The organism is Desulfothermus naphthae (assembly GCF_054657475.1).
Window position 1 is genome coordinate 690,001 of sequence record NZ_BAAHYQ010000001.1, and the last position, 230,686, is coordinate 920,686.

Consider the following 230,686-nt stretch of genomic DNA (forward strand, 5'->3'; position numbering starts at 1 on the left):
CGCGCTCGACTTGCATGTGTTAGGCACGCCGCCAGCGTTCATTCTGAGCCAGGATCAAACTCTCAGGTTATTTCTATAACCCTGCCCTACCCCCTAAAGGATAGAGCCTCTATCCTTACCTGTCCTCCCCATTCCTATAACTATCTAATTGTCAATGAACCGGATTTAAAATTATACTTTCTAAATCTAATTTGTCAATAGCTTTTTCTCTATTTTTTAAAAACTCTTTCACTCGCGCTGAGAAAAAGATATATAAGTATTTTTAAAACTTCTGTCAACAATTTTTTTTAAAAAAATTTTTTAACAAAATCCTTTAAAAAACTGCATCAATCAACAAATTATCCCGATGTACAACTTCTTCAGGACATACTTCTCTTTTTATTAATTTTGGAATATCCCGGGTATTCTTACCCAGAATCTTTTTTAACTCTTCACTTGAATAGTTACAAAGACCTACGCCAATTTGAGCTCCATCTTCAGATAATATCTTAACCAGAGAATTTTCTTCAAATTTACCCAAAACTCTTACAATCCCTGCGGGCAACAAACTCTTTCCTTTAAATAAAAGGGCATTTTTTGCGCCTAAGTCAACAACAACACTACCCTTTGGCTCTAAATTGTAAGCAAGCCAAAATTTTCTTCTGGATATACCACTTTTGCACGGTTGTATCCATGTACCATGAATTTCTCCACTAAATACCTTTTCTAAAACAAAGGGAATCTTGCCTGATAGGATCAAAGTGGGAACCCCGAGTTGAGCAGCCCGCTTTGCTGCAAGCAGCTTTGAATACATCCCCCCTGTCCCGGTAAGAGTCTTTCCTGTACACATAGATTCAATATCAAGGGCCATTATATCATCAATAAAATGAATAGGTTTTGCATTTTTATCTTGATCTGGGTTTGATGTATAGACCCCTTTAGCAGAAGTAAGATTTATAAACAGATCTGCACCAACTAGATTAAGTATTAAGGTGGCCAAATAATCATTGTCTCCAAATTTTAATTCCTCCACAACTACTGTATCGTTTTCATTTACAATTGGTATAACACCCTCTGCAAGAAGCGTAGAAAAGGTGTTTCTGGCATTCAAAAATCTTTGTCTACTCTTTAAATCATCTTTAGTTAGAAGCACCTGTGCTGTAATTTTATTATATTTTTCAAAGGCCTCGTCATATATGTGCATAAGCCTACTCTGTCCAACTGCTGCTGCGGCCTGTTTTTTTTCTAATGGTAATTTTCCTGTAAGGGAATATTTTAAATAGGTTGCTCCTGTTGCCACAGCACCTGAAGAGACCAGGATGACTTTTTTCCCCATATCGTGGATACTGGAAATTTGATCCACCAGCCTATTTATGACCCTCAAATCCAATCCCTTATTACCATTAGTCAAAACAGCACTTCCTACTTTTACAACTAAAAGCTTAGATTGCTCAAGAGTATTTCTAATCGTACTTACAAATGCCTCATCTTTAATCTTTTTATCAAGCTCCATTTAAATTCACCTGATCATTGATTTAATGACAACTTCCTCTCAATTATTATAATAGAGTTATTTAATAAAGATATTTGGAACGTAGCCTTTTACCTCAAGCCAAATTTTTTCCATTACTTTACTTAGTCCTTCTTTTGTCTTTAAAGACAAGAGATAAACCTCTTTAGATAATTTTTCCAGCCTGTTTTTTAAATACCTTTTTTCTCCTTCATCAAGCAGATCTATCTTATTTATCACCTGAATTTGAGGCTTTGAGACAAGGGCAGGGTCAAATTTAGAAAGCTCTTCATTTATAAGTTCAAACCCATCTAATGGGGAATCCAAGGATATTTCTTCAACACTTAAGAGATGTACCAACACCTTTGTTCTGAGCACATGTCTTAAAAACCTATCACCCAATCCTTGACCTTTGTGAGCCCCTTCTATTAGGCCTGGAATATCCGCAATAATAATTTTTTCACCTATATCTCCTTCAACCACTCCTAACTGAGGAGTAAGCGTGGTAAAGGGATAAGATGCAATTTTGGGCCTTGCTGCTGAAACCTTTGAGATAAAAGTAGATTTACCTGCATTTGGAAGTCCTATTAGACCCACATCTGCAATCAACTTAAGCTCTAAAAAAAGGCGCTTTTCTTCACCCTCTTCACCTCTCTCAGCTATGCGAGGAGCCCTTTGAACAGGAGATTTAAAATGGGTATTGCCTCTACCTCCCCGACCTCCTCTAGCAACCAGGATACTTTTATCTTTAACATCTAAATCTGCTAATAGTTTTTTTTCTTCATTATCATCTATCTCATAAACCAGGGTCCCTGGTGGTACATAAATGTATAGGTCTTTACCCTTTGGTCCATTCTTCTGTTTTCCCTGACCAGGTTGACCATTTTCTGCCTTATAAACTCTTTTAAGTCTCAAATCATAGAGGGTAAGGAGATTTTCCTTGGCCTTAACATAAACATCTCCACCTTTACCACCATCCCCACCATCTGGCCCACCCCTTGGAACATATTTTTCTCTCCTAAAGGATACACACCCATTTCCCCCACGTCCAGCCCTCACCAATATTTCTGCTTCATCTACAAATTTCATATCTAAACCAGCCTATTAAAAAAACAAAAAAGGAGGCCGTATTTTCAGGCACACCCAAAATACAAACCTCCTGGCTTAAGCTCTACGGAACTAAAAGCACAAAAAGAGTTTTATTGTTCAACCGGGATAATATGCACCCTGGTCTTGACCCTTCTCTTCCTGGTAAACTTTTCATACTTTACATATCCATCAACCTTGGCAAAAAGGGTATAATCTCTACCCATACCTACATTTTCACCAGGATATATCTTTGTTCCAAGCTGTCTGACCAAAATATTTCCCGCTTTAACTAATTGCCCTCCAAAACGCTTTACACCACGCCTTTGTCCAATACTATCTCTTCCATTCCTTGAACTACCACCTGCTTTTTTATGAGCCATAATATGCCCCCTTAAACCTCTATGGATTTTACTTTAATTTTGGTGTAATACTGACGATGCCCTTGTTTTTTCTTATAATCTTTACGCCTCTTAAATTTAAAGACAATGACCTTTTTATGCCTGCCCTGCTCAACAACTTCACCTACTACCTTTCCATTCAAATAGGGATCCCCAACCAACACATCCTCTTCGCCTCTACAAGCAAACAAAATCTTGTCTAAAACCACTTCATCTCCCACTTGAGCATCCAATTTCTCAACAGTGATAACATCCCCTTCTTTTACTGGATATTGTTTACTTCCAGTCTCTAAAATTACATACATGATAAAATTCCCTCCCAAAAAAATTATATATCCCCAACAAAAACATTTTGGCTGGATATTTTTCACAAAACAAATTTCGCTGAAAAAATTACTTTAATCTTATTTTATATAATTAGTCAAGAGTTATCTTCAAGGTGTCCACTCTCAGTCCTGGCGACTACTAACACACTAACTATCCTGGCCCCCACTGCCTTTAGAACCTTAGAACATTCTGACGCAGTAGCGCCTGAAGTATAAACATCATCTACTAAAATGAGATTTATGCCTTTAATATCTCCTATTACACGAAAGACATTTTTTACATTTTTTTCTCTCTCTGACTTCTTAAGTCCTACCTGCGAGACAGTATCTTTTGTACGAACCAAAATATTTCTTTCAATAGGAACACCGATTACTCTAGACAACCTTTTAGAAATTTCTAAAGATTGATTAAACCCTCTCAATTTAAGCCTATTTTTATGGATAGGCACTGGAATAATAACATCAGGATCAAAATCAAAATCACCCTTTAAATATGCCTTGCATAAAAGATCTTGAAGTATCCCTAAATAAGCAAAATCACCTTTATACTTAAACTCTGTAATTATCTGTCTTAAAACACCTTTGTAATATCCATAAAAGGAAAAGTAATCCCATGGCCGTTTATTTGTTAAGCACTCGCCACAACAGGTTAATTTTTCAGATGCCAAGGATTCACCGCATCTTATACAATAGCCTTTTTGGACATAGAGCGAGTCTATTTTCTCTGCACATAACTTGCACAAAAAACCATTATTTTTAAGTCCTCCACAAATAGGACACCTCATAATTGGAAAAAAAGAAAAAAATTTTTCAATGAGTAGATTCATGTTTATTACTTTTTTCTCCAACCAGAGTTAAATTTTCTTTAGGAAACTGTAAGGTCTAAATGGTAATATGCGTGCCCGTCAAATAGAGTTCAGGTAAGGACTAACCCTTAAGCCATTTGATAATCCACAAAAAATCTGCTGGGTTAACAAGTACAAAATATAAACCTATTGAAATAAACAATGCCATATATTCTAAAATAAGAAATTTTGCAGTAAACCTTGCTGTCTTATTTGTTCCTTCATGTAAGATATATAATTTATAGGCTATAAGATTTGCCAAAGAGCCAACCAAACTACCAAATCCACCAGCATTTGCCCCCCACAATAATGGTTGCCAATTTGATGTAAACTTTGCAATAAGTAGGGTTGCTGGAACATTACTCATGACCTGACTTGTAAGTAGTGCCAATAGAAATATATGTCCTGAGTGGCTTATCTCAGGAGCCAGTATGACTTTTAGGTTGTCCGCTATTCCAAAAAAGAAAAAAAAGCTAAAAAGTAGAGAATAATCAACATATAAGGCCTTTTGGTCAAATATGAGCGCAAAAAATATAACAGCAACTCCACTTATAAGAGGAAGAATATGAAAAACAGTTAGAAGAACAATAATAAATAGTACCCCATAAATATATGCTTTTTTATTGATTTTCTGTATTTGATCTGGCTTTAAATCTTTTCGGATTACAACAAAGAGCGAAAAAACCGTCAGCAGTCCAAGAAAAACAAAAGAAAAAGGAAAAATCGTCTTTATGAATGTAAAGGGATGAATGTGGTAAAACCAATAAATATAAAGATTCTGAGGATTGCCAATTGGAGTTAATGCAGAACCAGCATTGGCTGCCAATGCCTCTAAAATTACTAAAGTGTCTTTTTTATTTATGTTAAGCGATAATGTAAGGGGAACAATAACAATTAACGCAATATCATTTGTTAGCACCATAGAGAAAAAAAAGGTTACAAGCACCAATTTTAAGGGTATGGCTCTACCCTTTTCTAGAAATTGCGCAATTTTTAAAAGCAACCCACTTCTCTGTAATCCATTTACCGTAATAAATAATACATACAAGATAAACAGGACCTCTAACTCATTGATTGAGAAGTTGGGTAGCTGTTTTAAATAAAGGGATAACAGGACAAAACCTACCCCTGAGGCGATTAGCAGCCATTCTTTTATGACAAAATCAATGAATGTTAATTTATGTTTCAACAATTATATTTTCCCCTTAGGGATATAAGGACTAGACACAAAATTAAGCAGAGGCGACCTCTCCTAAAATATCTCGACCTCTCCTAAAATATCTCCTTACTAATAATTTAAGAGCAATAGTTAAAACATCACGCCCTCCTGAAAAAAAGGATTAAATAATCTTTCTTCGTGTACAGTGGTTGCAGGACCATGCCCTGAATAAATTATTGTATCACCGGGAAGGACAAATACCTTTTTCCTAACTGAATCTAAAAGCTCTTCCAGATTTCCACCTGGAAAGTCTGTCCTGCCTATGGATCTTTGGAATATCAAATCCCCAGAAAACAGGGCCTTTGACTCAGGAAAGTAAAAAGACAAACTACCAGGGGTATGTCCTGGAGTGGAATACACATAGGCCCTTTCTCCTAACCAATAAACTTCTCCTTCTTCTAGATTTTTATACGTAAAGGGTGGAACCTGTGGAAATCCAAACATTCCTCCACCTCCCCCAACCTGTGCCTTTAAAAGAAACTCATCCTTATTTGAAGCAAAAATATCCACTGAAGTAGCGTCCTGAAGGTCTTTATTTCCCAATATGTGGTCAAAATGAAAATGGGTGTTTAAAATAAATTTTAATACTAAATTGTTTTTCTTTAAAAAATTTAAAACAACTGAAGGATCCCCTCCTGGATCTATAACTATTGCCTCTACCCGGTTATGGACAACATAGCAATTTGTCTGAATTGGACCTAAGGGAAAACAAGATACTTTTAACATTATATTTCCTCCAACATTAATTCTTTGAGTGGTTTTCTTGATGACTTACCCTCCTGAGCTGGATATCCAATGGCAACTACAGCCATTAAACCATATCTTTCTTCATCCAGTTTCAAAATCTCTAGGACTCTTTTTTCATTATTTAAGATTTCTCCAAGCCACACAGCCCCAAGTCCCAGGGCATGGGCAGCAAGTAACATATTCTGGATACACGCTCCTATTGCCTGGTGATCTTTAGTTTCATTGTACATTGCCTGCTTATCAATCAACACTACTATTAATTTATTGGCACGAAGAATTATTTTTCCATATTTAGTACACTCTGCCAAAGGAGGAGTGCGAGCATCATCTTTTGTTAATACCAAAAACCTCCATGGTTGATTATTCATACCACTTGGTGCCCATCTACCTGCCTCTAATATAGTCTTTATGTCCTCTAAAGATACATCCTTTTCCTCAAATCTCCTGATACTTCTACGTTCCTTGATAACTTTCATTATAACCTCTATCATAATAGACCTCCTATATCTTTAAGTTAAGCCAAAATTATCGCTAGACAAGGAATAAAAAAGATATTATTTTGCCCTGAAAAATACAAGTCCAAAATCTCTCGTTGGTAATAACAGTGCTAAATGATATTGATATTTCCTTTCAGGATATCCTAAATAATAAGAAATTTATAACACATCAATTAAGTAAATTTATTTCACTCAAAAAGCTTACCATTTATCTTTCAAATGAGCCATCTTTTGGTCAGATTAAGGACAAAATCCAAATAGATTTCGCAAAAGAGACAAAACAGATAATAATAAAGCTTTCTTTAAGTAATCTTTCTGAATTAATAGTTATTACTATAGATCTACCTGACATTGATTTTACGGAATTTTCTGAGGAACATTTTAGCGCTTTTTTTGAATTAATTTTAGAAAACATTGCTTTAAAAAAAAGTTCTTCCTTTGACCCAGACCTACCATGTCTCCATCATAAAGCCTTTTTGAGCGAATTAAGTTTAAAAATAGAGCAAGTAATCTCTCATCTTACTATTGATTCTAAGGCACTTATTATCTCAGATATAGATTTTCCCCAGGGAAGTTTTCATGTTGTAGGAGTAAAACTTTTAAATAGTGAAAAGTTGCTAAATGAAATTGGATTTAAAAAATGGAAATCTAATCTAAAAAATTTAATTAAAATAGTCAAACACTCTTTAAATATTGAAGAAATCTACGTCGATACACATAGCCACATTCTATTTTTAATTATTAATAATTCTGTTAATATAATCAATACAATCCACACAAAATTAAGTAGTATATTAAGTAATACTAAAAATTATGAACATTTTTCTGAAATTAAACCTCTTACATTATTTATTAAATATCCTAATGATATTCCCGGATATTTATTTAAAATGAATCCTATAGATCTCGCTTATGAGATTTTAAATATATTAAAAAAAGGAATTAAAATTTTACAAAATAGTAAAATTCCAAACTATCCAATATCCTTTAAGTATATTTTAAATAATTGTGCTGTTATCAATAAACTAATAAATATGGACAGGGTTAATATAAATATTGGTGAGGATTTTGGTATTAAGTGTGGCCAATTTTTTCAAATTTTTGATTGTGAAACAAGTCAATTAAAGGCCGAATTAATAATATCAAATAGTTCAAGAAATTGTTCAGTTGGTGATATAATAATCAGACATAATCCCTTTAATCCCATTAAAATAGGAGATACCTTAAAACCAATTCAAGAATATCCACAAGAAAAAACTCCTGCATCCATTTATAAAAATTTTATACTTAATTTTTATAATAAATCTGAGAAAGTTAATCAATTTTCTATATTACATATTATTAGTCCCCAAAATATTTTTAAAGATATTACATATATATTAAAAAAAGAAAAAATTGATATAAACACAGAATATCTTGGTGTTGAAAAATTCATAATTTTAATCAACAACTTTCAAATCACAAAAGAGGACTTTATATTTCAAGAATTAAAAAGCATTGCTTGTTCTCATAAAGATGTAAAAATAGGAATAACAAATTATCCCCTATTAGACCTCAATAGATTAGAAACAATTAAATTTTCAATAGATTCTTTGGAACACGCATTACTAATTCCTCCCCCAAAGATCGTCATCTTTAATTCAACAACATTTAACTTACGCGCGGACAAACTATTCATAAAAGGTGATATATACTCGGCTATTGAAGAATATAAAAGGGCATTAATAATGGATTCTCAAAACCATATAGCCCTAAATTCTCTAGGGGTCTGTTATGGAAAAATCGGCGATTATGTAAATGCATTAAAAATGTTTAAACAAGCTTCAACCATAGAAAAGTTAGCTACCTATTTCTATAATCTAGGTTCTATATATATGAAACTAAATGATCTAAACAGGGCAGAAAAATCCTTTTTAAAATGTATTGAAATCGAGGAAAAACACGTTTTTGCCATAATTAGACTTGCTCAAATATGCGAACTTAAAGATCAGCTTGATTTAGCTCTACAATGGCTAAAAAAAATAGACCCAAAAGAGTATCCACAAATATATACCCTTCTTGCTAATTTATATCTAAAAAGAAGCGAACAAGAGATGGCGAAAAAGTATTTAGAATCAGCTATTAGACAAAATCCAGGCGATGCCTCAGCAATTTTTTTATTAGGAAAACTCTATATAGAGGAGTTTAATGACAAAAACACTGGCCTTTCACTAATCAAAAGAAGTATCTACCTTAAACCTGATAAAATCTCTTATAAAAGTTACCTGAATGCAATTTTATGAAAAATAGAGAAAATCTAAAAAATTTTAAATTAAGCAAAGAACAAAATCTGGAAAACTTTTTGAACATTTGTGGAAATTTTTGTAGATAACCACATTCATCCCCAATATTCCTGGATATCTGAACTTGTAAAGATATCCACAAAGAATAGTCTAAAAGAAAAAAGAACCATTATATCAATATATTATAATTAAACAGAATTATCTTTCCATCACTTCCCAAAAATTGGAAAGAATGGATTTGATATTTAATAAAAAATTTATATAGTCACTTCCATGAGTGGTTACTGGCAAAAAATTAAAGATAATCTGGAAAAATCCCTAAAAAGTGGCCTATTTCACCTGTGGATAAGACCCTTACAAGGAGAAGTTCAGGATAACACCTTATTTTTATACAGTCCCAATGATTTCATAACTAGCTGGGTAAAAGATCGCTTGCTTAATAAAATAAAAGAAGTGGCTCAACAAAGTGTGGGTCAAAAAATAGATGTGCATATCACCACTAGATTAGATGGAAAGTCAAAATCAGTTGAAAAAAAGGTTAATAGAAAAATAACTAAGCCGAGCCTCCTTATTGGAAGAAATTTTCAAAATAAAAATCAAAATCTGACCTGGAGATATTCTTTTAATGATTTTGTAGTAGGACCTCAAAATGAGCTAGCCTATGCAGCCTGTAAGAGTATATGTTACCAAAAAAAAGTTGATTTTAATATGTTATTTTTAACCTCTTCGCCAGGTCTTGGGAAAACTCATTTAATACATTCTGTGGGGAATTTTATAACTCAAAACAAAATTAAAAATCTCAACATCGTATATATATCTTCAGAAGAATTTGCAAATCAGCTTGTTTGGGCACTTAGGAGCAAAGAAATAAATGAATTTAAAAAATACTACAGGGAAAAAGTTGATGTGCTTCTTTTAGAAGATATCCATTTTTTCCAGGGAAAGGGTAAGATGCAGGAAGAGCTTCTCTATCTCATAAAATCTATGGAAGAAAATGGAAAACTTGTGATCTTTTCTTCATCCTTTTTGCCAAAAGAATTAAAAGACATTGATTCACAACTCACCTCCTATTTCTGTTCAGGCTTAATTGCCCCAATTCATAAACCAGATTTTGATCTCAGACTAAAGATCATTAAAAAGAAAGCTAGTTTTTACCAAATAAACATACCTGACCATGTGTCTAAGTTTGTGGCCTCAAAAATAAAAACTGATATAAGGCAACTTGAAAGTTGCATTAAAAACTTGGCACTAAAGGCAAAGCTCCTCAATATGACTATTAATATAGACGTTGCTAAGGAAATAATTCAAAACCATGCAGACATAATTGAGACTCCTTCAATTGATCAAATTATAAAGACCGTCTGTTCAGTATTTGAACTTTCTCCAGAGAACCTAAAATCCCGATCAAAAAAAAGAAATATTGTAATTGCAAGAAACACCGCCTTCTATCTTGCCAGAAAATATACAGACTTAACACTAAAAGAAATAGGAAGACTTTTTAATCGCAGACATTCTACTGTAATAAAGGGCATTACCAATATAGAGAAGGAAATGTACAAAGACACCCCTGTTGGTAGACAGCTCCACCGTATTGTTGAAAAATTTGAAAATTAACCACCTTATTTATAACCTCACTTCAAAATTATCGTACCTTTTATCATAGTCAATATATGTACATTCAATATCTTCTACTTTACTAATAGCTGGGCCTTGGGCCAATTTCCCTTTAAACTCTTCTAACTTTTCCTCCTCTCCTTGGGCCAACGCTTCCACTCGTCCATCCTTTAAATTCCTTACCCAGCCGCAAATTCCCATTTGATCAGCAACTCTCTTGGTCCAAACCCTAAAACCCACTCCTTGCACCTTTCCACTAATTAAACATTGCAGAGTTTTGACCATTTAAAAACCTGGTTAACAAAACTGCACATTAGTGCAGTTTTGGGTGGGGTATTTGTAGTCCGCCTTTTCAGGATGGTCAGCCCCACCTGGCGGTTTTTGACCATCCTTGAGCCCCTGCACCAGGTGCAGGAACTAACCTTCTCACCACCCCCTCCCAATCCCCTAAAACAATTACCCGTCTCAAGGGAGAAAAGTCCCTTACAAAGGACTTCCCAAGAAGAGGGAAGGTGAAGGCTGCCCTGAGGACTCTCCAGCTTTTTAAAAAACCCCTCACAGGCTTGTTCCCTACAGAGGCCTGATCTCGGGCAACTGAATCACCCTCAGAGCTTATATATATAAATTGATTTTTTACTTCTTTAAGATGATTATGTATCTTCAATAGCTCTTTTCTGATAGGTACCTTTTTCCACTTATTCTTTTCAGATCCAACCTTATTTTTAAACTCTTTCTTTTTTGATTCTAAAATCTCTAATGCGTATTCTAAAAACTCTTTTCTAGAAAGAAGATCTTTGTAATTCTTAGGTATTTCATCAGCAAATCCCAATCCTCTTCTTCCTATAACATAAGATGCTGCTATGTCTTTATCTATCAAATATTGAGGACAGTATTTGAACTCTCCTATAATAGAAGTATATGCAGGGGTTACTTTAATAACCTCAATTCCAGCTCTTCTGGCCAGAGTCTCTATTTTCTCTAAAAACCTTTTATAAACAAATTGATGAAGTCTTTTTCTCAGCTTAGCAGCTCCATCCCCTCTTCTGCCTTTTGATAATTTTTTGATATTCTCTATAACAATCGCTTTTCTTTTTTCATAAGCAATATCTATAATCTTATGAGCTATATGCCACAACAGGTATTGTCTTTTGTTGCGGGATTGGTTTAATAGCTCATACAAAGAGATTTTTCCATATTTTTTTAAATTGCCCTCTCTATCCACTTCGCTCCACGCAATATGAAAAGGAGAGGCATTTACATCAATCCCTATTGCTCCACTTTGTCTGGTAATTTTTATATCAGGTATGTTTTCTTCAAAGCTGATCATTGCATAAACATTGTTCTCTTTGAACTTAAGTTCTACAAAATAAGGTTTATAACATCTGGTTGTTTCTGCTGTTAAAAGATTCTGAATAAACCAAAGCCACTTATCTTTTTCTCTTCTTCCTTTCTGGATTTTTCTGTAAACCTTAGCATAAATGTATTTTCCTTTTCCTGTATTGATTCTAAGATATAAATCTCCTTTTATAAAGATGAATCTAAGATTCAGATTTCCTTTTTTGGACTTATCTCCTTTTGAACATACAGTTCCCTGTCTTTTCTCTATCCATTTTCTTTCCAGCTTTTCTCTCCTTTTACCCTGCAGATGGTTCTTTTTTAACTTTTCAAACAGATTTTTTCCACCAAAGATTATTTTAACAGGATTTATCTCTCTTTTCTTACATCTGGTAAGCATATTTTGGGCTTTTGAAATAGCATCATCACAATATCTGGAATTTAAAGGAAATATCTTTTGTAAAGATCTTTTTAGATCCTTTCTTTTGCATCCTTCTAAGAGTCTTTGATAAGCAAATCTCATACAGGAAGAAAAAGATCGCATAAGTTTTAAAACTCGGGTCCTATCTTCAAAAGATTCAAACTCTAAAAGACATTGGACTGTAATCAATTTTTCTTTTTCCTCCTCTAAAAGTGTATTCCTGTAAATATCATAAAAACTTTTATGTACTTAAAGACACCTGTTTCTATATGAATATTATTGTATGCTAATATACACTTTTTGTTAACTGTTTTTTACCTCCTTTTTTATTATTCAACTATGGCTTTAGCAGGGATTAGGCCACTTGCAGCAGCCCCTACAATATTCCCTGTAACACCTGCCCCATCCCCTGCTACATACAGCCCCTTAATTCTGGTTTCCAACTTGTTGTTTGTGTTTATTTGGGTGGAAAAAAATTTAATCTCCGGTGCATAAAGCAAAGTTTCATCATTAGATACCCCGGCAATTACCCTATTTAACATTTCCAGTCCCTCTACAATATTAGTCAAAATCCGCTCAGGAAGTGCCATTGAAATATCTCCACAAGTCACATTAGTAAGTGTTGGGACAATAAATCCCTTTTTTATTCTATTCCAAGTACTTCTCCTGCCCCTTTTTAAATCTCCAAATCTCTGTAAAATTGGTTTCCCTCCTCCAATTAATGTTGCTAATTGTCCAATAGAAATTCCATATGTGAGATTATCTGTAACTGGCTCAGTTAAAACTACCTTGGATAAAAAAGCAAAATTAGTATTTTCTGATTTTCTATCCAAATAGGCATGTCCATTTACACACACAAAATTTTTATAGTTTTCCATTGTGACATAGCCACCGCTATTTGTACAAAAGGTTCTAGTTTGATCTTCATACGTTTTTGTTTGAATAAAAAAAGATGGATCATAAATTATGTTAGTTATATCTTCCATAATATCATTTAACACCTCCACCCTTACTCCTACCTCTATACCTCGCTGGATTATCCCCAGGTCGTATTTTTTTGCCAAAGAGACCAACCAATCAGCACCAATCCTACCAGGTGCTAATATAACTTTATCTGCAAAAAACTCTCCTTTAGATGTAATCACGCCGACAATATTGTTATTATTTACAATTATGTCGTAGACCTCTACCTGGGTCAAGATATTTACTCCTTTAGAAATTAAGAAGTTCATCATCTCATTCATATATTCAGGAAGACGGTCTGTTCCCAGGTGTTTTTGTTTTATTATAAGAAGTTCTATTCCTTCTTTTCTAGCTTCTTTTCTGATATTCTTTGCCTTTTCTATATCTGTTGGATAGACCTCTCCATCCATACCAAACCTACTAAAAATATATTCTGTTTCTTCAATAAGGGAATTAGCCTCTTTAATATCCATAAACTGAGTCAAATCGGTCTTCCCCAATTTTGGTACAAAGTTTAATTTCCCATCACTAAAAAGACCAGCACCACCAATTCCACTCATTATATTACAGGGCTCACAACCTCTACATTTCTTATCCTTTGACATGGGACAGATTCTTTTTTTGGGAGCTTTTCCTCTTTCTAAGATCAAGACCTTTAAATTTGAGTTAATAGTTATGTAATATCCAGCAAATAACCCTGCAGGTCCGCCTCCCACAATTATTACATCAAATCCTTTGTCCATTTTCTATACTTTAATATACTATACTTTAATATAGACCAGCATACTTTTTTATGCTTTTTCTATAGGCCAATATCCCCTGAACAACTCCCTTTGCTAAACTCTTCAAATAAGAATAGGACCTAAGTCTTTTTCTATCTTGGGGATTTGTAATATATCCTATTTCTATTAAAATAGCGGGCATTCTTGCTCCCATAAGAACATAAAAGGGAGCCTGTCTAACACCGTTATTTTCAGGTCGATATCTTTTGCAGGTTAAAAGTATCTTATTTAGGACCTTTGAAGCTAAAATTGAAGACTCTTTGATTTTTGAGTTTAACATAAGGTCTGTTAAAATTAATTGTAAATCGCTAATTTTTCTGGAAGATACAGCATTTTCTCTTGCTGCAACCCTGATTGCGTCTTTTGAACTGGCAATATTTAAATAATACACCTCAATTCCTCTAATACGCCTATTTCTGTGGGCATTTACATGAATAGAGATAAATAGATCTGCTCCCATTGTATTGGCCATTACTGTTCTCTCTTCAAGGGGAATAAACTTATCAGTTGTACGTGTATATAACACTTTAAAGCCCTTTCGTCGTAATATGGTCCCCAGGATTTTTGCCAGCCTCAAATTGATATCCTTTTCTTTAAGTCCTCTACAAATAGCTCCAGGGTCCTTTCCACCATGACCAGGGTCTATCATAATGGTCTTAATATCTAATCCCAGCTGCTCAATCAAAGACTCAGATAATTTCTGGGATTTTTTTACAGCTTCTTTAACTAATTTGACATTTCCAAGATCCTTTTGTCCATAAATATCTACAACAATTCTATAAGGATTTTCCAGGGCAAAGACCTTGAAATCTTTTATATGACCTACATAAAAAACAAATCTTACTACATTTTTTTTAAATTGAGCAAACCTGACCTGATACAAAAAATTTTTCTTTAGCTCTATTTTTTTTATATCTAAAAGATTTTTGGGTAAATATGCACCTTTGAGATCAACAACTAACCTGGAATAAACTTTATTTTTTAAAACAAACTTTTTAAATTTTACCTCATCAGTTAAATCAACAACTATCCTCGCATAATCTTTGTCTGCCCATTTTCTAATATTTATAACTTTTGCAAGGTTTTTGGCATTTTTAGCAAAAGTGACATTTGATTTTTTCTTTGTTAAGTTTTTCTTTAATTTTGTTAAATACTTACGATCTAATTCTTTTAGTAATTTTTGTGCCTCCTTTACTTTATCACCCTTGGGATAGATATTGACTATGTAGAGGAGATCAATATATGCATCTTCTATATTTTTAAATCTATTTAGCTTTATTTTTGCTGAATAGAGCTTTGCATCATCTCCCCATGGATGGCCAGGATATTTCTTTACCAATAGTTCAAAATATTTAATGGAATTTAAAAAATCCCTTTTTAAATAGGACCTTTTTCCCAATTCTTGATAAGTCCTCCCAATATAATACAAAGATTTTGGTGCATAAGGACCCTTTTTATTGCATATATATGCCTTATAAAATAAATGCTTCACTTTAAGCCAGTTATTTCTATATCTAGCTCTTTTTTTATCTTTTTTTAAAGAGTTAAAACTATAATACCCTTTATAAAAAAGACTCCTACAGGAAGCTGAATAGGATGTATGAGTAAAAACACAAAAAAAGAATATTATAAAAAGAACCACTTTTTTCATCATCTCTCTATTCCACAGTTACGCTTTTTGCTAAATTTCTTGGCTGATCTACATCTTTGCCCAGATATACAGCCATCTCATAGGCAAAGAGTTGAAGTGCTGGTAAAAACAAAAAACTCGTCAAAATATTTCCTACCTCAGGAACCGTCCAAATGTGGTTTACTGGTACTTCAATACCTGGGTGAGTTAGACAGATAATAGGCCCTTTCCTGGCCTGTATTTCTTTAATATTTGAAACTACTTTATCAAATAAATGGCCCTTGCTGGCGATTACAAAGCTGGGAAATTCAGGATCTATCAATGCAATAGGACCATGTTTCATCTCTCCAGCTGCATATCCTTCTGCATGAATATAGGAAATTTCTTTCAATTTTAGGGCTCCCTCTAAAGCCAGGGGATAATTTAGGCCCCTTCCTAGATAAAAAAAGCTCCTTGCAAAACTATACATTACAGAAAGCTCTTTGGCTCTTTCTCTTATCTTTGGAAGCTCTTTTTCAAGGACCTTTGGCAAATTTTTAAGTCCTTTAATAATATCATTAAATTTATCTGAATCCATCAATTTTTTCTTTTCAGCAAAATACAAAGCCATTAATAAAATAACCACCATCTGGGAACACATGGCCTTGGTTGATGCAACAGAAATCTCTGGACCTGCCTGGGTATATAACACTTTATCTGATTCTCTTGCCACAGATGAGCCAACCACATTACACAGCCCCACCACCTTGGCTCCTATTTCTTTTGCCATTCTAAGTCCTGCTAAAGTATCTGCTGTTTCTCCAGATTGACTTATTACCATTACATAATCATTTTTTCTAATCAGTGGGTCCCTGTACCTAAATTCAGAAGCTATATCCACTTCAACTGGAATCCTTGCCAGGGATTCAAAGAGATACTTTCCCCAAAATCCCGCATGAAAAGATGTGCCACAGGCAACTATATGGATCTTCTCAGGCACACCTAACCCGTCAAGCTCATTTAATAGAACTCTTTTTGTCCTGTAATCTACTCGGCCAGCAAGGGCATCATAAATGACCCTTGGTTGTTCCATTATCTCTTTGAGCATAAAATGTTTATAACCACCCTTTTCTGCAAGACTAATATCCCATGGAATAGTTTTAATTTCTTTTGTTATCTCTTTTCCTGTATCCAGGGCATAGATATCCACATGTTCAGTTGTTAATCTGGCTATTTCTCCATCTTCTAAAAAAATAACATCTTTTGTATAGGGCAAAAAAGCAGGGATATCTGAGCCTATAAAATTTTCTCCTACACCAATCCCCACAATAAGAGGACTGGAATGTTTTGCAGCCCAGAGTTCCTTTGGTCTATCTGAAAATATGACTCCAATTGCATAGGAACCTTGAACTTGTTTCAAGCAATATCTTATTGATGTTAGGGGATCTTTTGTCTTATTATATTGCTCTGATATTAGATGGACCAAAACTTCAGTATCGGTGTCTGATCTAAAATCGATTCCCTTGGCCCTTAGTGAGTCTTTTAATTTTATATAATTTTCTATAATCCCGTTGTGGACAACACATATATTTTCAGATAAGTCCATATGGGGATGGGCATTTTGTTCATTTGGTATGCCGTGAGTTGCCCACCTAGTATGTCCCAGTCCAATAGTTGAATGCAAAGGATCATTGGAAAATACCTTTTTCTCTAAAACAGAAATTTTTCCTGCTGATTTTATAATTTTTAAATTTTCTTGTTGAATGTATGCAATACCAGCTGAATCATATCCACGATATTCTAGTCTTTTTAGACCTTCCAATAAAATAGGCACTGCCGGCCTGTGACCAATATATCCTATAATCCCACACATATCACTTCCCTCTTTCCTCCAGTTATCAAATTAAAACAAGATTTCAAAAAAAGGTTTTATTAGTTTTGATATCTTTTCAAGGGCCTTGGCCCTATGGCTTACTCTATTCTTCTCATCTATTGAGAGCATGGCCGCGCACTTTCCTAAATTTTCGTCAAAAAATATTGGATCATACCCAAAACCTTGATTTCCTTCAGGTTTTAAAGCAATTTTTCCCCGCCAGATACCCTGGGTTAAAACATAGTCTTTTGTATTTGCATAAAGCACCATAACACACCTAAATTGTGCCCCACGTCTCTCAAAGGGTATATCTTTCAGAGCTTCAAGGAGTTTTCTATTGTTTTCCTCATCTGAAGCTTTATCACCAGCAAATCTAGCAGAATAAACTCCAGGTCTTCCATCTAATGCATCTACCTCAAGTCCTGAATCGTCAGATAAAGTTACATGTCCTGTTTTTTCACACACATATTTGGCCTTATAAAGGGCATTTCCTTCAAAAGTCTCTTCTGGTTCTGGTATATGGGAAATATCAGGAAAATCTTCTAAACTAAGGACATTAATATTCAAATTTTTTTTTAAAATTATATTTTTAATCTCCCTAATTTTACCTTGATTTCTTGTTGCTAAAACCAGTTCCATAAATTTCTCCCACAATTTGGATTGACAGTAAAATAAACAATAACTAAAACCCAAACCACACGTTTTATATAGCTTTAATCTCAAAAAAATCAAAGATAAAGTCAAGTCATTTATGCCTAAGTTAAAGGTCTACACAATAAGTTTGGGATGTCCTAAAAATCTCGTGGACACAGAAAAAATACTGGGTTCTATAAAAGATATCGCCTCTCCCACTTCTAAAATCAGTAAGGCAGATGTAGTGTTAATCAATACATGTTCTTTTATAAGAGAGGCTGTGGAAGAGGCAATTGATACAATTATTGAAACCATTGAAATAATAAAGACTTTAGATAATAAACCCCGTGTTATTGTAACAGGATGCCTAGTAAATAGATATTATGAGGAACTTATTGAGGAGCTTCCTGGGATAGATCTATTTTTGAAAATAGAAAAGCAAGATAAATTAAGATCTATTTTAGCAAAAGATTTTTTAAAAAAACATAACACTTATCCTAGGACTATTTCTACTCCACCTTCATATGCTTATTTAAAAATAGCTGAAGGGTGTAATCACAGATGTAGTTTTTGTACAATTCCAAAAATCAGGGGAAGACTTAAATCATATCCAGTAAAAAATATAATTGAAGAGGCTAGATATATCCTCTCAACAGGTCGAAAGGAAATAGTTGTGGTTGCTCAGGATGTAACGTCCTATGGAAGAGACTTAGGAGATAGGAAGAAACTATTTAATATATTGAATGAATTAGCTAAGCTTCAAGGTTTAAGTTGGATAAGACTACTCTATTTATATCCCAAAGGCATAACAAGAGATTTTCTAAAATTTTTAAAAGAAATAACTCCTCCTTTTATACCCTATTTTGATGTCCCTATTCAACATGTATGTCCTGATATCTTAAAAAACATGGGCAGACCATTTCAGGTTCCAGTAGAAGATACTATAAACTTAATAAGAGAATTTTTCCCTAAAGCTGCGATTAGAACCAGCATCATTGTGGGATTTCCAGGAGAAAAAAACAAACATTTTGAACAGCTAGTTAATTTTATCTATAATGTAAAATTTACTCATCTAGGGGTATTTTGTTATTCTAAGGAACAAGGGACCGTTGCATCAAAATATCCCGATCAGATACCAGAGAGGATTAAATTAAAAAGAAAAGAGATAATAATGGATGTGCAAAAAAACATAACCAGAAATTTTTTAAAGACATTTAAGGGTAAAAAGTTAAAAATCTTAATAGACAAAAAAAGTGATGAGTGGCCTACTCTATTTGAGGGTAGACCTTGGTTCTTCGCCCCTGAAATAGATGGGTTGGCCTATGTGTCAGGACAAGGGATACAACCTGGAGATATGGTAGAGGTTGTTATCAAGGAAACTTACGATTATGACATCTCTGGAATTATATAAAGTCAAGTAAATCAATCTCCTTTAAGAAATTACCAATACCCATTAAAATATTATTGCCTAAAAATAAACATTTTGTTATTAATGGAAAAATTTTGGTTAGGGGGTAAAATATTAATGATAAACACAAGACCAATTAAACACAGTGAATTTTTAAATGGAGAGATTCCAGTATCAGAAGATGCAAGTTTTTCTTCCATGCTAGAAGATTATTTAGAAAAAGATTTTCTAGACATTGAGGATGGAACAATTGTTAAAGGAAGAGTGGTCAGGATTGACCCAGAGAAAGTATTGGTTGATGTAAATTTCAAATCTGAAGGGCAGATCCCAATTGAAGAATTTCAGGATAGTGACGGAAATTTAGACGTAAAAGAAGGAGATGAGGTAGAGGTATTTGTTATTCACAAAAATGATCTAGAGGGCACTATATCTCTCTCCTACAAACGTGCAAAAAAAATGAGGGTGTTGGATGAATTAGAGAGAATTCAGGAGCAGAATCAAAATGTTCCAGGCAAAATCGTAAAAAGGATAAAGGGTGGATATACTGTAGAAGTTCTGGGTATTGAGGCCTTTCTGCCAGGCTCACACGTGGATTTAAGACCAGTTCCAGACATGGATGCCCTAGTTGGAGAGAGATTCGATTTTAGGGTACTAAAAATAAATAGAAAAAGAAGCAATGTAATAGTATCACGTCGAGTAATTTTAGAAGAGGAAAGGGAAAAGCGGAGACAAGAGCTTATTTCTACCTTAAAAGAAGGGATGGTTGTTAAAGGAAAGGTCAAAAATATTACAGACTACGGTGTATTTATTGATTTAGGAGGATTGGATGGTCTGCTCCATATTACAGACATGTCATGGAAAAAAATAAAGCATCCCAAAGAGATGGTTCAGTTAGGTGACACATTGGACCTCATGGTGTTAAACTACGACAGAGAGGAACAAAAAGTATCCTTAGGACTTAAACAATTGGTGCCAAATCCATGGGAAGATATACACAAAAAGTATCCTGAAGGGTCAAAGGTAATTGGAAAGGTTACTAATATTGTTGACTATGGTGTATTTGTTGAACTTGAGCCTGGGGTTGAAGGACTTGTACACATCTCTGAGATGTCCTGGACCAGAAAACTAAAACATCCTTCTCAGATGGTTCAATTGGGAGATGAAGTTGAGGTGGTGGTTTTAGGCATCGATATTGAGAAAAAAAGGATCTCCCTTGGCATGAAACAAGTAAGGCCTAACCCCTGGGATATAGTTTCAGAAAAATATCCTGAAGGGACTATTTTGGAGGCACCAATAAAAAATATAACCGATTTTGGAATTTTTGTCGGCATAGAGGATGGAATCGATGGCCTTATCCATGTATCCGACATCTCCTGGACCAAAAAAATACATCATCCAGGTGAACTATATAAACCAGGGGATATGGTCAGGGCCAAGGTCCTGGTTGTAGACAAAGAAAATGAAAAATTTACCCTGGGCATAAAACAACTAACAGAAGATCCATGGTTGAAGATCCCTGAAAAATATCCTGAAGGGACTTACGTAACAGGTAAGATTACTAATATCACTGATTTTGGCCTTTTTGTGGAAGTGGAAGAGGGAATTGAAGGTCTTGTGTATATTTCAGAGGCAAGTGATAAAAAGATCCAGGACGCAAATGAACTCTATAAGGTTGGACAGGAAGTTACAGCAAAGGTAATTAGGGTGAGTGCAGAAGAAAGAAGACTTGGCCTCTCAATCAAACAATATTTGGAAGATGAAGCCAAGAGAAAGATTGAAGAAGAGAAAAAACGGAAAAAAGAGGCTGGATCTAATTTAGGTGATCTCATAAAACAAAAATTGGAAAATGCAGAATAATAAACCCAAATTCAGTCAGAGACACCCATTCATCTTTGGCTTATTTTTGATAACCTTGGCTGTGGTGCTCTTATTTTGCACCATGGCCTTTTTTTCAATTTTAAAAGACAAATTTTCTATACCTTTTTTGTCAGTAAAAAAGATTGGAGTTGTGAATATTTCTGGAACTATAACAGACTCCAGAAAATATATAGACTGGATAAATGCTTTAAAAAAAAATAAAAATATAGTTGGAGTAATCTTAAGAATAGATTCTCCTGGAGGAGTGGTGGCTCCTTCTCAAGAAATATATGAGGCTGTAATTAACTTAAATAAAGTAAAGCCAGTTGTGGTATCGATGGGAAGTGTAGCTGCTTCAGGAGCCTATTACATTAGCTGTGCAGCCAGGGTCATTGTAGCAAATCCAGGGACAATAACAGGTAGTATAGGGGTTGTTGCAAATTTAATATCAATTAAAGGACTTTTAAAAAAGGTAGGAGTGGAAGATCAGTCTATTGCAACTGGCAAATTCAAAATGGTAGGATCTCCTTTTAAAAAATTAACTCCAGAACAAAAAAAATATATAAAAAAATTAATTGAAAATTTACATAATCAGTTTATAGAAGCTGTCTCAAGGGGACGGAAATTGGATAAGAAGAAGGTTTTATCCTTGGCCGATGGAAGGGTATTTACAGGGATGCAGGCAAAACAACTGGGTCTTGTTGATTATCTGGGAAATATGGACAAAGCTATGGAAATATTAAAAAAAATGTGCAATATATCGGAGAAAATAGGGACAGTTGAAGGTCCCCAGAAAAAAGAACCCTGGATAAAGAAAATCCTCGGAGCAGTAAAAGAGAACTCTCCCATAAAATTGAAGGTAGGTTTTTATTACATATGTCCCCTATATGCAAGATAAGGAGGAATTATATATGCATACCTTAATTGAGCTTTTAGAAAATATGAGTCACTCTACTATTCAGGGATTTTTTGGTGTACTCGGAATAATTATATTTTTAATTACCATGGTCGGATCTGGTATATACAGGGTAAAACAGCAATTAGAGAAAGAAAATTCTCATTAATAAAAATTTAGTATTTTTCCTTGAGAAACTGATCTGCTGCATCCAAAACAGGTGTGTATCCTTCTTTTAAATAAAGAGTAATATAATATTTACCGTATTCTCCTTGTAAGTAAAGTTTGTAATTAAAAGGCATAATTATAACCTCAGGAATGAAATTAATTTCTTCTAAAAAAGGAGATAATTTATCTAATATTTCAAGAGACCACATTGTACCTTTCTCATTAAATACGTTTAAATCGTGTGTAATTTCTGGATCTAACAAATGACACACAAAATATACTTCATCATCCTTTAAAGGATCCTTTGGAAAATCAGAATGTATAAAAACTTCTACAACTCTATTATCCAATGAGGCGATCTTTTTTGCAATCTTTTTTAGAATTGATAAACTCTTCATTTATCCTCCTTAACTCCTAACTTTTTTGACTTAAATGTATTTTATAAAGGTGTGACTTAAATATTTCTACTTATTATTTAAGGTACTTTCCATTTTACTTTGTTCTTTTATGGCTTGCTCAATAGAGTCGATCAAGTCTTCCTTTTTTGCCATGTTGGAATCATAAAGTGCAATTTGTAGATTTATTGCCCTTTGTACAATTGGTTTGGTAATGTCAAAAAATTTTTTTAAAGAATTAATGGCATTTTCCATATCATCCATATATGCAAAACAAAGTCCTAAATAAAGAGATAAAAAATTATTCTTTACTCCTCTTTTCCTCAGTTCTAAAAATTCCTTCAGAGCCTTTTGTATATCTCCTAGCTTATAATAACAATAGGCTAATTTTTGACGAACCACTAAATTATCTGGATTATTTTTAAGTATTTCTAAATAAATTTCTTTGGCATCAAGGTATTTTCCCTGGTTTAAAAACTCGTCAGCTTTTTTTCCAGGGCCATGAACAATAGATGTGTAATGAGTGGGTTCCAAAGAAAATCTGTGTTTAAAACCAAATAAAAACTCTCTTCTACTAAGTCTGGTCTTTTTCATAAAAAAATTTTCTCCCAATCTCTGAAACAAAAACACCTTTATTATGGATGTAAAACAATCATCAAAAGGGCCTACTTTAATGTAAAATGAAAAGAAATTTTATACACAAAAGAGTTCCCTGACAAGAGATAATTTACAAAATTTTTATAGAGGTTGACAAAAAAATAAAGATAAAATATAAAGCCCTCCATCAGGTGCCGATTTAAGGCTTAAAAGGGAATCCGGTGAAAATCCGGAACCGGCCCGCGGCTGTAATAAGGGGACGAAAGCCACAGATATGCCACTGCCAAGGCCCCTAAGATTTAATCTTAGGTGGTTGGTGGGAAGGCGTGGTGAGTAGGAGGATCCTTAGAGTCAGAAGACCTGCCTGAAAAAAATATACCCTCGGGAAAAGGGGTAATATTTTATAGAAAGGGATAAAAACGGGAAATCCCGGAGAATTATAATTCTCAGGGATTTTTTTATTTTTATATATAAATTTAGTTGATTTTTTTATAAACATGGTATAGTAACATTTTAGTTTAACAAATAACACAAAAAATCAAAGGAGGAGGTATTTATGACACACAAAAAAATCTTTTTGGTCGCATTAGTGTTTTCTGTATTAACTGGTTTTAAAAGTTATGTCTACGGTTATGACATCACCAAACAACTGTCTCTGGATGTGTCCATAGCAGGCACATATCAGTATCTTGATTATGATTCTGAAGATAATGATGATTCCCTTGGGAGAGGTGCTATTGCTGCAGATATTGGCTTTAATCTTCATCCAACTGACATAGATGAATTTCAGGTTACTCTAAGTTATGCATCAGGTAATAGTTTACATGATAAATCCCCATTTATACTGGCCTCATATGCAGATGACCTAGAAGACGATGTAGAAGACATCAATGGCAGAAGTAGAGATTATTTATTAGAGGCTTGGTATAAACATACATTTAATTTAACCGAAGATATTTCCTTATCCGGTACCATTGGTATCATTGATTCAACAGGATATTTAGATGAAAATGAATTTGCCAATGATGAATTGAGTCAATTTATGAATGAAGTATTTGTCAACAATCCTTTATTGAATTTGCCATCCTACGATTCAGGCGGTGTAGTTGAACTTTCTTATAAAAATTTTTATCTCAAGGCCCTGGCCATGGACTCAAAAACTGATAAATGGGAAACACAAGATGAGAATGATACAAAATCTTATAACTACTATGGTGGTGAAATTGGATGTAGTTTAAATACACCTGTTGGTGAAGGTAATTATAGGGTAATAGGTTATATTACTTCAGAAGAGTTCGAGGGATGGGATAACTCAGAAGAGAAATATCAGGGAATGGGAATTTCAGCAGATCAAAAAATAGGAGAACTTTTTGGTGTATTTTTTAGGTTTGGATGGCAAGATGACGATGCAAAAGTAGATTTTGATACTATGTATTCAGGGGGAATTAACATCAATGGAAAATTATGGGGAAGAGAAGATGATGAAATAGGAATTGGATATGCCTATCTTGATGGTTGTGATGATGCTGATGTAGATAATACCCAGGTAGTTGAAGGATATGTCAAATTTAAAGTAACAGAATTCAGCCATGTTTCCTTGGACGTGCAATATATGAATGATGATTATGAAGGGAATATAGACGATACTGAAGGTGTTATTTCCTCCGTTAGATACGTAATAGAATTTTAGGCCCATAGCACTCTTTCATATAGGACCTGGATTCGTAAAAAAAAATAATCCTCCCTTATGGCGAATTCAGGTCCCTTTTAAAATAAAAAAAGTAATTATTCAATAAGTAGAAAACTAAAGAGGACCACGCCATAATGTTGGTTTTTTATTATCCGGTAATATCTGGAATTCCTCTACCATAGATCCTCTGTGCAGATGAATATTTAGAGGTCCTTTCTTTACCCTGGCCTTTGAATACCATACAATTAACTTTGCAGCAGAAATTATCAATTCTGTTGGCCACTTAGATTCTTCTGATCTACCAATTCCTATTGGTCCTGGGATATCTATAAGTTTAAAGATATAATCGGATTCATTAGCGAGTTTGAGTAGTTTTAAATTGTCCTCATGATTTCGTCCTACTATAAACCAATATTTATCTGACCAAAATTGTCTCCCATATCTCACAAGAAGAAAATCATTTGAAGTAAGTGATTTTTTATTATTAAATATAGGTTTAAATCGTTTAGCCATTTGCGGATCTGTTAATAGACAACCACCAGCAGGTGTAGGAATTTTCATAATGTGAAATTGCTTTGCCAAGTCAAGTTGTCTTTTTCTGGACCTACCCCGAATATCTAATAATTTTGACCTATCAACAATACCTTCTTCCTCCACCCTGGTTGGCTTTAAATTTTTTGCGCTAAGGGGCCTTAGCAGAAATTCATTTGTCTTGGACTCCCGAATAATTATATTCATAGAATCCTGTCGCTGAGACATGGGCCTTTGCCCAACAACTTCTCCAGTGATAATAAACTTTGCGTTGAATAAGGGCATAAGTTCTTTGACTTTCTTAAACATGTATATCTTACAATCTATGCAAGGGTTTAGTGCCTTACCCCGACCATATTTAGGATTTTTAATTATTTCAAAATATTCTGAACTGACTTCTATAGGCAGGATGTCTATTTTATATTCTTGTTCCCATTGAGGAACCTTTTCAAGGTTTCCGAAAAAAGGAGAGAAGAAATGAATACCAAGGACATCAAGTCCTTGTTGTTGAATTAATTTTATTGCCAAAATTGAATCAAGGCCACCTGAAAAAAGGGCTAATGCGTGGTATTGTGATTTAATTTTTTTTTCAGGTTGGCTTAGATGTTTCATCCTCTTAAAATAGTATATCACATAATTTTCTTCCTCTTTTATTTGATTATTTTAAATCGCTCTTTCTAAAAACATTAGAACTAGATATTTCTTGGTCTCACATCAAGAATTTCAACTTCATAATGGAGTTCTTTTCCTGCCCACGGATGATTTTTGTCTAAATAAACCCATTCATCCACAAAACCTTTTACCTTAAAAACCTCACTCCGTCCATCGGAAAAAATCCTTCTAAATTCCTTACCAACAGCAATATCTTCTCCCTGAAGTTGATCTCGATGGACCTTTAAAACAGAATCCTTTTGGTAATCACCATATGCTTCTTCTGGCGGTACCACTACTTCTTTTTTATCTCCAGGTTTTAGACCAATCAAAGCCTTTTCCAAACCAGGTACTATCATGCCTTCTCCGCATATAAACTCATAGGGCTTTCCATTGCGAGTACTTTCAAGCACTTTACCTGTATTATCTTTTAGTGTATAATGCATAGTCACTATCTTTCCTTTTTCAATTATCATAATGTTGCCTCTCCTTGACTTTTTTTGAATATACCAGCCTACAAAAATGGTTTTTCCAATATTTTTTTCCTCTGTACCACTTTATTTCTTAATAATATTTATGACTTTTAGCCCCTGCTCCCCATTTTCTAATTAATTATAGCTTTAGTCTTTTCCCACGCCTATTATTATTTATTCTAATTTTTCAATTAAGGTGTATAAAGAATATATTCATCTGAATCATTTTCCTTTTGTCCTGTCTCTACATGAATAGCAAGTAATAAAGATTCCAGAACATCTTTAGAGATTTGTAAACTATACACTAAGGCTTCCCGCAATGTCGCTCCTAGGGACATGAGTTCCGCTATCATCAAACTATGTCTGATAGAGATATTCTCTTCAAATTGTGGATTATCTCTCAATTTGTTTACTACACCAATTATTTCCATAGCAGTGTTTTCATTTATGCCTGTCTTTCGCATAAGTACTTCTTTCTCAACCTCTGTAGGCAGATATTCGAGGTGAATACGGTAAAAACGATCTTTTAGGGCTGCGTCTAATTCATCAACGCCAGAGAATTCCTCACCTTCATTCATTGTGGCAAAGAAAATCACCCTGGGGGCCACTTCAACCAGTCCTAATTCATCGATCCATATATTTCTATCTTCTGACAACACAGAGAAAAGTTCGTTTAAGGCATGGGGGGTTTCTGATCTGTTGAGCTCTTCCAAATGAATAACACAACCAGGAGTCTGAATAGCTTTTGGAAACAAGAAACTCTGATAATAGGTTTCACCATTCTTTAGCCTCTGCTGACCAAAAAGTTGTCCAGATTCCACAAGAAGTCCAATTTGAAAAACCGCTAGAGGGCGCTTATAAAAACTGGCAAATTGTCTAACCAATGAAGATTTTCCACACCCTTGGGTCCCTGTTACCAGTATGTTCACAGGATGTTTATGTGACAGTTTCTCCAACCTCTCGAGATTTCTCTTATCTTCGACTTTAATATAAAAATAAGGATCAAGAGGGGGTACTTTTAATTGCTTTTTATCATTCATATTGTATATGTTTTCCATTTAATATTCTCCTTCCTCCTCTAGATCTTTATTGTCCCCAAGGTCGATATATCTCGTCAGGTTTGTTGAAAATATTACCTAATGTTGTTTGAATGTCTAATTTTATAGCCTCTATCTCCTTCACGTTGAAATTATTACTACGTATCCATCTCTCATAAAGTCTCCCCCCAGGCATCCACATTTCCATGGTTTCTTTTTCTGTTATCCAGGCTTTGAGTTTTACCCCATGTTCTTTTAAAATAGACCAGACCTCATCCCTTTCACGTTTATCACAATAAACAAACATAACACATTCATCAATATCCACATCTTTTGGGGGTTCCTTAGTATATTTTATACTGGATATCTTCTCATCTTCAACATAAGGATCTAACTTTTCAGCTAACTGGTCAAGCCATTTCCTTTCTCCTAAAACCACCCATTTACCCCAATATTTTACTACTTCCCCATTTGTTAGTTTTTTACCCTTATATCTTATATAACGTGTGCCCCACATGGCTGTAGGATGTATAACATATATTTCCTTAGAATCAGGATGATCCCAAATTACCATATTCACCTCCAAATATTCACAATCATATCCTTAAATCTCTTTTATTAATTATCATTTTTTAGCTTTTCACTCAACTCGCTAATTTTCCAAAATTCTTTTTATCTTAGATAACTTTTATATTGTTAATTAATTATTGTGCCCAGGGTCGATAAATTGCGTCAGGATTGTTAAAAACATAACCCAATGTTTTACGAGCGTCCTCTCTTACTGCTTCAGCCTGCTCCTCACTGAAGTTATTAGTCCGTATCCATCTCTCAAGTAGTCTTCCCCCAGGCATCCACATTTCCATAGTTTCTTTTTCCGAGATCCAGGCCTTGAGTTTCACTCCATGCTCTTCTAAAATAGCCCACACCTCATCTCTTTCTCGCTTATCACAATAAACCAACATTACACACTCATCTATTCTGAGATTTTTGGACGGTTCTCTCGTATATTTTATACTCGCTATTTTTTCTTCTTCAACATATTTATCTAACTTTTGAGCTAATTTATCAAGCCACTCTCTTTCTCCTAAAACCACCCATTTACCCCAATATTTCAAAACCTCTCCATTGGTTAACCTCTTGCCTTTGTATCTTATATAATTTACACCCCACAATACTTTGGGATGATAGACAAATATATAATGGGATTCTGGATGGTCCCATATCACCACCTTAATAAACCTCCATTATAATACCAGAGGTATTATTCCTATTTGATCATTATCACTTATCTGTGTAGCCAGTCCTTTTGTATGCCGAACATTATCTCCATTAACAAAAACAAAGACATCTTCCCTCAATTCCCCCTTCTCATCAACTATTCTCTGCTTAAAACCAGGAATACGCTTTTCCACATACTCAATACACTCTGCCACATTCTTTCCTTCGCAATCCACCTCTTCTTTTCCATCCAACCAGTGTTTTAGTGACTTCGGCACAACGACCTTAATACTCATTAGCCTTCCTCTTGTTTTTGTTTAAATATCTTGTCCCATATCAACAATTGGCCTAACTCCAACAATGTCAAAAATTACAAGATGTTGAAGTATCTCAGCTGCATCTCCAATCTTTGCCTTTATTTCAGCCTTCATACGATCAAATATCTCGCCTCCATCTTCCACTTTCCGTAACTTTAAATAAACTCGACAACCTTCTGTTTCTAAACCACTTTTACCCGGCATTACTACTAACAGAGCGGCATGTGGATTCTCCTGAAGATTGGAAAAGGTCTTATTGTTGCCCAGCATCATCATTATTGTGTTATCATCTGCCAATCTAACCGAGCCAAAGATTGCAACATTATTCTCTCCTGATTTATTTGAGGTACTTAAAACATTCATTCTTTCAGCTGAATTTAAATATTCTTTAACTTTTTCACTTATCTTACTCATACCATCCCCCTTTTCTTGTTGTTGTCCTAGATCTTTTTTTCTAATAATCTTTTATTCAATTTCCCTTATGAAATCGATCTCGCAATTTCAATAAATCTATTAACTGCTCCAAGATTTCCTGTTAATTTTGTGAGTGGACCCTTTTTTAATTTTATAGACCCCATCGTCAATGCCATAACAACGTTCTTTTTTCCCTTAAATACATCTTGAACTACTGATGCTTTTGCTTGTAAAATAATGTCAACTTCATTTTCGTCTTTAACCCCATACCAAAAGTTATCTATTGTAGGCATCCACATGCCAAATCCTGTATCCTTATTCACCCCCGCCTTTGGATCTTTCAAAATAATAAATTGCAAGTTGCTGTCAAAACCTTTTCCTTTTTCTTGAAATTCCTGATCATTTTTTAATTTTTCTGCAAAAGCCTTTACCCATTCTTCAGTAAACATCTTCATTCTCTAATCCTCCTTTACTTTATTTTTTACTATTTTATTCATTAAAGTTTCTTGAAAAACAATAGTTCCTTTAGTACCATACAGAAAAGTACGTCTTAAAAGGTTCTCCAGCGCTGTTGGAAGCTGACCAAAATGATCCAAAAACTGAATATTTTTACCATATTGCTTTAACATGGAGTCACGGTCCTTATACCCAACTCCAAGTGTTATCAGATGAATATTCTGCTTCCGGCAAAATTCAATACCATATGCCACATCGCATCCATAGTTTGATTCGCCGTCCGTTATATGGATAATCAATTTTCTCCTTCCATCATTAGGCATAAAATATGCGGCAGCAATGATTGCCTGTCCCGATGCTGTTTGACCTGATGGAGGGATAGATAAAAGAGTATTTCCTTTTAGCAAGCTTGATATCATGCTTATGCCACCAGATTCAAAATATGCATAGGCCTGCAAGGAATTCTCAAAACCAACAAAGGCCTTGTGTATAGTTCCCACTGTATTCTCAACCATTTTCCACTTAGGTCCTCTCATAGAACCACTTGCATCAATTAAAAGACATATATTCCAATTCATCCTAGGAATATAGCGTTTCATCATAAAACACTTTCCATTTATAGGAGCTCTGTACAACCTTCTCCCGTCTATCTTACCACTGGTCAACCCTCGCTCAATCACAACGGTCCTCTCGGCATAAGTCTGAAAAATGAGTCTTAGACGACTTACAAGGTATGGATCAATCACTGGATGTGCCGGCACATTAAAATCCCATCTGGACATGGGTACAACTTCTTCCTCATTTCCAACTACTGATATAATTATCGGAGTAATATCAACTGAATCCCTGGCCAAGTTGGTTTCTACTTCACGCGCAACACTAGGCGCCAATGCCTTTCCTGATTTTTTTCTTTTAGCTTTTGCCTTGAGATTCTTACCACTATATGAATCAGCATACCAGTAAAGAGCTCTATCTGTAATATGCATATGAATTACCATATCTTTAACACGGTCCCAACCCTCCTTGTATAAATCACTCCTCTGCTGGCATAATTTAGTGATACTTCTGTTTTTTCGTGACTGAACAATTTCTCTTAATTTTTGCGTTATATCGTTTAATATATTTAATGGCTCTTTATAGGCTTCTTTTTTTTCGCCAATAAGATATTCATCAATATCATCCCACACGCTTTTCCACCAAAGATAAATTAATTCATCTACAGTAATCCTGCGAAGAGCAAGTTTGGACTTTATGTACTCCATTCCCACACGTCTAGCTTTTTCTGTATATAGTCCCATGATAGACTCATCAGCAATCAAATCCACATAAATGCTTTCACCTGTGTAAATAATTTTCTGAAATATGATCTGCTCTTGCATTTTCATCTGTCTAAACACTGGTTCCAAATTCTTCCACACTAAATCACTCCACTCTGTCCTGAGTAATCCTTCGTGAATAACAAGTCCTACCAGGTAATCAACTTTTTCTGAAGGAACTGGGTATTTTCCCAAAACCAATTTTGGATTAAGGGCTATTACTCCCTCTCCCCTTGAGGACATGCCAAACCACTCAATGCGTCCAACATTTGGCCCAACATATCCAGCAACTTTACGCAACGCTCTCAATAAATTTGCAAGTTCTATTGCTTCCCTGGAAGAAATATTCTTCCTCCAAAAGGAAGATACCCCTTCCTTTCCTGTTAACTCTAAAAAATCCGATTCCTCTGTTTTTTTAGATTTTAGCTTTAAGTCTTTTCCATTTAAATCCTTACCCTGTGCAAGGGGAAAAATTTTAATATGTTCTATATCGCTTTTCATTGCCTTTTCCTTTCTCACCTAACTCAAAGTGTAGTGATAACAAAATAGATTCTAGAACATCCTTACTAATTTGCAAACTGTTTATAAAGGCATCCCTTATACTTGCACCTACTGAAACAAGTTCTGCTATCATCAGGGTATGTCTGGTAGAAACAATCAGTGGCTCTTGCTTGTTTTCCCTTAACTGATTTGCCAAATTCACTATCGTCAATGCATCACCTTCGTCAATACCTGTCTTTAGAGATAAAACTTTAGTCTCTACATCTGGTGGAAGATAATCTAATGAAATCACATAAAATCTATCCCTTAACGCTGCATCTAACATTTCTGTACCTACAAATTCATCCCCTTCATTCAAAGTAGCAAAAAAAACTACTTCATCAGCAACTTTTATAAGTCCCAACTCATCTGTCCATACCTGTCTATCTTCTGCAAGCACCGAAAAAAGCATATTTAAGGCCTTAGGGTTTTCTGGACGATTTATTTCCTCCAAATGAATTACACATCCTGGAGTTTGAATGGCCTCAGGAAAAAGAAACCTTTGATAATAAGTTTCTCCATCCTTTAGCCTATGTTCCCCAAATAGTTGGCCAGGTTCGGATAAAATACCAATTTGAAAGGTGGCCAATGGCCTTTTATTTCTAGCAGCAAACTGTCTAACCAAGGTTGATTTTCCGCAACCCTGTTTACCAGTAATTAATACGTTTACTGGATGTTTTTTACAAAGTAATTTTATCTTTTCTAATGTATCTATTACCTCTTCTGGTAGAAAAAAATGTTCTTCATGTTCTGGAATCGCCTTGGCTAATTCATATTGTCCCATTTCACTATCCCCTTCCTTATTTGATTATGGGCTAAAAAACAACTCTCTTTGACGTTTTTTTAAAAAATGGGTCAGCTCTGGAATATTCCACCTCATGTTTATTTCCCATAACCGCTCTATTATGTTCTTTGCTTCTTTCAAAAGATTCTTGTCCGCTGTTTTAGGTATAGAAGACAGACGTTCACACAACTGACGCATCTCCATCTCTTCATTTTCAAGCGCCTCTGCCCTAGAAAAAACATTTTCTGCCCCACACCTGGGACATTTGCGAAGATCTGCTTCTCCACAGGCAGGTCAACCTGTTTTACAAAGATATATAAATTCACTATGTTCATCCTCATATCCACATTTTCTACATGTCATTCTCATATTTTTTGCCTCCTCCAGAGCCTTAACCACCTCTTGGTGTGACTCACATTATATTTTAGACCACCCATCATCAAGAGGGACTTCTAGATCACCAAAATCTCCAGAAATCCCTCTGCTCATCATTATTTTTTCACCACTTTTTCCATCTGTCTCTGGGCTCTTCTGTACTGAGGATCTGCACATTCTGCACCATCGGTATCAATAAGTTCTAGTTCTTCATAATATTTGCACTTAGATGCATCCATATTGAACATTGTCATCATACCTGCATCACCCTCTGTTACAAATACTGGCGGATCTGCATTTAAATCACTCCCAACCTTCAATACACCACAAAATCCCCTCCCATCAGACGCCCATGCGTTCTCAGAAAAATGTTTACATTTCCCACAGGCCTTCTCCGGAACTTTTTCTCGTTCTTCTACTCCTTTTGGTTTTGATAGAGTAGCTACCATTTGCTGCCGCATCTTCTCCCAGGTATCGTCTTTTTTACGTCTTCTTCTGGCCATATATTCCTCCTTTCCTCACTAACTCTGTTAAATAAACCTTATTATTCATTCAATCCTGCAGATTTGTCCCACACATGATCCCCGGGTTTAACAATACGAACCGCCTCCCCCTTTAGTTCATCTGTCCCTATCCACTCCATACACTTAGGACATTGCCTCAGTGACAAACTATCATCAATCTTTGGGTTATAAAGATATCTAAATTGACTGACTGGTGCCTCATATCCACATGCTGGACATTTCATAACTATCCACCTCCCTTTTTTTATTATTTTTAAATTGTTATTTAATTTTACTCCGACCTTCTAAGGTCAGGGCAAAAGCCTTTTATTTACCTAAATAGTCTTTCATAATATTATCTTGTACCTCACGACTAATATCTACAAAGTGTACACATAACCCCGAACAATTAATTCCTCCTGCTTTTCTAGAGCCCTTTGAACTGCACGAAGTTAACAGCATCAGCCATATTGAACTGTACGCGATCATTACCTAAATCGCCCATATCTTTACAACTGCCTTTGAATGGAGTCCACTTCCAAGATACCCCACAAGATATCCCCTCAACTTGAAATGGTCGATAATAAAAATAAGGATATTTTCGCTAATAAGGTAAATGCATTGGCCTTTTTCAACATAATATGATCACATTCATTTTCATTCGATAGTTCAGTAAAAAGTTCTGAAAACTCTCGCTCAACTTCAACTTTAGGTGCATGCACCATCTCAAAGGCCCCTTTGTTCCATACCGCCTTTCTCATGTAATCCAGATTTATTGAACGTTTTTTCTCTAGAAAAAAACAACTTTTTTGCATTTTTTCCAGCTGCTCAATGCTCTGACCCACTTCCGTCTCTTTAGCTAGTACATTTTTTTCCATTACTTCTATACCTTAGAACATTTTTTCTACAACAATTTTTCATAAAAAGCTCGATTAGCTATTTTTTCTGAAATGAAGGACACTGAGATGCATCTTGATCCGCCTCTACCGGCTTTGCCTTGTAATATGCCTGACGGGGGTCAACTACTCTCATAACACAATCTCCCCTTGAAGGATCATCTTCCAGTGGAAAAAAATTCTTACAATCTTTACAAGTTGCCATCCTTTCTACCTCCTTAATATTTTATTTTAAGTTATCCGCCAACTGTAACCTCTGGTACATAATCCAGAAAAAACTCAACTATTGGTATTAAAACTTCATCATCCAATCCCTCTCCTATGGGATAGGGATAATCCTCTCCAAAGGCACGGTATTTTGCACCTGCATAAGGATGATAAGGAAGAAGATCCAAACCCTCCACTGCATCTCCCAGATTCTCAATGAACTTTCCTGTCTCTTCCCAGTTTTCACGGGAATCATTGGTACCAGGAATAACAGGAATGCGTATGCGCATTTTCACTCCCCTTGAGGCAATGCGCTTTGCATTTTCTAATATAAGTTCATTTCCCACACCTGCATACTCCCGGTGTTTTTTGCTATCCATTAACTTGATATCATATAGTACTAAATCTGTGTAAGGAAGCACTTTCTCAAAATCCTCCCAAGCAGCATGGCCACAGGTGTCTAATGCTGTACCTATTCCTTCTTCTTTAGCTCGCTTCAAAATAGCTACAACAAAAGAAGGCTGAGTCATAGGTTCGCCCCCAGAGACGGTCACCCCACCTCCTGAATTGAGATAAAAAGGCTTATCACTCATTACTTCCCGCATTACTTCATTAACAGACATTATCTTTCCCCAAATCACCAGACCATCATATTTACATACCTTCACACACTGAAAACAATTACTACATAAAGCTTTGTCTATATAAGGCCTTTTATCTCTTATCTGCAATGCTCCAGTAGAACACACCTTCACACATTCTCCACAACCTTCACAATTACTAACAAATGGAATTACTTCTGGAAAACATCTTTTTCCTTCTGGATTATGACACCACTTACAGTTCAAAACACAACCCTTTAAAAACACAACTGTTCTTATCCCAGGTCCATCGTTTGTACACATCCGTTGAATATCGTTAACTACACCAAATACCTCACTCTCATGCTCTTGCATATTGCCTCCTTTCCCCCTCCTCCTATAAGTATTCATTACCTTCAAAACCTGAACCACCAACTGTTACATTTGCAATTCCTTCTGACAAATAGAGATCCTTTAGTGGTTCTACGTCTGATGCTTTTAAAGCCTCCATATTTCCCATTGGCCATTCACGACCTAGCCACCTGTACTTATCCTCACACCAGTTGTGAAAAGGTAATAAATCAATTCTACTTAAAGGACGGGGAAGATTCTTCAAAAAATTTATTACTTCTTTGTGATATTCAAAGGTATCACTCATTCCAGGAGTTACCACTATCCTCAGCCATACATCCGTACCTTTCTCACTAAGTCTCTTCAAGTTCTCTAATACAAGAGCATTATCTACACCTGTAATTTCCTTATGCTTCTCTGAATCTAAATGTTTTAAATCATAAAGAACAATATCTACCTTCTCAACTATGGGTTCAAATATATCCCATTTACAATGGCCATTTGTATCAAGACACACATGCAGGGCTCTTTCTTTTGCCCCATCTATTAACTTGTGGACAAATTCAGGATGTACAGTGGGTTCTCCTCCACTTATGGTTAATCCGCCCCCAGAATTATCGTAAAAAGGTCTATCCTGCTCTACTTCATCTAATATCTGCTCAACCGTCATAGGTTGTCCCACGATCTCTAAAGCACCATATGGACATGCCTCTGCACACTTAAGACACATATCACACTTTTCAAGATTAATCTTATAATATGTAGAATCATCAGCCTGAGCCTCTTCAGGCGGTATAGGGGGATTTATAGCACCCTTAGGACAAGCGTCTAAACACCTTCCACATTGAACACATACTAACCTCTTCCAATATATTTCTTTTGAAAACGACTGGGTTTCAGGATTATGGCACCATATACATCTCATGTTGCAGCCTTTTAAAAAAACATTGGTCCTAAATCCTGGCCCATCGTTCACAGAAAACTTCTGTATCTTTGTTATTAAAACCTCATCACTCATTACTCTCTCCCCTCTTCCCCTTTTTTGCTCTTTTTATTCTTTTTCCGAAACACTCTACCACGTAGAGGTCCTGCTCCCCATACACCTTCTCCAAAAAATTGCTCCCCCACCTCTAATTCAGCACAATATACAGCAGCATGACACTGAGGGCAGCGACGAAAGGTATCTGGACCCTGCCCATCAGCCTGACAAAGATATCTAAATTCAGCTTTGGATCCTTCATATCCGCATTTATGACACTTAAGCAACTTCTGTTCTATCATCTCTCATTACTCCTCTTTGAATTCACAATTAGTAACACTTTCCTAAGATCATATTCCGCCCTTTGATACTACAATATCTGTACCAAAAAAGTGTGTACACAGAAAAAAACAACGAGCTTCATTTAACTAAGTGCTCCCGATATGATCGAAACAATTTTCTCCTAAATCAGACAAACAAGATTAAGACAATTTGTCACTTTTTCTATATAAATTCTATATGTAAAAAATTTAATTATTTAAAATTATATACTAAAACAAAACGTAAGCCAAATTGTCTTATTTGTGACTTTTTGTCTTGATGTCACAGTAATTATAAGGTTAGTTTATACGACTTGGATTTAGGGGTAGTAAATGATATTTAAGGATTGTAAAAAATTCATCCTTAAAGAGTGTTTGGATTTGAATAATTCCTTGTAATTAAAATGGAAAAAAGTTAATATTAAAAAAATGCATAAAATACCCAAAATGATCTAATCATAGTAGAGATTTGTTGACATGCCTACAGTATTATTGATTATCAAAAGATTTTTAGAATATACAGTGAGAGAAAAACTTCATCGCTTGTTTTTACTGGTCTTAGCAGTAATTTTTTTAGGGAGCTTTGCTTTTGCCTATGTAGAAAAAGAGATGAATATTTTAGGGGCACTGTGGTGGGCCGTGGTTACAGTTACTACTGTGGGTTATGGAGATATAACCCCTTCTACCTTGAGTGGAAAAATCATTGGAGTTATTATAATGTTTTTTGGAATAGGTTTAACTGGAATTCTTACTGCAACTTTGGCAGGTTTTTTCATTGAGGAGAGAGAAATGAAGAAAAAAGGGTTAAAAGCAGTTGACGAAGTGAGACATTTTATTATCTGTGGATGGAATGAACGGGGAGAAGAAATCTACGAAGAACTGAGAGCTGATTTAAAAACTCATAATAAATCAATAGTATTAATAGCTGATATCGATGAATCTCCAAGACCTGAAGATAAATTCTTTTATTTTGTGAAGGGAGAGCCAAATAAAGAGACTTTAAAAAAAGCCAATTGTAAGGAGGCAGAGACTGTAATTGTACTTTTGGATGATAGATTGGATCCATATTCTCAAGATGCCAAAGTTATTTTGACTACTTTAACTATAAAGTCTCTGTATCCAGAGAGTTATGTTTGTGTTGAATTAAAAAATAGCAAGAATTTGGAATACTTAAAAAATGCAAGGGCTGATGAAATTATAATTGGAGGAGAGATTAGTGCAAAATTATTAGTTCAGGCAGCACTGGACCACGGAGTAACTGAAGTTGTAAGTGAACTTCTTACAAATAGATATGGCAATGAATTTTACCTGATCCCTGTTCCTTCATCTTTTATTGGTAAGAGTTTTTTGGATATTCTTGTGAGTTTGAAAAAGGAATACAACATACTGTGCTTAGGAGTCTATGAGTATTCAAACAAAACATATTTAGCCAATCCACCTCCTGATCTAGTGATCAAAGAAAAAGATAAGTTGGTTGTTATTGCCAGTAACCGCCCGAAATTTGTATAATTTTTAAGTGGGTTGTAATTGTCTTGACATACCCTAAAGGACTCTTTAACATCATTAATTTATAAATTTAATAAGAGTGGAGGTACGTCTTGTATGACAAGAAAAGACAGGACAGAAGGGATATATAGTCGTCTTGAAGTATTAGATGAGTCTGAGAGAAAACAGTTTTATCGTATCCATTTAAAAGAACTTTTACAGTATGCTTACAGGTATTCTGAAGAAGTAAAAAAACGTTTTGACAGAGCACAATTTGATGTAAACAAGTTCAAAGATCTTCCTGATATCAAACACATTCCAATTCTAAAGAAAAAAGAGCTTATTTTTCTTCAATCAATGGGTCCTCGCCTAGGTGGACTTCTAACAAAGGATCTGGGGAAAATGAGGCGCATATTTATGTCTCCAGGTCCAATATTTGATCCAGAGGATAGAAAACCAGACTATTGGGGATGGACAGAAGGTTTTTATGCAGCTGGTTTCAGAACTGGAGATATTGTGCAAAATTGCTTTAATTATAATCTCAACCCAGCGGGGCTTATGTTTGAAGAACCCCTTAGAATTTTAGAATGTGCTGTTATTCCAGCAGGTCCTGGAAATACTAATACACAGCTGGAAATTATGAGAAAATTAAAGGTTACAGGATATGTGGGCACAGCAAGTTACTTATCTCACATTGCCCAGAAAGGTGAGGATATGGGACTTAACTTAAGAAAAGACCTCTCCTTAGAAGTGGCCTTTGTAACCGCTGAAAAGTTATCTGAAAAGTTAAGAAATACCCTGGAGAAAAAATTCGACCTTATAATGAGAGAAGGTTATGGAACTGCTGATGTAGGCTGTATTGGTTATGAGTGCTATCATAAAAATGGACTCCATATATCATCCAAAGTTTATGTGGAAATATGCCATCCTGATACAGGAATCCCTTTAAAAGACGGAGAAGTTGGGGAGGTCGTTGTAACAGGTCTTAACAAAACTTATCCATTGATCAGACTGGCTACCGGAGATCTGTCTTATATTGACCGTGAACCATGTCCCTGTGGTAGAACTTCAGCAAGATTGGGAGGTATAATTGGACGTGTTGATACCACAGCAAGAATTAAAGGTCTATTTGTGTATCCCCATCAGATTGAACAAGTGATAAGCAGGTTTGACGAGATCAAGAGATGGCAGCTAGAAGTTACAAATGAGGGTGGAATAGATGAAGTTACCCTGTACATTGAAGCAACAGAGTTCAAAAGAAAAGATCAACTCTTACATACCTTTAGAGAAAAAATTAAAATTAGACCTAACTTAAAAATAGTTCCACCAGGGACCTTACCTCCTGAAATCAAGCCTATAAAAGATAAAAGAAGATGGGAATAAAGATAATCAATTTTAAGGTGCCCTCTCTTTAATTTAATAGGAAGGAGAGAAGGCACCTTTTACTCATACTACAGCCTGAGCAAGAACATTTAGAGATGAATAATCACATTGGTCTCAAAAAATTAAGTTCGCTAGATTCTTAAAAAACAATCACTTTCCTCTAAGGTCTCTCAATATTTTGTGTACCTTTTTATGAAAATCTTGAACTCTTTTCCTATATTCTTCTCCAACTTCCCTTACAAATCGCTCTTCAACATCTCTTTCGCTTGATATACCAGGAGAATCAAGATTATCGCTATAAGCAATTAATATTTCTTCCACTGTTTCTGGTACAAAGTCTTTTAAGGGTAAAGGTAGATTTTGACTAACAATATCCTCTTTGGTTATTCCAACTCCAATATGGGTCTCACAAACCCTGGCATGGTGAGGAAGGCCTAAAGACCTTAAAATTTCTCCTCCATATATTCCATGTTTTATGGAATTTTTATTACCTGGAGGATATTTAAATCTACCTATATCGTGGAGAAGAGAGGCTGTTTTCAAAAAATCTCTATCTACCCCCCTATTTATTCCAGATATGAGTTTAAGAGCTATATCTTTTACTCGCAATGAATGCTCCAGGACCTTTTTAAATACATCTTCATTTGGAGCATATTTTTTTAAAATATCAATTGCCTGTTTTTCAGTAATTTTTTCTTTCATTTATCTAGCAATCATAGCCCGTAAGGTATCAGCACATGCCTCACAGTTCTTAACAGTGTCATTTAAACACCCCACAAAATGAATAAGCTGATATATATCCTTAAAATCCATATCAGAATTATATATATCAGCAACCAGTGCCCGCTGCATCTTCATTATCTTTTGTCTTTGTCTCCTGATCTTTCTGTAGTGTTCTTTACATCCTAGCCTATCAATATGTTCTCCATGAACCAGTCCAATTGTCTTTTTCAAGGCTGGTCCCACAAGTTCAACAACATATGTTACCTCATCAACTAAATCTATCAAAGGTTTTTGTTTTTCTTCTGGCATGCCAACTCTACGCATACCCAACCAATGCAAGGCCTCTTGAGCATAATCCAATATATTATCCTGAAATCTAGTATAATTAAGAAACAGAGTTTTATCTACCGGCATAAAAAGACGTCTCGGCAGATGATTTCTAATATTCCTTTTGATCTTGTCAGCGTGCTCTTCTATAGCATCCACATCTGCAGTGAGTTCTTTAAATTCACGACAGACTCCAGACCCAGAAATATAACACTCAAGGGCCTCTCTTATCATTGAGACCCCTTCAACAATTTTTTCATAGTGTTCTATAAGGCCATTCATTGGAGATCTAGGGGTAACTAAACCAAAAAATGGCAATTTTCTTAACATGACAATATGTCTCCTTGTTTTTTGTCCTGTAATACATCTAAAAATTCTCTTCTCTGAAAATTCCAGTGATCACTTATTATAAAAATTTTCCACAAAAGATAAGAAATTTTTATTTTAATAATTTTTAAATATTTTTCAACCAAAAATTTTTCTAATCCTTATCCAAGTAAAGTCCATTTTAGCAATTGAAAGATGAAAATAGAGGTAAAAGCTGCAATTGGTACAGTAAGTACCCAATAAATTATTATTTTTATTAAAACACCAAAATCAACTGCACTAAAACCCCTGGCCATACCAACTCCCACAACGCCCCCTACAGCTGAATGAGTGGTTGAAACTGGAAGCCCCATATTTGAAGCTAAAAGTACGGTTGTTGCAGTACCAAAATCAACTGCAAATCCGCGTGTATTGGTGAGCGAGGTAATCTTTTCTCCTACAGTTGCGATCACTCTTTTTCCAAATAACATGATACCTGTTGCTATTCCAAATCCACCCAAAGCCAGAAAAAATATAGGGATTTCAACCTTTGGCAATATTGCATGATATTTTGCTAAAGAATACACAGCTACTACTGGTCCAATTGCATTGGCAACGTCATTTGCCCCTTGAGACATTGCCACATAACAAGAGGTTCCAATTTGTATTTTTCTAAAAACTTCTTCCACACAACTACTACTTTGCTCTACTTTTTTTATAAATTTAGAGACCCATAACCTACTGGCAATATAAATAATTGTACCCAACAACAAAACTAGTCCCAGGCTTACACTAATAGGTAATCCCATTTTTTTTCCAAAGGGTGTTTTATAAAAAAAGGAAAGAATTACAAGGGCGCAGGTCAAAACAATCCATATGGGAACCCAGAAGATAGTGTGTTCTACAAATTTTTCTCTCATTAAAATATTTCTCCGAATTAGAGTAAACACAATAAATGATATGGTGGCAGCGAATAAAGGAGAGATGAGCCAGGACAAAACTACTCCACCTAACACCTTCCAATTTACCACATGTGGCCCACCTGCCACAATTCCAAAACCAAGTATGCTCCCTATTATGGAATGGGTGGATGAGACTGGAAGGGCAGTTAAGGTAGCAATAAATACCCAGAGTGCTGCAGAAATAAGGGAGGCAAACATGCCAATCATAAAGAGTTTAGGATTTGTTATAAACCCAGGGTTTATGATGCCCTTACTAATAGTAGCTGTCACGTGGGAGCCAAAAAAAACCGCACCTACAAAATTTAAGGTACCAGCAATAAAAATGGCCTGTTTCACTGAGATAGCCCTGGCTCCTACTGCTGATGCCATTGCATTGGCCACATCATTTGCACCTAAATTAAAGGCCATTAAAAAACCCGCTAACACAGACAATCCAAGAAAAACCTGAAATATGTCCATAGCTTATTTCTCCTCTCTAATTCATGACAGACAGACTTAACTTTTAGACATATAAATATTTTTTAAAACGTTATTTACTACTTGCGGGTTTGAGGGTTTATTGGGTTTATTGAGTTTGTTGAGTTCAACTCTTAACGCTCAACCCATAAGCCCTTTAACTCATAAACTCTTTTTAAAGTCCCAATTCTTTTAAAAATTCCTCATCTACTTGATTAGACTTTGATCCCTCGCCTCCTCTATTTTCTTTATTCTGATATTCTATTAGATGGTCCACATCTAATTCCTGTTCTCTCACCACCTCAGGAGTCTTTTCCATGATAAAATCAACTTTCTCAAAGGTAGTTTCAAGGTAAAACAACTTATTTTCACTGGTTCTAAATTCTACACGCATAAATTCAGGCTTATCTATCTCAGTTTCTAAAGAAATTCTCATTGCCTGGGTGAGAGCAACCATTTTGGGCTGGTTCTGATTTACTCCAATGCCTATCTCCTTTTTAAGGGCAACCTGGAATTGACCAATACATTGGTTCATGAGTTCTCCAATAGTATCCGCTACTTCTGAAGAAGTATGGTGGTTTGTTAGTTCCTCTTCTGGCATTCCCATGGAAATATTAAATTTTTTATAAATTTCTAAGGCTGCATCAGCAGTGAAATTCATAGCCACTAACCCAGTAAAACCGCCTTCAAACAACACAAAACAGCCGATATCTGGTCTAAGACATGTCTTATTTGTCTTAATAAATGTTTTAGAATAAGTCACATTTGATGCAGTTACCTGTGAGAGGGTATCTTTTATAGATTCACACAAAATTTTGAGTACATCCTTGGATGTCTTTACCACCACCTTCTTTTTTTTAATGGCCATATACATTCCCCTTTTTTAGATCTCTTCTTTTTCTGACCTTATCTTTTCTCTTTGTTCTTGAAAAACAAACCTTACAATAAGCTCTCTATCTCTATCCCTTATTCTTTCAAAGGCAACAACTAAATATTCGCCATCCTCTTGCCTTTCAATCCTGATTACCCTTCCCATGGCAGAGACCAAAACTAAGGGTATATGGGATAGATAAATCACCACCTCAACTAAATCTCCAACCCCTATTCCCTGAAAATCACAAACACACTTAACAGCCCCTTCACTCAATTCAATGCCTGTTGTCTTAAAATCAAACTCTCTCTCCACCAAATCTATACCAAGGAGACTTATAATGAGATCCAGCTTTCCATCTAAATATTTAAAAAAAAGACTCACTCCTTCTGGAAGCCCTAACTCTTTATAATTAAAATTAGATTGTAAAGATAGATCACTGTTTACTCTAAAGGTTGGATAAGCATCTTCTGAATCAATTTTTTTTAACAGGACATTGACTCTAGTCCTAATTCTTAAATATTCTCGTCTATCATCCATAAATTTCCCAAAAATTTTTTAATGACTCTTTAGAAACTTTTTTGCCAATTTAGCCTCATTTGTGTGTGGAAAATTTTGGATCAAATCTTCTAACAAAATCTTTCCAGCCTTTTTCTTTCCGAGTTTGTAAAATGCTATTCCTTCTTTTAATAAGGCTGGAGGGTATTTATTAGATGTCTTATATTTATCTAATACTACCTGATAATTCAAAATAGCCCTTGGATATTGCCCAAGTCTAAAGTAACATTCTCCTCTCCAAAAATATGCATTTGGTATTAGATGATGTTTAGGAAATTTTTCTATGAACAAAGAAAATAGATGGGCACCTGCATAATAGTTCTTGTCTTTAAAATTTTTCAACCCTTGATAATAGAGCTTTTTTGGAGAAAATTCATATTCATTTTCTTTTAATCTCTTTGATTGTTCTTTCTGGTTTTTTTGAACCTTTGCCTGTGCTACCTTTGATTTTTTTAATTTTGAACTTTTCTTTGTAACACCTAAAAAGGCCCTAAGCCTGTCCATCTCACGCCTCATATTTAAAAATTCATTATCTAAAGTATCTAACCTTTCTTTTAACTTAGTATAATTATTTTCATTTTCTTGAACTTTCTTTTGAAACAAATCCAGATCTCCTTGAATACGCGCACATTTTAGTCGTAAGGACTCTATCTTAGAAACTATATCTGCCTGAGAGGATCTCATGGAAAAACTACTTGTAGAGAGTTTATCTTGAAACTCTTTTTTTAATTTTTCAATTTCTAAGTTATAATGGTGTTCCTGCACTTTTTGCTGTTTTCTAAGCTCATTTATCTGTACTTTCAAAAGATCAACATCTTTTTGAAAAGCACAACTAGTTGTAATTAAAATCAATATTACAATGAAAATACGTTTCATATTTACCCCAATATCAGGATATAGAAGTTATTACTTTTTTCCGTCCCCAAAAAATATAAAGGATTCCACCTATAACTGGTATGAATGTAGCTATCAAAACCCAGGTCATTTTATCCTGTGGGGTCTTAAAATCGTGTTTAAATATGTGCCAGATAGACCACAAATTGGGCAAAATTGGTATAAGCAAAATAATAATCCATATTAACATATTAAGTAAAACCTTCTGGCTAACTATCATAATTTTAATTCTCCCTTTTATATCTAAGAGAAACAATCATAACTCCAATAAAAGACAGTGCAAGGGCACCCCATTGGGTATATGAAAACACATAAAACATAGGTCTAAAATCTCCCCTGAAAAACTCTATAGTAAATCTAAATAATCCATAGAACACCAAAAAAAGCCCAAATAGCACACCCTTTTGCTTAACCTTTGTCTTTACAAAAGATAAAATAAAAAAAGTAACAAGTCCAGCCAGAGAATGGTACATCTGGGTAGGATGCAGAGGAATATTTATTGGTGCCAATGAATTTGGATCCTTAAAAGTTATTGCCCAAGGAAGAGTGCAATAGCGACCATAACAACATCCAGCCATAAGACAACCAAATCTACCTACAAATTGTCCAAGGGCTATTGCAGGTGCAAATAAATCAAACCAAAGCCATACATCCTGTGCCTTGGCTCTTAAATATAACACAGCTATAAGTACCCCTAATACAGCTCCACCTGAAAAAACCAACCCCCCTTTCCACACCATAAAGGCCTCTAAGGGGTGATTTAAAAAATATCTTAGATTCATTAGCACATACAAAAACCTTGCCCCCAATATCCCTGCAATAATAATATAAAAACCTAGATCAGAGACTATTTTTGCATCTAATTGCTCTTTTTTTGCTTGCCTGGCTACATAACCCAGTGCAAGCAAAAAGGCAGATGCAATAAAAAATCCATAGGTATATACAGTAATTGGACCTATCTTCACTAATATAGGATGCATGTGTGTTTCCTTTCTCTATGGCTCCGCATATTTTTTCTTATGCTTTTCTCATTAAAATAGATAGTAAAATTATAGACCCACCAATTGAGATTGCCATATCAGCAACATTAAAGGCAGGCCAATGATATCTTCCAATAAATACATCAATGAAGTCAGTCACTTCTCCAGAAAGTATCCTATCAATTAAATTACCAATTGCACCTCCCAAAATAAGCCCTAGGGAGATAGAAATAAATAGACTTTTTTTTGCTTCTGTAAAAATCATATAAATTATAAAAAAAATAGCTATAATGGTTATAGCTGCTAATATATAGCACTCAGTACCAGGTTTATTAAAAATACCAAAGGCAATACCCTTATTTTTTATGTGGACCAGGTTCACAAAATCAGGAATTATCACTTTTCGGGAATACAAAGGAATATTAGTGATTACCAAAAACTTTGTCACCTGGTCGAAAACTACAACGAAGAATGCAACAACTAAAGAATAAATAATTTCTTTTCTGAGCTTAGGGAAAATCATAGTCTTTTTAGCACCTCTAAGCACCTTTCACAAACTCCCTTATATTCATCATCATCTGATACTGAAGTAGAATACACCCAACAACGAGGACATTTTACTCCCTTGGATTTTTCCACATCAATATAAAGTCCGTCAATTTCTTCACTTTTAAAAAGCTCTAAATCCTGATCCTCTATTTTTTTCACATCCACTTTGGATACTATAAATATTTCTCTTAAAAACTTTTTAACTGGTGAAATTAAATCAAATAAATCTTTTGCAAGATACAGAGTTACATCACAATCAAGTGAATGGCCTACTATCCCCTGTTTTCTCTTTGGCTCTATTGCCTTGGTAACCTCTCCCTTTATTTTCCTGACTAGATCCCAAAGATCTTTCTCTTCTGGATCTATTTTAAAATCCAATTCCTCAAATTTTAGTTCAAAGACTGTTTGTGCCTTTTTTTCAAATTTCTCTGGTAGATTTTGATAGATCTCTTCTGCAGTAAAGCTCAAAATCGGTGCCATATCCAGCATAAGGATTTTTAGGATATAATATAGGACTGTTTGGGCTGAAAGTCTCTCAATGGATTTTGGATAAGACACATACAATCTCTCTTTTATCACATCTAAATAAAAAGAGCTCAGATCAACTACACACATGTTATGAAGAGCATAATATACCTTGTGAAATTCATAATTATCATAAGCCTTCATTATGTTTTTGTTGCGATCCAAAATAAGAGACAGATTATATTTATCAAAGGGAAGCAACTTATTAAATGGTACCAAATCTTTAGTAGGATCAAAATCTGAAAGATTACCCAAAATAAAGCGACATGTATTTCTTATCTTTCTGTAAGAATCCACGAGTTGAGATATGATCTTGTCTGATATGCGGATATCGTCTTTATAATCTTCATAAGATGTCCACATCCTTAAAATTTCTGCACCATATTTTTCAATTATCTCCTGAGGTCTTATCACATTACCAAGGGATTTTGACATCTTACGGCCTTCGCCATCCACAACATAGCCATGAGTAAGCACTGCTTTATAGGGGGCAACTCCCCTTGTCCCAACAGAGGCAAGCAAGGAGCTATGGAACCATCCCCTATGTTGGTCAGATCCTTCTAAATAGAGATCAGCTGGGAACTTCAATTCTTTTCTTTTCTCCAAAACAGCGGCAAAACTGGTACCAGAATCAAACCATACATCTAAGATATCAGTCTCTTTTCCAAAATCCTTGCTTCCACATCTCTTACATTTAAGTCCTGGTGGGACTATTTCCTCCAGTGATGCTTCAAACCAATAGTCAGCGCCCCTTTCATGGGTCTCGAATTTTTTGACTATTCCTTCAACCCATTCTGGGTCAAAATAGGCCTCACCACATTTTTTACAAATAAGTGCTATAATTGGCACTCCCCAGGATCTTTGTCTTGATATACACCAATCAGGTCTTGTTGCAACCATATTATATATTCTCTGCATCCCCCATTGAGGGATCCATTTAACTTCTTTTTCTATAATATCTAAAGAACGTTTGCGCAGATCATTTTTCTCCATAGAAATAAACCACTGAAGTGTTGCCCTGAAAATTACAGGTTTTCTGCACCGCCAGCAATGAGGATATGAATGTTTAATGGAATCTTTGTAAAGTAAATTTTTAACCTCTTGTAATTTTTCAATTACCTTTGGATTTGCCTCAAAAACTGTAAGTCCCTTAAAAAATTCTACATCATCTAAAAATCTACCACAATCGTCTATTGGAGATAAGATCTCTAAATTATATTTAAGTCCAGTCTCATAGTCTTCTCTTCCATGACCAGGCGCTGTATGCACGCAACCAGTCCCAGTATCTAAGGTTACATAATCAGCCAAGACTATTTTAGATTCTCTATTATAAAAGGGATGGTTCGCACTTAGTCCCTCTAACTCTGAGCCTTTTATCTTTTTAATCTTCTCTACATTTTCCCAACCAAATATTTCTGCACATACCCCAAGGAGTCTGTCAGCCAGTATATAGAACTCATCTTTTATTTTTACCACTGCATATTCATATTCTGGATGAACTGCTACTGCCACATTGGAAGGCAAGGTCCAGGGGGTTGTTGTCCAGATTACAATGTAACAGAAACCATCAATCTCAGGAATAAGTTCACACAATCCTTTGTCATTAAAAGGGAATCTCACATAGATTGAAGGAGATTCAACATCATAATATTCTACTTCTGCCTCGGCAAGTGCAGTCTCGCAAGATGGACACCAGTAAATGGGCTTTTTACTCCTTATAACTCCCCCATTTTTCATAAAATTACAGAGCTCCATAGCAGTTTGGGCTTCATATACAGGGTCCATGGTGATGTAAGGCTTCTCCCACCTACCAAAGACACCAAGCCTCTTAAATTCTTCCCTTTGAATATTCAGATACTTATTTGCATATTGCCTGCACCTTTCCCGTATCTCAATAACAGGCACCTCTTTTTTGGAAATCTTTAGCTCTTGCTCTACTTTTAACTCTATGGGAAGACCATGACAGTCCCATCCAGGGACAAATTCTGCCTTTTCTCCTTTTAAATTATGATATTTTACTATTATATCCTTTAAAATTTTATTCATTGCAGTGCCAAGATGGATATTTCCATTGGCATAGGGAGGACCATCGTGCAGCACAAATGTCTTTTTATCATCACAACTATTCAACATTTTTTCATATGCCTTGATTTTGTTCCAAAACTCTAACATCTTAGGCTCATTTTTGGGCAAATTGGCCTTCATGGGAAACTTTGTTCTGGGCAAATTTAGAGTATCTTTGTAGTCTTTCATGTTTTATCTCCCCTCGACAATTATTTTTATTTATATCCTCTTCACAATTTCAACCAAAAGTTTAATCAATCTTCTTGATGTCTTATTAGCCTGCTCTACAATATACTCAAAAGAAGTCTCCTTCATACAATCAGGAAGATTCTTATTGGTCAAACAGGAGAGTCCTAACACCTTTAGTCCCATATGTCTAGCAGCTATGGCCTCCATTACAGTGGACATACCTACTGCATCTCCACCTAATCTCTTAAGTGCCCTTGTTTCAGCAGGGGTCTCTAAGCTTGGGCCTAAGACTGCCACATATACACCCTGCTCCAATCTAAATCCTAAGTCAATGCCTGCCTCTAAGGTAAGTTCAATTAACTCTTTATCATATACACAAGACATATCTGGAAATCTTTCTCCAAGCTCATCTATATTAGGACCGACTAAGGGATTTTTCCCTTGAAAATTTATATGATCTGATATGACCATTATATTGCCTTCTTTAAACTGCGGATTAATAGCACCAGCTGCATTGGTCAAAATAATGGTATTAATTCCAAGGAGTCCAGCCAACCTTACTCCAAAACAAACATCTTGAGGCGAATATCCTTCGTATAGATGCACTCTCCCCTGCATAATAACTACACTTTTACCTGAAATATCCCCAAAAATCATTTTTCCCTTATGGGTATCAACAGTAGATACGGGAAAATTTGGAATATCTTTGTAAAGGATTTCAGCTTTTTTATTTATTTTCTCCCCAATCTCACTGAGTCCTGTACCCAATACAATTCCAATCTCAGGCCTTTTAATATTTTTGAGTTGATTTTCAACATATTCTCTGGCTAAAATTAACTTTTTAAAAATTTCCTTTGACATTTATCTTTCTCCTTTTTTAAAATAAAAGTTAGTGGATCTTCATATAGCTATAAACATATGGATATTGCAACCCTTTTTGGACTTTTAATTGGCTTTTCCCTTTTAATTGGCGCCATAATTTTAGGTGGCCAGTATAATGTTTTTCTAAATATCCCAGGTCTTATGATAGTTATTGGAGGTACATTTGCATCCACATGTATAACTTTTCCCGTGCCTGATATCTACAATTCCATAAAAGCAGCATTTAAAATTTTTGTAACCAAAAAGCTAAGTGCAAATGATGTGGTCAATTTAATGGTAAAAATAGCTGATATATCCAGAAGGGAAGGGTTATTAGCCCTTGAAAATGTTGAGACAGATAACAATATATTAAAAAAGACCTGTCAGTTGATTGCAGACAATGCAGATAATGAGTTAATTGAAGAAACTCTTTATATAGAAATTACTTCATTAAAACAAAGGCATTTTTTAATACAGGATATATTTAGGACCATGGCCAACTATGCCCCTGCATTCGGTATGGTAGGGACTTTGATAGGTCTTGTGCAGATGTTGGTTTCTTTAAAGGATCCTGAGGCAATTGGACCTGCTATGGCAGTGGCAATACTTACAACCTTTTATGGTTCGGTCCTCTCAAACCTGATTTTTTTGCCAGTAGCAGGAAAACTTAAAAGCAGGACCAGGGAAGAAGTTTTGCATTTGCAAATAATATTTGAAGGGGCTAAGTGCATATTGCAAAATAATAATCCAAGATTTGTTTACGAAAAATTATCTTCATTTGTTCCCCCAAAGGAAAGAAGATATGAAAGATAAATTAGATTTTGATGATATATATGAAGAAGAAGGTGAAGGTACGTGGCTGCAGACCTTTGCAGATATGTCCATGTTGTTACTTACATTTTTTATACTGATGTATTCTTACTCATCTATTAACAAAAAAATATTTAACTCCTATATGTTATCAATAAAAAAAGCTTTGATTGGAGGAGGTAAGTCCGAAATTCAGGGGATAAAGGCAAGATCTAAGAATGAAGAAGGTATACTTTTAGAAGAGGCTCGTCTTGCCCATCAGATAATCCAACAACAAAGAAAGGTCTTTTCAGATTTCAATTTCTATTTTTCACAACACGGTATTGAAGGAATAATTGGAGCAAAATTTGACAAAGGCAAAATTATAATCGATTTTAATGGAAATGTACTCTTTGCACCAGGCCAGGTGCAACTCTCTTCCAAGGGTAAAGAGATTCTAAGAAAACTACGCAATTTTTTATTAAAATATCCTTATGAACGTATAAACATCGTTGGACATACAGATGACACACCTCCATCCCCTCAAAGCCGTTTCAAAGATAACTGGGAAATCTCAACTATGAGGGCAGTAAATGTCCTCAGGTTTTTTAGCTCCCTTGGTATAAGTCCAGACAGGATGACTGCAACTGGTCTGGCAGATACAAGGCCCATTGTTCCAAATATCTCTCCAGAAAATAGACAAAAAAATAGGCGTGTAAGCATCATATTAGAAAGAGAAATAAGATGATAGAGTTTGAAGATCTAACTTTTTTATATAAAGGCAGGATAGGAAAGAGACTATGCTATAGAGTTTATCACAAAGATTTGTTTGTTGTTATTAAATTAAACAAAAATAATAAAAAAAGATTATTTAAGGTTAAAAATATAAGCACCTATGGTGTGGCTTTTATAGCAGACAAAGATAAATTTTATAAAAGTCAAGTTCTATATTTATTTATAATCTTTAAAAAAAAATTATCTTGAAACATCTTAAGGCCAAAGTTAAAAGGATTCACAATGAAGAAAATATTATAGCATGTGAATTTTTAGACCATACAAAGAAACAAGAATATATTTTAGATAGACTTTGTTTATTAATCCAAAAAGAACATTTAAACACAAAAAGGAGAACGAGTAAATGGCTGGAACTTATAATAAAGTAATACTAATTGGAAGACTTGGAAGGGATCCTGAACTGAGATATACACAATCTGGTACCCCTGTGGTAAACTTTCCTTTAGCCACCAGTGAAATCTATACTGACAAAGATGGTAACAGACAGGAAAAAACTGAGTGGCACAGAATTGTTGTGTGGGCAAAACAAGCAGAAAGTGTTGCCAATTATTTAAGCAAGGGGCGGCTTGTACTTGTAGAAGGGTCTTTACAGACGAGAAAATGGACAGACAATCAGGGACAGGATAGATATACAACAGAAATTAGGGCTCAGAGGGTAATTTTCTTAGAATCACAAACAGCAGCCCAGGAATCTGTCCAGGTAGGTACACCTAAAGATCCATTTTCAGAAGAAGAAGATCTAGGACCTGCCTTTCCCTCTGAAGCAAGCGGCATTGACGAGGCCCCATTTTAATCTGATTTTTGTCAATATGTTTAATTGCAACAATAAAAAAAGGCCCACCTGTTGGTGAGCCTTTTTTATCCCTCTGAATTTTCCCCTTTATCTAAATCTCAAATAACATTTCAAGGTCTTCTCTTGTCAAGGACCTCCAATGATCCTGGCCTGGAATTATTGCCTCAGCAACACCTTTTTTCTTTTGCTGCAGTTGCAAGATCTTCTCTTCCACAGTATTTTCGCATATGAGTTTGTAAGAAAACACCTTTTTTGTCTGACCAATTCTATGGGTCCTGTCTGTTGCCTGACTCTCCACAGCAGGATTCCACCATGGATCATAGTGTATTACATAATCAGCAGCTGTTAGATTGAGACCCGTACCTCCAGCTTTTAAGGAAATCAGAAAGATTGGAATGGATGGATCAGAATTGAACCTTTCTACTTGTTCAAACCTGTCTTTACTTGATCCATCAAGATAGGCAAAAGGAATTTTGTTCATTTGTAGCCAGGCCCTGATAATGTGTAACATCTGGACGAATTGTGAAAACACAAGAACTTTATGCCCATCTTCAATTATCCCTGTAACCAAATCCTTAAATGCCTCAAACTTTCCAGAAGGCATATTTGTATTTATACCTGGCATATCTAATTTGAGCAGTCTTGGGTGGCAGCATATCTGTCTTAATTTTAATAAGGCATCCAATATAGACATCTGCGCCTTTGCAAGTCCCTTTTCTTCTACATTTTTTAGCACCTGTTCTTTTAATCTCTTGGCCAAAGCTGCGTAAAGCTCTTTTTGTTCGTCGATTAGGGCTGCGTAGTATACATGTTCTACCTTTGGCGGAAGTTCCTTTACAACTTCTTTCTTGGTCCTGCGCAGGATAAAAGGCTTTACCCTTGCCCTTAGGTAATTTAAGGCCTCTTCATCTCCATCCTTAATGGGTTTTACCACACTTTTTTGAAAAGAGTGCTGAGAGCCCAAAAAACCAGGCATCAAAAATTCAAATAAGGACCAGAGTTCAAAGAGATTATTTTCTATTGGTGTTCCAGAAAGACACACTTTAAACTTTGTTTTTAGTTTTCTAACTGACCTTGCTGTAATTGTATTGGGATTTTTTATATTCTGGGCCTCATCTAAAATAATTGAACTATATTCATATTTTAACAGGTGGTCCAAATCTCTTCTAATTAAAGCGTATGTGGTAAGTACTATATCCATGTGTGGTATCTTTTTAAATAGAGGTTCTCTTTTCGCACCATAAATCACCAATGTCTTCATGTGAGGCACAAATTTCTCTATCTCCTTTTGCCAGTTTGGAAGTACAGAGGTAGGTACTATTATTAAATTAGGCCCACTTCCCCCCTTTTCCTTCACGTGCTGAAGTAAAGCCAGGGTCTGCAAGGTCTTACCTAAACCCATTTCATCTGCCAAAATTCCACCAAAACCATATTCTCTTAAAAAGTTTAAAAAGCTAACACCTTGTAGCTGATAGGGACGTAAGGTGGCCTTAAGATTTTTTGGATGTTCTATCTGTTCTATCTTTTCAAAATTATGTATTCGTTCCTTTAAACTGTTCCAAAATGTATTGGATTCTACTTCTTCTACTTCATCTATGATCTTATCTAAGACTGGAGCTTCATACTTTTTAAATTTCTTCTTAGGCGCTGATTCTGGATCCATGCCCATGGACTCTAATTTATTTTTGAGTCTCTTTAACCATGAATCAGGAAGACTGGCATATGAGCCATCTTTTAATTGAATATAACGTTTACCCTGAGTCCAGGCCTTCCATATCTTGTCAATGGGAACTTTGAAATTGTCATATTCTACTGAGAGCTTGAGATCAAACCAATCCTGATTTTCTCCCTCTGTATCAATAGTAGCAACAATCTTTGGTTTTATATGACGCACTTTAAATCTTGAGAGATTTTTTTCACCATAAACCCGATATTTTTCCACTAATTGAGGATAAAAATCCAGAAGAAAGTTGATTGCTCCTTCTGGTTCCAAAAACCAAATAGAATTGCTTCTTGTCTGAAATCCCATTTCTATCAATTTATTAATGAGCTCTTCTTCTGCCTTTTGATCCCTTCTAATCAAAAATGAACGACCCTCAAATGTATAACTACCAGTTTGAAAACTGGGATTTATTTCACCAACTACTACCTCACCATGTTGAGTCTCATAAACATTTTGTATGGTCAATGTGAGCAAACTACCTTCTTCATCCAGATAGATTTTAGGGTTATATTTTGCTGATACAAAAATCGGTTTCATACGTTCCAAAAATTCTTCTTGACCAAACAAATCTGATGAATGGATCTTGCACCATACTCTATCTAAAAATTCCGATAATTCATTATGGTGAATTATGGGTGGATCTTTAACAAGTTTTATTATAAAATCTGGATTCAGGGTAGAATACACAGGATAAAATGTTTTTTTCCACATAACCCACATTGGCACTTGACCATAAATAAAAACGTCTTCTTTGGTTATTGGAAAGGGGATTTTGTCTTCATGGCTCAACAATACATCAAAGCTCAATCCATCTTCAGACAAAATTGGTTTGAGTTGGAGTCTCAAACTCTGCGTAGTAATACGAACGGGAATTTCTGTATCCTGCCAGAACAAATAGAATTCATCTTTAATACTCCACAAAAACCAGGTAAGAAGACCAGGGGGAATCTCCACCTTATGTCCTAAATAGTCTAAATATTGTCCTATTTGAAGGGCCACATTTGGAAGGTCTGGAGAAATTTCGCACCACTCTGGATTGTTAATTATCTGCTCCAGCGTCACTGGATTTTGCACCTTTGATAGTCCTGATTTATTTTGTCTTGCCCTAAAAAAAGACACCATTAATCTCTGGGGTTCTGGATAAAATCTAAATATCAAATAATTGTTCCCAGCCTCTGGTTCTGGTTGTACTTGAAAAAAACTCCTAAAACACTGTTTCCAATCTGTCCTAGAAGTTGGCTGTTCTTGTTTACCATTCTTAAAACTCTTCAAAAGGGACAAAAGAACAGCACCTACATGAGAACACACCCCAGAAAAGGAGTCTGTACAATTACAAAAATAGGTCAAAGTGGAATCTGATAGATTCATACCTATCTCTGGATTGTATACTTGAAAATCCTCACCCTGAACTATTCCTTCGATGTCCCAATACTCATCTCTGGTCTTTAAATCAATTTTTTCAACTTTAGACAATATTGAACTGGCTCTCTCCTTAATATAATCAGGAACAGACTCATCTAAAAAGGATTCAGTAATTTCCACAACCCTTTGTTTTTTCTCATTATCCACATTTTCCATAGCCATACTTCTCACCTCAAAAACACAAAATTTTTCCAAATGATTATTTTAATCCTATTTTTTTACTGGAAATCTGCGTCATTACTCTATTTTTTTTATTTTGTCAAAACCGCATCACAAACATCTTACATTATATAATTAAAAATATGGATTTTGGCAAGTATTTTTTAAAAAAAATAAACTACTACTACCTTTTTTCTTTACTATGTCATTTATCTTATTTATTTTATATTTAACAAAGTTAAAACTGGAGCATTTTTGTATGATACGCATAACAGACATTTTAGATAAGGCATCTAAATATATGAATCAATCAGAACTAGCTTTAATTGAAAAGGCTTATGTCTATTCTGCCTCTGCCCATGCTGGACAATTTAGATTAAGTGGCGAGCCCTATCTTTCCCATCCCCTGGAAGTAAGTAACATATTGGTTGACTTAAAACTAGACGCACCTACAGTTGCAAGTGGATTGTTACATGATACTGTAGAAGATACACCTGTTACTATTGAAGATATACAAAATAACTTTGGTCAGGAGGTTGCCGAGATCGTAGATGGTGTCACAAAAATAGGAAAAATGACTTTTGAATCAAAACAAACAGCTCAGGCAGAAAATATTAGAAAAATGATTCTGGCTATGGCAAAGGACCTGAGAGTAATTTTAGTCAAACTTGCTGATAGACTTCATAACATGAGGACAATTGAATTTCAAAATCCCATCAAAAGGAGACTAATTTCCCAGGAAACTCTTGAAATTTACTCACCTATATCCCACAGATTGGGATTGTATAAAATCAAGGTTGAATTAGATGATTTAAGCCTGAAATTTTTAAAACCAGATGTATATAACAGAATTGCTAACTGGATCAAAGAACACCGAGTGATGGGAGAAGAGTATATTCAAAAGGTCATATCCAAATTGGAAGAAATCCTAAAACAAAATAATATAAAGGGGAGGGTGAGCGGAAGACAAAAACATATTTACAGTATATACCAGAAAATGAAAAAGCAAAAACTCTCTCTGGAACAAGTATATGACCTTATTGCTTTTAGGATTATAGTTGAATCAATAAAGGATTGTTACACAACCTTAGGGATAGTCCATTCAAGATGGCCACCAGTACCAGGGAGATTTAAAGACTATATCTCAATGCCAAAATCAAATATGTATCAGAGTTTACACACAACAGTTATTGGACCAGATGGGGAGCAAATTGAAATTCAAATTAGAACAGAAAAAATGCATTATATTGCTGAATATGGTGTTGCTGCCCACTGGAAATATAAAGATAAAAAAATCATAAATCCAAAAGACGAGAAAAGATTTTCATGGCTTAGACAAATACTTGACTGGGAAAGGGACTTAAAAGATCCAAAGGAATTTATTCATTCTTTAAAAATAGATCTTTTTGAAGACGAGGTATATGTATTTACCCCTAAAAGGGATGTATTAGCCCTCCCCCAGGGGGCTACTCCAGTTGATTTTGCTTATATGATCCATTCGGAGGTGGGTGATAGATGTGTGGGGGCAAAGGTTAATGGAAAGCTTGTTCCATTAGACACAAAACTAAAAAATGGAGATATAGTTGAAATAATAACAAATCCAAATCATAGGCCAAGCAGAGATTGGCTTAAATTTGTAAAAACCGCTAAGGCAAAAGCCAGGATAAGACACTGGATTAGAACTGAAGAAAGGGCAACCAGCATAAATCTGGCCAAAGAAATTTTAGAAAAAGAGGCAAGAAAGCTTGGAATTAATTTTCAAAGCGAATTAAAAAAAGGGAGTCTGGAAAAGGTAGCAGAAGAATTTTCTTATAAAAGTGTAGATGACCTCTTGGTTGCAGTTGGATACGCCAAATTGACTCCAAAACAGGTATTAAACAGACTTATTCAAGGAGAACCCAAAAAGTCTGAGCCAGGTAAAAAAAGTATAAAAAATATTTCACCCCACCAGACCAAAGAAATACAAGAAGAAAGAAAAGAGGGGGTTGTGATTAGAGGTGCAAAAAACATGCTAATTAGATACGCTAAATGTTGCCAGCCTGTTAAAGGGGATCCAATTATAGGATACATTAGTAGGGGGAGAGGAATCATTATCCATACATCTGATTGCCCAAATGTAAAAAATCTGGAGCCCCATAGATTAGTAGAGGTCACCTGGGCTGGTGAGGACAATAAAACTTATACTGCTACAATAAAAATAGTTAGCAAAAACCAAAAAGGGGCCCTTGCACTAATTGCCAAGTCCCTTAGCGACGAAGATATCAACATCTTGTCTGGTAGTTTTGATACCAGACTAGACAACACCACAGAAATGTTCTTTCAGATAGAAATAGATAGTTCTGAACATCTCTATTCCACTTTAGAAAAATTGAGCAAATTACCTCCAGTAATAGAGGCTATAAGGACAACTGGAGAGATCCCAACACTCAATTGACAATAATTCCTTGTTTTGTTTGCTCACTGGAGGTCCCTTTAAAGAAAAAGGACCCCCACCAAAGATTGTTCTTTTATAATTTATATTTGATACAATTCCTCTCCAGATAATACTTTGATATGTGCTTTTTTCAAGACTTCAATTGCCTGGTCCGTTCTGTCAAATCTAAATATGAGTACTGCGTTTTTCCTGGATTGTTGAACAAAGGCATACATGTATTCCACATTTATGTTTTCTTTACTCAAGACATCTAACACTTCGTGGAGTCCACCAGGTTCATCTTTTACCTCTACCGCCACTACGTTAGTCCTTCCCACTGTAAAACCATATTTTTTTAATATCTTTTTGGCCTTTTCAGTATCAGATACTATTATTCTCAAAATCCCAAAATCTGAAGTATCAGCTAAAGCCAAGGCCCTGATATTTACATTGGCCTCTGCAAGGGCTCCGGTTACATCCCTAAGTCTTCCTGCCCTATTTTCCAAAAAAATAGACAATTGTTCCAATTTCATAAAACTTGCCTCCTCTATGCGAAGTAGCATAATATTTTAAATCTTTATTTTTTATCCCTTAAATCAATTATTCTCTTTGCCTTTCCTTCAGACCTCATTATTGACTTTGGTTCAACCAATTTGACCTTTGTGGTTACACCTAAAAACTCCTTGATATTTTTCTGTATTTTTGCCTCTAATTGCTGAAGATTTTTGATTTTGTCAGAAAAGATGTTCTCATCAACTTCTACCTGAACCTCTAAGGTATCCATTGAATTTTCCCGTCTCAAAATTAATTGATAATGGGGTGTTAAACCTTCTGTTTCTAGTAATATTGATTCTATTTGCGATGGAAAGACATTAACGCCCCTGATAATCAACATGTCATCTGAACGTCCAAGTACCTTATTCATTCTAATATGTGTCCTACCACATTTACATGGAACAGGATTTAAAGAGGTGAGGTCCCTTGTCCTATATCTAATTAAGGGCTGGGCCTCCTTTGTTAAGGTGGTTATAACCAGTTCACCCTCTTCTCCATAAGGCAGAGGTTCCTTTGTGTCTGGATCAATTATCTCTACAAGAAAATGGTCTTCCCATATGTGAAGACCAGATTGGGCAGTTGCACATTCCATTGCAACACCAGGCCCCATTACTTCAGATAAACCATAAATATCAAGGGCCTTTAAATGCAGCTTGGATTCTATTTCACGCCTCATCTCTTCTGTCCATGGTTCAGCACCAAATACCCCTGTATGAAGAGAAAGGTCTTTAAAATCCACACCAGCAGCCTCGGCTACATCATATAAATGAAGGGCATATGATGGGGTGCAACAAATAACTGTTGCCTTAAAGTCATTAAGGAGCATTATCTGTCTTTTAGTACCACCACCAGACACAGGCACAATGGTTGCTCCAATTTTTTCTGCCCCATAATGGGCTCCCAATCCACCAGTAAATAGTCCATAGCCATATGCATTGTGGATAATATCACGCCTGGTTACTCCAGCAGCCATAAGTGACCTACCCATAAGTTCTGCCCAGTTGTTCACATCTCTTTGGGTATATCCAACCACAGTGGACTTTCCAGTGGTTCCAGAAGATGCATGAATCCTAACAACATTTTCCTTTGGTACAGCAAAAAGCCCAAAGGGATAATTATTCCTCAAGTCCTGTTTTTCAGTAAATGGTAAATATTTAACATCTGATAGAGATTTAATGTGTTCTGGTTTTATTCCAAGTTCATCAAATTTTTTTTTGTAAAAAGGAACATTGTGATAAACCTTCTCAACCAAATATTTAAGGCGTTTTAATTGAAGGGCCTCCAGCTCCTCCCTTGGCAAAGTCTCTTTTTCCACATCATACATCATAATAACTCTCCTCCTAAAAAGAATATTTTTGACTATTAGCTATAAACAGACTATATACATATCTAGATGACTATAGGAATCTGTCTGGTTATCTGGGATCAACCAACGACAAAAAACATTAAAGGAAAAATTATCTAGATTATCTGTTAATATTTAATTTTAGTCAAGGGAATAAAGGGTTAATTATCTTTAATTTGACACAGTTCTGTCAGCAAATTTAACCAGATACAATAAAAGGAGGCACCAAAAGTTATTATGCAAAACCAAAATAGCGTTGAGAATAAAGTAGAAAATATTGCTAACTGGCTTTTAGAAAAAAAGGCAAAGGACGTTGTTTCTATTGATATTTCTGAGTTTGGATCTATTACAGATGTGATAATAATTGCATCTAGCCTAAACCCAAGACACAATCAGGCCCTTGCAGATTTTGTTTTAGAAAAGGTTTCAGAAAACAAATGGGAATATCTGGGCATGGAAGGATATAAACCTGGAAATTGGATCTTAATTGATTTAAATGAGATTATAGTCCACTTATTTTTAGAGGAAACCAGGGAATTTTACAATATAGAAGGATTGTGGAGGGGAGCAAAAAAGACCTTTTTTGAGTCTAAGGAGATGACCCATGAAGAATTTTAAGCCAACTATTTTACTTATTTTAGACGGATGGGGACAAGGAGTCCTTGACCCAAAAATTAATGCTGTTTTTAAGGCCAACACACCAAACCTTGACTACCTGTTAAATAACTTTCCCTGGTCCAAATTACAGGCATCAGGTGAGGCTGTAGGCCTTCCAAAAGGACAGATGGGAAACTCAGAAGTGGGACATTTAAATATTGGGGCAGGAAGAATTGTATATCAGGACATTGTAAGGATTGATAAATCTATTGAAGAGGGAACTTTTTTTAAAAATAGGACATTAAATGGTCTAATTGAAAAAGTAAAACAGAATAATTCCAGCCTACATCTACTAGGACTTATCTCTGATGGCGGGGTCCACAGCCATGAAAACCACATATATGCACTCCTTGAACTTGCAAAGAAAAAAAATCTTACCAGGATCTATGTACACTGTTTTTTGGATGGCAGAGATACCCCTCCAACATCTGGTGCAAATTACATAAAAAAATTGCAAAATAAAATAAAAGAACTGGGAGTAGGAACTATAGCCTCAATTGTAGGCAGGTATTATGCAATGGATAGAGACAAAAGATGGGAAAGGACAAAACTCGCCTATGATATGCTGGTATTGGGCAGAGGAGAAAAGGTATTAGATCCATATAAAGCAGTTTTGGCAGATTATGACAGGGGAAAAACAGATGAATTTATTGAACCAAAGGTAGTTGTTGGAGAAGATAATAAGCCCCTTGGATTGATTAAAGATGGCGATGGAGTATTTTTCTTTAACTTCAGGGCAGATAGGGCAAGACAACTTACCCTTAGTTTATTTAAAGATGATTTTAAGGAATTTAAAAGAGAGGTTGTACCCAAAATATGTGAAATGGTTACAATGACCCAATATGAGAAGGATTTCCCATTACCAGTTGCTTTTGAACCAGAAATTTTGAAAAACATCATGGGTGAAGTTTGTTCTAATCTGGGACTAAAACAACTAAGGATTGCTGAAACAGAAAAATATGCCCATGTTACATATTTTTTTAATGGAGGAAGGGAAGAACCCTTTGAGGGTGAAGAGAGAAAACTGATTCCTTCACCAAAAGAAGTGGCTACTTATGATCAAAAACCAGAGATGAGTGTGTATGAAGTTACACAAGAGCTAGAAAAAGGGTGGCTCACCCGTGGATATGATTTTGTTGTATGCAATTTTGCAAACCTGGATATGGTTGGACATACAGGGAATTTTGATGCTGCAGTAAAGGCCTGTGAAGCTGTTGACTCATGTGTTGGACGTGTTATGAAAATGTTAGAAAAAAGGGATGGTAGGCTATTTGTTACTGCTGATCATGGAAACGCAGATGAAATGGTTGATAAAAATGGAGAGCCACACACCGCGCACAGCACAAATCCCGTTGCTTTTGTTTGGTATGAAATAGAAAAAAAAATCCCTTTGTTAAAAAAAGAAGGCAAATTAGGGGATATATCCCCAACTATTTTGTATTCCTGGGGAGTAGAAATACCCCCTGAGATGACCGGTGATATTCTAATTATTAGTGAGGTATAAAATATGGCAAAAAAAAGACCCATTGAGCCAGTTAAACCTGAAGGAATGGAAATTATGTTATATTATATCTGTCCATTCTGTTTCAGGAAAGTGCCTGTTATTGCCCCTCTTGAACCAACAGTGGTCAGGTGTGATTCCTGTAACAAACAATTTCCAGTGGTTCCAGCAGATGATAAGACTGTTAAATTTTTAAAGGCTATTTTAAACAATGGCAGAGCCGCAATTGCTCCTGATTTTTTATAGATTGTATGGGAGGTTTTCTATATATGTCAGCGCAAAGTGTATTAGATCTGATTGGAAATACTCCACTTGTGGAAATCAGACGACTAAACCCGAATCCAAAGGTCCGAATTTATGCAAAAATAGAATCAGTAAATCCCGGCGGTTCCATTAAAGATAGGGTGGCTCTGGCAATGATAAAAAGGGCAGAACAAAGGGGAGAGATCTCAAAGGACAAAATTATAATTGAAGCCACATCAGGAAACACTGGAATTGGGCTTGCTCTGGTATGTGCAGTCAAAGGATACAAACTCATGCTCATTATGCCAGAGTCAGCATCAGAAGAAAGAAAAAGGATTATGCGAGCCTACGGTGCTGATATATATTTAACGCCAGGTCACCTTTCAACTGACGGTGCCATTGAGGAAGCATACAGACTTGTTAGAGAACAAGGAGACAAATATGTCCTTATGGATCAATTTAATAACCCGGCCTCAATTGAGGCCCATTATTTTGGAACAGGCCCAGAGATATGGAACCAGACAAAGGGTGAAGTAACTCATGTTGTTTGTGCATTGGGAACATCTGGTACAGCAATGGGAGTATCCAAAAGACTAAAAGAATTAAACCCATCAGTTCAAATAATTGCAATTGAGCCTTATGCAGGTCACTCTATCCAGGGCCTCAAAAACATGCAGGCATCATATCCTCCTGGAATATTTGATAGACATAGACTTGATAAAATAATCAACATAGACGATGACACTGCATTTGAATATGCAAGAAAATTAGCTAGGGAAGAGGGTATATTTGCCGGGATGAGTTCCGGAGCAGCCCTAGCTGGGGCAGTTGAGGTGGCTAAAGATTTGGATAAAGGGTGCATAGTTGTAATCTTCCCTGATGGTGGCGAGAGATATTTATCTACATCCCTTTTTGTTCCTCCAAAAAAACAAGGAGTCTTTATATTTAATCTCAATTCACGGAAGAAAGATTTACTTTCCTTTGATAACCAGCCTTGTTTCTTTACTTTTGGGCCTTCAGCTGAATCCTTACAAAACCTTGAAACCTTCAGGCGTATACTTTTTTTGGATGTGCTGGGTGAATATTTCAAGTTCAAAGGATGTGCTCCAAAAAAAATCATAGGGATTGCTGATTTTGATGATCAGGCAATTTGTCAGGCTGAACAAATGGGTATAACCCTTTCAGATTTTTCCGACTTTTTTTTAAATACTCTAACTGAATATAGCAAAAAACTACTTATTGATGATATTAAATTTAAATCTGCCTACAGAGAAACATCAATTATGATTGATATCACGCAAAATATCCTTGATAAAGGAAAGGGATATGAAAAATTAAGATCTGTTTATTATGATATATCAAGGGATAAAGATTACGGAAAGCTTGTTGGAGCTGATCTAGATAAAATATATGTGGGTAAAACTGTTGAACTGGAAAATTACGCCAAAGATAATCCAAGAGACTTCACTTTACTAAAAAGGGCATCTCTAAAAGATTTAAAAAGAGGAGATTTTTTAAAAACAAGGTGGGGAAATGTAAGACCAAGTTGGTATCTTCAGATGGCTGCATCTGTAGGTAGACAAAAGAATATTGACCTTGTTGTAGGTGGAAGTATTCACTACTTTCCACACATGGAAAACTTAAAATCAATATGGAAATTTGGCCTTAATCTTTCTCCAAAGGTCTGGACTATTGTGGGTGAAGTTAGGTCTGACGAAATAAGGACAAAATTAGAGGATGTATTAAAAATAGTCTCTCCCCACACCTTGAGGATGTATTTACTTTCCCAATCCTATCATAAATCCCTCTCTTTAAATATAGAGTCCCTTAACATGTGGCAAAAAAATCAAGAAAGGATACAACAATGTGCCATTAATGTAATAACTGTGATGGGAGAGGGAGGACAAATAAAAAAAGAATTAAAACAGATATTGTATGATTTAAACAAATCTTTTTCTCAAATGATAGAAGATGATTTCAAGATATATAAATTCTGGCCTGTTCTTTTTGATTTTTGCAAAAAGATTAACAATATGTTTTTTAAAAAGGAGCTAACTCCAGCAGAAGGAGCTCTTATCTGGGAAAAATTACAGGATATAGCAAATATTTTAAAAATAATTGATGAATCTAAACTCCCTTTAAGACAACACAAAGTGCCAACAGATATAAAAGATATCCTAAAAAAAAGAGAACAATACAAGGCAAAAAGGGATTTTCAAAGGGCAGATGAATTAAGACAATCTCTAAAAGAAAAAGGCTATATTGTAGAAGACACCCCTTATGGACAGAGAATATTTGTGGTGAAACATTAAAATTTTCTTGGAAATATAACTAAAATATGACCCCCTCTGCATACACATTTCCGCTTTCCATAACCTTCCATGTTTTACCAAATTTTGCTATGGCCACGTTTATGACATCACCTGGTCTTAGAAGTTCCACTAATTCATCTGAAAGCAACACAGGACCTCTCTTTTTTCCTTCACCATTTTCTAAATATGCGCAATTTCCATCAAAGTATAGTATCTTCATATATCCTTCATCCCAATCATCTGGTTGTCTCAATGTATCTGTGGATTCAATTTCACCTTTGTCAAACCATTCTAAAGGGCCTGATGAGTGTAGCAAATAGAGTTTATGAGCAGCTTTTTGAAGCCTTTTTATTTCTTTTGACTTGTTTCTCGGTAGAACAGAGATAAAGCTTTTATAATTCTCTTTTTCCATATATCCTTTTTTATAACACCAGGTTAACCATCTCCTCATTACTGTAGGGGCCTTGATCAATATTTGATCGCTCCCCATCCACTTTCTTGGCAACCACCAATCTATAAAATTGGATATTACGCCATCACCATAATCCTTCCAATTCTTAACAAGCAAAAATCTTCCATCTTCTGTTTCTTCGACTGCATCAGGGTCAGATATAAGCATATGTATAAATAATGATATAACTGTTATATAAATATTTTTAGTTTTTTGGGTAAATTCAAGCTCATTTACAAATTCCATAGCAGATTGTGTAATATCTGAAGGATGTTCTGAGAATTCACTAGGCCACATAACTATCCTCCTTATAGAAAAATTATGTTAATGCCTTATCAAGACACTCCATTAATATTAACCCAAATAGGGATTGAAATAACCAAATTTTATCCATGGAAAATTTTTTTTCAACCTTTTTTTGAAATTTAAAAATCCCATAGAGGGAGATAAATTATCTTGGATTGATAAATAGATATCTGGATCTATATTTAAATTTCTTAGCTGTATAAGGTCCAATTTAGTATCTTCTATTAAATCTAAAAGATAGGTTAGTTCGGATTCTGTATCTGTAACTCCAGGAAAATAGAGTAAATTTATTGAAACAAAAAGCCCTAAAGACTTGGCAAGTTTGATAGTTGCTTTAACATCATCAAATTCATACCCTTTAGGCCTGTAATATTTCTGATAAAGGACCTTATTTGCACTGTTTAAACTAACTCTAATAGAGGAGAGTCCAGCTTCTTTTAGATGAGGTATGGAATGGGTTATAGAGCCATTTGTGTTTATGTTTATAGTGCCTTTTCCATTTTTTTTTCTATATAAGGTGATCGCCTGTTCTATGGTCTTCCACTGGGTTAAAGGTTCTCCTTCACATCCTTGCCCAAAAGAAAAAATTGGTCTTTTTTCTTTTGAAGCATGTTCTTCCATTACTTCACAAATTTCAGAGGGAGTGGGCGTAAAGGTTATCCTGTCCTGGGTTGCAGGGATTTTTGATTCCTTTGGCTGCTTTGATATACATCCAATACATCTGGCATTGCACTCCATTGAAATGGGTAGAGGTGCTTCAAATCTGCCAAGAGCAAAATTTCTGGCAGCAGGACAGCAATATGTTAAAGCACATTTAGTAAGATGGGATATGAGTCTATTATCTGGATATTTTTTTAACAGGTTTTTGGCTCCAATTTCTATCTTTTTTTTGGGTATATTTAAAAAGACCTGTCTTTTATCCTTATCTACCTTTTTTGCACAAACATAAAATTTTCCATTAAAATACCCAACAGCACCATAAGCAAACAAAGGAAGGGGGGATGAATTTTGTTGTTTTTTATATGCACATATGCCAGTTAAGGTGTATCCAGGACATATGAATGCTGCTACAGCCAATTTGTCAGTTACTACCAATCTACCGGTTTTAGGATCAAGTCCAAGGGCATATCTATCTGGCAAAAAAAAGATATTTGATTCAGCAGGTAGCGGGGTTAACTCATTTGGTTTTGGAAGGGCAAATTCCTCCCCTCTTCTACAGACCATAAGTAGATCAGGATCATCGTATATATTCCCTTTAGAATCTGCATAAAGTAGTCTTGGTTGGATTTTATTATTCATTATATGATTTTTTTTGAGGGAATAAATATAAATATGCCTTATATTTGTAAAAATAAGGTGAAAAAACATATGTGAGCCACATCAATATTGATGTGGCCCTGTTTAAATATAAGGTTATTGATTTGCCTTGAGAATTATTAAATTCCTTGAATATTGAATTAACATTAACGTTTTGAAAACTGAAATTTCTTTCTTGCCTTTGGCTGGCCGTATTTCTTCCTCTCTTTTACTCTGGCATCTCTTGTTAGAAATCCTGCTGCTTTCAAGGGTTTTCTAAGCTCTGGGTCATATTCAAGCAAAGCCCTACTAATTCCATGTTTTATTGCATCTGCCTGTCCTGAGATTCCTCCACCTTTTACATTCACCTTTATGTCAAATTTTCCTTCCAAGTTTAATAATTTTAAAGGCTGAGTTATAATCATTCTAAGGGTTTCTCTTGGGAAATATTCTTCAACTGGCCTTCCATTGACTTCTATTTTCCCTGTGCCAGGATATAATCTTGTTCTGGCAATTGCAGATTTTCTCTTCCCTGTACCGTAAAAAAAGTCTTGACTCATAACTCACTCTCCAATTTTATTGGTTTAAATCAAGTAAAGTTGGGTTTTGTGCTGAATGGGGATGGTTAGGACCTGCATAAATTTTCAATTTTGTAAGCTGCTTTCTTGCCAACCTATTTTTTGGCAACATGCCTTTAACTGCATTGTAAATTACCCTTTCAGGCTTTTTTTCCAACAGTTTTTTAAGAGTGATTTCTTTAAGACCTCCTGGATAGCCAGAATGACGGTAATACTTCTTTTGCTCCAATTTTCTGCCTGTAACCTTGACCTTATCAGCATTAACTACAATGATAAAATCTCCATTATCCACATGGGGTGTAAAGTCTGGTTTATGTTTTCCCCTAAGCCTTACAGCTATTTTTGATGCCAATCTCCCCAAAATTTGACCCGAGGCATCAATAACATACCATTTTCTTTGATTAAGAGCTTTTTCTCTTGGCAAACTATAGGTTTTAAATTGACTCATCTTTGGCTCCTCACTTTGTATTTTTAGCCATTACACAAATATATTTATTCCGTGTAGGCCTGGCATCTAATTTTCTCCCTTTTAAATAGAAAAGAAGTTTTTATCTTTATAAAAAGAACTTGTCAAGGAAGAAAAAAAGTACACAAATTTTTTCAACTCTACAACCTAGCCTAGTAGTAGCTTATCTGAAAAAAATCAAAAAGTGTTATTTTTTTCTTGTAAAATCCTTTTTATTTTAGAGGCTTCTTCAAAATTTTTTGAGATTTGAAGAGTTTTTTTTAAATATTTTTTTGCAAGGTTTTTATTTCCCAAAACCATATAAGTCATACCTAGGTGATAAAGAGCATATGGATTATTTGAATTGGTCTCTACTGATTTTTTTAGATATTTAAGTGCCTTTTTATATTTTTTTTGGTTAAAATATATCCATCCCAGGGTATCCAAAATACTTGAATTATTTGGCAATAGTTCATTTGCTTTCAAAGCCATCTTAAGCGCTTCATCTAGATTTTTATTTGTTTGAACCAAGAGCCAGGCCAATTGATTATAACCTACAAAAAAATTGGGCTCCTGTTTTATAAGTTCTCTATAATATTTCTCTGCTTCTCCATATTTTTCTATTTTCTCACACAACATTCCAAGTTTCAGCAAAATTCCACTATCTTTTTTTGTCTTAAGAGCTTTTTTATAGTATTTATAAGCCTTTTCTAAATCTCCTAAAATAATGTATGTCTCCGCCATTCCATAAAGAGAAGGGAAAAAGTGGGGAGCTTTTTTTAAAGATAGAGCATAAAATTCCAGGGCCTTTTTTCTCTCTTTATTTATCTGATATACCTGCGCCATAAAATAATTGGAAAAAATCGAGTATTTATTTTTAATCAATGCTTTAGCTAATTCAGTCTTGGCATTATTAATATAATCTCTTAATAAAAAAATTATGGCAAGATTTAAATGTCTTAATTCATCTTTGTTAGTTCCTGCTTCTAATTCTTTGGAATTAACTCCATCAATTATAAAGCCATTAATTACTCCATTGCCCTTTTTAAAATAGAAATAAGCCTTTTCCCAGTTACTCTTTTTGGCAAAAATGGACCCTTTTAAAAAATATAGGGTTTTTTCGTTGAAGTTTAAAAGTTTTGGTTCTTTTACTAATAAGAGTCTATCTATTTCATTGAAATTTATATCCTTGTCTAAGTATAACTTAATTATGAGATTATATATACAAAAATCCATAAAAGGATAATATTTTTTACATGCAATTTTCATGTGATCTAAAGCCAAATTCATCTTGTTTTGAATAAGAAACAATTCTCCTTTTAATAAATCTATGTTTAAATTATCTTTTTTTACATTATTCAAGATCCTTTTAGCTTCTTCAAATTTATTTTGATGTAACAAGGAATCAGCTAATATATAATACCCATTCTCATCAAAAATATCTAACAATTTTTTCCCTGTTTCCTCTGCTTCTTTATATTTTCTCAACTTAAGTTGTATTATTCCTATATCTAAGAGTACTTTTTGGTTGTTGGGTCTAGTTTTCAAACATTTTTTTAAATAATAGTAAGCATATGCTATATTATTTTTTACAAGATATAGTTGTGCTAATCCCCAATTAACTTCAAATGAAGATTGTGATAATTTTAAGGCTTTTTTGAAATAAAATTCTGATAAATTATAATTTTTTAAAACATAATATGTATAACCTAAATTTATTAATGCTGGATAAAATTTATCGTATAAAGCTATTGCTTTTTTAAAATTCTTTATTGCCTGATTATATTCTTTTTTATCAAAATATAATCTTCCTAAAATATTAAATGGATATGGATTATTTTTATCTATTAAAATTGCTTTGCTGCATAAATTTATGCCTTCATCATATTTTCTTTTTTTTCTCAATAACATTGCTTTGGCATATAAAAAATATTTATTTTTATCATTTTTAACTAAATCTAAATATTTAATTGCCTGATAAATCTTGTTTTGAGATATAAGATACATTGCATATATGGATTTTACATCATCTTCCTCTGGAAAAATTAATATGAGTCTTTCAGCCAGTTCTCCAGCCTTGTTGAGATTTCCATGAAAAATATAAGATTTCATGCTCTCAAAATAAAGTTCCTTATTTTCCCTTAAATTACTTTTAATTTTTTCTTTATTTTCTATCAGTTGTTCCTCAAAAGAAGTTCCTGTATCAACAGGGACACCAAAACAAATGTCTGATAAGACAAAATTTATAGAAATTAAAAACAATATAAAAAAAGTTTTTATTTTACTCATTCATATCACCTTGAATTTACTGTTTATTACTGTTTAATAAAAAAAGGATCAGCATCACTTAAGATGTTGATCCTTATATAAATAGAGACAATTAATTATTTCTTCTTTTGTAACCTAACATACCCAACAGTCCAGAGCCCAATAAGAGCATTGTGGTTGGTTCTGGCACTGCACTTGGATTTGGTTGTTGGCCATATAGGGTGATTGATGCTTGAGCACTAGTATTATCAGTACCATAGGCAACAGCTAAAAAGGTATTTGGGCCAACTGAGAGGGTATAGTTAAGATTAAAATTACCAAGACCGTCTGTACCATAATCATAGAGCCACGTTCCATCGGGTAGTTGGATATCCAAATGATCTAAGGATACCAAATTTCCTCCAGTACCAGAAAAAAGATCCACTAATTGATTAAAATTAGCACCAACAAATGTACCGTAATCATCAGTATCTCCGTATACATCATTTGGACCATCCACCACTGCTTTAAGGGCATCAGGAGAATAGTTGTTTCCCATTCCCACAGAATGAATAGCATCTAACAGTCCTTGGGAATTATAGGTTGACCAGGCATTATCAGCAGCGAAATCTGCAACACCGGCACTAGCACTAGAACCACCATCTGACATAACCACCATTACCTGCAGACGACTTGAATCTGATGCAGTTGCAAGCACACTTGCACCTTTAGTAACACCAGCACCTATATTTGTTCCACCCCAAGCATCAACACTGTTAATCGCATTTATTACATTTTGTTTTCCTGAGGATAAGGGTGTTAAACCTATAACCGTATTTGCATCCGAATCAAATTCAACAATCCCAACAGATGTGGTAGCTTCTGGCAAGTTATTTACCAGGGCAATTGCAGCATTCTGCTGAGCTTGTTGCCCTCCATTGCTCCCCATACTACCAGAGGAATCCAATACAAATACCAAGTCAAGACCAGTTCCTCCAACCTGACCCTGACCTGCTGCCTGACCATACAGCGTTACACTGGTTCCTGCAGTAAATACAGACCCATCAGCAGGGGAGGTCCATGCAACAGAAGTAGATGCCATTGCACTCCCACTAACTAAAAAAAACAAAGTACATGCAATAATTGATAATAATATTTTCTTCTCCATAATCATTACTCCTTTTTTCTTGATTGTTTAAACAAAGTTATAAAAAACAAAAAACTAATTGAAGAAAATTTGTGGTGGATCCCTAATTAAATTCATTTTTTGTTTACCTCCTAAAAATTAAAATATTTTTTGCAATAAATATTCCATAATTCTTTTATTCAAAAATAAAGGAAGAAATTCCTTTGATTTAACAATTTTTTCTTGTTGTTAATCCCAAAAAAAATAAACTGAAAACCTCTTTATTTTATAGCTCAAATTCTTAAGTGAAATAAATTTCACAATAATTATGAAATTTACTTCACCCGAAAACTCCTTTTTAAAGTATCTTCTCGTTTATTTATAAAATCTGCAGAACTTAATATAATAAAAATTAACTTGATAAAATAATATGTTATGAAAAAGAAAACATATTAAGGAAATATAAGAACCTAAAAGATCCATAATTTTTCTTATATTTCCATGGAGTTATACAGAAAACTATAATTAGTCGATGCTTAAAAAATATATAATTTACTGAAAATACTTTACAAAATGTTTGTTATAATGTAATATAAACGACCAGAAAATGTTTAAAACAGGTAAAAAGGTGGTAGAAAAGAATAAAAAAATGGAAGGGAAATTATATGCAGACATGTATGCCAAAGCGTAGAATACCACATTTGATATGTGGAGATTTATTAGATTTTATTAATCCTGATGATGCTTTGATAATTTTATCTAAAAAAATTCCATGGAAAGAATTTGATAAAGCATTTGCGAGTAAATATAGTAAGCGGGGTCGTCCTGCCAAATCTACTAGATTGATGGTTGGACTTTTAATGTTAAAACACTTGTATAATTTAAGTGATGCAAAAGTAGTGCAGATGTGGACACAGAATCCATATTTTCAAGCTTTTTGTGGAGAAAGTAGATTTAGATGGTCTCCTCCATGTGCTCCATCAGAGCTTACACATTTCCGAAAACGCATAGGAGAAGATGGTGTAAAGAAAATGTTTGAAATATCTGCTCAATTACATAAAGACAAAATTCAAGAAAAAGAGATAATTGTAGATACTACAGTTCAAGAGAAAAATATTACATTTCTAACAGATACAAAGTTAATGTGTAAAATTATTTCCAAATGTAGAAAAATAGCTAAAGAAGAAGGAATAGTTTTACGTAGAAGTTTTAGAAGAGAGTTACCTGAGTTGTTAAAAAAAATAAGATTTAACAAGAGGTCAAAGGATAAGAAAAAAGTTAAAAAAGCCAGAAAAAGGATTAAGACTATAGCTGGGATATTGATTAGAGAAATAAAACGTAAATTGCCAGAAGATGTTTATCCCAAGTATGTAAAACAAATAGAACTATTTGAAAAAGTGCATTCTCAAAAGAAAAAAGATAAAAATAAAATTTATAGTCTTCATGAACCAGGAGTCTATTGCATAAGCAAAGGTAAAGAACATAAGAAATATGAATTCGGTTCAAAGGCAGCTATAGCAATGACAAAAAATAGTGGAGTAATAGTTGCTGCAGTAAATTTTGAAAGAAATCAATATGATGGTCATACATTGCCAAAAGTATTGTGTCAAACAGAGGAGATAGTAGGAAAAAGACCAGAGGTGGCCATTTGTGATAGGGGATTTAAAGGTAAAAGCAAAATAGGCTCAACAAAAATTATTATCCCAAAGAGTCCTAAAAAGAAAGCAACACCCTATCAAAAATCCAAGATGCGTAAGAGATTTAGACGAAGGGCGGCGATAGAACCAGTAATAGGCCATCTAAAATCAGATTTTCGTTTAGCCAGAAACTTTCTAAAAGGGACAATAGGAGATACAATCAATTTACTGTTGGCAGCAGCAGCTTATAACTTCAAAAAGCTGATGGATCAGCTTGCCTTTTTTTTGTTTCTTTTTATTTTTCGTCCTTTTTTTACAAAAAAATATCAAAATTAAGAGCCGATGAATGAATCTTGAGCTTAATCTAAAGTGAGTATGGAAAAAATTTTAGAATAAAATTTAATAAAAGGCTTTTTTTAAGCATCGACTAAGTAGAAATTAGACAAGATTTATTATAAATATTTAGGCTTCTCTTTTTAGTAATCTAAAAGTTTAAGCATTACAATTCATAGCTCTCACCTAATTTTTGCAAAAAATTTCACATATCTATAATATAAACTTTCTCAGAAATTCTTACTGAATTCCTTGTTGAATCCATCTATATTCTATTGATCGCATATTTAATTCCTTATTAGCCACTGAAAATATTCATACATCCTGGCACAGGCCCTAACAGCATCTTCTGGTGAATTATAGCAAACTGTTTTATATCGGGCCCCTGTCACTTCATAAACAGTTTTATCATCAGGCTCTGTATTTAAACGTACACCAAAAATTGGCTTTTCGTATTTTTCCATCATGTCAACACATATTTTTACAAATTTATTCTCATGCTCTATTACCATATTTTTAATATTATCTAAATATTCTTTTGTATAGGTAGGATCGCTTTTTAAAACAGCATCCGTATATTTCCTTATATAAAACTTTCTACCCAAAATCCCTAAATTTATAACAGCATCACACCCATCCCAACTAAGCACTTTGTCTAATATGGCAGCTGGTAATTCAATATTCCATTCTCCAACAAGATCTATGGGATTTTTTCTACTCCAGAAATCAGGTAATTTTTCATCAATTAATTCAATAACCTCTTTAGGGAGTTTTGAGAGCTCCAGTCCATATTTTGCACAAAGATCCGCTGTTATTACAGCCCATCCTCCGCCTAAGGAGATTATAACAACTCTATTGCCCTTTGGAATAGGAAGGGAGGAAAAGGATGCTGCCATGGTCAAAAGTTCGCTCGGTGCATCAACTTTTAGTATGCCACTTTGTTTACACACTGTATTAAATACCCGTGTATTGGTAGCCATGGCGCCAGTATGTGTTGCTGCGGCATCAATGCCAGCATCTGTTTCCCCTCCTTTCAAAAGAATAATAGGTTTTTTCTTGGAAATTTTTTTTGCTAACTCAAGAAATCTCCTCCCATTTTTCACGCTTTCAATATACATCATTACAGTAGAAGTTAAGTCATCTTCATAAAATGCCTCTAAATAATCTTCAATACATATCATGGCCTCATTTCCTGAACCACAAAATCCCCTGATGCCTATTCCCTGCTCCGTTGCAAATGAGAGTAGTTGAACTCCCATGTTTCCAGATTGAGACACCATTGCCGTGGAACCTGGTCGTGGATGAATTAATGTGCCAATGCAATGAAATTTCGCATGAGGATTACATACCCCCATGGTATTTGGACCAATAATAAAAACATTATTCTCCTTTGCAACTTGAACAAGACGCTTTTGCAACTTTTTCCCCTGTTCACCTGTTTCTGAAAATCCTGACGAGATAAGTAATAAATGGTTTATCTTTTTTTGGGCCAATCTTGGTATTAAGTCTATGACAAACTTTGCAGGAATGGTAACAATAGCCAGGTCAATGGAATCTGGAATTTGACTGAGGTCAGTATACATCTTTCTTCCAAAGGCTTCTCCGCCCTTTTTATTTAAAAGATATATCTCGCCTTCATATTCACCGCTTATTAAAAGGGTTGGAAGGAGATGACCCCATTTCCCCATCTGTGAAGAAGCCCCAATAAAGACCACTGACTCAGGATAAAAAAATTTCCTAAAATGTTTAGGATCAATCCTGTCAGGATGCTCCTTTTTAATGGGATTAGTCTCAATACCAAGCAGTGCATCAACAGCAATTATATCGCCATCTCTGGTTATTTTTATGGGGTTTATGTCAATTTCTTTAATATCTTCAAACTCTAAGGCTAAATCTGAGAGGGCTACAAATATTTTTGCTAGTTTATCTATACTTACCGCCCGTTCTCCTCTAAAATCTCCAAGCAATGGTTTAGACCTTATTTCATTTATACATCTTTTAGCCTCATCAATATTAATAGGACACACTCTTAATGAAAAATCTTCCAGCGCCTCTGTAAAAATTCCTCCCAAACCAAACATAACCACAGGGCCAAAATCAGGGTCCCTGAACATCCCAACTACAAATTCCCTAGTACCCTCAATTTGTGGCTGCACTATTATTTTTTCTATTCCAAGATCTTTTTTAGATTCTAATGACTCATAGCCTCTTTTTAGGTCTTCAAAATTATACAAGTCTGTTAAGACCAGACCCTTTTCTGATTTATGGGGGATATTTTTTGAAATCCCCTTAAGGACCAAAGGATATCCCCATATTTGGGCAATATTATTTAAGTCTTCAATATTAGTTAGTTCCCTTTCCTCAACAACGTCAATGCCGGCTAAAGATAATATTGATTTTGACATACTCTCGTCCAGAGTCTTAACACCCTCTTCTTTTGCTTTGTTTATAATTTCTCTAATTTCTTGTTTTTTATTCATCTGTTTTTCTCCCAATTAGAGGTCTTGCATCCAGATTACAGAAATACCCTTGTTTTCAGCCACTTTTTCAAGGTCTTCTTCTATTTGTTCTACTACCAAAACTTTAAACAAGGTTGATGGGAGTTCTTTTTCTTTTTGAAGAATGGAGATTGCATCTAAAAATTCATCAATATCTTTTTTTGTTGGTGAGTCTATTACTGTTCCAACCACAGTATGTGATTTTTTGTTTTTAGTGCCTCTACCAAAAATTGGGAAATGAATCTTTTTTCCTTTAATTTCAAAAGTTTTGGATTTAAAGTGTTCTTTTATGTTCAAGCTAAGTTTTTTCTTTAGTGTTTTAGGCAATCTAGACAATACTCTGTTAGTTGCAATTTGTTTTATGTTCTTCAAAATACCATTAAAAGATTCTTTAAACTCTTTTGTTATTTCTTTGAGTCCTTTTGTGTTTTCTTCAATACAAGATATAGCTTTGAAATAATCAATATCTTTATCTTTTGACACAGAAGATATAAGTTCTTTTTGAATTTTTATTAGTTCTTCAATTTTTGAGGAAAATAAGTCTTTTACAGAATTTATATGTGATGATAAATCTTTTATTTTTTTATGATATTCACTAAACTTTGCATCAATCTTTTCTTCCAGATATGAATATTCTTTCTTTAATGCTTCAATTTCATCTTTTAATAAAGCAATATCAGAAAGGGATTCTAATTTTGAATTCAAATCCTTAATGTCTTCTTTTGTTAAAGATTTCTCCTGATCTTTGAAAATTTCATCCACAAAAGAATAAAAGGTTTCCCTGAGAGCAGGCTCCAATTTTGCCAATTTTCTTACTAATTCAACACTTATATTCATTTTTATCTCCTATCTATTTATTAAAATTTGGTTTTCTTTTTTCTAAAAATGCATTCACACCTTCTATAAAATCTGAATGGGACCAGGCCAGTACCTGATAATAGGCCTCAATATCTAGTTGTGTGCTCAAATCATTTTTTAAGCTCATCTTGAGCATAGCTTTAATTGACTGCATGGCATAACGTGGGCCATGAGAAAGTGTCTCAGCAAATTTCATGGTTTCTTCTACCAATTTATCCCTTGGGAAAATTTTATTATATATTCCCATCTCATAGGCTTCTTTGGCTTCCAGGATCTTGCCTGTTAAAAGAATTTCAACCGCTTTGTGATAACCTATTTTCCTGGGTAAAAACCAACTGCAACCAGTATCTGGAACCGATGCAATGTGTATAAAATTTGGAGCAAATCTGGCATCTTCAGAAGCATAAATAATATCACAGCCAAGTACTACGGCAGTAGCTGCGCCAGCGACCACACCATTAATACATCCTATAATGGGCTTTTTGACCTTTTCCATGGCTAGAATCATGTGATTAGTATAGTCCATTATTTCTTTTTTCTGAAAAGGTTCTTTTGATGTGAGAAGCCAGTTTATATCTCCACCAGCAGAAAAGGCACCCTTAGATCCAGTCAATACAATAACTCTCACACCATCATCTCTGTTTACCGTCTCAAAAAGATCTGCACATTCACTAACCATATCCTTGTTAAAGGCATTTAATGTCTCTGGTCTGTTGAGTTTAACAACACCAACCCCTTTTTCATTCACTTCAAAAATCAAGTTTTTATAGTCCATAAAAGTACCTCCAAACAGTGTACCCAATTTAAGTAGTTACGCAAGTGTAGTATGTGATATTAAGTATAGCTTTTCTAACACATAACTACCTTAAGTTCAACTTAAATCCATCCCTGAAGTTTATCTGAACTTCATAGTGGTGTATCACTCTCCCCAAGTCCTTTAAAGAGATTGAAAATTCGCTCCAGATGTTTGCCTGATTCAGGTGTTGTAAGGTAGGGTCTTACAAAAAAAATATCCAGCTAACATTTTGATATCACAGTTTATTAATCTGTCTCTCATTAAGCCCCAATTTTTGTAAATATTCCTCTGTAAAAACATCTTTCAAAAACATAAGTGTAAACTCTAAGTGATTTGCCTCAATTTTAAGTGCTGGAAGACCTGCATTTTTTAAAGCCTGCAGCATTCTCTCAATCCCGGAACCAACGCTTTCAAAAACAATTCCTTTCTATTCTATCATAATTTTCCACTCTTTATTACTTGCTCAATTTCTTTTAAAATCTCTTCACAGGTTATAGCATAGTTTGGTAAAATTTTTTCCTTAATATGTTTATGGTGAGGATAAGTTGATATGTTCTTGTGATGTGGAGCATTATCCCAACGTATAATCAACTTTCCTTCTTTTGTCTGACAGTGATAAGAATAGGCCCTTTCAAATTCATCAACATACTCTCTAATATTAAGAACAGAATCATCTTTAAGCTAAACTATTATTTTTACATAAAATCCTGTTTTAAAAATCCTTAAATCTAATACTTCTACATTCTTTATAAAAGGAAAATTTTTCAAGCAACTTAAAATCTTCATCTAAGAGAAGCCTCTAATTCTTCTAAACTTTTTACATAAGCTTTCCACTCAAGATAATCATCCCACTTTTCAAAGTCTTCCTTGGTTAGTACTTCTTTTTCAAATTCAAAAAAAGTTTTACCATATTTTTTTTCAAAAAGAGATACTTTTTCCTTTACAATGTGTAAGTCATAAAATTTTATTAAGCTCTCAAAATCTTTAAGAGATTCTTGCGTGAATATCATTTCACCCACCTTTTTATTAAATGTTTATTAAAGTTAGAGTTTTCTCCTCAACTTGTCTCTCGTTTATAGTATCCTGCAGAATTCGATGTAATTGACCCATAATTGACCCATAATACAAAAACAGAATAAAGAAAAATTAAGAGCGAGAAAGGGGAACGATAAATTAAAATATCCTGTGTTGGTAGAAGAAATTAAAAATAAATGTCCCTGGGAACTTATGAAAAATGGAATTAATGAAGAGACAATTTTTTATCATCTATGTAAAAATAATCCTCCTACTGAAGAAGATTTTAAACCTCATGCTTACTCTAATATACCCCAAAGAAAAGGTAACTATAAAAAAATACTTAAAAATTTTAAAAAATCCAAAAATAGTCTAAAGATACAGATTAATTCAATACCAAAATTCTCTTTGTTTTGTAAGGAGCAGATAAAGAAAAAACGGTCCTCCGAGAAAGGCCACAATAATTCCTACTGGTATTTCGCTTGAACCAAGTAAAGTTCTGCCAATGGTATCAGCCCCAAGCAAAAGAAACGCACCTACAATACAAGAGCCTGGAAGTAAAAAACGGTGATCTTCTCCTATACACATTCTGGATATGTGTGGAGACATAAGGCAAACAAAGCCTATGATTCCAGTAAAGCAGATCACCCCAGCGGTTATAAAAGAGCAAAGGATAAGGACCCTACTTTTTACTCTTTCTGTGTTTACCCCAAGTCCTTTTGCTGCTTCTTCTCCACCAATCATTGCGTTAAGATCCCAACTGTAGCGAAAAAGAAAAAAAGAACCTAAAAAGACAAAAACAGATACAAAAAGAAGTCTATTCCAACTCGCATTAGCAAAAGAGCCAAACAGCCAGTGGACTAATCCTTGTAGTTCTTCTTTTCCTGCTATGAACTGAAGAAAAGATATTATGGCTGTAATAATGTACATCATGGCAATTCCACCAAGGATTATGGTTTCTTCAGTAGTTCCGCGAAGTTTTGAGATCCCCAAGACTAAAAATGCAGAAAAAAGAGCAAATAAAAAACTATTTCCTGCTATAAAAAATCTTCCTACACCCACAATGCTCCAGCCAAGTACTATAGCAACTGCAGCACCTAAAGCAGCACCTGCAGATATTCCCATAGTAAAAGGAGAAGCAAGAGAATTTCTGGTTATTCCCTGAATACCTGCACCTGACACAGCAAGTCCTGCCCCTGCAACTATAGCCAAAAGAACCCTTGGAAATCGCACCTTCCAAACAACTGTATCAGCTACCTTTCGCACTGCAAGGTTTAAGCCTGTAAGTTTTGCAAAAATCACTTTTGCCACTTCAAAAAAGCTTATGTTAGCTGCTCCAACAGAACAAGCAAGAATAGAAAGAGCAATAATCCCAACTATTCCTCCAAAAATAAAAATAAATTTCCTTACAGTAAGTTTTTTATAAATGTCTTTTACTTCAATCTCTTTTTCCATAATTACTGTTGGCAGGGAGATATAGGAATGACCAATGTTTTTTTAACTTCTGTCTGTATCAAAACTTTAGCTTGAACTCCATAAACCTCTTTTATAATCTCTGGAGAAAATACCTTCCAAGGGCTCCCAATTGCAAAGATCTTTCCTTCTTTAAGAAAAGCAACTTTGTCAGAAAATCTTCCAGCAATATTGAGATCATGAGTAGCAAATATTGCAGAAATTTTCTGCTTTTTGACAAGCTTAAAAATAAGCTCTGCAACTTCAAGCTGATATTTAAGATCAAGATTAGAAGTAGGCTCATCTAAAAGTAATACTTCTGGCTCTTGAGCAAGAGCCATTGCTATAAGCACTTTTTGCTTTTCTCCTCCTGAAAGCTCGTTAAAAGATTTATCGTATATCTTATCAAGCCCCATAACAGTAAGAACTTCCCAAACCACTCTTTTGTCCCTTTCCTTAACCTTCCAACTCACATAAGGTTTTCTTCCTAAAAGCACCATTTCAAAAACCGTAAGAGAAAAAGTATGATATACACTTTGAGGCACATATCCGATCAATTTTCCAATATCTTTATCTCCAAAACTCTCAATATTCTTTCCACCAAGCAAAACTGCTCCTTTTTGAGGTTTAAGAATTTTGTTTATGCACTTAAGAAGTGTGCTTTTCCCAGATCCATTTGGCCCTGCAAGCGCAAGCACTTCTCCTTCTTTTACTTCAAAGCTTACATCCTTTAAGACCTTATGACTATTGTAATAAAATTCTATTTCTTTTATGCTAAGTTTCATCTTTTACTTTCGAAAGGTGGCCAACACCATATTCCCTTACCTTCTATATTCAGGAATTTTCTCAAATACTCTTTATGGATGGCATCAGGATCAATATCTTTAAATTTTTCAGGATATAAGATTTTTGCTGTATAAATAACACCGAGCCATATACGAGGAGAAGTCCATAGATTGCTGTTTAAGATATATACCCTGCCATCTTTAACTGCTCTAATCTCATTCCAGCCAGGACGGCTCATTATCTCTTTTCTGAGTTTTTCCATTGCAGATGAATTGGAAGTTCCAAGACCAGAAGGGACATACATAGGAAGTTGGGACTTTATAATTACATCTGGATCTTCTTCAATCACCCATTCAGGGCTTATTTGAGGAACTTTAAGATCTGCAGCAATGTTTTTACCTCCTGCTCTTTGCGTAAGAGGATCACCAGTAAATCCCTTAAGGCATGTATAGTAGTCTCGAAAAAACTCAAGATATACTTTTGGTTTATTTTCTGGTCTTACATCTTTAACTCTTTCATCTAATAAAGAAAGATATTTCTCAATAAAATTCCAGTAAGCCCTGGCTTCTTTTTCTCTTCCAAGTATCTTTCCCAAGGCAAAAATGTTTTGTTTTAAAGTCCTAAGTGTTGTTACATCAAGTCCAACTACAGGAATTCCATAAGATTTTAAGATATCTTCAAGATTTAGGCTTTTTGCTGTGTAAGGATGAGCAAGGAGCACATCTGGTTGAGTTTCAACCAAAATTTCAATGTTAATATTTGCTCCAGGACCTGCTCCAGATCCAATAGCCTTTTTTCCAACAAACTCCTTATAAAGCCCTCCCCATCTTCCTTTTGAAACATTGTCAGGAACAGCAACCACCAATTCTTCAGCTCCAAGAGCTTTTATTACTTCAAGAATATGTGAATAATGAACAGCAACTCTTTTTACAGGATGAGGAATTTTTATTTTCTTACCTGATAAATCTACTACTGCTATGCACTTTTTGAAACCGTATCCAGGTTGTTCAAAAGATAAAAATAGTAAAAACAAGGCAAAAATAACTAAAAATTTTCTCCTTAACATTAAACTTCCAATCCACTTAGTTTTGATTTGATTTCTTTAACCTTTTCGCCAATGTTGGACAAATCTTCTGTGCTCATAATGCTAACTTCACCACCCTGAAACTCACCTTTGACATCTTCCATCTTCTCTTCTATCCATCCTTCTATTTCCAGATATATGTTTTTTAAGGCATCTTTTATTTCAGGATCAGGTTGCCAAAGTCCTCGTTCTGCTGCTTCTATGAGTCTTCTAGCTATCTCCTCAAGGGCATAAGGATTATTTTCTTTTAAAAAACGACGATTCTCTTCATTTAGAAGAAATTGCTCAGCAATTCCATCAAAGACCCAGTTCTCTACCTCATGTGTAGTTGCTTGCCAGCCATATATGTGATTTACTCTACTGGAAATATCTCCTGCACCTTTATATCCATGCCTTTTTTTGCCCTCAATCCAGGCTGGATTTAAAAGTCTTGTCCGAGCAACACGAGAAAGTTCTTCACGCAAAGTCCTGATTGCTGGACGATCAGGATCATGTGTATCTCCAAAAAGCGTCATCACTTTTTTTCCAGAAGCAACCTCAACTGCATTTGTAAATCCTCCATGTGTGCCATAAATATGGCAGCAATCAAGCAGATCAATCTCATCTGAGTCAAATTTTTCAAAAGTTACTTCTACTCTTCGGCAATTTTCAATCAACTCATCAGGAACATTTTCTGCATAAACCCCATTTCCATAGGCATAACTTGTCCAGTGGTAATATACTGCTGCAAGGTCTTTTTCCTCCTTCCAAGCAGAAGAAGCTACTGCTAGCTCAACACCTGTTCCATAAGTGCCAGGTGCTGAAGAAAATACCCTAAATGTTGCAAGACGCCTGGCTTGTTTTTCGTTATATTTTTTAAGCAGCTCCTTTTCTCGTTCAAAAACATGTTTTCGCACAAAATTTTGCTCAAGAGGCTCTGGCAACTCTGCAACCATCTGCGCTGCTTGATCTATCAGCTCAAATGCCCTGGGCATACTATCACGAAGAATAGAACCTAAGTTAACTGTGCAGTCAATACGGGGTCTGCCCAATGTTTTAAGGGAAATAGGTTTAATTGTTACTACACGACCTGCAGACCAAACAGGTTCTACACCCAAGGTATAGAGTATTTGAGCAATCATTTCCCCATCTGCCCTATATGGATCCATTGCCCAAAGTGTAAAACCTATGGATTCAGGGTATTTTCCATTTTCAGAAACATATCTGGCAATAAGCTCGTCAGCTAACCGTTTTCCAACTTCCCATGCCGCAGGTGTAGGAATACGCCATGGATCTATAGAATACATGTTACGGCCTGTAGGAAGGACCTCAATCTTTCCACGAGCAAGTACTCCTGATGCTCCTGGTTCAATGAATTTGCCGTCAAATCCCTGCAAAAGATTTGAGATTTCTTGATCTGTCTTATGCACTAAAGGAATGATCTTTAAAGCCTTTTTAAGCACATTAAAAAGAAGATCGCTTTCTCTAAAAGAAAGCCCATTTTTTTCAGCAAAATCTGCAATATGCTTTTTTGCACGCTCAATTGCCTCTTCAATCTGCTCAGGAGATAAGTCTAAAATATCAAACAAGATAACTTTACCAATCTCTTCTAATTTTGAAAGAATCCTTCCTCCACTTAAACCACATGAAGTGAGCGCATCAGGCAATTTTATCAATTGGTCATAATCTAGAGCTAAACAATCTGCCAGGGCCTTCCTTAAAGAAGGACAATCAGGTTGATCAACCCTTAACACAGAATTTATTAGCTCAGCTAAAGGTTTACCTTCAGGAGCCTGACCTAATATGTGTAATCCTTCTCGAAATTGGCTTTCTCTCAAAGTGCTGAGCTTTTCGTGAAGATCTATAGGATCTAATTCTTTTTCTTCAGATATAAGATTCGTTTCTTTGGCCTTTTTTTTGATTTCTTCAAGCAGCACAGCAGCTCTAGCCTTTTCATTAAGAGATACTGCTTTTTGATAGTCTTCAAGTAGTTCTTCCAGATCAGCAAGCTCCTCTTTAAGCTGAAAAGTAGCTAAAACAGGTGGCATGTGATCTACAATAACAGCATTTCCCCTTCTTTTAGCTATAACAGCCTCCATGGGATTGGTAATGTTATAAATATAAAGATGTGGGATTTTGCCAAGGGATACTCTGGGAAAACAAGATTTACTTAATGCTGTGGTCTTACCAGGTAAAAGTTCAAGGACTCCGTGTGTTCCTACATGAACAATCACATCTGCTTTAAACTCATCTTCTATCCACTTATGCCACGCTAACCACTGATGTGGAGGAGGGACATCAGGATCGTGAAGAATTTTACATACCTCCCCATCACAACGAGAACCTGCACACCCACGCTTAGGCTGAACTCCAATAAACACATTCCCTGTGATGATTCCTGGAATAACTATTTCACCATTGTGAAGTCCAAGGGACAGTTTTTGTACACCAGTAAGTTTTTTTAAATCTCTTGGATTCCCCCATGAATTGCAAACCTTCTCTTGAACCTCACCGGGCAGTTCAGAAAACCACTTTAAATACCTCTCAAGAGAGATCTTAGCTGCTGCTCCTCCTTTTTCCACAATTTCTTCAATTGTGGTCCAACGAAAGTCAGGAAGTGCCTTTTTTGCCATAATCTCTTCTATCAACTCTTTTCCATCCTTAGGCACCCACTTAAGCCTGTATCCAGCTTGTTTCATTTTATAAAGTATTCGAGCAAGACTCTCAAGACTATCAAGCCCAAAAGCTGTGCCAACAGTAGCTTCTGCACTTTTGCATGGTGAGTTGAGGAGCACAAAAGCAACCTTTTTTTCAGAATTCGGTTTTTGCTTAAGTTCTATCCACTTAAAAACTCTGTCTATTAGATACTTAACCTGTTCAGGAACAGGTTTTGAGGGTGAAAAATCACTTTTGTCTTCGGATGTGCCTATTAATGTAGGTTCAATTAAACCATCAAACTCTGGAAGTGTAATACTTATGATTACTTGAGGCAAATTCAGACCTTCTGGATTTTCACGCCACTCATCTTCTTTCTGGGCTACTGTCTGAATCATCTTAAGAACAGGCACATCCAGTTCTTTTAGAACATCAGTTGGTTCCTGGTCTATTGCAATGGAAACTTGGTGATGAGACTTTAAGAAAAAGGCACTATAAGAAATCAAAATGTCAATTACAGGCTTTTTGTTATGTATAAAAAATCTTCTAATAACATCGTCATTTTTCACCTGACCAAACCAACCATCACTAAAAACAGGTATGACCCCTCCACCTCGTCTTTCGATCTCCTCAATAATAGCGTTAAAAGGAGCAAGATTGTCTTCTATCCAGAATAAACGAGGGAAAAGAAGACCAATTAAAGGGCGATGCTTTCCATACCATGCAAAATATTCCTCTGAATCCGTCCAGATAGATTCAGACCTTGGATGATAAATCCCAGCCCAGGGGATTTTTTGTGGAGGATGAGAAACTTCAGCAGGAAGCTTTCCTGCAAGCTCTCCTAGCCACAAAAAGAACTGTTCTATATTCTTTATTCCACCATAGAGATGATAGTCTATAGCGCGCTTTATCTTGTCAGAAGGTAAATTTCCAATTGAAGCAACTTCTGGTGTAACTGGAACAACTGGTTTGTTTAGTTCTTTGCTAAGCTTCTCAAAGAATTCGTAAAGGGCTTTAAACTCTGGAGGAAAGCCAAAAAAAACAGCATCAGCTTCTCTTTTGGCAAATTCGATCCAATCTGGTGAAGGAAAAGGCATTCCCTGGGCAGGTGGTTGACTGTATTTGAGTTCAATAGCTGGTTCATTGATTTTCTTTCCCACTTCCTGATATATTCGTCCTATTGTGCTTGGGCCATAAATAACCCGAAAACCTGCTATTTTTATCTTGTCTTTTTTCATTTAAATTTCCTCCAAAATTAGAAGGAGTATTTGAAAGATAGTTCAATCAAATAATTACGCTCAGCAGGATATAAGTATTTCGCAGAGGTAACATTAACATCAGTTGGTGTTCGATCATTAAAGAGGTTAAAACAACTTACCTTTAAATCGAACATATCTTTCCAATCAAAACCAACTGAAGCTGAATGCCACCAATAATCTCCTACTTCTTTAGTTATAGGATGTCTTGTCCAGCTTGTCACAGTATATGAATCAATGTATCGAGCAGAATAATAAGTTCTTAAAGTCAAATCATATACAAGAGAATACCTTATTCTTGCCCCTAAGCTTAGCTGGTTTCTGGGATAGCCATCTAATATTTTATCTGTTCTATCATCTCTTGTTTCACTGTAGTTGTAATTTGCAAAAAGTGTAAGAACTGAGTATGGGCTATAGGATAGCTCTACATCTATTCCTTCAATCTTTACCTTATCTATATTTTTTAAGGTCATTATTTGTCCTCTTGGATTATGAGGATCAGGATATCTCACATGATCTATAAAATCTTCTCCTTTGGTTAGGTAAGGGCTGATACGGAAAAATACACTTTTTTGAAGAAAATACTGCTCTAAGGAAAGTTCGTAGGAAATGAGAGTTTCTGCATCAAGGTCAGAATTTCCCACATAAACTATAAAAGGAGCAATAGACCAAGGAGGGGAGTAAAGCTCGTTTAAACTTGGGGCCCTGAATCCTTTGCCAACAGAAAACTTAAGATTTCCATCCTTATGGTAATTCCACCTAAGGGTGCCTTTAGGAGAAATTTCACTTCCATATCTTTCAAAATGGTCATACCTAAGTCCACATACTACCTCAAACCTATCTTTCCAAAATAGGCCATCATACTGAATGTAAAAGGCATGAGAAAGATCATCCTCATCTGCCTTTTTACCTGGTCTTCTCTGAACCTCTAAAATTTTTCCTGTATCCATATCACGGGTGTATTTTTCTGCTTCCTCATATGTAATTTCACTACCAACAGTCAGGATGTGTTTGGGAAAAAAGGTGTAATTTAAATTGGCTACTGCTCGGGAACGAGAAGAATCAGTAACTATAACAGAAGGACGATAAATTGGAGGAATAGCTGTTACTAAAGTTTCACCATAAGTTTTGCTTTTATTTCTCAACCAGTCTGCCCTTAAGGATAGTTCCAGATCATTTTTTAAAGATGAAGTTAATTGAAGATTTACATAGTGCTTTTTTAAATTCGTTTTTCTATCCACCCTGAGGTATTCCCCAATTCCATAACCAGTTGTTCCATCAACTGTACCTCCACTTAAAGAAAATAAAGTGTTTTCCCCAAAACTACCTGTAAGTTTTGCATGAAAACGATCATGTTTATAATCCCGATTTCTGGTATCCACTCCATGATCGTCATGCAAATAGTAATTATCTACAAATTTGTGGTCAAAGAACATGCCGAGGGAATAGTTTTTATAAACTACTCCCATATTTGTGCCATAATCAGACCGATCGAAATTTCCTTTTTGACCCCAGCCCTCTACATAAGATCTTTTACCCCCATCTTTAGTGATTATGTTGATTATTCCACCACCTGCAGAAGATCCATAAAGACTGGAAAAAGGACCTCGGATTACTTCTATATGATCAATGGCTTTAATTGGAATAAGCGTAAGATAAGGGATTTGAGTAAAAGGATTATTCATAGGTTGTCCATCTATCATGATCAAAACATGTCCCCAATAAGCCATTCCTCTCATGCGAACTTTTTGGGGAGTTACACATCCTACACCCTGTGGTTCATAGGCCTGCACTCCAGGAAGGTCAGCTAAAAGATCTCCTACAGTCCTTGCTGGCATAGCTTTAATCTGTTCAGGTCCAATAATGGTAACTGTAGCTGGCACATTCTCAAGCTTTTTAGGAGTCTTTGTAGCTGTTACTACTATTTCTTCCATTTTAAATGTTTTTTCATCTAAAGACTTACTAAATACGAGATGTGAGCTTCCTGTAAAAAGAACAAACATAAGGATTATAACAACCCTTCTCATCTTTTCTTTTCTCCTCCTTTTTTTAGTTTAAATAACAAATTTCATATAAAAATTATTTGTTGGTATTAAATAGGTATAAAAAAAATTTTTTGTCAAGCTTAAAATAATATTTTTTTTATAAAAAGTATGCAAGATAAGACTTAGAATAAAATATTATGTGTGAAAAAACAATTTTTTCATGAAATTCTTTAGACACCTTTTCGTTTTATTTTCTTGACAAGTGTCCAATTTTTAGTGTTTTAGAAAATAAGGAAAAATGGTAGGAGAATAAATGGTAGATAGCCAAAAAGGACTCCGAGATTGTTATGAATGAAAATGTTAAACCACTGGATACACATATCTATTTCCATTTTTTTCGAAAATTTCCACATTTACTCCATAAACTTTTGCAATATTTTCCCTGTTTAAAACATCCTTAGCCTTTCCATACCTGACTATTTTGCCATTGCACATCAATAAAGTTTTGTCTGAAAAAATAGAAGCTAAGCTCGGATCGTGTTCACTCATTATAATAGTAATACCTTCACTTGTGATCTCTTTTAATATTTTTAAAACAAGCACTCTATTTTTAAGATCTAAATGGGAAGTGGGCTCGTCAAGAAGTAAAACCTTGGGTTGTTGAACCAAAGCTCTTGCTATAAGAACCAGCCTTAGCTGTCCTCCGCTTAATTGAGTATATGGTTTGTGCGCTAAATGTGTTAAACCCAGCTTATCCAGGATATTGTAAGCATTATCATAATCTTGTTTTGCTGGTGTGGAAAACCCTAAATGAGGAGTCCTTCCGCTCACAACTACATCTATAACCCTATAAGAAAAAACTGGCGAATGCATCTGAGGAACGTAACCTACAAACTTTGCAATCTCTTTTTTATTGAGTCCTGAAATATCAAAAGATTCAATAAAAAAACTACCTTGGGGCTTTAAAAGCATATTTAAACATTTTAGTAGCGTGGTCTTACCACTGCCATTTGGACCAAGTATCGCTAAAATCTCACCTTTACTAACTTCAAAGGATAAATGGTCTAAAACCACCTTATCACCATATCCAAATGTCAATTCCCTTACCTTAACTCCACTCATGCATTGCTCTCCTCATCAAATACAAAAAAAGAGGTGCTCCAATCAATGTGGTAATTATCCCAACTGGTATTTCAAATGTCCAAATTGTTCTTGAAATAAGATCAGCAACAAGCATGAATGAAGCTCCAACTGAAATTGAGGCTGGTAAAAGAATTTTGGGATCAGATCCAACAATAAATCTTGTTATATGCGGAGAGATCAAACAAACCCAGCCTATTATTCCAGCCACAGAAACAACTGAAGCAGTGGCAATTGATGCAAAGAAAACTACAAGAATCCTTTCTTTCTCAACATCAACACCAAGAGACTTTGCCTCCTCATCTCCCATTGAAAGTAAAAATATCCTCCACCTGAAAATAAGAAGCCCAAGAATTCCAAGAATTGCCAATGGACTAGAAGTGGCAACATCTTTCCAGCTCACTGTATGAAGTCTGCCAACTGTCCAGGCAACTATTGTATGTGTCTTTTCAGGTTCTATGAGTATTTGAATCAAAGCCAAAAGTCCTGAGAACAGAGCAGAAACTATTATACCAGCCAGAACCAAAGAGACCGAAGAATAATGTCCTCTAAATCGTGACAAAGAAAGAGTAAGAGAAATTGCAACCAGAGACCAAAGCACTGCTGATGGCTGCGTGAAGAAAAAGTATCCTGTTCCAAAGAAAGCTATTGATAAAGCTGCTCCAAATGCTGCACCTGAAGATATACCCAATATATATGGACTTACAAGTGGATTTCTTAAGGTTGTTTGAAGTGATGCACCTGATATTCCCATACAAGCTCCAAAAAGCATTGCTTCAACTGCCCTCGGTAGTCTGATATCAAAAATAATTGTATGTTCTATTGAAATTTTATTAAACACAGATAAAGGAGAGATGTAATACTTGCCAATGGATAGGTATATAATAAACAATAAAACAGGCAAAAAAACAAAAAACAAGCTATTTAGATGATTTTTCTGAATTTGAGGGCGAGACATTTGACAACCTATAAGTATTTTTAAGCTCAGTATATAAGTTCTCAATACCATAAACAAACTTGAATATCTCATTAGCCTCTTTTTCAAGATCAAAATCAAATTTGTTTGGATAGAAAACTTTTGCAGCATTCATAACATTTATTACAGACATAGCTGGACCATAACCAACCCAGCCAAGCATTAATTTATAAACTTTTCTTTCTTTTACTGCTTTAATTTGCTGCCAACGCGAGTCATTTAAAATATCTTCAGGTTTAAGCTTTGTAAATCCAGATAAAATTATTATATCAGGATTCCAGTGAAGTAAGTCTTCAAGACTTACGCTATATCCCATATTTTTTCTGCCAACATCTGCCAAATTCTTGCCACCAGCAAGATTCACATATTCACTTCGTGCCAAAACTTTCAACAAATCCCTAGGATCTACCGGATAGACTTTAGGTCTTTCTGAATCCGGGATCATTGAGGTTACAGAAGTTATTTTGAGTAATTTCTGTTCAAGATAGTTTTTGATTTCCTCAGCTTTGCTTTCTTTTCCAACACACCTGCCTATAATAGTGATCATATCAAAACTTATCATCTTTTTTGGAAGATGCATTCTAACGCATACAACTGGAACGCCTAAGCTTTTTTGAAGTTTATCAGCAAATTCAGGATCATAAGCCCACATGAAGATAATATCTGGCTTAAGCTGAGCAATCTTTTCAACACTTATTGTTCCTCCTATAGAACTACCAACATCTGTTATGTCTTTTATTTTCGGAAATACCCTTGTTAAAATAGGACATGTCTTGCTATAGCTATCTAAACCTACAATTTTATCTTTAACACCCAATGCAAGCAAAACCCTGGTTGCTTCTGGCCACAGGCTAACGATTCTTTCTATCTTGCCCGATATCTCTACCGTTCTTTCCAACTGGTCAATAATTTTTATCTTTTTTTCTTCTTTGGTCTCTTTTTCCTTTGAACACCCAGCCACTAAGATTGGCAATATTAATAAAATTAAGATCAATTTTTTCATTTTTGACTCCTTTTTAGCTCCTATCCGAAACTTCCTCTATACTTCCTTCTAACTCCAAGTATTTTTTTGTAAGATCTTTTATATCTTTTTCTTGAGGTTTCCAGTATCCTCTTTTTTCTGCTTCAAAAAGCTTTTTTATGATCTCTGTAGTAGCAAACAGGTTATTTTCTTTTAATTTGCTGAAAATTTCTGGATTATCCAAGTATGTCTTTTTGATTTCATCAAATATCCAGCTATCAACCCTGCCTGTAGTAGCGGAAAGCCCAATAAGATTTTCTACGCGTTTAGCAATCTGCTGCGCACCATGAACTTTATGTTTTAACATCTCTTCTATATACACGGGATTTAAAAGTCGTGTGCGAACGCTTACTTCTATAGCTTTTTTAGCCTCATCCGTATAAATGGTGCTGGTTGAGCTATCAGTGAATAACATCACAGGTTTTCTTCCCTTCACTGTTTCAACAGATTTAGAAAGACCGCCAAAATATTCGTAGTAATGGTCAAGATCTGAAAACGAGTAATCTGCTGAACTCTGCACCTGTGAGACAAGCTCTATATTTTTCAGATTATGCTCAAATAAATTTTTCTGAGCTTCACCCCTCCGGTTTCTGGTATATATATGTTTTTGAGCAGAAATATAGGCATTGGCTATTTCAACCTCTTCTTTCCAGTTTGCGCTCTCTATCATGGTTGTTATACCTGTGCCATACTGCCCTTCAGCTGGCCCAAAGATCCTTGCTGTGGAAAGTTCCTTAGCCTGTGATTCATTCATCTCTTTTACTATTTCATTATAAATGGATAAACTATGTTTCTTAACAAAGTTCATCTCTATGGGTTCATCAAGAGAGGCAACAGCTTCAAAGATCTCATCCAAAAGGTCAATAAGGTTTGGAAACATATCCCTAAAAAAACCGCAAATCGTTATTACACAATCAATGCGAGGGTGTTTTAATTCAGACAAAGGAATTATTTCAAATTTAGGCTCCCATATGTCATATCCTCTTTTGATTCTTACACCTAAGTATGAAAGTATCTGCCCAATGGTTTCTCCATGCGTTTTTGCAGTTTCAAAGCCCCATAAAACAAGGCCTACTGTTTCTGGATACCTTTTGTATTTTTTAAAATAGTAATCAATTGTGTTTTTTGCTATTTCACTTCCTCTCTCCACAGCTACTTCAGAGGGGACAGCTCTTGGATCAAACTGATAGATATTGTATCCAGTTGGCAATATTTCTGGATCACGGATTATATCTCCTCCAAGGCGCGCTTCAATGTAATTGCCATCCAATGCATTTAGCAATCCTTTAACTTCATCACTTTTTCTTAAGTGCTCAAGGCATTTTTCCCCATACTTTATAGTTGCTTCAAACTTTTTCTTACCTGAGGAAGAAAGCTGTTTATATATTTCACTGTAAAGTCTTTTTTCTCCAAAGAAGTAATCTCTGACAAGCTCGTCAATGAAATGGTTTATTTGGTTATCAAGAGCTATTTTGTTTTTACTTAGTGATAATGATTTTATGTTATCAACTTCATCTTCAATAATTTCCTTAAGTGATCGAATCTTACCCCTGTTCCAACACAGTGCTGCACTGAGAAAACAAGCTTCTTCTTCCTTGCTAAAAGGCTTACCAAATTCATGCAAGCCAAGAGGTATTAAAGAATTCTTTAATCGAATCAATTCTTTTGATACATTATCTACTGTAAAATCTCCCTCTACAATGAGTTTCATTTCTGAAACTTTTTTCTTGATCTTCTTTAAAAGCTCAGATTTCTGCTGAGGATGTAATCTTTCTGCTTCGTTATATTCATTAATCATATCTTCAAGTTCTACTAAATCACCATAAGAACCAGATCGCTTAAATGGAGGACTTGAGTAACTTATCAAACATCCATAGGTGCGTCTTTTGGCAACTATTGCCTCTGATGGATTTCCAATGTAATAAATATACAGATGCGCCATTTTCCCAATAAGATAATCTGGAAAACACTTATCTGAAAGGCCAGCTTCTTTGCCGGGTAAAAGTTCAAGTGTTCCATGGGTGCCAACATGGATGACAACATCAGCCTTAAACTCTTCCTCCAGCCAGCGATAAAAGGCCATATACTGATGGTGAGGTGGAAGGTCTTTATCATGATAGAGTTTTGATGGATCTTCAAAAGAACCTCTTGATGGTTGCAATCCAATAAATATATTTCCATTTATAATACCTGGAATGAGAAATGAATCGTTATCTGCCATAATGCTTCCAGGAGGCTTCCCCCATTCCCTTGATACCTGCTCAACCATAACTTGGTGCAAATTATCCCCTTTTTTATACTTCTCAACAGGATAGCGGATTTTGATAGTTTCTGGTTCAGACCAGTTAGCTGAGTTGCAAACTCCATTATACATAAATATCTCTTCCAGATCAGAAGCTGATATTTCTTCGCAATGATATCCTGCTTCTCTCATTTTAGAGATAATCCGTTCAATAGATTTAAAAGTATCCAGAAAAGATGCACTTCCGATATTTTCTTCTCCAGGTGGATAGTTATAAATGATAAAAGCAACACGCTTATCTTTATTTGGTTTGTTGCGGAGATTTATCCAGCTTTCAGACCGAGCTATCAATTTTTTCAAACGACCTTCAATAATCTTTAGTTCCTGTAAATCTGAGATCTTAGTATTTTGCACTTCCTCCGGACCTGCAACAGGAATACCATCCACTATTCCATCCAGTTCAGGAAGCATAATGTGAATGATGACTTCCATTGGACTGAGTCCTTTGAGCGATTCCTCCCAATCCCTTATCTTTCGTTTTCCCAAAAAAAACGGATGCATAATTGGAACATTCATTCTGCGAAATATATTAAGACCTGCTTCAGGGTCTCCACCCATAGGTCCTACTCCAAATCGAAAAGGAAGAAAGTCCCATATAAGATCAAGTTCTAATCCTTCATCCAGCACTTTGTTTATCTTTTCATATTTGTCAGATCCCAAAGATATCCCAAAAGGAACAACATTATATTTTTTTCTGAGGAGTTTTATGATTTCTGAGATAATACCAAAGGAATAGTTTGGATAATTGAAATTGTGAAAAAGAAGTCCAATTGTATTGCGATTTTCATTCCATCCCCATTCTTTTTTAAGTTCAGAAAAACTTTCAAATCCGCGCATATTTTCTGAATCAAAAAGCACATATTTTGAAAAATCTATTGGTTTTTTGGGTTTTGGAAACTCTTTAATTTTACCGTAGTCGCGACACAAAAGAAAAAGCATATTTTTGATGTTTTCTTTAGATGCGTTTCTCCAATAATTTTTAAGATAGATAAAGTTACGCATATCTTTAAGAAAACCAAATGGTATAAGTTTTCCAAAAGTCTCCATTCGTTTAAGCATCTTTTCCATATCAAACTCAAAAGCAGTTCTTTTCTTTTTCTCAGCTATTTTTTCCATAATTTTCATCAACTTTTCTGTAGAAAAAGAACCGAGCTTTTCACGAGATCTTAAATATTCACCTGCATATCCAATAAGGACGAGATCCTTTTTGTATTCCTTAATTGACTCTTCAATAGCCTGATAGATAGACCTTCCTGCACCCATTAAATCAAGTAACACAATATCTGAGGATAAAATTGATTCCCTTATAGCTGAAACCTTTTCTGAATAATCCCTCTGTTCACCTACAAAATACGCATCTATTTTTATCTTTCTCTCAAAAAGATGTCTGAACTCCTCCTTGAAAAGGAAATTATCTATTACTTCAGCAAGCAATCGAATTCCTGCATCAGAGACAGAGACAAAAGTTATTAAAAAGTGCATCTTTTGTCCTCTTTTTAGAATTTAAAATCAACCTTTACCCACCAGCAGCGCTCTGGACCCAGGACAGAACCATGAATTTCATAATCTTCATTAGTAATGTTGGTAACTGCCATCTGAATCCCAAGACGATCAAAAAGATCAAATCGAATGTTAAAGTCTAAGACTGTAAATGAATCAAGGTCTATCTTTTTTTGAGTCCTTCTGTCTTTAAAAAACCTGCTTCCATAATACCTGGTATCAAGAGATGCAGTAAAACGATTTTTAGGGCTAAGTTTATAAGTAACTTGGATTCCACCATTTGCTTGATGAAGTGGTCTATCGTCCAGCCGTCCTTCTTTTTCCTCTACTGAATGGGTATAGGTATAGTTGATATAACTGCTAAGCCATGAAAATATTTTACCTTCCATTGCTACTTCAAATCCGTCAGTTTCAACTTTATTTAAATTTTCATAACGCTGAATACCATTCCTTATGGAAGCAGATATAAGGTCTTCAGCCTTTGAGTAAAATCCTGTGAGATCAAATTTAAATCTATCAGCAAATCTAATTGATGTTCCCAACTCATAAGACCAAATGGTTTCTGGATCAAGGTCAGGATTAGATTTAAAAGGTATTCCAGGAATCATCATCCAGGTTGGTGAGTAAAGCTCCTGAAGATTAGGAGCACGAAATGCTCGGCCAACAGATGTTCTAAAACTTATGTTATCATTCAGTTTGTATAAAATTCCAAGTTTTGGAGAAAAAGAATCTTCTGTTTCTGAATTAATATCATACCTTGCACCTAGGGTAATTAAAAGATGAGAAAAAAACTCCATTTCGTCTTGAAGGTAAATGGCATAAGTATTCATAGTTTCATCCATAACATCACCAATTACACTTCCGTCTTCTTTGGTATTTTTCCAATGTGCTTTTATAAAATTGGAATCTATACCAAAAGTTAAATAACTAAAATTCATAACTGGCATGGAGGCTTTAACTTGAGCACCAATATTCCTTCCCCAATAATCACGATCTCCATACAGGAACAAAAAGGGAGGTCCAAAAGGAGCAGGATTATCAACAATATGTTCCCATTTTCCTTCAACCTTATCATAATTAGTGAAGATCCTTGCTTCAATGTTTAAATTGTTAAAAAGAGAGGTATGTCCATTAAGATTCCAGAAATATGATTTTTTCTCTTGATCTTTTTTACGTTCTACTGGAAGAAACACGGTTGAACCCATCTCTGTGTCAGCTTTCATATAGTTTCCTGTAAATGTTATGCCAGTGACATCAGAAAAGTCATAGTCAAAACGTCCAAAAAATCTTGTATCGTCATAATTTGAATATTTATTTACATCTTTGGATCTTTTATTAAAACCACCTGTTGCAGGATTATAGATGTAATCTATTTGATTATCCCTACGATAATGGTTGTCTATGGTTCTATAACTTCCATTCAGAGAATAAGAAAACTTTCCTTTTCGTCCAACAACGCTAGCTCCCCCTTCTCTAAAATCATGTTTTCCACCCTTAAACATTGGAACAATATCAATGCCTTCTTTTTTTCTTTTCTTCGAAATAATATTAATAACTCCTCCCATTGCATTACTTCCGTAAAGTGAAGAAAAAGGACCTTTAACAACCTCTACACGTTCAATAGAAGATAATTGAAATTGGTTGAAATTAAGAAAACCTGTAATGGGTGAGTTAAGAGGCATTCCATCCATCATAAGCATTACCCTTTTGCTTCCACCTATGCCGCGGATGTAAACACTTATAGGAGGACCAAAACCAACATCTGAATATCTTCTGATATCAACTCCTCCAAGTTTTCTTAAAATATCGTCTATGTTGGTTGCAGAAGAATTTATAATATCCTTCTCTTTAACAACATCTACATTAGCGACCACCTTTTCAGCAGACCTTGGAGAACGGGTTGCAGTAACTACTATTTCTTCTATCTTATGAACTTTTTGGGCATTACTTAATCCTGGGAGAAAAAGAAAGATTAATAATGTAATAAAAGTTCTTTTCATTTTAACCTCCTCCTTTTCTTAAATTTTATTCAAAAAAAAGAGTCCCTGAACCGCACACAGCAGTCCAGGGACTCCCGTTTTATCCCAAAGGACCTCAGCTTATAGCTTTGGGCATCCGCCAAAGCTAATGCCTATGTTACTCAGGCAGGTCTTCTGACTCTAAGGATCATCCTATTCACCACGCCTTCCCAGGAGCATCCCTGCTCCCAGTGGCTTAATGTGGCTTTCGTCCCCTTATCACAGCCGCGGGCCGGCTCCGGATTTTCACCGGATTCCCTATTAAGCCTTACGGCACCTGAGTGACAAACTTTTTATAATATGTCTAACTATGTGTCAACTCCCTAAACACAACTGTCCATTTTGACATTATCCTTTTTCTTTTGTGTTATTTCAACATTAATTTTAACACACTAATCAAAATTCCAGTAAAAGTAGCAATCTGACCCAGCCAGAATATAAACATCCACTTTATGGTGTCTGCACGCCACTTGTGTATCTCTGTCCTTAACTTCTCTTCTGTGGCTTTTATCTCTCCTCTTACTTTTCCTTCTATTGCTTTTATTTCCCCTCTTAATCTTTCTTCAGTGGCCTTAAGTTCATCTTTAGTTACAAGCTCTTTTGTTAATTCATCTTTAAGCTCTGTCTTAATAATAACCTTTTGCTCTTTTGCCTTCTCTTCTATTGAATAAAGGCCTTTCTCTATTGCTTCTATTACCTTTTTCGCAAGTTCAGGGTCTGAGATAACTGCCTCTACACTCTTTGTTATCTCATATGGAAGATAGCCATGCATAAAAATGTTTCCCTAAATTACTTCTAATCTTCCGCCAGGTGTTGTGATATCCTTCTATTCTAAGAGTGTGGGATTTGATTTTAATTTTTAACCTTACAGACTGTGGTTTGCAAGAAAATTCTTTTTATTTCATACTAAATTTAAGTGCTCTGTTTTTATCTGATCAACCAAATTCACTAAATTTTCTGCTTTTAGGTCTTCAAGTAAAAAGTATTTCCCAGAAAGCCATTTTGCTAATTCTTTTGCAAGATCCATTTTGAGAAAATTCTTTTTTAACTCACAATCTATAACCACACTATCTACATAGCTCAATTTCCCTATTTCACTACAAATCCTTTTAACCTCTAAAATGGGATCTTCTCCTGATTTTATAGCCTAGTTTGCCTTTCCGTCTGATAGAACAATATGAATTATCCTTGTATCAGGATGTTTTAAATGAGACTTTTTGATCAGCTTATAAACCTCTAAAAGACCAAGAGAAAGAGGCGTTTTCCCTCCAGTTGGAAGGTCCTTTAGCTTTTTATACGCAAGATCAGAAGAGGATGTTGGAGGAAGAACAACTTCAGCTTGATTTTTTCTGAACATAATCATACTCACTTTGTCCCTTTTTTGATAGCAGTCCATAAGAAGAGAAAGTATCGCCCCTTTTACTGCTTCCATTCTCTTTTGAACCCCCATAGAACCTGAACCATCAACAACAAAGCTCACAACATGGCTGATTTTTCTCTCTTTTTCTTTGTATCGAAAGTCCTCTTTGTAAATGATAAGCTTGTTCTTTCTTCCTCTTAACACCTGAAATGGCGCAGCGCTTCTTATAGTGCCAAAAAGGTCAATATCTTTATCCTTAGCCCAAGTTTGTTACTTTTTTTGTAAGATATTGTAATTATTGAATTCAATCATCTTTTTCTTCACTACAAATTTATCAATTAATTTTTAAAATGCTAGATAAAGGCTTTAAAGGAAGTTCCAGGGCATTATATATCTCCAGTTGAAAAGATTCTAATTCTGTTATTTGTCTCAGATGGATTGTTTTACCTTCCTGGGTTATCATAGTGGTGGTTACTCTAATTATGGTACTTAACTCTCTTCTTATTGTTTCCCATAATTTTGAAATCCCTCTTTGTCTCAATCTCCTTTGAATAACACAAAGCAGATGATAAGCTAATATGGTTAAAAAAATATGACCTGTTATTCGTTTATCTATTCTATGATAGATTGGTCTTAATTTTAGTTCACTCTTTAAGCTCCTGAATGATGCTTCTACATTTGAAAGAAGATTGTAAATCTCCCATAATTCCTTATTACTTAGCTCTGTCCTGGAAGTTCTAAGTTTGTACGCTCCTGAAAATCTTACATGAAGTTTGTCTTTATCTCTTACTCTCCAGCAAATATCCACTGCTTTGCCATTCTCTTCCTTTACTTTAATCTCATAAAATTGCGACACACTGCTGTATTTCTCTTTTATTCTTCCTATCCTCTCCAGTACCTTCGGATAACTTTTGATTCCTCCTTTTCTTGTAAGAGATTGCTTGAGCCTTTGTAAATCTTTTTCCAGGCGAAGTTGAATACGATTTTTTATTGCCTCTTCCTTTTTGGCCCTACCGCTACTTTTACAATATAAAAATACCTCTTCAGGCTCTTCTACTCGTATCGCATATACTTTGCCACTATTACTCTCATGAACTATACTTTCTTCACCTGAGGGAAGTTCTTTTACTCGCCCTCTGTCTACACATATATAATCAAGTCCTTTGGCTCTGATTAGTTTTAAATTCTCTTCCGTGGCTATACCTGCATCTATAACTACTGTAAGCTTGCCTGTAAGCGATCTTGGAGAATTTATAAAAAAATCATCTAAAATCTTCTTCAGTGTTGAGGCTTCCGACACATTACCAGGAAAAATCCTGCTGGCCTTGGGAAAACCATCTTCATCAAGTACTATACCTACTGTCACTAATGGCCTATCATTTCGTTTCTCCTTAGATAGACCTCTCTTTGACAATTCTGAGCTTGTAACCTTCCCCTCAAAATATGTATTAGTCAGATCATATAAAATAAGCTGTTCTCCAAGACCAAAAAGTTCTCTTTCTCTTTTTACCACCTTCTCTTCTATAGCTTCTTTATTGGCTATCAGCTTGTCCAGAGTCCTATATAAACTGGATAGCGATACCACTTTTGCATCAATATTCATTACCTCATCAAGCCCACTTAACCGGTGAAACCATTTATGAATTTCCCTCTCACTCCCACAATTTATCAGACTCCCAACTATAAGAACTTTTGCTCTATCTATATCCTTTCTATTAAAACCTATTTCCTTTAAAATTTTTGTAATCATAAGTTTATCATATGCCCAGGCCCCTACAACTTCTGCTCCAACACATCTGACATCTTCGTTTTTTACTGAAGCAACATCAACCATCTTCCAATGAGCCTCATGTTTTGTTTTCTCCTCACTCTTTTGAAGAGCTTTTTTTCTTATTAAACCTGCAAAACGTCTTGCAGGTTTTTCAATTTTTTCAGGGACTTTTAATAACGACAATTGTCCTTTTAATAATTCCTCAATTCTATTAGCAAGAAATTTTAACTCCTCCCTGGACAGATCCAGTTTTCCAAGGTTTAAAATAGTTCTCTGCTTGGGACCATCAGGGGTTCTGTAAGATTCTACTAATTGATGGTAGAAATAAGTTTTTCCAGATTTGGGATCGGTTTTTCTAACTTTGCGGATAAACATAGGTAAGGATTATATCAAATCGGTTTTTCTTTGTCAAGATGCGAAATATTTTTTCTATCACTACATTCAGTCTTTAAAAAATTTAATTCAATAATTCCAACAGATTATAACATTTTGCACCACAAAATCAACCAAATTTTTTATAAAAATCCTATTATTTTGACAAACTTGGGTTAAGTTGATAAGAAGAGATATTAAGGACCCCATAGGGAAATTTCTGACAAAGATGATGGAAGTTGAACTTACTATTTTTTTTAGGAAGGCTCAAATATGAGAGGATTAAAGGAAAAAGGGAAAGGAATTACAGGAATGGATATACAACTAAGACATTTGCAATAAAAGGAAAATACGTTCCCCTTTCATAAATATTCATTATATCAAATCGTTCCTATTATATCAAGTTCTGAAGGATACTATAAATTTTTCCATAAACTCCTTGCTGGTCATTATTTTAATTCCACAATTGTAAAACTTTTTATCATTTGTGATCAAAATATTGCAATTGTTATACTTGACACAAAGACATTGCAACACATCTTCAAAATCTACCTTTTCCTTCAATGATATATTTATTGCCTCTTTAATCAATTCCTTACCATAATGATAAATATTCCACTTCTTTGTAATATAATCTAAATATTTAAGCACTTTATTTTTATTTTTTATCACATAAAAAACAGTGGTCAACATGTCTTCACTAATTGCTATTTCTATGTTGTTTTCTATTGCTAATTCGATTAATTTTACACTATAAAAGTGATTTGTTCTATTTTTATCAATTATATCAACTATAATGTTTGTATCTAAAAATATTTTATTTTTCCAAATATTTTGAGGCATGATATTTCCTTAGCTCTTTTTCTGACATATCTTTTGTGTCTCCACTCACAATTCCTGCAAATTTCATAAATTCATCTCTTTCTTTTTTCTTCTTTTCTTTTATAATTTTTTTTATCATAGCTCTAATCTCATCAAGATATTTACCAGAGACTATTATTCCCTTAATTGTATTAGTTTTTTTATCTTCAATTTCTATATAGTCGTATTTGTCAATATCTTTAAAATTTCTTGTAATTTCTCTTATACTCATTTTTGGCATACTATCCTCCCACACCTGATTTGTCTTATTGTATGACTATTCATAAAATCTGTCAACTATCAATGCGTTAAGGAAATGGTGCCAGGCGAATAATGCCTTCTCTAACTGTCAAAGCCGGGTTAAAGAGCAGGAAAACCTGTGTTGACAATAGAAGGATAACATCTTATTCTCGGTTAGAATTAAAAAATTCGGGGATAAAGACAAAGAAGGTATTAAGTTGTATTTTAGTGTGTTGTTTTTTTATTGTAATTTCAGCTTTTGCTGAAAATACAGGTTTTACTCAGGAGGATAGGGAAAGACTTGTTCGGTGAGAGGCTACCCTTCAACTATTTATGCCCCAGGTGGAAAAGAGATTTGCAGAGCTTAGGGAAGAAAAGATAAGGGGCTTGCTACTGTGTTAATTGTCAAGGTAAGCAATGTAAAATATAAAGGAAATTTAAAGTTAAAGCATTATGTATAAAAAACAAGTTAGATTATCTGAAGAGGAGATACAAATCATAAAAGAAGTAGCAAAAGAAGTTTTTGGGAAAGATGTTAAAATTTTTATTTTTGGGAGCCGTGTCTTTTTGGATAAAAGAGGTGGTGACATAGATATTTTAGTTAAAAGTCCCAGAATAATATCTGTTTCAGAAAAAATTAATTTTTTGGCCAAACTTGAGTTAAAAGGTATAGGGAGAAAGGTGGATTTACTTGTGATTACTCCTGAAACAAAGCTAAAGAAAATACATTCAGAAGCTGTGGCTAAAGGGATAGAAATATGATTCGTGATGCGATAAAAATCTCAAAAATACATCTTGAAAGGTTTGAGAGAGCTACTGATGAAATAAAGAGCATGGGAAAATTAGAAGATGTAGATATTGAAAATTTTGAAATTATTAAAACAATAGATACGTTTATTTTTCGTTTTATGAAATTGCAGGACTATATGGGATATAAGTTATTTAAATCTTTCCTTATTGAAACTGGAGATTATAGAGATGATATGAGTTTTATTGATATGCTAGATAAACTTGAAAAACTAAAAATTATTGATTCTGCTGAAAACTGGATTAAATTAAGGAAACTTAGAAATAAGCTCGCTCATGAATATCCTGATGAATTAGAAGAAATTCTGGCAGACATAAAAGAAGCTCTCAAATGGAGTAGTTATTTTAAAAATGTACTTCTAAACATGATAACTTATCTGAAGAAAAGGGGAAAAATTTAAAGAATAAAGAGGGATAAGCCACTGAATACAAGTTTTCTTTAAGTCTTGATGCCATCTCTTTATTTTTCCACGTCTATTAAGTCATGGAAGTTCTGACAATCCAAGTTCTTTAAGAAATTCATTATGTTTTTGAGTGGCTTCGGAAATCATTCTTGTCAATTCACTTAGCTCTTTATGCACCTGTGATAAATCGACTTCTGGTTCTGGTTTTGCTGTGCTTACATAACGGGAAATATTGAGATTAAAATCATTTTCTTTAATCTCCTCCATGCTTACCCTGCGGGATACAAATAAAGAGCCGTTTTCAAGTTCTTCTTTTACTTCGTCTTTAGGACGGGATTGATAAGTTTCAACAATCTTTTCAATATGTTCAGGCAAGAGAATATTTTGACGTTTGCCTTTTTCAAATAATCCGCTTGCATTGATAAAAAGCACATCATCATATTTTTTACACTTTTTCAAAACCAGGATGCAAACAGGAATGCCAGTGGAGTAAAAGAGTTTTGGCGCAAGTCCGATAATCGTATCTATATTATTATCAAGAATTAATTTTTTGCGTATCTTTGCTTCAACTCCGCCTCTAAATAATACTCCATGCGGTAAGATAATGGCCATTGTGCCTTCTCTGTGTAAAAAGTGAAAGCCGTGCAGTAAAAAAGCAAAGTCAGCCGCAGATTTTGGAGCAAGGCCATAACCCTTAAAACGAAAGTCCTCAGCCAGTTCCTCGGTTGGTTTCCAGCGGTAGCTAAACGGAGGATTGGCAACAACTGCATCAAACTCTATCTTTTTTGCTGGATTTTCCTCGCGTAAAAATGGCCATTCATTTAAAAGACTATCACCGTGAAAGATTTCAAATTCTGTATCTTTCAGCCCATGAAGCAACATATTCATACGGGCAAGGTTATAGGTTGTAATGTTTTTTTCCTGTCCATAGAGTTTACCTACTCCGTCTTTGCCCATACGCTTCCACACATTGAGAAGGAGCGAACCTGAACCGCAGGCAAAATCAAGCACTCTATTAAGTTTTTTCTTTTTACCTATGGAAGGGTCCTGACTGTCCAGGGCAACAATGCCTGAAAGAATACTTGAAATCTGTTGAGGCGTGTAAAATTCTCCTGCCTTCTTGCCGCTTCCGGCTGCAAACTGACCAATTAGATATTCATAGGCATCTCCTAAAAGGTCACGCTCCTGTGGGAACTCTTTAAGCCTCTCGGCTATTTTTTGAATAATATTGCAAAGGCGTTCATTTCTTTGCTTATAAGTCTTTCCCAGTTTTTCAGAATTAAGGTTTATTTCTGAAAAAAGGCCTTTAAAACTCTTTGAAAATGCTTCATCTTCAATAAACTTAAATCCTTTGTCTAATGTTTTAAGAAGATTTTCATCCTGTGTGCGCGCCATTTTGGCGATATTACTCCAAAGATATTGAGGCTTTATAACATAGTGCACCTTGCGGCGCATATATTCTTCAAACTCCTCTATATCATCCGGATTTTGCTCATACCATACAGCCAGCGGCGAGCGGCAATCTTGTGGATCAAGCTCTGGCCAATCCGAGCCAAGCTCTTTCTTTGCTGCCTCTTCATAGTTGTCAGAGAGGTAACGCAAAAATATAAAAGCCAGCATATAATCACGAAAATCATCGGCATTCATAGAGCCTCTAAGAAACTCACTAGCAATAGCCCAGAGGACTTTACCAAGGCTGTCCTGATCCTGTTTGGTCATTTTTAAACCTCCTCGTCTTCCACTTCAGGAAATAAATCCGGATTGAAGCGATAATCATTCATGAAGTTTCTAAGTATCTTGCGAAATATCTCTTTATTTTCTTCCAGCATTTCCACAGGTTCAAAAAGGGAATAATTGCCGTGGCTTAAAAGCTGGACATAACGATAATGAAGCATTCCATCTTCATCGTCTCGCTCTCGTTTAATAATATCACCTATGCTGTTAAATCCGTGAAAAACCGCCGTTTTTTCCATAATGCTGCGTAAAATAGTAAAGTGATAGGTGTAAAGTTTACCGGTCTGTGCTACCTTGTGCAGCTCTTTGAGCATAGCCACATGATAAAAACGGGGTGTGTCCGTGGTGTCGCGCAGATGATAACCATCTTCGTCATGACTTAAAAAATAGGGCTGTGCCTTTTTCATTTCATTGCACAGCACATTAAAAAATAAGGTGTGATGGGATGATATTACCGCCCTAACACGATCCTGACTTTTTAGCATACGCGCCAAATGGGCGGCTACGGCAATGGCGTTGTTTTCATCAAGTGAGGAAATTGGGTCGTCAATATAGATGTATTTCACCCATTCATAGGCTTCCTGACCTTCAATAGCAAGCTGAGCAATGGCAAGAAAAAAGCACCAGATAAAGATGTTTTCTTCCCCGCGTGAAATCTTAATCAAAATAGGCTCATCTTCTCCGTTATCATTTTGTTGCACCTCACGCCAAAAGCGTATGGTACCGTGCGTGTAATCTATATCAAACTCAAAATCGGCATATCGGTGAAGAAATTGGCGGATACGGCTCTCCATCTCCAGTTCAGCAAGGCCCGAAAAAAAGTGTGAAGCGGTATTCATCTTGAGCACCCGCTCGCGGTCGTTCTCAAGGTCGTTATCCCAGATAAAGAGATCTTCGCTAAAGGCATTAAAATAGAGGGTGTCGCGGGAAATAACTTCACCATCTTCTCTCTTTACCAAGTTCCTTAAAAACCATAGAAAGGCGGGTTTTACCTGTGCCATTATAGGCAAAAATTAAGATAACTTTCTTATCCTGCAAGCGGTTGCGCAGGTGCTGTGCCAGCGCATTAAGGTCTGAAAAAGTCTGAATGTTCTCTCTGGCCGGCATAATTTAGTCCACCTCACGCGGAAAGAGCTGCTGCATAAGTCCCTTTTTGTGAGCTTTTAAGGCTTCAAGTTTTTTGGTTTGAAATTCTATCAGCTCATCAATGGATGAGAGACAATCGGCGATTTTTTGTTGTTCGGGCTTTTTTGGTATCAGAATACAACTTTTTCCAACCTCTGTTTGGTTAATACTAGCTTGATTGACAGCCTGATTTGCCCTGGCTTTTATTGATGACTGAAATCTTTCAGTATTAATCAAATAAAACACGAACTTGGGAACATTATTTTTTTTATCTATAACCAAACGCAAGAGATTCATTCCATGATATAAATCATAATCTTTATCAATATAAGCACATTTTCCAATATGTGTGAGACTGTTAATATTACTAAATAAAGGTGATATGTCCTGTTCAGTATGTATATACCCTACTTTAGTAATATCAATAACTCCATTGGATATCGTTTCAATTCTTGTTACCTTGAAACCATCGGAGTTACTATTTTGATTGATAGTGAGTCCATTTGAGATAGAAACAAGAATATGCTTCAACCTCTTCACTTCCCACGGTCCCGCATTCCTAAACTCAGGAAAACGCAGTTTTGGCAGTAAAGAAAATGATGAATTGTGAGTCGGGGGATTAGTGGATTTTATCCTTTTCTCTTTGTCATTTGGATTAGGATTATTTTTATCACTCATAGTTTCCTCACATTATTATACTCCTGATATATGCTGCAATTCAATGCCCAAGTTCACTCGTACGCCGTATAGCAGGTCTGGTGAAAAATTTGTTAGACACTTAAATTCTAATCTCTTTTTGTTCAAAAGGCAATTTTGTTATTGTTAAACTCTTTAAAGCTATCTTTTGACTAGCATTGTCTATATCTATCCCAACAATATTTCCTTCTTCATCAAAATCTACTACTACACCTTCTGCTATCTCTTGACTATCTACGCTTGATTTTTCTGATAAATCTATATATAAGGAGTCTGTATCAGGATAATATTTTAGTTTCATTTTTTAAACCTCCTATCTGGAAACGCGTTATGAATGGTTATCTTATCCTCTAATGTTACTACCCTAAATATTTTACTGTCAAATTCTTCCACAATACCCCAAAATCTCCATCTGTTTCCTTCTTGTTTTTCAACTTTTATAGGATTTTCTATTACTTTTATACACCACTCCTTTTTAATATAAGGTCTTTTTCTTAAAACTTCGTTTTCAAAATATTTGGTAAATTTATATTTTTTCATTTCTAACTGAATCATATTTCTCTTTATAATCTGCCATTCCTCTTTCCCAATCAAAATTAAATTTTCTATTTTCAGTTTTTTCCATATTACTACGGCTTTAAATATAAAAAATCCATAAAATCTAAAACTTTTTTAAGTCATCTGCTAATTTATTTATTTTTTTCCTATATCAATTGTTCTTACATAAGCCTAATCTTTTTTATATATAACTAATTCATAACTCATAATTCATAATACTCAATCCCCGATATTTCTTTGCCCTTTGCAAGTTTTTTTAAAAGTGGCGTAAGGTCGTCCATAAGTTCAAGCTCCTTTTTTGCCCTTGCCTTCCATCCAAGGCCAAGGGGAGAAAGAATCTCTGTTAGTTTTTGTGAGTCAAATATCATACGGTCTAATATAGAGTCTATAAATTCTTGCAAAGCTTGTTTTTCAATCCCGTGCTTGTTTGCAATATCAGCTACCATACGGTTATATTTTTCCGCCTTAAAATGCTCATAGCCTTCGCGGATTTCTTTTTCACTTAAGCCCTCTCCCTCTTTGAGGGTATTTACATATTCTATTAGCTCATCGCGCTCATCTAAAAACTTGGCATTGCTTGAAAGAAGACCTATAAGCTGCTCCCTTGTCATTTTTTGCTTTTTAGGTTCCTGCTGACTAAAGCGGGCTAAGAGCTTCATAATATAGTCATAATCAATAAGGGCAGAGTCAAAGAGCACAAACTCAAAATCAAGCTGGCCAAGAGGGTCATTTGGGTCTTTGCTCTTTTCCTGTTTGGCTTTAAGATCTTTTGCCACATCAAGATAAACAGCGCGGAAAGCTTGAAGTTCTTCCTCTGGCAATAATTCCTCAATTTTGCTTTTAAGCTCTTCATCCAGATCAGTGTATTGATCAAGCTGAGTTTTTAAACGCTGCACCTCTTTAAAATGGTTTATAAAGGCTGCGCGAGTCTCGTCGCCTTGTAAGTTTGCCACTTCTGATGGCCTACATTCAATTCCTTGAGATTTCATAAACTCTTTTAACTCTTCTACAGTACTTTCAAATCTTTCTGCCACCTTTGGAGCAGGGTCAACAAGCCATATTTCGCGAGCCCGCTCTCCTGCTTCTCCTGAAAAGAGCACTATGGCCTCGTCCACCGCTGCCTTTTGGCCTCTAAAATCAAGGATATTGCCGTAAGGTTTGGAGTTATTAAGCACCCTGTTGGTTCTACAAAAGGCCTGAATAAGGCCGTGATATTTGAGATTTTTATCCACATAAAGGGTATTTAGATATTTGGAGTCAAAACCAGTTAAGAGCATATCCACCACAATGGTAATGTCTATTTTTTTCTTCCGTGGCAGGTCGCTATCTGGAAACTGCTGGTCTTTTATACGCTTCTGGATATCCTGGTAGTAAAGGTCAAAGCTATTTATGTCAAAATTGGTTCCGTAGTGTTTGTTATAGTCTGCAATAATTTCTTTTAAGGCTTCCCTTTTTCTGTCAGGGTCCTTGCGATTGTCTAATAGTTCCTGTGGTAGGTCTTCTTGAAGCTGGGCAATGTCTCGGTTGCCATTTGCTGGCGGAGAAAAGACGCAGGCTATATTTAGAGGGCGAAAGTTTTCATCCTCTTTTGCTTTTTTTGCCTGTATCTCTTTAAAAAGACGGTAATATTCTATGGCATCGTCAATAGAGGCAGTGGCAAAGAGGGCGTTAAAACGGCGATGAGCTGTTGCAGCGTCATGTTTTTCTAAAATCGCTTCTACAACCTTTTGTTTGGCAAGTGTCTCGCCGGGCTTAATTGGTGCGCCTTCTGGTTTGTAATATTCCACATGAAAGCGGAGTACATTGCCGTCGTTTATGGCATGGGTAATGGTGTAAGCATGAAGTTGTTTGCCAAAGATATCTGCAGTAGTAACCATGTGTGCTTCTTGCCCTTCAATAGTGCGGTAGGTGGCGTTTTGTTCAAAAATAGGCGTGCCAGTAAATCCGAACAGCTGTGCCTTTGGGAAAAACTCGCGGATGGCTTTGTGGTTTTCGCCAAACTGAGAACGATGGCACTCGTCAAATATAAAAACTATATGTTTATTTCTTAAAGATTCAAGCCTTTTTCTATATCCCTTTTTGCTGCTTCCATTTAGTGCAAGGCCAAGTTTTTGGATTGTGGTAACAATTACTTTATCAGCATAAGCATCGGAAAGTAGACGTTTGACCAAAGTTTCAGTATTTGTGTTTTCTTCAACGCATCCGGGCTGAAAACGGTTAAATTCCTGCCTGGTCTGGCGGTCAAGGTCCTTTCTATCTACTACAAAAAGAACCTTTTCCACATCGGGGTTATCTTTAAGCAAGGTTGATGCTTTAAAAGAGGTAAGGGTTTTGCCACTGCCTGTGGTGTGCCAGATGTAGCCGTTTCCGCGGTTTTGATGAATACAGTCCACAATGGCTTTAACTGCATATATTTGATAGGGGCGCATCATCATAATTTTACGCTCAGTCTGGATGAGCACCATATAACGGCTTATCATTTCGGCTAAAGTGCACTTTGATAAAAAATCTTCGGCAAAATCGTAAAGATAAGTGATTTTTTTGTTATCAGGAGTTGCCCACTGGTATATGGGTAAAAAATGCTCATTTACATCAAAGGCAAAATGTTCCTGATTGTTATTGGCAAAATAAAAGGTGTTACTGAGGTTGCTGACGATAAAAATTTGCATAAAGCTTAAAAGAGTGTTGGCATAACCATTTCCTGGATCGCGTTTGTATTCAACTATTTGTTGCATTGCGCGACGAGGGCTAATGCTTAAGCTTTTTAATTCTATTTGCACAAGGGGCAGACCATTTATTAAAAGTATTACATCATAACGCTGAAAGCTGTTTCGTGTATTTATGCGAAGCTGGTTTATTACCTCAAAGCTGTTCTTGCACCAATCTTTAAGATTAACCAGTTTATAATGCAGTGGTGTTCCATCCTCGCGTTCAAAGCTATTTATATGGCGTAGACGCTCAGAGCAGGTAAAGACATCCGAACAGACGATATCTTCTAAAAGTCTTTCAAACTCGTTGTCTGTGAGCTTGACCTTGTTTAGCTCTTCAAACTTCTGGCGGAAGTTTTGTTCCAAAGAAGCGCGATCTCGGATATCAGGGCGGTAGGTGTATCCTTGTTCTTTGAGCTTTTCTATAAACTTTTGTTCTATTTTTTGCTCTTTTATCATAACTTATTGGAATTGTTTTTTATATAGCAAGAGCCTTCTTCACTTCCTTTAGGATTAAATCATTTAAGCTTCTATGGTCAATGTTTAATTTTCCAAAAATTTAGAATTCAGAACGTAAAACTTGTCAACTTGTTTTAACTTTTCCTCAAATTCCTCTAAAGAGTTGACTCTAATAGCCAGCTTAAGCAGGTTTTTTAAAACATCTCTGTTGGCTACACCTCTAATTTTAACAGATAATTCAGGTTTAAGGAAGCCAAATCTCTCTATCAAAGCTTCTATGACCATTTCCTGGGCATCCAGGATCATGCCTTCCATACGACCTTGTTCTATCCATTTTTCAGCAAGTGTTGGCATAATATCCGCCCCCTTTTCTATTTGTTTTATTGCCTTTTTTATATCCTCTTCATCTATCTTGTCAGTTGCACTCCCTATATAGCGAAGTAGCGTTTCCAGATATTGAAGTGGTGTATTACTCTCCCCAAGTCCTTTAAAGAGATTGAAAATACGCTCCAGATGTTTACCTGGTTCAGGTGTTGTAAGGTATTTAAGGGCCATTAAAGTAGCCTTTAATATCATCTTTCCTTTGATTTCTTCATCAGATATAGAGGAGAGGTCGTAAAGCAGGTAATTAAAGTCAGGTATATAAATATCTAACTCCTTTTCAGTCTCTCCAAAAAGATCGGAAAAGTTTGTTTTTATTGTCCATTTCCTGTGACCATTGTATATGACTAATGGAATAACAGGTAGAGTAGAAGATTGATTTTGTTTGAGATATAGATCCCAGATTTTGACCATGTACCTGAGAAGCTGCAGACCAGTAAATCTTTGAGGAATGCTTTTGTGCTCAAAAAGCAAATAAATAAATCCATCTCTGGAACTTATCTGAACTTCATAGAGTAAATCAGAAAAATGTTTTTTTTAAATCTTCATCTACAAAGGAATCTTTGACAATGGCAAGAGGATTAAAATCAATTAATTTGCAAATATTTTGAGGCAAATAATTTTTTAAGAAATCCTCTGCCTGCTCTTTGTGCGAGAAGATCTCCTTCACAAATGCATCATGAGGGTTCTGTATGTATTTTCTCTCCATAACTTTTTTATTAAAACACCACTTAATAAATGGCAAGAGGAGTTTGGAAAATAGTGAATAATGGAACAGGAGAGAAGGTAGAAAAAGGTAACCTTCATGATAAATATGTCAAAAAAGAAGATTTAAGTGGTAATGTCAAAATGTCCACTCTTGCAGAAAAAGGGGGACCTACATATGTAATAGGTCTTGATAAATATCTCTTTACAAACTGACTGTTTAGCTTTCAGTTTATCCAAACCATCCTCTCCCCAGGTGATAAAAATGGACATAGTTTTATTTAACCATCTGGTGGTATTCAGCACAAAGTCACCAATTACTACACCCTAAAGGTGTCTACGGACTTTTTTCATGAAAGACTTAAGCCCAATGTCTTGTTATTGTACGGTGATAGAAACGAGTGGCGTATAAGCCCAAGGTTTCCTTTTGAGTGGAATGACCACATCATTACCACTCTTGGTGCACATATCCTGGAGGGAAGGAGTAGTACCTATTTTGGTGAATTTAAACATGAAAAACAGTTATATTTTGAATTTAAATACAGTTTCTAAGAGGGAATAACAATGAACGTATATGGTAAGCTCATCGAGGCCGCAAAGAGGTGGCCAAATAAGGAGGCAATCTTTTCGCAAGGGAGATGGACCACCTTTTCAAAACTCTTGGACATGGTGGAAAGACTTATTGCAGGTTTACATGCAAAAGGTATGAAAGAGGGCGAAAGGCTCGCAATCTGCTTCCCCAATTCCATTGAGTATATCTCTCTGTTAATAGCCTCTATGGCCGCGGGATTAACTGTCGTGCCTCTTGACCCTACCTACAGGAGGGACGATCTGCTCAGGGTGGTCTCACAGGGAAAAATTGAATATCTATTCACATATCGCCCCATGGATTTACCAGGTATTAAGCAAGAAATAGGAGATCTCAACTCCCTGTTGGACCATGGAAGAAAGGAGGGAGTAGCTTGGGAACATGACAGACTTGCTATGATACTTTACACATCAGGCACAACAGGTACGCCAAAAGGGGTGCCATATACAGCTTTTATATTAGCTCCCTTTTCTTCATTTTGTATAATTATTTTGGGATTTGGATTGGGAGGAGGAATAGGCAATCCTTTCTCCTTTAATAGATTTATATGTTCCTTCATCCCCCATTTTGCTTTATAAATACAATCTTCTATTGAATGTCCTATTCCACTAAATCCCTCTAAATCTGGCGAATAAAATCCAAAATAGTTTGGTTCGTCAGTTGCTTCAATAATCAAAGAGTATTCTAAATCAATCATTTTGTGCCTCCTCTATTTTCTTGCTATGTCCGCTGCCTTAAGTATAGCAATACATGTTCCTGGTGGGACCTCTTTTGATCCATGATAGTCAACTCTAATTAGTTTATCCCATCCAGGTTTTCCATAATATCTTATTGATCCCTTCTCTTTTACAATTTTAAATCCATTCTTCTCAAGAAGTCTCCCTAATTCACTAAATTTCACTTACTTTAGCCTCTATTATTTTATTATCTTCTCTTGTTAAGTTATGAAATAGCATTTACTAAGAGACATCATCTTCACGAAGAACTATATGATCAATACAAATTTTATTCAAAATTTTATCTTATTCCATAGGGATAAAATCTCGGATAATGCCTCTTGAATATCAATATCTTCACCTTGTTTGAGTTTCGATTCTATATCTTTTGCCTTTTCAGAAAGCTCTTTCAGTCCAAGGTTTGCAAAATTAGTCTTTAAGGTATGCATACAAGAAACAAGGGTTTCATTATCACCTTTTAAGGCTGCTTCTTTTGATTTATCAAGTAAGCGATTTATTGATGTTTCTGTTATCTTGACTATCTTAAGGGCCTTTTCCCCTGACAGACCAAATTGTGAACTTATAAATGAAAGTATAGATTCTAAACTCATAAACAGATCCTTAATAAAAATTTTTTAAAAAAGTTCAATTGTAGATAACTCTTCTTCTCCTGCCTTTATTTTTTCCACATCTATAGATTCATACCCTGCCCTAAAATCATCTAAAATCATGTCATTTTCATTTAAATTCGCTCTAATTTTTTCATAACCCATCTCAAAAGAAGAAATCATTTCCTCAAAACTCTTCATAATTCGCTTTTTATACTCTTTTACTCTATTAATATAATCTTTTTCAACAAGTAATTTTTTTATTGTATTGAGCTCATTTTCCACGCTGTCATTTACATCACGCATTTTATTTAAACCTATATCTATGCTTTTATTTTGTCCTCTAAAAATAGTATCATAACTTTCTTGAATAGTAACTAACAAATCATCAGAAATTTCTTTCCATACATTTACAGTATCTAACATTTTTTTTATTAAAGCAAGCAGATTATTATAGGTATCATTCATTGAAGTTACTAGATTCTGCAAGGAGCTAATGCCAAGTCTATTAACCTCAATTTTGGTTGCAATGGTTAAATTAAAAAAGTGTTTTCTAAATCTTAATAACTCATTAATCTCTTTTGAAATATTCTCTGTTCCCTCTTGCAGGGTGTCAATTTTTATTTTTAATTCATCTAAATAATCTAAAAGTTGCCCCCTCTTTTTATCCATTATTCTGTAGAAATAATCTACCAATCCAACCTTAGAAAACATATTTTGAATATCTGTATTCACGTCATATAGGTACTCCTTTATTGCCTCTAATATCTCCTCTAATATATTTGAAATATCCATTTCCATTTCCTTTAAAAGAGGAATCACAGATTCATAAAATTTCAATTTCTGACCTTTTTCAAATAATCCGTCATTATTCCAATCTATATTAGAATAAATAGCATCTATTTTTTCCAGTTGTTGTCTAAAGATATCGTGAAACTGGGAATATTCCATAATTTTTGCTACATTTGAACTAATTTGAAGCTTTCCTATGGATTCTAAATCTATTTCCTTGTCTCTCATTTGGATGTTTTTTAAGGAGTCAAAAAAATTGATGATATTTTTCACACTTTCGTATATATTGTGAAAAGACTCTTTTATTTTTGTAAGAATAACATTTGCCTTATCTGAATCCTTTTTTATCTCATGACTGATATAAGATATAGTGGCCTTTTTTTTACCCAAATTTTTGGTCTGGCATATAGTATTTAATGATAAGATTTCCAGATCACCTGTAATATCCATAAATGTCTTTGTAGAATCTTCAATATCTAATTTTAATTGTTCAATATCAATTTTAACCAACTTTTTTGTCAATACTCCTCCAATTTCTTTAATATTATTTTCAATATCATTTAAAAATTTTTCAACATTATCATCTATAAATTTAGATGATGACTCTATATTTTTTATTTGCTCATCTGCCAGGTTGACTATTTGAGTCATTACCACAACTATATCAGTAAATACATCATTTAAAAGATTTAAAGTCTTTTTAAATTCCATGCATGAGATCTCCAATTAAAAGCTCTAACTTTTCAATGGTAATGGGTTTATTAATAACATCGTCAAAACCTGATTTCACAAGTTCTTTCTTAGTCTCAATATCTGCAGTAAAGGCTATATATTTAATTTTTTTCCCTTTTAACTTATTTTTTAAAAAAGTTAAGAGCTCTTCTCCCCTTGCCCCTTTATCTAGATGCAGATCAATAAAAATAACATCAGGTAACGGCTCAATGTCTTTGTTTAAAATAAAGTTTTTAATATCACTCACAGAGTTGAAAATTTTATATTCAATTCCTTTTTTGGTCAAAACTGCCCCTACCATGCTTGAATGCAAGGGATTATCATCAACAACCCAGATTTTCATTTTATCTCCACTCTTTTCTTTTTTTAAGAAAAGTTTACAGTTGAATTTTTATCAACTATAATATAAGATTAAAATATAAGTCAAGGAGTGCAACTGGGTGAATTAACTATTTTTTTATTGCAAAGGGCTACAGATGAAAAACTTATCAAAAAATAACCCATTAGGGAGGGAAATTTCATTGATTGAAAGATTAATAAGAAGGGCCTACCACGATGGAGCAAATTTATTTGGGCCCCTCAAAGAAATTATCTCCTTAAAAATGGATGATAACATTTCACGTTATTTCTCCAAAAATTTGGCCTATTATCTCACTTTACTAAAAAACTTGCGTTTTTTTTATTTACTAATTCAAAATCCAGATTTCTTTGACCCAGAAAATGTGAATTTGAAAGATATTTTAAAAGACCTTATGTTAGATTTAGCTGATTTTACATCTGGCTTATCTGAAGATTTTATAGAAAATTCAGATATCTCTTTAAAATGTTTGAGAGAACCTTTTTATATGATCCTCTATAATCTCTTGACTAATGCTTACAGATTTGGAGAAGATATTTGTATTGAAATTTTGTCATCTTCTAATAAAATTTTAATAGCCAACAGGTTAAGGTCCCCTATAACTGGAATTAAATCAGTATTTTTCCTACCGGTCTCAGAAGATAAATATGGAATTTTAGGTGCAGGTGTTGGCTTAAAAGTAGTTGATATAACTGCAAATTTTCTTAAAATAAAAATAAAATCAAATATACAAGAGGACCTGCTCAAAATTTATATAGATTTTAATCCACTAATAGCTTAAAATTTAAATTTATGAAAACACTATATTTAAATATCGGTGAATGTGAAGTAATAAAAGACATAGATGTAAATATTAAAATAGTACTTGGTTCTTGTATTGGAATTGTTGTTTTTCATAAAGAATCTCAAGTAGTTGGTGCAATTCATATTCTCCTTCCTGAATATAAAAAAAATACTTTAGAAACAAAATTAACTTCCTTTGCTGACACTGGTCTTATTCATCTTTTCAAAACAATGAAAAAATTTACAAACAATATAAAAGACTATAAGGCCATTATTGCAGGCGGAGCAAACATTGGAAAATCAGATTATTATGATATTGGAAAAGAAAATTATATAACATGCAAGAATATTTTAAATAAATATGGTATTGATATAGTATTTGAAGATTGTCTGGGAAGTGAGGCAAGAGTGGTTAATTTTTACACAAATGATTTTTCCTATAAAGTAACGCCTGTCTCTTTAGTAATACATTCAAAGGAATTAGAATCTGAATATGATATTTCTACCATATTAAAAGAGATAAAAGAATTTTCAAGTTATTTTCCAGTGCCAAATAAAACAATCCTTGAAATAATGCAACTGAAAAATAAAGATGTTACTCCTGAAAAATTGGAACAAATTATGTTGAAAGACGATTTTGTGAGTGTAAATTTTTTAAAATTTACAAACTCTTCTTATATCTCTCCAAGATACAAAATAAAAAATTTAAAACAAGCTATTTCATATGTTGGTATAAAGAATACATTTAAATTTATAAACGCTTTACTTATCCAGAATATGATTAAAAGTAATATTCAATCATATTCTATTAATATCTATGAATATAAGATTCATGTACTATCAGTAGCACTTCTCTCTGAATTAATTGCAGAAAATCTAGGAATAGCCGATACTACACCCTATATTGGAGGTTTATTTCATGATATAGGAAAGGTTATATTAGATTTTTATGCACTTAAAAACTACACATCTACAAAGCGAGTAGAAATAATATCATTTGTAGAAAATTCAATAAATTCATGTGCACATGCATTTATTGGAAGACTATATTTAGAATCTCTCAATCTGGATGAGAAGATTTTAGAAATTGTAGAATATCATCACTATCCCAATAAAGCAATGAAAGAAAAAAAAATAGTCTATATAGTTGCACTTGCTAATTTACTTATTTCCAGCTTCTTGATTGGAACAGATAATATAAAGAGAACAAAAGAATTTATCTCAATAGATGAGATTGTTTCTCAAATTAAAATAGACATACCTGTCTTAAAGGAAATCATGAACAATATTCCATATATAATTTCTATTGCAGAAGATATGGTCATATGAATGAGGAATTAATAAAAAAGATTATCTCCATTATAAAGGAAAAAGTAGATATAGATTTTGATAGTTACAAAATAAATACTATTTTGAGAAGATTGAGGCAAAGAATTACTATTCTGGGTTTTGTCTCTTTAGAAGATTATTATAGATATTTAATTAAAAATTTAGACAAAGAAACACGGCTATTATCAGAATATTTTTTGATTAATACTACTGAATTTTTTAGAGATCCAATGTATTTTTATTATTTCAATTATTTAGTAAAAAAAATGATACGCTCAAATACAATGTTCATAAAAATACTTTCTATTGGATGTTCTAGTGGAGAAGAGCCTTATTCTATGGCAATGATATTAAATGAGCGAAAATCCAAATGTCCTGAATTTGAATATCAAATAGATGCAATTGATATAGATTCAGAAGCCATTATGGAAGCTAAAAAGGCAATTTATTGGGAAGATGCAGTAAAAAATGTTCCTTATAATTATTTAAAGAAATATTTTCATCAAACAGAAAATAAATATAAATTAATTCATTCATATTTTGAAAGAAATATCTCCTTTTATGTAAGGGATATTTTCAAATTAAAATCTTTAGTTAAAGGGATTTTACAATATAATTTTATTTTTGCACGAAATATATTTTTTTACTTTAAAGAGAATAAAAATACGGAACTATTTGATAGAATTATAAAAATGTTAGATAAGGGTGGTTATTTAATATTAGGTTCTTCTGAGCAACTACTGAAAGAATATGCTCCTTTATTTGAACAGGTATGTCCTGGTATAAAAATCTTTAAATATGTAGGATAAATGAAAATGAGCATATAAAAAAAATATGAACTAAATTGGCATGATAAAGGGTAATAATATGATTAATATAGTTAAACGAATTCATAATTCATTAATTTTTTTGGCTATAATTATAATAATACTTTCACTTAATCTTCTCTTGGTTTTTATTAATCAGAAAATACAGGGAGTTTATCATATAATTTTTCTCATTACCTTAATTCTATTAATTTTGTTACTTTTTTTTCTATTTAAAATCGATAAAGTTATAACCAAAAACAAAAAATTACGTGATATATCTCTTCAGGTCCTGACCAATTTTGTTGGTGTAAACACATATTATGACCTATTTTTCAGATTTTTGAAGGTGCTAATTGAGGAAGGAATAATTTTTTCAGGCACAGCCTTTTTGTATGATAAAAAGGAGAAAGAACTGACTGTGAAGTATGCACATAGCAATACTGATAAATTTTATTATAATAAAAAAATACCCTTTGATAAATTTATTGGGAGACATTCTATTTTAACAAAAAAGACATATATATTAGATATAAGTGAATATCACAAGAGATATTCTTTTCAATCTTTAGATACTTCTTTTGACAATCTTTATGTTTACTATTTACCTATTTCTTATAGAAAAGAGATAATTGGAGTCTTGGAGTGTCTTTCTGTATCTAAAATAGACGATAATATACTTCTTTTAATAGAAAAACTCATGATTCAAGTTGGTATCATGATGATGAATATAAAAGCGAGCAAAAATCTCAAGAAGTTAAAAGATGAACTTTCAGAAAAAAATAAGATATTAATGGCACAAAATAAGGAACTGCAAGCCCAAAGTGAAGAATTAGAGGCTCAGACTGAAGAATTACATGCTCAAAAGTCTGAGTTAGAGGAAATAAATAATAAATTAAAAGAAGTGGAAAAATATAAATCTGAATTCCTTGCCAATATGGCCCATGAATTGAGGACGCCTTTAAATTCAATTATAGGACTATCCGAATTAATCCTAAATGAATTTACACCTGATAAATCCTTTAAAGAAAAAATAGAACTAATATATACTAGTGGTACTCAACTAATGAATATTATAAATGATATACTTGACTTAAGTAAAATAGAAGCAGGGAGGATGGAAGTTAATTTTGAAGAATTTACATTAAAGGAGGTCCTTGATTATGTAGAAAAAATAGTGAAACCTCAGTGCTCTCATAAAGGTCTTGAACTTGTAATTCAAAACAACATTAAAAATGATAATTTCTTTACAGATAAACACAAATTAATTCAAATTTTGTTAAATTTATTATCCAATGCAGTAAAATATACAGAAAAAGGCAAGATAGAAATAGTTGCCAATGAGATAAACCAAAGTGATGTAAAGATAGATATTACAGACACTGGTATAGGAATTAAAGAAGAAATAATGGATACTATATTTGAGGAATTTCGTCGTGCTGAGTCAAAAAAATTAATACAGGGCACGGGACTGGGATTACCCCTTACAAAGAAATTATTACAATTAATTGGAGGGCATATATTAGTTAAAAGCAAACCAGAACTAGGCACCACATTTACTATTATATTTCCACGTGTCTATAAAGAAGCTAAGGATGCATATCAAAAAGAAGGTATTTATGAAAAAAAAGAGATTCAAAGGAAAGAAAAAATAAAAACAGATAAAAAACTTACATTCTTAATAGTGGATGATGATGAATTGACTGTAAAAGAGCTTAACTCGTTACTTAAAAAGGTTGTACCCAATGCCAAAACTTTAGAGGCTGGCAATGGTAAAGAGGCTCTGGACTGCTTAAATAAAAACAAAATAGATTTAATATTTCTGGACTTAAGTATGCCTGTGATGGATGGTTATGAATTTTTAAAATATTTAAAGGAAAACAATATTTCTGCCAATATTGTAATAATTACTTCTACAGATATACAAGCAGAGTTAATTAAAGAATATAGTGATTATATAAAATCTATATTTATAAAGGGAAAAGACACAAGGTCATATTTAGAGTCAATAATACAAAAAATAATTTTAGCAGATGAACACAAAACAATTCTAAAATTACCAGAACAAGAGGATAGTAGTGAAACTTTTCTCTCTTTTGCCGATGTTCAAAAAATAGAGGGGGAAAAGGAAGAATCTGAAACAGAAAAGGATGAAAAAATAAGGATATTGCTGGTAGAGGACAATATAGCAAATAGATATCTAGTAAAAGAGGTATTAAAAAAATATAAAGGAGTAGACGTTGATGAGGCATCAAATGGACTTGAGGCACTGGATCTCCTTGATAAAAAATCCTATGACCTCATTCTTCTAGATTTGCAAATGCCTAAAATGGATGGATATGAAACACTTATGCACATAAAACAAAATAAAAATTTTAAAAATATTCCAGTGATAGCCTTTACAGCAATGGCATTTAAAAAGGAAATAGATAAATTAAAAGAGATGGGTTTTTCTGATGTAATTTTAAAGCCCATTAATATGAAAAATTTTCTAGACAAGATAAAAACAGTGCTTCCGCACTTTGAAGAATTAGAAAAACAAAATGAGTGAACAAAATAATATCCCAGGTTTGCTTAACCTGGGTTATTACAAGCCCATACTTAAGGGATAACTTTTTTTAACACATTAAGGAGATCATTTGGTTTAACTGGTTTTACTAACCATCCTGTTGCACCTGCTTTTTTGGCTTCCATCTTCTTTTTTTGTTCTGATTCTGTAGTGAGGATAAGAATTGGTGTAAATCTACAAGAAGGTAGTTTTCTAACATGTTTAATAAAGGTGAGGCCATCCATGATGGGCATATTATAATCAGTTATAATGAGGTTTGGCTTTAAGCCTGATTTCAATTTATCAAGGGCTTCTTTTCCATTCTTTGCCTTTTCAGTCTTATAACCCGCCTTTTTTAAAATACTTTCTACACTCATAAGTATTGTTGGAGAATCATCAACTAAAAGAATGGTTTTCATATACCCATCTCCCTTTAAATTTTATTTCTCTCCAATTAACAAATGAATCTCTTCTGTAAGTAAATAATAATCCATTGAGCCTGCACTTTTTGGAGCATAATATCTCACAGGAATACCAGCCAAAAATGCCTCTGCAAGTTTTACATTTGTCCTTATCCCCCTGAGCATCCTGTTTTTGCCAAAGACCTTAGTTAATTCCTCTATAACTTTTTTGTGCATCCCTATTCTTTTATTCACCATCACTGGAACCAGCCCGAGTAACCTTAAGTTTGTATTATACTTAACAGCTACCTTGTAAAATAATTTTGCCATCTGTTTTACTCCAACTGCTGCCAGAAAATGGGGCAAAAAAGGGATAAGCACAACATCAGATGCTACCAGGGCTGACAACATAAAAATATCAAGTGTTGGGGGCGTATCTATTATAACCATATCAATATTATTTTCTTTGATATATTTATCTAAACTCCTTTTTAAGAGATCAACCTCAATTTTTTTTTGAGGATTATTAATAAAATTTACATCAGATGGAGCTAAATAGAGATTTTCAAATGAAGTTTCATAAACTGCATCTTTTAAATCAAAGTTTTTATCTTCAAATAGTTTATGAATATAGACTGGAAAGTCCTTTTCTCCCTTAAATCCAAGTCCCCATGCAAGGTGTCCCTGGGTATCTAAGTCTATGAGAAGGGTCTTTTTGCCCCTTGCAGCCTCTTCTGCCCCTAAATTTAACGCAGTTGTGGTCTTTCCAGTCCCTCCCTTTCTATTTGCAATGCTGATTATAGTCATTTATTAAAATACGTTAGTCAAATTAGGTTATAAATATTGTTACAACTTTTTATTTTTTATTTCCTCTAATATATCTTGCACAGAATATACATCCTGCCAATTATGTCTCTCTTCTGTATAGTTGCCACTGCCCTTTTCAAATTCTTGTATAAATCTTATAAAATTTACTACTCCTAATTCTTTTGCTAAAATTTGATATCCTTTACGTTGAACTTCTATGTTGCTTTGATAATTATCCATCTCTTTCATATAAAACCTCTTTTAAAAATTCTAATGGATTCATTACTCTTATTTTCAAATCTGTTATTTCTTTAGTTCTTCTTAAAAATTTTCTATCCACTGTAATTAATAAATCACATTTAGTTTCTGCACATGCTAAATGTAAAGCATCAAATGATTGTAGCCCAAAATCCTCAAAGTATTTAGCCCGTTTCTCTATTCTTTCATCTATTTCTATTTTGTCTTCTGCAATACTTTCTATAATTTTTAATCTCTCTCGCCTTAGTATATCAGGCGTTTTATTTATTTCAAATTCTAAAATTTCACTTGATACCAATATAAAAATCTTCTTCTCACATAAAGAAATAATAATTTTTATGGCTTCTGATTCTATATGAACAGTTGGATTGCTTTGGTCATCAAAAGGTCTATTAAGACAACAACAATCTAAATATAACTTCATTTGTTATCATCAATAATCAACCTGCATTCGTCAACAAAAAACACATTTAACCTAACAGCTTCCCAAAAAATGACTCTTTATCTAAATTTAACAATGTAGGTTTAAAAAAAAGTATTGTCTGAAAGATAGCTGTATGGATGTGTTCTGTATTTTTTAAATCTACCTTTGGATCTTCTGTGTTTTTTATCCACTCAAAAAATTCTTCACCTTCTTCTATTGTACACACATCATTTAAATAAGCTGTATCATTTTCATAAACTATAGCCATTTTACAAGCTCCTTAGGATTAATTACAAGTAATACCCTGCCATCCCCAAGCAATGTTGCACCACTATATAAGGTGTATCTTGACATAATGCCTTCTAAAGGCTTCAATACAATATCCACTCCTTCATGAAACTTATCCACAACTATTCCAAATTCTGTATTTTTCACTTGCATAATCAAGATTGCCACTTCTTCATCATCTGTATTATGCTCACTTAAGTCAAGTCCCAATATATTGTTTAAGCGATAAATAGGAATCAATCTATCCCTTAACACTATTGTTTCTTTGTTTTTAATAAATTTTATATCCTGTTTTGGTATCTTAACGGTCTCTGCAACATTTTCTATTGGAAAACCAAAGAGTTCTTTACTTACTTCTACCATTAATATCCTGGTCACAGCCATAGACAAGGGGAGATTTATCCTCACTGTTGTTCCCTTGTTTCTCTCACTAAATACAGTTATACTACCCCCAACATTTTCAACCATATTTTTCACCACATCCATTCCAACTCCCCTACCTGATAGGTCAGAAATCTTCTCTGCAGTGGACAGACCTGGTGCAAAGATATATTGAAGTGCATCTTGATCAGAAATAGTATCTAATTGTTCTTCTGAGATAAGCCCCTTTTCATAGGCCTTTTGTTTTATTTTTTCAACATCTATTCCCTTTCCATCGTCTATAACTTCAATTATTACCTGATCTTCCAGAGGAATAGCCCTCAGTGTAATTGTTCCTTTTTCAGGTTTTCCTAAAGATTTTCTCTCATCAGGTGGTTCTATACCGTGGTCAATGCTATTTCTAATAAGATGTACAAGGGGTTCAGCAAGGTCTTCTACAACTGTCTTATCTGCCTTTGTATCTTCACCTTCTAAAACCAGTTCAATCTTTTTGTTTAATTTTCTACTAAAATCTCTGACCAATCTTGGAAATCTCTGGAACACATGGGACAGAGGGACCATTCTAATCTGCATCACCTCATTTTGCAAATCTTCACAAATCCTGTTTATAGTTGCATACTGAAACTTAAGCTCCTTGCTAAGCTCTTTACTTCCAAAGATTTCCTCGGCCTTTTTGGCAAGATAGGGTAATGAATTTTTGGCAACAACAAGCTCGCTCACAAGTTCCATTAAAGAATCTATTCTATGTTGGTCAACCTTTAAGACCTTGATCTCGGTCTTGGCATGAGGTTTGACCTTCTGGACCTTTTCTACTGCTGGAGCACTAGACTTTAGGTCCTGATCTTTTATATGGTTATCTTTTGCTGGCTGTTCATAAATTGTCTTTGAAGTAACTGCTTGTTGAGCTGGCTCTTCAACACCCTCTAACCCTTTTAGAAAATCTTTTATTTGAGAAAGTTTTGATATAATCTCTTTAGTATCTGAGAGATCTATCCCATCTATTCCTGACAAAAGTTCTTTTTTACCTAAACTGATAAGCGACCTTTTAACAATCTCTATAGCACTCAGTATCCTCCCCTCTTCTAATTCAGGACTTAGGGGAGGAGTATTTAACATCTCAATCTGGGAATCTAACAATTTTAGGGCAAATGATAAGTCTTGGAAATCTACTTCTGCTCTTGTTTTTGTTGATACCTCTTGTTCTTCAGCTTCTGTAACTTCAGGAGTTTCTTTAACTTCTACCTCTATGTCTTTTATCTCTTTATTAAATTCATTGGTATTTATTGCATCTATAAAACATGAGATATATTTATTGTACTTATCATCATTTTTTTCAATTATGGCTTGCATCCATTTTAAGCAGCTATAGGGAAAACTTTCACTTGATACAATTTCAAGTGCTACCTTAATCTGTGAGCTAATTGCATCTAAATCACCTGCCTGTAATTTATTTTTGGCTTCTTCTACAAAGGATTCCAAAAGATTTTCCTCTAATATTTCGCCTGCTGGATAGATAATCTCATCTAAAGAAAAGCTCTCAATTTTTATCTGATCTTCTACATATTGATAATGTTCCTTTAGTTCCTCTAAAGGAGCACAGGATATAGCCATAAAATTGAGACGATTTATAAATGGATCAAATTCATCTGGATCTATTTTTTCTTTAAATTTAACACCACACCAAAGCAGTGAAGGGGTATTTTTAATTGTCAATAAGGGATCGTCTCCTGTAAAAAAGCAATTCTCATCAGCCAGATAAGTTATTGCATAAATCTCATCTGTATCTGCTCTTTTAAATATTTCTCTCCTCTCATGATCAGGAATTTCTTTAAGCCAGGGTATGTCCACAGGTTTATCACTTTCAGATTTTTCTTCTGTTTCTTCTTGAGCTATATTATCTTTCAAAAACCCCCTTAACTTTTCTTTATACTCCTTTGCCACTTCTTCTGCATCAGGGCTAATATTTTCAGATTCTTCCAATTCGTCTAGCCACGCATTTATTTGATCAAGCAAATCTAAAAGCACATCAATCATATCAGAGGTGAGTTTCATGTCTCCACTTCTCACTGCATCAAGGACATCTTCTGCTGCATGTACACTCTCTGTTAAAGGGGCCAAAAATTCAAAAATACCCGAAGATCCTTTTAGGGTATGCATTGCCCTGAAAAGGGAGTTTAAAATTTTTGTATCTTCCGGATGTTCCTCTACTTTTAGAAAATCCTTACTTGCCTGTTCAACAAGTTCTCTAGCTTCATCTATAAATTGTTTTAATAATTCGTCCATGTCCTTTCTCCATTTTTAGGAGCTAAAATTAAATGATCAAAAGATTTATCAGACACGTAATGGTTTCAGGCCTTATAGGTTTTACCACATAAAAATTCGCACCCACTTTATATGCATTAATTTTATCTTTTTTCTCTGCCTCTGTAGATATCATAATAACTGGTATGTCTTTAAGCTCAGGATTTTTCCTCATCTCTTCGAGGAGTTCATACCCAGTCATCTTAGGCATGTTTATATCAACCAGCAATAAATCATATTTTTGGTGCATGAGTTTTTCCAATGCCTCGAGACCATTTATGGCCTCATCTGTTTCTATTCCTAAATTTTCAACCATTTGTCTTTCATACTTTCTCACAGTTACTGCATCATCTACAATTAATATCTTTTTCATGAGCATAAGTCCTGTTTAAAATGGTTTTTGATAAACAATTCCCTGTTTAAATTTCCTGACCTTAAAAAGAGAACATATTCTACTCATTGATTCACTGTGTCCTAAGAAGATAAATCCCCCAGGATTCATTGCATCATAAAATATCTGTGCGGCCTTTAGTCTTGATTCATCGTCAAAATATATGAGCATATTTCTGCAAAATATAACATCAATATAACGATATTCTTTATTCTGTCTGGGATCAAATAGATTAAGTTGTCTAAAATCTATAGTTTCTTTTAAGTCATCAATTATTTCATATCTATCATTGGACAATTTTTTAAAATATTTTTTTAAAAGGTGTTTTGGCAAATTTTTGACGGAGCGATAGTTATATATCCCCTTTTTTGCCTTATCTAATACATCAGTATCAATATCTGATGCAATTATTTCTACATCCACTTCATCTATAAGAGGCCAATATTCCAAAAGATATATTGCAATTGAATAAGGTTCTTCACCTGATGAACATGGAATAGACCAGATTCTAATTACTTCGTCTGCTTCTTTGTATTCATAAATTTCATCTAATACATTCTCTACCAGACATTCAAATTGATATTTTTCCCTGAAAAAATAGGTCTCATTTATAGTAAGCAGATTTATGAGATTCTGGATTTCATCACTGGATCTATCAAACCTTATAAAATTAAAATAAGAACGAAAGGAAGAATGTCCTGTTTCCTCTATTCTTTTTATAATTCTTTTTTCTACAAAGTCTTTTTTAGAGTCCGGGAAAAATATACCTGTTTTTCTATAAAAAAACTGCCTGAATTTTTCAAAATCAGACTTTGTAAATTCTATATCCATTATATTCTACCTCTTATCTATCCATCTTTCATACTCGTCAAAATACTATCTACTGTAAAATCAATATATGGGTCATTGAATTTCTTTTTTACTGCAACAAGATCCTCTTCCATATCTTCTGTAGCAATATCAGAAATGGCATCAAGGGCGGTTCCCACTACATTGATATGATCATCATTTCTAATCACTTCAATTAGCCATTTAGGCACATCTGAATGTTTGAGCCATTGAATAATATTTATGGCAAAGATCCTTGTATCTGGGTCCGGATCTTTTAAAAGTTCATTGACATGATTTGAAACCAAATCAGGCATGGACTGAAGTGCCTCAATGACCTTATTTCTGAGGGCTGCGTCGTCTGATTTAAGCAAGGGAATTAGTCTCTCTCCAATAGGAGGCCTTTTGATTTCCATAAGTGATGATAAAATAGCATCTTGAACCGAGGTATCTTTTTCCTTTTCCAGTCTATCACATAAAAGGTCAATAGCCTTTTCACCATATTGGGCAAGGTCTCTAGCTGCCCATCTACGCTGTGTCCTATCACCTTCATTTAATTGTGCAACAAGTCCCTCAAAATCCCTTGGCTTTTTTCTTTTTTCTTTAGTAGTCTCCACTGTCTTTTGTTTTGAAGCCTTTTTAAGTGCCATATTGAATCCCTCTCTTTATACAATTATTTTTGCCCATTTAATTAACTGGTCTGCTATTTTATAGCAGGGCAAGACTTTATCTGCCCCATCCCTTTCAATAAGCTCTTTAGGCATACCAAATACTGCTGCGGTTTCTTCTGATTCTGCTATGGTTTTACCTCCTAAATTTCTAAGTCTTGCCATCTGCTCTGCCCCATCATACCCCATACCAGTCAAGAGCACTCCTATGGTCCTTTTAGGGTCAAAGACCTCTAAAGCTGACTGGACCATCCTGTCTACACTTGGATGCCATAGGTATTTATTACTCGGAGGAACGCTCGTTCCAATTAATCTCTTGAGTTTTTTTCCAAGTTCTATATCTGCATCTCCTTTTCCAATGTAAATTCCACCTTGTTGGATGGGCATGGTCTTTTCTAAATGTAAGACAGATAAACTGCATTTTCCATCTAATCTTCTTGCAAAAACTTTAGTAAATGATGCTGGCATGTGTTGTGCGATTACAACGGGGAATGGATAATCTGAGGGCAAGGATGTGAGTATCTCTTCTAAATTCCCAGGCCCTCCAGTGGAGGAACCAATCAATACCAATCCAAGCAGGTCTGCACTTGGGCTTAGCTTTGTCTTCTTCACAACTTTTTTCTCTTGTCTTAAGATTTTTCGCCTGGAACTGGTAGATGTTATCCTGTCTCTAATTCTAGTTCTAACAACGGATTTTATCTTTGATATAAGTTCGTTTTTTATTTCCTTTATATTTAATGAAACAGTGCCTCCAGGTTTTGGAATATAATCAACTGCCCCAAGTTCCAATGCTTCAAACGTGGCCTGAGCGCCTTTTTCTGTTAAAGAAGAAACCATAATAACTGGCCTTGGAAATTCTGTCATGATATAACTAAGACAGGTAAGACCATCCATTACAGGCATGTTTATATCAAGGGTTACCACATATGGATCTACCCTCTTTATTTGTTCCAAGGCATCTTTTCCATCCCTGGCAGTGTAAACCTCAAACCCTGCCTCTTCCAACATCTGCCTAAGATATTTCCGCATCAGGGCTGAATCATCTACCACTAATACCTTTATGTTTTTCATATCTTTTCCTTAATCATCATTTTGAGAGGAAAATTCCCCATCTCCTAAAAGCTTTTTCACATCAAATATTAATACAATCCTTCCTTGATCCTCTATATTTATTAATTTTTTAATAAAACCACCACTTGATTCCACTATATCTGGTGCATCTTCAATCTTGGATTCTTCTACTGACAAAACTCCAGTTACAGAATCTACTATAAGTCCTGTTTTTGTATCTCCAGTAGTTATCACCAGGATCCTCTGGAAATCATTTCTATTTTCTAAAGGTCTTTTGTGTAACCTCTTTCTTAAGTCGATCACGGGCAACACCGCGCCTCTTAAATTTATCATCCCTTCAATATAATCTGGTGTATTGGGAACAACATTTATTTCTTCAGGTATTAAAATTATCTCCTGGATATGATCTATAACTATTCCAAATTCTTGATCCTCTAACATAAAAGTAACTAGCTGCACCTCTTGGTCAGAGGTATCTTCTTCAGTCTCTACTTCTTTTCTATCTTCTTTTGTCCTTAAATCTTCAGTGGAAGAAAGCGCCTCTTCTACATCTGGATGTTTAATAATTTCCTCAATAGAAAAAATAGATATTATCCTTTTGCCCTGGTCTAACTGACAGATTGCCTTGATTTCTTTACAGGAATGTGTAGAGGATATAAGCTCTGGCACTGGATATAGGTTTGAGCCTACTTCAATTATCTCATGAATTTTATCAATAGCAAGTCCAATAGGTTCTGTTTTGTCGTGAAAATCTGCCTCCATCACCAAAATTTTACTTTGTTCTGGATCTAAGTTACTCCTTAGTCCAACCAGCTCTCCGAGATCTATCAAGGGCAAAATCCTATCTCTATAATTTATCATTCCAAGCAATGTAGAATCAGCATTAGGAACCTTGTGGATTTCATCTTCTGGAAACTTTATTATTTCTTTTACATCCTCTATTTCAAATCCAAATTCCTGAGATTGTATAAAGAAACTCACAATCTTTTTCTCTTCTATATCTTCGTTCTCTTTGTCTTCACCCTGCATTATACTTTTTTTATCTATCTCATCTATGTTTCCTTGCTCCTGACCAAAAACAATATCTGAAAATTCATTTTTTATGAGTGCTTCAATATTTATTAGCTGAATTAAATCTTTGTCTGAATATTTTATAACTCCTTTTAAATATTCTTTAATATTTTCAGACTGAGATTTTAAAGTATGACCATCTTCTATTCTATCTGGCATAACTTCTATTACCCTATCCACTTTATCCACTATTATTCCAGTTGTAAAACCAATATTAATTATAATAGCCCTGGTATCTTCGTCAATTTCTGTATTCTCCATGTTAAATATCCGTCTAATATCTATTAGAGGGAGGATACTTCCTCTGAGATTTGTGAGTCCTACAAAAGAAGGTGGAGTCAGAGGTACCTTCACTGTTTGAGGCACCCATATTATCTCCTGCAAGATATCCATATCAAAGGCAAAACACTCATCACCCACAAAAAAGGTCAAAAACTTTCTTAGTTCATCTTCAATAGAGGGCTCAATCTCATTTAAAGTCTCTTTTTTTTCTTCAACAACAGTGACCATAATTATGCCCCTTATTTATTACAAATTTTGCATCTCATCTGCAATAGAAGCTATTTCCTCTGCGGCAGCTGCAAGTTCTTCAAGGGCCTGAGTCTGAGTTTGGGCTGAACGTGTTGCCTCTTCAACTGCTGCTGCAGCTTCTTCTGAAGCTGATGCAATCTCACTTGCTGCCTGTTTTACTTCTCCTAGAGAATTAACTGCTGCCTGGGCAGAATCTTTTAATCTGTTATTTGCATCCTCCAACTCCTTTACCCCTTCAACCAATTCCTTTAATTTAGCAGCAGCTGCCTGTGATTTTTTTACCTCTTCCATACCTGCTGAGACTATGGTTGCCAATTCATTACCCATTACAATTATTTCGTCCTGAATAGATTTTATTAAATCCTTTACCTGATCAACATTTTCAGCTGAATCAGCAGCTAAATTTCTTATATCACCTGAAACAACGGCAAAACCTTTGCCATATTCCCCAGCCCTTGCAGCTTCAATAGAGCCACTTACAGCCAGCATATCTGTTTGAATCGCAATAGTACCAATAGTTTCTACTATTTTTTCCATTCCTCTCACTATCTTGTCAAATTCCTGAAGGGTTTCTTTATTTTTCAAACTATCTTGCAAATTATCTTCAATGGCCTTTAACATCTTATTAATTTTTTCTATTGTCTCTTTAAATTTTTCAACTATTTCATTTGTCTTTTGTGCACCTTTTTCAGCCAGATCAAGGATCACCTTATTATTTTTCTCAAGTTGTTCAGTTGCTGAGGCTAGTTTCTCAGTAGCCTCACTTTGAATTTCAGCTCCTTTTTTAATCTGTTCAATGGCAACATTTATTTCTGATGCAGCCCTGTAATTTTCTTCTATTGCAGCAGAAAGCTCTTCAGCAGCAGCAGCTACCTCCTCTGCACTCTTTATTATATCAGTACTGTTCTTAAGGTCTTCACTTATTTCCTCTAAACTTGCTGAGGCCTCTTCACTTTGTCTCAAAGCTTTTTTCTGCTCTTCTATGTTTGATAATGCTTCTTCACATGCAGCAGATTGTTCTTCAGCAGCAGCAGCTACTTCCTCTGCCATCTTTAAGGCATTTTGAACCGCATCCAAGGCATCTGCCGCCATTTTCTGAACCTTAACAGCATCTTCACAAAGCAAATTTATCTCCTGCTTTTTTTCCTGAAGATCAGCTACTGTTTCATTGGCACCTTCAGCCTCTTCTTTTACCTCTTGTGCTGACCTCTTAATTCCCTCAACTAAAGCGCCTATTTGGGTTTGAATCTTATCTACAAGCTGGGCAATATTAGTAGCACTTTTTTCGGTTTTTTCTGCAAGATTTCTCACAGCATCTGCAACTACAGCAAATCCTTTTCCATGTTTTCCTGCCCTTGCAGCCTCGATTGCAGCATTTAGGGCCAAAAGATTTGTCTTATCAGCGATCTTTATTACAACCTTTACTGTATCATTTACTTTTTGTGCCTGCTCTTCCATCTCAGATATCTTTTTTACAGTTTTCTCTTGCTCTTTGGCAGCATTATTTATCCCCTTAGCCAGATCCAAAATAGCTGCAGACACTTCTTCTAAATCCTTTGCTACCTTTTCTCCTATCTCTTTTGACTGAAGGGCAATATCAGCTTGATCCTTAGTCATCTTCAATAATTGATTAAAAGAAGAGACCAATTCTTGGGATGCACCGCTTGCCTCTTCAGCTCCTGCTGTTATTTGCTCCATTGCCTTTGCCATCTCATCAATAGAGCCTATAGCTTCTGTAAGTCCACTGGCAAGCTCAGTGGAAGCAGCAGCAATCCTCTCAGCAGCCTGTTGTTGCTTGGCCAGGGTCCGTGCCCTTTTTCTCTTTTCCTCTGCTATCTTTGATGTAGATGGAGCACTAGGACTACCTTGTTGTTTTTTTCCTACTGATACCTTTTTAAGAGGCATTTTCCCCTCCTATGAAAAATTTTAAGGTTTTCAACGTGTTAAATAACGTATGGGCAATTTATAGATAATCTTTACTTGATTTATCCAATCATATGCATTGAAAAAAGATAGTAAACTTTTATTTTTTTGTCAAAAAGGGACTGGCGAATAATACTATGATGTTCAATGTTCAACGTTCAATGTTCTATGTTCAAGAACCTAGAATAGGAATAGGGACAGGCAAATAATACTTGACTTTAAAAGTTCAACGTTCTATGTTCAATGTTTCAAAAATGTGAATTTAAAACTTTGAACCTAGAACATTGAACAAAAAACCTTTTCCCCAGAAATCTGCCACAGATAACAGACACATACATAAGGAGTTTTGTTATGCCAAGAATAGCAAGGTTTTTAAAAGAAGATGAGCCTACAGTATATCATGTAATATCCCGGACATCTCTGGATGGTTTGCCATTTAGAGATGAAGACAAAGAATTTATGCTTGAGCTTATAAAAAAATGGAGCAAGATATTTTTTGTGGATGTGTTAGGATTTGCCATAATGGGTAATCATTTTCATCTTGTAGTCAGGATATATCCAGAGTCTAAAGTATCTGATGAAGAGGTAAGGGAGCGGTATAAAAGATTGTATGGGGCAAAAGAAATTGGTACTGGAATTGATTTTAAGAGGTTAAAAAAGAAGTTGTGCAGTTTGTCGTGGTATGTGAAGGAAATAAAGCAGGAATTTAGCAGGTATTTTAATAAGAAATATAAGAGGCGAGGGACATTGTGGGGAGAGCGTTTTAAAAGTTTGATTGTGGAAGATGGATTAACTTTAGTAAATTTGCTTGCCTATGTTGATTTAAATGCAGTTCGAGCTGGTATAGTGAAAAGGCCAGAAGAATACAAGTGGTGTTCCTTGGGTTATCATATACAATCAGGAAACAAAGATGATTTATTGAGTATTGATTTTGGTTTGAAGGAGTGGAATGAGCTTGATGGGAAAGAAATAGTAAGGAAATACAGGGAATATGTGTATGAGGTGGGAGCAATAGATGGTGCGAAGGGTGTTCCGATAGATGAAAATATAGAGAAAAAGGAAAGAAAGAAAAATTTTCACTTAAACTCTACTGAATTATTCATTTATCGATGTCGTTATTTTTCAGATGCGGGGGTACTTGGGAGTAAGGATTTTGTTCAGAGAGTTTTTTGTGAGATAAGGGATTTGCTGGGTTCAAAAAAGGATAGAAAGTTTGTGCCAGTGCTAAGAGAGTTTGGGGTGTATTCGCTCAAAAGGTTACAATGAAGGTGGGAATATCGTGATTTGTGAATATGGGACATAGAACATCGCTCAATGGCTGGGAGATGTTAAATATTATCCCGCACAACTTGATATAATAGAAACAATTTGATATAAATTACTGTGCAAAAGAGATGTTGCCCAAAAAAGTTGGATACATTAAATGATTGGTTAGATGTTTTAACCAACCTAAAATAATGAGTTCTTAAATGGAGTTAGGGAAAAAGGCCTGTTTCTTGTTAATGACAATGGCTACACCCTTACATTCAGGTCTTCTATGAAGTAAACAAAACAATTGAATATAAAACAAAATAATCCTAAAGGAAATGCGGATATTTAAAAGAGTAATAAGAACAATTAAGGATGATGTAATTCGGATAATTGAACTTACCTCATTAGCTGAAGCCTCTGAAATTATATAATAAAGATATTAAAGCCTTCAGGAATTTGAACAAGAATATAAAGTTACTTTTTCTCCAGTGTTACTCCAAAGCGAGAATCACCTGGTCACCTGATCAGAAAAAGATTGTCTGGGTGTGATGCGGAAAAACAAATTATATCAAGTTAACATGATAAATTCTATTTTAATTTTTTAAAAATTTGTCGTGACTTTTGGATGGCGTTACATTTAATATATCCCCGAATCGTGCAAGCACGTCATATTTCCTATCCACCATCCAGAAAGGTTTAAAATATTTTTTATTAAGGAGCTAAGTTAGATGTACAGAAAAAGTCCTCACATATCTATTCCAAATGTCAAGTTAATTGAGCGCGTGCTTAGTATATCAGAACAAGATATCTCCAAGTGGCCAGAATACACAAAAGAGACAGTGGAGAGTTTGTGCTCTGAGATTTTTTTAATACGCTACAATCCATACATTCCTTCTGAAGTTGTTTACAAAAGTGTGTTTAAACAGCTTGAAGATGAGCGTGGTGTGTTAGACGAAGATGTATATAATATCCTTGTTAAAGGTTTCAAGAGATTTTGGGAAGAGTATTTAGAAGATAGGGTCTTTAGAAAGAAAGTAATATCCAGGCTTAAAAAATATATAGATCCTGAACACATATACACATCTCCCAACCACCTTGTAGAATGTTCCACCGATGCAACTGACCTCAGGGTAGAACTTCCAATGTGTGTGGTTGCTCCAGCAAGTACTGAAGAAGTGAAAAAGGTAGTTGAGCTTGCAAATGAGATGAAGTTTTACCTTGTTCCTAGAGGTGGTGGATCTGGACTAACTGGTGGAGCTATCCCCTGTCGGCCCCGTACTGTAATCGTTAGTTTGAGTAGAATGAAAAAGATTTTGGATATAAACAAAAATTCTATGACTATGTGTGCCCAGACCGGGGTAATTACCCTTAATGCTGCAAAAGAAGCAGCCAAGTATGGACTTCTTTTCACAGTGGATCCAGCATCAAAGGCATCATCCTCTATTGGAGGAAATATTGCTGAAAATGCAGGTGGCCCTTTTGCCTTTGAGTATGGAACTACCCTGGACAATATTTTGAGTTATAAGATGGTTCTGGCAAATGGAAAATGTATTGAAGTTAAGAGAAAAGCACACCCCAGGCACAAAATCCTGCCCCAGGAGGTTGCTGTATTTGAAATCTATTCTGAAGACAAAACCTTGATTGATGTTGTTGAGCTAAAAGGAGACGAGATAAGGGGAACTGGCCTTGGTAAGGACGTTAGCAACAAGTATTTAGGAGGACTTCCAGGGGTCCAAAAGGAAGGAGTAGATGGGATAATCACTGAAGCCTGTTTTGTACTCTATAAAAAACTCCCATTTTCCTCTACCCTCTGTTTGGAGTTCTATGGAAAGACCATGGAAAACGCCATGCTGGTGATCAAGGATCTGGTGAAGTTAAGGGATGATATAAGAAAAAAGGGCGATAAGGTTAAGATGTCTGCCTTAGAAGAATTTGGGGCAAAATATGTGCAGGCAATAGAATATAAAAAGAAATCAAAATCATTTGAAGGAGATCCAATATCTGTTTTACTTATTCAACTAGATTCTGAAGACAAAGAAGCCCTGGAACAAATCACACTACAAGTGGCAAAGATTGCAAAACAACATGAGAATGTGGATGTATTTATTGCAAGGGACGCAAAAGAGGCAGAAATATTCTGGGAAGATAGGCATAAATTGAGTGCAATTGCCAGGCGTACCAGTGGTTTTAAGATAAATGAAGATATTGTTATACCAATAGAGGTTATCCCTGAGTTTTCTAAATTTTTGGAAAAATTAAACTTATATTATGCAGCCCTGGCCTATAGAGATGCCTTACAGGAAGTATTAAAGATAGATGGAGTAAATCCAGGTGATGAATTTATAGATATGGAGATCAATTTTGCATCTAAGATATTAAAGGGAAAGATTGATGTTGCTAAACTTCCTGAACAAGAATTTATGCTTCAAATTCATTTTTTCTTCAGGGATTTAAAGAGTAGATACCCAGCTCAACATCAGGAAATTTCTACTATAGAACAACACATGTTAAATACAAGAATAACCATTGCAAATCATATGCATGCTGGTGATGGTAATTGTCATGTGAATATCCCTGTTAATTCTAATGATTCCAAGATGATGAAGTTGGCAGAGGAAGCAGCATCAAAGGTATTTGAAAAGGTGCTCTCATTAGGTGGTGCAATCTCTGGTGAGCACGGCATAGGGATAACAAAGATAAGTTATTTAGATGCAAAACGCATTGAAGAACTCAAAAAATATAAAGAAAAAGTGGATCCAAATAATATCTTTAATCCAGATAAGCTAACTAGAAGATCCCTAAATTTTATTCCTTATACCTTTTCTTTTAATAAATTAATTGAAGACCTCAATAAAACATCTATTCCTTATAAGGATAAGCTAATTTTTATCTTAAAAAATGTTCAGATATGTTCAAGGTGTGGAAAGTGTAAACAGGTTTGTCCTATGTATTATCCTGAAGAAGGGTATGTTTATCATCCCAGAAATAAGATAATCTCCATGGGAGCTCTACTGGAAGCCTATTATTATACCAAGATTGTAGAAAATAAGCCCAATAAAAAGTTGTTAAAAAGAATAAGGGTGATATCTGAAACTTGCACATCCTGTGGCAGGTGCATGGAGATCTGTCCAGTAAAGATAAATACTGGTGAACAGATTTTAAATTTGCGGGCCTTTTTAGAAGAAAGGGCAGTCTCTGGTCACCATCCAATAAAGGCCTCAATACTAAGATATTTAACTGAAAATAACGATTATCTTCCAAAGGTCACAAAAGTGCTGGCTCTTGGACAAAAGATACAAAATAGTATTATAAAGGCAGTTCCTGAGAATGTAAAAACAAAATTTAAGCATCCTTTACTCTCAGGTCCTGGTCCAAACCTGGGCATAGCAAATCTCTATTCTAAGCTAAAAGCAAAGAAAAATAATTATTTTGCCTCTTATAGTTATATATTCAACGATGAAGTATTCTATTTTCCTGGATGTGGAGCAGCATTGTTTTTCCCAGATATTGGACTTGCCTCTGTTTATTTACTCCTTAAGTTTGGCTTTAAGGTGGTGATCCCAAATGAACATATGTGCTGCGGATATCCTTTACTTGCTACTGGTTTGAGTGAAGAGTATGAAAAGAATAAACTCAGAAATATTAAAAGGATAACTGCAACAATTAAAACTCATAATATCATGAATAATCCAGAAATAGTGGTGCTTACCTCTTGTGGTACCTGTTTAGAATCTATATCTTCTTATGGGCTGGAACATTTTCTTGAGAAGGATACAAAGATTTACGACTGCACACAGTTTTTAGTGGAAAAAATCATAAATAAAGGACTTTGTTTTCCCTTTAAGGAGAAACTAGAAACAGATTTTCTTGTGTATCATCAGGCATGTCATGTGGAATGGTCTGGGGTGCCTAGACTAAAGTCTGCTGATATATATAAAGAAAAACTTGAAAAGTTGTTTGGTGTAAATATCAAAATAAGTCCAGGTTGTTGTGGAGAAAGTGGGCTAGGAGCACTTACATCTCCTGCAGTTTACCACACACTAAAAAAGAGAAAGAAAAAACAACTTGAGCTGGACTTAAAAGATTATAGAAAAGAACTTCCAGTCCTTGTTGGATGTCCTTCTTGTAAAGTTGGACTGCAAAGAATATTTGCAGAAAAGGACCATAATCGAGAAGCTCTACATATATTGGAATTTTTGGCCTATCTAGTTGGTGGGAAAAAATGGAAAAAGGAACTAAAATCAATTTTAAAGGGTTAATGGGTGGATGGGTTAAGGGGTTAATGAGTTAATGGGTTAAGGGGTTGTTAGAAAAAAATTAAATGTGGAGGAAGGGAGTGAAAGTTACGGTAATAATAGAAAAAGATGAATTTGGATACTATGCTTATTGTCCTGAGTTAAAAGGCTGTCATACACAGGGAGATACTTTAGAAGAAGTTTTAAAAAATATTAAAGAAGCAGTAGAACTTTATTTAGAGACTTTAGACCAAGAAGAGAAAAAAATTTTATTAAATAAAGAAATTTTAACAACTTCTTTAGAGGTACCAATTGCCTAAACTACCAAGACTAACTGCTGTTGAAGCTGAGAAATTATTATTACAAGCGGGTTTTAAATTGATTAGAAGTAAAGGAAGTCATAGGATTTATATGAAGGAAGATAAGCGATTTGTTTTGCCTTTTCATAGCGGAAAGATATTACATCCTAAAATTGTAAAGCAATTATTTGAAATTATTGGTGAAGAAAAGAAAAATTTAATCTAACAAACCACTCCAGCGGACGGGCTATTGCCCGCCGCTGAGTTTGGTCGATGGGTTGAAGGGTTGAGGGGTTAAACTCAACAAACCCAACAAACAGAGGTATTTGGTTTAAGTGGATTAAGTTGAATGAAGGGATTTTTTGATGAAATACCTGGCTATAGATTATGGGCAAAAAAGGGTGGGTCTTGCCATATCAACTAGCGATGAAAAGTTAATTCTGCCCTATAAGACTTTGACCTACACATCAAGGAAAAAATTAGTAAGTGATATTACTTCCATAGTTGCGACTGAAAATATCCAGAGGATAGTCATCGGTCTTCCCATTGGTATAAATGGAGAAGAAACATTAATAACCAGACAGGTGAAAAATCTTGTAAGGGATTTGAAAAAAAAGTTAGATGTGCCTGTAGATTTGGTAGATGAGTCCTACAGCTCCTATAATGCAGATAGGACCCTTAAAAATAGGGGCATGTCTGCAAAAAAAATAAAAAAGGTCATAGATCAACAGGCCGCAGTTGACATCTTAAATACTTATTTTTCATCCAAAAATCCATGAGAGAAAAATTAAAACATACTCTATATAGTTTAATTTTGCTCTGGTTGTTTATATGTTTAGTTTTTGTTGTGGGAATTTATTATTATGCAAAATATTTATGGAACTGTCCAATTGATGAAAATGGTAGACATGTAGTTTTTAAAGTAAAAAAAGGAGAAACTTTTAAAGATGTTGTAAACAGATTGAAAAAAAAGGGTATTTTAAAAGATACCAAACTTTTTTATTTAATGGGCAGACTCACAAAGGCTGAAAACAAAATAAGGTCTGGAGAATTTTTGATAAACAGGAGGTGGAGCCAGAAAAGACTGCTCCAATACTTAATATCTGGTCCGCCATATCTGCATAAAGTCACCATACCCCCAGGAGAACCATGGTGGTCAGTTGGAAAGTTATTCGAGAAAAAAGGGATTTTAAAGTTTTCTGATTTTAAAAAGGTGATCTTTGATAGGGAGTTTTTAGATAAAAACAATATCCCTGGCCCTTGTGCAGAAGGATATCTGTATCCCAATACATATTTTTTTGAAAAAGGTGTGAGTAAGCGACATGCAAGGGAAGTTGTTGAGAAAATGGTGGATGAATTCTGGCGCCAGGTGAAAAAACATGTATGGAAAAAATTCCTACCAGAGAGTCACGAAATCTATAAAATAGTCATTCTTGCATCTTTAGTTGAAAAAGAGGCAATGTATGATTTTGAAAAACCCATTATTGCAGGAGTATTTTTAAATAGACTCAAAAGAAATATGCGTCTTCAATGTGACCCTACAGTTATTTATGGTTTAGGCCCTGAATTTATGGGAAATTTAAGGAAAAAGGACTTGATAGAGAAAGATAATCCTTATAATACTTACCAATATAAAGGACTTCCCCCAACCCCTATATGTTCTCCCACTGTTTCATCTATCTTGGCCGTAGTCCATCCAGCAAAACATTCCTATCTCTATTTTGTTTCAAAAGGAGATGGAACCCACAAATTTAGTACTACTTTAAAGGAACACAACAAAGCAGTGTATAAATACCAGATTGCACCTCATAGAAAAAATGTTCATAAATAAAAGACATAAATGGTTGTTTGTTCAACTGCCGGTAGTTTCCCATGACTTAAGAGAAAATTTCGCACATGTCCCTTATACATCCTCTTTATTATCCTGTTTTTTGAGAAGTGTAATAAAAAATATTGAGATTATTTGGTTTGATAAAAAAATAGAAACATTTGGCTCAGATAGTATGATAATTAAAACTATAGTGGATATAGAGCCAGATGTAGTGTGCTTTAGCTTATATCTCTGGAATGTAGAAAGGTCTCTTTATATTGCCAGGAAATTAAAAGAAATACTCCCTGACGTTTTAGTTATAATAGGAGGTCCAGAAGTAAATTTAGACAATGAATTTATATTAAATGTAGGTGGATTTGATATTGGTGTAATTGGTGAGGGAGAATTAGTCCTTACTGATATTGCAAATAAACTGGAATTTATTAAATTAAAATTAGATTTATCAAATTGTTTAAATGATGTAAAAATAGTTGAACAAAAGATATTTTTATATGGCAGATCTATTGCTCTAAACAAAATTCCATTGGTCTATATGGATACTGATTGTATTTCTTATGATGGTTCAATCCTAATTGAAACCCTAAGAGGGTGTGTACATAAATGTAAATATTGCTATTACCATAAAAATTTTAAAAAAATAAGATATTTTCCCATTGAAAAAGTCATCTCTGAATTAAAATGGGCAAGGGACAAGGGCGTAAATGAGATAAGCTTTATTGATCCATCCTTTCTTAGAAGAAAAGATTCAAAATTATTTTTGAAGAGATTGCATGAGATATTAAATAGCTTTAGTCCAGATATTTTTTGCGAATTAAATGCAGAAGATGTCTCAACGGAACTTGCTGAGTTACTTAAAAAAATCAACGTAAAAAAAGTAGAAGTGGGATTGCAGAGTATAAATGAGGTTGCCCTGCACCTAATAAACAGAAAGTTTAATAAAAAGGATTTTGTTTCAGGAATAAAGGAATTAAGAAAAAGGGAAATAGATATCCTGCTGGATTTGATTGTAGGACTTCCTGGAGATGGAGTTAGAAACGTATTAAAAGGAGTTGATTTTGTCTTAGAAAATAAACTAGCAGACCAATTTGGCATCTATCCCTTATGTGTTTTGCCAGGTACTGAACTCAGGTCAGAATCAAGGAAATTGGGCTTAGATTATACTAATAAGCCGCCTTATCTTGTAAAAAAGACAAAAAATATGAACCAAGAAGACATTAAAGAGACATTTCTCTTAATAGAAGATAAAATAGATATAGATTTGTTCCCAAGGGAGTTTCCCTTGCTATTTCCTGATGAGTCTTATTTATCTGATAACAATGTATCTCCCATATATCTTTTAGATCTACAAGATAGGGGCATTGATATAAATGATTTTGCGTTAAATTGTTTAGACAATCTAATGTTATCTATAATGATTCATATATCTGATGTTGGCTGGCTTTTAGATGGAGAAAAATTTTTAAGACTGTACAATCTTATTTTGTCCAAAAATCCTTTTATACTAATTGATATTGTAATTGAGGAGCAAGAGATATATGGACTTACATTTGAAAAAATTGTGGATATTTTTAAAAGTGTGCTATGTGCAAGGGATATGTACATGGATAGGGTCTATGTGGATACAATAGATCCAGTAAGATCAACTCAGGTGTTTCTTAAACTACAAGGGCAGGGAGATAATCTTGCCCTGGTTTCAATTCCATCTACCATCTATTCAACTCAACAAAGCACTTTTTGGTTTCAGATATATGGCCCAGAAGATGTATATTTAGAAGAATATTTTTTACCTAAAATTTGCATCATAAGATAATGTTTAGCTTGACAATATAGTGAATTAATGGTATAAAGTGTCTCAAATAGGAAGTATTAGGAGGCACTGATTCTATGCGTAGATTCCATGTTAAGTTCACTGAAAAAAATCTTACGGGCAACGCCGGACTGGTATTGCTGGGCCTATTTGCTGACAAACTGAAGCTTCCCAAGATGCTTGAGCAACACATTACTATTAAGCGGGGAGCTACCGCACAGTATAAGGTTTCCGACATTATCATGATTTTGATGATGGCAGTGTTAGCCGGGGCTAAGCATATGAGCCATGTATTTATCCTAAGATCTGATTTAGCATTGAGGTCGCTTTTTAAATGGGAAAGGTTTCCTGACTATACTACCATAAATCGGGTTTTTAAGTTGTTTAATCCCCGACATTGCAATGAGCTCTCCGATGTAGAAACAAAAGTGCGCAAAAAGGTTTGGGGTAAAAAATGGTTTAGCCGCATCACTTTAGATTTGGACTCTACAGTGCGTGGAGTGTATGGGAAACAGGAAGGTGCCGAGAAGGGTTACAACCCCAAGAAGCCAGGACAAAGGGGATATCATCCGCTCCTTTGCTTTATTGCTGAGACGCGGGAATGTCTTCACAACTGGTTTAGAGCCGGAGATGCTTATTCAGCCAATGGTTGTGTAGAGTTTATGCAAGAGTGCTTTGCCAAGCTTCCAAGGAGAGTCTGGAAAATTATTGTACGTGCAGATTCCGCCTTTTTTAATGGAGAACTTTTAGACTACTTAGAAGAGGCTCATGCTTTGTACTTAATCAAGGTTAAGATGCGAGGACTCACTCAGCTTTTAGAAGCTCAGAAGTGGCACAAGGTTAAAAATAGACCTGGCTATGAGAAGACCGAATTCACATACAAATGTGAAAGGTGGAAGCACCCCCGCCGGTTTGTGGCCGTACGTCAAGTAATAGAGAGCAAATTTAGTTGCTTTTTTTTCAGCGTTACAAAGACTGAGTATGATTATTTTTGTTATGTAACAAATATGAACCTGAGTCCCTGGGACGTCCACAGGTATTATTGCCAACGGGGGGCCAGTGAAAACTGGATTGAGTGGTGTAAGGGACAGATGGCCTCTGGAAGCATTTTGACACAGGATTTTTGGGCCAACTCCGCCATATTCCAGACCTGTATTCTGGCTTACAATCTACTGGTTTGGATGATGTGGCTCAACGATGAAGATGGTTTTAGAGAAGAGCCCAACACAATCCGCATGTTTCTAATCCATGTTCCAGCTCGGCTGATGCATGCGGGACGACAATGGTTCCTTCGATTATCGAGGGATTATTTTTTCAAAGAACGTTGGATAAAGATAGAAAATTCCATCCGGTCATTACAATTTGCTTAATCTTTTTTTGAGAGTATCCTCCAAAATAGGATTTTGCGTAAGTCCATGTGCAGTGGTGTGCCTTTACACACCCGTAAAGAGTGCCACTGACCGCAGCTTCTACCTGAAAAAGCCTTCCAAGTCACAATGAGGGAGACATATCCTTTAACATAACAGCTCCATATCTAGGTATCTCTGTCCAGAACAATCAGTTGCTTACGATTGAACTGTAATTGCAGATTTTAGGTTTAGATAAATTTGCATATATTAGTAAAATACAGAACTTTTTATACAGGATAACCTATGCACAAGACTGTTTAAACCTTTATAAGTCTGTTTTTCCACTTGGTAAAAGGGAAATATCCCTCTATGGTCTTTAAAAAAAATAAATAGAGTAGTGAATAATTTATGTATTTAGAGGAATATTTGAAGGTCAGATCAGAGAAGTGCTCAAATGGAAAAGAAGATGGTAAGATATTCTCAAAAATTTTAAAATAAGAGGATGAACTAATCAAGATTAGCATGCGAGGTCTTTAAAGCATCGCAATGGGATGTTTAACAATATGGGAACCATTTTAAGGCGAAAGGTATTGAAAAGGTGAAAGGAGATGATTAAGGAGAGTGTTCACCTAAAGATAGATAAAAATCTTTGCTGATATTTGGCAAAGATTTCAGGATCAGTTAATGCATGCCATAATTTCATTGATGCATGAACCATTTCTTCCTTTTTAGATACAACTTTCGTCCTACCTGTTATTCGTCCAAGATGATGTCTTGTATTGCTATTATCTCTTTCTGTTGTCACTGTTCTTCTTTTCCCTATTATATGACGCTCTGGCGGCAATACCTTCTTAAAAGCTTCCCAATCATCTGTATAAAAAACAGCATCCTTCAATTGTTCAAATTTTTTGTATAACCCTCTGAAGGTTGAAGCATCACGATCGCCGATAACCCAGGCAATAGTTCGCCCTCTGCTACGATCCAATGCCTTGATGATCCATATTTTGTTTTTTTTGACTGGATAAAATGCCACATCTCATCAAATTCTATTTCTTTTATCTCATTAGATATAGCTGGTTCTGGAAGTGATTCGGCTTCCTCTTTTATCCACCGGTAAGTCAATGAACGAGAAACTCCAAATAATTTAGCTAAAAAGCCAAATGATGCTTTACCAAGAGAATAAAGAATAACTGCAAGAGCTTTTTTTACTTTCAGAGATTCTTTTCTCCTTGCATCTCCTATCACAAAAGTTCGTGAACAGTTCTTGCAGAGATACCGCTGTTTTTTACGAACAAAACCATTTTTGACCACTTGCGTTGAATTACAATGCTTGCATACAACCATTTTCTCCCTCCCATCATTTTGGTTGGGATAACTTATATTATATTTCTATCTAAATGTAAACACTCTCCTTTTAATAAAGTCTAAGAACGAAAGTTTTCCAACTCCCTTCGTTGATTATCGGAATAGTTGCACCCTAATCATATCCTCCTCCAAATGATCTTTGTTCAAAATATTATCTTAGTTTATTATAGATATTTACGCAATTCTACTTACTATGTACTTTTATAAAAATCAAATTGTCTAATTGAGACAAATAAAAATTTTTATTTTCTAATTTTATTAGAAAAATCAAAACATACTAGATTTCCTTTGTTTTTTTTTCATTTATTTAATTGACATTAATTTTTCTCTTTTGTTATAACTAACCAAAAGATTTTGGAATTATTGTATTTTTTTATTTAATAAAATGAGCAAAAATGAAATCAAAGGTAAAAAAGTTTGTGGCTAATATCGATAAAGTGTAACAATCGTGATTACTGTTTATTATAATAAATAGCTATTTCAGAAGAAATACTAGAGGCAAATGGGTTTTTAAATTTTATAAACCAGGAGGAAAAAAATGATAGTTGCCAAAAGAAAACCCTTAGAAGAAATCAAAACCATGATTTCCCCTTACAAAAAAATCTTAATTGTAGGATGTGGCACATGTGTAGCGGTTTGCTTGGCTGGAGGAGAAAAAGAAGTAGAAGTCCTGAAAAATGAATTGTCTCTTTCAATGGGAGACAAAGCTAGTTTTGATGGAATAACTTTAGAGAGACAATGTGATAAAGAATTTCTTGACCAATTAAAAGACATTGCAGATCAATATGACGCATTTTTATCAATGGCATGCGGAGCTGGAGTCCAGTTTTTAGCAGAAGTATATCCAGATAAGCCAGTATTCCCAGCAGTTAATACTTCATTTATAGGGATTAATAGGGCTGTTGGATGGTATGAAGAGAGATGTCGTGGGTGTGGAAATTGTGTATTGGGTATAACGGGAGGAATATGCCCTGTCACTATGTGTGCGAAAAGTCTGTTTAATGGCCCATGCGGTGGCACTAATAAAGGAAAATGTGAAATAGATGAAGACCAACCCTGTGCATGGTACTTGATTTATGAAAGATTGGAAAAACAAGGCAGACTTGACCAAATAATGGATGTGATCCCTGCAAATAATTGGGAAAATCAAAGGCCAAGGACAGTTATACAACCAGGCTATGAAAAATTATATGAGACTTCTTCAAAATAAAAATTTAGGAGGGATATTAATGAACAAGAGAAATATTGAAGAAAGCAGCAAATTGGAGCGTGTCCTAAGGGAAGGACATTTTGCTTTTACTGCCGAACTTGGACCTCCTAGAGGAGCTAATGTAGAAAAGGTCAAAAAAAAGATATCCTATTTAAAAGGATATGTAGATGCTGTAAATATTACTGACAATCAAACTGCAATTGTAAGGATGTCAAGTCTAGTTACTTCTCTACTTTGTCTTGAAGAAGGACTAGAGCCAGTTTATCAAATGGTGTGTAGGGACAGAAACAGACTTGCCATGCAATCTGACATACTAGGCGGTTATGCAATGGGCATTCGCACTATTCTATGTCTTTCAGGGGACCACCAAAAATTTGGAGATCATCCTCAGGCAAAAGGTGTATATGATTTAGATTCTATGCAACTAGCTGCAATGGTTAAAAAAATGAGGGATGAAGGAAAATTTCTAGGAGGCGATGACATAGATGTACCACCTAAAAAAATCTTTATTGGTGCTGCTGCAAATCCCTTTGCTGAACCACATAACTGGCGAGTATATAGACTTGCAAAAAAGATAAAGGCAGGAGTGGATTTTATCCAAACCCAATGTATTTATAATATGAAAAGGTTTAAGGAGTGGCTAAAACAGGCCAATGATATGGGACTCACCGAAAAGGTATATATCCTCGCAGGGATCACACCATTAAAGAGCGTTGGTATGGCCAGATATATGCAAAACAAAGTCCCAGGAATGGACGTTCCCGAAGAATTGATAAAACGACTCAAAGGTGCAGGAAAAGAAAAGGCTGCTGAAGAAGGAATAAAAATAGCCTGTGAACAAATAGAAGAGTTTAAAGAGCTAAAAGGAGTTGCTGGAGTTCATTTAATGGCCATAGAATGGGAACATAAGGTCCCTGAAATTGCTGAAAGGGCGGGTTTATTACCCCGACCAGAGGTCTAAAAACAAAGAGGAGATAGATATGAACAAAAAAGTCATGGTCCTGGGAGGAGGTATTGCGGGCCTGAGTGCTGCCCTTGAACTTTCTCAAAAAAATATTGAGGTAGAACTGGTAGAAAAAACGTGCTTTTTAGGGGGAAAGGCCATTGGTTTTACTTGCAAGGCCACAGACAAATGTCAGCAATGTGGAGCCTGTTTAGTTGAAGAGACCTTGAGGGATGTGGTAGCACAACCCAATATAACTGTCCATCTACGAACAGAAATAGACAGTGTTATAAAAAACGGAAAATTTAAGGTAAAACTAAAAAAATCAAATTCTATACCCCAAAAAGATAAGATCCTTACAGGATTTTCAAAATACAATTCCCCTTACAAAGTAATTATTGGCAATCCCCAAGGCTCAGAAGATGGAGTTAAGATAGATGAGCTTGGAACAGAAGGAGAAAGAGAGGTTGATGCACTTATAATCGCCACTGGTTTTACCCCCTTTGACCCTGCTGTAAGGGCCACATATGGTTATAAGAGGTGGAAAAATGTCATCACTGCCCTAGAATTAGAGAACATGCTAAGAAATGAAGTCAAAGTAATTAAACCATCAAATCATCAACAAGCAAAAAAAATTGCCTTTATTCAGTGTGTTGGAAGTAGAAGTAAGGATTTTAATAGTGTCTGGTGCTCAGAGGTGTGTTGTCCCTATGCCTTGAGAATGGCAAGAATGATAAAACACAGATACCCTGACACAGAAATCTGGGTATTTTTTATAGATATACAGAATGTTGGTAAGGAATATTCTTCTTTTATAAAACAGATAAACACAGAATTAAACCTAGTGAATGCAACGCCGATTGATATATTTCCACGAGATAAGGAAGATATGGTAGAAGTAGCATACAAAGACGAGATAGAAGACTTAAGAAAATTAGACATCTTTGATCTGGTTGTCCTCTCAGTAGGTATTATGCCAAATGAAGATAATAAAGAGGTGGCAAAGAAAATAAATGTTGATTTAGGTGAGGATGGTTTTTTTAAAGAGGTAAATCTAATGGAACCAGGCCTTACCTCTCAAGAAGGAATATTTCTAGCTGGAACCACCACAGGTCCTAAAGACATCTTAAATACCATATCTCATGCAAAAAGTGCAGTTTGTCAAACCCTGACTTATTTAGGAGGCAAAAAGTGAGTGAAATAAACATTAATTCAGATGTCCTTGTAATAGGTGGTGGGGTGGCAGGGATAATGGCCACTCAAAAAATAAGAAAACAGGGATATTCAGTATCCATCCTAGATGAGGGAGAGGGATTTGAACCAGATCCTTGTTATAAATTTGAGGTAGCCAATTACTATTCTCAGATATTAGAGGAATTAAAAAAGGACTCCAATGTCACATGGATGGATAATGTCCAAATATCTAAAGTGGATGGGATGTGTGGTGATTTTAAGGTTTATCTCAAGTCTGATAGAGGATTAGAAAAAAAGAATTTTGGAGTAATTGTAATAGCTACTCCTTATAATTACATCCCTGTTTTTGAAGAATATGGCATAAACCCAAATGAAAATATATTTTCTATAAGGCATTTGTCAAAGCTTTTAACTGAAAATATAGAGATTAAAGGCACTACTGTTTTTCTCACTACATTTAATGAAGAAACTAATCCTGTAAGTTTTAAAAATATCCTTCTCCATGCAATAGAACTTGCTAAATCAGGTTCAAGGGTGTATATTTTTTGCAAAAATGTAAAGTCTGCATCTTTTGGACTTGAAAAGCTCATATTATGCGCAAAAGAAAATGGAATAATGATTTTAAAGAGCAATAAGCCACCACAAGTAGAGACTGAGGACAAGATTGCAAAGGTTATTTTTTATGAGCCATTAATAAAAAAAGATATTGAAATTTCTCCAGACTATGTTATTGTAGAAGATAAAATAATGCCTAATGAAAAAAATCAGGAGATTTCTGAACTCTTTGGCATACACCTCGATTCAAATGGTTTTTTACAGACAAATAATGTGAGGAGGATACCAGTTTTCACTAATAAAAAAGGAATATTTGTAGTGGGTTCAGCTTTGGGAATTAAGGCAATTCCATATCTTTTTACTGATGCCATAGATGTGAGCTGTGAAATTCAAGAATTGATTAAAGATGGCGGCAAGGTAGAAATAGAAGAGACAATCACTATTGACCACGAAAAATGTGTAAGATGTTTGACCTGTTATAGGGTATGTCCCCATGGAGCAATATACTGGGACGTGGATAAAGTAGCTATTTCTTCTTTGGTGTGTGAAGGATGTGGTATATGTACTGCAGAATGCCCAATGAATGCTATTCAAATAAAAGAATATTCTGATGACAAAATAAAAGAGGAATTAAAGAACATATTGGACTTTAAAAAAGATGGACCTGTTGTTGTTGGTTTTTGTTGTAAAAACTCTGCATTTGAAGCAGTTGAAGGTGCAAAAACTTTAGGGATTGATCTACCAAAAGGCTTTAAGGCAATAAAGGTTCCTTGTGCTGGTAAAATAGACATTGATTATGTATTGGAGGCCCTTGTCAAAGGTGCAGATGGAGTTATAATTGGGGCATGCTATAAAGACAATTGTAAATCTGAAAAGGGTAATATCTTTGCAGAATATAGGATAGAACACCTGAAAAAATCATTGTCCCAGATAGGATTGGACCCTAAAAGGGTAGAACTTCTCAATGTAGCTTCTAACATGCCCATTGACTTTTGTGTAAAATTAAAGGAGATATTTAAAAAGCTGGAGGCATAATTAGTTAAAAATTTAGTTTAAACCAAAGGAGTAATTATGGGAAAAAGGATCATTTTAGTAGATGATGATCAAGACTTTTGTGAGATTCTTAAGACAAAATTAGAAAAAAAAGGGTTTTCAGTAGAGTTAGCCTATGATGGTGCACAAGGGCTTGAGAAAATAAAGGCAAATCCACCAGATATTGTGATTTTAGATGTAATGATGCCCAAAAAATCTGGGCTGGATGTGTGCAAGGAATTGAAATCAGATCCAGCTTATAAGGAAATTCCCATAATAATGCTAACAGCAGTAGCTGAACACATAGGTGAAACCACATATACTCAATATGATGCCATGGGAATGGAGGCAGAAGACTATATCCCCAAAGGACCTGATTGTACAGAAAAGGTTATAAATAGCGTAATGGAGCTTCTTCAACAGGGTTAATTTATTTAAAGTTTAAAACTTCGGGTTGACAAAAAAATTATCTTGAGAGGGAAAGTTATATCTAAACGAGAACCTTTGTAACCATCTCTTATGCCCATAATATTATTTAAAATCTGCAACCTAGTTTGATATTTTAGTTTGATATGGTTAATTAAAATAGTATAAAGCGCGTAAAATACAAAGTATGAGGAGACACTGATTCTTATGGATAGACTTTATGTTAAGTTCACAGAAAAAAATCTTACGTGCAAGGCCGGACTGGTATTGCTTAGCCGATTTGTTGACAAATTGAAGTTTGCCCAGATTCTTTCTTGAGCAACACATCATTATTAAGCGGGAGCTACCGCACAGTATAATGTCCCAAGTCTCAGGAAAGATGTCACCTTAGTGTGATTAAGAAAGGAGTTTTATTCTTGAGTTCTTATCTTAGTCTCCCTTCCTCCTTGTGGGAAGGGAGATTTTTAACCTGGGCGGATGAAGTCTTTTACCTAAAATTTCCAACATAAAGTAAGAGCAATTCTCGGTGAGAAATAATTTGATCTTACAGATTTATTTTGTTATAAGAAATAGTTATAGAATTTCTTTTTGTTTAATTTTTAATACATTTTACGAAAAAAAAATAAAATTTTTCTCGTATTTCCTTATAAATCCTACGTTTACAAAACTCACCGAGAATTGCTGTTGCTGGTTTTAGCCTATTGACAAAGTTATTAATTTTGATTAAATTTAATATATGGGTAAAATTTTGAAACATGAGGAGGAGAAATTTTTTATGGTTAAAAGAAAATTTATATTTTATTTATGTGTATGTTGTTTGCTATTGTGTCCATATGTTTGCAATTCTCTGACTGTCCTAAAAGATAAAGATTTAGACCAAATAATTGCTACTCAAGGTATATCCCCAGGAGTAAATTTGGCAATAGATGACGTAGTGATTTACTATTTCACGGATTATTTAATATATCATGATGACGATGGGGAAGATTACTCTAATTATGACCATTTGGCAGGTAAAGCATATGGAGCTGAAATTATTTTAGATGATGTTTCTATAAACGGTGGAAGAATTGATGCCGTTATTCCCCAAAAGATAATTGGAAGGGATGCCCATTTCCACTTATCGGATTCAGGTTACATCAACTCATCATCATTTATATACAAACCATTTAGTATAGACGTATCAGAAGAGTTACCCCGTCTGTTTTGGAAGGCTCAAGACGTTAATTATGGGGGAGTCTTTATAGGAATGCCTACATTAGATTTTTATATAAAACAGTTTGACATCGCAAATATTTACACACATTCAACAACTCGCTCTTCCTGGAATGATTTTTTTTCGATGGGTGTTATGCAGATTAAAGATTTAGATATTGTCTCCCTAGAGGGAATTATGGTAATTATTCCAGGAGTATCCAATAGTAGTAGTATAAATATAGCCTTAGATGATGTGAAATTATTTGTAGGAATGAAAGAGTTGGTTTATGAGGATACTGAAGGGCTGTATAACCCCGTAAATGATGAATATGACAACTTTTATTCTGATATATCTCATTCGGCAAGTATTCCCCATCCAGCCAGATTGATCTTTAATGATTTAACTTTTGATATGATTTCCGTAAATTCCATTGTGATTGATAAAAATTCAGAAAACCAGCTGGAAATTTCCAGTCCAGGAGATAATATATCTTCTTCTTTAATTGAAACTATAAGGAATTTACAATCTTCAACTGTTCCCCAATCAATAATCCAACAAGGAGGTTCTGCTTTTAGCATAAACTTAACATCGTATCTTTCCACTACAACAAAAATATATAATTCTCAAGGTATTTCAGGTAGTGCAGCAGGTTTATTTATTAATTTGCCAACAATTGAAATATATTGCAACCATGTTGTATTAGGAGGCATTGAGGTCGACGATCCCCTTTATCCAGAAGATCCATCAGATCTATTAGTACTCAATGACAGAGCCTCTTTTGGAAGTATGGAAGCAACCGATGTAGCTATAGGCATATTTTCAGGATATGTGGAGGTATCACCAAAATGAAAAATTTTTGTATTGTGATATTAATCTTAATTTTCATGGGTGACAATGTTTTTGGAATGAATAGGCTCAGTGACAATGAGTTGTCTGGTGTATATGCTAAATCTGGTATTAATATTGTAATAGACGATGTAACGATTGCTCAACAATTTGGCTCTCTTTCTTACAATGATTTAGATGGAGGACTAAATCCATATAATCTACCAACCTTAGATATAATATCAAATAGTAAGGGTGCAAAAATTAGTTTAAATAATTTTAAATTTGATGTATTACATATAAATCAGTTGTTACCAAATGACACTGCTGGGGAAATTGATGCTCATTTTAACACATCAATGAGTGAAATAATACAGTCATTTGATGCTTCAGGTCTAACTATTGACGTAGTAGATGAATTGCCCATACTTAGCATTGGATATAACTATATGTTTGGTGCAAAATATGGATTGCCTTTACCTGAGCCAGGCAGTGAGACTTACAATCAATGTGGAATAGTCTTTGGAGTACCGACCTTAGATATATTCGCGGATGAAATTCAAGTGGAACAAATTACTATAGACAACTTGGAAAGGAATTCCATAAACAATAAAGAGAGTTTTTTTTCTTTGAACATCAAAAATATGGACATTGCCCTTTTTGGGGGATATTTTGAGATAACTTCACACCAAGAGTGTGGACTAAATATAGCCTTGGACGATAATGTGATATATATGAATTTTGATAGGATAAGTATATCTGATCCTGAAGGAACCAAAGAAAACAATTTCTCAGATGGAGGTACATCTCTTTCTCTAGGAAATGTTACGATAGATACTTTAAAATTAAATGCCCTAACCCACACAGATTTTTCAATTTTAAATTTGTTATTAGGTAATATCCACATCCAGAGTCCAGGTACATATAATGCCCATCTTCAAAATCTAGACAATTATAAAATGGTAGTCTTGTTAGATATATTAAAATCTTATCATGCTCAACCCTTATTAATAAACGTAACCAGACAACTTCCAGGTATCACTGAACTTTATAAAAGTGCAGGGATACAAGGAAGCTTTGCTGGAATATTCGTAGCAGCTCCAACAGTAGAAATATACATGGATAATTTTAAAATAGATAAAATTACCATAAACGACTCGTCTAATATTGCGGCGAATAATGGAGCGTCTTTTTTTGGTACTAATATAAAAGGCATAGAAATTGCTGAATTAGCTGGGTATGTGGAAATTTGTCCACAATAAAAAGGGACTTATCATGATAAAAAAAATATTCTTATTATCATTAATTCTTTTTTCATCTTCAATATGTTATTCTATGCAAAAAATGAATGATAATCAATTAGAACAAATATCTGCTGGAGATGCAGTAGGGATATTAGCAGATCATCTATATATTTATTCCGCTTTTAATAAGATTTCCTTTTTTGACAAGGACGGACTCTCTGGTTCAGATGGTGCATCTTTAGCTTTAAATAATTTAGAATTTGACGTTGTTAGGTTTGAGGCTCTAGCCAGAGATGGTACAATAATCTATGATCCTGATGAACAGCACCTACAGGGGGATGCCCGTTTTGATACAAGCCAATCTAATTACATTACAGACTTTCAACCATCAATTTTAACCATTAATGTAATTGATGAATTACCAGTAATGAGTGCTATGTCGAATTTCAAATTATACGATAATCAAAATAAAGATGATGCAAATTATTCTGGCTTATATATAGGGTTACCAACAATTGAAACTTATATAGATGAAACAAATTTAGGTTCAATTACTATATCATCTTTATATTCTAGCATAGCCAATAGTGACAAAAGTTTTGCACATATCTATACTCAAAGCATGCAGCTGGACATTCTGGGGGGGAAATTAGAAATTGCCCCTCACCCAGGGTATGGGATTTCTATGGCACTTGATGATGTCGTAATATTCACCAAAATCCCTAAAATTATCATATATGATGAAGAGGGTATACAAAACACCGATTACCAATTTAGGCTGAAAAACATTGTTTCTGACGTTTTAAGAATAAATTCCATTTCCCACGTTGATAGTGATGGGATAATACACAGTATTGGTCAATATGATTTATACGTAACTAATGGCAATTCCATTGATGAATTTAATACAAAACAAATTGATTATTATAATTTTACCCAAAAAAGAAGTTTTAATCCTATTACTCTAGATTTATCTAACAATTTACCATCTTTATCATCTCAAAAAGGTTTGCCCATAGCTGGAATATTAGTAGGGTTACCATCTCTGGAATTTTATCTAAATGACTTGAGATTTGATTTTACTGTGGGGGAAGAGGACGATGAATGGTTGGGTAAAATACTCATTAAGGGATTGGATTTATGTATTTTGGAGGGAAATATAGAGATTGCTCCACATTATGAATATGGTGTTGATATAATTCCCGATGATATAGTTGTGTATTTAAGTTCAGATCAAATTGGATATATGGATATTGATGATAATTCATATTTATGGATAAACAATTATGAATTTGATACGATGTATATAAATGCCCTTTATAAGGATAGTAACGGAAATTTGCTAAGTCCTGGTAAATATCCTTCATATATAACTCAGGATAATAATCATTTATCAAACTCAGCAGTTCAATCCAATTTCTCCCCGTCAGCCCTTACTATAGACATAACGTCAAATCTACCAAAAATGTCCTTACATTATGGTGATAATAGAGGAGGAATATATTTAAATCTTCCATCTTTGGAAATCTTTACAAAAAAAATTGGAATAGGGTCAATAACCCTTGAAAGAGTAGATGGTGCACAAAACAATAATAGGCCTTTATTCACAAACATGGCAATAAAAGATGCAAAAACAGCAATTTTGGGAGGAAGTTTAGAAATTGCTCCCCATTAAAAGAGGTTAGAATCGTGATAAGAAAAATAACAGTTATTTTATTTGCTTATTTATTTATATTCTTTTCACACCAAGGGACTCCAAGATTGATAAAACTAAATGAAAAGCAACTGAGCGAAATAAAAGCAACTAGTGGTATTTCTATAGAATTAAATAATATTGAATTATACCATGAATTTCAGGAAATATCATTTCACGATAGTGATGGTGGCACGACTGAGTTTAATAAAATATCTCTTCAAGACGTTGTGATAGGAGATGGTAATGGTTGGGGCTATTACGTAGACACACTATATCCAATAGAATTGGATATAGTAAAATTTTATCGGGAATCATTAGTGTTACTAGATTATGACTATGCCCTAAAGATAAAAGCTCCTATGATAAATTCCAATCAAATCACATCCATAGAAAATATAAATTTTTGTGGTCAAGACATTGGTAGGCTAGACTTAGGACCTAAATTAAAAAATTCTTTCGAATTTTGGTTAGTTCCGCCTGACTGCATTACCCCCTTAACATCAGATGCAGGAATATATTTTAAGTTATGGACATTCTCCCAAAATGGTGGGTTAAAATATTTTTATAACAACATGGGAGATAATTTTCAGATAGGTAATTTATATATTGCCCAATCAATTAATGGCACACCAGAATACCCTTCCTCATGGGTACCTCAAGGAAAATTCTTTGTAGGCAAGGAAGGAGGAGCAGATGGAGATTTCGCAAGAATAAATATTACCAATTCCAACCATAACGTTATAATGGATATGGATTTTCCCATGAGCGGCAGTATAAGAATTTCAAATGTCCATGCTGGAGATTTCAACTTTGGTCCAATAGCCATAGACTCTATACAGGTTCATAGAATGAGTGTCAGATTTATTCCTTGATAACCTACGTATTTCAGAAAACAAAAACAAAATATACACTACTTGGACTAACAGCCATCACATCTTCATCTATTATCATGAAGGATAGAGAGTGTTTACATTTAGATAGAAATATAATATAAGTTATCCCAACCAAAATTATGGGAGGGAGAAAATGGTTGTATGCAAGCATTGTAATTCAACGCAAGTGGTCAAAAATGGTTTTGTTCGTAAAAAACAGCGGTATCTCTGCAAGAACTGTTCACGAACTTTTGTGATAGGAGATGCAAGGATAAAAGAATCTCTGAAAGTAAAAAAAGCTCTTGCAGTTATTCTTTATTCTCTTGGTAAAGCATCATTTGGCTTTTTAGCTAAATTATTTGGAGTTTCTCGTTCATTGACTTACCGATGGATAAAAGAGGAAGCCGAATCACTTCCAGAACCAGCTATATCTAATGAGATAAAAGAAATAGAATTTGATGAGATGTGGCATTTTATCCAGTCAAAAAAAACAAAATATGGATCATCAAGGCATTGGATCGTAGCAGAGGGCGAACTATTGCCTGGGTTATCGGCGATCGTGATGCTTCAACCTTCAGAGGGTTATACAAAAAATTTGAACAATTGAAGGATGCTGTTTTTTATACAGATGATTGGGAAGCTTTTAAGAAGGTATTGCCGCCAGAGTGTCATATAATAGGGAAAAGAGGAACAGTGACAACAGAAAGAGATAATAGCAATACAAGACATCATCTTGGACGAATAACAGGTAGGACGAAAGTTGTATCTAAAAAGGAAGAAATGGTTCATGCATCAATGAAATTATGGCATGCATTAACTGATCCTGAAATCTTTGCCTAATATCAACAAAGATTTTTATCTATCTTTAGGTGAACACTCTCTAAAAAATTAATCCCTTTGTTTTTTGTTTCAAATCCTCAATAAATGACCATTTTTCTTTAAAATGACTTTGAATGATTCATTTCTTCAAGATGAACAAGCTCATGAACCACTACATAATCAATAACACACAGAGGTGCCATGACCAGTCTCCATGAAAAGTTCAAGTTTCCTTTAGCTGAACAGGACCCCCATCTTTTTTGTGCGTTGGTTATGTTGACTCTGTTGTATTTAAACCCTCTCTTCTTAGCATACCATTTAACTCTTTCAGAAATCTTTTCATAAGTCCTTTCTCGGTACCAATTCACAAAAACTTGTTTTGCAATTGGTAAATAGTTTTTTGAGAGAAGGAAGCCATTTTTGAACACCAAAGGCTCACTTTGTGCCTCAATAATGGTTAACTTGTAATATTTGCCAAGATAGAGGAAACCTTCACCATTAACAAATTCTTTTTTAACAAGCTTGGGATCTCTTAAAAGTATTTGCTCTTTCTTTTTCCTTATCCAGTCTGCATGTTTTACAACAACTCTTTTTATAACCTCTTCACTTACCCCATAGGGGACTCTAATGATTAACTTAGCATCTTCTGTTATTTGCAAGGCAATAGTTTTTCTTTTTGATCTTATTATTTTTTCAATCTCAATTTCTATCTCTAGATCATTATTTTGCATACACATGATATACCTGTTCTAGCAATTTTTGAGCTATTTCGTTCCTTATCTCCACCTCCTCAAATCTCTTATGCACTTGCTGCATAAATAGTTGAAGGGTGGCCTCTAACCAAATAAGTCTTTCCCTGTCCTCCTTGGTAAAACCTGTATTTTCAGCAAAACATGAAGTTGCAATCAAAAAACAATACAATAAAATACAACTTAATACCTTCTTCATCTTTATCCCCGAATTTTTTTAATTCTAACGGAGCAAAAAATGTTATCTTTCTATTGTTAACACAGGTTTTCCTGATCTTATAAAGTATTTGGGCATTATTGGCCTCTCTTTATATCAAATCTGAAAAACATTTTTAAGTTGGTACTAAGAGTTTAATCTTTTTAAAGAATACATATCTACATCTTGAATCCCTGATACAAACTTCTGCACTCTCTTTGAACTTAACAAACTCCTTACTCCCTAAAACTCCTGCACCTGTTAAATAACCACATCCTCTTTTAATACTCCTTCCTTTAACTCGTAAATCTTTTTACAAAAGACTTTTACCAACTCTAGGTCGTGACTAATAAAAAGATAACTTACTCTTTGTTGTTGCTGAATTTCTTCTAAGAGCCGAATTATTTGAGCTTGGGTTATAGCATCAAGCATGCTCGTAGGTTCATCCAAAATCACAACAGCAGGGTTCAAGCTCATAACCCTTGCAATAGCGGCCCTCTGTATCTCCCCACCACTTAGTTGTGCGGGATAACGACTCAAGATGTTACTTCTAAGCCCCACCCGCTTAAGCTGTTGTAAGACCTCCTCTTCTGAATAAGGAATTTTATGCAAGTAAAAAGGTTCTCTCATACTCTTCCATAATTTCCATTTGGGGTTAAAGGCTGTTTCTGGATGTTGAAACACTATTTGCACTTGCCGTCTATATTCCTTTCTTTCCCATGAGGATAAATATGTTATATCCTTTCCTTTAAAAAGGATCTGTCCTTTATCAGGTTTTAAAAGCCCCACTAACATCAATGCCAGTGTGGTTTTTCCACTACCATTGTCTCCTACAATCCCTATTGTTTCTCCTTGATGAAGACAAAGACTAGCATTTGCTATAACACATAATTTTCTCTTTTTTAGCCACCCTCTTTTAAAGGTCTTACTTAAGTTACGAATTTCAAGAAGCATAAAGCCAACACCTTATCTCGTGTCCATTGTGTTTAAATAAAGGTGGTTCTTTTAAACATTTTTGAAAGGCCTTATTACAATAAGGTCGAAAGACACATCCTTTATCAATATATTCCATCCTTAGAGGTGCTTTACCAGTTATCACTTTCAATCCCCGAGAAGGGTGGGCAGCAAGTAATGCCTGAGAATAAGGATGTAATGGTGTTATAAAGAACGTGTTTTGAGGAGCAACTTCTACAATCCTTGAGCCATACATCACCACGATTCTTTGAGCAAACATTTCTGCAAACCACAAATCATGGGTAACACTTAAGATGGTCTTAGAGTCTAAATTCTGGAAAATCTCCAATATTTTTTTGCGTTTATTCCAATCTAACCCTTTGGTAGGCTCATCAGCAAGTATCAAATCCGCCTCCCTAGCTAATGCCATAGACACGAGAACCTGTTTTTTCATTCCACCACTGTATTGGTGGGGATAATCAAAAATTCTTTGTGCTGCCTTTTCTATACCAACTTGATTTAGTAAAACAATTGCTCTTTTTAATGCAGCTCCTTTGTTTACACCTAAATATATTTGTAAAGGCTCGGCTATTTGTAAACCAATTTTAACCACGGGATTCAAAACATTTCCTGTGCCTTGAGGAACATAGGCAATCTCGTTTCCCCGTATTTGACACATAATATTATCTCTAATTTCTAAAAGATCTTTTCCTTTATAGTATATCTTTCCAGAAATTTGTGCATTAGCAGGTAAAAGGCGAAGCGATGCCAGGAGTAAAATGCTCTTTCCACTGCCTGTCTCGCCAATAATCGCAACCTTTTCTCCCTCTTTTATTCCCAGATCGATCTTGTCTAAACCACGTATTATTTTATCGCCATTTCGAAATTTCACACTAAGGCCTTTTATCAATAAAAGATAATTTTCAGGGTAATAAATCTTCTCATTAGATTTTGGTTTAGTGGTATAGTCTTTTAACTCTTTAATACCTCCTGGTAGAAATAGGTCTTCTCTTCCTTCGAAAGAATAACCTAAAAGGGTAAAGCCAATAACTGAGAGAGAAATGCAAAAAATAGGAGGTAGATACCACCAGAAATAACCATTAACCACTCCCCCATGGGAAAAGGCATCATGTAACATCATTCCCCAGCTTTTCTGGGTTGGGTCTCCAAGTCCTAAAAAACTCATACCCGCCTCTATCACTATAGCACGTGCTGCTGCTAAAGATGCGTTAGCAAGGATTATATTTAAACTATTAGGTAAAATATGCTGGAAAATAATATAAAAGCTCCCTGCCCCTAGAGTTCTGGCACTTCTAACAAAGGCCTTTTCTCGTACTTGGAGGACACGAGAGCGGACTATTCTAGCTATACTTGCCCAACCCAAAAATGCAATAACTATGATAAGTTTCCATATACTTAACCTGAAATATGCTGCTACCACGATAATCAAGGGCACTGACGGCACCAGCAAAAAGAAGTCTGTAACCACCATGAGTATATTATCTATAAAACCACGAAAATAGCCCGCCATAAGAGCTACAAAAGCTCCCAGAAAAGTGGCAAGAATAGCAGCACCAAAACCAACAACTAAGGATATCCTAGTTCCATATAATAACTCACTAAAAATGTCCTGTCCAATATCATTGGTTCCTAGGATATGAATACTACATGGAGGCAAGTTAGGTGTCTCTAAGGTATAGGAATCGTAAGGAGCTATAATTGGTGCAAAAATTGAGATAAACAAAAAAAATAGAAGTAAAAGAACTCCAATAATCGTCCTTTTACTCTTAAACAATTGTCCCACCATCCCTCATCCGTGGATCAACAACCGCATAAAAGAATTCCCCAAGTGCATTGGCCAGTATCACACAAATGGTTAAGACAAAAAAAGATCCTGAAATTAAAGGATAGTCCCGAGAGATAATAGCATCATAAATTAAAGTACCCATTCCTTGCCAGGAAAAGACAATTTCAACAAACAGAGCTCCTCCAGCTATAAAGCCAAACTCTAAAGCAACTGCTGTTATAAGCGGTGGAAGGGCATTTTTAAAAACATGACCAAACAATGTCTGCCTTTGGTTTAGTCCTTTTGAAATAGCAGTAAGAACATATTCCTCCTCTAATACTTCTTTTATAGCATTGCGCATAATTATGTAATTACATGCTGTATTATGGAGCACAAGAACACTTAAAGGTAAACACATATGGTGAAGTGTGTCCAGGATGGAAAGTGAACCAAAATAAGTTTGTTCGCCCATTCCTCCCAAGGGAAAAACATCTAGATAAAAACCAAAAATCATTAAAAATAAAAGTCCCAGACAATAATTTGGCACACTATAAAGGAATAAAAATCCTGAAGTTAATAAATAATCGAGGGCATGCCCATTTTTTAAGCCTCCAAGTGCACCTAATATTCCTCCCAATAAACCAGCGATTATAATTGAGGGAACAAGCAACACCAATGTCCATTTTAGCCTAAAGAGAAGTACGTGAAAAACAGGTTGTCCATAATGAAAGGACCAACCAAGATCTAATCTCAGAGTCTTTGCCAAATAACAAAAGTATTGCTTATATAATGGGCTATTAAGGCCATATTTGGCTCTTAATGCTTCCAGGAGTTCTGGCTTTTGAGTGTGAAGATACAAGTAATTTTCTTCACCCAGCAGATGAATTAAAGGGTCTCCCGGCATCATATGAACCAGAAAAAAATTTAAACTGATAACAGCGATAATGGTCAATACATATTGAAGTAATTTTGCTAGAAGTTTTTTCATTTTCCTTATTTTTCATTGAAATGACCTAAGGATTTTTCTCTAACCTGAAATTCCACATATTTTAAAAAACGCCAGGAAAAACGGTTGGCCAACCCACCTTCCAGTTGATGAACTACAAATCCTTGCCAATTTTTGCGAAATGGATAAATATTTTTGTTCCAGCAAAGGGCAACAGCAGGAAGATGGTGAGCATAATAACTTTGTAAACTATGGTATAATTTCTCTAAAGATGATGGATTTGTAGTTATTATAATCTGATCACATAAGTGCCAAAATTTTTGATCCTTCAAATTACCGATTACCCCTCCCCCCTTTCTGCGGGAATCAAAGTAGCCACTAGCATATCCAGCATGCATCATCATTCCCCAGGGAGTAGTTCTAAATAGAACTAAGTCATATTTACCTTCCTTAAGGGAGAAAATCCAGGTGGAGAGATCTACAGAATGGACCACGCTTTGAAGACCTATTGCCTTGAAATCATTCACTAACAACTTTATTAGCTGATCTTCTCCCCAAAGATCTGCCCTTGCTAATAGGGATATGAACCATTTTTTTCCATTGGGGAATTCACGCACACCATCACCATCACGATCTTTCAAACCCACAGATAACAGAAGTTTTTTACTCTGTTCAGGGTTATAAGTTAATTTGTCAGTTTTTTTCCAAAATGGAAATAGTGGTGGAACAAAACCTCTTGTCGGTATTTGTCCTATCCCTCCAAAAACACACTGGTTAATCTTATTATAATTAATAGCTAGGGCAATGGCCTCACGAATCTTCTTTTGGTCAAAGGGTCTATGAGTCATATTAAATCCCAAGGCAGCTGCAACTCCCATAGACATAGTTTCCAAAAATTCTAAGTCCTTGCTTTTTTTAAGTCGTTCAATATAATGAAAAGGATAACCAACAGCATATTGGTAATAAGTATCAATTTTGTTTTTTAATAAAGCCATGGTTAAAACATCCATATTTTTGTAAATATAAAAGTTTATTTGAGAAATAGTAGGCACCTTGCCATAGTAATTTTTGTTCACCTCAAAACAAATTTTCCCGCTTCTGGGGTTAAATGTCTTAAATACATATGGACCACACCCAATGGTGGCTTCCTTCCCCCTAAACCTTAAGGGATCCTCAATTTTTTGCCATATATGTTTGGGCAAAATACGCACGATGAAACCAACATTTATCAGAAAAGGACTATAAGGCTTTTTCAGATAAAAAATTACTTCCCGCCCATTTATCTTAATATTTTCTATTAAATCGGCAATCCAGCTAAAATTTACATCTTTTTGAGCAAGATACTCAAAGGTAAATCTGACATCCTCAGGTGTAACTGGATAACCATCATGCCATCTTGCTCCAGAGATTAGCCAAAATTTCCACACCTTACCTCCATCAAAAGAGCTCCATCTCTCAGCCAATTGAGGAATCACACGAAGTTTAGGATCAACACGAACCAGCGAATCATGGGTCATAATCATAGCCAGTATATTGTAATAATAATCAGCAAGTGGATTAACTCGCTTGATGTTCATGGTGGTGCCTATGCGAAGGTATTCTTTTTGTTGGCAATAAGCATGATCTGAAGAATTAGAACAACCTGAAAAGAGGTATCCAAGACACAACAAGATAATAAATTTAATAAAAAAATCTTTTATCTTACCATTAAAAGTATTGATAGGATAAGTCATGGAAGGTTCCAAAATGAAGTTTTTTAAGAGTTAAAATATAAACTTTAATTCAGCAAAGATCACTCGCCCTGGATCTTCATAAATATAGAATGTTCTATAATTTTCATCAAAGAGGTTATCTATACTCAGTGAAAAATCAATATTAGTTAAATAGCCCCAGTTTACTGTAAAACGTTTGGTAGCTTTTAAATCTACTACAAAAGAACGTTCCATATATCTCTTTTCACCAGAAGAAGTGTATTTTATATTATCTTCATTTGTATGCTGAAGGCTCAAATATCTGGCAAACCCGCTCACAGTATAGTTGTTTTTAGAATAGGTTATCCCCAGATTTGCCTTATGTTTGGGACAAAAAGGCAAATAGTTGCCTTCCTGTTGTGGTTTAGCCGGGTTTTTATCTATTGTGGCCCGATTCCACGTATAGTTAGCAGTAACTTGCCAGTGCTCAAGCAAATACAGGGTCATATCAATCTCAACACCATAAGATTTAGTTCGACCAATATTTTTATTGATCCAGATATTATTGGCACTAAACCACGATAATATCTTATCATCGGTGTAATTATAAAAACCCACTACTTTGGAGTGGAGTAATTCACCAAACCATTTTTCCACGCCCAACTCCCAAGCATAAGTTTTCTCAGGTTTTAGGTTTGGATTTGGCTCTCTTGGATTCCCGCCAGATGTCCGATCATCGTATAGTTGTTCAGGAGTAGGAGGCTTATAACCAACACCGTAATTTGCCCAAATAGAAGTCTGGTCACTAAAATTATACCTTATCCCAAACTTAGGACTCCAATTATCATTACTAGTATCGTGTGGTTTTTTAACTCTAAATTTACTAAAGAAATTGTCGTAATTTTTCCAGTAGTCATATCTAATGCCCGCTGTAATAATAAGAGATTTTATTGGCTTCCATGTATCTTGAATGTATGCAGCCAGGGTCCTAACTTTGTATTTATTTTTTCGTAAGAATTGACCAGTGCTAGAACTAATATACTTTTGATCGGTTGTCTGACGATTATAAAAAAAACCTCCTGTCAAAGTATTTTCCCAACCAACATCGCCTGTAAGTTGCAATTCTATAGGAGTCTCATAATAATCTGTATAACGTCTCATTCTAGGCTCATAATTGGTCCCTCCTTTGTCATAGCGATGCAAAAGGTCATCATAACTATATCCTACTGTGCCTTTAAAAGCAAATCTTTTTCCCAATTTCTGATTATAAATAAAACTGGCAAAATGTCGGTCCCAGTCTCCTCCTACGTTAGGTCTGCCCCTTGTATATTCATCATTAAAGAAATTATATAAAAAGGACACCTTAGAATCATCATTAAATTTATAATTTGTAGTAAGGGATACAGCTTTTTTCTCATAATCACAATCATCTATCATTGTTATACTGGGAATAACCTTATTGGTAACCACTTTTTCCCCGTCAGATTTCTCCTTATATGCAGCAAGTGAAAAATAGAGCCTTTTGGCAACACCTCCACTTGTAGTAGCCCTAACACGACGAGTATTAAAGGTGCCATATCCACCACTAATTGTGCTCTTGAATTTATCTTTACCTTCTTTAGTTATTATATTTATTACTCCACCGCTGGCATGGGCGCCATAAAGAGCAGAAGCAGGTCCTCTTAAGATTTCAATTCTCTCTATATTTTCTGGAGGAATGGCTTGAGTAATTTCCCAATTAGTAGGGATGCCATTTACTAAAATAACCGTTGCATCACTGCCCACTCCCCTGATATTTGGATAGGCAGGAAAAGGCGCATATGCCCTGCGGAGTGTAATACCTGTAACCGAGCGTAATATATCTCCGATATCACCATTGGGTAAATGATGTTTTTCTATGTCCTCAGAAGAGATAATAGTAACTGACGCTGGAATATCCTTTATTGGACTTTCGTATTTTGTAGCAGTAACCACTACCTCCTCTAATTTTTTTACTTCTGCCCAGCTTGTTTGAAACACGCAAAGACTCATTATTCCAGCCAAGACAATAATTAGCCTTAAAACTTCTCTCATTACATACCTCCTTCAAAAAATTAAAACATCACTAATTAATCTTAAAAGTCAACGTGGATATTAATTTTTGCTCATCACCCTTGCGTGGATCTTTGTATGGTAATAAAACCTTTGTGTTAACCAACCATATACCCTTTTTCAAAATCTTTACCTTGGCAATCATGTTTTTATCTGGTTTAGTTGTCCATGCAAAGGTGTTCTCCAGATTACTAAATCCTGCATATGTAGCATAAATCCATGTCTTTGTGGGCTTACCATTAAGAAAAGAATAAAGTGGCAGGAATTCTCCTTCCTTGATACTGGCAGGATTTTTAAGGGGAACAATTTCTAATGTATATCCCAACCATTTTTTGTAGGAACTACCCCTAGGACCATTTACATTGATAATTGCCTTTGCCACAGCTTGGTACAAGAAAGATTTAAGCACATTCTTGAGCTCATTTTTTGGTCTGAAAAAATAGCCCTCTATGGTCTTACTGACAAAGGTCTTCATTACAAGAACTACAATGTAAGTTCCCTTCTCATTTAGCTTTACCTTAATAGGTTTTACTCCTTTTTTCCCTTTGGGCTTTATACTCAGAGGTATCTTATTTTCCTGGGGATCTAGGAGAAAGAGATTCATCTTTTCTACCATTTTTGCTGGTGGTTGGTCATCTACAGGAAACTTATGGCCCCATCCTATTTTAATTACAATTTCCTGACCTACACAAGGATTGTAGTTGTTTACAATCAACCAAAGAGAATGGGCATACACACAGGTTGAAATAAATCCACTCATGAGTATAAACCATACAATTATCAAAAACTTTTTTTTCATTATTACTCCTCCCACATGGTTTAGATGTTAATTAAGAGTTATTCCTCCTTTAGTTGCCAAAGGTTTATTAAAAAGTAAATTTTAAACCTCCGCTTATAATGGTACCAGGTGCAATAGTATCTGCCCGTCCTTTTCTTTTAAAAATCGGATACTCTTCATCAAAAAGGTTTTCTATATTTATAAAGGCTGTTAAGAAATTAAAAAATTGGCGAGACATAGAAACATCCATGGTAAAATAGTCATCTTCCTTAAATGTATTTTCATTGTCGAAATATATATCAGTGTAGTAATTGCCAGTTACAGAAACATTAACCAGGTTGGGATTGTTGTAATGGAATCCGAAATGGGTTTGGTGCCGGGGCTCATAGGGTAAGTAGTTGTCTTCTAATTCAGGGTTGTTTTTGTCTTTGTCAATTTTAGAAACATTGAAGGTATAATTAGCAAAAAGAGTGAGATCTGGTAGGGCATACCATTCTAGCTCGGCTTCAACTCCATAAATATCCACATCGCTTATATTGTCCAACTTATATTCATATCGGGTTTTTCTACCATGGGAAAAAGTAGCTGTGCCTATGAGACGGTCACCGATGTAATCTTTGGCAAAGGACTGATAAAATGTTACTCGGCCCCATAGTGTGTTGGTCAGGATTCGTTCTACCCCTATATCATATGACCATATTTTCTCGGGGTCTAAATCTGGATTGGCATTACGATAATAGGTGCCGCCACCACGAACATGCACCTTATAAAGCTCAAACAAACTGGGTGCTCTAAATCCTTTTCCAGCAGATGCTCGTATTGTTGTTTTGTTATCTGGATGCCATGCAATACCTACCTTAGGAGAAAAATTCTCTTCTGTTTCAGAATCAAAGTCATTGTGGTAAGGGGGCTTGCCAGCACTTCCTTTGGTGTCCCAGTTGGCCCCATCCCAGGTCCTGATCCAATCGTATCTTCCTCCTATGGTTACAATCAAGTGATTATCAAAAAAATGAAAATCCAGATTTGCAAAAGGTGATATAAAACGCTGTTTACCTTCTGCACCAGCCTTGCGGGTAATGGACACATATTTATTGTCATAATCCCATGAAGTTTCTTTGTAACCAACACCTAAAGTAAGTTTAGCCATTGAGTTAAGTGAAATATTTCCTTGAAAATCAGCGCCCCAGGTGGTTGGGTCTATTTCCTCCTTTCTATATAAGGATGAATAATTGTCCTTTGCTGTATCCTGATAGGCAGCCTTATCAGCTTGATTTATATAAACTAATCCTTTTAAATCAAAAGCTTTTCCCTTATAAGTATAGTTCATCCAGTATTGACCAAGGGTTAAATCATCGTAAAAATATCTTCGGCCCTTTCCAGTTTGATGGTCGTAATATAAGGCTGCCAGGGATAAATTTGAATTATAAGTTAAATCATAGGTAAGTTTTCCAAATACTTTACGAACTTCTCTATCACGTTTGATTTCATAAGGTTTGTGGTGTTTTACCATGTAAAATCCATCACTATCTTCATACCCGCCCGCCATTAGGAAGCCAAAATTTTTAATTTTTTGAGAATGAAAGATATCTCCTTTATAGGTATCTGCTGTGCCTATTTCACCTTCCACTGAGGATTGTCTTCCTGTTTTTGGTTTTTTTGTAATAATATTAATTACACCCCCAAGTCCTTCAGATCCGTAAATTGCCGAGGCAGGTCCCCGGACAATTTCAATACGTTCAATGGCTTGCTTAGGGATATGACCCCACGCCACCCAGGCAATGGCATTGTTGAAATTGTTGTTTTGTGGGACTCCATCTACCAGTATCAAGATCCTGTGTTCACCTACCCCACGCATCTTTAATGGGCTTGCAATACCATGTGTTTGAACTGCATAATGCCTATAGTTATACATACCTACAACACTACGAACAATATCCTCCCAACGGTCAAAGGAAGAGGCCATGATCTCCTCTCTGGAGATAACTGTTACACTTTGAGGTGCATCAAATACCGAGATCTTCGACCGCGTGGCAGTGACTACCACCTCATTCATTCTTGTTGCCATCATCTTTTCCCTTTGTTTTTCCCCTTGTTTTTCCTCCTCACTTAAACCAGGAGATGAAATAAAAACTAATAAGGTTAACATTAAAAATATAATCAATTTCCAACTCTTCATTTAATCCCTCCTCCTTGTTTATTGTCTTTGCCTATTTCAATCCTTTAGCTGAATTCTCTTTTTTTATTTTTTGTGACTTATCCAGGCCATAATGCTCCCAAAGATGCCAAAAATAATAGAAATCCCACTAATAACTCTCAAATACTTGGATATAAACTTTTCCTCTGAGCTTTCAGTGTTTCCTGAGGTCTCAAGATGTTCAATGTGCTTAACTGGCAAGTTCATCTCAAGTCTGTGACCCATTCCATCTTCCACAACTATCATCCATTTTCCTGGCATATCTGGATAGAAACAAAACCGCCCATTTCTGTCTGTTCTTCCTATCTGAAAAGGGATTTTCTTATCTGGTGCAGTGATTCCTACCTTGGCATAGCTCATAGGTTCACCTGTGGTATATTCAGCAATTATAACAATTCCTCCTCTGCCTATTTTACCTCTTACTCCATGGGCATAAAGAGGTGAGGCTAAAAAAGAGTGAACTATTATTAAAATATAGCATAATATAGCAAAAAAAATATTTTATAAACATCAAATCTTCCTTTTTATTATTTCTTTTGTAATCAAACATAACTTAGATATGAAAAATATATTTTTTTAATTGCCTAAAATAAAAAATATTACTATGTCAAGTATAAAATTTAAAAAAAGATAATACTAATAGAATTTTAACTCCCTTTAGGTATTCAGGGATTTAGAAATTTAAGTCGAGGTGAGAAAAAATGGGGCTTTTATTGAGTTTATTTCTATCATCCTGAACTTCAATCAGCCTGTCTTAGAGGATAGTTATTGGAAGGGTAGGGGGAAACTTCTGGTGGCAATGTTTGGGAAATAAAAGGAAGGGCTCCGAGTAGCTGACACTTAGGGGCTTGGCCAGAGTATATCAAGATTTAAACTAAAAACTTACAGCCATTTTTTAGCTCAAATTCAAAACTTCCACAGTCGCTATCAAAAACTTTTTCAAACTTATTCTGTATCAGAGCATAAATTTTAACTTTTTGAATTTCTGGATAAACCAGGACATAAAAAGCTACTTTTTCCTTTTCATAGATCGAAAATTTCAGATGGGCATCTTTTTGCAAAGAAGGCTTTGAAATTATTTCTACCACAACTTCTGGTGGCTCTTTCAGATGTGTCACCACTTCCTTGCACACAACCATCAAATCAGGACGCAATACTGTTTCTTCATCCACAATCCAGTCCAGTTCTGGATAAACATAACAGGATTTGGAACACTGTTTCACCTGAGATGTAAATTGCCATCCAATTTCCATCAATATTCTCTGATGTCTCCCAAAAGGTGAAGGGGTCATGGCATAGGCTATGCCATGAATAAGCTCCCAATCCCCTTTCCATCTTTTGTAATCCTCAATTGTATATCTGGGCAAATATTCATAAACCAATGAGTGATTCATTGCCTTTTTTATTCCTAATTATTTTAGAAAAAAATTTTTTAAATAGGTTTCCATGCAAAAGTGGTGACCTATTTTAGAAAAATTAGTTTAAAAGTAGACTAAACTGTAAATTATTTAGTGTCAACTGTATTTATACAATGATTTTAAAGCCGAACATATATATAAATCTCTTCTTGCAGCATAAGTTATTAATAAAACATTCCATGCGTTTTCCTGAAAGCCATGCTTTATAGGGGAATCTGAAATTATGGTTTCAATATATTCCATTATATTTTTGGCCTGCCCGCAGAAATTTCCGAAATCAGTCTCTCTTTTAGGAAAGCCTATAGAGCATAAAGAAGCTACTAAAGCATTGGAAAATATAGTAAAAAAGATAATTTCTTGATTTATACCTTGGGTATTGACAAATAGGGTAGTTGGTATTAAAAACTAACTAACAAGTTAGTTAGTTCAAAAAGGACCATTTGATTTTGTGTAAAAAGAAATACCAGGAATTAGAGTTATGGCGAAAAAGAGGTTAAGTGCATTAGAGAGGAAAGAATTGATATTATCAAAAGTTAAGGAATTGTGCACAAAAAATGGATTTGCAGGCACTACTTTAGATGAAATTGCAAAAAGTGCTGGTGTTAGTAGGGCCCTGGTGATTCAACTTTTTGGAAATAAAGAAAATCTTTATAAGGAGCTTTTAAACAATATATTCAAAGACCATCCAATGGAAAAAGATCCAAATATACTCCATTATGCTGAAAATAATGATGATTTGGGTGTTTTTTTGGCATTTGCTGAACATATTTATAATAATATGGCATTAGAGAATTCTACCTCCCCCCTTAGACTACTTATGTTTATCATGTTAGAGAAACCAGACATCTATAGAGATCATTTTCAAAAGAGGATATTGAAAGGAATAAAAATACTTGAAGAATATCTTATAAAGGGAATTAGAGAAAAAAGATTTAAACAAATAAATGTGCATCATATCTCTATCTGTTTTTCTGCAATGATAATATATGTTATTTTAGAGAAAATCACATTACAAGGTAAATTAAGTAAAGAGGAGTTTATTGATATAATGAAGACAACTGCAAGCTCTATATTGAACGGAATAAAAAGGAGGTGATAAGAATGAGGTGTGAAAAGTGTGGAACTACCTTAAATAGAGTAGAGGATGTTTATGAATATGCTGGGCAAAAGCTGTGTGAAGACTGTTATTTAGATCTTGTTGCCACTCCTAAGATCTGTGATCCCTGGGCAGTGCATAGCGCAAAAGGAGTTGGTCATAAAAAGGAGGATCTGACTCCTGTTCAACAAAAGATATTAGATCTACTAAAGAAAAAAGGTCCCCTTAGTTTAGAAGAGATCTGTACTTCCATTGGCATAGATGAAGAGGAATTTAGATCCAATTTTGCCTCTTTAAGACATATGGAACTTGCCCGTGCATGTAAGGTTCAAGGCAAGGTTTGCTATATCTTATTTGATTAGTTTTAAGATCTATTGTTTAACAAATAACCTGTAAGGTGGAGAAGGATATGGAGTTAAAACCAAATATGTTTAAAAAAATACTTCCTATTCCATTAACTTTGATAACAACGATAGATAGCCATAGTATTATAAATGGGGCTCCATATGGTTGTGTAATGCCAATTTTAAGGCCTTTAGATTTAATAGCCATTGCCTCAGCCTTCCCAAGGGATACGCTCAAAAATATTAGGGAAACTGAAGAGTTTGTGGTCAATGTAATGGGAGAAAAGGACTTTAGAGAGACGATTAAGTGTGCAAGGAATTTTCCTCCTGAAGTTAATGAACTTGATGCCGTGGGAATAGAGTCTTTGCCTGGTAAAGTGGTCAAACCTCCAAGGGTGAAAAATGCTATAGGATGGATAGAGGCAAAATTAGTTAGAGAAGTTCAAGGAGAAAACTATTCAATAATAATCGGCAAAGTAGTTTATGCAGAAATAAATGACAAATGGATAAGAGATGATAAATTGATACAAGAACCCTTGATTATGCTCATGTCTGAATTTAGAAAAATAGGAGGAAAGGTTGCTCCGCAGTGTGAATTTATTGATGATTTAAAGAATATAAAGTTTTAAGGAACTTATAGAAAAAAAATTAAGATAAAGCCCTATTTATAAAGAAACTTTTTAAGTTTTTCAGCATTTTCTATTATAAAAAAATTGGAAACTCCTATATTTAAGGTGGCTATATTTTTGTCCTCTAATTTTTATTTCAAAAAAAGAGAGGATATATAATTCTCTTGGCACTAAGATACCTGTATGTTATGGTGATATTCCTTATTTAAATTGGTCTACACTCATGTGGTGAAGCAGTTACTATTAATAGTTTTAGAAAAATTAGAATCAGAAAAGGTATAAGGTATTATGTGGACAATAAAGGAACAATTCCGTGGTTTGTTTTAGAAAGATCTGGAAATTTTGGGATTCATTTCCTTAAACCTTTTGTAGGGGCAGAAATATGGGAACAAGGCATTAAAAACCAAAATTAAATAAAAAAAGATGAGGCAAAAAAACAGAGATGGGCTAAAAATAGAAACACTAGACCTATGAGCTCTGGAAAAGAAATTTAGAATTAGAGAAAAATAACTAGAAAATTAAGAGAGAAATGGTTAAAGATAATTTTTTTGCATGGGATAAGGAGTTAAATGAAGAACTATTGATTTTTAGACAAATGAAGTGGGATGATCCTAAAAAGTTACTTAAGATATATTCAAAATCAAAATTAAAAGAGACTTTTCTTAAATATTATTTTAAATTTGATAAAAAGAATAGAGCCTTTTGGGAGTTGATTTTGGAGATAAATAATGAAGAAATTGACCAACGCACAGATGATGGTGTTAAAAGAAATCTCTAGATATGAATTTCTAAATGACTTTTATCTGGCAGGTGGGACCGCACTCTCATTAAAGTATGGCCATCGTTTTTCTGAGGACTTTGATTTTTTTGTTTTTTTCAATAGACATGTAGGTTTATTTAAAATAGCAAGTTTTTTTCATCCAAAGACCATTTATGAACTGAGTAAAGATACATTAATTTTTTTATATAAGGGCGTAAAATTGTCTTTTTTTGAATATAACTATCCTTTTATAAAGAGTCCAATGATTAACAAAGATTTTAATGTGTTCATTGCTTCTGATGAAGACATTGCAGCCATGAAGGCTATTGCAATTATGCAGAGAGGGGAGAAAAAAGATTTTTTTGATCTCTGGTATTTGCTTAAAAATAATAAATGGACATTGAAAGATATAACGTGCTTTTGTAGGAAAAAATATTCTGATTCTTTTAATGATTATGTATTTTTCAAGTCATTGACATTTTTTGAGGATGCAGAAAAATCAAATATAAAGGAAATAGATATTTATTGGAAAGAAATAAAAGATTATTTTAAGGAACTTGTAAAGGGATTTTATAAAAATTAATGTTCTTTAAATATTTCCCGCAACTTTAATAGGATTTGGGGATGAATTTTTCAACTAATTGAAATTATGAGATAGAATTTTTATTAAAGAGAAGGTATCTGCGGAGAGCAAAAATTCCTTTATTTTAAATAGATAGAAAGCAGGGTTTAACAATAGAAAGAAAAAGGGAAATATAGCTAGGGGTCTGCGAAATTGGGGTTGTAATTTATTTAATTTTATGTAAAATAAAAGGGTCTACTTAAAAAAGACCTGACTTGCGAAGGGATTGGGCTAATAAGCCCATAGAGACGTTGCATACAACGTCTCTACATTTGCTGTTCGGGATCACGAATCACCAATCACATTGAAAAAATAATAAAGATGGATTAAAAACTAAATATAACATGTTTAGATTCACCCTGGGGGTAGAAGTAACTGATAACAGAGGCCAAGAGTTATGATTTACGAGGAAAATTTAACAGAGGAAGTAAAAAAATAATTTATGAAGAGATCCCTCACATCTTAGAGAAACTCCAGAGGTGAAGTTGATATTGTGGAAAAAGTTAGTGGATAGTTTTGCGGAGAAAAAAGAAACAGAATCTAAGTTTGAAACTTTATTGAAAGAGTTCCATGAGTTGAAAAAAGAATCAGAACAAAGATGGAGGGAACTTAAAGAAGAATCAGATCGTAAGTGGCAGGAATCTGAGCGTAAATGGGAAGAAGCCTTGCGTAAATGGGAGGAATCTGAACGAAGATGGGAAAAAATAGAGCGCAAATGGGAGGAATCAGAACGTAAATGGCAGGAATTGAAAGAGGAATCTGAGCGTAAGTGGCAGGAATCTGAGCGTAAGTGGAGGGAATTAAAACAAGAGTCAGACCAGAGGTGGGAGACTTTGCTCAAAGAAATTCATAGAGTAGATAAAAGAATAGACAGAACCATTGGAGCTCTTGGTGCAAGGTGGGGAATAAACAGTGAAAAGGTCTTTAGAGAGGCAATTGAAGCGGCTTTAAGCGAATTAACCGATTTAAAAGTGGAAAATTATTTAAGCTATGATGAAAAAGGAGAGGTCTTTGGACATCCTGATCAAATAGAGTTGGATGTTATTATTAAAAATGGCGAGGTTTGGGTAATAGAAATAAAGTCCTCAATGAGTAAAGCAGATATGTATATATTTGATAGAAAAGTGAAATTTTTTGAAAAAAAAGAAGGGAAAAGAGTAAATCGGAAATTAGTAATATCCCCAATGATAGAACCAAAAGCGTATGAAGTCGCAAAAAAATTGGGAATTGAGGCATATAGTGTGCCAGAAGATGTAGGTGATGAGGAAAAATAAAAGCTCATAAGTTTTATTACACCCCTGAGTTTAAATAAGGGAGTTTTTTGATTAAAAGGACTCCTAAAATAATTGAAAATATTTTAAATAAGATTTATTCAATATAAATTCTAATTTTATTCCTGAAATAACTCCATTATTAGACTTGATTGAAAAAAATACTATTTAAATTTGTAAATGCAAATTAATAGAATAGAGGCCTCTATGCCGCAGAATGGTGTATTGAACTAATCTTATACAACAAGGATACACTATTCTTCAGGTCTTCAGGAGTTTATAATAACCAAAATTATCAATTTGATTGATAATTTGATTGATGAAAATAAAATTACTAATTCTTTAAAAATTAGATACCTTGTATCATCGCTATCTTTCTTTAGAAAAAAGCCCGGAGAGTGTAATGGGATTTTAAGTGATAATATAAATTATGTACAACAATTAAAAAAAGTAAGGGGTCTGATTTTAAAGAATTTTGTACAATTTAACTAGATATAAAAATGATATAAATCATTGTGGCTTTAGTTAATGAATGTTATTCGCCAAAAGAATTAGAGAACAAATTTAAAAAATTTATTAGTGAGATGGAATGAATAAATTTAGTGAAAAAAGTAAAATAGTTTTTTAAGAATGCAATTGTTTTTAGATTCTTACTTTCATTTTACGCTATTTCACCTATACATGCAGGGAAGGGAGCATCTGTAGCTACTATGGATTTGCCAATTCAAAGAGAAAGACACACAGGCTATTCAATTGTTCATGCATCAGGGGTAAAAGGAGATATAGAGAATATTTTCGCAATTTTTATAAACACCAAGAACAGGATAATCGGTTGGAAATACTTATAAATTTTTTTTGGTTCTGAGGTGCAAGATGACCGGTGTATCCGCTACTAGCGGATACACCCCATTTCTATTACCTCCAAGTGTGATAATAAATATATTTCAAGTGTATGTTTTTTTTGTCTGACTTTGAGGTAGGGATTTTTATTTGACATTATGGATCCGTGTATTTTTGATTTAACTTTTGAATAAATGAATTTACATCTGAATTTAATTTTTTAACTGAACTGGCAAGTTTTTCATTCCACCCCATGGGATGTCTTCTAAATATTGGTGAGTACCACTTTATGTTTTTTAAAAAACACTGCATGTAATTATCTTTTTCTTTATCTGGAATATCCTCTATAAATTTTTTTGCTAAAATCGCTCCAACTTTGTTTTTAATTGCACAGTGGATACCAAATAATAGTAGTAAAAAAACTAAAAATCCTATAAAGGCTGGAGCTGATGTAAATATTCCCTTTAAAATTTTTATCCAAAACTCACCTGAGCCCGTATCTGTAAAAAGTATATGTCCCATTTGAATAATCAAAAAGATTATTCCAAAACATATAGAATCTAAAATCAAGGTATACTTCTTTAATTTATCTCTGAATTCAGATACAATTGGCAGAGTTGTATTTTTTAATTTACTTACATAGTCTTTAAGTAATCTTACCAAGCGGTATGTCCTCTCTATCTTAACATCTTCAATACGCTTTGATATTAAATCCAGATCGTGATCCCTTTTTCTCTCGTATCTTTTTTTTGTCTCAGGATCTTCTATTACATTGCATGCAATTGGATTATAGATGCAAAAATATTTTCCAGCACTTACTCCATATCTAACAAGAGCCCTTTGCCATGATGCATATACTGCTTCTAAATTATCCTCTTTTGCAGTTACATCTATTTGATTTAAGATGTATAAAAATTTATTGGAATCTCTTCTCTTTACAGTGGTTTTAACAAGGTGTTCCAGGGTATCTTTCATGGAGCCAGGCTCTGGATGTCTGGCATCAAAAAATATAAGCACAAGGTCAGAAAGATCAATTATCCTATCTGTTATTCTGAGTATTGAAGCCCTTTTTTCATCTGCATCAAATCCCGGAGAATCAATAAATACTTTCCCCTTTAACTTTTCACTGGGACAGGTCTTGAGCTGAAGGTAGGAATCTAAATAGGCCCCTTCTCCTGGTAACACTTCATCTATTGCCTTGCTTATTTTGTAAAAGGGAAACCTTGGGTCTGAATCCAGGGCAAATCCAGGCAAGACCCTTACTTTCTTCTCAGGAGAATAACATATTACTGTAAATTTATCGTCAACAGCCTGTACCCCTGTTTCTTGAATTGGATAGTCAAGATAATAATTAATAAAAGAGGATTTTCCAGCTGAATAAGTTCCTAAAATGGAAATAACAGGCCACCACGACATCATCTTTGTAAGAGATTCTGTGTTTTTTAAATATCCAAGGGAGTGGAGCAAAAGATCTAATTGAAAAAAACCATCAACAACTTCTCTTAAAATAGGATTTTCTCGCTCTAAATGTTCCTTTATTTCTTCACTTGGTCCCGGGTGATTGTTATTTTTTTTCAAAAAATTAAGCATTAATTACGCTCCCTACATCTTTTTACAGAACAGGGGTAAAATTTAAAAAACTAAGAGTTGACTTTTAAGAGATTTTCCATCTCCCCAATAATAACTAGAGTATCCCCTTTTTTTAAAATATCGTTTCCTTTTGGAACAAACTTATATTCTCCCTTTTCCTCTTGTTTTATTGCTATTACTTGAATGTGAAACTTATTTGCAAGGTCTAACTCTCTTAATGTCTTTCCATCCCATTTATCAACAACTTTTTCCTGAATTACTACGCTTTGACCAAATGGTAAGATTTCCAAGAATCCAGGAAGGGCCATTCTCAAAGCAAGTTCCTGTGCAGCAGCCCTCTCAGGAATGACAACATAATCAACACCTATTTTTTTCAGTAGTTTTTCATGGTCCTCGTTTATTGCCTTGACCCAGACCTGCTCCACTCCAATTTCTTTGAGATAAAAAGAGACCATAGTACTTGTGGATATGGAGGATCCAACACTTACAACAGCATGTGTAACGTCTTTAAAACCTAACTGTTCAAGTACTTTTTTATCCTTTACATCCGCACGATAGACCTGTGTAAAGATAGATTGAGCCCTCTTTATTGCCTCTTCATCTCTGTCCACCCCCAATACCTCATAGCCCATTTTTATAAGAGTCTTTCCCAGAGATATCCCGAATTTGCCCAGACCAATAATACCAATAAATAATTTTTTTGCCATAAATATCACCCTAGCCTATTAAAATATTTTCCTCAGGCCAGAAAAACCTGGGTTCTTCTTGAATATATTGTACAAAGGAGAGAAATAAAATTGGACCTAGACGTCCAATAAACATAAGAGAGATAATAATCAACTTTCCTGCGAAACTTAAATGAGGAGTAAGGCCTGTTGAAAGTCCCACAGTTCCAAAGGCAGAAGTGGCTTCAAATAGCACCTCTAAAAAAAGCCCTTTAGTAAAAACATGAGGAATATCCCCTCCTTCAGTTATATTTAATAACATAACCGCTATAAGAATAATTCCAAAGGCAAATATAAATAATACAATTGCCTTGTTTAAATCTTCTTCCTTTACTGCAAAATTTCCAATAACCGCCTGTTTTCCTTTAATAAATATTTGAGATCTAGCATAGGCCAAAATGGTTCTAAAAGTGGTAACTTTAATGCCACCAGCACATGATCCAGGTGCTCCACCAATGAACATAAGCAAAATCATTATAAAAAGGGAAACATTGGTCAAATGTTCAATACTTACGGTATTAAATCCAGCTGTTCTACAGGTTACAGACTGAAATATTGACAATAAGAGCTTTTCTTTAAAAGGATATTGGAGATTATTTGCAAAATATTCTGCCAGAAAAATAAATAGACTGCCACCAATAATCAAAAAAATGGTGGTAGACAGGACCACCCGCGTATGCCAGCTAAGCCTTATTCTTTCACCTTTAAGTCGTAAGGGTATATAATAATAGAGCTCTTGAAGAACAGAAAAACCAAGTCCACCCAGTATAATTAAAGACATTATTATAAAATTCACCCAAACATCACCCCTAAATTGCGTTAGACTATCTGAATACAGGGAAAATCCTGCATTACAAAAGGCAGATATCGAATGAAACAGGGCCGAAAAATAATCCATTTTTCCTCGTAAATACAGATATAATAGAAAAGATCCCAACCCCTCAATAACAAAGGTCATAACAGCCACTTTTATCAAAAAACTACCCAGAGAAAATGTTGGATCATGTAATAGTCCCTGTCCAACAGCTATCCTGTCAGTCAAAGAAATCCTTTTGCTCCACAAATAAAAAATTAGAGATGTGATTGTCATTATTCCAAGACCGCCTATCTGAATCAAGCTCAAGATTATTATCTGGCCAATCCTTGTAAAAAAAGTCCCTGTATCAACTACTATGAGTCCTGTTACACAAGTGGCCGATGTGGCAGTAAATAAGGCATCTACCCAGGATATAGGACCTTTTGCAAGACTAAAATCCATATGCAATAAAAAAGCTCCAACAATAATTACCAGGGCAAAAAATATTATTGGATATGCATATGGTGATAACTTAAAATGTATTTTCATAAGCTAATTAAAAGTGATCTGTGATCTGTGTGGGTGAGCTGTTGTCCACTAACACTGATCACTCACACAGATTGTTAAATACTCCTAAAAAAATTCAATCCTATTAAGTTTCTTTCTCTCTTTGTTGGCTCTGTTTAATTCAAATAATTTTTTGTATGTATCTGGATCCACATACCTTAAAAAACAGGTATAAGTCTTTGGTTCTATCCAAAAATATATCAAAATTCCTTTTTTTTCCCAAACATATCTATCAACAAGGTTATTTACCCTGATCTCTTTGGGATTACCATATTTCTTTTTGAGTTTCGCAAGCCATGAAGCCAGAAGCTTATCATAATCAACAGGCCTTGGTGGATATCTGTACTCAAGGAGGGCGAATTCGCCGTCTTTATTGTAACACACCTGCATAAGATCGGTTCCTGGTAATAATTTCTGAGTACTAAAAAGATCACAAAATGAGTTTTCATTAATCTTAATTGGCACTGCACCATGTTTTTGTAAAATATAACTTATGGCAAATCTTCTAGCACCCTTTAATACAAAACCAAATAAACGAAAATCTTCATTGTTTTTTTCTTTATGCAAAGGAGCCAGCTTTAATTTTGCAATCTCAAGCCCTATTTCTTTTCCTTTTTTATACCATTTATATGCTTCAACAAAATCTCTCTCAATACCACCTATACCCTTTTCATACATCTGAGCTAAAAATAAAATTGCTGGTGCATATCCTTTTAAAGCTGATTTTTTTAAAAAATGTATTCCCTTTATTTTTTTTTCCATTGGATAATTCCCTAAAACCAGCTTCCTTCCATACAAATATTCAGCTACAGTGTCACCTTTGTATACTCTTTTTTTAAGAAGTTGTAATTCAAGTGAACCTGAATAAGACTCAACAACAAAAAAAATGCAAAAAATAATTAAAAAACAAACAAAAATTTTAATGTATTTTTTCATTTGTTAATATTTATTGAATGGATAAAGTTGCCCCTTTTCATTAACCAACCAGAGGAGAGAATACTTTTTAACATTTTCTCTCTAGGATTTCACCTTATAGATACTAGCAAGCTACTATATTTAAAAAATTTTCTCCCAATATCTTTTTCCTTTTTGTTCCATCAAGCTCAATCTTTTCAAACTCTTTCATATATCTTGACGGAGGAACAAGGGGATAATCTGTTCCAAAAATAAATTTCTCATCGCCAATTGCATCCATCATAACACAAAGTGCTCTTGGCTCATACAAAAAAATCATGGCAGCTGTATCGAACCAACAATTTTTTAAAACATCCTTAACTTCTCTTTTCATGTAACCAAAAAAAGGAAGCCCTCCACCAAGGTGGGCAAGTATCCATTTTGTATTGAGGTTTTCTTTTATCACTAAATAGAGATTTTTCAACGTCATTGGGCTCTTTCCCAGATAAAAATGCCCAACTGGCTCATTTGTGTGGAGCAATACAGGGATATTTGCTTCTTCACATATCCTGGCAACCCTGGATAAGATCTTTCTCTCGTCCTTTCCCATGTCCCTTGTATAAAAGGCAATCTCACCAACACCTCTAGCACCCTCATCAATACATCTTTTAATTTCCTCTTCAATATAAGGAGAATCTAAACTAAAACAACAAAAAGGAATAAGTCTATCTGGATATTTGCGTGCGCATTCTAGCACATAATCATTATTTAATCTAAAATGTTCTTTTTTTCGCCAGGGAAATCCAAATACAACAGACTTATCCACGCCCTCCTGATCCATCTTTTCAATAAGCTCTTTTGCTCCAACTAATTTGGCCTTTGGATCTTTGTAAATAGCAGCAAATTCTTCTTCACCATCTAAAAATTTTTCCCTCTCTGCCCTTACTTCTCTAGGACATATATGGACATGTGCATCAATTATCATGGCAAACTCCTTGACAAACAGCATATGGTGTTATTTATAGTCAATCTTCAACAATAAAATTGCCCTAGTAAATACATTCAAATTTTTAATTTAATAAATTTCAATTGTCCATAAAAAACCTATAACAAAAAATAGAAATTGGAGTTGGTTATCATGGAGATAAAGGCTTTAGAAAAAGGGTATGAACCAGAAGCTATAGAGAAAAAATTAATAGAAACATGGGAAAAAGAAAACACCTATGTGGCAGATCCTGATCATTTAGGCGAGCCATTTTCTATTGTTATCCCTCCACCCAATGTAACAGGCACCTTACACATGGGTCATGCCCTAAATATCACTCTGCAGGACATAATGTGCAGATACAAAAGACAAAAGGGATATAACGTTCTCTGGGTTCCAGGTACAGACCATGCTGGAATAGCTACCCAAAATGTAGTTGAAAGGGCAATTGCAAAGCAAGGACTTACAAGAGAAGATCTCGGCCGGGAAAGATTCATTGAAAGGGTATGGAAGTGGAAAGAAGAATATGGAGGTAAGATCTTAAACCAGATAAAATGTTTAGGTGCATCTGTTGACTGGAGCAGGCTCAGGTTCACAATGGATGAAGGATTATCAAGGGCTGTTAGAGAAGTCTTTGTAAGGCTATACAATGAAGGTCTTATATATAAAGGCGATTACATGATTAATTGGTGCCCAAGATGCCATACTGCCCTTGCTGACTTGGAGGTTGAGCATGAAGAAAAACAAGGGCATTTATATTACATAAAATATCCCTTGGTAGATGAGGATGACTTTTTAATAGTTGCTACCACCCGTCCAGAGACAATGCTGGGAGATACAGCTGTATGTGTAAATCCAGAAGATAAAAGATATAAAAAATATATTGGAAAAAAGGTAAAACTTCCCTTAACTGACAAAATTATCCCTGTAATTTCTGATAATTATGTGGATATGGAGTTTGGAACTGGATGTCTTAAAGTCACCCCTGGACATGACCCAAATGACTTTGAACTAGGGAAAAAACATAACTTAGAGCTCGTTAGGGTCATAGATGAAAATGGGCATATGACCAAAGATGCTGGTGAAAAATTTAAAGGATTAGACAGATTTGAATGTAGGAAAAAGGTAGTTGAAGAGTTAAAAAAACAAGGACTTTTAGAAAAAATTGAGGATCTTACCCACAGTGTTGGCCACTGTTACAGGTGCAAGACAATAATTGAGCCCCTGGTCTCCAAACAGTGGTTTGTTAAGACAAAACCACTGGCAAAACCAGCAAAACAGGCAGTTTTAGATGGAAAGACAAAATTTTTTCCCGAGTCCTGGACAAAAACCTATTTTGAATGGTTAGATAACATAAAGGACTGGTGCATCTCCCGCCAGATCTGGTGGGGACACAGGATCCCTGCCTGGACATGCAATGAATGTGGGAAACTAAGTGTATCAACCGAGGACATCACTACCTGCCCTGCATGTGGTTCCAAAAATATAGTTCAGGAAGAAGATGTGTTGGATACCTGGTTTTCTTCTGCCTTGTGGCCATTTTCCACACTTGGATGGCCAAATAAGACCAAAGAGCTAAATATTTATTACCCCACATCCCTGCTGGTCACTGGCTTTGACATAATATTTTTCTGGGTTGCCAGAATGATGATGATGGGCATCCACTTTATGGGAGACGTGCCATTTAAACATGTGTACATCCACGCCCTGGTTAGAGATGAGCATGGCAAAAAGATGAGCAAATCAACTGGAAATGTTATTGACCCCTTAGATATGATCGCAAAATATGGGGCAGATGCCTTGAGATTTACCTTCACTGCATTTGCTGCAATGGGAAGGGACATAAAACTCTCAGAAGCCAGGATTGAAGGATATAAACACTTTATAAACAAGATCTGGAATGCTGGAAGGTTTGTGCTCATTAATGCAGACGATTCAGTAAACATAGAGGATGTTGACCCAAACGTCTTAAGTTTTGCACACAGATATATCCTGCATGCATTAGAAGGCTTAAAAAAAGAAGTGGAAAGGACCCTAGAAAACTATTATTTTAACGAAAGTGCCCAGGCCCTATATCAGTTTTTCTGGCATACCTTCTGCGATTGGTATTTAGAGATGATTAAAAAGGAACTCTATTCAGATGATTCTATTATTAAGGCAAGGGCTAGAAACTGCCTAATTAAGGTATTTTCTGAGCTCCTTATACTTCTTCATCCATTTATACCCTTTATTACTCAACATATATACTCCCTTCTCCCAGGTATAAAAGAAAAGGATTTAAGTAAGGTAAAATTTCCAGAATATAGACCTGAGTGGGAAGATAAAACCTTAGATGAACAAATGAGATTTTTCCAGGGCCTTGTTGTTGGCATAAGAAATATAAAGAGTGAATTTGATTTAAATCCTGGCACCAAGGTAGATGTGATAGCCAGAGTTGATGAAGATCATATGGATTTTTTAAAGGAGAACAAGGATGTGATATCTCAACTTGCCAGGATAAAAGAGTTTAAAATCGATAAAGATCCTGAAATACCAAAGGGTTGTGCCAGTTTTGTGTGTGAAGGATGTGAGTTCTATGTGGTATTAGAAGGTATAATAGATTTCAAAAAAGAAGTTGAGCGCCTTGAAAAACAAAAACAAAAAATCAACAAAGAATTAAACAAAGTCAATAACAAACTCAATAATCAGAACTTCTTAAATAAGGCACCCAAAGAGATCGTTGAAAAGGAAAAACAAAAAAAAGAAGATTTAGAAATTGAATTAAATAAAATAAATTCATTAATTGAGAAAATTGAATCCTTTATTTAGATTTGGGTGATGGATTTTAGGTTGTGAGTTCTAGTTTTAAACTTTAAGGAAAACATAATTATGGGAAAGGTATATTTAATTGGAGCTGGCCCAGGAGATCCCGGGCTTTATACCATAAAGGCCAAGGAATTAATATCCATAGCAGACGCAATTGTTTATGATTATTTGGCAAATGAGGTATTTTTAGAGTGGATAAAAGATGGATGTGAGGTAATTTATGCTGGCAAAAAAGGTGGTGATCACACCTTATCTCAAGATGAGATAAATGAGCTTTTAGTTAAACTTGGAAAGAAATATGATGTAGTAGTAAGACTAAAGGGAGGCGATCCCTATATCTTTGGTCGAGGTGGAGAAGAGGCAGAGTTTTTAGTTGAAAATGGACTGGAATTTGAGGTTGTGCCAGGGGTGAGTTCTGCTGTAGCAGCGCCAGCATATGCAGGAATCCCGCTAACTCATAGAGATTTTTCATCCTCTGTTACCTTTGTAACAGGCCATGAGGCCAGCACAAAAAAATCATCTGTAATTGAATGGGATAAACTGGCCCGCTCTGCCTCAACATTGGTCTTTTTTATGGGCGTTAAAAACCTTCCCCAAATAACCAAAAATTTAATCTCAGCAGGACTATCTAAAGATACTAAAGCAGCACTGGTTAGATGGGGAACCACATGCAGACAAAAAAGTGTGGTATCTACCCTTGAAAACATATCTCAGCTGGCAAAAAAGGAAAACATCACCCCTCCAGCACTACTTGTTGTTGGAGATGTAGTGTCTTTAAAAGATAAGCTCTCATGGTTTGAAAAAAAGCCATTACTTGGAAAAAATATTGTAATTACTAGGGCAAGGGCACAAGCAAGTGATTTACTTAACCTCCTTAGAGAATATGGGGCATGTTGTATCCAGCTGCCAACAATTGAAATAAAAGAACTGTCTGATTACTCCCATCTTTATTCAGAATTTAACAAACTCCATACCTATGATTTTATAATATTTACATCAGTAAATGGGGTGGATTTATTTTTTGATAAATTGTTTAAAAATAATATGGATGTTAGGTCAATTGGTAAATCAAAGATTGTAGCAATTGGACCTGCAACTGCCACAAGACTAAAAAATTTTGGAATAATACCTGATATAGTTCCTGAAAAATTCATTGCTGAAAGTATAGTTGAAAAATTAAAACAAATTGGTGTTAGTGGGAAAAATATACTCATTCCAAGGGCAAAACAAGCAAGGGATGTATTAATAAAAGAATTGGAGAAGTCTCATGCAAAGGTAGTGGTTGTACCAGTTTATGAGACAACTACTGGAGATGGCGACGTAAGTTTTGTAAAAGAAAAAATAAAAAGAGATGAAATAGATTTTATAACATTTACAAGTTCTTCTACTGTAAAAAATTTCTTTAAATTAATACCAGCTCAATTTGTTTCTGAATATGGTCATAATATAAAATTTGCATGTATTGGTCCTATTACAGCAAAGACTTTAAAGGAATATGGATTTAACACAGATATTATGCCTGATTCTTATACAATCAAAGACCTTGTTTTAGAGATATTAAAATATGTAAGAGAAAATTTATAAAAAGATGTAGAGAATGGATTTTTATATACACTTTATAAATTCAATTTCATCTATTTATTTAGTTTTAATCACAGCATTTTTAATTTTTCTACTTACAAGAGGAGCAGATTATGCAGTAGATGGTGCTGTTGAACTCTCTCAAGCACTTAATCTATCACCCTTAGTTATTGGAGCAACTGTAGTATCAATAGGCACTACCCTCCCTGAAACATTTGTATCTGTTATGGCTGCGTGGTCTAACAATCCAGGCCTTGCATTGGGAAATGGTGTTGGCTCCATTATAGCAGATACAGCCCTTATTTTGGGTGGTTCATGTATTTTGTTTAAGGTTCCAATAGATAGATTTGTATTAAATAGAACTGGATGGGTCCAATTTTTTTCAGCTACTCTGCTTGTTGTTATCTCATTAATACAAAAATATGTATTCCACAACCCTATTTTAAATAGATGGGTAGGTGTCTTGTTTATCTTCCTGTTAATTGTATATCTCTATTTTACTTATAAGTGGTCTAAACATAGCATTCTTTTTCACCCTTCTCAGGACAAAAAAACATCAAAGCTTAAAGCCTTTATAAAAGTTTTTATTGGACTTTTTTTAGTAATTATTAGCTCAAAATTTTTGATACTCACAGTTCAAGAGCTGGCAAGACGAATTGGGGTACCAGAAGATGTAATAGCTGCTACAATAGTAGCATTTGGAACTTCTCTTCCTGAATTTATGACAGCAATCACTGCTGGTAGAAAAGGTCATCCTGAAATTATGGTTGGTAATATTGTGGGGGCAGATGTGTTAAACTGTTTTTTTGTTATTGGTGCATCTGCTTTGGCAACGCCATTAAATATTCCTCAAAATTTCTATCATCTCCACTTCCCGGCTATGCTAATTATCCTTTATTCTTTTAGATTTTTTATCTCCATAAATAAAAGAAAAAAATTCTTTCCCAAATGGCAAGGTATATATTTGCTTCTTATTTATTTAATATACATTTTCATCCAGTACAAATAAAAACCTTTTTTCTCTCTTTTTATAGAAAATCCAGCTTCTTGAAGTTTTTTGATATCTCCTTGAATAGTGCGTTCTGTGACATTAAATTTTTCAACAATACTATTTAATGAAACAGTATTGTTCTGTTGTAAAATTTTTAAAATTTTCCCTATACGAACTATTCTTTCCATTGTTTTTTTTCTTTAAAAATAGCCGTTGTTAATAAACCTTAAAACAAACCTAAAGAATCTCAAGAAATATTATGTGAAAACAAAATAGTTGACTTTATATTCAAAAGGGCCCCTTCATAAGTATCTCCCTGTCCTAGTTCAACTCCATTTAGCCCTAATGGATTAGGCCACATAGGCAGCAGGAGGTTTTTATACTAATTTGTCTCATAAAAACCCCTTCTTTGGATCTATTACAAAGAAAAAAATAGGAACCGGCAAATAATGTTACATTTATAAGGAAGTGAACAAGCGCCCTTATAGGTTTTAAATGTAAATTTTTTTTCTGTTCACTGTGGACAGATCACTGTTCACTCCACCTACTCTTAAAGTTGTTTTAATTTCTCCTCAAATTCCTGTATGGAATCTACTCTAATAGCGAGTTTAAGCAAACTTTTTAAAACCTCTCTATTCACAATTCCTTTAATTTTAACAGCTAAATCTGGCTTAATAAGGCCAAACCTCTCCATCAAGGCCTCGACAACCATTTCTTGGGCATCTAAAATCATGCCTTCCATTCGTCCTTCCATTCGTCCTTGTTCTATCCATTTTTCTGCAAGTGTTGGCATAATGTCTGCCCCCTTTCCTGTTTGTTTTATTGCCTTTTTTATATCCTTTTCATCTATCTTGTCAGTTGCATTGGCTATATAGCGAAGTAGCGTTTCCAAATATTGAAGTGGTGTATTACTCTCACCAAGTCCCTGAAAAAGGTTGAAAATACGATCCAGATATTTGCCTGGTTCAGGTGTAGTAAGGTATTTAAGGGCCATTAAAGTAGCCTTTAATATCACCTTTCCTTTGATTTCCTCGTCAGATATACTAGATAGGTCGTAGAGCAGATAGTTAAAGTCTGGTATATAAACATCTAATTCTTTTTCAGTCTCTCCAAAAAGATCGGAAAAGTTTGTTTTTTTTGTCCATTTTCTGTAACCATTGTAGATGACTAATGGAATAATAACAGGTAGAGTAGAAGAATGATTTTGTTTGAGATATAGTCCCAGATTTTGACCATGTATCTGAGAAGTTGCAAAGCAGTGAATCTTTGCGGGATGCTTTTGTGCTCAAAAAGCAAATAAATAAATCCATCTCTGGAACTTATCTGGACTTCATAGAGTAAATCAGAAAAATGTCTTTTTAAATCTTCATCCACAAAGGAATTTTTGACAATGGTAAGAGAATCAAAATCAATTAATTTGCAGATATTTTGAGGCAAATAATTTTTTAAGAAATCCTTTGCCTGCTCTTTGTGCGAGAAGATCTCCTGCACAAATGCATCATGAGGATTCTGTATGTATTTTCTGTCCATAATTTTTTATTAAAACATCACTTAATAAATGGCAAGAGGAGTTTGGTAAAAGATGGCATCTTAAAAAAATATCCAGATAACATTTTGACATTACTTTAGTTACATACTGACTTAAAAAGGGAGAAGATTTTGTTTTAGGATAGGGGGGATGCCTCTTCCTGCCATTTAATCCACTCTTTCATGTCTTTTATTAACATTTTCTTCAACTCCTCTGGCTCTAAAATTTTAATTCCAGGGAACCAACTTTTTAAAAAGTGGATGATTTCTTCAAAACGTCCTACCTGAAAACAAACAATAATTGAGCCATCATGGTTTTCTTTTTCTATTTTTTGTGTGGGAAATAGTGTCTTACGCTTAAAATATCCAGCACACTCTTCTTTTACCAGAATTTTGACTTGTATATCTTTTTGTGATGAAAACCAGATATTTGCGCTATTTTTTAAAAGATTATCCAGATCTGAGGGTATTTTATTAAAACATTTTTTCAATATGCTTACTTTTTGAATTTTATCAATACTATATTTTTTAATGATTTTTTTCTCTCTATCCAATGCTATAAGATACCAAAATCCCTCGAAACACGCGAGTTTATAAGGCTCAAGAGTAACCTCAAATGGAGAATAAACACTATATTCAATAGTAATCAAATTTTTATTGACAATAGCTCGCACAAGCTGGTTGAATATTTTATTATTAACAGGAATGGTTGGTTCCATGCCTATAAAAATTACTGAGCTGGAATTGATGTAAATTTTTGTTAAGATATTATCTGCTGCATCTTGAAATGGTTTACCGAGTTTGGAAAGCAGATCTCTAAGCCCCAGAATAAATGCCAATTCGCTCTCGTTATAATAAAAATCATTTTTTAATAAATTTTTATCCAGGCTATAAAAACCTTTTTTCTCTCTTTTTATAGAAAATCCAGCTTCTTGAAGTTTTTTGATATCTCTTTGAATAGTGCGTTCAGTGACATTAAATTTTTCAACAATACTATTTAATGAAACAGTATTGTTCTGTTGTAAAATTTTTAAAATTTTCCCTAAACGAACTATTCTTTCCATTGGTTTTTTTCCTTTAAAAATAGCCGTTATTAATAAACCTTAAAACAAACTCATAAAATCTCAAGCGTTATTATGTTTGATTTAATTACCCTCAATCCTTTTCCAAAACAAGGATAATTTTTTTATTTTTAGCGACATACTGTTGTCGTTTTCTGGTTGTTGGGAGATAATTAATCTATTAAAATAAAAAGAACAATATGTGACTTTATCTTAATTGCAGGAGGTAAAATTATGGATAAGTTTAAAACAAAAAAGGCAAAAATGATTTTAAAAGCAATTACAAGTAAAAAATTTCAGAAAAAAAATAAAAAGGTAGCTGTTTATGTGTTTTCAAAATATTTGTTTAACTACGATACATTTTCATTTTTTCAACATATTTTAAAGCGTAAAAATAAATATTATTCTCATCGTTCATTTAAAGCAAGATGTTTTTGGGAGCTAATTTTCTGGATTTTTGAAAACAGAGAGTGGAGATTGATAAATGTGCTTGAGGATTTTTTAAATCAGTATTATCTCGATGCTTTTCATGATGATTGTGAAGATAGAAATGATCATATAGATGCAATCACATACTGGTCCTATTTTCAAAAGCTCAATATTCAACAAAAATGTTCATGTATTTTTAGAATATATGAGCAATTGCTTGATTTAAATAGTGAGCTTAGTTGTCCAAAAACAGAATTATATTTAGCATATGAACACAATTTTAGAAAACCATTTAGGCCTGAAAGATATTTTTATTTTGACGATCCTGAAGTAAAAATATGCTTTTTGCTTATACTATCACTTATATATCCTGAAATAAATAATTTTGTAAAAAGATATAATTTAAACAAAATAAATAATAAAGACAACATATGCAAACAACTGAATATAGATAGAACACAATTAAAAAATTCATTTAAATTTTTATACGCAGATATGGGCATTATTCATAAATTTTACCCAGAAATAACTATTGATTATATAAAATTTTTTAGTTTTCTAAATAAAAAACAGGTTTTAAAGTATTTGTAATATGAATTCACATATTAAAGGACGGTTTTAAAATGTGTGGTTATTGTATAGAAGGCGCCTATTTTCTCAAATTTATTGATGTAGAGATTAATATAACAGATCCATTTATTCATTCAGTTTATATGGAAGAAAATGAAAATTTTATTGAAGAATTAAATACGATAAAAGAAGGTTGTAATATTGTATCTTTATCTGATTTTGCTGAAATATGTATTATTTATTGTAGAATACTTGAAAAATTAATTTTAGAAAATAAAAATTTTTACTACATATTGCAAGATAATCATTATATTGAGTTCGTAAATAGAATTAATATCATAAATGCAAATAGATGTGAATATAGATTTTTAAATAATTTTATTATAAAAAGATTGTGTAGCGATAAAGAATATTGTAAAGAATTTCTACAGGATAAAACAAAGCTAATTGATGTTTCGACAAAAATTTTAAAAGACTATTGCAATTTCTGGCTCTTTGGACAAGAAAAAGAGACAAGCGATCCAAATAAAAGACTGTCAGAAAAGGGAATTATGGATCCAGTTGAAAATACCACACCAGAGGATTGGGAAAAATTTTATTCATCATTTCCTATTGTATTTTTAGCCTTTTTACTTCTTGAAAAATACACTAAGAGATCAAAAATAATAAAACATATTGCCTTAAATCAGCCACATGATGTTCCAGACTTTCCAGGCCTTGATCTTTGGCTCCAAAGAAGGGCATTTTGTAAATGTATAAAAGAATATGATTATCACTTTTATTTAAAACATTATAAAACAACAAGACTGGAATTATTATATTATTCTATATTTAAAAACGCTATTTCTAGGAAGGATTTACTAGTCCTTAAAAATCATCTTTTAAACAATAGTAAAAAATATTGGGGATATACAATAGATTCAGAGATGGTGATAGAACTTATTAATAAAAAATTAATGGCAGATTGATTTTCTATCTTACTAATTCAGAAAGCTCCGAAGATATAAAAAATAATCAGAGAAAAATTATTAAAGATTTTGAACCTTTTTTTACAATATACGCTTTACCAGTAAAACTGTAATGGTACATGTTGCATAATACTAATTAAGAATTACCTGATATTATTAAAAGAGGGGATGTAACAAAACAGTCTCTGTTACATCCCTCCATTTTTAACATATCCAACCTCTATTTTAATACCAATGTTTTAAATCTATTTTTACAAGCTTTTATTACATCAATTATTCAGGACGAAATTCCTTTTTTATAGATTCCTTAAATATTTCACTAAGAGATAAAGTTTTGTTATTTAAAGTTAATGTATCTAGACCTTTAAGCCAATTATTAATATCTTCTAATAACATTTTAATTGAATGTTTGAATGTAGATAATAAAGTAAAATAATTATAAATATAAAAAGATTCATCATCCTCATCTTTCTGATATAAATCATTTTTATTTAAGTGATTGTATACATGATACAGATTAAATTCATTATTATTAAATTGTCCTATTAAACTAAATTCTATCCCTTCATCATATAAAAAGTATTCATTATCGTACGCTATTGTCATACAAATATTATCTGTAAAATTATATTGATAAAAATTATCCCAATCTTCTATTTTCTCTTTTTCCCATTTTCTATTGTCTAAATATTCTAATAAATTTATTTTCTTATGCTTTGTAAGTAAATTATCTATTAAAAATTCATCATACCATGTTTTACATAAATTAAGATTTCTTTTCATAATTAATTTATATACATCTATCCACTTATTACTTTTTATCTTACTACTATCAATAGTATTATTCTTCCATTCATTACTGCAACAAGACATTCTTAATACATTCTTATCTTTCAATTTTTCATATGGTGGTCTGTCAGAATCACCTTTATTCATTTCATAAGGCCATGCTCTGAGATTACCTATTGAATTATACCAATCTTTTAAGGTTTTCCTTATGCCTTTTTTTCTTTTAATATAACTTTGAGGGAATAAATGATCATAGTCAAAAGGCATATTCGTATCATCCAGCATAAATATTTTTTCATCAAAATATTCATAAAGAAATTTCCTTTGACAAAATAAAAGTAAATCCTTTTCAAATGCAAGTTTCTTAAAAAAATTGAGTTCAGTCCCTAATCTATCTATCTCAGCTTGTTTAGAATTACCCTTTATGTTTAACAGATTATTTATTTTTTTTGTAAATTGTTTCTTGCTAAGAACATCAAGCAAAACCTGTTGTTCATCATATTCCAATTTACCCCTTTGCACTGTTTCCCATGACCAAAATCTTTCTGTATCTAAACGTGTAAGAGCAGGAAAAATGTTTCTAAGAAGTTTAGAATAATCTCTCAGTGTTTCTCCTTTTCCTAGCCAAGTAAACATGGTAACTATCCCCAACATTCGTCTATGTAGATCAGATTCTAGGACAAATCTATCTTTTGAGATATATACTCTATAAAGCAACATAAACATTATTTCAGGAGCCATATTACTTAAGCGACAGACAGTAACAAAAGGCAGTCCAATTTTATTATCTTCGCTATATTTTAAGATATACTCTACATATTCTAAAATTGTTTTCTGTTTATCATTAATATTTATAATTCTATCATCAATTAATTCTAAAATAACTTTTTTAAATTCATCAAGTGAATTTTGTATTTCTTTTTGAAATTGTCTTGGTTTTATTGATAATCTTGGAAATTTATTTTTTTTTTACTAGCATCCCATAACCAATACGCTATTGTTATAAATCTAGACGGTCTAAATAATTTATTACATGCCTTTTCAATCTTATTTTGTAACTCAGAATCAATACGAGATTTTAAAATAGAATAATTTAATTCTTCTGCTGTAAGAGGAGTTCCTGCTGAATTTAATCTAATAAATAAATTTTCTATATCATCTATTGTGTCATCATTATGGATATTTTGTTGTTTTAACAGTGCGGAAAAATCTATATATATAGCTGGAATTTTTTTTACATTACGTATCTCATTAACTAATTCATAAATATCTTCAATTTTATAACATTCTATTTCTTCTTTGTTTCTTTCTTGCCCATTCCAGTATTTACGTTCCCATTCTTCAAGACTTTTTTTCAAATACTCTAAATTTGATGCGTTCATAAATAAATCCCATGGATATGGTTTGACTGCATCATAAGGATAAAAATTTTCTAAGGGCATTTCATAATATTTTTCTATTTTTGTATTATGCTTTTTACCTATTTCTTCTAATGCTTCTCTTATTTTCCTAACCTCCAGTGTTCTGGTATTATCATTTTTTTGATAACCCCAAGGATGAGAACGGGTTATGACTCGAAAAATATATTTTCTTGTATCCTCTCGATTAGGTTTTGCCAAATCAATAAATATTCGCATATTTTTTGTTGGTAATTTTAAGATATCTCTTTGAATATTCTCATTGTTTCTATGTAACATACCTAAGCAAATCGCAGTAATTCTCTGTTGTCCATCCAATAATTCAAAAAATTTTTGATTGTTTTCTTGCCTTGGATGCAAAACAATTGAACCTATAGGATAGCCACGCAACAGAGAATCCCATAAATTTTCTATTTGATATGGACTCCATACAAAGCCTCTTTGGATAAGTGGCAATTTTATTTTGCCATCAATAAAATAAGTATAAATGTCATTTAATGAGAAAGTATCTTTTTGCATTTTGCATACCTCCATTATTTATATATATTTGTCAATAATACTTTAACTAATTCTAATTAATTTAAATTTATCCTAGTTAAAAAGTAATCATCATAAAGCTTATGTAAAAACCAACAATGATGTTGTCCCTTTAACTTAGGGTTCAAGGCGACATTATGATTATTTCCATCGGCTATTCCACTATAAGACAGTGTTCTAAAATGCCTCATATCATATTTAAGGAATTCAAACCCTGAAGCAAGTTCTTTTGAACCGGAACAGAAACATATTTCAAGGTCTATCTCATAGTCGTCTATATCATAAGTTCCATCTTTTATTCCTTTCTGTATTTCCTTCTCATATTGGCGGGATAAATTAAAAATTTTATGTTCAAGTTTAACTAATTCTGTATTAAGGTATTTAATTTTTTCTATTTGATAATTAGTCAACATATTCATTACCATTAAATTTTTTTATACGCCTGCAATAAGTCACTTTTTTAGGGCACACTTTGAATATTTTGTTGTATGCTTGCTAAAAAAACTAGGAATTTGTTCCTGTCATTTAAACCAGTTAGTCCATTATTATTCCTCTTTTCATTTCTCTTCAACCGAAAAACGACATAAAAAACAGGCTTATCTAACATTTGGGAGGGAAAAGGAACAAATATGAATATGGGTGTGAACAGTACTGACCTCACGTATAACATTATTGAGTTTGTTTTTCAAAGAAAAATATTTAAAATCGGGCACATCCCAGAGAATGTGCCCAACTCATCTTATCCCATTAACTCATGGTTTTTATGCGGACTTCTTGAACAGTAGCCACTAAATGGTGATGAACTTTTTCTACCACAAAACTTACAAACATATCCAGCCATTTTCTTTACCTCCCATTGTAATTTTTTAGTTTATAGAGTTTATCCCTTTGATATAGCTTTATTTGGATGAACCGGGCACCTAAATGTTAGGTGCCCAAATAAGTGCTAATCTTCTATAAAGGTATAAGCTTTTTTAGCTATTTCATATATTTTTCTTGCAACATCTTCTGGATTTATTTTGCCCTGTACTATTTCTTCCAGAGGAATACAGTCAACTTCCACCTTTTCCTCTCCCCATTCATCATGGTAAAGATGGATTTTCCCTCCCAATTTTGATTTCAGTTGTTTTAGTGTTTTCCAATTTTCATCATAATCACCAGAACCAAAATATTCCAAATAAATACTCAATACAGCTTTCTCAGGCTCAGGTGGCCAGAGATAGATGCCTATGGTTATCTCTTTATCCCTGTCTTCCTCTTCTTCTTCTTCTTCCTCCTCTTCTTCCTCTTCATCCCAATCATCTTCTTCATCTGTATGGTCCTCAAAATCCTCCTCCTCTTCTTTATGTTCTTCCCCCAAATCCAATCCTGGTTCATTTTTGCTTTCTTCCTTTAGAAATTCCCAGTATGCCCTGCCATTTTCTTCCTCAATTTCTGCTGGTGCAAGTAATGCTTCTTTATCAAGTTCTTCCACTTTCTGGGCAATAGCTTTTAATAAAGCTTCGATTTCATTTATGGCTTTTTCCTTTTTAGTAATCCAGTTAATTGCATCCTGACTTATCATAGATTACACCCTCCTTAAAATAAGTTTTAATGGCCTGATAAATTGAAAAAAGCTTAAACTTTTTCCCCTGCCATAAAAAGTTTAAACTCTATTATATCTCTTTTTTTCTTTTTAAACAACCGCAAAACGACAATAGTATGTCGCAGAAAATAAAAAATTTTTATTTTGGAAGGATTATTATCCTAAAAAAAGAGGCTTATAGGGATGGCGTAAAGCCCCTCTCCAAAAGGTAGGATGCGTTCACCAGTATAAATAACAAAACCTTTTACTTTTTGTTTAGAAGCAGACTGAAAGTCAATAATATGTTTAAAATCCATTTTTGATACTGTTTTTGAAAATTTGACTTTAATAGCAAGAAGTTTTTCGCCTCTTTTTACAATAAAATCTATCTCTTTTCCTTCCTGCGTTCTGTAAAAATAAAGCTCTGTTGGAATGAATGAATATTTGAGTGCTTTTAAAAGTTCACTAAAAACAAAGGTCTCAAAAATAATTCCTTTATAAGGTGAATTAAGAAATTCTTCCGGGGTTAAAACTCCAAGTAAATAAGGTAACATTCCACTATCAATAAAAAAAACTTTTCCGCTTTTAACAAAGCGCTTTCCTATATTTTCGCTGTATGGCTTAAGGAAATGGACTATGTACACCAGTTCTAAGAGTTTAAGATAATTGTCCAGAGTTTTAATGTCAGTTCCGCTTCCTATAGCAATATCTGTCTTTTTTAAGATCCCAGAACTTCTTGAGGCAAGTAAATTTAACACCTTGAAAAATTTATCCATATTTCTAAGCTCACCAATGTCCCTTACATCTCTTTCAATATAAGTAGTTATATACGATGAAAACCAGATATATCTTCCTTTTATTGAATCCATGTTATTTACTTCAGGATAACCTCCAGTAAGAATTCTCTCTATTAATAAGTCTTCATCAATTCTGGTAGGCTCTTTTTTAAATTTTTCCTTAAACAAAATTTCTAAAATATCTTCTGCCTTACCATTTATTTCTTTACAGGTTAAAGGAAAAAGTTCTAAAATTGCCGTCCTTCCAGCAAGGGTATCAGCAAGATTTTTAAAGCCAAGAATACTGGCAGATCCGGTTAAAACATAGCTCCCTTTCTTTCTAGTCAAGTCCACATCTTGCTTTATTGTAAGCAAAACTTCAGGAACTCTCTGAACTTCATCTATAATTACGGGCTTTTTAAGGGATCTTATAAAGGAGATTGGATCTTCTTTGGCAGATAAATAAGTAGTAATATCATCAAAAGTTATATAATTATCAAAAAGCTTCATCACAAGAGTAGATTTTCCAACACGTCTTGCACCAGTGATAAGTACAACAGGAAAATTTCAAAAGCTTCTTCTACTAAAGGTTCAATTATGCGTACAAACATAAAGCATACTCCCAAAATTTTTGGGAGTATAATACCATATTTTTTAAAAATGTAAAGTTTTGAAAAGTTACCCGAAAAATAAAGGTGACATGCCTGATATGTTTACTTTTCGCTTTCTTTATGATTAGTGATTAGTGATTTGTGATTAGAGGACAATGGCCATGCAAATAAGGTTCTATGTTCTATGCTGAATGTTTAACCTTTCAAAAATCTAAAGTCTAGAACTTACAAGTTGTCAAGTTGTTTTAATTTTTCCTCAAATTCAGATAAAGAATCCACTCTAATGGCTAATTTATGCAGGCTTTTTAAAACCTCTCTATTCACAATTCCCTTAATTTTAACAGACAAATCTGGCTTAATAAGTCCAAATCTCTCTATTAAAGCCTCAAGAACCATTTCTTGGGCCTCTAAAATCATGCCTTCCATTCGACCTTCCATACGACCTTGTTCTATCCATTTTTCTGCAAGTGTCGGCATAATGATTCGTGATTCGTGATTAGAGGAAATGGGCCATGCAAATAATGTTTAACCTTTCAAAAATCTAAAGCCTAGAACTTAGTAGTTGTCAAGTTGTTTTAATTTTTCCTCAAATTCCTGTATGGAATCTACTCTAATAGCGAGTTTAAGCAAACTTTTTAAAACCTCTCTGTTTACAATTCCTTTAATTTTAACAGCTAAATCTGGCTTAATAAGGCCAAACCTCTCCATCAAGGCCTCGACAACCATTTCCTGGGCCTCTAAAATCATGCCTTCCATGCGACCTTCCATTCGTCCTTCCATACGTCCTTGTTCTATCCATTTTTCTGCAAGTGTTGGCATAATATCTGCCCCCTTTCCTATTTGTTTTATTGCCTTTTTTATATCCTTTTCATCTATTTTGTCAGTTGCACTCCCTATATAGCGAAGTAGCGTTTCCAAATATTGAAGTGGTGTACTACTCTCGCCAAGGTCTTTAAAAAGACTAAAAATTCGCTCTAGATGTTTGCCTGGTTCAGGTCCTGTAAGGTATTTAAGGGTCATTAAAGTAGCCTTTAATATCACCTTTCCTTTGATCTCTTCATCAGATATAGAGGATAGGTCGTAAAGCAAATAATTAAAGTCAGGTATATAACTATCTAACTCTTTTTCAGTCTCTCCAAAAAGATCAGAAAAGTTTGTTTTTATTGTCCATTTTCTGTAACCATTGTAGAGGACTAAGGGAATAATAACAGGTAGAGTAGAAGATTGATTTTGTTTGAGATATAGATCCCAGATTTTGACCATGTATCTGAGAAGCTGCAAAGCAGTGAATCTTTGCGGGATGCTTTTATGCTCAAAAAGCAAATAAATAAATCCATCTCTGGAACTTATCTGGACTTCATAGAGTAAATCAGAGAAATGTCTTTTTAAATCTTCATCCACAAAGGAATCTTTGACAATGGCCAGAGAATCAAAATCAATTAATTTGCAGATATTTTGAGGCAGATAATTTTTTAAGAAATCCTCAGCCTGCTCTTTGTGTGAGAAGATCTCCTTCACAAAGGCATCATGAGGGTTCTGTATGTATTTTTTCTCCATAACTTTTTTATTAAAACACTAGTTAATAAATGGCAAGAGGAGTTTGGTAAAAGATGGCATCTTACAAAAAATATCCAGATAACATTATGATATAACATGAATTTTAACCTAAAAGAAGGAGATCTGACACCCTTTCGCTCACTTTGGAGTTAAAGACAAAAATGGTGACAGGCAAATAATGCTAAACTCAAAGAAAGTGAACAATACCTGCCCTCCCCTTTAATGTGAGATAAAAATTTTATTCTGTTCACTGTTCACTGATCACTGTTCACTTTATAGTCAAGTTGTTTTAATTTTTCTTCAAATTCAGATAAAGAATCCACTCTAATGGCCAATTTATGCAGGCTTTTTAAAACATCTCTATTTACAATTCCCTTAATTTTAACAGACAAATCTGGTTTAATGAGGCCAAACTTCTCTATTAAAGCCTCGAGAACCATTTCTTGGGCATCTAAAATCATGCCTTCCATTCGTCCTTCCATACGTCCTTGTTCTATCCATTTTTCTGCAAGTGTTGGCATAATATCTGCCCCCTTTTCTATTTGTTTTATTGCCTTTTTTATATCCTCTTCATCTATCTTGTCAGTTGCACTCACTATATAGCGAAGTAGCGTTTCCAGATATTGAAGTGGTGTATTACTCTCGCCAAGTCCCTGAAAAAGATTGAAAATACGATCCAGATATTTGCCTGGTTCAGGTGTTGTGAGATATTTTAGAGCCATTAAAGTTGCTTGTAATATCACCTTTCCTTTGATCTCTTCATCTGATTTAGAGGATAGGTCGTAAAGCAAATAATTAAAGTCAGGTATATAACTATCTAACTCTTTTTCAGTCTCTCCAAAAAGCTCGGAAAAGTTTGTTTTGATTGTCCATCTTCTGTGACCATTGTAGATGACTAATGGAATAATAACAGGTAGAGTAGAAGATTGATTTTGTTTGAGATATAGATCCCAGATTTTGACCATGTATCTGAGAAGTTGCAAAGCAGTGAATCTTTGCGGGATGCTTTTGTGCTCAAAAAGCAAATAAATAAATCCATCTCTGGAACTTATCTGGACTTCATAGAGTAAATCAGAGAAATGTCTTTTTAAATCTTCATCTACAAAGGAGTCTTTGACAATGGTAAGAGAACTAAAGTCAATTAATTTGCAGATATTTTGAGGCAAATAATTTTTCAAAAAATCTTCAGCCTGCTCTTTGTGCGAAAACACTTCCTTAACAAAGGCATCATGGGGATTTTGAATATACCTTTTATCCATAAATCTTTTTATAAAACACCTTTTATAAGGATGGCAAGAGGAGTTTTGTATGGATTTTCAAATTCATTTCAATTAGTTGTTAATTTTTTATCAAAAAAATGAAAAAATTTGAGGTCTAAAGTAGCATAAATAGCGTTAGAAAAATGGAAGAGGATTTTTGTCCTAAAAAATTCTTAAAATAAGGAGATATCACAATGACTACAAATTTTGGAAAGGTAAAAGTTATTGGTTTAGGTGGCGCTGGGTCTAATTTTATAAAATATTTAATGTCAAAAAGTATAAAAGACATAGAAGTTATAGCGGCCAATACAGATAAGGACTCATTAAAAAAGCTAGAAGAAAGATTTAAAGTTCCAGTAATACGGTTTGGACACAACTTTGATTTAAACGACGGAGCCAAAGGCGACCCTGAAATTGGCTTAATGGCAGCACGAGATAGTTATGATGAATTAAAAAAGTCTTTAAAAGGTTCGGATATAATTTTTATTCGGGCAGGCATGGGAGGAGGAACAGGCAGTGGAGCAAGTGTAGTTGTTGCTGAAATCGCAAGAAAAATCGGGGCAATAACAATAGCGTTAGTGAGCATGCCTTTTTATTTTGAAGGCCCAAAAAGAAAGAAAGTAGCTGAAGATTGGTTTGAAAAATTAAGACAAAAAGTGGATGGAATAGCAATTTTGCCAAATGATATTTTACTAAAAAATCAATCAAAAAATAAAGGGTTTCAATCTGTATTGCAAGAGGGAGAATGCTATTTTGAAGATATTATCAAAGTGCTTACTTATTCATTAAAACAAAATAGAAAATTTTTATTAAATTTTTTTAAAACCGAAAATTCGTGTTTTATTGGTGCTGGACACGATTGGGGCATAGATGGATTAAAAAATGGTGTAATTAATGCTATTGAATCTTTAAGTAATTTTAATAATATTGAAATAAAACATTTAAATCATGCCATTATTTTAATTTATGGGAAAAAAATAGAAAATAAGAAGGGTATAGAAGTTATAAATGATTTACTTAACTCAATAAATAAAGAATTAATATGTAATGAAGATAATGAATTTGATGATGATGAGATAAGGTGTGTGATTATAACAAAATAAAAAAGGAGAAATTATTATGAAAGATATATTATCTAATAAAAGACCAATTTTTCAATTGGGACATCCACATATTTATTTAATAGAGAAAATAGATTTTACATCTGATGGAAATATTTTTATTTCTGGATGTGATAGAGAGATTAGGTGTTGGGATGTAAAAAGTGGAAGATTGTTTAGAAAGATTAAATTTTCTGAGGATGAAAGATTACTATCTCTGACGGTCTTTGAAGAGGAAAAGATTGTTTGTATTTTAAAACATATAGATGGAAAAATTAATATAAAATCCTGGAATATAAAAAGCGGAAGGATTATTACTGCTCTTACTCTCAATAATTATCCATTTTATTATGATTATTGGGCCTGTTTTAATAATGATGGAAGATTTGCATGTATTTATAGATGTGAAAAGAAAGAAATAATCAGAAAGGATGAAGAATTTATACTCTATAAAGATAAAATAGAAATAATTGACTCCAAAACAGGAGAAAAAATCAGAACTTTTAATAAATACGCCACAAACTATATTAATTTTATCCCTAATTCAAGTATAATAGCACTTACATCTATAAATAAAATAAGACTATTTAATATAGATACAGGAAAATTTCTAAAAGCTTTAAAAGTAGAGGATGAAATAGAAACCATTTCCTTTGATAATGGAGGAAAGCTCGTATCTATTGGTATAAATGATAAGGTTGAAGTGCGAAATATAGAAACAGAAGAGCTAATATCTATTTTAAAAGGACCTTTTAAAGGATTGCGAGATATGTGTTTTAGTCCAGATGGAAAATTGATTGCCGTGTTAGATAAAGATTACAAAATAAAAATATGGGATATGTATACTGGAAATTTGCTTGGTGTATTAAAAAAATCTCATGAACTTATGACCTTTAATCCTATGGGAGATATACTTGTATCTACCTGGTGTAATGCAATACAACTGTGGGATGTAAAGTCAAAAGAATTATTAAGAACCATTGAACCATCAGAGGATATAAATATAGTAAGATTTAATCCTCAAGGTCAAGGATTTGTTACACTTCAAAAACAAGGTTTTGTTACTTTGTGGAATTTAACTGATGGAAATATAATAAAAATACATGATAAAGATACTTCAATGGTGACATTTAGTCCTGATGGTAAATTTATTGCTACAGGTAAAAACAATAAAAAGATAAGTCTCTGGGAAACCAAAACAGGAAAATTAGTAAAGAGTTTTTCATTTGCAAAGGCAAAAGAAGAAGTTTGTTTTGTAAGTTTAAACAATAAAATTATTGTGTTTGCATCTGATTGGATAATAATCTTCTGGGATATTAAAACAGGGAAATGGATTAAATTCTTAGATAGAGGAGCCAATCGAGATATATCTATTAGGTTTAGGAAAAAACCTCATTTTGAAAAGATTATTAAAAGTGAATTTTGTGTAACTTCTCCAGTGAAATTTTCGCCTGATGGCAATTTTTTTGTTTTTGCAAGTAAAGAAACTATACAAATTTGGGATTTTAAAAAAGATATATGTTCAAAAATCCTTAAAGGACATTACTCTGATATATTTCTAGTAGAATTTATTTTTAATGGTAGAGTTCTTATATCTGGGAGTAGAGACGGAACAATAAATTGCTGGGATATAAAAACAGGGAAATTACTCAAAAGTTTAAAAATGAGCCTTTATCCTGATTTAAGACTGGTTTCATGTTCTCTAAATGGCAAAATATTTATGTTAAATAAAGATAGGGAAATAGAGGTATGGGATGTAGAAAAAGAGAAAAGAGTTTGGGTGGTTAATGGAAAGTTTGATAGGGAAATTTGCCTAAGTTGTAGTCCAGATGGAAGATTTTTACTAATCGGTAATATAGACGGTACTATAGACCTATGGGAGGTAGAAACAGGAAAACTAAAAGCGACTTTTGCCAGTTTTCCTGATGCATGGGTGTGCATAACCCCTGAGGGTTATTTTTCAGGAGGCGGAAATTTTGAGAAGTACCTTCATTTTATTGATGGGGAAAATAGGATTTATGAAGTCAGCCAGCTAAAGAATGAGTTTTACAGGGCTGATTTGATGGAATCTTTAATTAAAAGAGAGTAAATATTGAAAAAGGGTGAGGGAGTTTTCTTCCTTGCCCTTGGTCAAATTTATTTATATTTAGACTGTGGTATAGTTTAAGAGGAGGTGTCTTTCTTTTATTTTTTGCAAATTGAAGTAAATTTATAAACAACTAAGGAGAAGAAAAAAATGGAAGTAGCCATAAAGTTTAACTCTGAGAGTTATTTCAGATCTATTGATAGATTTTTTAAGGAACTGAAAGATTTTTATTCAAAGGTTCAAACAAGTTATGAAAGAAGGCTTACAAATTTTTTTCAGCCACTCATCTTCAGATATCAAGTGGCAAAAGAGTTAAAAAAACAAACTGATAGGTACTTGGCTTCTAATTTTAATTTGATTGAAATTATAGGACCTGATGAAAATAAACTGTCAGATATTATAGCCTTACTCATAGATCCCAATGGTACGCATGGGCAGGGAGAAGTATTTCTTGAAAAGTTTTTAAAAGAGATAAAAAAACAAACAGAAAGTCCTCAATTGCAAAATATTAATTCGCTTTTATCTTGCAAAATCTCCGTTTCAAGAGAAAGTTTCACTACTCAAATAGAAAATCAAAATAGAAGGATTGATTTAATAGTTGAGTTCAAGAATCAAAAGAACAACAAAAACCCTGCTTTTATAATAGGTATTGAAAATAAGCCCTGGGCAGGTGAACAGGAAAATCAATTAGATGATTATAAAGAACATTTGGACAGAATTTCAGGAAATGAGTATCTGCTTATTTATCTTTCAGGTTTAAAGAGAAAAGCAGTGAGTATTAAACCGCAAACAAAAGAACGACTTAAACAAAAAGGAAAATTTTTGGAAACAAGTTATTATAAACTTTTAATTCCGTGGCTAAAGAAATGTATTAAAGAGTGTGAGGCCGATAAGGTAAGGTGGTTTTTAAGAGATTTTGTAAATTGGATCCAAAATAACTTTGAAGAGGAGGTTTAAGATGAGGGAAGAAAAGAAGGAAATAATTAAAAACTATCTTCTTAATGAGAAGATTTCAGAAGAGGAGCGCAAAGAACGATTTGAGATTGCATGGGATATATGGGAAAATTTTCTCTTAATATGTGAAGACATTAAAAAAGAATTCTTCCAAAATCATATTCAGCCGGAAATAAAAAAGCTTTTTGGAGAGTCTTTCCTTATAAGAGATTTAATTTTTAGAGATAAAGTTTGCTACTTAAATGTAGTTTTAGTAAAGAGGAACTGGTTAATTAACAATAATCCTTTCTATGTTATAAAGCTTAATCATGATGAATGTGGAAATTATACGTTAGGATTAGAAAGATGGATTAATAACAACATCACAAAAGATATTCTTAAAGATATTCTTAAAAAGGAAGAAGAAATAAAAATTTTTGTTTCTTCTAAAGGAAAATTTGATTCTGTTACTCAATGGTGGAAATTTAGAAAACGCTTTCATGGTAGTCCATCAGATGATGGAAAATTAAATTTTATTTTAAGCCTTCTTTTAACTCCTGAAAAAGAAGCTAATATTCTTAAAGAAGAATTTACACAACTGCACAACTTGTTAAAAGAAAAGATAAATGAACAATTTACATTAGAAGAATTTATTGACGATATTGTAACACATTATAAATAATGTTTTATAAAAATCTGAAATATTCTTTCTAGGAGATAGGAAAAAAATGAGGGCGGGCAAATAATATTGAAAGAGACCAATGTCTGCCCCCCCTTCTAACTTAAGGTGGAAATTTTATTCTGTTCACTGTTCACTCTATAATCAAGTTGTTTTAATTTTTCCTCAAATTCCTGTATGGAATCGACTCTAATAGCGAGTTTAAGCAAACTTTTTAAAACCTCTCTATTCACAATTCCCTTAATTTTTACAGCTAAATCTGGCTTAATGAGGCCAAACCTCTCCATCAAAGCCTCAATGACCATTTCTTGGGCATCTAAAATCATGCCTTCCATGCGACCTTCCATTCGTCCTTCCATACGTCCTTGTTCTATCCATTTTTCTGCAAGTGTTGGCATAATGTCTGCCCCCTTTCCTATTTGTTTTATTGCCTTTTTTATATCCTTTTCATCTATTTTGTCAGTTGCACTCTCATGGAATAATAACAGGTAGAGTAGAAGATTGATTTTGTTTAAGATATAAATCCCAGATTTTGACCATGTATCTGAGAAGCTGCAAAGCAGTGAATCTTTGCGGGATGCTTTTGTGCTCAAAAAGCAAATAAATAAATCCATCTCTGGAACTTATCTGAACTTCATAGAGTAAATCAGAGAAATGTTTTTTTAAATCTTCATCCACAAAGGAGTCTTTGACAATGGTAAGAGAACTAAAATCAATTAATTTGCAGATATTTTGAGGCAGATAATTTTTTAAGAAATCTACAGCCTGCTCTTTGTGTGAGAAGATCTCCTTCACAAATGCGTCATGAGGGTTCTGTATGTATTTTCTCTCCATAATTTTTTATTAAAACATCACTTAATAAATGGCAAGAGGACAAAAATGGGGAGAGGCAAATAATGCTAAACTCAAAGAAAGTAAACAATACCTGCCCTCCCCTTTAATTTGAGATAAAAATTTTATTCTGTTCACTGTTCACTCTATAATCAAGTTGTTTTAATTTTTCCTCAAATTCCTGTATGGAATCGACTCTAATAGCGAGTTTAAGCAAACTTTTTAAAACCTCTCTATTCACAATTCCCTTAATTTTAACAGACAAATCTGGTTTAATGAGGCCAAACTTCTCTATTAAGGCCTCGAGAACCATTTCTTGGGCCTCTAAAATCATGCCTTCCATTCGTCCTTCCATACGTCCTTGTTCTATCCATTTTTCTGCAAGTGTTGGCATAATGTCTGCCCCCTTTCCTATTTGTTTTATTGCCTTTTTTATATCCTTTTCTTCTATCTTGTCAGTTGCACTCACTATATAGCGAAGTAGCGTTTCCAAATATTGAAGTGGTGTATTACTCTCGCCAAGGTCTTTAAAAAGACTAAAAATACGATCCAGATATTTGCCTGGTTCAGGTGTTGTAAGGTATTTAAGGGCCATTAAAGTAGCCTTTAATATCACTGTTCCTTTGATCTCTTCATCAGATATACTGGATAGGTCGTAAAGGAGGTAATTAAAGTCTGGTATATAACTATCTAACTCTTTTTCAGTCTCTCCAAAAAGTTCGGAAAAGTTTGTTTTTATTGTCCATTTTCTGTAACCATTGTAGATGACTAATGGAATAATAACAGGTAGAGTAGAAGATTGATTTTGTTTGAGATATAGATCCCAGATTTTGACCATATATCTGAGAAGTTGCAAAGCAGTGAATCTTTGTGGAGTGCTTTTGTGCTCAAAAAGCAAATAAATAAATCCATCTCTGGAACTTATCTGGACTTCATAGAGTAAATCAGAAAAATGTTTTTTTAAATCTTCATCCACAAAGGAGTCTTTGACAATGGCAAGAGAATCAAAATCAATTAATTTGCAAATATTTTGAGGCAGATAATTTTTTAAGAAATCTTCAGCCTGCTCTTTGTGCGAGAAGATCTCCTTCACAAATGCGTCATGAGGGTTCTGGATGTATTTTTTGTCCATAAATTTGTGATAAAACACATTTTAAAGGATGGCAAGAGGATATATAACATAAACTTTGTAAATCCTTATTTTAGACAAGAATCTTGAAAAGATGGAAGGAAATGAATAAGAGTAGCACAGGCTCCCCCTTGAGGAGCTTTAAAGGGTGTTGAAAAGGAGGATTGTTATGACCAGAGAAGAGGCAGTAAAAATCCTACACGAGCACATACATGAAAAGTCCTTGAGAGTGTTTACATTTAGATAGAAATATAATATAAGTTATCCCAACCAAAATAATGGGAGGGAGAAAATGGTTGTATGCAAGCATTGTAATTCAACGCAAGTCGTCAAAAATGGTTTTGTTCGTAAAAAACAGCGGTATCTCTGCAAGAACTGTTCACGAACTTTTGTGATAGGAGATGCAAGGAGAAAAGAATCTCTGAAAGTAAAAAAAGCCCTTGCAGTTATTCTTTATTCTCTTGGTAAAGCATCATTTGGCTTTTTAGCTAAATTATTTGGAGTTTCTCGTTCATTGACTTACCGATGGATAAAAGAGGAAGCCGAATCACTTCCAGAACCAGTTATATCTAATGAGATAAAAGAAATAGAATTTGATGAGATGTGGCATTTTATCCAGTCAAAAAAAACAAAATATGGATTATCAAGGCGTTGGATCGTAGCAGAGGGCGAACTATTGCCTGGGTTATCGGCAATCGTGATGCTTCAACCTTCAGACGGTTATACAAAAAACTTGAACAATTGAAGGACTGTGTTTTTTATACAGATGATTGGGAAGCTTTTAAGAAGGTGTTGCCGCGAGAGCGCCATATAATAGGAAAAAGAGGAACAGTAACAATAGAAAGAGATAATAGCAATACAAGACATCATCTTGGACGAATGACACGTAGGACGAAAGTTGTATCTAAAAAGGAAGAAATGGTTCATGCATCAATGAAATTATGGCATGCATTAACTGATCCTGAAATTTTTGCCCAATATCAGCAAAGATTTTTATCTATCTTTAGGTGAACACTCTCAAGTCCTTGATTTTTCATTCACTTGAAACAGAAGCAGTGATGAGAAAACTTGCAAAACACCTTTCAGAAGATGAAGAGATGTGGGGTGTAGTGGGTCTTTTGCACGATATTGACTATGAACAAACAAAGGAGCATCCTGAAAAACACGGCATTATTGCAACTAAAGAAATATTAAAAGACAAACTTCCAGAACATGCATTGTACGCAATAGCAGCCCATAGCTATGAAAACACAGGCATTCAGCCCAAGTCAAAACTGGACTTTGCCTTAAGATGCTCTGAGACTGTAACTGGACTCATCAGGGCAAATGCCTTGGTTAGACCTACAAAAATGCAGGACATGAAGGTAAAAAGCGTGAAAAAAAAGATGAAGGACAAAGGCTTTGCAGCAAATGTATCTAGAGAAAGAATAAAGGAATGTGAAAAAATAGGCCTTGATTTAAATGAATTTTTGCAGATTGCAATCTCTGCAATTTCTGAGATTGCCAAAGAAGTTGAATTGGCATAATTATTTTTTTATTTTATGATTTAAAAATCAATGAATATAGGACACTTTCCTGAAAATTAATTGTGGTAATTGAACTAAGCTCTATGCCAATGGCATCAACTGAAGGCCTAACATAATTTGGCATTAAACATTTTTTATGGGTTTGAAAGGAACAATTTGTACATAAATTGCAACTACCAGGAAATAGGGAAAATGCATAAGGATTACCTTTGGAAAAAAGCTCCTTTTCCCTATTTAATAAGTAAAAAATGATGTTTCTTTTATCCTGTTCAAAATTTTCCCTGCTGACAAAAAATTTTATTAAAATGGCTTTGTTATAGCTTTTAACCCACTCTTTGGTCTCTTTCCAAGAAGGGACAAAAGGAGGGCACGAAGGACGCATTCCATGCATGGGACATGATAAACACTTCCACACAGGTCGGGGAGATACCACTATTTCTGCTGTTGAAATCTCTTTTTCAAAGATTATTTTTACATTTGAATTCATTTGTTTTATATTAAACAATTAACCACTAATTTACAATAAATTTTTTGCAAATTAAATCATGAACCCAAATTGTATTTTTTGTAATATAGAAAATCTTCTTAAAACACATATAATATATTCTGGAGACAACTTATATGCAATATTTGATAGCTATCCAGTATCTCCAGGACATGCACTCATTATCCCTAAAAGACATATCCAATCCATATTTGAGCTCAATCACAAAGAGTTAGACGAGCTTATTCATGTGTTACCAAATGTAAAAAAATCCATTGAACAAAGAGATTTAAAGAAACTATACATAAATTTTTTGACAAATTCTAAAGACAAAAAAGCAATCCTTTTCTATAAAAAGATGTTAAAAAGACTTGAGAAAAACTCAAAAATTGAAGGATATAACATAGGAGTTAATCAAGGAAAAGTGGCAGGTCAAACCATCAATCATCTACACATCCACATTATCCCACGCTATCAAAAGGATGTGCCAGATCCAATTGGGGGAGTAAGAAATGTAATACCCGAGCTCGGAAATTATAAAAAAATAAATATTAAATGAAATCAATAAGTTAATTAAAAAAAACTAAGATAAGCTACATCATTTGTCCTGTCTTTATCAAAAAATACTCGCCAATTAATATGAGTAAAAATGCAAGAAATTTCTTTATCTTTTCCATCCATGTGCCGGGTTTTGGCAGAGATGTTAAAATGCCAGAAAAGGTCCCTACAATAACTAAAAGCATACCCATTCCCATTGAAAAGGAAAACATTAGTACACTGCCCCACAAAATACTTTTTGTGGAAGCCACGTAAAATAGAATTGCTCCAAGTATGGGCGTAGTACATGGAGATGTAATAAGACCCGAGGCTGCACCCACTAAAAATGCACCTAAAATACCTTTTTTTTCTGAATTTTTTGGAGAAATAACAGGCAAATGGATTATATCTAAAACATTTAGGCCAAGTAGTAAAAAAAGATTGCCTACACAAAAATAACTTATTGGATTTGTGGCGATCCTGCCAAAGAGAGTTCCTGTTATGGCAGCAAATATCCCTAAAAGAGAATACACAACACCCATTCCCATAACATAAGAAAGAGACATAAAAAAGGAATTGGTTTTAGAAGTATGCACTGACTTTGAACCCACATATGAGGCAACAACTGGAATAAGTGGATATACACAGGGAGTTAAGCTAGCAAGCACTCCCCCTAAAAAACACAAAAAGGCAGAAACTAAAATGGATTTTCCAATAAATGAATTTAATGTGGTAACTATTGTATCAATACTCATATATATTGATACCCCATCTCTTCAATTAGTTCATCTATATCCTTATCTTCTGAAGACTCTAGCTCCTCTTTTGCACTTTTGAGTCTTTGTTTTATATAAGGGTCTGCCAATTCTTTTACTGATCTAAGCCCCCCACCCCTTCTTCCAAGACGAAATAAAATCCTATCTTCATCTGGAAGAGATAAATACTCGTCAATTACACCTAACATTTTCTCCTTATCTTCAGGAAATTTCCCTTCCACCTCCTCAAGTAAATTTGCAATATGATCTGAGGTCAAAGTACTGGTTATACCATCCAAATTTTCAATAAATAGTCTGATTTCCTTAACTACTTCGTCTTCCGTGAGTTTTTTAAAATCCCCTTTTTTATATTTTACGAAAAGTGGAGTGCCAGGAATAATGTGCAAGGTACGAAGTCTTATAAAATCAGGATCAATTTCATTTATAACTTGAGCTGATAATAGAGCATGTTCTTCCCATAAATCTTTTCCACCAAGTCCTGGCATTAAGTATTCTGAAAGGGTAATACCAGCTTGTTTTACCTTGTGTCCTGACGAAATAAGTTGCTTTGCAGTTATTCCTTTTTTTACAAGTTTAAGAACCTTATCAGACCCTGACTCCATTCCAACATGAATTCTGGTAAGACCAGCGTCTTTTAATTCCTTTAGTTCTTCCAGACTTTTTCTCGCAATAGTGGATGCCCGACCATAAGTTGTAATCCTAGTAATTTGCGGAATTTTTTCCTTCAAATACCTAATTGCCTTAACCAAATGGTCAGTCTTCATAATAAGGCTATTTGCATCTTGTATAAAAACAGTAAAATTTCCGCGATATGCCCAGGCTGCAACATGTTTATATAGTTCATTTAAATTAGGATCCCTCAAAATCTCTGATATAAACTCCCTTGTTAACTCACCACCATATCCATGTTTCCAAGATCTTTCTTTCAGGTCATCTAAAATAAATCTAACTGCATCAATATCCCGCAAAATTTCCTTTACAGGCCTACTAGAAAATCTAGTCCCCTTATACACAGGACAAAATTCACAATTATTCCACGGGCAATTCCTGGTAAACCTTAGAAGCAAACTAAATGCTTCACTAGGTGGTCTTATAGGACCTTGTTCAAAAAGCATGTCTTGCATGTCTCCTCCTCCTTTTTTATCCTCATATTTTTACTGGATACTTTCCCCAATCCTTCTCTGCTGAGATCCATTTAATCATTAGCTTCTAATCCTTAAACCTAGCTATGTAAAATATAACTTAACTTTATCTCTTTAAGTTTATTTATATTGCCTCTCTTTGCCATTATTCCAAAATTTATGACGTGTTTAAAAGAAATCTTTGAACCTTCTGTATTTTAAAATTGACATACACTAATTTGTAGCTCATTATAACAGACCATGTATGTTACTCCTTTGCAACTGTTTTTCTGCGCACTAGGTATGGCATTTATTTTAGAAGGCATGATTTATTTTCTGTTTCCCGTGGATCTTAAAAAATTCTTGGAAAACATATCCGAAATACCCTCTTCTGCCTTTAGAAATTTTGGCCTATTTGCAATGTTAATTGGGCTGGTTATAATATATTTTACCATCAGATAAAAGATTTTTAACAACTAATATCCATTTCCTTCTCCTTTGTAACATCCAAAAGTTTTTTGATTATATGGGAGCTTTGGCTATATAGAGATTCACTATTCCAAAGGTCAGGGGAACATATGATACATCTCTAAAACCGACCTCCACAAGTTCCATTTGTAAGTTTTTGGCCAGGGGAAATTTTTTTATTGTTTCACTAAGATAGGTGTAAGCTCTCGGATCTTTGGAAATTAGGTTTCCAATTTGAGGTAAGAGATGGTTTAAGTAGAGATTATATAGGCCAAATAAAATCTTTTTTTTGGTTGATGCAAACTCTAAAATCAAAAATTTTCCCCCAGGTTTAAGTACCCGTAATACCTCTTTGTATGTCTGAGACCTGGGATTAATATTTCTAATACCAAAGGCAATTGTTACAAAGTCCACGCTTGCACTTTTAAAAGGAAGATTTTTGGCATTTCCACATAGGGCAAATATCTTTGATTTATTGATTTTTTTCTTTCCCTGTTTGAGCATTTTTAAGGAGAGGTCAATTCCAAATATAAATGGATTATTGTTCTTAAACCTCTTTTCAATTTCTTTTGCCACATCCATTGTGCCTGTTGCAAGGTCTAGAATAATAGGATTTTTTTGTGTGGGCTCCATGAGTTTGACAAGTCTTTTTCTCCAGTAGATATCAATTCCCAGGCTTAAAAAGTGGTTTAAAAAATCGTACACCGGCGCTATTTTAGAAAACATCCCAGCTATTAAATAGTCCCTGGAATTTTTAGAGCTGTTATTTGTCGTCATCTTGTTCTTGTATACTTATAGGAGTAGCAATGGTTTGTAAGACCTCTTTATAGATTGGGGCAAAAAATTGATCAAAGTTTGTTGGAGAGATCCTTCCAATTTCAATAAATTTAACTATGATTTCTTTTGTTACCTGAACTGCCATTTTTTTTATTTCTTTTTCTTTCATTTTACGGAACCTTCAAGGAGTTTGTATAAAATTACGTAACTCTTGTTATATAAAAAATCCGTCCGGATTGGGGAAATGGCCTGGCCTCAACCACCTGGTCATATTCCGGACGGCAAAAAAGGAAGAGAAACCTGCTTGGCACCCCTTCCTTTTTTAATCCTCTTCTTCAAGCTCTTCTTCTAATGCCTTTATCTCTTCTCTAACAATCCTGGCAGCTTCAGCTGGTACCAGTCTGTGAACTTCTTCTATTAATTCTTTTTTTAAATCATCAAAAAAGTCTTTAATATTCTCTTTTAGCGTTATTTTTACTTCCTCAATTTTTGTAGATATATCTTGAATCTTTTTATTAACTATTTCTACTGAAGCTTTAATATCATCTGTTAGTTCATGAAATTTATTTAATATATTGTCAATAGCTATCTCTTGTTCACTGCTTTGCTTTTCCCCTCTAATTTCTTCTAATTTAGAAATAATAGTTTCTTCTAATTGAGAAAATTTTGTTTCAATGTGATGGAGTTTATTTTCTAAGTTTATAACAATTTCATCTAATTCTTTTTTATCTTTTTCTTCTGAAAGGACTTCTGGCTGCTGCTCTTGCTCGACTTCATGTTTTTCTTCTTTGTGTTCTTCAATTTTCTCTTCTACTTCTGCTGTTTCTTCATGTTCTTCCTGCGTTTTTTTATACTCTATGTCTTGAGAAGGAGCCTTCTCTTCTTGCTCCTCAAAAAGAGAATCTATATCTTCCTGGGATACTGGTTCAGATTCTTTCTGAGTATCTAAATTTTCTTCTTTCCGCTCTTTTTCTGTATCAGGTGATATATCTTTTGTTGTTTCTTCCTCTCCTTCAACACTCAAATCTTGGTCCAATTTTTCAAAAATAGAGTCTATATCCAACTCCTCATCTTCACTTTTTTCAGCATCTGTCTCATTTGAACCTGAAGATTCATTTCCCTCTAATAAAGCGTCCAGCTCTTCATCCAAAGATTTTTTTTCGCTTTTATCCCCCACTTGTTCTAGGTCATTTTCTACGTCATCTAAAAGTTCTTCTAAGTCCTTATCCAAATAATCTTTTTCTCCAGTACCATTTGTATCATTTTCTTCTACAATATCTGTGAGTTCTATGACGTCTTCTTGTTTTTTTGCCATGAAATTCTCCAAAAAAGGGGGAAAATATCCCCCTAATTTATACTATTTTACGTGACATTTTTTACACGCAATTGGCCCTGTTGCCAGATTTTGCTTCTTTTTATTCTTATGGCAACCCATACAGCTTAGATTGCTTATTGGATTGTGATAAGCATTATAAGCGGAATTTTTAGCTCTCATCTGGGCTCCTTTGGCACCTAATATATCGTGACATCCTGAATCAACACATTTTTTTGGGGGGTTCTTTTTATCTGTCCATTTGTGGTGGCATACAGGGCATCCCAGCTTCACATGCTTTTGATGGGGAAAATTAACAGGGGCATAAACTGGATTTTTGGTCTTTCCCAAACATGCGTTCATCAAAACTGTCTTTGGCATCTTCATGGCCTCAATTACACTCCCTGTTAGAAAAAAAATCAATGCTCCGGCTACTGCCAATAAAAATACCTTTTTCATTTTGCACTACCTCCTTGTGTAATAATTCTGTTAAAAAATTTTTATGACCTTCTAATTTAATAGATTTCTCTTTGTCAAGGATCATATTGAGCCGTCCGTGGTAACTATATTTTAAAATTTTGCACAGCATCAACAATTTTTTCCATATCAACTATGTCGTGGGCAAAGGAAGTAAACATACATTCAAAATTAGCTGGTGGTATGAATATATTTGAATTTCTCATATGGATAAAAAATTTTGAGAATGTATTTACATTAGTTGTTGCTGCATCTTTAAAATTGGTCACCCTTTCTTTTTCAGTAAAAAATATTGTAAAAGCCGATCCAATGTGATTTATGGTTGTTGGTATAGAATTTTTGTTAAAACTTGATTCAATGGAATCTACTAATTTTTTTGTGTAAGATTCAAGTTCATAGTAATTGCTCTTTTTGAGGACTTCTAAAGTGGCTATGCCAGCAACCATTGCCACTGGATTTCCAGAAAGGGTCCCAGCCTGATACACATCTCCTTCAGGTGCTAGGTGTTCCATGATTTCTCGTGGTCCCCCAAATGCGCCAACAGGAAATCCACCACCAATAATTTTACCAAGACAGGTCAAATCTGGTTTGATTTTAAAGATATTTTGTACCCCACCATAGGTAAATCTAAATCCAGTTATTACTTCATCAAATATAAGTAAACTGCCGTATTCTTGGGTGATCTTTCTAAGTTCTTTTAAAAAATTATCTTCTGGTGGGATAAGTCCCATATTTCCGGCAATTGGCTCCACAATAACACAGGCAATATCTTCCCCATGTTGTTTAAAAAGTCTTTTTACCTCATCAAGATCGTTATATTCAGCAATTAATGTATTTTTTACTATATCTTCAGGCACTCCTGGGGTCCCTGGAATAGAAAAAGTAGCTACCCCTGAGCCAGCCTTTGCAAGTAAATGATCTACATGTCCATGGTAACACCCATTAAATTTTAATATTTTTTTTCTCTTGGTATAACCCCTTGCCAGGCGAATGGCGCTCATGGTGGCTTCGGTGCCAGAATTTACCATTCTCACATTTTCTATACTGGGTATGGCCTCACAGATCATTTCAGCCAAAATTACTTCAGCCTCACATGGGGCTCCAAAACTAGAACCTAAGTCTATTGCATTCTTGGCTGCTTCTATCACCTCTGGATGTGCATGACCCAAAATTAGAGGCCCCCAGGAAAGGACAAGGTCAACAAATTCTTCGCCATCAACAGAATAGATCTTACTCCCCTTTCCTTTTTTTATAAAAATCGGTTCAGCACCCACACTTTTACATGCCCTAACAGGGCTATTTACCCCACCTGGAATAACATTTAATGCCCTATTAAACAAATGAGCTGATCTATTCATAAGGTTCTCCTGGATTTGTTGTAGATTAAAAATACTTCATTGAAGTTTTTTTGAGTTCTCCCTCACTAAAAAGAAGTTGATAATCCTTTATTCCTGTTAATTTTTGCAGTTCTTTTACAAGAAAGTTGCATTCACTTTCACATCTTCCATGAATCATTGTATAGAGGTTATATGGCCAGCTCGGAGATGTTTTGCGTATATAACAATGTGTTATTTCAGGCCTATTAATAAATATGTCTTTAATTTTCTCTATTTTTTCTTCTGGTTCAATCTTCCAAGCCACCATGACATTACATTCATATCCTGCAATTTGATGTTTTAAAGTTGCACCAAATCTTCTTATTATGCCCTTAGATTTAAGGTCTTTTAAAAAATTCAAAACTTCCTCTTCAGTTATACCAATTTTGTTTGCAATTTCCAGAAATGGCATGGGACTGTCTGGAATATTGTCCTGAACTATCTTTAGGATCTCCAGCTCTGTTTTATTAAATTCAATTGTTTTTTTCATATCCTGGCCTGAAAGAAATTTTCAAAAATTTTACGTAAATCCATCATCACAATGTAGTGGAACTATTTCCCTACAGCCACTATCATTCAATGAATAAAATGTTAGATGATTGGTGAATACTTTGTCAAGGAAAGTTAAAAATCCACTGTAGTTTTAACCAAAGTTGACAAACTTGAAGGAAAAGGATTAGATAACTCCAAAAAATTATGGAAAGGAGAGGCTGTTTTGAAAATAGGAGTATTAGGAGCTGGTTCATGGGGAACGACCTTAGCTAATTTGCTTGCATCAAAAGGATATAAGGTAATTTTATGGGTGAGGGAAGAGGAGCTTTTAGAGGAGATTAAAAAAAAGGGAATTAATACCTGGTTTTTACCAGAGATAAAGTTAAATTCCAACCTTTGTTATACAAATTCTTTAAAAGAAGCAGTAATTGATACTGTTTTTATTTTAATAGTAGTACCTGCCCAGTTTATAAGGGAAGTGGTGAGGGAAATAGGACCTTATTTAACAAAAAATAAAATAATTGTATGTGCAAGTAAAGGGATTGAAGTAGGATCACTTAAAACCTTATCCCAGGTTATATTTGAAGAATTATCTGGTCTTGAACCCATATATGGAGTGCTATCAGGACCATCCTTTGCAAAAGAAGTGTCTCTAGGTTATCCCACTGCTGTATCTATTGGGTGTGATCACAAACAAGTTTGCGAGAGGCTTCAAAAAATTTTTTCCACAAAGACTTTCAGGGTGTATAGGAATGAAGATTATAGAGGAGTTGAGCTTGGAGGTGCAATAAAAAATGTCATTGCCATTGGTGCAGGTATTTGCGATGGGTTGGGATTTGGATATAACCCCAGAGCAGCACTTATAACCAGAGGGCTTGCTGAGATGTCCAGACTGGGAGTTATGATGGGAGCAAAAAAAGAGACTTTTATGGGTTTATCAGGACTTGGTGATCTGGTTTTAACCTGTACTGGAGATCTTAGCCGCAACAGAAAGGTAGGACTTAGAATTGGCAGAGGAGAAAAACTAAAGGATATATTAAATAGTATGAAGATGGTTGCAGAAGGGGTGAAGACCTGCGAGGCACTTTACGAGCTGGGTAGAAAAAAAGGGGTAGATATGCCAATAACTACTCAAGTTTATAAAATACTATATGAAGATAAAGATCCAAAGAGTGCTGTTGAGGAATTAATGGTGAGGGATTTGAAACCTGAGTATTATTGATGTTTACACGTTATTTTCTCTTTTTATAGCAAATTAAAGACGCTAGTTGCTTGACAAAGAAAATTTTAGAACATACAATACACTGAATTTTAACAGATTGTAAAGGATTTCAATAAGATAGTTTATTTTTAAAGTTTTTAATAGTTCCATAAGGGAGGATTATATGGAGAAAAAAGCCAAGAAAGTGAAGGAGAAAAAGTTTTCCGCTAAAGATTTTACAATTTGTGATGCTACTGCCCAAATGCTGGAGAGGACTCATAAGGATGGTGTTTCAACGGTTTTTGAGCGTGCAGCAGATATGAAGCCATGTCCTATAGGTTCTGATTCTGCCTGTTGTAAGCACTGTTCCATGGGACCATGCAGATTAAATGCAAAGGATCCTTATTCAAAAACAGGTGTTTGTGGGGCAACAATTGATACCATACAGGCAAGGAATTTTGCAAGGATGGTTGCATCTGGTGCTGCTGCTCATACAGACCATGGTATGGCTATGCTGGATATTTTCAGGGAAGTAGTTACTGGAAAGATCAAGGATTATCAGATTAAGGACCCAATTAAATTAATTGAGGTTGCAAAGGCTATTGATATAGAGACAGAAGGACGCTCTATTGAGGAGATAGCAAAGGATTTATATGAAGAATTAGAGAGAACCTATACACAGGTTGAAGGTGAGATTCCATTTGTTAAAAGGGTCCCAGAAGCAACAGTAGAAACATGGAGAAAATTGGGTATTGTTCCTAGAGGTGCAATGAGAGAGATTATGGAGACCATGCACAGGACCCATATTGGTGTGGATCAACACTATGAAAATATTACTTTGCAATTTAGCAGATGTGCCTTGTCTGACGGGTGGGGTGGTTCCATGGTTGCCACAGAGATCTCTGACATCCTTTATGGTACTCCATCTGCTGTGCTCGCCAATGTCAATATGGGAGTTTTAAAAGAGGATTATGTAAATGTAATAATTCATGGACATGAGCCAAATCTTTTTGAGTCAATGTTGGCCTCAGTAAATGATCCAGCCTTAATCGAGGCCGCAAAAGAGGCTGGCGCAAAAGGTATAAATGTTGCTGGAATGTGTTGTTCTGGTGCTGAAGTATTGTCCAGGCATGGAATCCCCCATGCTGGTAATTTCTTGTCCACTGAATTGGTTCTTGCAACTGGTGCTGTCGATGCTATGGGTGTGGATGTTCAGTGTATTATGCAGGGCCTTAGCACTGTTGCTAAATGTTATAATACATTTTTGTTTACCACAAATCCAAGGGCAAAGATTGAAGGTGCTGAACACATTGAATTAGATGAGCATAATCCAAAGAAGTGTACTGATGAAATCGTAATCAGGGCAATTGCAAGGTTTAAGAATAGAAAGGTAAAAGTTGAGATCCCACAAATAGTAAATCCTGGTATTCACGGTTTTTCTCATGAATATATAAAATATGCCCTTGGTGGAACATTTAGGGCATCTTATAAGCCTTTAAATGAAAATATTATAAATGGTAGGATTCGTGGACTTGCTGGAGTAGTTGGATGTACTAATCCCAGGGTAAAACACGATTATGTGCATGTGGAGTTGGTAAAAGAGCTTATTAAAAAGGACGTTTTGGTCCTCCAGACAGGTTGTTCCCAGATATCCCTTGCTAAAGCGGGTCTTTTAGTACCTGAAGCAGCTCATTTGGCTGGTGATGGTCTTGCTGAGGTGTGTGAGACTGTTGGTATGCCACCTGTACTTGGAATGGGTTCTTGTGTTGACAATAGTAGAATTTTGATTGCAGCCGCAGAAGTAGTCAAAACAGGTGGTCTTGGAAATTCCCTTGCAGATGTCCCTGTTGCAGGTGCTGCTCCAGAATGGATGAGTGAAAAGGCCATATCTATTGGTCAATACTTTGTTGCCTCAGGTGTATATACTGTCTTTGGAGTTACCTTCCCAACTGTGGAAGGCACTAAGTTCCATGAACTACTCTTTAGCGGTCTGGAAAAAATGGGTCTTGGATGCTGGGGCTTTGCAGAAGATCCATACGAAATGGCAAAACTCATGATTGCCCACATTGACAAAAAGAGAAAGGCCCTTGGCATTGACAAGGCAAGAGAAAGGATACTTTTTGATATGGCTGCCAGACGTGAGTTGGATGCAGCTGCATAAAATTTGACTTATTTAGCTATTGATAATAAAAGGGAGTCTGATATTGCAGACTCCCTTTTTATTTTTTTATTTTGGAGCAAAGAGATGGAAGCAGAAAGACAAAAGGCAAAAATCTTATTAGAATCCCTTCCATATATTAGAGAATTCTACAAACAGACCATTGTTATAAAATATGGCGGTCACGCCATGATTGATGAAAATTTAAAAATGGCCTTTGCCCTGAATGTTATTTTATTAAAATATATTGGTATAAATCCTGTGATAGTCCACGGAGGTGGACCACAGATTGGAAATATGCTTAAAAAACTAAAAATTGATTCCAAGTTCAGACAAGGTTTAAGGGTCACTGATGAAAAGACCATGGATGTGGTGGAAATGGTCTTAGTGGGTAAGGTCAACAAAGAGATTGTAAATTTAATAAATTTAATGGGCGGAAAGGGGGTTGGACTCTCAGGTAAAGATGGATGGATAATTAAGGCAAGAAAGCTGGAAATGGTAGTATCAAAACAAGATGCCCCACCAGAGATAATAGACCTTGGAAAGGTTGGCGAAGTTGTTAGTATTCAAAACGAATTAATCAAAACCTTAGAAGATAAAGGATTTATTCCGGTTATAGCACCAGTAGGTGTTGATGAAGAGGGAAACACTTATAATATTAATGCAGATGATGTGGCTGCTGCTATAGCTTCAGCATTAAAGGCAAAAAGACTTATTTTGTTGACAGATGTGCCAGGTATTATGTCTAAAGGTGAGTTGATTTCTTCAATAAATAGAAAAAAGGCCCTTGAGGCCATATCCACTGGCATTATAAGAGGTGGTATGGTACCGAAAGTAAAATGTTGTATTGAGGCATTGGAAGAGGGTGTTGAAAAGACCCACATCATTGATGGACGTATTGAAAATTCAATTATTTTAGAGCTATTTACAAAGGCTGGAATAGGAACTGAGATCGTCAAATAAAGGAAATGAGAAATAGTAAAAACACCTATATTTCTTTAATTGTCAGAATAAAAAAATTAAAACAAAGCAAAATTAGCTCTATTGTAAATCAGCGAATCCATGAGTTCATAAACTTAGGCAAAGGCAATAGTAAAGATATCTTTAAGGAGCTTTGTTTTTGTATCCTTACAGCAAATTTTAATGCTCAAAAGAGTATTTTGATTCAGGAAAGACTTAAGGATGAATTTTTGTATGTAGAAGAAAAAGACCTTTCAAAATCCCTCAAAACTCATGGGCATAGATTCCCAAAAAAGAGGGCACAATTCATTGTATCTGCAAGAAAGTATATGGATTCTATAAAAGAGATTATTTTTTCAATTCAAGATAAAGAAGAAAAAAGGGAGTGGCTTGTAAAAAATATTAAAGGTATTGGATATAAAGAGGCCAGCCATTTTTTAAGAAATATTGGATTTTTAGATTATGCTATTGTGGATTTTCACATAATACACTTGTTAGAGAGAGAGGGTCTTGTAAAAAGACCCAACTCTCTCACTAAAAAAAGGTATTTACAGATTGAATCTGTGCTTGAGGAAATAGGTTCTCGTGTCTGCTTGCAACTGGGAGAGCTGGATCTATATCTCTGGTATATGGAAACAGGGAAGGTCCTTAAATAAAGGAGGAGATAAAAAATGGATGAGTTTTTTGAAATAGAAGTTACTCAAAAAGACTCAAACTTATATTTAAAATTATATTTTTGCAAGAATGATCAAAAAATTTGTATTGTTGATAATATTTCTGACATTAAAACTTTAAACAGCCTAAAAGAAAAAATAAAAAAAAGCATTGATAATGCCTTTTTAAAAGGTGAAAAATTCTTTTTAGAATTTGAAAAGAACAAACAAGAGACTTCAGAGCAAGATGATCCCTCAAAGATCTGGGAAAAGATGGCTGCAATGGAAGATGATGAGATGATATCTTATTTTAATTCCTTACCTGAAGAGATGAGAAAAAAGGTTTCTTCCTATGTATTTAGCACTGTGAATATGTTTAAAGGTAAAGGGCTTATATTTGCTACCTGCTTTAACCAGCAAAATTCTCTAATTGAAAAGGATTAATTAAAATTTTTTTATCAATTTTTCAGGGGCCACCATCTTTCCAAGGATGGAGACCCCGAGGTGCAAATGGGGTCCTGACACTCTACCACTTTTTCCAGACAGGCCTATGACCTCTCCTTTTTTTACCTTTTGTCCTTGTCTTACCAGTATTTTTTTTAGATGAAAATACATGCTAACTATCCCATATCCATGGTCTATATAGATAGACTTTCCAGAAAAAAATTGATCCATAGTAAGGGCAACAATTCCAGAATTGATTGCCTTAACTGGGGTTCCCTCTTTTGCCTTTATATCTATCCCTGTATGGATTGAAGGATTTTTATTGTTTATTATTCTCACCCGTCCATAAGGAGAAGATATCTTCAACGGAAAAATAGGAGGAATAAAGTCTTTTTCATAATAACGTTTTTTTGTTACTTTAAACAACACAGATTCTACAATCCTTTTTTCTCTAAAATATCTCTTTAAGTCTTTTTTAGATAAAGAAGAAAATTTTCTGGGTACCTGGATTCTGGTTATACTTGATTTTCTTTTCTTTAAATATATCCTCTTTAAAATTTTTTTATTGCCGTATTTTATTGTTAATAATTTAAAACCAGGTTTATCTCTTTTTATATCACTTCCAAGAAATATCGTTATTGTATTGTGATTTAAACAAGTTAGCTCAAGTTTTCTATTTAACCAGAAAATTTGTATATGTAATGGTGTTTTTTTGAAGTATATCTTAAGTTCAAAGGGATCGCCAATTACGACATTTTTTGGCACAATAATTTTAATACTGTTCTTTTTGGGAGGATATAGACTTTTGCTAAAACCAACATAGTCCATAAAAAATACCATGTAAAAGATAATTAAAGGGTATGAAAATTTTTTCATAATAACACCCTTTATTCCTTGTGATTTTTTTTAATTTAAGTTACAAAACACAACCAATATATGGACTATTTTTGTCTTCTAAAAAATAGTAAGTTCGTAAAAAATTTCCCTATGAGGTCCTTAATATTTCTTCTTATCAACTTAAAAATATTCTTTGGAACTAAAACTAAGTCCTTGATAAAATCCTTAATTTCAGGCAAACTAATCTCTTGCATTCTAAATATAGAGTTAGAGCACCCTCCTTTATGGTTCTAGCTTATTTTTTCTCTTTCACCTCACCCTAAAGGATGATGCCCATTTTTTCTATAAAAAATTTACACAAATTTTTTTTTACACTACCGCATTCACTGGTTGCAAACTTGAAAATTTTAAATTACCCTTTAATCAAAATTAATCAGAAGTAGTGAAATAACGAGCAAAATAAATCTATAAGGTCTTTTATTAAAATAGTCTTCATTTGAAATAATAGATTTGTCCTAAATTTTTTTAATAGGTTGGAAGGAGGGGAGATATAAATGAAAATTTTTGTTTTAGGAGCTGGTGCATTAGGCAGCCTTTTGGGTGCGAGACTGTCAAAAAAAAATGAGGTGCTTTTATATTCTACTAATCAAAAACATATGCAAGAGATAAAAGATAAGGGGCTAAAAATTGAAGAATTAAACAACGAAATACAAACATACAATTTGAGGGTTGTTTTGGATCCTGAAAAATTGAATTTTTCTCCTGACCTCGTTCTTGTTACTTTGAAAACTTATGCTACATATAGAGGAGTAAAGTACATAAAAAATAAGTTAAAAGGAGATCCCTTGTATCTTACTCTTCAAAATGGCATAGGCAATGTAGAATTGTTATGTAGTTTGCTTTCAAGAGACAGAGTAATAGCTGGAATAACTGCCCAGGGCGCCACATTTGTTAGACCAGGATATATCCGTCATGGAGGAAATGGTGTAACATACATTGGTGAAATTGAAGGAGATCCAACTGAAAGGATTCATAAAATTGTAGAAAATTTTAATCAGTGTGGAATAAAATGTTCCGAGACAAATGAAACAAATAAACTGATCTGGCAAAAACTGTTGATAAATATTGGAATTAATGCAATTACAGCAATTGCAAGGGTTAAAAATGGTTATATTTCAAGATCTGAATATGCTAGAGAAATAGCGAAACTGGCAGTAGAAGAAGCCATTTTAGTAGCAAAAAAGATGGGTCTTGATTTTAAAAAAGATATTTTTGATGAGGTTATAGATGTTGCACAAAAAACAGAAAAAAATATATCATCTATGCATCAGGATGTGGCAAACAAAAAACCCACAGAAATAGATGCAATAAACGGTGCTATTGTAAAATATGGAGAAAAATTTCATATTCCCATTCCTACAAATAAAACACTAACTTGTCTAATAAAATTAATTGAACAAAAATATATGGAGGAACAAAATGACTAAATCCCTGACTATACCAGATATAATCAATTCAAAAGGGAAAAGAAAATTAACTATGTTAACTGCTTATGATTATCCTACTGCACTTATAGTTGATCGATGTGGAATTGACATGATACTGGTAGGAGATTCCCTTGCAATGGTTGTATTAGGATATAAAGACACATTAGCAGTTACCATGGATCAGATGATTCATCATACAAAGGCAGTTACAAATGCAGTTAACCATGCAGTGGTTATTGGAGATATGCCTTTTTTGTCTTATCAAGCTAGCGTTGAACAGGCAGTTTTAAATGCAGGCAGGTTCTTGAAAGAAGCAGGTGCTCATGCAGTAAAGTTAGAAGGAGGAGCCACTGTGTTGCCACAAATAAAGGCGATTATAAATGCAGGAATACCTGTTCAGGGTCATCTTGGCTTAACGCCGCAGAGCGCAGCCCAACTAGGGGGCTTCAAAGTGCAGGGAAAAACAGCAGAGGCAGCCAAAAAACTTTTAGAGGATGCCCTTATACTTGCAGATGCAGGATGTTTTAGTATAGTTTTAGAGGCAATTCCAGCTCCAATTGCAGAGATTATTACGGAAAGATGCCCTGTCCCTACTATTGGCATTGGTGCAGGTGCAGGTTGCGATGGTCAGGTGCTTGTATTTCATGACCTGGTTGGTCTATTTGACAGATTTGTTCCCAAATTTGTAAAGCAGTATGCCAATATATCAAAGGAAATAGAAAAGGCCATTTTAAAATTTAAAGAAGAGGTGGAATCAGGAAAATTCCCAGGAAAAGAACACTCTTTTACTATGAATAAAGAAGAATTAGACAAAATAAAATGAACAAAGAGACTTTAAATCTGCTTAAAAAAAATCTCTCACCTATTCCCGGAATAATGGGAAGGGAAAAATTTTTTAATGCAGCAGTATTAATTCCTCTTTTAGAGAAAGGAGAGGAATACTTTTTTTTGTTTGAAAAGCGAGCTTACAACATAAGACAGGGTGGAGAGATAAGTTTCCCTGGTGGAGAATTTGATCCAACACAGGATAGATCATGTGTAAATGCAGCTTTGAGGGAAACAGAGGAGGAGATAGGCCTTTCAAGGGAAAAGATTGAAGTTATTGGGAGGCTGGATACTTTTGTCTCTCCAAGGGGGTTAATTATAGAAAGTTTTATAGGTATTTTAAATATAGATGAAAATGATCTTCATCCAGATGAAAGGGAAGTTGAAGAGATTTTCACAATCCCAGTTTCCTGGTTTGAAAAAAATCCCCCTGAAAAATACCGTGCAAATGTAGAGGTTAAACCCTATTTTATAAATGAAAATGGAGAAAAAATTTTTACCTTTCCAGTTGATAACCTTGGCCTTCCCCCTCAGTATAAAGATCCTTGGCCTTCTTTAGATTATGACGTCTTTGTCTTTAAAAATCCATACACAATTGTGTGGGGAATCACAGCACGTCTTATTGTAGAATTTATCCTAAAAATAAACCCTGATTATTTAGGCACTTACTGATAAATTTTTTGCGTTTTTCTTTAAAGTCTTTTAAAAATAATCTAAATAAAGGTTATACATATGGGAATAAAGACTGAATACAAAACAGTTAAGCCATACATAACTAAAGATGGTTCAATAATAAGAGAATTAATACATCCAAATAGGCATGGAAACAAAAACCTCAGTCTAGCAGAGGCGATTGTCCCTCCAAAAGGAAGTACATTTTTGCACAAACACAACCTTTCCGAGGAAATATATTATATCCTTGAAGGAGAAGGTTTAATGAGTTTAGGAGATAAAAAATTTAATGTAAAAAAAGGAGATTCTGTGTGTATCCCACCTACCACTCCACATCAGGTAAGAAATATTGGAGAGATTCCTTTAAAAATCCTTTGCTGCTGTTCTCCTGCATATTCCCATGACGATACAGAATTGTTGGAGGAAAAGTAAAAAAGAGCATTTAAAGAGATAAGTAAGGAAGTGGAGAGATTACCATTAAAAGGGGCGCAAGGTCTCAGTAATAGAGGTAATGGGAGTTAAGAGGTTTTTGTATAAGGGGTACATTATGAATCCTTTTTCCTCTATTCGTAGGATTTTTAACGATCCGATTGTAAGGGGTTTTATTTTAACCACTCTAATCTTATTAGGTGTAGGTCTTGAAAGGAGCCTTTTAAATGAGGATACAAATCAGATTGGCTCCTGCTTTTTTCTTTTAGGAAATATATTAGGTTATCCTGTAGGGATCTGGATTTGGCGTTTCTATCCAAAGAGCAAATTACCTCTTTATTTTTGGCAGATTGAATCATGTCTTATTGCCTTTACATTATTAAAGGGAAAGATTTTTGCTCCATTTCTTTTTTTTGTCATTGGGCTGTTTTTTCCCCTATTGTTAATCCATCTTTTTTTGCTAATGAATAGCGATTTAATATTAAAAAATTATGTGAAAAAGATTGGAATAGGCATATTAATTGGAAATATTCTGCTCTTTTTCCTGGCAAAATTTTCTTATCCTTTGAATATTATTTGGCTCTGTATTGCAATTGCTAGTTGGAGGATTAAACGCCCAGAAGACAATCCTTTTGTAAGAGTTGTTAATTCTTCTTCTTTTTTAGACAAGACCTATTTCTTTTTTTTAATTTCTTTGCTTTTTTTCTATACCATAGGAGGTTTGTACTATAATTTATTAGAAAGTTTTTCTTTCAACTCATTTATCTATTTTGATGAGCTCAGTTATGGTTTATATATTTTAGGAATTATATGTACAATTTTATTAGCATCTATTGAAGACAGGATGCCTCCTTTTTTAGCTATTTCAATAATGGGTTGTGTACTTCTTTTTATGATGCCTCCTTCAAGTATTTCACCTTATGGAATTGGGGTAATGGATTTTAGCTTTGGTATTATGGATGCGTATTCAATTGCTTTTATGTTTTTTCAAGCAAGCTCATTTTTTGAACTCGCTCTGGGACTGTCTTTGTACCCACTAGCAATTCTCTTAAATATAATATCTTTAAGATATGGAGTTATTGAAAGAAACATTGATATTAAGCTAAGTCTTATTTTTTTATTTTTGACCCTTATTCCTTTAAGTCTTTTTACTAAAAAAAGATTTTATAAAAAAAAGACCTCTGCTATTTTGGCACTTCCTCCATCAGAAAAAAATAAGGTTAAGGAAATTAAACAAATACCAAATGATGAGGAAAAATTGAATAGATCATTTGATCCTGAAATAACACAAATAGCAACTATAATAGGACTGTCTGATAGGGAAAAGGATGTTTTTTATAAACTCATCAAAGAAAAAAAATTAAAAGAGATTGCCCAGGAATTAAATTTGGCATTAGGTACTGTAAAGGCCCTTTCTAGTAGGATATATGAGAAGGCAGAGGTAAAAAATAGAATAGAGCTAAAAAACAAAGTAAACCCCAAAAAATCTTAGTTTAAATTTAGGTTTACAAAAAGTTTATATAAAGTTTATGTAAAGTTTATGTAAATAATTTCTATTTATTGTGAAAAATTTTTCCCTCATTCTGCCCAAATAAATTTTCTTTTATTTATATACAATAGAATAATATCTTCCCCTCTTTATATGAACTTCATTCCATAAACTTTTTAGGTTTACAAAGTTTATTGAATAAAAAAAACTGTAAAATCAATATATTATCTAGGAATACTATATGCTGAAAATAGATTCGTTAGTATTATCAATATTTTTCATTTTTATTAAAGTTAAGGAGGTAGGAAAATGTTTAAAAAATCGATTTTAATTTTTTGGGTTTTGTTTGTTTTTGTGGCGTCTTCGGCATCTGCTGCTTCATTTCAAAACGGAGATTTTTCCTCAGGTTTCACTGGGTGGTCAGGGGAGATAATGGATACAAATTTTTCTACAACAACTGTAGATCCTGACACTTCATCCTATTTTAGTATAGTTTCTCCCAATAATCAGGCCCAGATAAGTCTTGATGACACTTATTCCCGACTTTGATAGTTAAAAAGTTTAAAAATCAATTATATTAGCATGTTATAATTTTAAAAATGAGGGAATTTTACCTACAAACCTTTAGAGTGATGGAAAGAGATATTTTTTCATTTCCTCTTCAGACATTATGTGTTTCATATTTTTTATTTTAAAAATTTCAAACATCTTACTTGCCAATTTATTATGTTTGGTTTTGAGATAATATTTCTTACCATTTATGTCTGTTTCTATTGCATTTATCTCTTTTAAAGCATTTATTATACCAGCTGAAGTAATTACCATGTCCTGAGTTTTTTTATTGTATTTTAATCTATGTTCTATATGTTTTAATAAAAAATAGGCTAAAAACGAGACTATAATATGACCTTTTATCCTTTTAGGAGTGTAATGATAAATAGGCCTTATATTCAAATCAGTCTTTAATTCTCTAAAAGCACTTTCAACGTTATATATTTGCTTATGGATTTTTATCACTTTTAGTGCTGGCATATTAACATCTGAACACGCCAAAGTATAATATCCGTCATATTTTTTATCTTCTTCTATTTTCTTTAAATTTAATCTATATCTAACTTTGCCACCATCACAATATTTTTCTATATATTTTTCTTTACCTTTTATTTTATTTTTTTGAAGCTTTTTTATAACTTTATTAATTAATTTATCTCTTTCTTTTTTGTCTTTTAATGTCCTTTTATCTGAATATGTAGCTACTATTTTATGATTTAATTCAATCTCTTGATAACTTTTTGAAGTCTTTACCTTTCTTTTTTCTAGGACCTCAAATTCCTTATATGCATAGACTCCTTCTTTCTCATTATATGTTATAACTTCATATCCTTCTTTATCTAATATTTTATCTTGGATTTTAGTATTTTTGAACTTATATCCTACTATATATTCATATCCCCTTTTTTTAATCTCCTTTAAATTCAAAGAATTACTTATACCCCTATCGGCAACTACGATTATTTTTTCTAATTTATACTTCTTTTTTAGCCTATCAAGACTGTCCAACAACGTCTTACTTTCTGCTTTATTTCCTTCATATATATCAAAACTTATAGGAAATCCATCAGAATCTATCAATAATGAGAGAACTATCTGAACTTCATTATTTTTATGATCTTTACTTAAACCATATTTCCTTAATTCATCTTCTTTTTTACTCTCAAAATATAATGTAGTTACATCAAAAAAACATACTTTTAATTCCCTATCTATTAATTTTAAACTCCTGTGAAATAAATATTCTTCTAATTCCTCTTTGCATTCTTCTAACATATCTAAAGTTTTGTATAAATCCTGAAGAGATAATTCTTCATTAAGATATAAAAACATATCTTTATTATTAAAATACCCTAACTTAGATAACTCGCTTACTAACAATCTGTTTATCACCAAAGTAAAAACCGTTTTTACAAAATCAAAAGCAACTCTTCTTTTTTTTAATAGACTCGAAAAAAAATTACCCAATTTATATTTATTCCAGATTTCTTTAATAATAATATAAGAATAATTTTTAATACAAGCCTCTTGAGTGTTAATTTTATCAATAGAAGTAAAAACATTTTGGGCATAGAGTTCGAACAATTTTTCAAAAGCAGGAAACATAAGATGGAGCTTGTCGGCCCTACCGAGATTAGCCACGGTTTTATGTCTAACTTTATTATCTTCAGTTCTATAAGAATAAACAATGCGAACATATTCATAGCCTTTGACCTTAGAAACTTTAAGGAACATACTCCCCCCTTTAGTTAGACTGCATAGATATGTTAATAAATTCTTTATTTTTAGTCAATAAAAAAGTATTAATATTGTAAAGTTAGGACTACAAAATTTTTTGATAAAAAATATATGTAACTGATCTGATTAAACTTTTATAAAAAAATACCCCCAAATTCCACTAATTTCCTACTCTAACTGTCAAAGTCGGGAGAAGGCAGAGGTAAAAAATAGAATAGAGCTAAAAAACAAAGTAAACCCCAAAAAATCTTAGTTTAAATTTAGGTTTACAAAAAGTTTATATAAAGTTTATGTAAAGTTTATGTAAATAATTTCTATTTATTGTGAAAAATTTTTCCCTCATTCTGCCCAAATAAATTTTCTTTTATTTATATACAATAGAATAATATCTTCCCCTCTTTATATGAACTTCATTCCATAAACTTTTTAGGTTTACAAAGTTTATTGAATAAAAAAAACTGTAAAATCAATATATTATCTAGGAATACTATATGCTGAAAATAGATTCGTTAGTATTATCAATATTTTTCATTTTTATTAAAGTTAAGGAGGTAGGAAAATGTTTAAAAAATCGATTTTAATTTTTTGGGTTTTGTTTGTTTTTGTGGCGTCTTCGGCATCTGCTGCTTCATTTCAAAACGGAGATTTTTCCTCAGGTTTCACTGGGTGGTCAGGGGAGATAATGGATACAAATTTTTCTACAACAACTGTAGATCCTGACACTTCATCCTATTTTAGTATAGTTTCTCCCAATAATCAGGCCCAGATAAGTCTTGATGACACTTATTGGAACAATACCCTTTATCAAGACTTTGATATGGGCACCCTTAATAATGGAGAGAAAATGGAAATCAGCTTCTGGATTAAATGGACACCTACTAACAGTACTTCTGATGGCCTCTCAGCCACCTTGTCTGAGCAAAATGGTTTGGATGCAGTGGACCTACTTTCAGAGGTATCGAATTCAGATCTTCTTTCAGGCACCAATGTTACAGTAGATATCACAAGCTTTGCGCAAAACCATGGGGGAGAGCAGGTAGAGCTTGCTTTTACTTTATACGATTTTGATTATAATACCAGTGATTTGCTCAACGTGGATAATATTACTTTCACCAAGATTCCCGCAACACCTGTACCAGTGCCCAGCAGCATGCTCCTTTTATTTACAGGATTAGTTAGTTTGGGAATTGGTAAAAAAATGCAAGAATAAATATTATGTGGTCATGGGTAAAAATTCACTACTCGCTTGCATGATATTAATTAATACCATAACAGAGGAGAACTACTGATGAAATGGTTTAAAAATATCTTCATGAGTATATTTTGTGGTATTATTTTTTTGTTTTCTTTTCTTAATGCCTTTGCATTGGATAGTCTGGTACAGGGATCTTATTATAAATGGAAAAAAATAGATTTATCCCCTATCATGGATTCATCTTTTGATAATTGGTTGCATCCCCGTTGGCAAAGGGGGTTTGCCACTGATCCTTCCACTCCTGCTAGGATTTATATCTGGATTTCAAGAACCCTATATGTTTCAAATAATAACGGACTTGATTGGACACCTATCTATTATGAGAATAAAGCTAATTTTTGCGGCCTTCTAAAGCTTACAGTGGATTCCAGGGGCAATATATACTTGCTCGAAAAATTATTAAATGGCTACTATGTAGCATTGTATGTTTCAAAAGACCATGGCAAAACATTTTCCAAAATATACCCTCAAAATTCAGACTATACCGTCGCTACTACAGCAGCTGATATTGCGCTTGGCTATAATGATTCAGTGTATCTTTTTTTGAATTCAGGTAATAGCTATAAGAGTGCTATATATAAATCTACAGATGAAGGGAATTCATGGACACAAATCACTGATATTTCTACTTTAGAAGATTCTAACAGTATTAAACATTTAATAGCATCTGAAACCTCATCTGGCAAATTACTTCTCGTTCGGGGAAGCCATCTATTATTATCCACAAATGATGGACAGAGCTGGCAAGATATTTGTGCTACTCATTATGCGATCAGAGATGTTCAATTTGATCCCAATGATGATAATATATGGTACATGGTATCAGACGGCTATAGGTATACTAATGAGACCCCTGATCCTGCTGACGATAATGTTATATACTATGAAATTCATATTACACTTGATAATGGTAATACCTGGAGTAGAAAAACCTTAATACCTCAAGATCCAGCAGGAGAGGAGGCTGCAGGTAATGAATATTATGTTCACCTCTACAGAATTTTAAAAATCGGTTCTAACCTTTATGTGATTGGGAACTGGTGCAGATATTATTGTGGTTCACTAATAGAAGCTCACTCTGGAGTCTGGGTCTCAGAGGATGATGGTGATACATGGGCACTGAAATATATAGAAGGAGGATGTGATAACTCAGAGATTTATCTGTATCCTATTGATTTTATTTTTGGACATAAAGAAAATAATGATCCAGTTCTTTATGTATTGTACGATTATTATAACCACAAACTAATTCGTGTAGATTTAAACAACAATAATGAGAATGATAATGAGTACTTTATTGGTTTTGATGGAAAGTCTTGCCACATCCATCCTATTTTGATGAAGTCCTCTGACTATCTTGTACTCAGTAATGGACAAAGTGTTGTTTATACAAATAGTCTCTTTTCTCCTTTCAAGAGTATGGGGATTTCAATGAATATATTTGCCCATGCCACTTGGACTGGTACTGGACTTGATGCGATTGCGTCCTCGTTTCCAATCTTTTCCGATAATAGTAAGAAATGCTATTTAGGGTTTCAGGGAATGTCTGGACAACTTTTATCAATGCTTAACCTTGATACAGATGAATATACTTCTATCTATTCAATAGATAATAGTAACACTAACAAGGAGTGGGAGGTTATAAATATTGTTGCAAAGCCTGATGATCCCAATGCAATATACTTTAACTATGGAAAAGCTTATGATTTTCATAGCTTGTATTACTTATATTATAAAGATGATTCTTCAGACGGTCCATTCTCTATTTCTATTCCCCATGATCCGCAGACAAGTGCTGATAATCGATTTACACTCATTTTCCCTGATAAACCTTCTGTTATTCTTGAAATTCAGGATCAATATCAAATTAGTCACAATGGTCTTAGGCAGTATGTAAATTCCAGGATTATGCAATCCGAAGA

223 protein-coding genes, 1 rRNA gene, 2 pseudogenes and 2 riboswitches (2 of these 228 running past the window's edge) are annotated in these 230,686 nt (G+C 34.2%); of the genes and pseudogenes, 81 read left to right on the forward strand and 145 right to left on the reverse strand.

Going from position 1 to position 230,686, the window contains the following annotated elements:
- The 9 genes from ACYQ1E_RS03305 to ACYQ1E_RS03345 form a co-directional block, all read right to left on the reverse strand.
- Positions 1 to 70: ribosomal RNA gene (locus tag ACYQ1E_RS03305) — 16S ribosomal RNA — on the reverse strand (it extends 1,550 nt beyond the left edge of the window).
- A gap of 243 nt (positions 71 to 313) precedes the next feature.
- On the reverse strand, positions 314 to 1,492 hold the full coding sequence (gene proB / locus ACYQ1E_RS03310) for a glutamate 5-kinase (RefSeq protein ID WP_459875300.1): 1,179 nt from the start codon (positions 1,490 to 1,492) through the stop codon (positions 314 to 316).
- A gap of 57 nt (positions 1,493 to 1,549) precedes the next feature.
- Positions 1,550 to 2,578, reverse strand: a complete 1,029-nt coding sequence (obgE, locus tag ACYQ1E_RS03315; protein WP_459875302.1) for a GTPase ObgE — start codon at positions 2,576 to 2,578, stop codon at positions 1,550 to 1,552.
- A gap of 110 nt (positions 2,579 to 2,688) precedes the next feature.
- Positions 2,689 to 2,958 carry a 50S ribosomal protein L27 gene (gene rpmA / locus ACYQ1E_RS03320; RefSeq protein ID WP_459875304.1) on the reverse strand — a complete coding sequence of 90 codons (270 nt, stop codon included), beginning with the start codon at positions 2,956 to 2,958 and terminating at the stop codon, positions 2,689 to 2,691.
- Positions 2,959 to 2,969: 11 nt separating this feature from the next.
- A complete protein-coding gene (gene rplU, locus ACYQ1E_RS03325; RefSeq protein WP_459875306.1) occupies positions 2,970 to 3,281 on the reverse strand; it encodes a 50S ribosomal protein L21 in 312 nt (103 codons plus the stop codon).
- Positions 3,282 to 3,397: 116 nt separating this feature from the next.
- Positions 3,398 to 4,129: a ComFC family protein gene (locus ACYQ1E_RS03330; RefSeq protein ID WP_459875308.1), complete on the reverse strand. Its 732-nt coding sequence runs from the start codon at positions 4,127 to 4,129 to the stop codon at positions 3,398 to 3,400.
- 100 nt (positions 4,130 to 4,229) lie between these two features.
- Complete coding sequence (locus ACYQ1E_RS03335) at positions 4,230 to 5,339, reverse strand: SLC13 family permease (RefSeq protein ID WP_459875310.1); 1,110 nt, start codon at positions 5,337 to 5,339, stop codon at positions 4,230 to 4,232.
- Between the two features lie 117 nt (positions 5,340 to 5,456).
- The gene (locus ACYQ1E_RS03340; RefSeq protein ID WP_459875312.1) at positions 5,457 to 6,092 is read right to left on the reverse strand and encodes an MBL fold metallo-hydrolase; all 636 of its coding nucleotides are present in this window, start codon (positions 6,090 to 6,092) and stop codon (positions 5,457 to 5,459) included.
- Positions 6,092 to 6,604, reverse strand: coding sequence for a nitroreductase family protein (locus ACYQ1E_RS03345; RefSeq protein ID WP_459875313.1), 513 nt, complete (start codon positions 6,602 to 6,604; stop codon positions 6,092 to 6,094). The genes ACYQ1E_RS03340 and ACYQ1E_RS03345 overlap by 1 nt, the downstream gene beginning before the upstream one ends.
- A 113-nt stretch (positions 6,605 to 6,717) precedes the next feature.
- On the opposite strand from ACYQ1E_RS03345, the gene ACYQ1E_RS03350 reads away from it, so the two are divergent.
- Both ACYQ1E_RS03350 and dnaA read left to right on the forward strand, forming a co-directional pair.
- Positions 6,718 to 8,892, forward strand: coding sequence for a tetratricopeptide repeat protein (locus tag ACYQ1E_RS03350; protein ID WP_459875315.1), 2,175 nt, complete (start codon positions 6,718 to 6,720; stop codon positions 8,890 to 8,892).
- Positions 8,893 to 9,165: 273 nt separating this feature from the next.
- Positions 9,166 to 10,506, forward strand: coding sequence for a chromosomal replication initiator protein DnaA (dnaA, locus tag ACYQ1E_RS03355; RefSeq protein WP_459875317.1), 1,341 nt, complete (start codon positions 9,166 to 9,168; stop codon positions 10,504 to 10,506).
- 9 nt (positions 10,507 to 10,515) lie between these two features.
- Here the strand turns inward: dnaA and ACYQ1E_RS03360 are convergent, their stop codons facing one another.
- The 6 genes from ACYQ1E_RS03360 to ACYQ1E_RS03385 form a co-directional block, all read right to left on the reverse strand.
- Positions 10,516 to 10,791, reverse strand: coding sequence for an acylphosphatase (locus tag ACYQ1E_RS03360; protein WP_459875319.1), 276 nt, complete (start codon positions 10,789 to 10,791; stop codon positions 10,516 to 10,518).
- A 76-nt stretch (positions 10,792 to 10,867) separates the two neighbouring features.
- Positions 10,868 to 12,451 (reverse strand): IS200/IS605 family accessory protein TnpB-related protein, encoded by a 1,584-nt coding sequence (locus ACYQ1E_RS03365; RefSeq protein WP_459875321.1) that lies wholly within the window; start codon positions 12,449 to 12,451, stop codon positions 10,868 to 10,870.
- A 140-nt stretch (positions 12,452 to 12,591) separates the two neighbouring features.
- Positions 12,592 to 13,968 carry an NAD(P)/FAD-dependent oxidoreductase gene (locus ACYQ1E_RS03370; RefSeq protein ID WP_459875323.1) on the reverse strand — a complete coding sequence of 459 codons (1,377 nt, stop codon included), beginning with the start codon at positions 13,966 to 13,968 and terminating at the stop codon, positions 12,592 to 12,594.
- A gap of 25 nt (positions 13,969 to 13,993) precedes the next feature.
- Positions 13,994 to 15,661 (reverse strand): N-acetylmuramoyl-L-alanine amidase, encoded by a 1,668-nt coding sequence (locus tag ACYQ1E_RS03375; RefSeq protein ID WP_459875324.1) that lies wholly within the window; start codon positions 15,659 to 15,661, stop codon positions 13,994 to 13,996.
- Between the two features lie 4 nt (positions 15,662 to 15,665).
- Positions 15,666 to 17,489 carry a glutamine--fructose-6-phosphate transaminase (isomerizing) gene (gene glmS / locus ACYQ1E_RS03380; protein WP_459875326.1) on the reverse strand — a complete coding sequence of 608 codons (1,824 nt, stop codon included), beginning with the start codon at positions 17,487 to 17,489 and terminating at the stop codon, positions 15,666 to 15,668.
- A gap of 30 nt (positions 17,490 to 17,519) precedes the next feature.
- Entirely contained in the window at positions 17,520 to 18,128 is a 609-nt protein-coding gene (locus ACYQ1E_RS03385) for an XTP/dITP diphosphatase (RefSeq protein ID WP_459875328.1), read from the reverse strand.
- Positions 18,129 to 18,240: 112 nt separating this feature from the next.
- Between ACYQ1E_RS03385 and rimO the strand changes: the two genes are divergently transcribed.
- The 4 genes from rimO (at position 18,241) to ACYQ1E_RS03405 (ending at position 22,451) form a co-directional block, all read left to right on the forward strand.
- Positions 18,241 to 19,533: a 30S ribosomal protein S12 methylthiotransferase RimO gene (rimO, locus tag ACYQ1E_RS03390; protein WP_459875330.1), complete on the forward strand. Its 1,293-nt coding sequence runs from the start codon at positions 18,241 to 18,243 to the stop codon at positions 19,531 to 19,533.
- Between the two features lie 195 nt (positions 19,534 to 19,728).
- A complete protein-coding gene (locus tag ACYQ1E_RS03395; protein ID WP_459878449.1) occupies positions 19,729 to 21,387 on the forward strand; it encodes a 30S ribosomal protein S1 in 1,659 nt (552 codons plus the stop codon).
- Between the two features lie 82 nt (positions 21,388 to 21,469).
- The gene (gene sppA / locus ACYQ1E_RS03400) at positions 21,470 to 22,285 is read left to right on the forward strand and encodes a signal peptide peptidase SppA (RefSeq protein WP_459875332.1); all 816 of its coding nucleotides are present in this window, start codon (positions 21,470 to 21,472) and stop codon (positions 22,283 to 22,285) included.
- A gap of 13 nt (positions 22,286 to 22,298) precedes the next feature.
- Positions 22,299 to 22,451, forward strand: a complete 153-nt coding sequence (locus ACYQ1E_RS03405) for a hypothetical protein (protein WP_459875334.1) — start codon at positions 22,299 to 22,301, stop codon at positions 22,449 to 22,451.
- Between the two features lie 7 nt (positions 22,452 to 22,458).
- On the opposite strand, the gene ACYQ1E_RS03410 is transcribed toward ACYQ1E_RS03405, so the two are convergent.
- Positions 22,459 to 22,848 carry a hypothetical protein gene (locus ACYQ1E_RS03410; protein WP_459875336.1) on the reverse strand — a complete coding sequence of 130 codons (390 nt, stop codon included), beginning with the start codon at positions 22,846 to 22,848 and terminating at the stop codon, positions 22,459 to 22,461.
- Between the two features lie 66 nt (positions 22,849 to 22,914).
- Positions 22,915 to 23,439 (reverse strand): tetratricopeptide repeat protein, encoded by a 525-nt coding sequence (locus ACYQ1E_RS03415; protein WP_459875338.1) that lies wholly within the window; start codon positions 23,437 to 23,439, stop codon positions 22,915 to 22,917.
- Between the two features lie 175 nt (positions 23,440 to 23,614).
- Positions 23,615 to 23,824: riboswitch (cobalamin riboswitch) on the forward strand.
- Between the two features lie 174 nt (positions 23,825 to 23,998).
- Here ACYQ1E_RS03415 and ACYQ1E_RS03420 point away from each other — a divergent pair.
- Positions 23,999 to 25,132 (forward strand): carbohydrate porin, encoded by a 1,134-nt coding sequence (locus tag ACYQ1E_RS03420; RefSeq protein WP_459875340.1) that lies wholly within the window; start codon positions 23,999 to 24,001, stop codon positions 25,130 to 25,132.
- Between the two features lie 114 nt (positions 25,133 to 25,246).
- On the opposite strand, the gene ACYQ1E_RS03425 is transcribed toward ACYQ1E_RS03420, so the two are convergent.
- The 18 genes from ACYQ1E_RS03425 to ACYQ1E_RS03510 all read right to left on the reverse strand — a co-directional run bounded on the left by ACYQ1E_RS03425 (position 25,247) and on the right by ACYQ1E_RS03510 (position 37,063).
- Positions 25,247 to 26,296 carry a tRNA(5-methylaminomethyl-2-thiouridylate) methyltransferase gene (locus tag ACYQ1E_RS03425; protein ID WP_459875342.1) on the reverse strand — a complete coding sequence of 350 codons (1,050 nt, stop codon included), beginning with the start codon at positions 26,294 to 26,296 and terminating at the stop codon, positions 25,247 to 25,249.
- Positions 26,297 to 26,355: 59 nt separating this feature from the next.
- The gene (locus tag ACYQ1E_RS03430) at positions 26,356 to 26,790 is read right to left on the reverse strand and encodes an FKBP-type peptidyl-prolyl cis-trans isomerase (protein ID WP_459875344.1); all 435 of its coding nucleotides are present in this window, start codon (positions 26,788 to 26,790) and stop codon (positions 26,356 to 26,358) included.
- A gap of 188 nt (positions 26,791 to 26,978) precedes the next feature.
- Entirely contained in the window at positions 26,979 to 27,845 is an 867-nt protein-coding gene (locus ACYQ1E_RS03435; RefSeq protein ID WP_459875346.1) for an AAA family ATPase, read from the reverse strand.
- 28 nt (positions 27,846 to 27,873) lie between these two features.
- On the reverse strand, positions 27,874 to 28,398 hold the full coding sequence (locus ACYQ1E_RS03440) for a hypothetical protein (protein WP_459875348.1): 525 nt from the start codon (positions 28,396 to 28,398) through the stop codon (positions 27,874 to 27,876).
- Positions 28,399 to 28,528: 130 nt separating this feature from the next.
- Entirely contained in the window at positions 28,529 to 29,053 is a 525-nt protein-coding gene (locus tag ACYQ1E_RS03445; protein WP_459875350.1) for a hypothetical protein, read from the reverse strand.
- A 15-nt stretch (positions 29,054 to 29,068) separates the two neighbouring features.
- Positions 29,069 to 29,338: a MoaD family protein gene (locus ACYQ1E_RS03450; RefSeq protein ID WP_459875352.1), complete on the reverse strand. Its 270-nt coding sequence runs from the start codon at positions 29,336 to 29,338 to the stop codon at positions 29,069 to 29,071.
- A 21-nt stretch (positions 29,339 to 29,359) separates the two neighbouring features.
- Positions 29,360 to 29,773: a pyridoxamine 5'-phosphate oxidase family protein gene (locus ACYQ1E_RS03455; protein WP_459875354.1), complete on the reverse strand. Its 414-nt coding sequence runs from the start codon at positions 29,771 to 29,773 to the stop codon at positions 29,360 to 29,362.
- A 65-nt stretch (positions 29,774 to 29,838) separates the two neighbouring features.
- A complete protein-coding gene (locus tag ACYQ1E_RS03460) occupies positions 29,839 to 30,228 on the reverse strand; it encodes a hypothetical protein (RefSeq protein WP_459875356.1) in 390 nt (129 codons plus the stop codon).
- Positions 30,229 to 30,231: 3 nt separating this feature from the next.
- A complete protein-coding gene (locus ACYQ1E_RS03465; RefSeq protein ID WP_459875357.1) occupies positions 30,232 to 32,046 on the reverse strand; it encodes a vWA domain-containing protein in 1,815 nt (604 codons plus the stop codon).
- Positions 32,021 to 32,869: an AAA family ATPase gene (locus ACYQ1E_RS03470; protein ID WP_459875359.1), complete on the reverse strand. Its 849-nt coding sequence runs from the start codon at positions 32,867 to 32,869 to the stop codon at positions 32,021 to 32,023. Before ACYQ1E_RS03470 ends, ACYQ1E_RS03465 begins: the two co-directional genes overlap by 26 nt.
- Positions 32,870 to 32,893: 24 nt before the next feature.
- On the reverse strand, positions 32,894 to 33,067 hold the full coding sequence (locus tag ACYQ1E_RS03475; protein ID WP_459875361.1) for a hypothetical protein: 174 nt from the start codon (positions 33,065 to 33,067) through the stop codon (positions 32,894 to 32,896).
- 293 nt (positions 33,068 to 33,360) lie between these two features.
- Complete coding sequence (locus tag ACYQ1E_RS03480) at positions 33,361 to 33,747, reverse strand: hypothetical protein (RefSeq protein ID WP_459875363.1); 387 nt, start codon at positions 33,745 to 33,747, stop codon at positions 33,361 to 33,363.
- A gap of 41 nt (positions 33,748 to 33,788) precedes the next feature.
- On the reverse strand, positions 33,789 to 33,992 hold the full coding sequence (locus ACYQ1E_RS03485; protein ID WP_459875365.1) for a hypothetical protein: 204 nt from the start codon (positions 33,990 to 33,992) through the stop codon (positions 33,789 to 33,791).
- A gap of 318 nt (positions 33,993 to 34,310) precedes the next feature.
- On the reverse strand, positions 34,311 to 34,625 hold the full coding sequence (locus ACYQ1E_RS03490) for a hypothetical protein (protein WP_459875366.1): 315 nt from the start codon (positions 34,623 to 34,625) through the stop codon (positions 34,311 to 34,313).
- A 58-nt stretch (positions 34,626 to 34,683) separates the two neighbouring features.
- Positions 34,684 to 34,848 carry a benzylsuccinate synthase gamma subunit family protein gene (locus tag ACYQ1E_RS03495; protein ID WP_459875368.1) on the reverse strand — a complete coding sequence of 55 codons (165 nt, stop codon included), beginning with the start codon at positions 34,846 to 34,848 and terminating at the stop codon, positions 34,684 to 34,686.
- 31 nt (positions 34,849 to 34,879) lie between these two features.
- Positions 34,880 to 35,806, reverse strand: coding sequence for a glycyl-radical enzyme activating protein (locus ACYQ1E_RS03500; protein ID WP_459875370.1), 927 nt, complete (start codon positions 35,804 to 35,806; stop codon positions 34,880 to 34,882).
- A 22-nt stretch (positions 35,807 to 35,828) separates the two neighbouring features.
- Positions 35,829 to 36,800: a glycyl-radical enzyme activating protein gene (locus ACYQ1E_RS03505; protein ID WP_459875371.1), complete on the reverse strand. Its 972-nt coding sequence runs from the start codon at positions 36,798 to 36,800 to the stop codon at positions 35,829 to 35,831.
- A complete protein-coding gene (locus ACYQ1E_RS03510) occupies positions 36,800 to 37,063 on the reverse strand; it encodes a hypothetical protein (protein ID WP_459875373.1) in 264 nt (87 codons plus the stop codon). The genes ACYQ1E_RS03505 and ACYQ1E_RS03510 overlap by 1 nt, the downstream gene beginning before the upstream one ends.
- Positions 37,064 to 37,558: 495 nt before the next feature.
- On the opposite strand from ACYQ1E_RS03510, the gene ACYQ1E_RS03515 reads away from it, so the two are divergent.
- Positions 37,559 to 38,590 (forward strand): potassium channel family protein, encoded by a 1,032-nt coding sequence (locus ACYQ1E_RS03515; protein WP_459875375.1) that lies wholly within the window; start codon positions 37,559 to 37,561, stop codon positions 38,588 to 38,590.
- 93 nt (positions 38,591 to 38,683) lie between these two features.
- Positions 38,684 to 39,949, forward strand: a complete 1,266-nt coding sequence (locus tag ACYQ1E_RS03520; RefSeq protein WP_459875376.1) for a phenylacetate--CoA ligase family protein — start codon at positions 38,684 to 38,686, stop codon at positions 39,947 to 39,949.
- 150 nt (positions 39,950 to 40,099) lie between these two features.
- Here ACYQ1E_RS03520 and ACYQ1E_RS03525 read toward each other — a convergent pair whose 3' ends face one another.
- The 11 genes from ACYQ1E_RS03525 to ACYQ1E_RS03575 form a co-directional block, all read right to left on the reverse strand.
- Positions 40,100 to 40,651: an HDIG domain-containing metalloprotein gene (locus ACYQ1E_RS03525; RefSeq protein WP_459875378.1), complete on the reverse strand. Its 552-nt coding sequence runs from the start codon at positions 40,649 to 40,651 to the stop codon at positions 40,100 to 40,102.
- Positions 40,652 to 41,329, reverse strand: a complete 678-nt coding sequence (locus ACYQ1E_RS03530; RefSeq protein ID WP_459875380.1) for a DUF47 domain-containing protein — start codon at positions 41,327 to 41,329, stop codon at positions 40,652 to 40,654.
- Between the two features lie 158 nt (positions 41,330 to 41,487).
- Positions 41,488 to 42,726: an inorganic phosphate transporter gene (locus ACYQ1E_RS03535; protein WP_459875381.1), complete on the reverse strand. Its 1,239-nt coding sequence runs from the start codon at positions 42,724 to 42,726 to the stop codon at positions 41,488 to 41,490.
- 172 nt (positions 42,727 to 42,898) lie between these two features.
- On the reverse strand, positions 42,899 to 43,591 hold the full coding sequence (locus ACYQ1E_RS03540; protein ID WP_459875383.1) for a DUF3334 family protein: 693 nt from the start codon (positions 43,589 to 43,591) through the stop codon (positions 42,899 to 42,901).
- Between the two features lie 15 nt (positions 43,592 to 43,606).
- Entirely contained in the window at positions 43,607 to 44,134 is a 528-nt protein-coding gene (locus ACYQ1E_RS03545; RefSeq protein WP_459875385.1) for a PilZ domain-containing protein, read from the reverse strand.
- A gap of 18 nt (positions 44,135 to 44,152) precedes the next feature.
- On the reverse strand, positions 44,153 to 45,028 hold the full coding sequence (gene ybgF, locus ACYQ1E_RS03550; protein ID WP_459875387.1) for a tol-pal system protein YbgF: 876 nt from the start codon (positions 45,026 to 45,028) through the stop codon (positions 44,153 to 44,155).
- Positions 45,029 to 45,041: 13 nt separating this feature from the next.
- Positions 45,042 to 45,266, reverse strand: coding sequence for a PLD nuclease N-terminal domain-containing protein (locus ACYQ1E_RS03555; RefSeq protein WP_459875389.1), 225 nt, complete (start codon positions 45,264 to 45,266; stop codon positions 45,042 to 45,044).
- 4 nt (positions 45,267 to 45,270) lie between these two features.
- Positions 45,271 to 46,026, reverse strand: coding sequence for a prolipoprotein diacylglyceryl transferase (lgt, locus tag ACYQ1E_RS03560; protein ID WP_459875391.1), 756 nt, complete (start codon positions 46,024 to 46,026; stop codon positions 45,271 to 45,273).
- A gap of 37 nt (positions 46,027 to 46,063) precedes the next feature.
- The gene (lspA, locus tag ACYQ1E_RS03565) at positions 46,064 to 46,549 is read right to left on the reverse strand and encodes a signal peptidase II (RefSeq protein ID WP_459875393.1); all 486 of its coding nucleotides are present in this window, start codon (positions 46,547 to 46,549) and stop codon (positions 46,064 to 46,066) included.
- Entirely contained in the window at positions 46,546 to 49,353 is a 2,808-nt protein-coding gene (gene ileS / locus ACYQ1E_RS03570) for an isoleucine--tRNA ligase (protein WP_459875395.1), read from the reverse strand. The genes lspA and ileS overlap by 4 nt, the downstream gene beginning before the upstream one ends.
- A 30-nt stretch (positions 49,354 to 49,383) precedes the next feature.
- A complete protein-coding gene (locus ACYQ1E_RS03575; protein WP_459875397.1) occupies positions 49,384 to 50,214 on the reverse strand; it encodes a purine-nucleoside phosphorylase in 831 nt (276 codons plus the stop codon).
- A gap of 57 nt (positions 50,215 to 50,271) precedes the next feature.
- Between ACYQ1E_RS03575 and ACYQ1E_RS03580 the strand changes: the two genes are divergently transcribed.
- The 4 genes from ACYQ1E_RS03580 (at position 50,272) to ACYQ1E_RS03595 (ending at position 52,591) form a co-directional block, all read left to right on the forward strand.
- The gene (locus tag ACYQ1E_RS03580) at positions 50,272 to 51,027 is read left to right on the forward strand and encodes a motility protein A (RefSeq protein WP_459875399.1); all 756 of its coding nucleotides are present in this window, start codon (positions 50,272 to 50,274) and stop codon (positions 51,025 to 51,027) included.
- A complete protein-coding gene (locus ACYQ1E_RS03585; RefSeq protein ID WP_459875401.1) occupies positions 51,017 to 51,751 on the forward strand; it encodes an OmpA/MotB family protein in 735 nt (244 codons plus the stop codon). Before ACYQ1E_RS03580 ends, ACYQ1E_RS03585 begins: the two co-directional genes overlap by 11 nt.
- Positions 51,748 to 51,987 carry a hypothetical protein gene (locus tag ACYQ1E_RS03590; protein WP_459875403.1) on the forward strand — a complete coding sequence of 80 codons (240 nt, stop codon included), beginning with the start codon at positions 51,748 to 51,750 and terminating at the stop codon, positions 51,985 to 51,987. Before ACYQ1E_RS03585 ends, ACYQ1E_RS03590 begins: the two co-directional genes overlap by 4 nt.
- Positions 51,988 to 52,141: 154 nt before the next feature.
- Positions 52,142 to 52,591, forward strand: coding sequence for a single-stranded DNA-binding protein (locus ACYQ1E_RS03595; protein ID WP_459875405.1), 450 nt, complete (start codon positions 52,142 to 52,144; stop codon positions 52,589 to 52,591).
- 91 nt (positions 52,592 to 52,682) lie between these two features.
- Here the strand turns inward: ACYQ1E_RS03595 and ACYQ1E_RS03600 are convergent, their stop codons facing one another.
- A complete protein-coding gene (locus ACYQ1E_RS03600; RefSeq protein ID WP_459878452.1) occupies positions 52,683 to 55,883 on the reverse strand; it encodes a DEAD/DEAH box helicase in 3,201 nt (1,066 codons plus the stop codon).
- Positions 55,884 to 56,154: 271 nt separating this feature from the next.
- Between ACYQ1E_RS03600 and ACYQ1E_RS03605 the strand changes: the two genes are divergently transcribed.
- On the forward strand, positions 56,155 to 58,329 hold the full coding sequence (locus ACYQ1E_RS03605; protein WP_459875407.1) for a RelA/SpoT family protein: 2,175 nt from the start codon (positions 56,155 to 56,157) through the stop codon (positions 58,327 to 58,329).
- Between the two features lie 80 nt (positions 58,330 to 58,409).
- Here ACYQ1E_RS03605 and ACYQ1E_RS03610 read toward each other — a convergent pair whose 3' ends face one another.
- Both ACYQ1E_RS03610 and ACYQ1E_RS03615 read right to left on the reverse strand, forming a co-directional pair.
- Entirely contained in the window at positions 58,410 to 58,841 is a 432-nt protein-coding gene (locus ACYQ1E_RS03610; RefSeq protein ID WP_459875409.1) for an ACT domain-containing protein, read from the reverse strand.
- A gap of 44 nt (positions 58,842 to 58,885) precedes the next feature.
- Entirely contained in the window at positions 58,886 to 60,190 is a 1,305-nt protein-coding gene (locus ACYQ1E_RS03615) for a phenylacetate--CoA ligase family protein (protein WP_459875411.1), read from the reverse strand.
- 255 nt (positions 60,191 to 60,445) lie between these two features.
- On the opposite strand from ACYQ1E_RS03615, the gene rsfS reads away from it, so the two are divergent.
- From rsfS to ACYQ1E_RS03635, 4 genes are read left to right on the forward strand one after another with little or no spacing between them, the layout of a single operon-like run.
- Positions 60,446 to 60,826: a ribosome silencing factor gene (gene rsfS / locus ACYQ1E_RS03620; protein WP_459875413.1), complete on the forward strand. Its 381-nt coding sequence runs from the start codon at positions 60,446 to 60,448 to the stop codon at positions 60,824 to 60,826.
- A complete protein-coding gene (gene gpmI / locus ACYQ1E_RS03625; RefSeq protein ID WP_459875415.1) occupies positions 60,813 to 62,369 on the forward strand; it encodes a 2,3-bisphosphoglycerate-independent phosphoglycerate mutase in 1,557 nt (518 codons plus the stop codon). The genes rsfS and gpmI overlap by 14 nt, the downstream gene beginning before the upstream one ends.
- Before the next feature lie 3 nt (positions 62,370 to 62,372).
- Complete coding sequence (locus ACYQ1E_RS03630; RefSeq protein ID WP_459875417.1) at positions 62,373 to 62,612, forward strand: hypothetical protein; 240 nt, start codon at positions 62,373 to 62,375, stop codon at positions 62,610 to 62,612.
- A gap of 23 nt (positions 62,613 to 62,635) precedes the next feature.
- Positions 62,636 to 64,921 carry a cysteine synthase gene (locus tag ACYQ1E_RS03635; protein ID WP_459875419.1) on the forward strand — a complete coding sequence of 762 codons (2,286 nt, stop codon included), beginning with the start codon at positions 62,636 to 62,638 and terminating at the stop codon, positions 64,919 to 64,921.
- Positions 64,922 to 64,940: 19 nt separating this feature from the next.
- On the opposite strand, the gene ACYQ1E_RS03640 is transcribed toward ACYQ1E_RS03635, so the two are convergent.
- From ACYQ1E_RS03640 to ACYQ1E_RS03665, 6 genes are all read right to left on the reverse strand, one after another.
- Positions 64,941 to 65,669: a hypothetical protein gene (locus ACYQ1E_RS03640; RefSeq protein WP_459875421.1), complete on the reverse strand. Its 729-nt coding sequence runs from the start codon at positions 65,667 to 65,669 to the stop codon at positions 64,941 to 64,943.
- Between the two features lie 57 nt (positions 65,670 to 65,726).
- Entirely contained in the window at positions 65,727 to 66,977 is a 1,251-nt protein-coding gene (locus ACYQ1E_RS03645) for a radical SAM family protein (protein WP_459875423.1), read from the reverse strand.
- Positions 66,978 to 67,141: 164 nt separating this feature from the next.
- Complete coding sequence (rpsI, locus tag ACYQ1E_RS03650; protein WP_459875425.1) at positions 67,142 to 67,534, reverse strand: 30S ribosomal protein S9; 393 nt, start codon at positions 67,532 to 67,534, stop codon at positions 67,142 to 67,144.
- A 16-nt stretch (positions 67,535 to 67,550) separates the two neighbouring features.
- Positions 67,551 to 68,000: a 50S ribosomal protein L13 gene (gene rplM, locus ACYQ1E_RS03655; protein WP_459875426.1), complete on the reverse strand. Its 450-nt coding sequence runs from the start codon at positions 67,998 to 68,000 to the stop codon at positions 67,551 to 67,553.
- A gap of 195 nt (positions 68,001 to 68,195) precedes the next feature.
- Positions 68,196 to 70,286, reverse strand: a complete 2,091-nt coding sequence (locus tag ACYQ1E_RS03660) for a tetratricopeptide repeat protein (RefSeq protein WP_459875428.1) — start codon at positions 70,284 to 70,286, stop codon at positions 68,196 to 68,198.
- A 91-nt stretch (positions 70,287 to 70,377) separates the two neighbouring features.
- Entirely contained in the window at positions 70,378 to 71,412 is a 1,035-nt protein-coding gene (locus tag ACYQ1E_RS03665; protein WP_459875430.1) for a VWA domain-containing protein, read from the reverse strand.
- A 635-nt stretch (positions 71,413 to 72,047) separates the two neighbouring features.
- Here ACYQ1E_RS03665 and ACYQ1E_RS03670 point away from each other — a divergent pair.
- Entirely contained in the window at positions 72,048 to 73,343 is a 1,296-nt protein-coding gene (locus tag ACYQ1E_RS03670; protein WP_459875432.1) for an IS5 family transposase, read from the forward strand.
- A 284-nt stretch (positions 73,344 to 73,627) separates the two neighbouring features.
- Here the strand turns inward: ACYQ1E_RS03670 and ACYQ1E_RS03675 are convergent, their stop codons facing one another.
- The 22 genes and pseudogenes from ACYQ1E_RS03675 to ACYQ1E_RS03780 form a co-directional block, all read right to left on the reverse strand.
- Positions 73,628 to 75,820 (reverse strand): acetate--CoA ligase family protein, encoded by a 2,193-nt coding sequence (locus ACYQ1E_RS03675; RefSeq protein WP_459875433.1) that lies wholly within the window; start codon positions 75,818 to 75,820, stop codon positions 73,628 to 73,630.
- A gap of 15 nt (positions 75,821 to 75,835) precedes the next feature.
- Positions 75,836 to 76,675, reverse strand: coding sequence for a coiled-coil domain-containing protein (locus ACYQ1E_RS03680; protein ID WP_459875435.1), 840 nt, complete (start codon positions 76,673 to 76,675; stop codon positions 75,836 to 75,838).
- Between the two features lie 13 nt (positions 76,676 to 76,688).
- Positions 76,689 to 77,471, reverse strand: a complete 783-nt coding sequence (locus ACYQ1E_RS03685; RefSeq protein WP_459875437.1) for an enoyl-CoA hydratase/isomerase family protein — start codon at positions 77,469 to 77,471, stop codon at positions 76,689 to 76,691.
- A gap of 256 nt (positions 77,472 to 77,727) precedes the next feature.
- Positions 77,728 to 77,877, reverse strand: a complete 150-nt coding sequence (locus ACYQ1E_RS03690) for a hypothetical protein (RefSeq protein WP_459875439.1) — start codon at positions 77,875 to 77,877, stop codon at positions 77,728 to 77,730.
- Between the two features lie 50 nt (positions 77,878 to 77,927).
- Positions 77,928 to 78,158: pseudogene (locus tag ACYQ1E_RS03695) on the reverse strand (toxin-antitoxin system TumE family protein); the annotation flags it as partial.
- Positions 78,159 to 78,274: 116 nt separating this feature from the next.
- A complete protein-coding gene (locus ACYQ1E_RS03700; RefSeq protein WP_459875441.1) occupies positions 78,275 to 78,502 on the reverse strand; it encodes a hypothetical protein in 228 nt (75 codons plus the stop codon).
- 394 nt (positions 78,503 to 78,896) lie between these two features.
- Positions 78,897 to 79,961 (reverse strand): FecCD family ABC transporter permease, encoded by a 1,065-nt coding sequence (locus ACYQ1E_RS03705; RefSeq protein ID WP_459875443.1) that lies wholly within the window; start codon positions 79,959 to 79,961, stop codon positions 78,897 to 78,899.
- 2 nt (positions 79,962 to 79,963) lie between these two features.
- On the reverse strand, positions 79,964 to 80,743 hold the full coding sequence (locus ACYQ1E_RS03710) for an ABC transporter ATP-binding protein (RefSeq protein ID WP_459875445.1): 780 nt from the start codon (positions 80,741 to 80,743) through the stop codon (positions 79,964 to 79,966).
- Positions 80,740 to 81,810: an ABC transporter substrate-binding protein gene (locus tag ACYQ1E_RS03715; protein WP_459875447.1), complete on the reverse strand. Its 1,071-nt coding sequence runs from the start codon at positions 81,808 to 81,810 to the stop codon at positions 80,740 to 80,742. Before ACYQ1E_RS03715 ends, ACYQ1E_RS03710 begins: the two co-directional genes overlap by 4 nt.
- On the reverse strand, positions 81,810 to 85,700 hold the full coding sequence (cobN, locus tag ACYQ1E_RS03720) for a cobaltochelatase subunit CobN (RefSeq protein WP_459875449.1): 3,891 nt from the start codon (positions 85,698 to 85,700) through the stop codon (positions 81,810 to 81,812). Before cobN ends, ACYQ1E_RS03715 begins: the two co-directional genes overlap by 1 nt.
- 17 nt (positions 85,701 to 85,717) lie before the next feature.
- On the reverse strand, positions 85,718 to 87,745 hold the full coding sequence (locus ACYQ1E_RS03725; RefSeq protein WP_459875451.1) for a TonB-dependent receptor plug domain-containing protein: 2,028 nt from the start codon (positions 87,743 to 87,745) through the stop codon (positions 85,718 to 85,720).
- Positions 87,746 to 88,063: 318 nt separating this feature from the next.
- Complete coding sequence (locus tag ACYQ1E_RS03730) at positions 88,064 to 88,825, reverse strand: ABC transporter ATP-binding protein (protein ID WP_459875453.1); 762 nt, start codon at positions 88,823 to 88,825, stop codon at positions 88,064 to 88,066.
- Positions 88,812 to 89,801: a FecCD family ABC transporter permease gene (locus ACYQ1E_RS03735; protein ID WP_459875455.1), complete on the reverse strand. Its 990-nt coding sequence runs from the start codon at positions 89,799 to 89,801 to the stop codon at positions 88,812 to 88,814. Before ACYQ1E_RS03735 ends, ACYQ1E_RS03730 begins: the two co-directional genes overlap by 14 nt.
- Positions 89,764 to 90,822, reverse strand: a complete 1,059-nt coding sequence (locus ACYQ1E_RS03740) for an ABC transporter substrate-binding protein (RefSeq protein WP_459875457.1) — start codon at positions 90,820 to 90,822, stop codon at positions 89,764 to 89,766. Before ACYQ1E_RS03740 ends, ACYQ1E_RS03735 begins: the two co-directional genes overlap by 38 nt.
- A 13-nt stretch (positions 90,823 to 90,835) precedes the next feature.
- Positions 90,836 to 94,624 (reverse strand): magnesium chelatase subunit H, encoded by a 3,789-nt coding sequence (gene bchH, locus ACYQ1E_RS03745; protein ID WP_459875459.1) that lies wholly within the window; start codon positions 94,622 to 94,624, stop codon positions 90,836 to 90,838.
- Between the two features lie 14 nt (positions 94,625 to 94,638).
- The gene (locus ACYQ1E_RS03750; protein ID WP_459875461.1) at positions 94,639 to 96,642 is read right to left on the reverse strand and encodes a TonB-dependent receptor plug domain-containing protein; all 2,004 of its coding nucleotides are present in this window, start codon (positions 96,640 to 96,642) and stop codon (positions 94,639 to 94,641) included.
- 126 nt (positions 96,643 to 96,768) lie between these two features.
- A riboswitch (cobalamin riboswitch) is annotated at positions 96,769 to 96,956 on the reverse strand.
- A gap of 71 nt (positions 96,957 to 97,027) precedes the next feature.
- Positions 97,028 to 97,432: a hypothetical protein gene (locus ACYQ1E_RS03755; protein ID WP_459875463.1), complete on the reverse strand. Its 405-nt coding sequence runs from the start codon at positions 97,430 to 97,432 to the stop codon at positions 97,028 to 97,030.
- 129 nt (positions 97,433 to 97,561) lie between these two features.
- Complete coding sequence (locus ACYQ1E_RS03760) at positions 97,562 to 97,744, reverse strand: vWA domain-containing protein (protein ID WP_459875465.1); 183 nt, start codon at positions 97,742 to 97,744, stop codon at positions 97,562 to 97,564.
- 63 nt (positions 97,745 to 97,807) lie between these two features.
- A complete protein-coding gene (locus ACYQ1E_RS03765) occupies positions 97,808 to 98,266 on the reverse strand; it encodes a VWA domain-containing protein (RefSeq protein ID WP_488193118.1) in 459 nt (152 codons plus the stop codon).
- A gap of 88 nt (positions 98,267 to 98,354) precedes the next feature.
- Positions 98,355 to 100,166 (reverse strand): IS1634 family transposase, encoded by a 1,812-nt coding sequence (locus ACYQ1E_RS03770; RefSeq protein WP_459875468.1) that lies wholly within the window; start codon positions 100,164 to 100,166, stop codon positions 98,355 to 98,357.
- A 396-nt stretch (positions 100,167 to 100,562) separates the two neighbouring features.
- Positions 100,563 to 101,006, reverse strand: a complete 444-nt coding sequence (locus ACYQ1E_RS03775; protein ID WP_459875470.1) for a type II toxin-antitoxin system VapC family toxin — start codon at positions 101,004 to 101,006, stop codon at positions 100,563 to 100,565.
- Positions 100,981 to 101,265, reverse strand: a complete 285-nt coding sequence (locus tag ACYQ1E_RS03780) for a hypothetical protein (protein WP_459875472.1) — start codon at positions 101,263 to 101,265, stop codon at positions 100,981 to 100,983. Before ACYQ1E_RS03780 ends, ACYQ1E_RS03775 begins: the two co-directional genes overlap by 26 nt.
- Positions 101,266 to 101,717: 452 nt before the next feature.
- Here ACYQ1E_RS03780 and ACYQ1E_RS03785 point away from each other — a divergent pair, with 452 nt between their 5' ends.
- Both ACYQ1E_RS03785 and ACYQ1E_RS03790 read left to right on the forward strand, forming a co-directional pair.
- Entirely contained in the window at positions 101,718 to 102,026 is a 309-nt protein-coding gene (locus ACYQ1E_RS03785) for a nucleotidyltransferase domain-containing protein (protein ID WP_459875474.1), read from the forward strand.
- A complete protein-coding gene (locus ACYQ1E_RS03790; protein ID WP_459875476.1) occupies positions 102,023 to 102,472 on the forward strand; it encodes a hypothetical protein in 450 nt (149 codons plus the stop codon). The genes ACYQ1E_RS03785 and ACYQ1E_RS03790 overlap by 4 nt, the downstream gene beginning before the upstream one ends.
- Before the next feature lie 81 nt (positions 102,473 to 102,553).
- Here the strand turns inward: ACYQ1E_RS03790 and ACYQ1E_RS03795 are convergent, their stop codons facing one another.
- The 9 genes from ACYQ1E_RS03795 to ACYQ1E_RS03835 all read right to left on the reverse strand — a co-directional run bounded on the left by ACYQ1E_RS03795 (position 102,554) and on the right by ACYQ1E_RS03835 (position 110,845).
- Positions 102,554 to 104,194, reverse strand: coding sequence for a type I restriction-modification system subunit M (locus tag ACYQ1E_RS03795; RefSeq protein ID WP_459875478.1), 1,641 nt, complete (start codon positions 104,192 to 104,194; stop codon positions 102,554 to 102,556).
- Between the two features lie 2 nt (positions 104,195 to 104,196).
- Entirely contained in the window at positions 104,197 to 105,168 is a 972-nt protein-coding gene (locus tag ACYQ1E_RS03800; protein ID WP_459875480.1) for an AAA family ATPase, read from the reverse strand.
- The gene (locus ACYQ1E_RS03805) at positions 105,146 to 105,316 is read right to left on the reverse strand and encodes a hypothetical protein (protein WP_459875481.1); all 171 of its coding nucleotides are present in this window, start codon (positions 105,314 to 105,316) and stop codon (positions 105,146 to 105,148) included. Before ACYQ1E_RS03805 ends, ACYQ1E_RS03800 begins: the two co-directional genes overlap by 23 nt.
- Before the next feature lie 3 nt (positions 105,317 to 105,319).
- Entirely contained in the window at positions 105,320 to 106,012 is a 693-nt protein-coding gene (locus ACYQ1E_RS03810; protein WP_459875483.1) for a restriction endonuclease subunit S, read from the reverse strand.
- Positions 106,013 to 106,112: 100 nt separating this feature from the next.
- Positions 106,113 to 106,331, reverse strand: coding sequence for a DUF2283 domain-containing protein (locus ACYQ1E_RS03815; protein ID WP_459875485.1), 219 nt, complete (start codon positions 106,329 to 106,331; stop codon positions 106,113 to 106,115).
- Positions 106,328 to 106,570 carry a hypothetical protein gene (locus ACYQ1E_RS03820; RefSeq protein WP_459875487.1) on the reverse strand — a complete coding sequence of 81 codons (243 nt, stop codon included), beginning with the start codon at positions 106,568 to 106,570 and terminating at the stop codon, positions 106,328 to 106,330. Before ACYQ1E_RS03820 ends, ACYQ1E_RS03815 begins: the two co-directional genes overlap by 4 nt.
- Positions 106,571 to 106,791: 221 nt before the next feature.
- Positions 106,792 to 109,755, reverse strand: a complete 2,964-nt coding sequence (locus tag ACYQ1E_RS03825) for a type I restriction endonuclease subunit R (protein ID WP_459875489.1) — start codon at positions 109,753 to 109,755, stop codon at positions 106,792 to 106,794.
- An 84-nt stretch (positions 109,756 to 109,839) separates the two neighbouring features.
- Positions 109,840 to 110,610, reverse strand: a complete 771-nt coding sequence (locus tag ACYQ1E_RS03830; RefSeq protein WP_459875491.1) for an Rpn family recombination-promoting nuclease/putative transposase — start codon at positions 110,608 to 110,610, stop codon at positions 109,840 to 109,842.
- A 46-nt stretch (positions 110,611 to 110,656) separates the two neighbouring features.
- A complete protein-coding gene (locus ACYQ1E_RS03835) occupies positions 110,657 to 110,845 on the reverse strand; it encodes an Rpn family recombination-promoting nuclease/putative transposase (RefSeq protein WP_459875493.1) in 189 nt (62 codons plus the stop codon).
- Between the two features lie 53 nt (positions 110,846 to 110,898).
- On the opposite strand from ACYQ1E_RS03835, the gene ACYQ1E_RS03840 reads away from it, so the two are divergent.
- Together ACYQ1E_RS03840 and ACYQ1E_RS03845 are read left to right on the forward strand one after the other, a co-directional pair.
- Entirely contained in the window at positions 110,899 to 111,057 is a 159-nt protein-coding gene (locus tag ACYQ1E_RS03840) for a hypothetical protein (protein ID WP_459875495.1), read from the forward strand.
- 348 nt (positions 111,058 to 111,405) lie between these two features.
- On the forward strand, positions 111,406 to 112,008 hold the full coding sequence (locus ACYQ1E_RS03845) for an AMP-binding protein (protein WP_459875496.1): 603 nt from the start codon (positions 111,406 to 111,408) through the stop codon (positions 112,006 to 112,008).
- A gap of 131 nt (positions 112,009 to 112,139) precedes the next feature.
- Here ACYQ1E_RS03845 and ACYQ1E_RS03850 read toward each other — a convergent pair whose 3' ends face one another.
- From ACYQ1E_RS03850 to ACYQ1E_RS03865, 4 genes are all read right to left on the reverse strand, one after another.
- On the reverse strand, positions 112,140 to 112,331 hold the full coding sequence (locus ACYQ1E_RS03850; RefSeq protein WP_459875498.1) for a type II toxin-antitoxin system HicA family toxin: 192 nt from the start codon (positions 112,329 to 112,331) through the stop codon (positions 112,140 to 112,142).
- 108 nt (positions 112,332 to 112,439) lie between these two features.
- Positions 112,440 to 112,757, reverse strand: coding sequence for an Hpt domain-containing protein (locus ACYQ1E_RS03855; RefSeq protein ID WP_459875500.1), 318 nt, complete (start codon positions 112,755 to 112,757; stop codon positions 112,440 to 112,442).
- 24 nt (positions 112,758 to 112,781) lie between these two features.
- Complete coding sequence (locus tag ACYQ1E_RS03860) at positions 112,782 to 114,257, reverse strand: hypothetical protein (RefSeq protein WP_459875502.1); 1,476 nt, start codon at positions 114,255 to 114,257, stop codon at positions 112,782 to 112,784.
- The gene (locus ACYQ1E_RS03865) at positions 114,247 to 114,621 is read right to left on the reverse strand and encodes a response regulator (protein WP_459875504.1); all 375 of its coding nucleotides are present in this window, start codon (positions 114,619 to 114,621) and stop codon (positions 114,247 to 114,249) included. Before ACYQ1E_RS03865 ends, ACYQ1E_RS03860 begins: the two co-directional genes overlap by 11 nt.
- Positions 114,622 to 114,754: 133 nt before the next feature.
- Here ACYQ1E_RS03865 and ACYQ1E_RS03870 point away from each other — a divergent pair, with 133 nt between their 5' ends.
- The 4 genes from ACYQ1E_RS03870 to ACYQ1E_RS03885 are packed head-to-tail and all read left to right on the forward strand — an operon-like array spanning position 114,755 to position 120,105.
- Entirely contained in the window at positions 114,755 to 115,417 is a 663-nt protein-coding gene (locus ACYQ1E_RS03870; RefSeq protein WP_459875506.1) for a hypothetical protein, read from the forward strand.
- A gap of 11 nt (positions 115,418 to 115,428) precedes the next feature.
- On the forward strand, positions 115,429 to 116,748 hold the full coding sequence (locus tag ACYQ1E_RS03875) for an HDOD domain-containing protein (RefSeq protein ID WP_459875508.1): 1,320 nt from the start codon (positions 115,429 to 115,431) through the stop codon (positions 116,746 to 116,748).
- The gene (locus tag ACYQ1E_RS03880; RefSeq protein WP_459875510.1) at positions 116,745 to 117,557 is read left to right on the forward strand and encodes a CheR family methyltransferase; all 813 of its coding nucleotides are present in this window, start codon (positions 116,745 to 116,747) and stop codon (positions 117,555 to 117,557) included. The genes ACYQ1E_RS03875 and ACYQ1E_RS03880 overlap by 4 nt, the downstream gene beginning before the upstream one ends.
- A 58-nt stretch (positions 117,558 to 117,615) precedes the next feature.
- Positions 117,616 to 120,105 (forward strand): ATP-binding response regulator, encoded by a 2,490-nt coding sequence (locus tag ACYQ1E_RS03885; RefSeq protein WP_459875512.1) that lies wholly within the window; start codon positions 117,616 to 117,618, stop codon positions 120,103 to 120,105.
- Between the two features lie 50 nt (positions 120,106 to 120,155).
- Here the strand turns inward: ACYQ1E_RS03885 and ACYQ1E_RS03890 are convergent, their stop codons facing one another.
- The 12 genes from ACYQ1E_RS03890 to ACYQ1E_RS03945 are packed head-to-tail and all read right to left on the reverse strand — an operon-like array spanning position 120,156 to position 131,427.
- Positions 120,156 to 120,521 (reverse strand): response regulator, encoded by a 366-nt coding sequence (locus ACYQ1E_RS03890; RefSeq protein ID WP_459875514.1) that lies wholly within the window; start codon positions 120,519 to 120,521, stop codon positions 120,156 to 120,158.
- A 21-nt stretch (positions 120,522 to 120,542) separates the two neighbouring features.
- On the reverse strand, positions 120,543 to 121,310 hold the full coding sequence (locus ACYQ1E_RS03895) for a ParA family protein (protein ID WP_459875516.1): 768 nt from the start codon (positions 121,308 to 121,310) through the stop codon (positions 120,543 to 120,545).
- Positions 121,311 to 121,349: 39 nt separating this feature from the next.
- Positions 121,350 to 121,559 (reverse strand): hypothetical protein, encoded by a 210-nt coding sequence (locus ACYQ1E_RS03900; RefSeq protein ID WP_459875518.1) that lies wholly within the window; start codon positions 121,557 to 121,559, stop codon positions 121,350 to 121,352.
- Entirely contained in the window at positions 121,543 to 121,992 is a 450-nt protein-coding gene (locus tag ACYQ1E_RS03905) for a PIN domain-containing protein (protein ID WP_459875520.1), read from the reverse strand. The genes ACYQ1E_RS03900 and ACYQ1E_RS03905 overlap by 17 nt, the downstream gene beginning before the upstream one ends.
- Positions 121,993 to 122,038: 46 nt before the next feature.
- Positions 122,039 to 122,260, reverse strand: coding sequence for a hypothetical protein (locus ACYQ1E_RS03910; RefSeq protein ID WP_459875522.1), 222 nt, complete (start codon positions 122,258 to 122,260; stop codon positions 122,039 to 122,041).
- The gene (locus tag ACYQ1E_RS03915; RefSeq protein ID WP_459875524.1) at positions 122,251 to 124,944 is read right to left on the reverse strand and encodes a chemotaxis protein CheA; all 2,694 of its coding nucleotides are present in this window, start codon (positions 124,942 to 124,944) and stop codon (positions 122,251 to 122,253) included. The genes ACYQ1E_RS03910 and ACYQ1E_RS03915 overlap by 10 nt, the downstream gene beginning before the upstream one ends.
- 28 nt (positions 124,945 to 124,972) lie before the next feature.
- Entirely contained in the window at positions 124,973 to 125,335 is a 363-nt protein-coding gene (locus ACYQ1E_RS03920; RefSeq protein ID WP_459875526.1) for a response regulator, read from the reverse strand.
- Positions 125,336 to 125,350: 15 nt separating this feature from the next.
- Positions 125,351 to 126,184 (reverse strand): CheR family methyltransferase, encoded by an 834-nt coding sequence (locus ACYQ1E_RS03925; RefSeq protein ID WP_459875528.1) that lies wholly within the window; start codon positions 126,182 to 126,184, stop codon positions 125,351 to 125,353.
- Between the two features lie 17 nt (positions 126,185 to 126,201).
- Positions 126,202 to 126,831, reverse strand: coding sequence for a HEAT repeat domain-containing protein (locus ACYQ1E_RS03930; protein WP_459875530.1), 630 nt, complete (start codon positions 126,829 to 126,831; stop codon positions 126,202 to 126,204).
- A gap of 15 nt (positions 126,832 to 126,846) precedes the next feature.
- Positions 126,847 to 127,920: a chemotaxis-specific protein-glutamate methyltransferase CheB gene (cheB, locus tag ACYQ1E_RS03935; protein WP_459875532.1), complete on the reverse strand. Its 1,074-nt coding sequence runs from the start codon at positions 127,918 to 127,920 to the stop codon at positions 126,847 to 126,849.
- A 9-nt stretch (positions 127,921 to 127,929) separates the two neighbouring features.
- On the reverse strand, positions 127,930 to 129,501 hold the full coding sequence (locus tag ACYQ1E_RS03940; RefSeq protein WP_459875534.1) for a chemotaxis protein CheW: 1,572 nt from the start codon (positions 129,499 to 129,501) through the stop codon (positions 127,930 to 127,932).
- Between the two features lie 18 nt (positions 129,502 to 129,519).
- Entirely contained in the window at positions 129,520 to 131,427 is a 1,908-nt protein-coding gene (locus tag ACYQ1E_RS03945; protein ID WP_459875536.1) for a methyl-accepting chemotaxis protein, read from the reverse strand.
- 369 nt (positions 131,428 to 131,796) lie between these two features.
- Between ACYQ1E_RS03945 and ACYQ1E_RS03950 the strand changes: the two genes are divergently transcribed.
- The 8 genes from ACYQ1E_RS03950 (at position 131,797) to ACYQ1E_RS03985 (ending at position 142,238) form a co-directional block, all read left to right on the forward strand.
- Entirely contained in the window at positions 131,797 to 132,711 is a 915-nt protein-coding gene (locus ACYQ1E_RS03950; RefSeq protein ID WP_459875538.1) for a transposase, read from the forward strand.
- Positions 132,712 to 133,424: 713 nt separating this feature from the next.
- A complete protein-coding gene (locus ACYQ1E_RS03955; protein ID WP_459875540.1) occupies positions 133,425 to 136,955 on the forward strand; it encodes an FAD-binding and (Fe-S)-binding domain-containing protein in 3,531 nt (1,176 codons plus the stop codon).
- A gap of 77 nt (positions 136,956 to 137,032) precedes the next feature.
- On the forward strand, positions 137,033 to 137,251 hold the full coding sequence (locus tag ACYQ1E_RS03960; RefSeq protein ID WP_459875542.1) for a type II toxin-antitoxin system HicB family antitoxin: 219 nt from the start codon (positions 137,033 to 137,035) through the stop codon (positions 137,249 to 137,251).
- Positions 137,244 to 137,456 (forward strand): type II toxin-antitoxin system HicA family toxin, encoded by a 213-nt coding sequence (locus ACYQ1E_RS03965; RefSeq protein ID WP_459875544.1) that lies wholly within the window; start codon positions 137,244 to 137,246, stop codon positions 137,454 to 137,456. Before ACYQ1E_RS03960 ends, ACYQ1E_RS03965 begins: the two co-directional genes overlap by 8 nt.
- Before the next feature lie 139 nt (positions 137,457 to 137,595).
- Positions 137,596 to 138,009 (forward strand): Holliday junction resolvase RuvX, encoded by a 414-nt coding sequence (gene ruvX, locus ACYQ1E_RS03970; protein ID WP_459875545.1) that lies wholly within the window; start codon positions 137,596 to 137,598, stop codon positions 138,007 to 138,009.
- Positions 138,006 to 139,061: an endolytic transglycosylase MltG gene (gene mltG / locus ACYQ1E_RS03975; protein WP_459875547.1), complete on the forward strand. Its 1,056-nt coding sequence runs from the start codon at positions 138,006 to 138,008 to the stop codon at positions 139,059 to 139,061. The genes ruvX and mltG overlap by 4 nt, the downstream gene beginning before the upstream one ends.
- Complete coding sequence (locus tag ACYQ1E_RS03980; protein WP_459875549.1) at positions 139,048 to 140,871, forward strand: B12-binding domain-containing radical SAM protein; 1,824 nt, start codon at positions 139,048 to 139,050, stop codon at positions 140,869 to 140,871. The genes mltG and ACYQ1E_RS03980 overlap by 14 nt, the downstream gene beginning before the upstream one ends.
- Before the next feature lie 74 nt (positions 140,872 to 140,945).
- A complete protein-coding gene (locus ACYQ1E_RS03985) occupies positions 140,946 to 142,238 on the forward strand; it encodes an IS1380 family transposase (protein ID WP_459874805.1) in 1,293 nt (430 codons plus the stop codon).
- Positions 142,239 to 142,842: 604 nt separating this feature from the next.
- Here the strand turns inward: ACYQ1E_RS03985 and ACYQ1E_RS03990 are convergent.
- Positions 142,843 to 143,202 (reverse strand): IS1 family transposase, encoded by a 360-nt coding sequence (locus ACYQ1E_RS03990; RefSeq protein ID WP_459875551.1) that lies wholly within the window; start codon positions 143,200 to 143,202, stop codon positions 142,843 to 142,845.
- On the reverse strand, positions 143,109 to 143,561 hold the full coding sequence (locus ACYQ1E_RS03995) for an IS1/IS1595 family N-terminal zinc-binding domain-containing protein (protein WP_459875553.1): 453 nt from the start codon (positions 143,559 to 143,561) through the stop codon (positions 143,109 to 143,111). The genes ACYQ1E_RS03990 and ACYQ1E_RS03995 overlap by 94 nt, the downstream gene beginning before the upstream one ends.
- A 559-nt stretch (positions 143,562 to 144,120) precedes the next feature.
- On the opposite strand from ACYQ1E_RS03995, the gene ACYQ1E_RS04000 reads away from it, so the two are divergent.
- From ACYQ1E_RS04000 to ACYQ1E_RS04050, 11 genes are all read left to right on the forward strand, one after another.
- Complete coding sequence (locus ACYQ1E_RS04000; RefSeq protein WP_459875555.1) at positions 144,121 to 144,792, forward strand: methylenetetrahydrofolate reductase C-terminal domain-containing protein; 672 nt, start codon at positions 144,121 to 144,123, stop codon at positions 144,790 to 144,792.
- Positions 144,793 to 144,811: 19 nt separating this feature from the next.
- Positions 144,812 to 145,753, forward strand: coding sequence for a methylenetetrahydrofolate reductase (locus ACYQ1E_RS04005; protein ID WP_459875557.1), 942 nt, complete (start codon positions 144,812 to 144,814; stop codon positions 145,751 to 145,753).
- A gap of 19 nt (positions 145,754 to 145,772) precedes the next feature.
- Positions 145,773 to 146,930 (forward strand): FAD-dependent oxidoreductase, encoded by a 1,158-nt coding sequence (locus ACYQ1E_RS04010; protein WP_459875559.1) that lies wholly within the window; start codon positions 145,773 to 145,775, stop codon positions 146,928 to 146,930.
- Positions 146,927 to 148,519, forward strand: a complete 1,593-nt coding sequence (locus ACYQ1E_RS04015; RefSeq protein ID WP_459875561.1) for a hydrogenase iron-sulfur subunit — start codon at positions 146,927 to 146,929, stop codon at positions 148,517 to 148,519. The genes ACYQ1E_RS04010 and ACYQ1E_RS04015 overlap by 4 nt, the downstream gene beginning before the upstream one ends.
- Before the next feature lie 36 nt (positions 148,520 to 148,555).
- Positions 148,556 to 148,945 carry a response regulator transcription factor gene (locus tag ACYQ1E_RS04020; RefSeq protein WP_459875562.1) on the forward strand — a complete coding sequence of 130 codons (390 nt, stop codon included), beginning with the start codon at positions 148,556 to 148,558 and terminating at the stop codon, positions 148,943 to 148,945.
- Between the two features lie 772 nt (positions 148,946 to 149,717).
- Entirely contained in the window at positions 149,718 to 150,989 is a 1,272-nt protein-coding gene (locus tag ACYQ1E_RS04025) for a hypothetical protein (RefSeq protein WP_459875564.1), read from the forward strand.
- Positions 150,986 to 152,227 carry a hypothetical protein gene (locus ACYQ1E_RS04030; protein ID WP_459875566.1) on the forward strand — a complete coding sequence of 414 codons (1,242 nt, stop codon included), beginning with the start codon at positions 150,986 to 150,988 and terminating at the stop codon, positions 152,225 to 152,227. Before ACYQ1E_RS04025 ends, ACYQ1E_RS04030 begins: the two co-directional genes overlap by 4 nt.
- A 13-nt stretch (positions 152,228 to 152,240) precedes the next feature.
- Positions 152,241 to 153,884, forward strand: a complete 1,644-nt coding sequence (locus ACYQ1E_RS04035) for a hypothetical protein (protein WP_459875568.1) — start codon at positions 152,241 to 152,243, stop codon at positions 153,882 to 153,884.
- A gap of 14 nt (positions 153,885 to 153,898) precedes the next feature.
- Positions 153,899 to 154,777 (forward strand): hypothetical protein, encoded by an 879-nt coding sequence (locus ACYQ1E_RS04040; protein ID WP_459875570.1) that lies wholly within the window; start codon positions 153,899 to 153,901, stop codon positions 154,775 to 154,777.
- A 154-nt stretch (positions 154,778 to 154,931) separates the two neighbouring features.
- Positions 154,932 to 155,384 carry an IS1/IS1595 family N-terminal zinc-binding domain-containing protein gene (locus ACYQ1E_RS04045; protein ID WP_459875571.1) on the forward strand — a complete coding sequence of 151 codons (453 nt, stop codon included), beginning with the start codon at positions 154,932 to 154,934 and terminating at the stop codon, positions 155,382 to 155,384.
- The gene (locus ACYQ1E_RS04050) at positions 155,291 to 155,617 is read left to right on the forward strand and encodes an IS1 family transposase (protein ID WP_459875573.1); all 327 of its coding nucleotides are present in this window, start codon (positions 155,291 to 155,293) and stop codon (positions 155,615 to 155,617) included. Before ACYQ1E_RS04045 ends, ACYQ1E_RS04050 begins: the two co-directional genes overlap by 94 nt.
- Positions 155,618 to 155,715: 98 nt before the next feature.
- Here the strand turns inward: ACYQ1E_RS04050 and ACYQ1E_RS04055 are convergent, their stop codons facing one another.
- From ACYQ1E_RS04055 to ACYQ1E_RS04105, 11 genes are all read right to left on the reverse strand, one after another.
- Complete coding sequence (locus tag ACYQ1E_RS04055) at positions 155,716 to 156,327, reverse strand: M48 family metallopeptidase (protein ID WP_459875574.1); 612 nt, start codon at positions 156,325 to 156,327, stop codon at positions 155,716 to 155,718.
- Positions 156,317 to 156,544 carry a hypothetical protein gene (locus tag ACYQ1E_RS04060; protein WP_459875576.1) on the reverse strand — a complete coding sequence of 76 codons (228 nt, stop codon included), beginning with the start codon at positions 156,542 to 156,544 and terminating at the stop codon, positions 156,317 to 156,319. Before ACYQ1E_RS04060 ends, ACYQ1E_RS04055 begins: the two co-directional genes overlap by 11 nt.
- Positions 156,545 to 156,802: 258 nt before the next feature.
- A complete protein-coding gene (locus ACYQ1E_RS04065) occupies positions 156,803 to 157,495 on the reverse strand; it encodes an ABC transporter ATP-binding protein (protein ID WP_459875578.1) in 693 nt (230 codons plus the stop codon).
- Positions 157,485 to 159,290 (reverse strand): dipeptide/oligopeptide/nickel ABC transporter permease/ATP-binding protein, encoded by a 1,806-nt coding sequence (locus ACYQ1E_RS04070; protein WP_459875580.1) that lies wholly within the window; start codon positions 159,288 to 159,290, stop codon positions 157,485 to 157,487. The genes ACYQ1E_RS04065 and ACYQ1E_RS04070 overlap by 11 nt, the downstream gene beginning before the upstream one ends.
- The gene (locus tag ACYQ1E_RS04075; protein ID WP_459875582.1) at positions 159,283 to 160,269 is read right to left on the reverse strand and encodes an ABC transporter permease; all 987 of its coding nucleotides are present in this window, start codon (positions 160,267 to 160,269) and stop codon (positions 159,283 to 159,285) included. Before ACYQ1E_RS04075 ends, ACYQ1E_RS04070 begins: the two co-directional genes overlap by 8 nt.
- A gap of 5 nt (positions 160,270 to 160,274) precedes the next feature.
- Positions 160,275 to 161,960, reverse strand: a complete 1,686-nt coding sequence (locus tag ACYQ1E_RS04080; protein WP_459875584.1) for an ABC transporter substrate-binding protein — start codon at positions 161,958 to 161,960, stop codon at positions 160,275 to 160,277.
- A 30-nt stretch (positions 161,961 to 161,990) separates the two neighbouring features.
- A complete protein-coding gene (locus ACYQ1E_RS04085; protein WP_459875586.1) occupies positions 161,991 to 163,991 on the reverse strand; it encodes a TonB-dependent receptor in 2,001 nt (666 codons plus the stop codon).
- Positions 163,992 to 164,022: 31 nt separating this feature from the next.
- On the reverse strand, positions 164,023 to 164,808 hold the full coding sequence (locus ACYQ1E_RS04090) for a DUF4198 domain-containing protein (protein ID WP_459875588.1): 786 nt from the start codon (positions 164,806 to 164,808) through the stop codon (positions 164,023 to 164,025).
- Between the two features lie 67 nt (positions 164,809 to 164,875).
- Positions 164,876 to 166,963: a TonB-dependent receptor plug domain-containing protein gene (locus tag ACYQ1E_RS04095; protein ID WP_459875589.1), complete on the reverse strand. Its 2,088-nt coding sequence runs from the start codon at positions 166,961 to 166,963 to the stop codon at positions 164,876 to 164,878.
- A gap of 63 nt (positions 166,964 to 167,026) precedes the next feature.
- The gene (locus tag ACYQ1E_RS04100) at positions 167,027 to 167,341 is read right to left on the reverse strand and encodes a hypothetical protein (RefSeq protein ID WP_459875590.1); all 315 of its coding nucleotides are present in this window, start codon (positions 167,339 to 167,341) and stop codon (positions 167,027 to 167,029) included.
- Positions 167,342 to 167,850: 509 nt separating this feature from the next.
- The gene (locus tag ACYQ1E_RS04105; protein WP_459875592.1) at positions 167,851 to 168,375 is read right to left on the reverse strand and encodes a Uma2 family endonuclease; all 525 of its coding nucleotides are present in this window, start codon (positions 168,373 to 168,375) and stop codon (positions 167,851 to 167,853) included.
- Positions 168,376 to 168,622: 247 nt separating this feature from the next.
- Between ACYQ1E_RS04105 and ACYQ1E_RS04110 the strand changes: the two genes are divergently transcribed.
- The 8 genes from ACYQ1E_RS04110 (at position 168,623) to ACYQ1E_RS04145 (ending at position 173,969) form a co-directional block, all read left to right on the forward strand.
- Positions 168,623 to 168,760 (forward strand): hypothetical protein, encoded by a 138-nt coding sequence (locus ACYQ1E_RS04110; RefSeq protein ID WP_459875594.1) that lies wholly within the window; start codon positions 168,623 to 168,625, stop codon positions 168,758 to 168,760.
- 117 nt (positions 168,761 to 168,877) lie between these two features.
- Positions 168,878 to 169,495: a TetR/AcrR family transcriptional regulator gene (locus ACYQ1E_RS04115; RefSeq protein ID WP_459875595.1), complete on the forward strand. Its 618-nt coding sequence runs from the start codon at positions 168,878 to 168,880 to the stop codon at positions 169,493 to 169,495.
- Between the two features lie 5 nt (positions 169,496 to 169,500).
- Positions 169,501 to 169,857: a hypothetical protein gene (locus ACYQ1E_RS04120; RefSeq protein WP_459875597.1), complete on the forward strand. Its 357-nt coding sequence runs from the start codon at positions 169,501 to 169,503 to the stop codon at positions 169,855 to 169,857.
- 47 nt (positions 169,858 to 169,904) lie between these two features.
- A complete protein-coding gene (locus tag ACYQ1E_RS04125; protein ID WP_459875599.1) occupies positions 169,905 to 170,468 on the forward strand; it encodes a flavin reductase family protein in 564 nt (187 codons plus the stop codon).
- 529 nt (positions 170,469 to 170,997) lie between these two features.
- Entirely contained in the window at positions 170,998 to 171,246 is a 249-nt protein-coding gene (locus ACYQ1E_RS04130; RefSeq protein ID WP_459875601.1) for a hypothetical protein, read from the forward strand.
- Positions 171,197 to 171,811, forward strand: a complete 615-nt coding sequence (locus tag ACYQ1E_RS04135; RefSeq protein ID WP_459875603.1) for a nucleotidyl transferase AbiEii/AbiGii toxin family protein — start codon at positions 171,197 to 171,199, stop codon at positions 171,809 to 171,811. Before ACYQ1E_RS04130 ends, ACYQ1E_RS04135 begins: the two co-directional genes overlap by 50 nt.
- A 545-nt stretch (positions 171,812 to 172,356) precedes the next feature.
- Positions 172,357 to 173,124, forward strand: a complete 768-nt coding sequence (locus ACYQ1E_RS04140; RefSeq protein ID WP_459875604.1) for a PD-(D/E)XK nuclease family protein — start codon at positions 172,357 to 172,359, stop codon at positions 173,122 to 173,124.
- Positions 173,125 to 173,831: 707 nt separating this feature from the next.
- Positions 173,832 to 173,969, forward strand: coding sequence for a hypothetical protein (locus ACYQ1E_RS04145; protein ID WP_459875605.1), 138 nt, complete (start codon positions 173,832 to 173,834; stop codon positions 173,967 to 173,969).
- Between the two features lie 148 nt (positions 173,970 to 174,117).
- Here ACYQ1E_RS04145 and ACYQ1E_RS04150 read toward each other — a convergent pair whose 3' ends face one another.
- The 5 genes from ACYQ1E_RS04150 to ACYQ1E_RS04170 form a co-directional block, all read right to left on the reverse strand.
- Positions 174,118 to 175,551, reverse strand: coding sequence for a dynamin family protein (locus tag ACYQ1E_RS04150; protein ID WP_459875607.1), 1,434 nt, complete (start codon positions 175,549 to 175,551; stop codon positions 174,118 to 174,120).
- Between the two features lie 50 nt (positions 175,552 to 175,601).
- Positions 175,602 to 176,258 carry a potassium channel family protein gene (locus tag ACYQ1E_RS04155; protein WP_459875609.1) on the reverse strand — a complete coding sequence of 219 codons (657 nt, stop codon included), beginning with the start codon at positions 176,256 to 176,258 and terminating at the stop codon, positions 175,602 to 175,604.
- Between the two features lie 10 nt (positions 176,259 to 176,268).
- A complete protein-coding gene (locus ACYQ1E_RS04160; protein WP_459875611.1) occupies positions 176,269 to 177,621 on the reverse strand; it encodes a TrkH family potassium uptake protein in 1,353 nt (450 codons plus the stop codon).
- 84 nt (positions 177,622 to 177,705) lie between these two features.
- A complete protein-coding gene (locus ACYQ1E_RS04165) occupies positions 177,706 to 178,401 on the reverse strand; it encodes a tetratricopeptide repeat protein (RefSeq protein WP_459875613.1) in 696 nt (231 codons plus the stop codon).
- A 277-nt stretch (positions 178,402 to 178,678) separates the two neighbouring features.
- Complete coding sequence (locus tag ACYQ1E_RS04170) at positions 178,679 to 179,518, reverse strand: amidohydrolase family protein (protein WP_459875615.1); 840 nt, start codon at positions 179,516 to 179,518, stop codon at positions 178,679 to 178,681.
- A gap of 153 nt (positions 179,519 to 179,671) precedes the next feature.
- Between ACYQ1E_RS04170 and ACYQ1E_RS04175 the strand changes: the two genes are divergently transcribed.
- The 3 genes from ACYQ1E_RS04175 to ACYQ1E_RS04185 are packed head-to-tail and all read left to right on the forward strand — an operon-like array spanning position 179,672 to position 184,913.
- A complete protein-coding gene (locus ACYQ1E_RS04175) occupies positions 179,672 to 182,326 on the forward strand; it encodes a valine--tRNA ligase (RefSeq protein WP_459875616.1) in 2,655 nt (884 codons plus the stop codon).
- Between the two features lie 60 nt (positions 182,327 to 182,386).
- Positions 182,387 to 183,907: a uroporphyrinogen-III C-methyltransferase gene (gene cobA / locus ACYQ1E_RS04180; RefSeq protein ID WP_459875618.1), complete on the forward strand. Its 1,521-nt coding sequence runs from the start codon at positions 182,387 to 182,389 to the stop codon at positions 183,905 to 183,907.
- Positions 183,908 to 183,920: 13 nt separating this feature from the next.
- A complete protein-coding gene (locus ACYQ1E_RS04185; protein ID WP_459875620.1) occupies positions 183,921 to 184,913 on the forward strand; it encodes a sodium:calcium antiporter in 993 nt (330 codons plus the stop codon).
- Here the strand turns inward: ACYQ1E_RS04185 and ACYQ1E_RS04190 are convergent.
- The 3 genes and pseudogenes from ACYQ1E_RS04190 to ACYQ1E_RS04200 form a co-directional block, all read right to left on the reverse strand.
- A complete protein-coding gene (locus tag ACYQ1E_RS04190) occupies positions 184,880 to 185,083 on the reverse strand; it encodes an HTH domain-containing protein (protein WP_459875622.1) in 204 nt (67 codons plus the stop codon). The two genes, ACYQ1E_RS04185 and ACYQ1E_RS04190, sit on opposite strands and share 34 nt — an antisense overlap.
- A 362-nt stretch (positions 185,084 to 185,445) precedes the next feature.
- Positions 185,446 to 186,425: pseudogene (locus ACYQ1E_RS04195) on the reverse strand (Rpn family recombination-promoting nuclease/putative transposase).
- A gap of 134 nt (positions 186,426 to 186,559) precedes the next feature.
- The gene (locus tag ACYQ1E_RS04200; protein WP_459875624.1) at positions 186,560 to 187,486 is read right to left on the reverse strand and encodes a helix-turn-helix transcriptional regulator; all 927 of its coding nucleotides are present in this window, start codon (positions 187,484 to 187,486) and stop codon (positions 186,560 to 186,562) included.
- A 231-nt stretch (positions 187,487 to 187,717) separates the two neighbouring features.
- Between ACYQ1E_RS04200 and ACYQ1E_RS04205 the strand changes: the two genes are divergently transcribed.
- Together ACYQ1E_RS04205 and ACYQ1E_RS04210 are read left to right on the forward strand one after the other, a co-directional pair.
- Complete coding sequence (locus ACYQ1E_RS04205) at positions 187,718 to 188,503, forward strand: hypothetical protein (RefSeq protein ID WP_459875625.1); 786 nt, start codon at positions 187,718 to 187,720, stop codon at positions 188,501 to 188,503.
- 32 nt (positions 188,504 to 188,535) lie between these two features.
- Positions 188,536 to 189,450 (forward strand): hypothetical protein, encoded by a 915-nt coding sequence (locus tag ACYQ1E_RS04210; RefSeq protein ID WP_459875627.1) that lies wholly within the window; start codon positions 188,536 to 188,538, stop codon positions 189,448 to 189,450.
- A gap of 273 nt (positions 189,451 to 189,723) precedes the next feature.
- Here ACYQ1E_RS04210 and ACYQ1E_RS04215 read toward each other — a convergent pair whose 3' ends face one another.
- The 8 genes from ACYQ1E_RS04215 to ACYQ1E_RS04250 form a co-directional block, all read right to left on the reverse strand.
- Positions 189,724 to 190,959: a hypothetical protein gene (locus ACYQ1E_RS04215; RefSeq protein WP_459875629.1), complete on the reverse strand. Its 1,236-nt coding sequence runs from the start codon at positions 190,957 to 190,959 to the stop codon at positions 189,724 to 189,726.
- A gap of 218 nt (positions 190,960 to 191,177) precedes the next feature.
- Entirely contained in the window at positions 191,178 to 192,176 is a 999-nt protein-coding gene (locus ACYQ1E_RS04220) for a GmrSD restriction endonuclease domain-containing protein (protein WP_459875632.1), read from the reverse strand.
- A 56-nt stretch (positions 192,177 to 192,232) separates the two neighbouring features.
- Positions 192,233 to 192,607, reverse strand: coding sequence for a hypothetical protein (locus ACYQ1E_RS04225; protein ID WP_459875635.1), 375 nt, complete (start codon positions 192,605 to 192,607; stop codon positions 192,233 to 192,235).
- A 533-nt stretch (positions 192,608 to 193,140) separates the two neighbouring features.
- On the reverse strand, positions 193,141 to 193,758 hold the full coding sequence (locus tag ACYQ1E_RS04230; RefSeq protein ID WP_459875638.1) for a hypothetical protein: 618 nt from the start codon (positions 193,756 to 193,758) through the stop codon (positions 193,141 to 193,143).
- 182 nt (positions 193,759 to 193,940) lie between these two features.
- On the reverse strand, positions 193,941 to 195,044 hold the full coding sequence (locus tag ACYQ1E_RS04235; protein WP_459875641.1) for an ATP-binding protein: 1,104 nt from the start codon (positions 195,042 to 195,044) through the stop codon (positions 193,941 to 193,943).
- A gap of 326 nt (positions 195,045 to 195,370) precedes the next feature.
- Positions 195,371 to 195,622, reverse strand: a complete 252-nt coding sequence (locus ACYQ1E_RS04240) for a hypothetical protein (RefSeq protein WP_459875645.1) — start codon at positions 195,620 to 195,622, stop codon at positions 195,371 to 195,373.
- 78 nt (positions 195,623 to 195,700) lie between these two features.
- Complete coding sequence (locus ACYQ1E_RS04245) at positions 195,701 to 196,702, reverse strand: Rpn family recombination-promoting nuclease/putative transposase (RefSeq protein ID WP_459875648.1); 1,002 nt, start codon at positions 196,700 to 196,702, stop codon at positions 195,701 to 195,703.
- Between the two features lie 254 nt (positions 196,703 to 196,956).
- Positions 196,957 to 197,961, reverse strand: coding sequence for an Rpn family recombination-promoting nuclease/putative transposase (locus ACYQ1E_RS04250; RefSeq protein ID WP_459875651.1), 1,005 nt, complete (start codon positions 197,959 to 197,961; stop codon positions 196,957 to 196,959).
- 194 nt (positions 197,962 to 198,155) lie between these two features.
- On the opposite strand from ACYQ1E_RS04250, the gene ACYQ1E_RS04255 reads away from it, so the two are divergent.
- The 4 genes from ACYQ1E_RS04255 to ACYQ1E_RS04270 all read left to right on the forward strand — a co-directional run bounded on the left by ACYQ1E_RS04255 (position 198,156) and on the right by ACYQ1E_RS04270 (position 202,762).
- Positions 198,156 to 199,064: an FtsZ/tubulin family protein gene (locus ACYQ1E_RS04255; RefSeq protein ID WP_459875654.1), complete on the forward strand. Its 909-nt coding sequence runs from the start codon at positions 198,156 to 198,158 to the stop codon at positions 199,062 to 199,064.
- A 16-nt stretch (positions 199,065 to 199,080) separates the two neighbouring features.
- The gene (locus ACYQ1E_RS04260) at positions 199,081 to 201,150 is read left to right on the forward strand and encodes a WD40 repeat domain-containing protein (protein WP_459875657.1); all 2,070 of its coding nucleotides are present in this window, start codon (positions 199,081 to 199,083) and stop codon (positions 201,148 to 201,150) included.
- A gap of 147 nt (positions 201,151 to 201,297) precedes the next feature.
- On the forward strand, positions 201,298 to 202,104 hold the full coding sequence (locus ACYQ1E_RS04265) for a PDDEXK-like family protein (protein ID WP_459875659.1): 807 nt from the start codon (positions 201,298 to 201,300) through the stop codon (positions 202,102 to 202,104).
- A 1-nt stretch (position 202,105) separates the two neighbouring features.
- The gene (locus tag ACYQ1E_RS04270; RefSeq protein WP_459875662.1) at positions 202,106 to 202,762 is read left to right on the forward strand and encodes a hypothetical protein; all 657 of its coding nucleotides are present in this window, start codon (positions 202,106 to 202,108) and stop codon (positions 202,760 to 202,762) included.
- 95 nt (positions 202,763 to 202,857) lie between these two features.
- Here the strand turns inward: ACYQ1E_RS04270 and ACYQ1E_RS04275 are convergent, their stop codons facing one another.
- From ACYQ1E_RS04275 to ACYQ1E_RS04285, 3 genes are all read right to left on the reverse strand, one after another.
- Positions 202,858 to 203,157 (reverse strand): RpnC/YadD family protein, encoded by a 300-nt coding sequence (locus tag ACYQ1E_RS04275; protein ID WP_459875665.1) that lies wholly within the window; start codon positions 203,155 to 203,157, stop codon positions 202,858 to 202,860.
- Positions 203,158 to 203,230: 73 nt separating this feature from the next.
- Positions 203,231 to 203,593, reverse strand: a complete 363-nt coding sequence (locus tag ACYQ1E_RS04280; protein WP_459875668.1) for an Rpn family recombination-promoting nuclease/putative transposase — start codon at positions 203,591 to 203,593, stop codon at positions 203,231 to 203,233.
- A gap of 103 nt (positions 203,594 to 203,696) precedes the next feature.
- Positions 203,697 to 204,722, reverse strand: a complete 1,026-nt coding sequence (locus ACYQ1E_RS04285; RefSeq protein WP_459875671.1) for an Rpn family recombination-promoting nuclease/putative transposase — start codon at positions 204,720 to 204,722, stop codon at positions 203,697 to 203,699.
- 289 nt (positions 204,723 to 205,011) lie between these two features.
- Between ACYQ1E_RS04285 and ACYQ1E_RS04290 the strand changes: the two genes are divergently transcribed.
- The 3 genes from ACYQ1E_RS04290 to ACYQ1E_RS04300 are packed head-to-tail and all read left to right on the forward strand — an operon-like array spanning position 205,012 to position 206,245.
- On the forward strand, positions 205,012 to 205,464 hold the full coding sequence (locus ACYQ1E_RS04290; protein ID WP_459875674.1) for an IS1/IS1595 family N-terminal zinc-binding domain-containing protein: 453 nt from the start codon (positions 205,012 to 205,014) through the stop codon (positions 205,462 to 205,464).
- The gene (locus ACYQ1E_RS04295) at positions 205,371 to 205,730 is read left to right on the forward strand and encodes an IS1 family transposase (RefSeq protein WP_459874973.1); all 360 of its coding nucleotides are present in this window, start codon (positions 205,371 to 205,373) and stop codon (positions 205,728 to 205,730) included. The genes ACYQ1E_RS04290 and ACYQ1E_RS04295 overlap by 94 nt, the downstream gene beginning before the upstream one ends.
- Positions 205,727 to 206,245, forward strand: coding sequence for an HDIG domain-containing metalloprotein (locus ACYQ1E_RS04300; protein ID WP_459875677.1), 519 nt, complete (start codon positions 205,727 to 205,729; stop codon positions 206,243 to 206,245). The genes ACYQ1E_RS04295 and ACYQ1E_RS04300 overlap by 4 nt, the downstream gene beginning before the upstream one ends.
- Positions 206,246 to 206,258: 13 nt before the next feature.
- Here the strand turns inward: ACYQ1E_RS04300 and ACYQ1E_RS04305 are convergent, their stop codons facing one another.
- Positions 206,259 to 206,732, reverse strand: coding sequence for a DUF2284 domain-containing protein (locus ACYQ1E_RS04305; protein WP_459875679.1), 474 nt, complete (start codon positions 206,730 to 206,732; stop codon positions 206,259 to 206,261).
- 58 nt (positions 206,733 to 206,790) lie between these two features.
- On the opposite strand from ACYQ1E_RS04305, the gene ACYQ1E_RS04310 reads away from it, so the two are divergent.
- A complete protein-coding gene (locus ACYQ1E_RS04310) occupies positions 206,791 to 207,288 on the forward strand; it encodes an HIT family protein (RefSeq protein WP_459875682.1) in 498 nt (165 codons plus the stop codon).
- Between the two features lie 34 nt (positions 207,289 to 207,322).
- On the opposite strand, the gene ACYQ1E_RS04315 is transcribed toward ACYQ1E_RS04310, so the two are convergent.
- Positions 207,323 to 208,021, reverse strand: coding sequence for a cytochrome c biogenesis protein CcdA (locus ACYQ1E_RS04315; RefSeq protein ID WP_459875685.1), 699 nt, complete (start codon positions 208,019 to 208,021; stop codon positions 207,323 to 207,325).
- Positions 208,018 to 209,166 carry a radical SAM protein gene (locus ACYQ1E_RS04320; RefSeq protein ID WP_459875688.1) on the reverse strand — a complete coding sequence of 383 codons (1,149 nt, stop codon included), beginning with the start codon at positions 209,164 to 209,166 and terminating at the stop codon, positions 208,018 to 208,020. The genes ACYQ1E_RS04315 and ACYQ1E_RS04320 overlap by 4 nt, the downstream gene beginning before the upstream one ends.
- 258 nt (positions 209,167 to 209,424) lie before the next feature.
- Here ACYQ1E_RS04320 and ACYQ1E_RS04325 point away from each other — a divergent pair, with 258 nt between their 5' ends.
- Positions 209,425 to 209,625, forward strand: coding sequence for a DUF2065 domain-containing protein (locus ACYQ1E_RS04325; RefSeq protein ID WP_459875691.1), 201 nt, complete (start codon positions 209,425 to 209,427; stop codon positions 209,623 to 209,625).
- Positions 209,626 to 209,685: 60 nt separating this feature from the next.
- Here ACYQ1E_RS04325 and ubiE read toward each other — a convergent pair whose 3' ends face one another.
- The 6 genes from ubiE to ahbB form a co-directional block, all read right to left on the reverse strand.
- Positions 209,686 to 210,408, reverse strand: coding sequence for a bifunctional demethylmenaquinone methyltransferase/2-methoxy-6-polyprenyl-1,4-benzoquinol methylase UbiE (gene ubiE, locus ACYQ1E_RS04330; RefSeq protein WP_459875693.1), 723 nt, complete (start codon positions 210,406 to 210,408; stop codon positions 209,686 to 209,688).
- Entirely contained in the window at positions 210,395 to 210,577 is a 183-nt protein-coding gene (locus ACYQ1E_RS04335) for a hypothetical protein (protein ID WP_459875695.1), read from the reverse strand. Before ACYQ1E_RS04335 ends, ubiE begins: the two co-directional genes overlap by 14 nt.
- A gap of 153 nt (positions 210,578 to 210,730) precedes the next feature.
- The gene (locus tag ACYQ1E_RS04340; protein ID WP_459875698.1) at positions 210,731 to 211,723 is read right to left on the reverse strand and encodes a hypothetical protein; all 993 of its coding nucleotides are present in this window, start codon (positions 211,721 to 211,723) and stop codon (positions 210,731 to 210,733) included.
- A 42-nt stretch (positions 211,724 to 211,765) separates the two neighbouring features.
- Positions 211,766 to 212,179: a cytochrome c3 family protein gene (locus ACYQ1E_RS04345; RefSeq protein WP_459875701.1), complete on the reverse strand. Its 414-nt coding sequence runs from the start codon at positions 212,177 to 212,179 to the stop codon at positions 211,766 to 211,768.
- 104 nt (positions 212,180 to 212,283) lie between these two features.
- A complete protein-coding gene (gene hemL, locus ACYQ1E_RS04350; RefSeq protein WP_459875703.1) occupies positions 212,284 to 213,555 on the reverse strand; it encodes a glutamate-1-semialdehyde 2,1-aminomutase in 1,272 nt (423 codons plus the stop codon).
- A gap of 25 nt (positions 213,556 to 213,580) precedes the next feature.
- Positions 213,581 to 214,063: a siroheme decarboxylase subunit beta gene (gene ahbB, locus ACYQ1E_RS04355; RefSeq protein ID WP_459875707.1), complete on the reverse strand. Its 483-nt coding sequence runs from the start codon at positions 214,061 to 214,063 to the stop codon at positions 213,581 to 213,583.
- A gap of 225 nt (positions 214,064 to 214,288) precedes the next feature.
- Between ahbB and ACYQ1E_RS04360 the strand changes: the two genes are divergently transcribed.
- The 5 genes from ACYQ1E_RS04360 (at position 214,289) to ACYQ1E_RS04380 (ending at position 219,481) form a co-directional block, all read left to right on the forward strand.
- Entirely contained in the window at positions 214,289 to 215,287 is a 999-nt protein-coding gene (locus ACYQ1E_RS04360; protein WP_459875710.1) for an NAD(P)H-dependent glycerol-3-phosphate dehydrogenase, read from the forward strand.
- A 163-nt stretch (positions 215,288 to 215,450) separates the two neighbouring features.
- The gene (gene cooS, locus ACYQ1E_RS04365) at positions 215,451 to 217,427 is read left to right on the forward strand and encodes an anaerobic carbon-monoxide dehydrogenase catalytic subunit (protein ID WP_459875713.1); all 1,977 of its coding nucleotides are present in this window, start codon (positions 215,451 to 215,453) and stop codon (positions 217,425 to 217,427) included.
- A gap of 84 nt (positions 217,428 to 217,511) precedes the next feature.
- Positions 217,512 to 218,387, forward strand: a complete 876-nt coding sequence (gene argB, locus ACYQ1E_RS04370; RefSeq protein ID WP_459875716.1) for an acetylglutamate kinase — start codon at positions 217,512 to 217,514, stop codon at positions 218,385 to 218,387.
- Between the two features lie 5 nt (positions 218,388 to 218,392).
- Positions 218,393 to 219,040, forward strand: a complete 648-nt coding sequence (locus ACYQ1E_RS04375) for an N-glycosylase/DNA lyase (protein WP_459875719.1) — start codon at positions 218,393 to 218,395, stop codon at positions 219,038 to 219,040.
- 15 nt (positions 219,041 to 219,055) lie between these two features.
- Positions 219,056 to 219,481 (forward strand): hypothetical protein, encoded by a 426-nt coding sequence (locus ACYQ1E_RS04380; RefSeq protein ID WP_459875722.1) that lies wholly within the window; start codon positions 219,056 to 219,058, stop codon positions 219,479 to 219,481.
- On the opposite strand, the gene ACYQ1E_RS04385 is transcribed toward ACYQ1E_RS04380, so the two are convergent.
- A complete protein-coding gene (locus ACYQ1E_RS04385) occupies positions 219,482 to 220,357 on the reverse strand; it encodes a M23 family metallopeptidase (protein ID WP_459875725.1) in 876 nt (291 codons plus the stop codon).
- Positions 220,358 to 220,872: 515 nt separating this feature from the next.
- On the opposite strand from ACYQ1E_RS04385, the gene ACYQ1E_RS04390 reads away from it, so the two are divergent.
- The 6 genes from ACYQ1E_RS04390 to ACYQ1E_RS04415 all read left to right on the forward strand — a co-directional run bounded on the left by ACYQ1E_RS04390 (position 220,873) and on the right by ACYQ1E_RS04415 (position 225,769).
- The gene (locus ACYQ1E_RS04390; protein WP_459875728.1) at positions 220,873 to 221,805 is read left to right on the forward strand and encodes a ketopantoate reductase family protein; all 933 of its coding nucleotides are present in this window, start codon (positions 220,873 to 220,875) and stop codon (positions 221,803 to 221,805) included.
- The gene (gene panB, locus ACYQ1E_RS04395; RefSeq protein WP_459875731.1) at positions 221,798 to 222,628 is read left to right on the forward strand and encodes a 3-methyl-2-oxobutanoate hydroxymethyltransferase; all 831 of its coding nucleotides are present in this window, start codon (positions 221,798 to 221,800) and stop codon (positions 222,626 to 222,628) included. The genes ACYQ1E_RS04390 and panB overlap by 8 nt, the downstream gene beginning before the upstream one ends.
- Positions 222,625 to 223,302, forward strand: coding sequence for an NUDIX hydrolase (locus tag ACYQ1E_RS04400; protein ID WP_459875734.1), 678 nt, complete (start codon positions 222,625 to 222,627; stop codon positions 223,300 to 223,302). The genes panB and ACYQ1E_RS04400 overlap by 4 nt, the downstream gene beginning before the upstream one ends.
- A 60-nt stretch (positions 223,303 to 223,362) precedes the next feature.
- Positions 223,363 to 223,734, forward strand: a complete 372-nt coding sequence (locus ACYQ1E_RS04405) for a cupin domain-containing protein (RefSeq protein ID WP_459875737.1) — start codon at positions 223,363 to 223,365, stop codon at positions 223,732 to 223,734.
- Between the two features lie 115 nt (positions 223,735 to 223,849).
- The gene (locus ACYQ1E_RS04410; RefSeq protein ID WP_459875740.1) at positions 223,850 to 225,223 is read left to right on the forward strand and encodes a LuxR C-terminal-related transcriptional regulator; all 1,374 of its coding nucleotides are present in this window, start codon (positions 223,850 to 223,852) and stop codon (positions 225,221 to 225,223) included.
- Between the two features lie 306 nt (positions 225,224 to 225,529).
- Positions 225,530 to 225,769: a hypothetical protein gene (locus ACYQ1E_RS04415; RefSeq protein ID WP_459875743.1), complete on the forward strand. Its 240-nt coding sequence runs from the start codon at positions 225,530 to 225,532 to the stop codon at positions 225,767 to 225,769.
- Between the two features lie 75 nt (positions 225,770 to 225,844).
- Here the strand turns inward: ACYQ1E_RS04415 and ACYQ1E_RS04420 are convergent, their stop codons facing one another.
- Entirely contained in the window at positions 225,845 to 227,506 is a 1,662-nt protein-coding gene (locus ACYQ1E_RS04420) for an IS1634 family transposase (RefSeq protein ID WP_459874985.1), read from the reverse strand.
- A 562-nt stretch (positions 227,507 to 228,068) separates the two neighbouring features.
- Here ACYQ1E_RS04420 and ACYQ1E_RS04425 point away from each other — a divergent pair.
- Together ACYQ1E_RS04425 and ACYQ1E_RS04430 are read left to right on the forward strand one after the other, a co-directional pair.
- On the forward strand, positions 228,069 to 228,719 hold the full coding sequence (locus ACYQ1E_RS04425) for a hypothetical protein (protein ID WP_459875746.1): 651 nt from the start codon (positions 228,069 to 228,071) through the stop codon (positions 228,717 to 228,719).
- 78 nt (positions 228,720 to 228,797) lie between these two features.
- On the forward strand, positions 228,798 to 230,686 hold the 5' portion of the coding sequence (locus ACYQ1E_RS04430; protein ID WP_459875749.1) for a WD40/YVTN/BNR-like repeat-containing protein. Its footprint extends 1,024 nt past the window's final position; only the first 1,889 of its 2,913 coding nucleotides appear in the window; its start codon is at positions 228,798 to 228,800; its stop codon lies beyond the right edge, outside the window.

What these genes read in the sequence shown, in the direction of transcription:
- argB (WP_459875716.1), top strand. Translation starts at nt 217,512, where the DNA reads ATGGAAGCAGAAAGACAAAAGGCAAAAATCTTATTAGAATCCCTTCCA.
- cooS (WP_459875713.1), top strand. Translation starts at nt 215,451, where the DNA reads ATGGAGAAAAAAGCCAAGAAAGTGAAGGAGAAAAAGTTTTCCGCTAAA.
- ACYQ1E_RS03495 (WP_459875368.1), bottom strand. Translation starts at nt 34,848, where the DNA reads ATGGCAACTTGTAAAGATTGTAAGAATTTTTTTCCACTGGAAGATGAT.
- cobN (WP_459875449.1), bottom strand. Translation starts at nt 85,700, where the DNA reads ATGAAAAAAGACAAGATAAAAATAGCAGGTTTTCGGGTTATTTATGGC.
- ACYQ1E_RS04005 (WP_459875557.1), top strand. Translation starts at nt 144,812, where the DNA reads ATGAACAAGAGAAATATTGAAGAAAGCAGCAAATTGGAGCGTGTCCTA.
- ACYQ1E_RS03905 (WP_459875520.1), bottom strand. Translation starts at nt 121,992, where the DNA reads ATGAAGTTATATTTAGATTGTTGTTGTCTTAATAGACCTTTTGATGAC.
- ACYQ1E_RS04110 (WP_459875594.1), top strand. Translation starts at nt 168,623, where the DNA reads ATGGTTTCAATATATTCCATTATATTTTTGGCCTGCCCGCAGAAATTT.
- ACYQ1E_RS03370 (WP_459875323.1), bottom strand. Translation starts at nt 13,968, where the DNA reads ATGGACAAAGGATTTGATGTAATAATTGTGGGAGGCGGACCTGCAGGG.
- ACYQ1E_RS03790 (WP_459875476.1), top strand. Translation starts at nt 102,023, where the DNA reads ATGATTCGTGATGCGATAAAAATCTCAAAAATACATCTTGAAAGGTTT.
- ACYQ1E_RS04345 (WP_459875701.1), bottom strand. Translation starts at nt 212,179, where the DNA reads ATGAAAAAGGTATTTTTATTGGCAGTAGCCGGAGCATTGATTTTTTTT.
- ACYQ1E_RS03885 (WP_459875512.1), top strand. Translation starts at nt 117,616, where the DNA reads ATGATTAATATAGTTAAACGAATTCATAATTCATTAATTTTTTTGGCT.
- ACYQ1E_RS03865 (WP_459875504.1), bottom strand. Translation starts at nt 114,621, where the DNA reads ATGAAAATCTGGGTTGTTGATGATAATCCCTTGCATTCAAGCATGGTA.
- ACYQ1E_RS03455 (WP_459875354.1), bottom strand. Translation starts at nt 29,773, where the DNA reads ATGAGTAAGATAAGTGAAAAAGTTAAAGAATATTTAAATTCAGCTGAA.
- bchH (WP_459875459.1), bottom strand. Translation starts at nt 94,624, where the DNA reads ATGCACTTTTTAATAACTTTTGTCTCTGTCTCTGATGCAGGAATTCGA.
- ACYQ1E_RS03785 (WP_459875474.1), top strand. Translation starts at nt 101,718, where the DNA reads ATGTATAAAAAACAAGTTAGATTATCTGAAGAGGAGATACAAATCATA.
- ACYQ1E_RS04095 (WP_459875589.1), bottom strand. Translation starts at nt 166,963, where the DNA reads ATGAAGAGTTGGAAATTGATTATATTTTTAATGTTAACCTTATTAGTT.
- ACYQ1E_RS04270 (WP_459875662.1), top strand. Translation starts at nt 202,106, where the DNA reads ATGAGGGAAGAAAAGAAGGAAATAATTAAAAACTATCTTCTTAATGAG.
- ACYQ1E_RS03430 (WP_459875344.1), bottom strand. Translation starts at nt 26,790, where the DNA reads ATGATAATTGAAAAAGGAAAGATAGTGACTATGCATTATACACTAAAA.
- ACYQ1E_RS03845 (WP_459875496.1), top strand. Translation starts at nt 111,406, where the DNA reads ATGAACGTATATGGTAAGCTCATCGAGGCCGCAAAGAGGTGGCCAAAT.
- rimO (WP_459875330.1), top strand. Translation starts at nt 18,241, where the DNA reads ATGCCTAAGTTAAAGGTCTACACAATAAGTTTGGGATGTCCTAAAAAT.
- ACYQ1E_RS04035 (WP_459875568.1), top strand. Translation starts at nt 152,241, where the DNA reads ATGATAAAAAAAATATTCTTATTATCATTAATTCTTTTTTCATCTTCA.
- ACYQ1E_RS03460 (WP_459875356.1), bottom strand. Translation starts at nt 30,228, where the DNA reads ATGAAGATGTTTACTGAAGAATGGGTAAAGGCTTTTGCAGAAAAATTA.
- ybgF (WP_459875387.1), bottom strand. Translation starts at nt 45,028, where the DNA reads ATGAAACGTATTTTCATTGTAATATTGATTTTAATTACAACTAGTTGT.
- ACYQ1E_RS03540 (WP_459875383.1), bottom strand. Translation starts at nt 43,591, where the DNA reads ATGGCCATTAAAAAAAAGAAGGTGGTGGTAAAGACATCCAAGGATGTA.
- ACYQ1E_RS03715 (WP_459875447.1), bottom strand. Translation starts at nt 81,810, where the DNA reads ATGTTAAGGAGAAAATTTTTAGTTATTTTTGCCTTGTTTTTACTATTT.
- ACYQ1E_RS03435 (WP_459875346.1), bottom strand. Translation starts at nt 27,845, where the DNA reads ATGGAAAACATATACAATATGAATGATAAAAAGCAATTAAAAGTACCC.
- ACYQ1E_RS03875 (WP_459875508.1), top strand. Translation starts at nt 115,429, where the DNA reads ATGAAAACACTATATTTAAATATCGGTGAATGTGAAGTAATAAAAGAC.
- ACYQ1E_RS04200 (WP_459875624.1), bottom strand. Translation starts at nt 187,486, where the DNA reads ATGGAAAGAATAGTTCGTTTAGGGAAAATTTTAAAAATTTTACAACAG.
- ACYQ1E_RS03895 (WP_459875516.1), bottom strand. Translation starts at nt 121,310, where the DNA reads ATGACTATAATCAGCATTGCAAATAGAAAGGGAGGGACTGGAAAGACC.
- sppA (WP_459875332.1), top strand. Translation starts at nt 21,470, where the DNA reads ATGGCCTTTTTTTCAATTTTAAAAGACAAATTTTCTATACCTTTTTTG.
- ACYQ1E_RS04320 (WP_459875688.1), bottom strand. Translation starts at nt 209,166, where the DNA reads ATGCAAGACATGCTTTTTGAACAAGGTCCTATAAGACCACCTAGTGAA.
- ACYQ1E_RS04250 (WP_459875651.1), bottom strand. Translation starts at nt 197,961, where the DNA reads ATGGATAAAAGGTATATTCAAAATCCCCATGATGCCTTTGTTAAGGAA.
- ACYQ1E_RS03710 (WP_459875445.1), bottom strand. Translation starts at nt 80,743, where the DNA reads ATGAAACTTAGCATAAAAGAAATAGAATTTTATTACAATAGTCATAAG.
- ACYQ1E_RS03660 (WP_459875428.1), bottom strand. Translation starts at nt 70,286, where the DNA reads ATGAGTAAAATAAAAACTTTTTTTATATTGTTTTTAATTTCTATAAAT.
- ACYQ1E_RS04340 (WP_459875698.1), bottom strand. Translation starts at nt 211,723, where the DNA reads ATGGCAAAAAAACAAGAAGACGTCATAGAACTCACAGATATTGTAGAA.
- ACYQ1E_RS04305 (WP_459875679.1), bottom strand. Translation starts at nt 206,732, where the DNA reads ATGAATTCAAATGTAAAAATAATCTTTGAAAAAGAGATTTCAACAGCA.
- ACYQ1E_RS03675 (WP_459875433.1), bottom strand. Translation starts at nt 75,820, where the DNA reads ATGAATAAAAAACAAGAAATTAGAGAAATTATAAACAAAGCAAAAGAA.
- ACYQ1E_RS04390 (WP_459875728.1), top strand. Translation starts at nt 220,873, where the DNA reads ATGAAAATTTTTGTTTTAGGAGCTGGTGCATTAGGCAGCCTTTTGGGT.
- ACYQ1E_RS04405 (WP_459875737.1), top strand. Translation starts at nt 223,363, where the DNA reads ATGGGAATAAAGACTGAATACAAAACAGTTAAGCCATACATAACTAAA.
- ACYQ1E_RS03780 (WP_459875472.1), bottom strand. Translation starts at nt 101,265, where the DNA reads ATGCCAAAAATGAGTATAAGAGAAATTACAAGAAATTTTAAAGATATT.
- ACYQ1E_RS04415 (WP_459875743.1), top strand. Translation starts at nt 225,530, where the DNA reads ATGTTTAAAAAATCGATTTTAATTTTTTGGGTTTTGTTTGTTTTTGTG.
- ACYQ1E_RS04100 (WP_459875590.1), bottom strand. Translation starts at nt 167,341, where the DNA reads ATGAGCTATGCCAAGGTAGGAATCACTGCACCAGATAAGAAAATCCCT.
- ACYQ1E_RS03940 (WP_459875534.1), bottom strand. Translation starts at nt 129,501, where the DNA reads ATGGTCACTGTTGTTGAAGAAAAAAAAGAGACTTTAAATGAGATTGAG.
- ACYQ1E_RS03490 (WP_459875366.1), bottom strand. Translation starts at nt 34,625, where the DNA reads ATGGAAAAAAATGTACTAGCTAAAGAGACGGAAGTGGGTCAGAGCATT.
- ACYQ1E_RS03410 (WP_459875336.1), bottom strand. Translation starts at nt 22,848, where the DNA reads ATGAAGAGTTTATCAATTCTAAAAAAGATTGCAAAAAAGATCGCCTCA.
- ACYQ1E_RS03915 (WP_459875524.1), bottom strand. Translation starts at nt 124,944, where the DNA reads ATGGACGAATTATTAAAACAATTTATAGATGAAGCTAGAGAACTTGTT.
- ACYQ1E_RS03820 (WP_459875487.1), bottom strand. Translation starts at nt 106,570, where the DNA reads ATGAAAAAATATAAATTTACCAAATATTTTGAAAACGAAGTTTTAAGA.
- ACYQ1E_RS03945 (WP_459875536.1), bottom strand. Translation starts at nt 131,427, where the DNA reads ATGCCTCTTAAAAAGGTATCAGTAGGAAAAAAACAACAAGGTAGTCCT.
- ACYQ1E_RS04075 (WP_459875582.1), bottom strand. Translation starts at nt 160,269, where the DNA reads ATGAAAAAACTTCTAGCAAAATTACTTCAATATGTATTGACCATTATC.
- ACYQ1E_RS03640 (WP_459875421.1), bottom strand. Translation starts at nt 65,669, where the DNA reads ATGTGGCCTAGTGAATTCTCAGAACATCCTTCAGATATTACACAATCT.
- cobA (WP_459875618.1), top strand. Translation starts at nt 182,387, where the DNA reads ATGGGAAAGGTATATTTAATTGGAGCTGGCCCAGGAGATCCCGGGCTT.
- rplM (WP_459875426.1), bottom strand. Translation starts at nt 68,000, where the DNA reads ATGAGTCAATTTAAAACCTATAGTTTGCCAAGAGAAAAAGCTCTTAAT.
- ACYQ1E_RS03700 (WP_459875441.1), bottom strand. Translation starts at nt 78,502, where the DNA reads ATGATATTCACGCAAGAATCTCTTAAAGATTTTGAGAGCTTAATAAAA.
- ACYQ1E_RS04150 (WP_459875607.1), bottom strand. Translation starts at nt 175,551, where the DNA reads ATGCTTAATTTTTTGAAAAAAAATAACAATCACCCGGGACCAAGTGAA.
- ACYQ1E_RS03450 (WP_459875352.1), bottom strand. Translation starts at nt 29,338, where the DNA reads ATGAGTATTAAGGTCGTTGTGCCGAAGTCACTAAAACACTGGTTGGAT.
- cheB (WP_459875532.1), bottom strand. Translation starts at nt 127,920, where the DNA reads ATGAAAAACATAAAGGTATTAGTGGTAGATGATTCAGCCCTGATGCGG.
- ACYQ1E_RS03815 (WP_459875485.1), bottom strand. Translation starts at nt 106,331, where the DNA reads ATGAAACTAAAATATTATCCTGATACAGACTCCTTATATATAGATTTA.
- ACYQ1E_RS04310 (WP_459875682.1), top strand. Translation starts at nt 206,791, where the DNA reads ATGAACCCAAATTGTATTTTTTGTAATATAGAAAATCTTCTTAAAACA.
- ACYQ1E_RS03690 (WP_459875439.1), bottom strand. Translation starts at nt 77,877, where the DNA reads ATGCTGCAGGCTTTAAAAAATGCAGGTCTTCCAGCACTTAAAATTGAG.
- ACYQ1E_RS03385 (WP_459875328.1), bottom strand. Translation starts at nt 18,128, where the DNA reads ATGGAACTGGTTTTAGCAACAAGAAATCAAGGTAAAATTAGGGAGATT.
- ACYQ1E_RS03420 (WP_459875340.1), top strand. Translation starts at nt 23,999, where the DNA reads ATGACACACAAAAAAATCTTTTTGGTCGCATTAGTGTTTTCTGTATTA.
- ACYQ1E_RS03330 (WP_459875308.1), bottom strand. Translation starts at nt 4,129, where the DNA reads ATGAATCTACTCATTGAAAAATTTTTTTCTTTTTTTCCAATTATGAGG.
- rplU (WP_459875306.1), bottom strand. Translation starts at nt 3,281, where the DNA reads ATGTATGTAATTTTAGAGACTGGAAGTAAACAATATCCAGTAAAAGAA.
- ACYQ1E_RS04175 (WP_459875616.1), top strand. Translation starts at nt 179,672, where the DNA reads ATGGAGATAAAGGCTTTAGAAAAAGGGTATGAACCAGAAGCTATAGAG.
- ACYQ1E_RS04280 (WP_459875668.1), bottom strand. Translation starts at nt 203,593, where the DNA reads ATGGAGAGAAAATACATACAGAACCCTCATGACGCATTTGTGAAGGAG.
- ACYQ1E_RS04210 (WP_459875627.1), top strand. Translation starts at nt 188,536, where the DNA reads ATGTGTGGTTATTGTATAGAAGGCGCCTATTTTCTCAAATTTATTGAT.
- ACYQ1E_RS04240 (WP_459875645.1), bottom strand. Translation starts at nt 195,622, where the DNA reads ATGCCGACACTTGCAGAAAAATGGATAGAACAAGGTCGTATGGAAGGT.
- ACYQ1E_RS03630 (WP_459875417.1), top strand. Translation starts at nt 62,373, where the DNA reads ATGGCAAAAAAAAGACCCATTGAGCCAGTTAAACCTGAAGGAATGGAA.
- ACYQ1E_RS04410 (WP_459875740.1), top strand. Translation starts at nt 223,850, where the DNA reads ATGAATCCTTTTTCCTCTATTCGTAGGATTTTTAACGATCCGATTGTA.
- ACYQ1E_RS03900 (WP_459875518.1), bottom strand. Translation starts at nt 121,559, where the DNA reads ATGAAAGAGATGGATAATTATCAAAGCAACATAGAAGTTCAACGTAAA.
- ACYQ1E_RS03345 (WP_459875313.1), bottom strand. Translation starts at nt 6,604, where the DNA reads ATGATAGAGGTTATAATGAAAGTTATCAAGGAACGTAGAAGTATCAGG.
- ACYQ1E_RS03920 (WP_459875526.1), bottom strand. Translation starts at nt 125,335, where the DNA reads ATGAAAAAGATATTAATTGTAGATGATGCAGTAACTGTGAGAAAGTAT.
- ACYQ1E_RS03835 (WP_459875493.1), bottom strand. Translation starts at nt 110,845, where the DNA reads ATGGAGAGAAAATACATACAGAACCCTCATGATGCATTTGTGAAGGAG.
- ACYQ1E_RS03910 (WP_459875522.1), bottom strand. Translation starts at nt 122,260, where the DNA reads ATGGCTATAGTTTATGAAAATGATACAGCTTATTTAAATGATGTGTGT.
- ACYQ1E_RS04400 (WP_459875734.1), top strand. Translation starts at nt 222,625, where the DNA reads ATGAACAAAGAGACTTTAAATCTGCTTAAAAAAAATCTCTCACCTATT.
- dnaA (WP_459875317.1), top strand. Translation starts at nt 9,166, where the DNA reads ATGAGTGGTTACTGGCAAAAAATTAAAGATAATCTGGAAAAATCCCTA.
- ACYQ1E_RS04215 (WP_459875629.1), bottom strand. Translation starts at nt 190,959, where the DNA reads ATGTTGCTTTATAGAGTATATATCTCAAAAGATAGATTTGTCCTAGAA.
- ACYQ1E_RS03405 (WP_459875334.1), top strand. Translation starts at nt 22,299, where the DNA reads ATGCATACCTTAATTGAGCTTTTAGAAAATATGAGTCACTCTACTATT.
- ACYQ1E_RS04120 (WP_459875597.1), top strand. Translation starts at nt 169,501, where the DNA reads ATGAGGTGTGAAAAGTGTGGAACTACCTTAAATAGAGTAGAGGATGTT.
- ACYQ1E_RS03955 (WP_459875540.1), top strand. Translation starts at nt 133,425, where the DNA reads ATGTACAGAAAAAGTCCTCACATATCTATTCCAAATGTCAAGTTAATT.
- ACYQ1E_RS03480 (WP_459875363.1), bottom strand. Translation starts at nt 33,747, where the DNA reads ATGGCCAGAAGAAGACGTAAAAAAGACGATACCTGGGAGAAGATGCGG.
- ACYQ1E_RS03725 (WP_459875451.1), bottom strand. Translation starts at nt 87,745, where the DNA reads ATGAGAAGGGTTGTTATAATCCTTATGTTTGTTCTTTTTACAGGAAGC.
- ACYQ1E_RS03470 (WP_459875359.1), bottom strand. Translation starts at nt 32,869, where the DNA reads ATGGGACAATATGAATTAGCCAAGGCGATTCCAGAACATGAAGAACAT.
- ACYQ1E_RS04325 (WP_459875691.1), top strand. Translation starts at nt 209,425, where the DNA reads ATGTATGTTACTCCTTTGCAACTGTTTTTCTGCGCACTAGGTATGGCA.
- lspA (WP_459875393.1), bottom strand. Translation starts at nt 46,549, where the DNA reads ATGATTTTCCCTAAGCTCAGAAAAGAAATTATTTATTCTTTAGTTGTT.
- ACYQ1E_RS04420 (WP_459874985.1), bottom strand. Translation starts at nt 227,506, where the DNA reads ATGTTCCTTAAAGTTTCTAAGGTCAAAGGCTATGAATATGTTCGCATT.
- ACYQ1E_RS04105 (WP_459875592.1), bottom strand. Translation starts at nt 168,375, where the DNA reads ATGAATCACTCATTGGTTTATGAATATTTGCCCAGATATACAATTGAG.
- ACYQ1E_RS04380 (WP_459875722.1), top strand. Translation starts at nt 219,056, where the DNA reads ATGGATGAGTTTTTTGAAATAGAAGTTACTCAAAAAGACTCAAACTTA.
- ACYQ1E_RS04125 (WP_459875599.1), top strand. Translation starts at nt 169,905, where the DNA reads ATGGAGTTAAAACCAAATATGTTTAAAAAAATACTTCCTATTCCATTA.
- ACYQ1E_RS04245 (WP_459875648.1), bottom strand. Translation starts at nt 196,702, where the DNA reads ATGGAGAAAAAATACATACAGAACCCTCATGATGCCTTTGTGAAGGAG.
- ACYQ1E_RS04020 (WP_459875562.1), top strand. Translation starts at nt 148,556, where the DNA reads ATGGGAAAAAGGATCATTTTAGTAGATGATGATCAAGACTTTTGTGAG.
- ACYQ1E_RS03740 (WP_459875457.1), bottom strand. Translation starts at nt 90,822, where the DNA reads ATGAAAAAATTGATCTTAATTTTATTAATATTGCCAATCTTAGTGGCT.
- ACYQ1E_RS03485 (WP_459875365.1), bottom strand. Translation starts at nt 33,992, where the DNA reads ATGAAATGTCCAGCATGTGGATATGAGGCACCAGTCAGTCAATTTAGA.
- ACYQ1E_RS04055 (WP_459875574.1), bottom strand. Translation starts at nt 156,327, where the DNA reads ATGCAAAATAATGATCTAGAGATAGAAATTGAGATTGAAAAAATAATA.
- ACYQ1E_RS03995 (WP_459875553.1), bottom strand. Translation starts at nt 143,561, where the DNA reads ATGGTTGTATGCAAGCATTGTAATTCAACGCAAGTGGTCAAAAATGGT.
- ACYQ1E_RS04090 (WP_459875588.1), bottom strand. Translation starts at nt 164,808, where the DNA reads ATGAAAAAAAAGTTTTTGATAATTGTATGGTTTATACTCATGAGTGGA.
- ACYQ1E_RS03360 (WP_459875319.1), bottom strand. Translation starts at nt 10,791, where the DNA reads ATGGTCAAAACTCTGCAATGTTTAATTAGTGGAAAGGTGCAAGGAGTG.
- ACYQ1E_RS03395 (WP_459878449.1), top strand. Translation starts at nt 19,729, where the DNA reads ATGCTAGAAGATTATTTAGAAAAAGATTTTCTAGACATTGAGGATGGA.
- ACYQ1E_RS04000 (WP_459875555.1), top strand. Translation starts at nt 144,121, where the DNA reads ATGATAGTTGCCAAAAGAAAACCCTTAGAAGAAATCAAAACCATGATT.
- ACYQ1E_RS03585 (WP_459875401.1), top strand. Translation starts at nt 51,017, where the DNA reads ATGAAAGATAAATTAGATTTTGATGATATATATGAAGAAGAAGGTGAA.
- rsfS (WP_459875413.1), top strand. Translation starts at nt 60,446, where the DNA reads ATGCAAAACCAAAATAGCGTTGAGAATAAAGTAGAAAATATTGCTAAC.
- ACYQ1E_RS03665 (WP_459875430.1), bottom strand. Translation starts at nt 71,412, where the DNA reads ATGGAGAAGAAAATATTATTATCAATTATTGCATGTACTTTGTTTTTT.
- ACYQ1E_RS04130 (WP_459875601.1), top strand. Translation starts at nt 170,998, where the DNA reads ATGGTTAAAGATAATTTTTTTGCATGGGATAAGGAGTTAAATGAAGAA.
- ACYQ1E_RS03805 (WP_459875481.1), bottom strand. Translation starts at nt 105,316, where the DNA reads ATGCCGGCCAGAGAGAACATTCAGACTTTTTCAGACCTTAATGCGCTG.
- ACYQ1E_RS03595 (WP_459875405.1), top strand. Translation starts at nt 52,142, where the DNA reads ATGGCTGGAACTTATAATAAAGTAATACTAATTGGAAGACTTGGAAGG.
- ACYQ1E_RS04045 (WP_459875571.1), top strand. Translation starts at nt 154,932, where the DNA reads ATGGTTGTATGCAAGCATTGTAATTCAACGCAAGTGGTCAAAAATGGT.
- ACYQ1E_RS03670 (WP_459875432.1), top strand. Translation starts at nt 72,048, where the DNA reads ATGCCAAAGCGTAGAATACCACATTTGATATGTGGAGATTTATTAGAT.
- ACYQ1E_RS03855 (WP_459875500.1), bottom strand. Translation starts at nt 112,757, where the DNA reads ATGAGTTTAGAATCTATACTTTCATTTATAAGTTCACAATTTGGTCTG.
- ACYQ1E_RS03375 (WP_459875324.1), bottom strand. Translation starts at nt 15,661, where the DNA reads ATGATGAAAAAAGTGGTTCTTTTTATAATATTCTTTTTTTGTGTTTTT.
- lgt (WP_459875391.1), bottom strand. Translation starts at nt 46,026, where the DNA reads ATGCATCCTATATTAGTGAAGATAGGTCCAATTACTGTATATACCTAT.
- ACYQ1E_RS04315 (WP_459875685.1), bottom strand. Translation starts at nt 208,021, where the DNA reads ATGAGTATTGATACAATAGTTACCACATTAAATTCATTTATTGGAAAA.
- ACYQ1E_RS03505 (WP_459875371.1), bottom strand. Translation starts at nt 36,800, where the DNA reads ATGAGTGATGAGGTTTTAATAACAAAGATACAGAAGTTTTCTGTGAAC.
- ACYQ1E_RS04060 (WP_459875576.1), bottom strand. Translation starts at nt 156,544, where the DNA reads ATGAAGAAGGTATTAAGTTGTATTTTATTGTATTGTTTTTTGATTGCA.
- ACYQ1E_RS04190 (WP_459875622.1), bottom strand. Translation starts at nt 185,083, where the DNA reads ATGGAAAGAATAGTTCGTATAGGGAAAATTTTAAAAATTTTACAACAG.
- ACYQ1E_RS03795 (WP_459875478.1), bottom strand. Translation starts at nt 104,194, where the DNA reads ATGACCAAACAGGATCAGGACAGCCTTGGTAAAGTCCTCTGGGCTATT.
- ACYQ1E_RS03580 (WP_459875399.1), top strand. Translation starts at nt 50,272, where the DNA reads ATGGATATTGCAACCCTTTTTGGACTTTTAATTGGCTTTTCCCTTTTA.
- ACYQ1E_RS04135 (WP_459875603.1), top strand. Translation starts at nt 171,197, where the DNA reads ATGAAGAAATTGACCAACGCACAGATGATGGTGTTAAAAGAAATCTCT.
- ACYQ1E_RS04290 (WP_459875674.1), top strand. Translation starts at nt 205,012, where the DNA reads ATGGTTGTATGCAAGCATTGTAATTCAACGCAAGTCGTCAAAAATGGT.
- ACYQ1E_RS04275 (WP_459875665.1), bottom strand. Translation starts at nt 203,157, where the DNA reads ATGCCAACACTTGCAGAAAAATGGATAGAACAAGGACGTATGGAAGGA.
- ACYQ1E_RS03635 (WP_459875419.1), top strand. Translation starts at nt 62,636, where the DNA reads ATGTCAGCGCAAAGTGTATTAGATCTGATTGGAAATACTCCACTTGTG.
- ACYQ1E_RS04145 (WP_459875605.1), top strand. Translation starts at nt 173,832, where the DNA reads ATGGATTTGCCAATTCAAAGAGAAAGACACACAGGCTATTCAATTGTT.
- ACYQ1E_RS03735 (WP_459875455.1), bottom strand. Translation starts at nt 89,801, where the DNA reads ATGTCTCGCCCTCAAATTCAGAAAAATCATCTAAATAGCTTGTTTTTT.
- ACYQ1E_RS03925 (WP_459875528.1), bottom strand. Translation starts at nt 126,184, where the DNA reads ATGGATATAGAATTTACAAAGTCTGATTTTGAAAAATTCAGGCAGTTT.
- ACYQ1E_RS03980 (WP_459875549.1), top strand. Translation starts at nt 139,048, where the DNA reads ATGTTCATAAATAAAAGACATAAATGGTTGTTTGTTCAACTGCCGGTA.
- ACYQ1E_RS04010 (WP_459875559.1), top strand. Translation starts at nt 145,773, where the DNA reads ATGAACAAAAAAGTCATGGTCCTGGGAGGAGGTATTGCGGGCCTGAGT.
- ACYQ1E_RS03685 (WP_459875437.1), bottom strand. Translation starts at nt 77,471, where the DNA reads ATGGACTATAAAAACTTGATTTTTGAAGTGAATGAAAAAGGGGTTGGT.
- ACYQ1E_RS03500 (WP_459875370.1), bottom strand. Translation starts at nt 35,806, where the DNA reads ATGCAAGAGCATGAGAGTGAGGTATTTGGTGTAGTTAACGATATTCAA.
- ACYQ1E_RS03880 (WP_459875510.1), top strand. Translation starts at nt 116,745, where the DNA reads ATGAATGAGGAATTAATAAAAAAGATTATCTCCATTATAAAGGAAAAA.
- ACYQ1E_RS03440 (WP_459875348.1), bottom strand. Translation starts at nt 28,398, where the DNA reads ATGGTAATTTGGGATCATCCTGATTCTAAGGAAATATATGTTATACAT.
- glmS (WP_459875326.1), bottom strand. Translation starts at nt 17,489, where the DNA reads ATGTGTGGGATTATAGGATATATTGGTCACAGGCCGGCAGTGCCTATT.
- ACYQ1E_RS03775 (WP_459875470.1), bottom strand. Translation starts at nt 101,006, where the DNA reads ATGCCTCAAAATATTTGGAAAAATAAAATATTTTTAGATACAAACATT.
- ACYQ1E_RS03810 (WP_459875483.1), bottom strand. Translation starts at nt 106,012, where the DNA reads ATGAGTGATAAAAATAATCCTAATCCAAATGACAAAGAGAAAAGGATA.
- ACYQ1E_RS03615 (WP_459875411.1), bottom strand. Translation starts at nt 60,190, where the DNA reads ATGATGTATGATGTGGAAAAAGAGACTTTGCCAAGGGAGGAGCTGGAG.
- ACYQ1E_RS04170 (WP_459875615.1), bottom strand. Translation starts at nt 179,518, where the DNA reads ATGATAATTGATGCACATGTCCATATATGTCCTAGAGAAGTAAGGGCA.
- ACYQ1E_RS03705 (WP_459875443.1), bottom strand. Translation starts at nt 79,961, where the DNA reads ATGGAAAAAGAGATTGAAGTAAAAGACATTTATAAAAAACTTACTGTA.
- ACYQ1E_RS04185 (WP_459875620.1), top strand. Translation starts at nt 183,921, where the DNA reads ATGGATTTTTATATACACTTTATAAATTCAATTTCATCTATTTATTTA.
- ACYQ1E_RS03985 (WP_459874805.1), top strand. Translation starts at nt 140,946, where the DNA reads ATGCGTAGATTCCATGTTAAGTTCACTGAAAAAAATCTTACGGGCAAC.
- ACYQ1E_RS04425 (WP_459875746.1), top strand. Translation starts at nt 228,069, where the DNA reads ATGTTTAAAAAATCGATTTTAATTTTTTGGGTTTTGTTTGTTTTTGTG.
- ACYQ1E_RS04085 (WP_459875586.1), bottom strand. Translation starts at nt 163,991, where the DNA reads ATGAGAGAAGTTTTAAGGCTAATTATTGTCTTGGCTGGAATAATGAGT.
- ACYQ1E_RS04115 (WP_459875595.1), top strand. Translation starts at nt 168,878, where the DNA reads ATGGCGAAAAAGAGGTTAAGTGCATTAGAGAGGAAAGAATTGATATTA.
- ACYQ1E_RS03510 (WP_459875373.1), bottom strand. Translation starts at nt 37,063, where the DNA reads ATGATAGAACAGAAGTTGCTTAAGTGTCATAAATGCGGATATGAAGGA.
- ruvX (WP_459875545.1), top strand. Translation starts at nt 137,596, where the DNA reads ATGAAATACCTGGCTATAGATTATGGGCAAAAAAGGGTGGGTCTTGCC.
- ACYQ1E_RS03770 (WP_459875468.1), bottom strand. Translation starts at nt 100,166, where the DNA reads ATGTTTATCCGCAAAGTTAGAAAAACCGATCCCAAATCTGGAAAAACT.
- ACYQ1E_RS04225 (WP_459875635.1), bottom strand. Translation starts at nt 192,607, where the DNA reads ATGTTGACTAATTATCAAATAGAAAAAATTAAATACCTTAATACAGAA.
- ACYQ1E_RS03605 (WP_459875407.1), top strand. Translation starts at nt 56,155, where the DNA reads ATGATACGCATAACAGACATTTTAGATAAGGCATCTAAATATATGAAT.
- ahbB (WP_459875707.1), bottom strand. Translation starts at nt 214,063, where the DNA reads ATGAAAAAAACAATTGAATTTAATAAAACAGAGCTGGAGATCCTAAAG.
- ACYQ1E_RS04025 (WP_459875564.1), top strand. Translation starts at nt 149,718, where the DNA reads ATGGTTAAAAGAAAATTTATATTTTATTTATGTGTATGTTGTTTGCTA.
- ACYQ1E_RS03545 (WP_459875385.1), bottom strand. Translation starts at nt 44,134, where the DNA reads ATGGATGATAGACGAGAATATTTAAGAATTAGGACTAGAGTCAATGTC.
- ACYQ1E_RS04080 (WP_459875584.1), bottom strand. Translation starts at nt 161,960, where the DNA reads ATGACTTATCCTATCAATACTTTTAATGGTAAGATAAAAGATTTTTTT.
- ACYQ1E_RS04255 (WP_459875654.1), top strand. Translation starts at nt 198,156, where the DNA reads ATGACTACAAATTTTGGAAAGGTAAAAGTTATTGGTTTAGGTGGCGCT.
- mltG (WP_459875547.1), top strand. Translation starts at nt 138,006, where the DNA reads ATGAGAGAAAAATTAAAACATACTCTATATAGTTTAATTTTGCTCTGG.
- ACYQ1E_RS03860 (WP_459875502.1), bottom strand. Translation starts at nt 114,257, where the DNA reads ATGGAATTTAAAAAGACTTTAAATCTTTTAAATGATGTATTTACTGAT.
- ACYQ1E_RS03870 (WP_459875506.1), top strand. Translation starts at nt 114,755, where the DNA reads ATGAAAAACTTATCAAAAAATAACCCATTAGGGAGGGAAATTTCATTG.
- ACYQ1E_RS04030 (WP_459875566.1), top strand. Translation starts at nt 150,986, where the DNA reads ATGAAAAATTTTTGTATTGTGATATTAATCTTAATTTTCATGGGTGAC.
- ACYQ1E_RS04205 (WP_459875625.1), top strand. Translation starts at nt 187,718, where the DNA reads ATGGATAAGTTTAAAACAAAAAAGGCAAAAATGATTTTAAAAGCAATT.
- ACYQ1E_RS03610 (WP_459875409.1), bottom strand. Translation starts at nt 58,841, where the DNA reads ATGAAATTGGAACAATTGTCTATTTTTTTGGAAAATAGGGCAGGAAGA.
- ileS (WP_459875395.1), bottom strand. Translation starts at nt 49,353, where the DNA reads ATGAAAGACTACAAAGATACTCTAAATTTGCCCAGAACAAAGTTTCCC.
- obgE (WP_459875302.1), bottom strand. Translation starts at nt 2,578, where the DNA reads ATGAAATTTGTAGATGAAGCAGAAATATTGGTGAGGGCTGGACGTGGG.
- ACYQ1E_RS03515 (WP_459875375.1), top strand. Translation starts at nt 37,559, where the DNA reads ATGCCTACAGTATTATTGATTATCAAAAGATTTTTAGAATATACAGTG.
- ACYQ1E_RS04165 (WP_459875613.1), bottom strand. Translation starts at nt 178,401, where the DNA reads ATGGAAAAAAAAATAAAGGGAATACATTTTTTAAAAAAATCAGCTTTA.
- ACYQ1E_RS03555 (WP_459875389.1), bottom strand. Translation starts at nt 45,266, where the DNA reads ATGATAGTTAGCCAGAAGGTTTTACTTAATATGTTAATATGGATTATT.
- ACYQ1E_RS04235 (WP_459875641.1), bottom strand. Translation starts at nt 195,044, where the DNA reads ATGAAGCTTTTTGATAATTATATAACTTTTGATGATATTACTACTTAT.
- ACYQ1E_RS03525 (WP_459875378.1), bottom strand. Translation starts at nt 40,651, where the DNA reads ATGAAAGAAAAAATTACTGAAAAACAGGCAATTGATATTTTAAAAAAA.
- ACYQ1E_RS03825 (WP_459875489.1), bottom strand. Translation starts at nt 109,755, where the DNA reads ATGATAAAAGAGCAAAAAATAGAACAAAAGTTTATAGAAAAGCTCAAA.
- ACYQ1E_RS03680 (WP_459875435.1), bottom strand. Translation starts at nt 76,675, where the DNA reads ATGAATATAAGTGTTGAATTAGTAAGAAAATTGGCAAAATTGGAGCCT.
- rpmA (WP_459875304.1), bottom strand. Translation starts at nt 2,958, where the DNA reads ATGGCTCATAAAAAAGCAGGTGGTAGTTCAAGGAATGGAAGAGATAGT.
- ACYQ1E_RS04285 (WP_459875671.1), bottom strand. Translation starts at nt 204,722, where the DNA reads ATGGACAAAAAATACATCCAGAACCCTCATGACGCATTTGTGAAGGAG.
- ACYQ1E_RS03530 (WP_459875380.1), bottom strand. Translation starts at nt 41,329, where the DNA reads ATGTTAAGAAAATTGCCATTTTTTGGTTTAGTTACCCCTAGATCTCCA.
- ACYQ1E_RS03520 (WP_459875376.1), top strand. Translation starts at nt 38,684, where the DNA reads ATGACAAGAAAAGACAGGACAGAAGGGATATATAGTCGTCTTGAAGTA.
- rpsI (WP_459875425.1), bottom strand. Translation starts at nt 67,534, where the DNA reads ATGAGTCAAGACTTTTTTTACGGTACAGGGAAGAGAAAATCTGCAATT.
- ACYQ1E_RS03340 (WP_459875312.1), bottom strand. Translation starts at nt 6,092, where the DNA reads ATGTTAAAAGTATCTTGTTTTCCCTTAGGTCCAATTCAGACAAATTGC.
- ACYQ1E_RS04160 (WP_459875611.1), bottom strand. Translation starts at nt 177,621, where the DNA reads ATGAAAATACATTTTAAGTTATCACCATATGCATATCCAATAATATTT.
- ACYQ1E_RS03535 (WP_459875381.1), bottom strand. Translation starts at nt 42,726, where the DNA reads ATGGACATATTTCAGGTTTTTCTTGGATTGTCTGTGTTAGCGGGTTTT.
- proB (WP_459875300.1), bottom strand. Translation starts at nt 1,492, where the DNA reads ATGGAGCTTGATAAAAAGATTAAAGATGAGGCATTTGTAAGTACGATT.
- ACYQ1E_RS04375 (WP_459875719.1), top strand. Translation starts at nt 218,393, where the DNA reads ATGAGAAATAGTAAAAACACCTATATTTCTTTAATTGTCAGAATAAAA.
- ACYQ1E_RS03590 (WP_459875403.1), top strand. Translation starts at nt 51,748, where the DNA reads ATGATAGAGTTTGAAGATCTAACTTTTTTATATAAAGGCAGGATAGGA.
- ACYQ1E_RS04385 (WP_459875725.1), bottom strand. Translation starts at nt 220,357, where the DNA reads ATGAAAAAATTTTCATACCCTTTAATTATCTTTTACATGGTATTTTTT.
- hemL (WP_459875703.1), bottom strand. Translation starts at nt 213,555, where the DNA reads ATGAATAGATCAGCTCATTTGTTTAATAGGGCATTAAATGTTATTCCA.
- ACYQ1E_RS03930 (WP_459875530.1), bottom strand. Translation starts at nt 126,831, where the DNA reads ATGGCACTTAAAAAGGCTTCAAAACAAAAGACAGTGGAGACTACTAAA.
- ACYQ1E_RS04260 (WP_459875657.1), top strand. Translation starts at nt 199,081, where the DNA reads ATGAAAGATATATTATCTAATAAAAGACCAATTTTTCAATTGGGACAT.
- ACYQ1E_RS03950 (WP_459875538.1), top strand. Translation starts at nt 131,797, where the DNA reads ATGCCAAGAATAGCAAGGTTTTTAAAAGAAGATGAGCCTACAGTATAT.
- ACYQ1E_RS03575 (WP_459875397.1), bottom strand. Translation starts at nt 50,214, where the DNA reads ATGTCAAAGGAAATTTTTAAAAAGTTAATTTTAGCCAGAGAATATGTT.
- panB (WP_459875731.1), top strand. Translation starts at nt 221,798, where the DNA reads ATGACTAAATCCCTGACTATACCAGATATAATCAATTCAAAAGGGAAA.
- ACYQ1E_RS04065 (WP_459875578.1), bottom strand. Translation starts at nt 157,495, where the DNA reads ATGCTTCTTGAAATTCGTAACTTAAGTAAGACCTTTAAAAGAGGGTGG.
- gpmI (WP_459875415.1), top strand. Translation starts at nt 60,813, where the DNA reads ATGAAGAATTTTAAGCCAACTATTTTACTTATTTTAGACGGATGGGGA.
- ACYQ1E_RS04220 (WP_459875632.1), bottom strand. Translation starts at nt 192,176, where the DNA reads ATGCAAAAAGATACTTTCTCATTAAATGACATTTATACTTATTTTATT.
- ACYQ1E_RS03890 (WP_459875514.1), bottom strand. Translation starts at nt 120,521, where the DNA reads ATGAAAACCATTCTTTTAGTTGATGATTCTCCAACAATACTTATGAGT.
- ACYQ1E_RS04230 (WP_459875638.1), bottom strand. Translation starts at nt 193,758, where the DNA reads ATGATAAGTCAGGATGCAATTAACTGGATTACTAAAAAGGAAAAAGCC.
- ACYQ1E_RS04265 (WP_459875659.1), top strand. Translation starts at nt 201,298, where the DNA reads ATGGAAGTAGCCATAAAGTTTAACTCTGAGAGTTATTTCAGATCTATT.
- ACYQ1E_RS03750 (WP_459875461.1), bottom strand. Translation starts at nt 96,642, where the DNA reads ATGAAAAGAACTTTTATTACATTATTAATCTTTCTTTTTCTCCCAGGA.
- ACYQ1E_RS04155 (WP_459875609.1), bottom strand. Translation starts at nt 176,258, where the DNA reads ATGGCAAAAAAATTATTTATTGGTATTATTGGTCTGGGCAAATTCGGG.
- ACYQ1E_RS03730 (WP_459875453.1), bottom strand. Translation starts at nt 88,825, where the DNA reads ATGAGTGGAGTTAAGGTAAGGGAATTGACATTTGGATATGGTGATAAG.
- ACYQ1E_RS03475 (WP_459875361.1), bottom strand. Translation starts at nt 33,067, where the DNA reads ATGCGTCAGTTGTGTGAACGTCTGTCTTCTATACCTAAAACAGCGGAC.
- ACYQ1E_RS03755 (WP_459875463.1), bottom strand. Translation starts at nt 97,432, where the DNA reads ATGCATGGCTATCTTCCATATGAGATAACAAAGAGTGTAGAGGCAGTT.
- ubiE (WP_459875693.1), bottom strand. Translation starts at nt 210,408, where the DNA reads ATGACGACAAATAACAGCTCTAAAAATTCCAGGGACTATTTAATAGCT.
- ACYQ1E_RS04335 (WP_459875695.1), bottom strand. Translation starts at nt 210,577, where the DNA reads ATGAAAGAAAAAGAAATAAAAAAAATGGCAGTTCAGGTAACAAAAGAA.
- ACYQ1E_RS03465 (WP_459875357.1), bottom strand. Translation starts at nt 32,046, where the DNA reads ATGAAAAGCGATATAGAACATATTAAAATTTTTCCCCTTGCACAGGGT.
- ACYQ1E_RS03415 (WP_459875338.1), bottom strand. Translation starts at nt 23,439, where the DNA reads ATGAAAAAGACCAGACTTAGTAGAAGAGAGTTTTTATTTGGTTTTAAA.
- ACYQ1E_RS03645 (WP_459875423.1), bottom strand. Translation starts at nt 66,977, where the DNA reads ATGAATAATAAAATCCAACCAAGACTACTTTATGCAGATTCTAAAGGG.